212 protein-coding genes (1 of these 212 running past the window's edge) are annotated in these 226613 nt (G+C 66.8%); 99 read left to right on the top strand and 113 right to left on the bottom strand.

The features are described 5' to 3' along the window. Positions 1 to 40, bottom strand: partial view of a transcription elongation factor GreB gene (gene greB, locus F464_RS0112300; RefSeq protein ID WP_018990120.1) — the 5' portion only. Its footprint begins 524 nt before the window's first position; 40 of the gene's 564 nt are visible here — the first part of the coding sequence; its start codon is at positions 38 to 40; the stop codon falls past the left edge of the window. A gap of 307 nt (positions 41 to 347) precedes the next feature. Between greB and F464_RS0112295 the strand changes: the two genes are divergently transcribed. The 10 genes from F464_RS0112295 to F464_RS0112250 all read left to right on the top strand — a co-directional run bounded on the left by F464_RS0112295 (position 348) and on the right by F464_RS0112250 (position 11560). After that, a complete protein-coding gene (locus tag F464_RS0112295; protein WP_018990119.1) occupies positions 348 to 638 on the top strand; it encodes a phosphopantetheine-binding protein in 291 nt (96 codons plus the stop codon). Then, on the top strand, positions 635 to 1294 hold the full coding sequence (locus tag F464_RS0112290) for a COG4648 family protein (RefSeq protein ID WP_018990118.1): 660 nt from the start codon (positions 635 to 637) through the stop codon (positions 1292 to 1294). The genes F464_RS0112295 and F464_RS0112290 overlap by 4 nt, the downstream gene beginning before the upstream one ends. Then, a complete protein-coding gene (locus F464_RS0112285; RefSeq protein WP_018990117.1) occupies positions 1291 to 2646 on the top strand; it encodes an AMP-binding protein in 1356 nt (451 codons plus the stop codon). Before F464_RS0112290 ends, F464_RS0112285 begins: the two co-directional genes overlap by 4 nt. Then, on the top strand, positions 2643 to 2942 hold the full coding sequence (locus F464_RS31325) for a 3-hydroxyacyl-ACP dehydratase FabZ family protein (protein ID WP_018990116.1): 300 nt from the start codon (positions 2643 to 2645) through the stop codon (positions 2940 to 2942). Before F464_RS0112285 ends, F464_RS31325 begins: the two co-directional genes overlap by 4 nt. After that, positions 2939 to 3883 (top strand): LpxL/LpxP family acyltransferase, encoded by a 945-nt coding sequence (locus F464_RS0112275; protein ID WP_040394968.1) that lies wholly within the window; start codon positions 2939 to 2941, stop codon positions 3881 to 3883. The genes F464_RS31325 and F464_RS0112275 overlap by 4 nt, the downstream gene beginning before the upstream one ends. Before the next feature lie 15 nt (positions 3884 to 3898). Further along, positions 3899 to 4501, top strand: coding sequence for an outer membrane lipoprotein carrier protein LolA (locus F464_RS0112270; protein ID WP_018990114.1), 603 nt, complete (start codon positions 3899 to 3901; stop codon positions 4499 to 4501). Then, positions 4498 to 6873 carry an MMPL family transporter gene (locus F464_RS0112265; RefSeq protein ID WP_018990113.1) on the top strand — a complete coding sequence of 792 codons (2376 nt, stop codon included), beginning with the start codon at positions 4498 to 4500 and terminating at the stop codon, positions 6871 to 6873. Before F464_RS0112270 ends, F464_RS0112265 begins: the two co-directional genes overlap by 4 nt. After that, complete coding sequence (locus F464_RS0112260) at positions 6843 to 7655, top strand: polysaccharide deacetylase family protein (RefSeq protein WP_018990112.1); 813 nt, start codon at positions 6843 to 6845, stop codon at positions 7653 to 7655. The genes F464_RS0112265 and F464_RS0112260 overlap by 31 nt, the downstream gene beginning before the upstream one ends. A gap of 209 nt (positions 7656 to 7864) precedes the next feature. After that, on the top strand, positions 7865 to 8944 hold the full coding sequence (locus F464_RS0112255; protein WP_018990111.1) for a DmsE family decaheme c-type cytochrome: 1080 nt from the start codon (positions 7865 to 7867) through the stop codon (positions 8942 to 8944). A 21-nt stretch (positions 8945 to 8965) separates the two neighbouring features. Next, positions 8966 to 11560 carry an MtrB/PioB family decaheme-associated outer membrane protein gene (locus tag F464_RS0112250; protein WP_018990110.1) on the top strand — a complete coding sequence of 865 codons (2595 nt, stop codon included), beginning with the start codon at positions 8966 to 8968 and terminating at the stop codon, positions 11558 to 11560. A 72-nt stretch (positions 11561 to 11632) separates the two neighbouring features. Here F464_RS0112250 and F464_RS28395 read toward each other — a convergent pair whose 3' ends face one another. After that, the gene (locus F464_RS28395) at positions 11633 to 12544 is read right to left on the bottom strand and encodes a LysR family transcriptional regulator (protein ID WP_018990109.1); all 912 of its coding nucleotides are present in this window, start codon (positions 12542 to 12544) and stop codon (positions 11633 to 11635) included. Positions 12545 to 12759: 215 nt separating this feature from the next. On the opposite strand from F464_RS28395, the gene F464_RS0112240 reads away from it, so the two are divergent. The 4 genes from F464_RS0112240 to fabG are packed head-to-tail and all read left to right on the top strand — an operon-like array spanning position 12760 to position 15980. Further along, complete coding sequence (locus F464_RS0112240; protein ID WP_018990108.1) at positions 12760 to 13947, top strand: beta-ketoacyl-[acyl-carrier-protein] synthase family protein; 1188 nt, start codon at positions 12760 to 12762, stop codon at positions 13945 to 13947. 8 nt (positions 13948 to 13955) lie between these two features. Then, positions 13956 to 14753 carry a beta-ketoacyl synthase chain length factor gene (locus F464_RS0112235; protein ID WP_018990107.1) on the top strand — a complete coding sequence of 266 codons (798 nt, stop codon included), beginning with the start codon at positions 13956 to 13958 and terminating at the stop codon, positions 14751 to 14753. A 19-nt stretch (positions 14754 to 14772) separates the two neighbouring features. Further along, a complete protein-coding gene (locus tag F464_RS0112230) occupies positions 14773 to 15264 on the top strand; it encodes a hotdog family protein (RefSeq protein WP_040395027.1) in 492 nt (163 codons plus the stop codon). Further along, a complete protein-coding gene (fabG, locus tag F464_RS0112225; protein ID WP_018990105.1) occupies positions 15261 to 15980 on the top strand; it encodes a 3-oxoacyl-ACP reductase FabG in 720 nt (239 codons plus the stop codon). The genes F464_RS0112230 and fabG overlap by 4 nt, the downstream gene beginning before the upstream one ends. Here the strand turns inward: fabG and F464_RS0112220 are convergent. Genes F464_RS0112220 through F464_RS28390 form a run of 4 tightly spaced genes read right to left on the bottom strand, consistent with a single transcriptional unit; the run spans position 15961 to position 19508 of the window. After that, on the bottom strand, positions 15961 to 16779 hold the full coding sequence (locus F464_RS0112220; RefSeq protein ID WP_018990104.1) for a glycosyltransferase family 2 protein: 819 nt from the start codon (positions 16777 to 16779) through the stop codon (positions 15961 to 15963). The two genes, fabG and F464_RS0112220, sit on opposite strands and share 20 nt — an antisense overlap. Before the next feature lie 20 nt (positions 16780 to 16799). Further along, complete coding sequence (locus F464_RS0112215; protein ID WP_232428901.1) at positions 16800 to 17642, bottom strand: lysophospholipid acyltransferase family protein; 843 nt, start codon at positions 17640 to 17642, stop codon at positions 16800 to 16802. Next, complete coding sequence (locus F464_RS0112210; RefSeq protein WP_018990102.1) at positions 17635 to 18501, bottom strand: MipA/OmpV family protein; 867 nt, start codon at positions 18499 to 18501, stop codon at positions 17635 to 17637. The genes F464_RS0112215 and F464_RS0112210 overlap by 8 nt, the downstream gene beginning before the upstream one ends. After that, positions 18498 to 19508 carry a chorismate transformation enzyme, FkbO/Hyg5 family gene (locus tag F464_RS28390; protein WP_232428899.1) on the bottom strand — a complete coding sequence of 337 codons (1011 nt, stop codon included), beginning with the start codon at positions 19506 to 19508 and terminating at the stop codon, positions 18498 to 18500. Before F464_RS28390 ends, F464_RS0112210 begins: the two co-directional genes overlap by 4 nt. A 528-nt stretch (positions 19509 to 20036) precedes the next feature. Here F464_RS28390 and F464_RS0112200 point away from each other — a divergent pair. Continuing rightward, positions 20037 to 21143: an alkene reductase gene (locus F464_RS0112200; protein WP_018990100.1), complete on the top strand. Its 1107-nt coding sequence runs from the start codon at positions 20037 to 20039 to the stop codon at positions 21141 to 21143. Positions 21144 to 21146: 3 nt separating this feature from the next. Here F464_RS0112200 and F464_RS0112195 read toward each other — a convergent pair whose 3' ends face one another. Beyond that, the gene (locus tag F464_RS0112195; RefSeq protein ID WP_018990099.1) at positions 21147 to 21878 is read right to left on the bottom strand and encodes an SDR family NAD(P)-dependent oxidoreductase; all 732 of its coding nucleotides are present in this window, start codon (positions 21876 to 21878) and stop codon (positions 21147 to 21149) included. Between the two features lie 225 nt (positions 21879 to 22103). On the opposite strand from F464_RS0112195, the gene ovoA reads away from it, so the two are divergent. After that, entirely contained in the window at positions 22104 to 24485 is a 2382-nt protein-coding gene (gene ovoA / locus F464_RS0112190) for a 5-histidylcysteine sulfoxide synthase (protein ID WP_018990098.1), read from the top strand. A 31-nt stretch (positions 24486 to 24516) separates the two neighbouring features. Beyond that, positions 24517 to 27222, top strand: a complete 2706-nt coding sequence (locus F464_RS0112185; protein WP_018990097.1) for a bifunctional acetate--CoA ligase family protein/GNAT family N-acetyltransferase — start codon at positions 24517 to 24519, stop codon at positions 27220 to 27222. Here the strand turns inward: F464_RS0112185 and F464_RS31600 are convergent. Next, positions 27212 to 27391 carry an EAL domain-containing protein gene (locus tag F464_RS31600; protein ID WP_269744905.1) on the bottom strand — a complete coding sequence of 60 codons (180 nt, stop codon included), beginning with the start codon at positions 27389 to 27391 and terminating at the stop codon, positions 27212 to 27214. The genes F464_RS0112185 and F464_RS31600 overlap by 11 nt on opposite strands. 99 nt (positions 27392 to 27490) lie before the next feature. Between F464_RS31600 and F464_RS30920 the strand changes: the two genes are divergently transcribed. The 3 genes from F464_RS30920 (at position 27491) to F464_RS0112175 (ending at position 30976) form a co-directional block, all read left to right on the top strand. Beyond that, positions 27491 to 27739 (top strand): hypothetical protein, encoded by a 249-nt coding sequence (locus F464_RS30920; protein WP_157353731.1) that lies wholly within the window; start codon positions 27491 to 27493, stop codon positions 27737 to 27739. Next, positions 27736 to 29829, top strand: coding sequence for an ATP-dependent helicase (locus tag F464_RS0112180; RefSeq protein ID WP_018990096.1), 2094 nt, complete (start codon positions 27736 to 27738; stop codon positions 29827 to 29829). Before F464_RS30920 ends, F464_RS0112180 begins: the two co-directional genes overlap by 4 nt. A gap of 253 nt (positions 29830 to 30082) precedes the next feature. Beyond that, positions 30083 to 30976, top strand: coding sequence for a Dyp-type peroxidase (locus F464_RS0112175; RefSeq protein WP_040394966.1), 894 nt, complete (start codon positions 30083 to 30085; stop codon positions 30974 to 30976). Between the two features lie 141 nt (positions 30977 to 31117). Here the strand turns inward: F464_RS0112175 and F464_RS0112170 are convergent, their stop codons facing one another. The 3 genes from F464_RS0112170 to F464_RS0112160 are packed head-to-tail and all read right to left on the bottom strand — an operon-like array spanning position 31118 to position 34278. Next, on the bottom strand, positions 31118 to 31459 hold the full coding sequence (locus F464_RS0112170; RefSeq protein WP_018990094.1) for a thioredoxin family protein: 342 nt from the start codon (positions 31457 to 31459) through the stop codon (positions 31118 to 31120). 36 nt (positions 31460 to 31495) lie between these two features. After that, on the bottom strand, positions 31496 to 32608 hold the full coding sequence (locus tag F464_RS0112165) for a Glu/Leu/Phe/Val family dehydrogenase (protein ID WP_018990093.1): 1113 nt from the start codon (positions 32606 to 32608) through the stop codon (positions 31496 to 31498). Positions 32609 to 32643: 35 nt separating this feature from the next. Next, a complete protein-coding gene (locus F464_RS0112160; protein WP_018990092.1) occupies positions 32644 to 34278 on the bottom strand; it encodes a methyl-accepting chemotaxis protein in 1635 nt (544 codons plus the stop codon). A 492-nt stretch (positions 34279 to 34770) separates the two neighbouring features. On the opposite strand from F464_RS0112160, the gene pdhA reads away from it, so the two are divergent. From pdhA to F464_RS0112145, 3 genes are read left to right on the top strand one after another with little or no spacing between them, the layout of a single operon-like run. Next, positions 34771 to 35862 carry a pyruvate dehydrogenase (acetyl-transferring) E1 component subunit alpha gene (gene pdhA, locus F464_RS0112155; protein ID WP_018990091.1) on the top strand — a complete coding sequence of 364 codons (1092 nt, stop codon included), beginning with the start codon at positions 34771 to 34773 and terminating at the stop codon, positions 35860 to 35862. After that, complete coding sequence (locus tag F464_RS0112150) at positions 35855 to 36835, top strand: alpha-ketoacid dehydrogenase subunit beta (protein WP_018990090.1); 981 nt, start codon at positions 35855 to 35857, stop codon at positions 36833 to 36835. The genes pdhA and F464_RS0112150 overlap by 8 nt, the downstream gene beginning before the upstream one ends. Next, positions 36832 to 37935: a dihydrolipoamide acetyltransferase family protein gene (locus tag F464_RS0112145; protein ID WP_018990089.1), complete on the top strand. Its 1104-nt coding sequence runs from the start codon at positions 36832 to 36834 to the stop codon at positions 37933 to 37935. The genes F464_RS0112150 and F464_RS0112145 overlap by 4 nt, the downstream gene beginning before the upstream one ends. A 16-nt stretch (positions 37936 to 37951) precedes the next feature. Here F464_RS0112145 and F464_RS28385 read toward each other — a convergent pair whose 3' ends face one another. Then, entirely contained in the window at positions 37952 to 39607 is a 1656-nt protein-coding gene (locus tag F464_RS28385; protein ID WP_198292261.1) for a L,D-transpeptidase family protein, read from the bottom strand. A 79-nt stretch (positions 39608 to 39686) separates the two neighbouring features. Between F464_RS28385 and F464_RS0112135 the strand changes: the two genes are divergently transcribed. Further along, the gene (locus F464_RS0112135) at positions 39687 to 40247 is read left to right on the top strand and encodes a YcbK family protein (RefSeq protein WP_018990087.1); all 561 of its coding nucleotides are present in this window, start codon (positions 39687 to 39689) and stop codon (positions 40245 to 40247) included. Here F464_RS0112135 and F464_RS0112130 read toward each other — a convergent pair. After that, positions 40244 to 40765, bottom strand: coding sequence for an Lrp/AsnC family transcriptional regulator (locus F464_RS0112130; protein WP_018990086.1), 522 nt, complete (start codon positions 40763 to 40765; stop codon positions 40244 to 40246). The genes F464_RS0112135 and F464_RS0112130 overlap by 4 nt on opposite strands. Positions 40766 to 40885: 120 nt before the next feature. Here F464_RS0112130 and ipdC point away from each other — a divergent pair, with 120 nt between their 5' ends. The 3 genes from ipdC (at position 40886) to F464_RS0112115 (ending at position 44267) form a co-directional block, all read left to right on the top strand. After that, a complete protein-coding gene (gene ipdC / locus F464_RS0112125) occupies positions 40886 to 42508 on the top strand; it encodes an indolepyruvate/phenylpyruvate decarboxylase (RefSeq protein WP_026295948.1) in 1623 nt (540 codons plus the stop codon). Positions 42509 to 42520: 12 nt separating this feature from the next. Then, positions 42521 to 43354, top strand: a complete 834-nt coding sequence (locus tag F464_RS0112120; RefSeq protein WP_018990084.1) for a DUF3025 domain-containing protein — start codon at positions 42521 to 42523, stop codon at positions 43352 to 43354. A gap of 256 nt (positions 43355 to 43610) precedes the next feature. Further along, on the top strand, positions 43611 to 44267 hold the full coding sequence (locus F464_RS0112115) for an HAD family hydrolase (RefSeq protein ID WP_018990083.1): 657 nt from the start codon (positions 43611 to 43613) through the stop codon (positions 44265 to 44267). A 7-nt stretch (positions 44268 to 44274) separates the two neighbouring features. Here the strand turns inward: F464_RS0112115 and F464_RS0112110 are convergent, their stop codons facing one another. The 4 genes from F464_RS0112110 to F464_RS0112095 all read right to left on the bottom strand — a co-directional run bounded on the left by F464_RS0112110 (position 44275) and on the right by F464_RS0112095 (position 48609). Continuing rightward, complete coding sequence (locus F464_RS0112110; protein WP_018990082.1) at positions 44275 to 44865, bottom strand: nucleotidyltransferase family protein; 591 nt, start codon at positions 44863 to 44865, stop codon at positions 44275 to 44277. A 208-nt stretch (positions 44866 to 45073) separates the two neighbouring features. Next, complete coding sequence (locus F464_RS0112105; protein ID WP_018990081.1) at positions 45074 to 46285, bottom strand: 3-oxoadipyl-CoA thiolase; 1212 nt, start codon at positions 46283 to 46285, stop codon at positions 45074 to 45076. Between the two features lie 29 nt (positions 46286 to 46314). Next, entirely contained in the window at positions 46315 to 47835 is a 1521-nt protein-coding gene (locus tag F464_RS0112100; RefSeq protein WP_018990080.1) for a 3-hydroxyacyl-CoA dehydrogenase, read from the bottom strand. A 3-nt stretch (positions 47836 to 47838) separates the two neighbouring features. Beyond that, complete coding sequence (locus F464_RS0112095; RefSeq protein WP_018990079.1) at positions 47839 to 48609, bottom strand: enoyl-CoA hydratase; 771 nt, start codon at positions 48607 to 48609, stop codon at positions 47839 to 47841. 213 nt (positions 48610 to 48822) lie between these two features. On the opposite strand from F464_RS0112095, the gene paaY reads away from it, so the two are divergent. Further along, positions 48823 to 49437: a phenylacetic acid degradation protein PaaY gene (gene paaY / locus F464_RS0112090; RefSeq protein WP_018990078.1), complete on the top strand. Its 615-nt coding sequence runs from the start codon at positions 48823 to 48825 to the stop codon at positions 49435 to 49437. A 124-nt stretch (positions 49438 to 49561) separates the two neighbouring features. Here the strand turns inward: paaY and F464_RS0112085 are convergent, their stop codons facing one another. The 4 genes from F464_RS0112085 to badH form a co-directional block, all read right to left on the bottom strand. Beyond that, on the bottom strand, positions 49562 to 50302 hold the full coding sequence (locus F464_RS0112085) for a nitroreductase (RefSeq protein WP_018990077.1): 741 nt from the start codon (positions 50300 to 50302) through the stop codon (positions 49562 to 49564). Then, positions 50299 to 51453, bottom strand: coding sequence for an acyl-CoA dehydrogenase family protein (locus F464_RS0112080; protein WP_018990076.1), 1155 nt, complete (start codon positions 51451 to 51453; stop codon positions 50299 to 50301). Before F464_RS0112080 ends, F464_RS0112085 begins: the two co-directional genes overlap by 4 nt. A gap of 172 nt (positions 51454 to 51625) precedes the next feature. After that, entirely contained in the window at positions 51626 to 52408 is a 783-nt protein-coding gene (gene badI / locus F464_RS0112075) for a 2-ketocyclohexanecarboxyl-CoA hydrolase (RefSeq protein WP_018990075.1), read from the bottom strand. A 47-nt stretch (positions 52409 to 52455) separates the two neighbouring features. After that, a complete protein-coding gene (badH, locus tag F464_RS0112070) occupies positions 52456 to 53223 on the bottom strand; it encodes a 2-hydroxycyclohexanecarboxyl-CoA dehydrogenase (RefSeq protein WP_018990074.1) in 768 nt (255 codons plus the stop codon). Positions 53224 to 53322: 99 nt separating this feature from the next. Here badH and F464_RS0112065 point away from each other — a divergent pair, with 99 nt between their 5' ends. After that, positions 53323 to 53793 (top strand): MarR family winged helix-turn-helix transcriptional regulator, encoded by a 471-nt coding sequence (locus F464_RS0112065; RefSeq protein WP_018990073.1) that lies wholly within the window; start codon positions 53323 to 53325, stop codon positions 53791 to 53793. Positions 53794 to 53952: 159 nt separating this feature from the next. On the opposite strand, the gene aliB is transcribed toward F464_RS0112065, so the two are convergent. Next, positions 53953 to 55101 carry a cyclohexanecarboxyl-CoA dehydrogenase gene (gene aliB / locus F464_RS0112060; RefSeq protein ID WP_018990072.1) on the bottom strand — a complete coding sequence of 383 codons (1149 nt, stop codon included), beginning with the start codon at positions 55099 to 55101 and terminating at the stop codon, positions 53953 to 53955. Between the two features lie 426 nt (positions 55102 to 55527). Here aliB and aliA point away from each other — a divergent pair, with 426 nt between their 5' ends. Further along, positions 55528 to 57156, top strand: a complete 1629-nt coding sequence (gene aliA, locus F464_RS0112055; protein WP_018990071.1) for a cyclohexanecarboxylate-CoA ligase — start codon at positions 55528 to 55530, stop codon at positions 57154 to 57156. Then, the gene (locus F464_RS0112050; protein ID WP_018990070.1) at positions 57156 to 57950 is read left to right on the top strand and encodes an enoyl-CoA hydratase; all 795 of its coding nucleotides are present in this window, start codon (positions 57156 to 57158) and stop codon (positions 57948 to 57950) included. Before aliA ends, F464_RS0112050 begins: the two co-directional genes overlap by 1 nt. Before the next feature lie 19 nt (positions 57951 to 57969). Here the strand turns inward: F464_RS0112050 and F464_RS0112045 are convergent, their stop codons facing one another. Further along, complete coding sequence (locus F464_RS0112045) at positions 57970 to 59268, bottom strand: DUF1615 family protein (protein WP_157353727.1); 1299 nt, start codon at positions 59266 to 59268, stop codon at positions 57970 to 57972. A gap of 282 nt (positions 59269 to 59550) precedes the next feature. On the opposite strand from F464_RS0112045, the gene F464_RS0112040 reads away from it, so the two are divergent. Next, positions 59551 to 60462, top strand: coding sequence for a ketopantoate reductase family protein (locus F464_RS0112040; RefSeq protein WP_018990068.1), 912 nt, complete (start codon positions 59551 to 59553; stop codon positions 60460 to 60462). A gap of 35 nt (positions 60463 to 60497) precedes the next feature. Here the strand turns inward: F464_RS0112040 and F464_RS28380 are convergent, their stop codons facing one another. Next, on the bottom strand, positions 60498 to 62537 hold the full coding sequence (locus F464_RS28380; RefSeq protein ID WP_018990067.1) for a helicase-related protein: 2040 nt from the start codon (positions 62535 to 62537) through the stop codon (positions 60498 to 60500). Positions 62538 to 62771: 234 nt separating this feature from the next. Between F464_RS28380 and F464_RS0112030 the strand changes: the two genes are divergently transcribed. Then, on the top strand, positions 62772 to 62975 hold the full coding sequence (locus F464_RS0112030; RefSeq protein WP_018990066.1) for a tautomerase family protein: 204 nt from the start codon (positions 62772 to 62774) through the stop codon (positions 62973 to 62975). A gap of 44 nt (positions 62976 to 63019) precedes the next feature. Here F464_RS0112030 and F464_RS28375 read toward each other — a convergent pair whose 3' ends face one another. Then, a complete protein-coding gene (locus F464_RS28375; protein WP_018990065.1) occupies positions 63020 to 63724 on the bottom strand; it encodes a 2-phosphosulfolactate phosphatase in 705 nt (234 codons plus the stop codon). 195 nt (positions 63725 to 63919) lie between these two features. Between F464_RS28375 and F464_RS0112020 the strand changes: the two genes are divergently transcribed. Then, complete coding sequence (locus tag F464_RS0112020; protein ID WP_040395011.1) at positions 63920 to 65077, top strand: GNAT family N-acetyltransferase; 1158 nt, start codon at positions 63920 to 63922, stop codon at positions 65075 to 65077. 38 nt (positions 65078 to 65115) lie between these two features. Further along, entirely contained in the window at positions 65116 to 65715 is a 600-nt protein-coding gene (locus F464_RS0112015) for a DUF938 domain-containing protein (RefSeq protein WP_018990063.1), read from the top strand. A gap of 308 nt (positions 65716 to 66023) precedes the next feature. Here F464_RS0112015 and F464_RS0112010 read toward each other — a convergent pair whose 3' ends face one another. After that, a complete protein-coding gene (locus F464_RS0112010; RefSeq protein WP_018990062.1) occupies positions 66024 to 66491 on the bottom strand; it encodes a MarR family winged helix-turn-helix transcriptional regulator in 468 nt (155 codons plus the stop codon). Between the two features lie 72 nt (positions 66492 to 66563). On the opposite strand from F464_RS0112010, the gene F464_RS0112005 reads away from it, so the two are divergent. The 9 genes from F464_RS0112005 to F464_RS0111965 all read left to right on the top strand — a co-directional run bounded on the left by F464_RS0112005 (position 66564) and on the right by F464_RS0111965 (position 74689). Next, positions 66564 to 67721, top strand: coding sequence for an aminotransferase-like domain-containing protein (locus F464_RS0112005; protein WP_018990061.1), 1158 nt, complete (start codon positions 66564 to 66566; stop codon positions 67719 to 67721). 46 nt (positions 67722 to 67767) lie between these two features. After that, a complete protein-coding gene (locus F464_RS0112000; RefSeq protein WP_018990060.1) occupies positions 67768 to 68736 on the top strand; it encodes a DHHA1 domain-containing protein in 969 nt (322 codons plus the stop codon). 60 nt (positions 68737 to 68796) lie between these two features. Then, on the top strand, positions 68797 to 69258 hold the full coding sequence (gene parS / locus F464_RS0111995) for a type II RES/Xre toxin-antitoxin system antitoxin (RefSeq protein WP_018990059.1): 462 nt from the start codon (positions 68797 to 68799) through the stop codon (positions 69256 to 69258). After that, positions 69258 to 69722, top strand: a complete 465-nt coding sequence (locus F464_RS0111990; protein WP_018990058.1) for an RES family NAD+ phosphorylase — start codon at positions 69258 to 69260, stop codon at positions 69720 to 69722. Before parS ends, F464_RS0111990 begins: the two co-directional genes overlap by 1 nt. 95 nt (positions 69723 to 69817) lie before the next feature. Continuing rightward, positions 69818 to 70690, top strand: a complete 873-nt coding sequence (locus tag F464_RS0111985) for an HDOD domain-containing protein (RefSeq protein ID WP_018990057.1) — start codon at positions 69818 to 69820, stop codon at positions 70688 to 70690. Positions 70691 to 70858: 168 nt separating this feature from the next. Continuing rightward, positions 70859 to 72829: a M10 family metallopeptidase C-terminal domain-containing protein gene (locus F464_RS28370; RefSeq protein ID WP_018990056.1), complete on the top strand. Its 1971-nt coding sequence runs from the start codon at positions 70859 to 70861 to the stop codon at positions 72827 to 72829. Between the two features lie 123 nt (positions 72830 to 72952). Continuing rightward, positions 72953 to 73669: an SIMPL domain-containing protein gene (locus F464_RS0111975; RefSeq protein ID WP_018990055.1), complete on the top strand. Its 717-nt coding sequence runs from the start codon at positions 72953 to 72955 to the stop codon at positions 73667 to 73669. 39 nt (positions 73670 to 73708) lie between these two features. Continuing rightward, on the top strand, positions 73709 to 74038 hold the full coding sequence (locus tag F464_RS0111970; RefSeq protein ID WP_018990054.1) for an MliC family protein: 330 nt from the start codon (positions 73709 to 73711) through the stop codon (positions 74036 to 74038). Between the two features lie 108 nt (positions 74039 to 74146). After that, complete coding sequence (locus F464_RS0111965) at positions 74147 to 74689, top strand: C40 family peptidase (protein ID WP_018990053.1); 543 nt, start codon at positions 74147 to 74149, stop codon at positions 74687 to 74689. 36 nt (positions 74690 to 74725) lie between these two features. On the opposite strand, the gene ftsB is transcribed toward F464_RS0111965, so the two are convergent. The 4 genes from ftsB to F464_RS0111945 all read right to left on the bottom strand — a co-directional run bounded on the left by ftsB (position 74726) and on the right by F464_RS0111945 (position 78957). Further along, entirely contained in the window at positions 74726 to 75004 is a 279-nt protein-coding gene (ftsB, locus tag F464_RS0111960; protein ID WP_018990052.1) for a cell division protein FtsB, read from the bottom strand. A gap of 110 nt (positions 75005 to 75114) precedes the next feature. Then, positions 75115 to 76404, bottom strand: coding sequence for a phosphopyruvate hydratase (gene eno, locus F464_RS0111955; RefSeq protein WP_018990051.1), 1290 nt, complete (start codon positions 76402 to 76404; stop codon positions 75115 to 75117). Between the two features lie 59 nt (positions 76405 to 76463). Next, positions 76464 to 77303, bottom strand: coding sequence for a 3-deoxy-8-phosphooctulonate synthase (gene kdsA, locus F464_RS0111950; RefSeq protein WP_018990050.1), 840 nt, complete (start codon positions 77301 to 77303; stop codon positions 76464 to 76466). Between the two features lie 10 nt (positions 77304 to 77313). Next, positions 77314 to 78957 (bottom strand): CTP synthase, encoded by a 1644-nt coding sequence (locus F464_RS0111945; protein ID WP_018990049.1) that lies wholly within the window; start codon positions 78955 to 78957, stop codon positions 77314 to 77316. 25 nt (positions 78958 to 78982) lie between these two features. Between F464_RS0111945 and F464_RS28365 the strand changes: the two genes are divergently transcribed. Next, positions 78983 to 80182, top strand: coding sequence for a polysaccharide pyruvyl transferase family protein (locus tag F464_RS28365; RefSeq protein ID WP_018990048.1), 1200 nt, complete (start codon positions 78983 to 78985; stop codon positions 80180 to 80182). A 4-nt stretch (positions 80183 to 80186) separates the two neighbouring features. On the opposite strand, the gene F464_RS0111935 is transcribed toward F464_RS28365, so the two are convergent. Continuing rightward, entirely contained in the window at positions 80187 to 80735 is a 549-nt protein-coding gene (locus F464_RS0111935) for an isochorismatase family protein (protein ID WP_018990047.1), read from the bottom strand. Between the two features lie 123 nt (positions 80736 to 80858). Then, entirely contained in the window at positions 80859 to 81263 is a 405-nt protein-coding gene (locus tag F464_RS0111930) for an acyl-CoA thioesterase (protein WP_018990046.1), read from the bottom strand. Between the two features lie 167 nt (positions 81264 to 81430). Here F464_RS0111930 and F464_RS0111925 point away from each other — a divergent pair, with 167 nt between their 5' ends. Continuing rightward, a complete protein-coding gene (locus F464_RS0111925; protein ID WP_018990045.1) occupies positions 81431 to 83074 on the top strand; it encodes an electron transfer flavoprotein-ubiquinone oxidoreductase in 1644 nt (547 codons plus the stop codon). Between the two features lie 83 nt (positions 83075 to 83157). Here F464_RS0111925 and F464_RS0111920 read toward each other — a convergent pair whose 3' ends face one another. The 6 genes from F464_RS0111920 to purL form a co-directional block, all read right to left on the bottom strand. Beyond that, positions 83158 to 83634 (bottom strand): TlpA family protein disulfide reductase, encoded by a 477-nt coding sequence (locus F464_RS0111920; protein ID WP_018990044.1) that lies wholly within the window; start codon positions 83632 to 83634, stop codon positions 83158 to 83160. Beyond that, complete coding sequence (locus tag F464_RS0111915; protein WP_018990043.1) at positions 83631 to 84806, bottom strand: sialidase family protein; 1176 nt, start codon at positions 84804 to 84806, stop codon at positions 83631 to 83633. The genes F464_RS0111920 and F464_RS0111915 overlap by 4 nt, the downstream gene beginning before the upstream one ends. Positions 84807 to 84841: 35 nt before the next feature. Further along, entirely contained in the window at positions 84842 to 86947 is a 2106-nt protein-coding gene (locus tag F464_RS0111910; RefSeq protein ID WP_018990042.1) for a TonB-dependent receptor, read from the bottom strand. After that, on the bottom strand, positions 86937 to 87395 hold the full coding sequence (locus tag F464_RS0111905) for a copper chaperone PCu(A)C (protein ID WP_018990041.1): 459 nt from the start codon (positions 87393 to 87395) through the stop codon (positions 86937 to 86939). The genes F464_RS0111910 and F464_RS0111905 overlap by 11 nt, the downstream gene beginning before the upstream one ends. 198 nt (positions 87396 to 87593) lie before the next feature. Further along, positions 87594 to 87989: a DUF2946 domain-containing protein gene (locus tag F464_RS0111900; protein WP_018990040.1), complete on the bottom strand. Its 396-nt coding sequence runs from the start codon at positions 87987 to 87989 to the stop codon at positions 87594 to 87596. A gap of 141 nt (positions 87990 to 88130) precedes the next feature. Beyond that, a complete protein-coding gene (purL, locus tag F464_RS0111895; RefSeq protein ID WP_018990039.1) occupies positions 88131 to 92063 on the bottom strand; it encodes a phosphoribosylformylglycinamidine synthase in 3933 nt (1310 codons plus the stop codon). Between the two features lie 209 nt (positions 92064 to 92272). Between purL and F464_RS0111890 the strand changes: the two genes are divergently transcribed. From F464_RS0111890 to F464_RS28360, 5 genes are all read left to right on the top strand, one after another. Then, entirely contained in the window at positions 92273 to 93082 is an 810-nt protein-coding gene (locus F464_RS0111890; RefSeq protein WP_018990038.1) for a phosphatase PAP2 family protein, read from the top strand. Then, entirely contained in the window at positions 93079 to 94002 is a 924-nt protein-coding gene (locus tag F464_RS0111885) for a lysylphosphatidylglycerol synthase domain-containing protein (RefSeq protein WP_018990037.1), read from the top strand. Before F464_RS0111890 ends, F464_RS0111885 begins: the two co-directional genes overlap by 4 nt. A gap of 5 nt (positions 94003 to 94007) precedes the next feature. Next, on the top strand, positions 94008 to 95054 hold the full coding sequence (locus F464_RS0111880; RefSeq protein ID WP_018990036.1) for a glycosyltransferase family 2 protein: 1047 nt from the start codon (positions 94008 to 94010) through the stop codon (positions 95052 to 95054). After that, positions 95051 to 96616: an ArnT family glycosyltransferase gene (locus F464_RS0111875; RefSeq protein WP_018990035.1), complete on the top strand. Its 1566-nt coding sequence runs from the start codon at positions 95051 to 95053 to the stop codon at positions 96614 to 96616. Before F464_RS0111880 ends, F464_RS0111875 begins: the two co-directional genes overlap by 4 nt. Before the next feature lie 98 nt (positions 96617 to 96714). Beyond that, positions 96715 to 97419: a phosphatase PAP2 family protein gene (locus tag F464_RS28360; protein WP_018990034.1), complete on the top strand. Its 705-nt coding sequence runs from the start codon at positions 96715 to 96717 to the stop codon at positions 97417 to 97419. Positions 97420 to 97470: 51 nt separating this feature from the next. Here F464_RS28360 and F464_RS0111865 read toward each other — a convergent pair whose 3' ends face one another. From F464_RS0111865 to F464_RS0111855, 3 genes are read right to left on the bottom strand one after another with little or no spacing between them, the layout of a single operon-like run. Then, positions 97471 to 97902, bottom strand: a complete 432-nt coding sequence (locus tag F464_RS0111865; RefSeq protein ID WP_018990033.1) for a bactofilin family protein — start codon at positions 97900 to 97902, stop codon at positions 97471 to 97473. Between the two features lie 47 nt (positions 97903 to 97949). Then, a complete protein-coding gene (locus tag F464_RS0111860) occupies positions 97950 to 98318 on the bottom strand; it encodes a hypothetical protein (protein ID WP_018990032.1) in 369 nt (122 codons plus the stop codon). A gap of 9 nt (positions 98319 to 98327) precedes the next feature. After that, a complete protein-coding gene (locus F464_RS0111855; RefSeq protein WP_232428897.1) occupies positions 98328 to 99401 on the bottom strand; it encodes a M23 family metallopeptidase in 1074 nt (357 codons plus the stop codon). Between the two features lie 263 nt (positions 99402 to 99664). Between F464_RS0111855 and F464_RS0111850 the strand changes: the two genes are divergently transcribed. Next, entirely contained in the window at positions 99665 to 101689 is a 2025-nt protein-coding gene (locus F464_RS0111850; protein ID WP_018990030.1) for an NADPH-dependent 2,4-dienoyl-CoA reductase, read from the top strand. 63 nt (positions 101690 to 101752) lie between these two features. On the opposite strand, the gene F464_RS0111845 is transcribed toward F464_RS0111850, so the two are convergent. Together F464_RS0111845 and ppsA are read right to left on the bottom strand one after the other, a co-directional pair. After that, positions 101753 to 102136 carry a pyridoxamine 5'-phosphate oxidase family protein gene (locus F464_RS0111845; protein ID WP_018990029.1) on the bottom strand — a complete coding sequence of 128 codons (384 nt, stop codon included), beginning with the start codon at positions 102134 to 102136 and terminating at the stop codon, positions 101753 to 101755. Positions 102137 to 102348: 212 nt separating this feature from the next. Continuing rightward, a complete protein-coding gene (gene ppsA / locus F464_RS0111840; protein ID WP_018990028.1) occupies positions 102349 to 104715 on the bottom strand; it encodes a phosphoenolpyruvate synthase in 2367 nt (788 codons plus the stop codon). 110 nt (positions 104716 to 104825) lie between these two features. Between ppsA and ppsR the strand changes: the two genes are divergently transcribed. The 3 genes from ppsR to msrB are packed head-to-tail and all read left to right on the top strand — an operon-like array spanning position 104826 to position 107322. Next, positions 104826 to 105659 carry a posphoenolpyruvate synthetase regulatory kinase/phosphorylase PpsR gene (gene ppsR / locus F464_RS0111835; RefSeq protein ID WP_018990027.1) on the top strand — a complete coding sequence of 278 codons (834 nt, stop codon included), beginning with the start codon at positions 104826 to 104828 and terminating at the stop codon, positions 105657 to 105659. A 39-nt stretch (positions 105660 to 105698) separates the two neighbouring features. After that, positions 105699 to 106868 (top strand): DUF2863 family protein, encoded by a 1170-nt coding sequence (locus F464_RS0111830; protein ID WP_026295942.1) that lies wholly within the window; start codon positions 105699 to 105701, stop codon positions 106866 to 106868. Between the two features lie 37 nt (positions 106869 to 106905). Then, positions 106906 to 107322 (top strand): peptide-methionine (R)-S-oxide reductase MsrB, encoded by a 417-nt coding sequence (gene msrB, locus F464_RS0111825; RefSeq protein ID WP_018990025.1) that lies wholly within the window; start codon positions 106906 to 106908, stop codon positions 107320 to 107322. A 24-nt stretch (positions 107323 to 107346) separates the two neighbouring features. Here msrB and F464_RS0111820 read toward each other — a convergent pair whose 3' ends face one another. The 3 genes from F464_RS0111820 to F464_RS0111810 are packed head-to-tail and all read right to left on the bottom strand — an operon-like array spanning position 107347 to position 111398. After that, entirely contained in the window at positions 107347 to 108030 is a 684-nt protein-coding gene (locus F464_RS0111820) for a DUF599 domain-containing protein (protein ID WP_018990024.1), read from the bottom strand. Positions 108031 to 108061: 31 nt separating this feature from the next. Further along, entirely contained in the window at positions 108062 to 108997 is a 936-nt protein-coding gene (locus tag F464_RS0111815; protein WP_026295941.1) for an alpha/beta fold hydrolase, read from the bottom strand. A gap of 55 nt (positions 108998 to 109052) precedes the next feature. Next, the gene (locus F464_RS0111810) at positions 109053 to 111398 is read right to left on the bottom strand and encodes a DNA internalization-related competence protein ComEC/Rec2 (RefSeq protein WP_018990022.1); all 2346 of its coding nucleotides are present in this window, start codon (positions 111396 to 111398) and stop codon (positions 109053 to 109055) included. A gap of 116 nt (positions 111399 to 111514) precedes the next feature. On the opposite strand from F464_RS0111810, the gene F464_RS0111805 reads away from it, so the two are divergent. After that, positions 111515 to 112063, top strand: a complete 549-nt coding sequence (locus F464_RS0111805; protein WP_018990021.1) for a DUF2062 domain-containing protein — start codon at positions 111515 to 111517, stop codon at positions 112061 to 112063. Between the two features lie 28 nt (positions 112064 to 112091). Here F464_RS0111805 and lolD read toward each other — a convergent pair whose 3' ends face one another. Continuing rightward, complete coding sequence (gene lolD, locus F464_RS0111800; RefSeq protein WP_018990020.1) at positions 112092 to 112778, bottom strand: lipoprotein-releasing ABC transporter ATP-binding protein LolD; 687 nt, start codon at positions 112776 to 112778, stop codon at positions 112092 to 112094. Then, positions 112771 to 114024, bottom strand: coding sequence for a lipoprotein-releasing ABC transporter permease subunit (locus tag F464_RS0111795; RefSeq protein WP_026295940.1), 1254 nt, complete (start codon positions 114022 to 114024; stop codon positions 112771 to 112773). Before F464_RS0111795 ends, lolD begins: the two co-directional genes overlap by 8 nt. 251 nt (positions 114025 to 114275) lie before the next feature. Between F464_RS0111795 and F464_RS0111790 the strand changes: the two genes are divergently transcribed. The 8 genes from F464_RS0111790 to F464_RS0111755 all read left to right on the top strand — a co-directional run bounded on the left by F464_RS0111790 (position 114276) and on the right by F464_RS0111755 (position 123587). Beyond that, positions 114276 to 115955, top strand: a complete 1680-nt coding sequence (locus F464_RS0111790) for an L-lactate permease (protein ID WP_018990018.1) — start codon at positions 114276 to 114278, stop codon at positions 115953 to 115955. Positions 115956 to 116042: 87 nt separating this feature from the next. Beyond that, the gene (locus F464_RS0111785) at positions 116043 to 116510 is read left to right on the top strand and encodes a universal stress protein (RefSeq protein ID WP_018990017.1); all 468 of its coding nucleotides are present in this window, start codon (positions 116043 to 116045) and stop codon (positions 116508 to 116510) included. 228 nt (positions 116511 to 116738) lie between these two features. Next, positions 116739 to 117002 (top strand): high-potential iron-sulfur protein, encoded by a 264-nt coding sequence (locus F464_RS0111780; protein ID WP_018990016.1) that lies wholly within the window; start codon positions 116739 to 116741, stop codon positions 117000 to 117002. A gap of 95 nt (positions 117003 to 117097) precedes the next feature. Further along, entirely contained in the window at positions 117098 to 118189 is a 1092-nt protein-coding gene (locus tag F464_RS0111775; RefSeq protein WP_018990015.1) for a hypothetical protein, read from the top strand. After that, positions 118186 to 119877, top strand: a complete 1692-nt coding sequence (gene recJ, locus F464_RS0111770) for a single-stranded-DNA-specific exonuclease RecJ (protein WP_026295939.1) — start codon at positions 118186 to 118188, stop codon at positions 119875 to 119877. Before F464_RS0111775 ends, recJ begins: the two co-directional genes overlap by 4 nt. 419 nt (positions 119878 to 120296) lie before the next feature. After that, complete coding sequence (locus F464_RS0111765; RefSeq protein WP_051092281.1) at positions 120297 to 121721, top strand: MFS transporter; 1425 nt, start codon at positions 120297 to 120299, stop codon at positions 121719 to 121721. Positions 121722 to 121861: 140 nt separating this feature from the next. Further along, entirely contained in the window at positions 121862 to 123019 is a 1158-nt protein-coding gene (locus F464_RS0111760) for a M20 aminoacylase family protein (RefSeq protein WP_018990012.1), read from the top strand. A 115-nt stretch (positions 123020 to 123134) separates the two neighbouring features. Next, complete coding sequence (locus tag F464_RS0111755) at positions 123135 to 123587, top strand: MarR family winged helix-turn-helix transcriptional regulator (RefSeq protein ID WP_018990011.1); 453 nt, start codon at positions 123135 to 123137, stop codon at positions 123585 to 123587. 46 nt (positions 123588 to 123633) lie between these two features. Here F464_RS0111755 and F464_RS0111750 read toward each other — a convergent pair whose 3' ends face one another. The 8 genes from F464_RS0111750 to F464_RS0111715 all read right to left on the bottom strand — a co-directional run bounded on the left by F464_RS0111750 (position 123634) and on the right by F464_RS0111715 (position 131142). Further along, positions 123634 to 124287 carry an ABC-type transport auxiliary lipoprotein family protein gene (locus F464_RS0111750; RefSeq protein ID WP_018990010.1) on the bottom strand — a complete coding sequence of 218 codons (654 nt, stop codon included), beginning with the start codon at positions 124285 to 124287 and terminating at the stop codon, positions 123634 to 123636. Beyond that, entirely contained in the window at positions 124284 to 125225 is a 942-nt protein-coding gene (locus F464_RS0111745; protein ID WP_018990009.1) for an MlaD family protein, read from the bottom strand. The genes F464_RS0111750 and F464_RS0111745 overlap by 4 nt, the downstream gene beginning before the upstream one ends. Beyond that, positions 125226 to 126035: an ABC transporter ATP-binding protein gene (locus tag F464_RS28355; RefSeq protein WP_018990008.1), complete on the bottom strand. Its 810-nt coding sequence runs from the start codon at positions 126033 to 126035 to the stop codon at positions 125226 to 125228. Continuing rightward, the gene (locus F464_RS0111735) at positions 126032 to 127165 is read right to left on the bottom strand and encodes an ABC transporter permease (protein WP_018990007.1); all 1134 of its coding nucleotides are present in this window, start codon (positions 127163 to 127165) and stop codon (positions 126032 to 126034) included. The genes F464_RS28355 and F464_RS0111735 overlap by 4 nt, the downstream gene beginning before the upstream one ends. 202 nt (positions 127166 to 127367) lie before the next feature. Then, on the bottom strand, positions 127368 to 128282 hold the full coding sequence (locus tag F464_RS0111730) for a DNA-3-methyladenine glycosylase family protein (RefSeq protein ID WP_018990006.1): 915 nt from the start codon (positions 128280 to 128282) through the stop codon (positions 127368 to 127370). Continuing rightward, positions 128279 to 129352: a bifunctional DNA-binding transcriptional regulator/O6-methylguanine-DNA methyltransferase Ada gene (ada, locus tag F464_RS0111725; RefSeq protein WP_157353723.1), complete on the bottom strand. Its 1074-nt coding sequence runs from the start codon at positions 129350 to 129352 to the stop codon at positions 128279 to 128281. Before ada ends, F464_RS0111730 begins: the two co-directional genes overlap by 4 nt. 96 nt (positions 129353 to 129448) lie before the next feature. Next, a complete protein-coding gene (locus tag F464_RS0111720) occupies positions 129449 to 129658 on the bottom strand; it encodes a DUF3820 family protein (protein WP_018990004.1) in 210 nt (69 codons plus the stop codon). Beyond that, entirely contained in the window at positions 129655 to 131142 is a 1488-nt protein-coding gene (locus tag F464_RS0111715) for an aminoacyl-histidine dipeptidase (protein ID WP_018990003.1), read from the bottom strand. Before F464_RS0111715 ends, F464_RS0111720 begins: the two co-directional genes overlap by 4 nt. Positions 131143 to 131346: 204 nt before the next feature. Here F464_RS0111715 and F464_RS0111710 point away from each other — a divergent pair, with 204 nt between their 5' ends. Continuing rightward, on the top strand, positions 131347 to 132021 hold the full coding sequence (locus tag F464_RS0111710) for a DUF6781 family protein (RefSeq protein ID WP_018990002.1): 675 nt from the start codon (positions 131347 to 131349) through the stop codon (positions 132019 to 132021). Continuing rightward, entirely contained in the window at positions 132021 to 133709 is a 1689-nt protein-coding gene (locus F464_RS0111705; RefSeq protein WP_018990001.1) for an ABC1 kinase family protein, read from the top strand. Before F464_RS0111710 ends, F464_RS0111705 begins: the two co-directional genes overlap by 1 nt. A 36-nt stretch (positions 133710 to 133745) precedes the next feature. On the opposite strand, the gene F464_RS0111700 is transcribed toward F464_RS0111705, so the two are convergent. From F464_RS0111700 to F464_RS0111655, 10 genes are all read right to left on the bottom strand, one after another. Continuing rightward, a complete protein-coding gene (locus F464_RS0111700) occupies positions 133746 to 135851 on the bottom strand; it encodes an EAL domain-containing protein (RefSeq protein ID WP_018990000.1) in 2106 nt (701 codons plus the stop codon). Positions 135852 to 135855: 4 nt separating this feature from the next. Next, positions 135856 to 136272, bottom strand: a complete 417-nt coding sequence (locus F464_RS0111695; RefSeq protein WP_018989999.1) for a response regulator — start codon at positions 136270 to 136272, stop codon at positions 135856 to 135858. Between the two features lies 1 nt (position 136273). Beyond that, positions 136274 to 137950, bottom strand: a complete 1677-nt coding sequence (locus F464_RS28350) for a sensor histidine kinase (protein ID WP_084600486.1) — start codon at positions 137948 to 137950, stop codon at positions 136274 to 136276. Between the two features lie 36 nt (positions 137951 to 137986). Beyond that, a complete protein-coding gene (locus tag F464_RS0111685) occupies positions 137987 to 138604 on the bottom strand; it encodes a glutathione S-transferase family protein (protein WP_018989997.1) in 618 nt (205 codons plus the stop codon). A 132-nt stretch (positions 138605 to 138736) separates the two neighbouring features. After that, positions 138737 to 139444, bottom strand: a complete 708-nt coding sequence (locus F464_RS0111680) for an ABC transporter ATP-binding protein (protein WP_018989996.1) — start codon at positions 139442 to 139444, stop codon at positions 138737 to 138739. 83 nt (positions 139445 to 139527) lie between these two features. After that, positions 139528 to 140721, bottom strand: coding sequence for an ABC transporter permease (locus F464_RS0111675; RefSeq protein WP_018989995.1), 1194 nt, complete (start codon positions 140719 to 140721; stop codon positions 139528 to 139530). Next, positions 140718 to 141902 (bottom strand): efflux RND transporter periplasmic adaptor subunit, encoded by a 1185-nt coding sequence (locus F464_RS0111670; RefSeq protein WP_018989994.1) that lies wholly within the window; start codon positions 141900 to 141902, stop codon positions 140718 to 140720. Before F464_RS0111670 ends, F464_RS0111675 begins: the two co-directional genes overlap by 4 nt. Then, positions 141899 to 142510 (bottom strand): TetR/AcrR family transcriptional regulator, encoded by a 612-nt coding sequence (locus F464_RS0111665; RefSeq protein ID WP_018989993.1) that lies wholly within the window; start codon positions 142508 to 142510, stop codon positions 141899 to 141901. The genes F464_RS0111670 and F464_RS0111665 overlap by 4 nt, the downstream gene beginning before the upstream one ends. 133 nt (positions 142511 to 142643) lie before the next feature. Further along, entirely contained in the window at positions 142644 to 144017 is a 1374-nt protein-coding gene (radA, locus tag F464_RS0111660; protein WP_018989992.1) for a DNA repair protein RadA, read from the bottom strand. Then, positions 144017 to 144934: a LysR family transcriptional regulator gene (locus tag F464_RS0111655; RefSeq protein WP_018989991.1), complete on the bottom strand. Its 918-nt coding sequence runs from the start codon at positions 144932 to 144934 to the stop codon at positions 144017 to 144019. The genes radA and F464_RS0111655 overlap by 1 nt, the downstream gene beginning before the upstream one ends. 178 nt (positions 144935 to 145112) lie before the next feature. On the opposite strand from F464_RS0111655, the gene lplT reads away from it, so the two are divergent. Further along, on the top strand, positions 145113 to 146366 hold the full coding sequence (gene lplT / locus F464_RS0111650; RefSeq protein ID WP_018989990.1) for a lysophospholipid transporter LplT: 1254 nt from the start codon (positions 145113 to 145115) through the stop codon (positions 146364 to 146366). 39 nt (positions 146367 to 146405) lie between these two features. Here the strand turns inward: lplT and F464_RS0111645 are convergent, their stop codons facing one another. The 4 genes from F464_RS0111645 to F464_RS30915 form a co-directional block, all read right to left on the bottom strand. Next, entirely contained in the window at positions 146406 to 147266 is an 861-nt protein-coding gene (locus F464_RS0111645) for a uracil-DNA glycosylase (protein ID WP_051092288.1), read from the bottom strand. Between the two features lie 32 nt (positions 147267 to 147298). Then, complete coding sequence (rimI, locus tag F464_RS0111640; RefSeq protein WP_018989988.1) at positions 147299 to 147751, bottom strand: ribosomal protein S18-alanine N-acetyltransferase; 453 nt, start codon at positions 147749 to 147751, stop codon at positions 147299 to 147301. After that, positions 147748 to 148440: a tRNA (adenosine(37)-N6)-threonylcarbamoyltransferase complex dimerization subunit type 1 TsaB gene (gene tsaB / locus F464_RS0111635; protein WP_018989987.1), complete on the bottom strand. Its 693-nt coding sequence runs from the start codon at positions 148438 to 148440 to the stop codon at positions 147748 to 147750. The genes rimI and tsaB overlap by 4 nt, the downstream gene beginning before the upstream one ends. Positions 148441 to 148525: 85 nt before the next feature. Further along, on the bottom strand, positions 148526 to 148738 hold the full coding sequence (locus tag F464_RS30915) for a hypothetical protein (RefSeq protein ID WP_157353721.1): 213 nt from the start codon (positions 148736 to 148738) through the stop codon (positions 148526 to 148528). A 380-nt stretch (positions 148739 to 149118) separates the two neighbouring features. Here F464_RS30915 and ompR point away from each other — a divergent pair, with 380 nt between their 5' ends. From ompR to F464_RS0111600, 6 genes are read left to right on the top strand one after another with little or no spacing between them, the layout of a single operon-like run. Then, a complete protein-coding gene (gene ompR / locus F464_RS0111625; protein WP_018989985.1) occupies positions 149119 to 149856 on the top strand; it encodes an osmolarity response regulator transcription factor OmpR in 738 nt (245 codons plus the stop codon). Further along, the gene (locus tag F464_RS0111620; RefSeq protein ID WP_084600483.1) at positions 149828 to 151288 is read left to right on the top strand and encodes a sensor histidine kinase; all 1461 of its coding nucleotides are present in this window, start codon (positions 149828 to 149830) and stop codon (positions 151286 to 151288) included. The genes ompR and F464_RS0111620 overlap by 29 nt, the downstream gene beginning before the upstream one ends. 41 nt (positions 151289 to 151329) lie before the next feature. Next, positions 151330 to 151938, top strand: coding sequence for a septation protein A (locus F464_RS0111615; protein WP_018989983.1), 609 nt, complete (start codon positions 151330 to 151332; stop codon positions 151936 to 151938). Then, a complete protein-coding gene (locus tag F464_RS0111610; protein WP_018989982.1) occupies positions 151938 to 152237 on the top strand; it encodes a YciI family protein in 300 nt (99 codons plus the stop codon). The genes F464_RS0111615 and F464_RS0111610 overlap by 1 nt, the downstream gene beginning before the upstream one ends. Further along, positions 152234 to 152524, top strand: coding sequence for a BolA family protein (locus tag F464_RS0111605; RefSeq protein WP_018989981.1), 291 nt, complete (start codon positions 152234 to 152236; stop codon positions 152522 to 152524). The genes F464_RS0111610 and F464_RS0111605 overlap by 4 nt, the downstream gene beginning before the upstream one ends. Further along, positions 152524 to 153306, top strand: a complete 783-nt coding sequence (locus F464_RS0111600; RefSeq protein ID WP_026295934.1) for a peptidylprolyl isomerase — start codon at positions 152524 to 152526, stop codon at positions 153304 to 153306. The genes F464_RS0111605 and F464_RS0111600 overlap by 1 nt, the downstream gene beginning before the upstream one ends. A 120-nt stretch (positions 153307 to 153426) precedes the next feature. On the opposite strand, the gene F464_RS0111595 is transcribed toward F464_RS0111600, so the two are convergent. The 3 genes from F464_RS0111595 to F464_RS0111585 all read right to left on the bottom strand — a co-directional run bounded on the left by F464_RS0111595 (position 153427) and on the right by F464_RS0111585 (position 156994). Continuing rightward, positions 153427 to 155223: an acyl-CoA dehydrogenase gene (locus F464_RS0111595; RefSeq protein ID WP_018989979.1), complete on the bottom strand. Its 1797-nt coding sequence runs from the start codon at positions 155221 to 155223 to the stop codon at positions 153427 to 153429. Between the two features lie 86 nt (positions 155224 to 155309). Continuing rightward, positions 155310 to 156242: an electron transfer flavoprotein subunit alpha/FixB family protein gene (locus tag F464_RS0111590; protein ID WP_018989978.1), complete on the bottom strand. Its 933-nt coding sequence runs from the start codon at positions 156240 to 156242 to the stop codon at positions 155310 to 155312. A 2-nt stretch (positions 156243 to 156244) separates the two neighbouring features. Beyond that, complete coding sequence (locus tag F464_RS0111585; protein ID WP_018989977.1) at positions 156245 to 156994, bottom strand: electron transfer flavoprotein subunit beta/FixA family protein; 750 nt, start codon at positions 156992 to 156994, stop codon at positions 156245 to 156247. A gap of 184 nt (positions 156995 to 157178) precedes the next feature. On the opposite strand from F464_RS0111585, the gene F464_RS0111580 reads away from it, so the two are divergent. Then, positions 157179 to 157790 (top strand): TetR/AcrR family transcriptional regulator, encoded by a 612-nt coding sequence (locus F464_RS0111580; protein ID WP_018989976.1) that lies wholly within the window; start codon positions 157179 to 157181, stop codon positions 157788 to 157790. A 24-nt stretch (positions 157791 to 157814) separates the two neighbouring features. Here the strand turns inward: F464_RS0111580 and F464_RS0111575 are convergent, their stop codons facing one another. From F464_RS0111575 to ppx, 7 genes are all read right to left on the bottom strand, one after another. After that, positions 157815 to 158585: a TatD family hydrolase gene (locus tag F464_RS0111575; protein WP_018989975.1), complete on the bottom strand. Its 771-nt coding sequence runs from the start codon at positions 158583 to 158585 to the stop codon at positions 157815 to 157817. 93 nt (positions 158586 to 158678) lie between these two features. Next, positions 158679 to 159482, bottom strand: coding sequence for an enoyl-CoA hydratase (locus F464_RS0111570; protein WP_018989974.1), 804 nt, complete (start codon positions 159480 to 159482; stop codon positions 158679 to 158681). Positions 159483 to 159580: 98 nt separating this feature from the next. Beyond that, complete coding sequence (locus F464_RS28345) at positions 159581 to 160201, bottom strand: ABC-type transport auxiliary lipoprotein family protein (protein ID WP_157353719.1); 621 nt, start codon at positions 160199 to 160201, stop codon at positions 159581 to 159583. A gap of 17 nt (positions 160202 to 160218) precedes the next feature. Next, a complete protein-coding gene (locus tag F464_RS0111560; protein WP_018989972.1) occupies positions 160219 to 161172 on the bottom strand; it encodes an MlaD family protein in 954 nt (317 codons plus the stop codon). Beyond that, positions 161172 to 161951 (bottom strand): ABC transporter ATP-binding protein, encoded by a 780-nt coding sequence (locus F464_RS0111555; protein WP_018989971.1) that lies wholly within the window; start codon positions 161949 to 161951, stop codon positions 161172 to 161174. The genes F464_RS0111560 and F464_RS0111555 overlap by 1 nt, the downstream gene beginning before the upstream one ends. Continuing rightward, the gene (locus F464_RS0111550; protein ID WP_018989970.1) at positions 161948 to 163072 is read right to left on the bottom strand and encodes an ABC transporter permease; all 1125 of its coding nucleotides are present in this window, start codon (positions 163070 to 163072) and stop codon (positions 161948 to 161950) included. The genes F464_RS0111555 and F464_RS0111550 overlap by 4 nt, the downstream gene beginning before the upstream one ends. 7 nt (positions 163073 to 163079) lie before the next feature. Then, complete coding sequence (gene ppx, locus F464_RS0111545; protein ID WP_018989969.1) at positions 163080 to 164588, bottom strand: exopolyphosphatase; 1509 nt, start codon at positions 164586 to 164588, stop codon at positions 163080 to 163082. A 389-nt stretch (positions 164589 to 164977) separates the two neighbouring features. Between ppx and ppk1 the strand changes: the two genes are divergently transcribed. Beyond that, positions 164978 to 167059, top strand: a complete 2082-nt coding sequence (gene ppk1 / locus F464_RS0111540) for a polyphosphate kinase 1 (RefSeq protein ID WP_018989968.1) — start codon at positions 164978 to 164980, stop codon at positions 167057 to 167059. Positions 167060 to 167163: 104 nt separating this feature from the next. Here the strand turns inward: ppk1 and F464_RS0111535 are convergent, their stop codons facing one another. Then, complete coding sequence (locus F464_RS0111535; protein WP_018989967.1) at positions 167164 to 169368, bottom strand: RelA/SpoT family protein; 2205 nt, start codon at positions 169366 to 169368, stop codon at positions 167164 to 167166. A 130-nt stretch (positions 169369 to 169498) separates the two neighbouring features. On the opposite strand from F464_RS0111535, the gene F464_RS0111530 reads away from it, so the two are divergent. From F464_RS0111530 to F464_RS0111520, 3 genes are all read left to right on the top strand, one after another. Continuing rightward, positions 169499 to 170392 carry a DMT family transporter gene (locus tag F464_RS0111530; RefSeq protein WP_018989966.1) on the top strand — a complete coding sequence of 298 codons (894 nt, stop codon included), beginning with the start codon at positions 169499 to 169501 and terminating at the stop codon, positions 170390 to 170392. 4 nt (positions 170393 to 170396) lie between these two features. Then, entirely contained in the window at positions 170397 to 171212 is an 816-nt protein-coding gene (locus F464_RS0111525) for a M90 family metallopeptidase (RefSeq protein WP_018989965.1), read from the top strand. A gap of 211 nt (positions 171213 to 171423) precedes the next feature. Then, on the top strand, positions 171424 to 171864 hold the full coding sequence (locus F464_RS0111520; RefSeq protein WP_018989964.1) for a host attachment protein: 441 nt from the start codon (positions 171424 to 171426) through the stop codon (positions 171862 to 171864). A gap of 124 nt (positions 171865 to 171988) precedes the next feature. Here F464_RS0111520 and F464_RS0111515 read toward each other — a convergent pair whose 3' ends face one another. From F464_RS0111515 to ispD, 4 genes are all read right to left on the bottom strand, one after another. Then, entirely contained in the window at positions 171989 to 172474 is a 486-nt protein-coding gene (locus F464_RS0111515) for an aminoacyl-tRNA deacylase (RefSeq protein WP_018989963.1), read from the bottom strand. Between the two features lie 292 nt (positions 172475 to 172766). Beyond that, entirely contained in the window at positions 172767 to 173339 is a 573-nt protein-coding gene (thpR, locus tag F464_RS0111510; RefSeq protein WP_018989962.1) for an RNA 2',3'-cyclic phosphodiesterase, read from the bottom strand. Next, positions 173323 to 173820 carry a 2-C-methyl-D-erythritol 2,4-cyclodiphosphate synthase gene (gene ispF / locus F464_RS0111505; protein WP_018989961.1) on the bottom strand — a complete coding sequence of 166 codons (498 nt, stop codon included), beginning with the start codon at positions 173818 to 173820 and terminating at the stop codon, positions 173323 to 173325. Before ispF ends, thpR begins: the two co-directional genes overlap by 17 nt. Before the next feature lies 1 nt (position 173821). Next, positions 173822 to 174526 carry a 2-C-methyl-D-erythritol 4-phosphate cytidylyltransferase gene (gene ispD, locus F464_RS0111500; RefSeq protein ID WP_018989960.1) on the bottom strand — a complete coding sequence of 235 codons (705 nt, stop codon included), beginning with the start codon at positions 174524 to 174526 and terminating at the stop codon, positions 173822 to 173824. 151 nt (positions 174527 to 174677) lie between these two features. Between ispD and F464_RS0111495 the strand changes: the two genes are divergently transcribed. The 10 genes from F464_RS0111495 to F464_RS0111450 all read left to right on the top strand — a co-directional run bounded on the left by F464_RS0111495 (position 174678) and on the right by F464_RS0111450 (position 186837). After that, positions 174678 to 175949, top strand: a complete 1272-nt coding sequence (locus F464_RS0111495) for an MgtC/SapB family protein (protein WP_018989959.1) — start codon at positions 174678 to 174680, stop codon at positions 175947 to 175949. A 59-nt stretch (positions 175950 to 176008) separates the two neighbouring features. Beyond that, positions 176009 to 176836, top strand: a complete 828-nt coding sequence (gene amrB / locus F464_RS0111490) for an AmmeMemoRadiSam system protein B (RefSeq protein WP_018989958.1) — start codon at positions 176009 to 176011, stop codon at positions 176834 to 176836. Beyond that, complete coding sequence (gene amrA / locus F464_RS0111485) at positions 176814 to 177371, top strand: AmmeMemoRadiSam system protein A (protein WP_018989957.1); 558 nt, start codon at positions 176814 to 176816, stop codon at positions 177369 to 177371. Before amrB ends, amrA begins: the two co-directional genes overlap by 23 nt. 1 nt (position 177372) lies before the next feature. Continuing rightward, complete coding sequence (gene amrS, locus F464_RS0111480; RefSeq protein ID WP_018989956.1) at positions 177373 to 178464, top strand: AmmeMemoRadiSam system radical SAM enzyme; 1092 nt, start codon at positions 177373 to 177375, stop codon at positions 178462 to 178464. A 17-nt stretch (positions 178465 to 178481) separates the two neighbouring features. Continuing rightward, positions 178482 to 179219 (top strand): dienelactone hydrolase family protein, encoded by a 738-nt coding sequence (locus F464_RS28340; protein WP_157353717.1) that lies wholly within the window; start codon positions 178482 to 178484, stop codon positions 179217 to 179219. A gap of 49 nt (positions 179220 to 179268) precedes the next feature. Beyond that, entirely contained in the window at positions 179269 to 182724 is a 3456-nt protein-coding gene (gene mfd, locus F464_RS0111470) for a transcription-repair coupling factor (RefSeq protein ID WP_018989954.1), read from the top strand. Positions 182725 to 183031: 307 nt separating this feature from the next. Further along, positions 183032 to 184306, top strand: coding sequence for an NAD(P)/FAD-dependent oxidoreductase (locus F464_RS0111465; RefSeq protein ID WP_018989953.1), 1275 nt, complete (start codon positions 183032 to 183034; stop codon positions 184304 to 184306). Positions 184307 to 184622: 316 nt separating this feature from the next. Next, positions 184623 to 185405 (top strand): ankyrin repeat domain-containing protein, encoded by a 783-nt coding sequence (locus tag F464_RS0111460; RefSeq protein ID WP_018989952.1) that lies wholly within the window; start codon positions 184623 to 184625, stop codon positions 185403 to 185405. Positions 185406 to 185438: 33 nt separating this feature from the next. After that, positions 185439 to 185861, top strand: coding sequence for a VOC family protein (locus tag F464_RS0111455; RefSeq protein WP_018989951.1), 423 nt, complete (start codon positions 185439 to 185441; stop codon positions 185859 to 185861). Positions 185862 to 185907: 46 nt separating this feature from the next. Further along, the gene (locus F464_RS0111450; RefSeq protein ID WP_018989950.1) at positions 185908 to 186837 is read left to right on the top strand and encodes a calcium/sodium antiporter; all 930 of its coding nucleotides are present in this window, start codon (positions 185908 to 185910) and stop codon (positions 186835 to 186837) included. An 18-nt stretch (positions 186838 to 186855) separates the two neighbouring features. Here the strand turns inward: F464_RS0111450 and F464_RS0111445 are convergent, their stop codons facing one another. The 4 genes from F464_RS0111445 to F464_RS0111430 form a co-directional block, all read right to left on the bottom strand. Next, positions 186856 to 187923: a sulfate/molybdate ABC transporter ATP-binding protein gene (locus tag F464_RS0111445; protein ID WP_018989949.1), complete on the bottom strand. Its 1068-nt coding sequence runs from the start codon at positions 187921 to 187923 to the stop codon at positions 186856 to 186858. Then, the gene (gene cysW, locus F464_RS0111440) at positions 187920 to 188816 is read right to left on the bottom strand and encodes a sulfate ABC transporter permease subunit CysW (RefSeq protein ID WP_018989948.1); all 897 of its coding nucleotides are present in this window, start codon (positions 188814 to 188816) and stop codon (positions 187920 to 187922) included. Before cysW ends, F464_RS0111445 begins: the two co-directional genes overlap by 4 nt. Next, positions 188813 to 189709, bottom strand: a complete 897-nt coding sequence (gene cysT, locus F464_RS0111435) for a sulfate ABC transporter permease subunit CysT (protein WP_026295932.1) — start codon at positions 189707 to 189709, stop codon at positions 188813 to 188815. Before cysT ends, cysW begins: the two co-directional genes overlap by 4 nt. A gap of 83 nt (positions 189710 to 189792) precedes the next feature. Next, on the bottom strand, positions 189793 to 190788 hold the full coding sequence (locus F464_RS0111430) for a sulfate ABC transporter substrate-binding protein (protein WP_018989946.1): 996 nt from the start codon (positions 190786 to 190788) through the stop codon (positions 189793 to 189795). Between the two features lie 317 nt (positions 190789 to 191105). Here F464_RS0111430 and F464_RS0111425 point away from each other — a divergent pair, with 317 nt between their 5' ends. Next, entirely contained in the window at positions 191106 to 191402 is a 297-nt protein-coding gene (locus F464_RS0111425) for a DUF1330 domain-containing protein (RefSeq protein ID WP_018989945.1), read from the top strand. 53 nt (positions 191403 to 191455) lie between these two features. Continuing rightward, positions 191456 to 192106: a DsbA family protein gene (locus tag F464_RS0111420; RefSeq protein WP_018989944.1), complete on the top strand. Its 651-nt coding sequence runs from the start codon at positions 191456 to 191458 to the stop codon at positions 192104 to 192106. 128 nt (positions 192107 to 192234) lie between these two features. Here F464_RS0111420 and F464_RS0111415 read toward each other — a convergent pair whose 3' ends face one another. The 3 genes from F464_RS0111415 to F464_RS0111405 form a co-directional block, all read right to left on the bottom strand. Beyond that, positions 192235 to 192894: a YceI family protein gene (locus F464_RS0111415; RefSeq protein WP_018989943.1), complete on the bottom strand. Its 660-nt coding sequence runs from the start codon at positions 192892 to 192894 to the stop codon at positions 192235 to 192237. A 61-nt stretch (positions 192895 to 192955) separates the two neighbouring features. After that, positions 192956 to 193819: an MCP four helix bundle domain-containing protein gene (locus F464_RS0111410; RefSeq protein WP_018989942.1), complete on the bottom strand. Its 864-nt coding sequence runs from the start codon at positions 193817 to 193819 to the stop codon at positions 192956 to 192958. 5 nt (positions 193820 to 193824) lie between these two features. Continuing rightward, positions 193825 to 194067 (bottom strand): hypothetical protein, encoded by a 243-nt coding sequence (locus F464_RS0111405; RefSeq protein WP_018989941.1) that lies wholly within the window; start codon positions 194065 to 194067, stop codon positions 193825 to 193827. A gap of 252 nt (positions 194068 to 194319) precedes the next feature. On the opposite strand from F464_RS0111405, the gene F464_RS0111400 reads away from it, so the two are divergent. The 3 genes from F464_RS0111400 to F464_RS0111390 all read left to right on the top strand — a co-directional run bounded on the left by F464_RS0111400 (position 194320) and on the right by F464_RS0111390 (position 196870). Then, a complete protein-coding gene (locus F464_RS0111400; protein ID WP_018989940.1) occupies positions 194320 to 194808 on the top strand; it encodes a type IV pili methyl-accepting chemotaxis transducer N-terminal domain-containing protein in 489 nt (162 codons plus the stop codon). A gap of 204 nt (positions 194809 to 195012) precedes the next feature. Further along, positions 195013 to 196434, top strand: a complete 1422-nt coding sequence (ppnN, locus tag F464_RS0111395; RefSeq protein ID WP_018989939.1) for a nucleotide 5'-monophosphate nucleosidase PpnN — start codon at positions 195013 to 195015, stop codon at positions 196432 to 196434. Between the two features lie 34 nt (positions 196435 to 196468). Continuing rightward, positions 196469 to 196870, top strand: coding sequence for a hypothetical protein (locus F464_RS0111390; RefSeq protein ID WP_157353713.1), 402 nt, complete (start codon positions 196469 to 196471; stop codon positions 196868 to 196870). A 164-nt stretch (positions 196871 to 197034) separates the two neighbouring features. Here the strand turns inward: F464_RS0111390 and F464_RS0111385 are convergent, their stop codons facing one another. From F464_RS0111385 to F464_RS0111370, 4 genes are all read right to left on the bottom strand, one after another. Then, positions 197035 to 199224, bottom strand: a complete 2190-nt coding sequence (locus F464_RS0111385) for a PhoX family protein (protein WP_018989937.1) — start codon at positions 199222 to 199224, stop codon at positions 197035 to 197037. A gap of 124 nt (positions 199225 to 199348) precedes the next feature. Beyond that, positions 199349 to 199642 carry a hypothetical protein gene (locus F464_RS0111380; protein ID WP_018989936.1) on the bottom strand — a complete coding sequence of 98 codons (294 nt, stop codon included), beginning with the start codon at positions 199640 to 199642 and terminating at the stop codon, positions 199349 to 199351. A 9-nt stretch (positions 199643 to 199651) separates the two neighbouring features. Next, positions 199652 to 200116 (bottom strand): PAS domain S-box protein, encoded by a 465-nt coding sequence (locus F464_RS0111375; protein ID WP_018989935.1) that lies wholly within the window; start codon positions 200114 to 200116, stop codon positions 199652 to 199654. A 105-nt stretch (positions 200117 to 200221) separates the two neighbouring features. After that, positions 200222 to 200980, bottom strand: coding sequence for a DUF2189 domain-containing protein (locus F464_RS0111370; protein ID WP_232428895.1), 759 nt, complete (start codon positions 200978 to 200980; stop codon positions 200222 to 200224). A gap of 206 nt (positions 200981 to 201186) precedes the next feature. On the opposite strand from F464_RS0111370, the gene sdhC reads away from it, so the two are divergent. From sdhC to F464_RS0111350, 4 genes are read left to right on the top strand one after another with little or no spacing between them, the layout of a single operon-like run. Beyond that, positions 201187 to 201573 (top strand): succinate dehydrogenase, cytochrome b556 subunit, encoded by a 387-nt coding sequence (gene sdhC, locus F464_RS0111365; RefSeq protein ID WP_026295930.1) that lies wholly within the window; start codon positions 201187 to 201189, stop codon positions 201571 to 201573. Further along, entirely contained in the window at positions 201570 to 201914 is a 345-nt protein-coding gene (gene sdhD, locus F464_RS0111360) for a succinate dehydrogenase, hydrophobic membrane anchor protein (RefSeq protein ID WP_018989932.1), read from the top strand. The genes sdhC and sdhD overlap by 4 nt, the downstream gene beginning before the upstream one ends. Before the next feature lie 24 nt (positions 201915 to 201938). Beyond that, positions 201939 to 202634: a succinate dehydrogenase iron-sulfur subunit gene (locus F464_RS0111355; RefSeq protein WP_026295929.1), complete on the top strand. Its 696-nt coding sequence runs from the start codon at positions 201939 to 201941 to the stop codon at positions 202632 to 202634. A gap of 17 nt (positions 202635 to 202651) precedes the next feature. Beyond that, positions 202652 to 203416, top strand: a complete 765-nt coding sequence (locus F464_RS0111350; RefSeq protein WP_018989930.1) for a Crp/Fnr family transcriptional regulator — start codon at positions 202652 to 202654, stop codon at positions 203414 to 203416. Between the two features lie 21 nt (positions 203417 to 203437). On the opposite strand, the gene fdxA is transcribed toward F464_RS0111350, so the two are convergent. Beyond that, positions 203438 to 203761: a ferredoxin FdxA gene (fdxA, locus tag F464_RS0111345; RefSeq protein WP_018989929.1), complete on the bottom strand. Its 324-nt coding sequence runs from the start codon at positions 203759 to 203761 to the stop codon at positions 203438 to 203440. Positions 203762 to 203951: 190 nt separating this feature from the next. Here fdxA and F464_RS0111340 point away from each other — a divergent pair, with 190 nt between their 5' ends. Next, on the top strand, positions 203952 to 204542 hold the full coding sequence (locus F464_RS0111340; protein ID WP_018989928.1) for a hemerythrin domain-containing protein: 591 nt from the start codon (positions 203952 to 203954) through the stop codon (positions 204540 to 204542). Positions 204543 to 204602: 60 nt separating this feature from the next. Here F464_RS0111340 and F464_RS0111335 read toward each other — a convergent pair whose 3' ends face one another. The 9 genes from F464_RS0111335 to F464_RS0111295 all read right to left on the bottom strand — a co-directional run bounded on the left by F464_RS0111335 (position 204603) and on the right by F464_RS0111295 (position 217919). Then, positions 204603 to 205943, bottom strand: coding sequence for a sensor domain-containing protein (locus F464_RS0111335; RefSeq protein WP_018989927.1), 1341 nt, complete (start codon positions 205941 to 205943; stop codon positions 204603 to 204605). A 105-nt stretch (positions 205944 to 206048) separates the two neighbouring features. After that, on the bottom strand, positions 206049 to 206807 hold the full coding sequence (locus F464_RS0111330) for a DUF2894 domain-containing protein (RefSeq protein ID WP_018989926.1): 759 nt from the start codon (positions 206805 to 206807) through the stop codon (positions 206049 to 206051). Beyond that, positions 206800 to 207453 (bottom strand): OmpA family protein, encoded by a 654-nt coding sequence (locus F464_RS0111325; protein WP_018989925.1) that lies wholly within the window; start codon positions 207451 to 207453, stop codon positions 206800 to 206802. The genes F464_RS0111330 and F464_RS0111325 overlap by 8 nt, the downstream gene beginning before the upstream one ends. Positions 207454 to 207455: 2 nt before the next feature. After that, complete coding sequence (locus F464_RS0111320) at positions 207456 to 209666, bottom strand: DUF802 domain-containing protein (RefSeq protein ID WP_018989924.1); 2211 nt, start codon at positions 209664 to 209666, stop codon at positions 207456 to 207458. After that, positions 209663 to 210472, bottom strand: coding sequence for a DUF3348 domain-containing protein (locus tag F464_RS0111315; RefSeq protein WP_232428894.1), 810 nt, complete (start codon positions 210470 to 210472; stop codon positions 209663 to 209665). The genes F464_RS0111320 and F464_RS0111315 overlap by 4 nt, the downstream gene beginning before the upstream one ends. Before the next feature lie 468 nt (positions 210473 to 210940). After that, positions 210941 to 212407 (bottom strand): efflux transporter outer membrane subunit, encoded by a 1467-nt coding sequence (locus tag F464_RS0111310; protein WP_018989922.1) that lies wholly within the window; start codon positions 212405 to 212407, stop codon positions 210941 to 210943. A gap of 10 nt (positions 212408 to 212417) precedes the next feature. Next, complete coding sequence (locus F464_RS0111305) at positions 212418 to 215660, bottom strand: efflux RND transporter permease subunit (RefSeq protein ID WP_018989921.1); 3243 nt, start codon at positions 215658 to 215660, stop codon at positions 212418 to 212420. A 25-nt stretch (positions 215661 to 215685) separates the two neighbouring features. Further along, positions 215686 to 216933: an efflux RND transporter periplasmic adaptor subunit gene (locus F464_RS0111300; protein WP_018989920.1), complete on the bottom strand. Its 1248-nt coding sequence runs from the start codon at positions 216931 to 216933 to the stop codon at positions 215686 to 215688. A gap of 125 nt (positions 216934 to 217058) precedes the next feature. Beyond that, on the bottom strand, positions 217059 to 217919 hold the full coding sequence (locus tag F464_RS0111295) for an alpha/beta hydrolase (protein ID WP_018989919.1): 861 nt from the start codon (positions 217917 to 217919) through the stop codon (positions 217059 to 217061). 155 nt (positions 217920 to 218074) lie between these two features. Between F464_RS0111295 and F464_RS0111290 the strand changes: the two genes are divergently transcribed. Beyond that, a complete protein-coding gene (locus F464_RS0111290; protein WP_018989918.1) occupies positions 218075 to 218989 on the top strand; it encodes a LysR family transcriptional regulator in 915 nt (304 codons plus the stop codon). Between the two features lie 57 nt (positions 218990 to 219046). Here the strand turns inward: F464_RS0111290 and F464_RS0111285 are convergent, their stop codons facing one another. From F464_RS0111285 to F464_RS0111255, 7 genes are all read right to left on the bottom strand, one after another. Continuing rightward, entirely contained in the window at positions 219047 to 219253 is a 207-nt protein-coding gene (locus F464_RS0111285) for a hypothetical protein (protein WP_018989917.1), read from the bottom strand. 313 nt (positions 219254 to 219566) lie between these two features. Next, positions 219567 to 220028, bottom strand: a complete 462-nt coding sequence (folB, locus tag F464_RS0111280) for a dihydroneopterin aldolase (protein ID WP_232428892.1) — start codon at positions 220026 to 220028, stop codon at positions 219567 to 219569. 5 nt (positions 220029 to 220033) lie between these two features. Further along, positions 220034 to 220732 carry a sarcosine oxidase subunit gamma gene (locus F464_RS28335; RefSeq protein ID WP_232428890.1) on the bottom strand — a complete coding sequence of 233 codons (699 nt, stop codon included), beginning with the start codon at positions 220730 to 220732 and terminating at the stop codon, positions 220034 to 220036. Continuing rightward, complete coding sequence (locus F464_RS0111270) at positions 220725 to 223754, bottom strand: sarcosine oxidase subunit alpha family protein (protein ID WP_018989914.1); 3030 nt, start codon at positions 223752 to 223754, stop codon at positions 220725 to 220727. Before F464_RS0111270 ends, F464_RS28335 begins: the two co-directional genes overlap by 8 nt. Further along, positions 223751 to 224050, bottom strand: coding sequence for a sarcosine oxidase subunit delta (locus F464_RS0111265; RefSeq protein ID WP_018989913.1), 300 nt, complete (start codon positions 224048 to 224050; stop codon positions 223751 to 223753). Before F464_RS0111265 ends, F464_RS0111270 begins: the two co-directional genes overlap by 4 nt. Before the next feature lie 14 nt (positions 224051 to 224064). Beyond that, positions 224065 to 225315 carry a sarcosine oxidase subunit beta family protein gene (locus tag F464_RS0111260; RefSeq protein WP_018989912.1) on the bottom strand — a complete coding sequence of 417 codons (1251 nt, stop codon included), beginning with the start codon at positions 225313 to 225315 and terminating at the stop codon, positions 224065 to 224067. 17 nt (positions 225316 to 225332) lie between these two features. Continuing rightward, positions 225333 to 226613, bottom strand: a 1281-nt coding sequence (locus F464_RS0111255; RefSeq protein ID WP_018989911.1) for an L-serine ammonia-lyase, incomplete at its 5' end; no start/stop codon positions are given.

Raw genomic sequence — 226613 nt, 5'->3', positions numbered from 1 at the left:
CGTCCTGGCCGTCGCCTTCCTTCGTAAAAGCCTTGCTCACCTTGTGAGTCCATCCTGTAGCGGGTGATTTGTTGCCTTCCATTACCGTATGCGAGTGCGTACGAGGCCGCGCCATCGCCGCTTCATGATAGCGGACAAGTACGCAGGCCGCGCACGATGCGCCTGCTCATGGCTGCGCGGATCGGTTCAATCCGATAAACTGCAGGGTTCTCACAAACATCTTGCAATCGCGAGACGCTACCGCGGTCGGGCGCCCTTGGGCGACACTTCGATAGTCTCGCGACCGGCGTGCCCGTCGCACCGCGAAACGCACGTCGCCGCGCATTCAACGCATTTCTCGCCGAGTCATGAACCAAGCCGCCACCCCCTCTTCCGCCGATCTCGACGCGCTGCGTCTCGAAGTATCGGGCCTCGTCGTCGAAGCCCTCAACCTGGACACGGCACCCGAGTCCATTCCGGCCGACGATTCGCTGTTCGGCGAAGGCTTGGGCCTCGACTCGATCGACATCCTCGAGGTCGCGCTCGTCGTCTCGAAGCGTTACGGTTTCCAGTTGCGCGCCGACAACGAGGACAACGTCAAGATCTTCCGCTCCCTGCGCAGCCTCACCGAGTACGTCGCGGCCAACCGCACGAAATGAGGCCCGCAGTTGTCCGCGTTGCGCGCGGACTGGCGATTGCCGTCGTCGTGATCGCGTGGGCTGTGGCAGCGCACTACACGAGTGCGCTCGTCGATGAATCGTCCTGGGGGGCGCTCCTCGCGATCGCGCCCTTCGCGGTGATCGCCGCAGGTTTTGCCTGGCAATCGACGCGCCGCGGCCTGATGCTCGCGCTGCTTGCCGCCGCCACGCTGGCGCTCGCGCTCGCATGGCCGACGCTCGCGCGCAACGTCGGCTGGCTGTATTTCGTCCAGCATGTCGGCACCAACCTCCTGCTGGGGCTCGGATTCGGACGCACGCTCGCCGCGGGGCACGAGCCGCTGTGCACGCGCGTCGCCCGCACGATTCACGGAGCGGTCAGCCCCGCACTCGCACGCTATACGCGGCAGGTGACCGTCGCGTGGACGATGTTCTTTGCCGGAACCGTGGCGATTTCCTGTCTGCTGTTCGCGTTCGGCACCATCGAGGCGTGGTCGACCTTCGCCAATCTCCTGACCATGCCGCTCGTCGGACTGATGTTCCTCGGTGAATATCTCGTCCGCCTCAAACTGCTTCCGGACGATCGCAGCAGCATCCTCGACGCCGTCCGCGCGTATCGGCGTACCTCACCCACTGCAACCCCGGTCAACGAGCGATGACGCACCCCGGCCCCGCAACGCTGCCGCTCCTTGCGCACGCACAACCCGATGCCGTACTTGCCTGGCGGCATGACGGCCCGGTGACGGTCGAACGCTTCCTGGGTGATGTACGGCGCCTCGCGTCCGGGCTGCCTGCCGGCGGGCACGTCCTGAACGTGTGCGCGGACCGCTACCGCTTCACCGTCGGGCTGGCTGCGAGCCTGGTCCGTCGCAAAATCAGTCTCCTGCCCTCGACCCATACGCCCGAGACCGTCCGGCAACTACTCGCCTTCGCACCCGATGCGTTCTGCCTGACCGACGATCCCGCCTGCGACATCGACCTGCCGCAGCACTGCTTCCTCGAAATCGGGGACGCCCCCCCTGCGCCGGAGGACTCCGCGGTGCCGATGATCGACGTCGATCAGACCGTGGCCTACGTCTTCACATCCGGATCGACGGGCGCTCCGATGCCGCACCCGAAGAGCTGGGGCGCCCTCGTGCGCAACATCGCGGCCGAGGCGGACAGGCTGGGCGTGGTCGGCAGGCCTTTCACGCTGATCGGCACCGTCCCGCCGCAGCACATGTACGGATTCGAGTCGACCGTGCTGCTTGCACTGTTGTCGGGCGGCGCGATCTGGTCGGGGCGGCCGTTCTATCCGGCGGACATCGCCGACGCATTGAACGCCGCCCCCCGCCCGCGCGTCCTGGTGACCACGCCCTTCCACCTGCGCACCCTGCTGGCCGCCGATGCTGAGGTGCCGCCGGCCGATCTCGTCGTGTCCGCCACCGCGCCGCTATCGGGCAATCTCGCCGTCGCAGTGGAGGCACAGCTGCGGTGCCCGCTGATCGAGATCTACGGCTGCACCGAGACGGGCCAGACGGCTACCCGGCGCACGGCCGAGACGGCGGAATGGCAGCTGATGCGCGACCTCAGGCTCAGCGTCGAAGACGGCAAGGTGTGGGCGCGGGGCGGCCATGTCGAGACGCCGACCGTGCTGAACGACATCATCGAACCCACCTCGGGTGACCGCTTCCTGCTGCACGGGCGCTCGGCCGATCTCGTTAACATCGCCGGCAAGCGCAGCTCGCTCGGCTACCTGAACCATCAGCTGAATGCGATCCCGGGCGTCGTCGACGGCAGCTTCTTCATGCCGGACGAGGACCAGGCCGACGGGGTGACGCGCCTGACGGCGGTCGTCGTGGCACCGGCCCTCGATCGCGCCACACTGCTGCAGGCCCTGCGCGAGCGCATCGATCCGCTGTTCCTGCCCCGCCCGCTGATCTTCGCGGACGCCCTTCCCCGCAACGCGACGGGCAAGCTTCCGCGCGCGGCGCTGGAAGAGCTGCGGCGCACACTGGGCGGCCGCGAATGATCCACGAGTCGAGCGTCTCGATTCCCGCCGATCATCCGTCGTTTGCGGGGCATTTCCGGGGTCGCCCCATCCTGCCGGGCGTCGTGCTGCTGAGCCTCGCGACGCGCGCGCTCGGGGACGCCCTCGGGCGTCGCGTGCCGCCGTGCGGCATCGCATCGGCCAAGTTCCTGCGCCCGGTCGGCCCCGGCACCGAGCTGCGTGTACGCCTCACCGAAGCGGGCGCGAGCTGGCGCTTCGACATTTTCGCCGGGGACGAGTGCGTCGCGACCGGCTCCCTGCGAGTCGATCCGGCGTGAACGACACATCCGACGCACAGCCCCGACGCGGCACGGCCGACTGGGCAAGCCGGCCGGAGCGCAGCAATTACGCTACGCTGCGGTTGATGACGTGGATCTCGCTGCGGCTCGGTCGCCGTGCCGGGCGTGCGGTGCTGGTGCTGATTTCGGCCTACTTCCTGCTCTTCGCGCCGACCGCCCGGAGAGCCTCGCGCGATTGGCTCGGACATGCCCTCGGCCGACGTCCCAAGGCCATCGAACGGTTCCGGCATGTCTTCAGCTTCGCGAGCACGATCCACGACCGCATCTACCTGGTGAATGACCGCTTCGACCTGTTCGACATCCGCGTGCATGGCGGCGAACTCGTGCAGGCGGCGGTGGCCGGCGGCCAGGGGGTGTTCCTGATGGGTGCGCACCTCGGCAGCTTCGAGGTCATGCGCGCGATCGGTCGCCAGCAACCCGGCATGCGCGTGGCGATGGTCATGTACGAGGAGAACGCGCGCAAGATCAACGACACGCTGGCCGCGATCAATCCGGCGGCCCGTGCGGACATCATTCCGCTGGGGCATCTGGATTCCATGCTGCTCCTGAAGGAGCGGCTCGACGACGGTTCGCTGGTGGGCGTGCTTGCGGACCGCAGCCTGGGCGACGATCCGTCGCAGCCGGTCGAGTTCTTCGGCGAGCCGGCGGATTTTCCGGTCGGCCCGTGGCGCATCGCGGCCATGCTCAAACGCCCGGTGATCCTGATGGTAGGCCTGTATCGCGGGGGCAACCGCTACGACGTGCACTTCGAGGAGCTGGCCGATTTCTCCGCGGCGACGCGCGAGAACCGGGCACACCTGATTCACGCGGCAGTCGAATGCTACGCGGCACGCCTTGCGCACTATGCGGGACAGGCGCCATACAACTGGTTCAACTTCTTCGATTTCTGGCAGAGCGCGCGCCGCCGCGCCGTCCACTGACCCCCTGGAGTACCCGTGTTCAAAGTTGCTTCCACGCGTCTGCTCGTTGCCGCCCTGTTCGCGGCGGCGTTCCTGCTGCCCGGTCCGCAGGCCATCGCCGCCGAGTCCTGGACGGTGGCCCAGCTGATGCAGGCCCTGGGCAAGCATCGCAGCGGACAGGCCACCTTCCAGGAGCGGAAGTATCTGGCGGTGCTCGACCAGCCCGTCGAATCGTCGGGGGAATTGCGCTTCCAGGCCCCGGACCGGCTGGAGAAGATCACCCTCAAGCCACGCCCCGAATCCATGATCCTCGAAGGCAACAATCTGAGCGTGACGCGCGGCAAGAAACAATTCAACGTCCGCCTGTCCGACTACGGCGAAGTCGCCGGATTCATCGACAGCATCCGCGCGACGCTCGCCGGTGACCGCGAGACGCTCGAGCGTAGCTACGCGCTGCACCTCGCGGGCAATGCCGAACGCTGGACCCTGACCCTGCTGCCGCGCGACACGCGCATGGCCGAGGTCGTCACCCGCATCAATATCGCCGGGACGCGCGGCCTGCTGCGCGAGATCGAGATCCTGCAGGCTGACGGCGACCGCTCGGTGATGGCGATCGCGGCGATGGGGCCGGCACGGTGACACGCCGTTTCGCGCCAGCCCTGCTGTTGTGGCTGGCCTTCGTCGCAGCCTGCGTCGCCGTCGTGAGCCAGACACGTTTCACGACCGACCTCTCGGCCTTCCTCCCCGAAGCGCCCAGCGCCGAACAGCGCATCCTCGTCGACCAGTTGCGCGACGGCATGGTGTCGCGCCTGCTGCTAGTGGGCATCGAAGGCGGCGACGCGGCACAGCGGGCGCAACTCTCGCGCGGTCTCGCCCGGCAGCTGCGGGCCGATGCGGCTTTCGGCACGGTCGCGAACGGCGAACCCGTCCATCGCGAGCACGACCACGCCCTGCTGTTCGCCAACCGCTATGTCCTGAGCCCTGCCGTGAGCACGGAACGCTTCACGACGGCGGGCCTGCGGCAAGCCATCGAGGAGTCGGTCAATCTCCTCGCCTCGCCCCTCGGCATGCTCACGAAGGCACTGCTGCCGCGCGACCCCACCGGCGAGCTGCTGCAACTGCTGGAACGACTCGACGGCGGCGCGCGTCCGGCGATGCAGGAAGGCGTATGGGCCTCGCGCGATGGCGGGCGTGCACTGCTGCTCATCCAGACCCGCGCCTCCGGGTCGGATCTCGACGGCCAGCAGGCGGCCATCGCTTCCGTGCGCAAGGCGTTTGCGGATGAGGCGTCCGGACTGCCTTCCGGGACTGATCTCAAGCTGCTGATTTCGGGCGCCGCCGTGTTCGCGGTCGACTCGCGCGCCACCATCCAGGGCGAAGTGACGCGGCTCGCGCTGGTGTCGACCGCGATCATCGTCGCGCTCCTGCTGTTCATCTACCGCTCGCCGACGGCCCTCGTGCTCGGGCTCCTGCCGGTCGTGTCAGGAGCACTCGCAGGCATCGTCGCCGTCAGCCTCTGGTTTGGCGTCATGCACGGGGTTACCCTCGGTTTCGGCACGGCCCTGATCGGTGAGGCGGTCGATTATGCGATCTACCTCTTCGTCCAGTCGGGCGCCGGGAAAGGGAGCGGCGGCCGCAACGCCTTCTGGCCGACCATACGGCTCGGCGTGATGACCTCCATCTGCGGCTTCGGCGCGCTGATGTTTTCGGGGTTTCCGGGGCTTGCGCAGCTCGGCCTGTATTCGATCGCGGGATTGATCGTCGCGGCCCTCGTGACCCGTTACGTTCTGCCGCACCTCCTGCCTGCCGGCTTCGCCATCCGCGACGTGACGCCGCTCGGCCTGCGCCTGCAGCGCCTCGTTGTCGCAATCAAAAGGCTGCGCTGGTTCCTTGCCGGACTGGCGGCGCTTTGCGGTGCCCTCGTGTTCGCGCAGCACGGCCGCATCTGGAACCATGAACTCGGGGCGCTGAGCCCCGTCTCCCCCGAGGCCCAGGCACTCGACGCGGCATTGCGCAGCGATCTCGGTGCACCGGACCTGCGTTACATGATCGTCGTGCGGGCGGCCGACGCCGACACGACCCTGCAGCAGGCCGAAGCAGTGTCCGTGCAGCTGCAGACGCTCGTGGACGCCGGAGAGATCGGCGGCTTCGAGAGCCCTTCGCTGTACCTGCCTTCGCATGCGCGACAGCTCGAACGTCGCGCTGCCCTGCCCGACCCGGGCGAACTGCGCGCACGGCTCGGCGCCGCGACCGTGGGCCTGCCCCTGCCCGCCGGGCGACTCGAGCCCTTCGTCGAGGATATATCCGCCGCCCGCGCCCGCGCACCGCTGACGCGCGCAGACCTCGACGGAACCAGCTTCGCGATGGCAGTCGACTCGCTGCTCCTGCGTCAGGGCGAGCAATGGACCGCCCTTCTGCCGCTGCGCGCGCCGGCTGCGGGCTCGCGTGCGAAAGAGATCAACCCCGCGGCGGTCCGCAGCGCGCTGGAAGGGGCCGCCGATGCCAGCCCCCTGTTCATCGACATGAAGAGCGAGTCCGGACGGCTCTACGCGGGCTACCTGCGCGAAGCCATCATGTTGTCGCTCGCGGGCGTGGGCGCAATCGTCATGCTCCTGGCCGTCGCCCTGCGCTCGCCGCGGCGCGTCATCCGCGTCGTGCTGCCGCTCGCGGCCTCCGTTCTGACGGTCGTCGCAGGCCTCGTACTCGCGGGCGTGGCGCTGACGATCCTGCATCTCGTCGGACTGCTGCTGATCGTCGCCGTGGGCTCCAATTACGCCCTGTTCTTCGACGGCAGGGGCGGAAACGACGCCCTCCCGCCCGCAACCCTCGCCTCGATGCTGTTCGCGAACCTCACGACGGTCGCAGGCTTCGGCGTCCTCGCGTTTTCCTCGGTTCCCGTGCTGCAGGCGATCGGGGGCACTGTCGGCCCCGGCGCCTTCCTTGCCCTGCTCTTCGCGGCCGCCTTCGCCCGCAGGACCTCATGCCCCGCCGCTGGCGCCCCGGCGCGCTGATCCACTGCTCGGCGGTGCTGCACGCCGCCGCAGCGGCCGGGATCGCCCTGCGCCCCGAAGCCTGGCCGTGGGCAGTCGGCGCCGTCGCCGCCAACCACGGCCTGCTCACCGCGGCAGGGCTGCTGCCACGCTGCTCGCTGCTCGGGACGAACTGGACACGCTTGCCGGGCGCCGCAGCCGCGCGGGGTGAAATCGCGCTGACGATAGACGACGGCCCCGATCCGGACGTCACGCCCCGCGTGCTCGACCTGCTCGATGCCCATCGCGCTCGCGCGACCTTTTTCGTCATCGGCCGGCTCGTGCGCGAACATCCGGCGCTCGCCCGCGAAATCGTCGCCCGCGGCCACGCCATCGAGAACCACAGCGAACATCACCTCAAGACCTTCTCGCTGCACGGCCCCCGCTGGCTCGCCCATGAGATCGGCGCCGCGCAGGACACCATCGCCGAAGTCTGCGGCCGGGTACCGCGCTTCTTCCGCGCGCCGGCAGGCCTGCGCAATCCCTTCCTGGAGCCTGTCCTCGCCCGGCTCGACCTGCAACTCGCGTCGTGGACCCGCCGCGCGTATGACACCCGCAACGGCGACGCCGATGCGGTTGCCTCCCGGCTGCTCGGCGGCCGCGATGGCAAGACGCGCGGCGGCGACATCCTGCTGCTGCACGACGGCAACGCCGCGCGCACGTCGCAAGGGCGGGCCGTGATCCTCGACGCCCTCCCACGGGTGCTCGATAGCTGCCGCGCCGCGGGCCTGATGCCGGTCACCCTCGAGCACGCGATCCCCTAAGCGCGGCAACCACCCGTCTCACCGGCAAATGGCCGGAGCATCGCGGCCGCAGGTGAAGGGCATCCCCCCATCATCCCGAATTGCGGGGGATACCCTTTCGCTGCGCTTCATTTTTCCGCCCCACCGAATTCACGAGAATCCGCCCGACGCCAGGCATGTAACAAAACATATCCGTCCGGATCTGCCTGGTCAGCCTATCGGGGAGTTCAATGAAAACGGGAACACGATTCACGCGGCTTTTCGCAACTGGCAGCGTCCGCCTCGCGGCGGGCCTGCTGCTCATCCATCTCGGCTTCGGCTTCGCGCAAGCGGCCGTACCGCCGGCCAGCGCGGCCAACGCCCCGCTGATCCGCTTTACCGAAGGCGCGGAATACATCGGCGAAGAGCGCTGCCTCGCGTGCCACACCGTCGAGAACGACAAGTTCTCGCACACGACGCACGCCAAGGCATTCCGCCTCAATCCGAAGAACGATCTCGAGCGCCGCGGCTGTGAGGCCTGCCACGGGCCCGGCTCGCGCCACGCCAACGAAAACTACATGGACAAGTCGCTCATCGTCAGCTTTACGCGCGAATCGACGAAGGCCGGCGGGCAGCAAAAGGACAAGTCCCTGATCGTCGGTTTCACCCGCGAGGCGACGAAGCCGGGTGAGTCTGCCAACAACAACGGCCCTGACCAAAGCAACGCGGTATGTCTGCAGTGCCATGACGGCAACCAGCGCATCTTCTGGCGCTCGTCCACGCATCAGACCAACGGGCTGGCCTGTACGGACTGCCACAACCCGATGGCAAAGTTTTCGGCCACCGGCCTGCAGAAGGCCAACAGCATTTCCGAGACCTGCTACAGCTGTCATCAGCAGCAGCGCATGGAGTTCCGCAAGCGCTCGCACATGCCGCTGCCCGAAGGGAAGATGTCCTGCGCCGATTGCCATAACCCGCACGGTTCGCCGACGAAGCCGCTGCTCAAGGCAGATACGGTCAACCAGCTCTGCTACAGCTGCCACCAGGAGAAGCGCGGCCCCTTCGTCTGGGAACACGCCCCGGTGCGCGAAAGCTGCCTCAACTGCCACAGCCCACACGGCTCGAATCAGGAAAAGCTGCTATCGACCCCGCGCCCCTTCCTGTGCCAGCAGTGCCACACCCACACAACGCACCAGAACAACCTCCTCACGCAGGCCAACACCGCCAGCGGTGCGCTGCCTGACGAACGCGTCATCGGCCGCGGCTGCTCCACCTGCCATGCGCAGATCCACGGCTCCAACCACCCGGCTGGTGCCCGGATGCATCGCTAACGAGACTGAGGACGAACAATCATGAAAAACAAGGAATTTTCCCTGCTGCCCATCGTCGCGATGCTCGCAATGATGGGAGCCGGCCCCGCCCGCGCCGACTCGGCGGCCGGCGTCGACACCGTTCTTGGCAATGCAGCCGCGCCCGGCGGCGCCGACACGACGGGTTACACCGACCCTCAAGGTTTCTCCGCCGTGATGGGTGGCAAGGGGCCGTCGCACACGCCGAGCGCGCAACTCTACCGATACCCGCCGGTATCACCCGGCCACGTCGAAGGCAGCGGCGGCTGGCAATACGCCGGCAGTATCGAAGCCGGCTACACCGGCGGCAACGCCGACGCCACGGCCGGCGGTTTCCGCGAATATGCGGACTGGCAAAACGGGGCGCTGATCAACAGCTTCAACCTGAGCGCCGAGAAGCCCGACGAGGCGCTCTATCTGCGGCTGCGCGGCGGCGGCGTCGACAGGAAGGACCAGTACTACGGCTTCGAAGCCGGGCGATACAACGGCATCAAGTTCTCGCTGTTCCTCAACGACACGCCACATATCTTCTCGACCAACGCGCGCCCGCTGTGGAATGGCGTCGGCACCGATAACCTGACCCTGCCCGCCGGTCTTGCTGCGGGCACTCATACCCAGTCCGACACGGCCAGCTACGCCGCGCTGCAGGCGGCGGTGGCGAATGCACGCGAGACGACCTTGAGCGTCGACCGGCAGAAGATCGGCCTGCGCATGGACACGCCGATCAACGAACGGCTCAACGGCTTCTTCAGCTATACCAACGAACGGCGCGAAGGCGAGCGGCCCTTCGGCGGCGGTTTCATGTTCGACTTCATCCGCCGTTCCGCGGCGAATCCGGTCGGCAACAACGTCGTCGGGGCCGTCAACGAAACGGTCGAGCCGATCGACTACACGACCCACGAATTCCTCACCGGTCTGCGCTACGTCGGCGAGAAGGACCGCCTGAACCTCACCCTGTCGAGCTCGCTGTTTCGCAACGACAACAAATCCCTGACCTGGGAAAATCCCTTCTCGATCAACTTCGGCGCGGCAGGCACGACGAACTCGACCAGCTGGGAAAAGGGGCGTTTCGCCCTCAGCCCGGACAACGAGGCGTACAACATCAAGGCCGACTACGCCCGCATGCTGCCGATGCACGGGCAGTTCAGCGCGACCGTCGCCTTCGGCAGCATGCGTCAGAACGACGACCTGCTTCCGCCGACCATCAACGACGGCATCAACGCCGCCGGCGTGGCGACGACCTACGCCAGCGCGATCGCCGGCTACGACACGACAGGCGTGCTCAGCCGCCTGAAGGCCGACGCGAGGATCGACACCCGCCTCGCCGATCTCGGCCTGTCGCTGCAGCCCGCGGACGACCTCACCGTGCGCGCAAAGCTGCGCTACTACGACGAGGACAACCGCACGCGCTACACAGCCATTGATCCGGCCACCGGCAAGATCGGCTATCCGGCGCTGGATTACGCGCTGCCGGGGGTATTCGGCGCGGCATTCGGCTTCTACAACGGCACCAACAACATCCATTACATGAGCATCCCGACCAGCTACACCCGCTGGACGGGAGGGCTGGGCGCCGACTACCGCCTCGGCCGCCAGAGCCAGATCGGCGCAATGTGGGAAAGGGAGGAAACCGAGCGCCCGTACCGCGAGGTCAAGAACACCACCGAGGACCGTCTCAAGCTCACTTTCAACACCCGCGCCTTCGAACAATCGATGCTGCGCGCGTCGTGGGAGTTCGGCGACCGGCGCGGCAGCGACTACCGCTACGACATCTACGAGCACTTCTACACCAGCTCGCGCGACGACTACACCGGCGCCGTGCCGGTACATACCCTCGCCGAACTGCGCAAGTTCGACATCGCCGATCGCCGCCAGAACGTCATCAACCTGCGCTGGAACACCATGCTGCGCTCGGACATGGACGCGATGCTGTCCTTGCAGCACAGGCGGAACGACTACCTCGACTCCGACTACGGCCGTACCGGGGACGAGAAGCTCAGCAGCGTGAATGCAGAATGGAACTACACGCCCACACCGGGCAGCAGTTTCTTCACCTGGTACTCGTTCCAGACCGGCAAGATGAGCCAGCGCAACATCAACCAGGGAGTGAGCGGCACGCGCGCCAGTTCCCATGCCGGCGTCGACAACATGTATCCGCTGGCCGGCGCGTGGAGCGCCGACACGGACGACCTGAACCATGCACTCGGAGCCGGCTTCACGCACAATTTCGGCTGGGCCCGCCTGGAAAGCCGCTACAGCTACATGTGGTCGTCGAGCAAGCTCAAGTACGGCTACTCCGATGCACAGGCGGCGACGGTGGGCAGCGGCACCAACGAGACTCAGACTGCGGCGGTCGCGGGCAACGAGTTTGCCGACATGAAGTACCGCCTGCAGGTGATCGAGACGAGCATCGTGCATGACCTGGACAAGAACAGCTCGGTACGACTGTTCCATCGCTGGGAGAAGCGCAACGTCGAGGATTGGCACTACACCGGCCTGGACGGCAACCCGCTGATCGGCCAGAAGCTGTACCTCGGCGCCACACCGGAAGACTACAACGTCAATGTGCTGGGCGTGTTCTGGCAGTACCGCATGTAGGACCGGAGTCCGAAGTGCCGAGCGCAAGGCCGCGGCGAGCCGGGGTCTTGCGCATGAGTCCGGGGCTCGTGCTCACATGGCTGGATCGAAGGCCGGGAATTCGTCCTCGAACAGCGCCACCAGAAAATCCAGAAATGCGCGGATGCGCGCCGAATTGCGGCCCGCCGGCAGGAACACCGCGTGGGCCTGATTGGGGATCGTCTCGTAGTCGGGCAGGACACGCACGAGGCGACCGGCACGCAGGTCTTCACCGACGATGAACGTCGGCTCACAGATGATGCCCTGGCCGGCAAGCGCGGCGATACGGTTCATTTCGCCGTTGTTCGAGCGGAAAGCACCGTGCACCGGCACGACGAACTCCTGATCCCCCCTGCGCAACTTCCAGCCATTGCCGGAGGCGAGATTGGTGTACACGAGACAGCTGTGGCGCACCAGGTCGTCGGGTTTCACCGGCCGGCCTGCGCGCTCCAGATATTCCGGACTGGCGCACAGGGCAGTACGGATCACGGCGAGACGCCGCGCGACGTACATCCCCGAAACATTGCGCGTGATGCGTACCGCCAGATCGACGCCCTCCTGGGCAAGATCTACGATCCGGTCGGAAAAGCGGATCTCCGTCTTGAGCGCCGGGTGGGATTCGACGAATCGGGAAAAATGCTGCGCGAGGAAGACGTTGCTGAAGGAGTACGGAACGCTGATGCGCAGGCAGCCGCTGAGTGAGGCATTGTCCGCGGACACTGCGAGTTCCGTCGCTGCGATCTCATCCAGATGCATGCAGCAGCGCTCGTAATACATCGTGCCGGGCTCGGTCAGGCCGATCTTGCGCGTGCTGCGGTGGAGCAGCGAGACGCCGAGCGCCTGCTCGAGGTCCCCCACATGGCGCGACGCGGTGGTGGTCGAAATGCCGAGCTTGGCCGACGCACGAGCGAACGAGCCGCAATCGATGACCGTACGGAAGACGTTCATCGCGATCAGTTTGTCCATGAATCGGTCCGTATGCATTTCCAATCGGGGCGCCGCAGTCTAGTTCGGCGCCCCGAACCGAAATAGCGCGCATCGGAAGAAACACTGTTTCGCAAACCGGAACAATCGCGAGCCGATACGCTGCCCCTGCAATCACAGGCCGAACGCCGAGCAAGCACGGGCCGACATCCCGCACTTTGCTAAAATACCGCTCCTTCGTGCAATTGCGAGTCAAAGTGCATCCGCTGCTGATTTCCGCCTACACCGCCACGTCCTGCCTCGGGCGGGGGCTGGAGCCGCTTCGCGACGCGATGCTTGCCGGTCGGTCCGGGCTCAAGCCGTGCGACTTCGAGACCGTCTCGCTGCAGACGTGGATCGGCGAGGTCGCAGGCACCAACGACGAACGGCTCCCCGCGGAACTCGCACGCTTCGACTGTCGCAACAACCGACTTGCGCAACTCGGCCTGCTGCAGGACGGTTTCGCCGACGCGGTTCGCGCAGCTATATCCCGTCATGGCGCCGATCGCATCGGCGTCTTCCTCGGCACGAGCACATCCGGCATCCTCGAGACCGAACTCGCCTATCGCCGGCGGTCCCCCGACACCGGGGCCCTTCCGGCCGACTTCAACTACGCCGGCACGCACAACACCTTCTCGCTGGCAGACTTCGTGCAAAACTGGTTCGGATTGAAGGGGCCCGCCGTGGTTGTCTCATCCGCCTGTTCGTCCAGCGCCAAGGTGTTCGCCTCCGCCGCGCGCATGATCGCGAGCGGTCTGATCGATGCAGCCTTGGTCGGCGGCGTCGATTCCCTGTGCCTCACGACGCTGTACGGCTTCAATTCGCTCGAGCTCACCTCCCGGCAAGCCTGCCGCCCCTTCGATCGCGCCCGCGACGGCATTTCGATTGGCGAAGGCGCGGCCTTCGCCTTGCTGGAACCGGCACCACACGCGCTCCCGCCCGACGCGGTCCTGCTGCTCGGCTACGGCGAATCGAGCGACGCCTACCACATGTCCTCCCCGCATCCCGAAGGCCGCGGCGCCCGCCAGGCGATGGATGCTGCCCTGACGCGCGCCGGCCTCGCCGCGCCCGACATCGACTACATCAACCTCCACGGCACCGCGACGCCGAGCAATGACGCCGCCGAAGGCAAGGCCGTGAAGGGGCTCTTCGGCAGCGCGACGCCCTGCAGCTCCACCAAGGGCGCAACGGGCCACACCCTCGGCGCCGCCGGCGGCATCGAGGCCGTGATCGCTGCGCTGGCGATCCGCGACGGCTTCATTCCGGCGGGCGCCGGCACCACCGCCCCCGAAGAGGGGCTCGACTACGTACTCGCTACGCGCCGCCAGCCGGTGCGGCGCGTCATCAGCAACTCCTTCGGATTCGGCGGCACGAACTGCAGCCTGATCCTCGGCAGCCCAGCATGAGTCCGACCATGACGAACCCGCCCGCAGCCTGGATACGCAGCATCGGCCTGATCGGGCCCGGCATGTCCGACTGGCCGGCCTGCGCTGCGATCCTTCAGGGCCACGCTGCCTGGAATCCGGAGAAGACCGTACTCAACGCCCCCGATCGGCTGCCGCCGGCCGAACGCCGCCGTGCGGTGCGGGTAGTGAAGCTCGCCCTGGGTGTCGGCTTGCAGGCGACGACGGCTGCCGGCGTCGATCCGTCCGGCCTCGCGACCGTCTTCTCGGCATCCGGCGGCGATGGCGGCAATTGCCACCAGATCTGCGAAACCCTCGCATCGGACGACCGCCAGATCTCGCCGACACGCTTCCACAATTCGGTGCATAACGCCGCCGCCGGCTACTGGGGCATCGCCACCGGCGCGACCGCGGCCTCGGCCGTGCTGTGCGCCTACGACGGCAGCTTCGGCGCAGGCCTTCTCGAGACGCTCGCGCAGGTCCAGGTCGAGCGCGAACCGTGTCTGCTGCTCGCGTACGACGCCGACTACCCCGAACCGCTGCGCTCGACGCGCCCGATCCCCGACGCCTTCGGCGTCGCGCTGCTGCTGACGCCCGAGCGGGAAGCCGACAGCTGCGGACGCCTCGCCGCGAGCCTGACCGACGCCCCCGCCGACACCCTCGCGGATTCCGGCCTCGAGTCCTTGCGATGTGCCATCCCCGCCGCGCGCAGCCTGCCCCTGCTGGCCGCAATCGCCGGACGCCGCACCGGTCGCATCGTCCTCGACTATCTCGACCACGCCCGCCTCGCGGTCGATTATGCGACGTGAGCGCAGCATCAGCTGCGACATGAGCATGCAGCCCGCAACGCTCGACCGCGAGGCCATCGCCGCACGCATCCCGCACCAGGGCGGGATGTGCCTGCTCGCCGGTGTCGACGCCTGGGACGCCGATGCGATCCGCTGCCGCGCGACGAGCCACCGCGACAACGACAACCCGCTGCGCGACGATCGCGGCCTGCCGGCGACGAGCGCCATCGAGTACGCCGCACAGGCGATGGCCGTGCATGGTGCCCTGCTCGCTACGCCGGGCGAGCCACCTCGCGCGGGCTTCCTCGCGAGCGTGCGCAGTGTCGAGATCGCCGTCGAAAGGCTCGACACCGTCGCCGCCGACCTCGACATCCGCGCCGAACGCATCACCGGCAACGACAACCAGATCCTCTATTCCTTCACCGTCTCCGCGGACGGACGCGTGCTCGTTTCCGGCCGCGCCGCGGTGATCCTCGACGCGGGCGCCCTCGGCCGCGGCCTCGGTGGCAAACTCAGCGGGAGCCAATCTTGAAACGCGCACTCGTCACCGGCGGAAGCGGCGGCATCGGCGCGGCGATCTGCCGCCGGCTCGCCTGCGACGGCCATCATGTCTACATTCATGCCAACCGCAACGCGGACAAGGCCGAAGCCTTGGCCGCGGAAATCCGCGGTGCAGGGGGCAGCGCCGAGGCGGTCGCGTTCGACGTCACCGACGCCGCAGCCACGGCCGCCGCACTCGATGCGATAAGCGCGGAGGCCCCGCTGCAGATTCTCGTGAACAATGCCGGCATCCACGACGATGCGGTGTTCCCCGGCATGCGCGCCGAGCAATGGCAGCGCGTCATCGACGTGTCGCTGAACGGTTTCTTCAACGTCACCCAGCCGCTTACGATGCCGATGATCCGCACCCGCTGGGGGCGCATCATCACGATATCGTCGGTAGCGGCGATCACCGGCAACCGCGGCCAGACGAACTATGCGGCCGCGAAGGGCGCCCTGCACTCGGCAAGCAAGTCGCTCGCGCAGGAACTCGCGAGCCGGGGCATCACGGTGAATGTCGTCGCTCCCGGCATCATCGACACGGCAATGAGCGAGGACGCCTTCGACGCGGAAGCGATTGCGCGGATTGTGCCGATGAAGCGCGCCGGAAAACCCGAAGAGGTCGCCGACCTGGTGGGCTTCCTCGCATCCCCCCAGGCGGCCTACATCACCGGCCAGGTGATCTCGATCAACGGCGGGATGATCTGAAGCGCCGCGCGAGCAGCATCGGCAGGCGCACGAGGAAGCCGAAGAACAGCCGCGTGTGCATCCATGTCAGCAGCAGGTTGTCGCGCGCGTAATTGAAGTGCGAGACGCCCCCTTCGTCCGGGCTGAAGTACTTCACCGGTGCGGGCAGGTTAACCGGACGCACGCCGAGCCACGCCATGCGCACCACGGCTTCGGGATCGAAATCGAAGCGCCGCATCCAGCGCTGGCCGCGCATGACCTTGGCCAGCGGCGCGATCGGATAGACACGGAAGCCGAACAGCGAATCGCCGATCCCCATCCATAGCGTCTCGAGGTTCGCCCACCAGTTCGACACCTTGCGCCCACGCACGCGCAGCGTCGGGGCGCTGGCATCGAAGACCGGCACGCCCAGCACCATCGTGTCGGGCCGCACGGCAGACGCCGCCATGAAATCGGGGATCAGCTCTGCCGGATGCTGGCCGTCCGAGTCCATCGTCAGCACGTGCGTGAAACCCTGCTTCGCGGCCAGCTCGATGCCGTGCAGCACCGCAGCCCCCTTGCCCGAGTTCTTCGGCAGCACGATCACGCGCAGCCCCGGATCGCCCTCCGCCATGCGGCGCAGCCCGTCGGTGGTGCCGTCCGTGCTGCCGTCGACGACGACCCATACGGGCATCCACTCATGGCGCGCGGCGCGCACCGTCTCGAACACCTTCGGCCCCGGGTTGTAGCTCGGGATCAGCACCAGGTGCGTGGCAGTGGGAGCCTCCACCGGACTGGGCAGCGGCGCGGATTTCGGCAGGGTGACCTGATGGGACGTCATGGCGGCATGCGGAACTGGGTTCAGATCGTGGACGACGACATTGTGCCATCGTCGCTTTGCGGCGGTCGCGGTAGCACTGCATCCTCGAGTTCGGCAATGAAATAGCGCTCGAGTTCGGACATGAACGGCTGCACGCTGGTGGGCGGATCGAAGCGCCGTCCGAGCCGCACACGATACACGACAGGCATTTCAGGCTTGCGGAACAGGGACCAGCCCTTGCACAGGTAGGGCGAATCCGTCTCGATGAAGATCGTCTGCACGGGCACCCTGGCGCGCCGGGAAATCAGCCCGATTCTGCCCATCAGCGGGTTGACGGGCATGCGCGTCGTGCGCGTGCCCTCCGGAAATACCAGCAGGAAGCTGCCCGCGGAGAGGTTGCTGGTCGCACAGCCCACCATGCGCAGCGGCGAATCGTTGCGGATGTATCGGGCGAGCCGTGCGCCGGCTCCGAGGAAGATGTTGTCCATGAGCCCCGCCTTCATGATGCAGGCGACGTCGGGCAGGCGCGAAATCACCATCACCGCATCGAGCAGGCTCGGGTGGTTCGGCGCAAGGATCAGCGGCCCCTGCCCGCGCAGCTTGTCCAGGGCGGACAGGTCGAAACGGCACGCGCCGATGAGCGTCAGGAAATGGATGTAGGTATTGAACCCCTGGTTGACGACGAAACGCCCCACCCGCCGCCCGACACGCGCGGGCAGCAGCGGATACAGCACCATTGCGATGGGCGTCCACAGCAGGCAGATCGCGCCGAGGTAGCCCAGCCCGAGGTAGAGCAGCACGTATTCGTGCAGGCGCCGCAGCAGGCCGGGGCGCGTCGGCCCGTCCCGTGTCGGCCCGCCCTGCATCGACCAGCCTCTACTCATCGGCCTCGACCCGACGCGAGGATTCGCCCAGCACCCAGGTCACGGCGAAACCCGCGGCCACGTAATCCTTGCGCTTCACCAGCGGGCTGTCCTCGAACACCGCACCGGCAAGGCTGTCGTAGCGCACGAAGCCGCCGACCCACCACCCCGGATAGCGCTTCCACAGCGCTGCCAGCACCTGCGTTCCGCCGTAGCCGCCACGGGCGTCGTAGGCAGGGCGCTGTGGCGCCGCCTCGTTCGCTTCGACCGCATAGAAATAGCGGTGTTGCCGTCGGTCGCCGAACACCGGCCCCGCGACGAGGCCGAGCGTCCAGCCGTTCACCCCGGCCGGATCGCGCCAGTCGAGGTTGAGCTGCGGCGTGAACTGCCAGCCCGTCGACTCGGGACTGCCTTCCACCGTGAAGCCCGCGCGCAGCGGCAGCCGCGTACGCAGTCGCCAGCGCTCGTCCGCCGAACGCCACAGGCGCACATCGAGCGAAGGACCGATCTCGACCGTCGGCTTCAGGTCGGGCATGCCCTCGCGCGCCTTCACCCGATCGCTGCTAACCGGCGGAGACGCACCGAGACTGAGGCTCAGTTCGACGCGGTCGCTGTCGAAGAAGGTACCGCGGATCCCCTGTCGATCCGCCTTCAGGAACTCCCCGCGATAAACGACATAGGGCACCGGGAGCACGAACACCCGGTCCTCGTCCGAACCGCGGTAGGCGGGAAACTGCAGCACGGTGAGACCCGCGCCGAGTTCCCACAACGGCCTCTCCGCCGCGGGCGCGGCGAGCGGCAGAAACGCGGACGCCAGCATTGCCGCGAGCACTGCGCGCCGCAGGATCCTGTTCCCCGCCCCCGCATCTGCCGCGCTCATCGGCCATCCTCCATCGCCTGCCTGCCAGAAGCTTCGATCTCCACCAGCAGGTCGCCGCGGCACACGTCGGCCTGCACGAACACCGCCGGCACGTCATCGCCGACATGCTCGCGGAAGCAGGCCCGCACGGCACCCAGATCGTCCGCATGGCGCACGTAAACCTTGTAGGCGAGATCGCGCAGTGCGAACGACACGCCCGGCGGCGCCACCCGCCGCGCCTCGTCCAACACGGCTGCGATATTGCGGAAGGATTCCGCGGTCTGCGCAACGACGTCGCCCCGATGCAGCGTCTCGTGCCCGACGATGCTTGCCGTACCCGACACGAACAACACCGGCGGCACCAGCGACAAGGCCAGGCTCGCGCGTGCGAAGGTCGGACTGCGCGGACCGTACTGTTCGGGGTAATGATACGCGCAGACTTGGCGCGGATTCTCGATAGCCCGCGGCGCTTCGCGCAGCGCGATGAAATACAGCGTGAACGGCCCGTGCGCCGAACCGAGGGCGCACGCGGCCGGCACACCACCGCTCGTACAGCGGCCGCCCGCGCCAAACGCCTCCTGACGCCCGGCATTGAACTGCCAGTAGCGCTCGCTGCCGTCGGCCACGGCGTTGATCGCGGGGAAGTAATTCCAGGCGCGGAAGAGCGCCGGATAGCCCGCCTCGTCGAGCAGCGCGAACACCTCCCGGTAAGCGGCCACGGTCGCGCGATGCAGCGCCGACACCCCATCCGCCTCCGCAGGCATGGCGTCTTCGTCAAGTTCGATGGCCCCGAACAGCATCGTCTCGGTGCAGCGATAGCGGATCCGGCCGCGCGCGCCCGTCGTCACCGGCCGACCGGCGCGCCACACCTCGCACACGGACTGCGGACCGGCGAGCACGGGCGTTGCAACGCGGGCGAGCGGAACGCTAGGCGGCACGAAGCCCGCGTCCTCGCCACCGAGGATCGCGACACCAAGCACCTCATCCCACCACTGTTCCGGGTACTCCCGGACGGATGTTGCAGGCATGTATGCAAGGGACAGACCGCGAACCAGACTCATCAGCACATCAAGCTATCCTGCAACCGGGCAAAGGATCCCCGCTATGAACGACAGGAGTCGGAAGCCCCGTGCGAACCGATGCTCGCCCTGCCCACGGGGCATGAGAGCGGCGCAACCGGCGAACAAGATTTTCCTGCACGGGAAAGGCAAGGATTCCGGGATATTCCGCAATCTCGCCATTCTGCACGTTTTTCATTACAAAACATGCAGTTACAAAGCCATCGAAAGATGACGAGGGGCGCATCTTCACACACCGTCCGACAAGTTGCAAGGCAGCGCCGAACCGTCCCGCCGCGGCCTTCCGCCCCGCGCGACGGAACGTCCCTCCCCGCCCCGGACCCCAATCTCGCGTGCGACTGTTCCCGATGCCGAAAATGATTGTCGCGCAATCGTGTGATTTTCAACTTGTGCCGGCGTTGCTAAAGTCTTGCCATCGGTCATTGTGCCGCTCATGCCAATCGGATCGAGCGGCAACGCACATGGAGGAGTTCGCGCATGAAAACCCTGTTCGACGCCGTTCGCATCGGCGACATCGCCCTGTCCAACCGCATCGTGATGGCCCCGCTGACGCGCAACCGCGCCCTTCCCGGCAACGTGCCCGGGCCGCTCACCGTCGAGTATTACCGTCAGCGCGCCAGCGCCGGCCTCATCATCACCGAGGCCAGCCCGATCAATCCGATGGCCCACGGCTATCTCGACACCCCGGGCATCCACAGCGCGGAGCAGGTGGCCGGGTGGCGCAAGGTCACCGACGCGGTGCATGCCGCGGGCGGACGCATCGTGATCCAGCTGTGGCACGTCGGCCGCATCTCCCACACCTCGCTGCTGCCGGACGGCGCCGCGCCGGTGTCGTGTACGGACCGTCCCGCCACGGGCGCCAAGACCTTCACCCGCGACGGCTTCGTGCCCGTATCGACGCCGCGCGCCCTGCGCGACGACGAGCTTCCGGCCATCGTCGCCGACTATCGGCGCGCCGCCCGGCTGGCGATGGACGCCGGCTTCGACGGCGTCGAAGTCCATGGTGCCAACAACTACCTGCTCGAACAGTTCCTGCGCGACAGCGTGAACGACCGCAGCGGCCCCTACGGCGGCAGCATCGAGAATCGCGCGCGCCTCCTGCTGGAAGTGATGAGCGCGGTGTGCGACGAGATCGGCGCCGCCCGCACCGGCATCCGTCTCAGCCCCCTGACCAGCGGCAACGGCACGCCGCGCGACAGCGATCCGCAGGCGCTCTACAACCATGTCGTCGAACATCTGGCACCGCTGGGTCTCGCCTACATCCACGTCATCGAAGGCGAAACCGGCGGCAAGCGTGAACCCGCGGACCTCCCCCGGCCCTTCGATTTTGCCGCCCTGCGCAGCCGCTTCCCCGGCGCCTGGATGGTGAACAACGGCTACACACGCGAACTCGCGATGCAGACCGTCGCCAATGGCAAGGCCGAGCTGATCGCGTTCGGGAAGGCCTTCATCGGCAACCCCGATCTCGTGCGCCGCCTGCGCGAAGACGCCCCGCTCACCGCCCCGCGCATCGACCGTTTCTACGGCGGAGGCGCCGAGGGCTATACGGACTATCCGACACTGGACAGCGCGGCCGTCGCCTGACGCTCAGAAGCGCTCCACCCACGGACGCAGGTCCAACTCCTGCGTCCAGGCGCTGCGCGGTTGCCGGTACAACTGAAAATAGGCCTCGGCGATTGCGTCCGGGTCGAGCAGCGCGTCGCCGTCGTTCACGTCGGTATGCTCGACGACGCTCGATGGCCGGATCCGACCGTCGATCACCACGTGCGCGACGTGGATGCCCTTGGGCTGCAGCTCGCGCGCCATGCTTTGCGCCAAGGCTCGCAGTCCGAACTTGCCGACCGCGAGGTTATGGAAGCCGGCGCTCCCGCGCAGGCTGGCGGTGGCTCCGGTGAACAGGATCGTCCCGCCGGGGCCGCCCTGCCCGACGCGCTCGAGCATCGCCCGCGCCGCCTCGCGCCCGATCAGGAACCCGCCCAGGCAGCCCACGCGCCAGCAGCGTTCGAACTCTTCCGCGCTGGTCTCGACGATGCCGCGCGCGACGAAGGCGCCCGCGTTGTACACCACGACATCCGGACAACCGTAGTCGCTGCGCACCGCCCGGAACAGCGCCTGGACATCCTCCTCGCGCCCGGCGTCGCAGCGGTAGGCATGGGCGCCGCGGCCGATGCCGGCACATTCGATGCCCAGGTTCTCCAGCCGGTCCAGGTTGCGCGCTGCGAGCGCAACATTCATTTCTGCCGCGCCGAAACGGCGCGCGAGCGAACGTCCCAGTCCCGGCCCCGCGCCGACGATCAGTGCAAGTTTCCGCTGTTCCATGACTACCTCCTCGAACTGGCGTCCGTCCGCCGTGCATGGGCACGGTCGTTGGTGACTTCACTTTAGATCACGCCCGGCGCTCACGCCTCGCGACGGCGGCGTCGACGCCGTTTCCCGCAGGCAACGACAGCCGTTGGCGAGCGGCCCGCTCCGGGGGTATCCTCATCGGATGGAGCTCTCAGGATCCTCCATACCATGGCAAATGCGTAGCAAGGGCGAGGCGCGATGACAGACGACCTGACCGACGAAAGCTGGCGACAGAATCTCGAAGGACGTTTCGATGAACGTCTTGGCCCCGTACGCACTCAGGACTGGTGGACCGGCCTGCCGCCCCGGCGCTGCCCGGGCTGGACGGCTGACGCCATGCTCACCTCGCTGCCGCTTCCGAACCTCGCGACCTGCACGCGCGATGAAGTCCGCGCCTATTTCGACAACGGCTGGACACTCACCGAACTGCTGTTCTCCGGGCTGATCGGCGAAGAGGCCTTCTACCGCCCCCCGTACCACCATCTGCGGCATCCGATGGTGTTCTACTACTGCCACCCGCCGGCGCTCTACGTTAACAAGCTGCGCGTGGCCGGACTGATTCCCGCCCCGCTCAATCCCTGGTTCGAGCGCATCTTCGAAACCGGCGTCGACGAGATGCGCTGGGACGACATGTCGAAGAACGCGATGCGCTGGCCCGCGTTCGACGAAGCCTACGGTTACCGCAAAGCCGTGTACGAGCTGGTTCGCAACGTCATCGACAATCACCCGGGCCTCGCCGAGGGCCACCCGCCGATCACGCAGAACGATCCGCTATGGGCGCTGTTCATGGGCTTCGAGCACGAGCGCATCCACCTCGAAACCTCATCCGTGCTGATCCACGAGCTGCCGCTGCGGCTGGTACGCCGGCCTGAGGGATGGGCGCCGCTGCATCCGTCCACGGCGGCCCCTGCCGCCTACCCGCCGGTTCCCGGCCGCGACTACCCCGAACTGGCGCTCCTGCCCCTCGGTGCCGCACGGCTGCTGCTCGGCAAACCCGCCGACTGGCCCTCCTATGGCTGGGACAACGAATACGGCCGCCGCGGCGTCGACGTGCAGCCCTTCCGCGCCGGCCGCTGCCTCGTGAGCAACGGCGAGTTCTGGCAGTTCGTCGCCGACGGCGGTTACCGCGAGCGCGAATGGTGGTCGGACACGGGCTGGTCCTGGCGCACCTACCGCAACATCAAGTGGCCCACGTTCTGGGTGCCCGACGGACCCGCCGGCTCGCACCGCTTCCGCCTGCGCACGCTGTTCGAGGAAGTCGACATGCGCTGGGACTGGCCTGCCGAGGTCAATTGGCACGAGGCGAGCGCCTATTGCGCGTGGCTGGGCGCCCGCCTGGGCCAACCCTGCCGCCTGCCGAGCGAAGCGGAACATAATGCCCTGCGCGACCCGGTCGACACCGTCGCCGACGATCCGGTCATGACTGCGAGCGGTGCGACCCTGATGCACGAGCACGGCCTCAACCTCAACCTCGGCTGCGGCTCTTCCTCCCCCGTCACGAACAGCAAGCCGACCGCGAAGGGCTTCCACGACGTCTTCGGCAACCTGTGGCAATGGCTGGGCGACCCGTTCAACCCGCTGCCCGGCGCGCAGGTCCACCCCTACTACGACGATTTCAGCAGCCCGTGTTACGACGGCGAGCACCAGATGATCCTCGGCGGCTCGTGGATCTCGACCGGCGACGAGGCCAGCGTGTGGTCGCGCTTCCATTTCCGCCCGCACTTCTTCCAGCATGCCGGATTCCGCGTCGTGCAGGCTGCCCACGACGGCGGCGCGGTGCGTCCGGACGCCGCCGGAGCGCCGGGGCGGGCCTACGAGAGCGCCGAAGTCACCAACGAATACCTGCTGCTGCACTACGGCAGCCCGCAGGAGCAGATGCCGCATGAGTCGGGGCCGCGCGACGCCTGCCAGTTCCCGTTGCGCTCTGCGCGCTGGCTCATGGACGGGGCTCGCGAACTCGGCATCGGCGGCGGCCGGGCACTCGATGTTGGCTGCGCCGTCGGCGGCGCGAGCTTCGAGCTCGCACGCATGTACGACGAGGTGCTCGGCATAGACTTGAGCCGCTCCTTCATCGATGCGGCCGGCACCTTGCGCGAAAAAGGCGCCCTCGAATACTCCTGCCGCGACGAAGGCGAACTCGGCCACGCTTTGCAAGCGCGCGTCGATCCCGCCATCGACCGCAGCCGCGTCGCCTTCCGTCAGGCCGACGCCTGCTCGCTGCCCGCCGAACTGATGGACTACGATGCGGTGCTGCTCGCCAACCTGCTGTGCCGCCTCCCCAGCCCGAAGTCGCTGCTCGGGCGGCTCGGTGGGCCACGCGGACTGGTGCGCACGGGCGGCGTCGTCGCCATCCTGTCGCCCTATACCTGGCTCGAACAGTTCACGCCGCGCGGCGCTTGGCTGGGCGGCTACATGGACGGCGAACGCGCCGTGCGCAGCGCCGACGCGCTCAAGGCCCTGCTCGACGCAGACGGCTTCGAGCTGCGCCGCGAAGCGGAAATACCCCTCGTGATCCGCGAGCACGCGCGCAAGTACCAGTACATCGTGACGCACGCGATGCTGTGGCAGCGCGTGCGCTGACCTCCACCGAGCAATCCCTACCTCCCAGACCATGAGCTTCCGATACCTGCAGAGCCTCTTCAACCCGCAGTCGATCGCCGTGATCGGCGCCAGCGCCCGGCCCCGCCGTATCGGCAGCGTCGTCATGCGCAACCTGCTGGCCGGCGGATTCGGCGGTGCGATCATGCCGGTCAACCCCAAGCGCGACGCTGTCGCCGGGGTGCTGACCTACCCGAACGTCGCAGCCCTGCCGCGCACGCCGGATCTCGCCATCATCTGCACCCCGCCATCCGCCATTCCCGGCATCCTCGATCAGCTCGGCGAACGCGGCACGCGCGCGGCGATGGTCATGGCGAGCCAGCTCGGCACCACGCTGGGGACGGACGGGCGGCCGCTGGACGTGACCATCCTTGAGATCGCCCGCCGGCACGGTATCCGCATCCTCGGGGGCAGCACGCTCGGCGTGATGGTGCCGCAGGCGGGCCTGAACGCGACCTTCTCGCAGGTCGGCGGGCTGTCGGGCAACATCGGCTTCGTCTCGCAGTCCGACGCCGTCGGCACGATGGTGCTCGACTGGGCCCAGCCGCGGAAGATCGGCTTCTCGCACTTCGTTTCGCTCGGCGAGGCCCTCGACATCGGTTTCGGCGAAGTGCTCGATTTCCTCGGCAGCGATCCCGGCACGCGCGCCATCCTGATGTACATCGAATCGATCCGTGAACGCCGCAGCTTCATGGCGGCCGCACGTGCGGCGGCGCGCAACAAGCCGGTGGTGGCGATCAAGGCCGGACGAGCGCAGCGCATCGCGCCGGGAACCGGCGATCCGCTCTTCCTCGACAGCCCGGGCCTGATCGGCAGCGACGACGTCGCCGACGCGGTGCTGCGCCGCGCCGGCATCCTGCGCGTGGACCACCTCAACGAGCTGTTCGGCGCCGTCGAGACCGTCGTGCGCTCGCGCCCGATCCACGGCGACCGTCTCATCGTGGTCAGCAATGGCGGCGGCGCCGGCATCATGGCCGAGGACAGCCTGCATCTGGGCGGCTATGCGCTGCCCGACCTTTATCCCAACACGCTCACACGCCTGCGCCGCCTGCTGCCGCCCGACTGGAACGGCCGCAACCCCATCGCCATCCGCGTCGATGCGCCGCCCAAACGCTACGAGGACGTGCTGAAGATCCTGTGTGAGGAACAGGACGGCGACGCGATCCTGGTGATCCACACGCCCAACGCGCTCACGCCCAGCATGGAGATCGCCGAATCGGTGATCAAGACGATCCGCAGCGTCGGCGGCAACCTCCTGACGTGCTGGATCGGCGACGAGACCTCCGCAGGCGAACGCAAGCTGTTTGCCGATTCCGGCATCGCCACCTTCGATACGCCGGAAAACGCCACGCGCGCCTTCCTCCACATGGTCAATCACCGGCACACGCGCGAAGTGCTGATGCAGGCGCCGCCCTCCACCTCGGAGAACTTCCGTCCCGACGTCGAAGGCGCACGCACCGTGGTGCGCAAGGCCATCGCCGAAGGGCGTACGCACCTGACCGAACCCGAAGCCAAGCACATCCTGGCGGCTTACGAGATCCCGGTCGTCCAGACCCATCTGGCGGCGACGCCGCAGGACGTCTCCGCGATCGCCACCGAACTCGGCACGCCCGTCTCCGTCACGGTCATGTCCCGCGACATCCGCCGCAAGTGGGAAGTCGGCGGCGTCGCGCTCGATCTCGAAACCCCGGAAGCCGCCGAGTCGGCCGCCCAGGCCATGCTCGTGCGCGTCGCGGCCTCGCGGCCGGACGTGCGGATCAGCGGCTTCGCCGTGCAGGCCATGGAAACCCGCACCCATACGCGGCAACTGATCGTCGGCGTCGTCACCGATCCGCTGTTCGGACCGATGATCGTTTTCGGCGAAGGCGGACGGGGCCTGGAAGTGTACCGCAACCTCGCCATAGGACTGCCACCGCTCAACCTGCCGCTCGCGCACGATCTCATCAACCGCTGCCGCGCCGCGGGCTTGCTCGACGCCTACCACAATCACCCGGCCGCCAATCGCGACGGCATCGCCCAGATGCTGACGCGGATTTCGCAGCTGGTCGTCGACATCCCCGAGATCGAGGAGCTCGACATCAACCCGATGTTTGTCGACGCGCAGGGGATTCTTGCAGTCGATGCGCACATCCAGCTGTCGATGGCCCCGCCGAATCCCCAGCGGCTATCGATCCGCCCCTACCCCGAAAACCTTGCGGAACCGGCCAAGCTGCGCGACGGGCGCGAGATCGTCCTGCGCCCCATCCGCCCGGAAGACGAAGCCACGCATTACGAATTCCTCTCGCGCGTGACGCCGGAAGACATCCTGTTCCGTTTCTTCCACTACGTCGGAACCCTGCCGCGCAGCGAGATGGCGCGCCTGACGCAGATCGACTACGACCGCGAAATGGCCTTCATCGCCAGCGGCCGCGACAGTTCCGGCCGTCCGGAGACGCTGGGCGTGGTGCGTGCCGTGGCCGACCCGGACAATCACACGGCCGAATTCTCCATCCTCGTGCGCTCGGACATGAAGGGCCACGGAATCGGCTCGACGCTGCTGAAGAAGGTGATCCGCTACGCCCGCGAACGCGGCCTGCAGGTACTCGCCGGTGAAGTCATGGCCGAAAACGAACCGATGCTGAAGCTGTTGAGGGTCTTCGGCTTCAAGATCAAGGCATCGGAGGAACCCGGAATCCTCGCCGTGCTGTTGACGCTGCAGGAGCAGCCCGTCAAGACGTAAGCGTCGAGAGCGCCCGCAGCCACTTTCCGAAATCATCGGCGGGCATGGGCCGCGTGAACAGGTAACCCTGCCCCTCGTCGCATCCTTCGTCGCGCAGGAAGCAGCGTTGTGCCTCCGTCTCGATACCCTCGGCGATGACCTTGAAACCCGGGCTGTGGCCCGGCGCGATCTCGAACGCCGACGGCGGCAGGCACTCGAGGCCGGCCTGCGTGCGCTTGATCGATTCGGCTGAATACTGTATATAGTTTCAGTACCGAAGGATCACGCCATGCCTGCCCGATTCATTTGCCCCCACTGCCACGCCTCCCTTAATCCGCACGCGATGGAGCGCGCTTACAGCGATCTCGCGGAATACCGCATCTGTCCGGCCTGCGACGAAGCGGTGTTCTTCGCGCTGCGCGACATGCCCTGCATTCCCCCATGGCTGCAGCGCACCTCCCCGGCCGATGGTGACGTCGAGGGCGCTCGCGCCCGGCCAGTCCCGTCCGGAACCGGTGTTCTGCCGGAGTGCCGATGAAGGCGGCGAATGCGACGGAGGTCGCGGAACTTCCCGCCTATCTGGATCACCTCAACGAGGCCCAGCGTGCGGCCGTCCTGTTCGGCACGCAGCCCGATTCGCCCGAGCACGATCACCCGCTTCTGGTGATCGCGGGGGCAGGTTCCGGCAAGACCAGCACGCTCGCGCACCGCGTCGCGCACCTGTTGGCCAGCGGCACTGATCCCGGCCGCATCCTGTTGCTGACCTTTTCGCGTCGTGCGGCCGAGGAGATGAACCGCCGCGTGTCGCGCATCGTCGCGCAGTTGGCCAAATCCCGTCCGCGGCTCGCCGGTGCGTCCCTCGAATGGTCCGGGACCTTCCACGGCATCGGCGCCCGCCTGCTGCGCGAGTTCGCCGGACGCATCGGACTGGAGCCGGGCTTCACGATCCACGACCGCGAGGACTCCGGCGACCTGATCAACCTCGTGCGACACGAACTGGGACTCTCCGCGAAATCGAAGCGCTTCCCGATGAAGGGGACCTGCCTCGCGATCTACTCGTCCGCGGTCAATACCCAGGCGCCGCTTGGCGAGGTGCTGCAGCAGTCGTTCCCGTGGTGCAGCGAATGGGAGGCCGACCTCAAGCGCCTTTTTCTCGCCTACGTCGAGGCCAAGCAGGCGCAACAGGTCCTCGACTACGACGACCTCCTGCTCTACTGGGCGCAGATGATCACCGACGCCGATCTCGCCGCGGAGATTGGCGCGCGCTTCTCCCACGTGCTCGTGGACGAGTACCAGGACACCAACCGGCTGCAGGCCGCCATCCTGCTCGCAATGAAGCCCGACGGACGCGGCCTCACGGTCGTCGGCGACGACGCGCAGGCCATCTACGCCTTCCGCGGCGCCACGGTACGGAACATCCTCGATTTCCCCGCTCATTTCGACCCGCCGGCGCACCAGATCACGCTCGACCGCAACTACCGCTCGACGCAGTCCATCCTCGGTGCGGCGAACGCAGTCATCGCGCTCGCAAGCGAGCGCTTCACCAAGGACTTGTGGACCGAACGCACCGGGGCGCAGAAGCCGCGTCTGATCTCGGTGCGTGACGACGCGGATCAGGCCGCCTGCGTTGTCGAATCCGTGCTCGCACGGCGCGAGGAAGGCATGCGCCTCAAGTCGCAGGCCGTGCTGTTCCGCGCGTCGCATCACAGCGCCCGCCTCGAGGTCGAGCTCACCCGCCGCAACATTCCCTTCGTGAAGTTCGGCGGGCTCAAGTTTCTCGAGGCGGCCCACGTCAAGGACGTTTTGGCCGTGCTGCGCTGGGCCATCAACCCGCGCGACCGCGTATCCGGCTTCCGCGCCATCCAGCTTCACACCGGCATCGGCCCGAAGACGGCTGGCCGGGTGCTCGACAACATCGCCAATGCCGCACCCGGCTGCCTCCTGCTCGCCGAGCAACCCGTCCCGGACGCGGCGCGCGGCGCGTGGACCGCATTCGCAGGGCTGCTGGAATCGGTCGCCGCCTCCACCTGGCCTGCGAGCCTCGAACCGATCTGCCAATGGTATTCGGGCGAAATGGCACGCCTGTACGACGATGCCGCCATCCGCACCGGCGACATCGAACAGCTCGCGCGGATCGCCGCGACCTACCCGAACCTCGAACGCTTCCTCACCGAACTCACGCTCGACCCGCCCAGTGCGACGAGCGACGAAGCGGGCATTCCGCTGCTCGACGAGGATTACCTGATCCTGTCGACGATCCACTCGGCGAAGGGTCAGGAATGGTCCGCCGTGGCGTTGCTGAATGCCGTCGACGGCTGCCTGCCCTCCGACCTCGCAACCGGCAGCAGCAGCGAGATCGAGGAAGAGCGCCGCCTGCTGTACGTCGCGATGACCCGCGCGAAGGACGCGCTCGACCTGATCGTGCCGCAACGCTTCCACGTGTCGCAGCAGACCGGGCACGGAGACCGCCACGTGTACGCGAGCCGCACACGTTTCATCCCGAACCGGATTCTCGGGAGCTTCGAGCAAGCCTCCTGGCCGCCGCCCGCCGTCACCCCACGCCCGACGGCGGAATCCCGTCGCATCGCATTCGACCTCGCGGAAAAGATGCGTGCGATGTGGAAATGAGGCGAGTTGTCCCCAGTGGCTGTGGATAAACCTGTGAGCCACCGCTGGATGACGCGCCCAAGTCCTTCGCGCCATTGGAGATTCGACCCGTGCTGCATGGATAGGCAGTCGCCGCAGCGTATCGGGGACATACCGCGTATCCTCGCCCCGCTTACAGGCCGGCTGCCGAATGCGCTACCCTCATGGTTTGCCTGCGCATACCTGCTTCCCTCACAGGACTGCGCCTCCTTTCCATGCTCCACGGGGACCTGACATGAACACCGAGAAGACCCGATATCAACCCGGAATCATGCAGGGCGTGCCTGCACTTGCGCGCCACCTGTTCTTCGCCCTCGACTCGATCACCGAACTGCCCGACGCGCTGAGGCGGGTCTCCCCCCTCGCCGACGGCGACGCGACCATAGTCGGCCTCGGTGATGCGCTCGTTCGCGCCGCGGGAGGCCGTATTGACGGCCTTCGGCCCTTCCCGACCCTCAGCGGCAGCCCGGTCGATATTCCCTCGACCCAGCATGGCCTGTGGTGCTGGCTGCGCGGCGACGATCGCGGCGAACTGTTGCACCGCAGCCGCCGCATCGAGGCGGCCCTGGCGCCGGCCCTGCGCCTCGTGCAGGCGACGGAAGCCTTCCGCTACGGCAAGGGGCTCGATCTCACGGGCTATGAGGATGGCACCGAAAACCCCGAGGGCGACGACGCGCTCGCCGTGGCCTTTGCCTCGACCGGCGCCGAACCCTTGCAGGGCGGAAGCTTCGCCGCTGTCCAGCACTGGCAGCACGATCTCGACCACTTCGAACGTCTGCCGGGGAACGAGCAGGATCACATCATCGGCCGACGCAAGAGCAACAATGAGGAACTGGAGGATGCGCCGGAATCCGCCCACGTGAAGCGCACCGCGCAGGAGAGCTTCGATCCGGAAGCCTTCGTGCTGCGGCGCTCGATGCCGTGGTCCGACGGTACGCAGGCCGGACTCGTGTTCCTGGCCTTCGGGCATTCCTTCGACGCGTTCGAAGCGCAACTGCGCCGCATGGCGGGGCTGGACGACGGCATCGTCGATGCGCTGTTCCGCTTCAGCCGGCCAGTGACGGGCGGGTATTACTGGTGTCCGCCGATGCGCGACGGCCGCATCGACCTCCGCATCCCGGGCCGCTGATCACCGTAGGCGATCCGGCCCCTCGATCGGGCTATCAACCCGGCAACGAAATACCGTTCGGGCTGAGCCTGTCGAAGCCCTGCCAATACCCTTCGACAAGCTCAGGGCGGACGGAGGAAGTCGGTCGATTGCCGCCTTGATCTAATCGGTCGCCGACGCCGCTCCGAGCACGTGCAGCGCCGCAGCGATTTCCGCGGCGCTGCCGGGGCGGACGATGCGCGCGACTTCGACGCCGTCGCGCAGGAACACCAGCGTCGGCCACAGCTTCACGCGGAACGAGCGCCCCAGCGGCCGGCCGGGGCCGTCCTCGATCTTCAGGTGACGGACCTGCGGAAAGGCCGCGAAGGCTTCCGCGATCAGCGGTTGCGCACCACGGCAGAAACCGCACCATCCCGTGCCGAATTCCAGCACCGTCGCGTCCCTCAACGCATCGATCTCCCTGCGGTCCGGCGCTTCCGTCGAATACTCGGCGTTCAATCCCATCCACGGCTCCAATAAGCGTAGGCCCCGGCGCTCCGCTCACGCCGGACGCCAGCGGCCGAAAGACATCGCCTTCCTGAGCCGCGCCGTCGCGAGCGCGATGGCCGCGTCGCGCGGCATGATCGACTGCGCCGCCGCAGCCTCGATCACGGCACGGGTATTATCGCGCACCTTCTCCGCGATCGTCGCCACCGCAGTGGCCTGATTCCCGCCTGCATATTCCACGGCGCCGCAGATCACTCCGCCGGCGTTCGCGATGAAGTCCGGCACGCACAGCACGCCTTTGCGGTGCAGGTATTCCTCGGCCGCGCGCGTGAAGGGAATGTTGGCCCCCTGCAGCACGAGCCGCGTGCGCAAGCGCCTGACGTTGTCCTCATGCACCACGTCGGGCCGCGCTGCGGGAATCCAGATGTCGCATTCGACGTCGATCACGGCGTCGGGGCCGCCCTTCTGTCCGCCCGGATAGTCCAGGACGGAGCGGCCTTCCGACTTGAGCACGTCCAGCACGGCAAGGTCTATTCCATGCTGGTCCCATAGCGTCCCGCTCGAGTCGGCGGCGCCGACGATGACGACCCCCTTCTGCGCGAGGAAATGGGCGGAGTGCCGGCCGACCGCGCCGTAGCCCTGGATCACGACGCGCGCGCCCGCCAGCTCGAAGCCGCATGCAGCGGCTGCCACTTCGGCCGCGTGTGCGACGCCCCGGCCCGTCGCCCCGATCTGATCGAGCGGGATGCCGCCGAGCTCACGCGGCAAGCCCACGGCGCGGCCGATCTCGTCATGGACCCAGGCCATGCAGCTTTCGTCGGTGCCCATGTCGGGACCGAAGATGTAGTCGCGAATGTCGCGCAGCGCACAAGCGAGCCCGCGAACGAGGCGTTCCTTGTCGGGGCGCGGCATCCTCGGGTCGCCGTAGAGCACGACTTTGCCGCCGCCGTGGCGCAGGCCCGCCGCGGCGTTCTTGTAGCTCATCGCTCGCGCAAGCCGGAAGCATTCCTCCGTGCTGACGTCCGGCGCCATGCGCACGCCGCCGATCGCGGGCCCGATGGCAACGTTGTCGACCACCAGCACGGCCTTCAGGCCGATGCCTGGTTCATGGACATGGATGATCTTCGCCGGGCCGAGATCGTCGGCAAAATCGAATGCGTCGCTCATCGCCCCACCCTCCGATGCCGGGCGAGAGCAGGCGATCAGGTATGGAAGCGGCCCACCGCCCCCTGCAGTTCCCCTGCCAGCTCGCCCATGTTGCGGGCTGCCGCAGCCGTCTGCCCGGCGGCCTCGCTGTTGCCCTGCGCCATCTGCTTGATCCTCTCGATGCCGGAGAAGACGTCGGCGCTCACCCGTTCCTGTTCTTGCGTGGCCGCGGCGATGCTGTCCAGGCCGCGTCCGACTGCGACCACGGATTCGCTGGCTGCGGCGAGCACCCCATTCACCGTCATCATAGACTCGCGGCTGGTGGCGATGTGTGTCATCGCGTCGGAAATCGAGCGCGTGACCTGCTCGGACTGCTTGCCGAGCGTGTGCGTGATGGCGTCGATCTCGTTGGCCGAGGAGGCGGACTTCTCGGCGAGCTTGCGCACCTCGTCGGCGACCACGGCAAAACCGCGGCCCTGCTCGCCCGCCCGCGCGGCCTCGATGGCCGCGTTGAGCGCAAGCAGGTTGGTCTGTTCGGCCAGCTCCTTGACCTCGCTGGTGATGTGGGTGATCGCCGTCGTGCTCGACACGAATTCGCCGACCGAATCCGCGATGCCGCGCACCGTGGTCTCGACCATCCCGACACGTTCGTCCAAGGTCGTGAGGCTGGCGTTACCCTCGTCGGAGCGGCGCAGGCTCTCCCGCGACAGTTGGCGCACTTCCTCGGCGCTGCGCGCGACCGTGGCGATGCTTGCGACCATCTGCTCGACGGCCTGGGCCGTAGTCGCGGACGTCGCGCTCTGCCCCTGCGACGACGCGACCACCTGGTCGGCGCGCACGACGAGTTCGGCCGCGGCGCTCGACACCTGCGCAGCCGACTCGCCGACGTGGCGCACCAGTCCCGCGATCTTCGCCATCATTTCGTTGAACACCGCCGACGCAACGCCGATCTCGTCGCTGCCGCGCACTTCCAGGCGGCGCGTGAGATCGCCCTCGCCCGAGACGATCGCGCGCAGGCCGGCGACCATGCGTTCGAGCGGACCGGTGACTGCACCGCGGATGAACCACCAGATGAAGACCAGCAGCACGAGGCTCGCGAGCAAGGCGATGCCCAGCGATTGCATGCGCTGCTGCTTGTTTGCCGTATCCATCTTGTCGAGGGCGATCTTGATGCTGATCACGCCCAGGGTGGCGTTTTCCGCAGCGTCATGACACTCGAGGCAGTTCCTGCCGAGATACTTGCTGACGTTCTTGGCCGGGCGGACCGCCAAGAGGTAAGGCCCTTTTTCGTCCTCGCGGACCTCGACGAACTCCTTGCCGGAACTGATCACCCGGGCTTCGATTTCGTTGGGCTTCAGATCGTTGCGCGGCTTTCCCGCGTCCTTCGAGCTTTCGACGCCCTCGAGTGCCACGTCGCTGGGCACCACCCGCAGTTCGCGGATTGCCGCCAGGTGACCGATCTGGTCGAGCAGCACGTGCTTCTTGTGCATGGTCTCGGTGATCATCATTGCGGTCAGGCCGGCGAGCGCAGAGTCGTACATGCTGAGCGAGAAATCGACGGCCTGCTCGATCGCCACCTTCCGATTGTTGTGGCTGTCCCAGAATATCGTTCCGGCCCAGACGACGATCAGCAGCGTCCAGATCGACGCCGTCAGGCGAACCCAAATCTTGATATCGGAGAATCGGAACATCTTTATCTACCTTTCACCCTCGGAGGGGGTGCAAAAACTCGCCGGACAGCCGGTCGGCGCCTCCTGACCTGTTGCCGAACCGTTTCTACCCGGCAACATGAGACCCCACTTTGGGGCATGGCTGCATTCTAACCATGGGAGGGAATCCCCTTGTGCCGAAGAGCATCGTATTCACGGTCCAATTCGTCGCTTTGAGATCCGCTGAATCGGTCGGACGAGACCGCGTTTCCTTGCCGGGCGCGCGCTGAAACCGGCCCACCTGTCCTGTGGGGATCTGAACCTGACGCTGCACCTCGATGTCGACATGAACGTGACAGCGGCCCGGAACGCTCATGGCAACACATGCCGCCGTCTTCGCGGGCGCTCCAGTCGGCCGTTGGCGGGAATCACGGGTCATCCGTGATACCGTTCCTTCGTCGTGCCGACGCGGATCCGAATGAGCGGCAGGTTGCACTAAACTGAGTCAAAAAAACGAGAAGCGAGGAGCAAGCCATGACCACCGTAGCGCGGTTCGAGGTCGAGTTCACCCGGTTTCTCAATGCGGAGGGCGAGGCAACGCAGGAGCTTCCCGCCTTCGCGCGGGATCCCGCCACCCTCATCCCCCTTTACCGCGCAATGCAGCTCACGCGCGCCTTCGACACGAAGGCGATTGCGCTGCAGCGCACCGGCAAGATCGGCACCTTCGCTTCGGCGCTCGGTCAGGAGGCGATCGGCATCGGCATCGCGGGCGCGATGCGCAAGGAAGACGTGCTGGTGCCTTCCTATCGCGACCACGCGGCGCAGTTCATGCGCGGCGTGACGATGACGGAAAGCCTGCTGTACTGGGGCGGTGACGAGCGCGGCAGCAACTTCGCGGTGCCGCGCGAGGACTTCCCGATCTGCGTGCCGATCGGCACCCAGGTGTGCCATGCCGCTGGTGTGGCGTACGCCTTCAAGCTGCGGAAGGAGGCGCGTGTCGCAGCGTGCTTCCTGGGCGACGGCGCAACCTCGAAAGGCGACTTCTACGAGGCGCTGAACTTCGCGGCGGTGTGGCGGGCCCCCCTGGTGGTCGTCATCAACAACAACCAGTGGGCCATTTCGGTGCCGCGCGAGCAGCAGACCGCGACACCGACGCTGGCGCAGAAGGCCATCGCGGCGGGCATCGAGGGCGTGCAGGTCGACGGCAACGACGTGATCGCCGTGCACGACGCCGCCCGCAAGGCGATGGACAAGGCGCGTGCCGGGGGCGGGCCGAGCCTGATCGAGGCGATCAGCTACCGCCTGGGCGACCACACGACCGCCGACGATGCGACCCGCTACCGCGATCCCGACGTCGTGCAGCAGCAATGGGCGAACGAGCCGATCCGACGCCTGCGCAACTACCTCGCACGCATCGGCGCGTGGGACCAGGAGAAGGAGGAAAGCCTGCTGAAGGAATGCACCGACCGGATCAATGCCGCGGTCGAGGCCTATCTCGCGATTCCGCCACCCACCACGACGGCGATGTTCGATCACCTGTACGCGACGCTGCCGGCCGCCCTGCTGGAACAGCGCGAGGCGGCGCAATGGTTCGCATCGCACGAGGGAGGGTCCAGCCATGGCTGAACTGAACCTGGTCGAGGCCATCAATCGCGCCCAGGCCTGGGAGATGGCGCACGATCCGTCTGTGGTCGTGCTGGGCGAGGACGTCGGCGTCAATGGCGGCGTGTTCCGCGCGACCGTCGGGCTGCAGGAGCAGTTCGGCCCCGAACGCGTGATCGACACGCCGCTGGCCGAGACGGCCATCGTCGGCACCGCGATCGGCATGGCGGCGATGGGGCTGAAGCCCGTCGCGGAAATCCAGTTCTCCGGCTTCATCTACCCGGCGATGGATCATATCTGGAACCACTCCGGACGCCTGCGCAACCGCACGCGCGGCAGGCTGTCCTGCCCGCTGGTGGTGCGTTCGCCCTGCGGCGCAGGCATCCACGCGCCGGAGCACCATTCGGAAAGCCCCGAGGCGCTGTTCGCCCACCTGCCGGGCGTGCGCGTCGTGATTCCCTCCTCCCCGTCGCGCGCCTACGGGCTGCTGCTCGCGGCGATCCGCGACCCGGACCCGGTGATCTTCCTCGAACCGACGCGGCTCTACCGCCTGTTCAAGCAGGAAGTGGCCGACGACGGCGAAGCGCTGCCGCTCGACGTGTGCTTCACGCTGCGCGCCGGTACCGACGTGACGCTGGTGAGCTGGGGCGCGATGCTGACGGAGACCCAGGCCGCGGCCGACGCGCTGGCGCAGGAAGGCATCATGGCCGAGGTCATCGATGTCGCGACGCTCAAGCCGCTCGACATGCCGACGATCCTGGAATCGGTCGCCCGCACCGGGCGCTGCGTGATCGTGCACGAGGCGACGCGCGCCGGCGGTTTCGGCGCAGAGATCGCGGCGAACCTCGCCGAGCACGGGCTGTATTCGCTGCTCGCCCCCGTGCAGCGGGTCACCGCATGGGACGTCGTCGTGCCGCTGTCGCGGCTCGAACACCAGTACATGCCGAGCGTCGAGCGCATCGTCGCTGCGGTCAGGAAAACGCTGGAGGGTGCATGAAAATCTTCAAACTGCCCGACCTGGGCGAAGGACTGCAGGAAGCCGAGATCGTCGAGTGGCACGTGAAGCCGGGCGACGAGGTGAAGACCGACCAGCCGCTGCTGTCGGTCGAGACGGCGAAGGCCATCGTCGAGATCCCCGCGCCCTGGGATGGACGCATCGAGAAGCTGTTCGGCGCGGCGGGGCAGATCGTGCTGGTCGGCGCACCTCTGATCGGCTTCGAGGGCGCAGCCGGCGACGCCGATGCGGGCACGGTGGTCGGCGAGGTGAAGGTCGGCACGCAGGTGCAGCAGGAGGCGCCGGCCGCGGTCGGACGGCTTGCGGCGGCGATCAAGGCGACTCCCGCCGTGCGCGCGCAGGCGCGGCAGCTCAACGTCGATCTGGCCATGGTCACGCCTTCGGGGCCGGACGGACTCATCACGCTCGCCGACGTGCAGCGGGTGGCGAAGATTCTCGCCGAAGTGGGCCCGCCCGAGATCCTGCGCGGCGTGCGTCGCGCAATGGCGCAGAACATGGCGCTGGCGCAGAGCGAAGTCGCCGCGGCGACGGTGATCGACGACGCCGACATCCACGCCTGGGCGCCGGGCACGGACATCACGACCCGCCTGATCCGTGCGCTGGTCGCCGGCTGCAAGGCCGAGCCGGGGCTCAACGCCTGGTACGAGAGCCACACGATGGGCCGGCGCGTGCTGCAGAAGATCGACGTCGGGATCGCCGTCGACCTCGTCGACGGGCTTTTCGTGCCGGTGCTGCGCGACGTCGCGAACCGCGATCCGGCCGACCTGCGCGCCGGGCTCGACCGCATGCGCGCCGACGTCGCGGCGCGCAAGATCCCGGCCGAGGAGATGCGCGGCAACACGATCACGCTGTCGAACTTCGGCATGATCGCGGGCAAATACGCCGCGCCCATCGTCGTGCCGCCCACGGTCGCGATCCTCGGCGCCGGGCGCGTGCATGATGCGGTTGTCGCCTTCGACGGCAAGCCGGCCGTGCATCGCGTGCTGCCGCTGAGCCTCACTTTCGACCACCGCGTCGTCACCGGTGGCGAGGCGGGACGCTTCCTCGCAGCGGTGATCGCGGACCTGGCGAAGCCGACCTGACGGCGCGGCCGCGGGCTCACCGCCCCGGCCTGGCGCGCCCGACCGCGCTGAAGCGGAACGGGCGCCCGAGCGCTGCGAGTACCGCGGCGTCCTGATCGTACAGATCCGGATGGAAGTAGGCCCGCCCGTCCTCGCCAACCTCGGCCGTGAAATAGAGGATCATCACCGGCACGCGGCGGCCGATCTGCACGTTGCGCGTCTCGCCCTTCGCGATCTCCGCTTCCAGCGCCTCCGCGCTCCACTGGGCGGGGTCGTCGAGCAGCAGCACCGCCAGTTCCATCGGCCGCTCGAGCCGGATGCAGCCGGAGCTGTAGGCTCGCTCGCTGCGGCGGAACAGGTTCTTCGACGGGGTGTCGTGCAGGTACACCGAGTAGGGGTTGGGGAGCATGAACTTGACGCGCCCGAGCGGGTTGTCCGGCCCCGCCGCCTGCACGATCTGGTACGGGAAACCGCCCGTGCGGTAGCGCGCCCAATCAACCTCCCCGACATCGACCGCCCGCCCCGCGCTGGTGACCACGCGCATGTCGTGCTCGGCGAGATAAGCGCGATCGTGCGCCAGCTTGGGCAGCACGTCCTCCTTCAGGATCGTCGGCGGAAGCACCCACTCCGGATTCAGCACGAGGTACTGCATCTCGGCACGGAATGCGGGCGTCTTGCGATAGGGGCGACCGACGACGACGCGCGACTGCCACGCGAGTTTCCCGTCCAGGTACAGGCGGGCGTTGAAGCCGGCGATGTTCACGAGCAGGTAATCGCCCGCGACGTCCTGCGCGACCCAGCGCAGGCGTTCCAGGTTCACGCGGATCTGGTCGATGCGGCGGCCGACGTCCACCCGCAGCGCGGCGAGCGTCTTGCGTCCGACGGCCCCGTCGGGCTCGAGTCCGTGGCGAGCCTGGAACGCGAGCACCGAATCGCGCAAGGCATCGTCGAAGAGATTGCCGTCCGACGGCGGCGGCTGCAGGTGGTCGCCACTCGCCTTGAGGCGCTGGCGCAGGATCGCGACCCGCGGATCACGGTCGCCCGGCCGCAGCGTCGGGCCGGGCGGGACGGCAGACCACCCGCCAAGCACCTCCATGGCACGGTGCTCGACCAGTGCAGCGCGCAGCTGACGATAGGCTTCCAGCCGCGGCGCATAGAGTTCGATCGCGGGGCCCAAAGGCTCGGCGCCGACCAGCGCCTCCAGCGCCCGCACCGGCTCGACCGCCCCCAGCGAGCGCGAGAAATTCCATTCCTTGTACAGTTCGCGCGGATCGACCTTGCCGAAACGCAGGTGATAGACGAGCCGGACGAGCGCCTCGGTAAACAGCAGCTCGCGGTCGGCAAGGCTGCCGGCGCCCCGCACGCCGTCGTCAGCCAGCCTGCGCAACAGGTCGAACTGGTAATCGGCCGGATCGAGGCCGTGGCTCGCACTGTCGTCGACCGCCCGCAGCAGCGCGCGCCGCCGCCCCGCATCGCTCCACACGGGTGCGTAGCCGCGGTTCGCGTAGAACTCGGAAATCAAGCTGCGCGCGGCGATTTCCCCGCCGGCCGGACGCAGCTCGCCGTTGCCGCGCAGCGCAACGACACGGTCGCGCAAGGCCTGCTGCACGGCCTCGCCGTTGGTTCCGGCCGCCACCGCTCTGCTTGCCGTCCCTCCGGCCACGAACAGGGCGAGCACGACAACTTGTAACACTCGCCCGATCTGCTGCCCGATTCGCACGACCCGGTTTACGATTACGCCCTTTACCGGCCGCTTCGCTTCCCGCATCTCCATGTCGAAACACCTCCGCAATGCCGCGTCGCAGCGCCGGCTCCTGCTGAAAGGGCTTGCCGCACTGCCCCTTGGCCTGAACTTCGGCAAGGTGCAGGCCAGCGTCGCCGAAGCCGACTGCGAGCTGTGCTTCCGCCACACGCATACGGACGAGAACCTGCGTATCGTCTATCGCAGCGGCGGCTCCTATATCCCGTCGGCACTGGCGCGGATCGACTGGCTGATGCGCGACTTCCGTACCGGGGATGTCGCCCGCATCGACCCCCGCCTGCTGGATATTCTCCATACATTGGGGACGACATGCGGGGGAGAAAGTTTCGAAATCATCTCGGCTTTCCGCTCACCGATGACCAACGGCATGCTGCACAAGGCCGACGGTAAGGGCGTCGCGACGCGTAGCATGCACATGGACGGCCGCGCGATCGACGTGCGCATTCCCGGCTTCGACACCGCCGCACTGCGCGACGCCGCGCTCGCGCTGCAGGCCGGCGGCGTCGGCTACTACCGCGAGTCGGATTTCGTTCATATCGACACCGGGCGCGTACGCCACTGGGTCGGCTAAGCCGACGCAAACTGCATCCGCCGCCGCGACTGCGGCGCGTGCATGATGTGGTCGAGCGGCAGCACGCTTGTCTGTTTCACCTTCTTCAGCGCGATGTTGGTCTTCAGGTGCGCGAGCCCGGGCAGGTGCATGATGCGCTTCATCATCACCTCCGAGAACGCGACGAGGTCGGGTGCGACGATGTGCATCACGTAGTCCGCATCGCCGCTCACCGAGAAGCACGCCACCACTTCGGGCAGCGCCGCCACGGCGCGCTCGAAGGCATCGCTGCGCGAGTCACCGTGGCGCTCCAGCGTGACCTGCGCGAAGGCCGCGACATCCAGCCCGACCGCGGCGGGGTCCAGCAACGCGGCGTAGGATGCGATGATGCCGCCCTGCTCCATGCGGCTGATGCGCCGGCTGATCTGCGACGGCGACAGGTGGATTTCCTCGCCGAGCGCGCTGTTGGTCGCGTTGCCGCGACGCTGCAGGGCGTCGAGAATCTGCAGGTCGAACTTGTCCACGACGATTTGTTGCATAGCTAGTAGCCTCCATACGCTTTTCGTGCATGATAACCGCCTTTATGTGCGTATAACGAACGCTCTGTGCGCCAATGGCGCGCAATAATGCTCGACAACAACACATCGGAGGAGCATGACATGAACCTGGTCGAATCGCTGCTGCACGCGCTGAAGGATCACGGCGCCCACGAGATCTTCGGCATCCCCGGCGACTTCGCGCTGCCGTATTTCCGCATCATCGAAGAGTCGGACATCCTGCCCCTGTACACGCTCTCGCACGAACCCGGCGTGGGCTTCGCGGCCGACGCCACGGCACGCATGCGCGGCGGGCTGGGCGTCGCGGCCGTGACCTACGGCGCGGGCGCGTTCAACATGGTCAACGCCGTCGCGGCCGCCTATGCCGAGAAGTCGCCAGTCGTAGTGCTCTCGGGCGGCCCCGGCAAGGGCGAAGCCAGCTCCGGCCTGCTGCTGCACCACCAGGCCAAGACGCTCGACTCGCAGCTCCAGATCTTCAAGGAGATCACCTGCGACCAGGTGAAGCTCGACGACGTGGCGCGTGCGCCCGCCGATATCGCCCGCGTGCTGGCGAGCTGCCTGCGCAACTCCGAGCCGGTGTATATCGAGATCCCGCGCGACATGGTGCGCGAGGAATGCGCGCCGGTCGTTGCCGAGGCGCCGCGCGCGATCGACAGCGACGCGCTGGCCGCCTGCGTGGACGAGATCCTCGCCCGGCTCGACGTCGCGAAGGCGCCGGTGCTGATGGCGGGCGTCGAAGTGCGCCGCTTCGGCCTCGAGGAAAAGGTCGCCGAACTGTCGCGCCGGCTCGGCCTGCCCGTCGTCACCAGCTTCATGGGCCGCGGCCTGCTCACCGGCTGCGACGCGCCGCTGGTCGGCACCTACATGGGCGTCGCAGGCCTGCCCGAAGTCACGCAGCTCGTGGAAGGCTCGGACGGCCTCTTCCTGCTCGGCGAGATCATCTCGGACACCAACTTCGCCGTGTCGGAAACCCGCATCGACCTGCGCAAGACCATCCAGGCGCACAACGGCCAGGTCACGCTCGGCTACCACAGCTACGCGAACATGCCGCTCGCCGCGCTCGTCGACGAGATGCTCGCGCGGGTGAAGAATGGCGCCGAGAAGACCTTCCCGGTCGCGCCGCATCAGTACCCGAAGGGGCTCGTCGCCGACGGCGAGACGATCGCCCCGACCGACATCGCGAAGGCGGTGAACGACCTCTTCGCCGAGCACGGCAAGCTGCCGATCGCGTCCGACATCGGCGACTGCCTGTTCACGGCGATGGAGATCGAGCAGACCGCGCTACTCGCGCCCGGCTACTACGCGACCATGGGCTTCGGCGTGCCCGCGGGCCTGGGGCTGCAGGCGACGAGCGGCCAGCGCCCGCTGATCCTCGTCGGCGACGGTGCCTTCCAGATGACAGGCTGGGAGCTCGGCAACTGCAAGCGCTACGGCTGGGATCCGATCGTGCTCTTGTTCAACAATGCGAGTTGGGAGATGCTGCGCACCTTCCAGCCGGAATCGGGCTTCAACGACCTCGGTCACTGGGGTTTCGCGGAGATGGCGGCGGGGCTCGGGGGCGACGGGGTACGCGTGTCGACGCGCGCGGAACTCAAGGCCGCACTCGACAAGGCGATCGCCACGCGCGGCCGCTTCCAGCTGATCGAGGTGACGATTCCGCGCGGCGTGCTGTCGACCACGCTGTCGCGCTTCGTCGCCGGAGTGAAACGCATCAGCATGAAGTAATACGGGAGATCGATGACGGCCGGACCCGACACCCCCGCGGCGCTCGCCGCCCGGCCGCTCTTCGAACCGATCGCGGCGCTGCTGGCACGCTTTGCCACGCCCGCACTTCCCGGCACGGCGCAGCTCGACGCGTTGCTGCACAAAGTCGCCCCGGGCGCCGCGAGCGGGGGCGGACGGCCGATCCGCTTCATCCAGCCGCCCGCTGAAGCCCTCGCCTACGAGGATCACATCTTCGCGACCGGCGCGGTGCCGACCCGCGAGGATGACTGGCACGACTTCTTCAACGCGCTCGCGTGGTGCGTGTGGCCGCACACGAAGGCCGCCTGCAACATCCTCCATCGCCGCGAGCGCGACGCACGCGCCGCAGCGGGACTGCCCGGCCGAGGGCCACGACGCGATGCGCTGACCCAGTTCGACGAATGCGGCATCGTCGTCGTGTCCAGCGATCCCGGGATTCCCGCCCTGCTTGCGGCGCACGAATGGGAAGAAGCGTTCTGGACGCGGCGCGCGCGGCTGCTGCAGACGATGCGCTTCCTCGTCTTCGGTCATGGAACCTGGGAGCAGCTGCGCGAGCCCTTCGTCGGGCTGTGCGCGAAGGCGCTGTACCGCGTCGTCGATGCCGGGTGGCTGGAGCGCCCCACCGCCGAACGACAGGCCGAAACGGACGCATGGCTCGCCGCGCAACTGCTCGACGGCGGGCTGCTGCGCACCCCGCGCGAACTTGCGCCGCTGCCGCTGCTCGGCATTCCGGGGGTCACGCGAGAGAACGAGTCGGCTGCATATTACCGCGACACGCGGCAGTTCCGGCCCAAGCGCGTGCCGGCGGAGAAATTCCCGGCTCTCTGAGTCGCGAAGCCGCAAAATTGCGGGACAAGCTCCGTGGGAGCGGCTTCAGCCGCGAAGAGGCCGCAACGCGCGCAACACCGCCGATTCGCGGCTGAAGCCGCTCCCACAGCAATCCCCCACGCCAATCTCACATGGCACACGCGAATCGCAGGGCGAAAAAGGGAAGCGCCTTTCCGGCGAGACAGGTTCGGACATCGCCGCATCGCCCCGAGAAGCACCGTAAAATGCCGCCTTGACCGCAAGCGCCCCCTTACTTATGCCCCGCTTCCAATACGTGCTCTTCGACCTCGACGGCACCCTGATCGATTCCGCTCCGGCAATCCTCGCGAGCTACCGGGAGGCTTTCGCCGCCGCCGGGCGCGCGCCGGCCGTGACGATCGACGAGTCCATCGTCGGGCCGCCGCTGATCGAGACGCTGCAGATCCTCGCAGGCACGAAGGATCCGCAGCTCATCGACGAACTCGCCGGGCACTTCAAGGCGAGCTACGACACGACGGGCTATCGGGAAACCGCGGCCTATGCCGGCATCGGCGAGATGCTCGCGCGCCTCGCGGCCAGCGGGCGCACGCTCGCGATCGCGACCAACAAGCGGCTGCATCCGACCCGCCTGATCCTCGATCATCTCGGCTGGAGCGGTTACTTCAGGACCGTCTACGCGCTGGATCTCTTCGAGCCGCGCCTGCCCACCAAGGCGGCGATGATCGCGCGGCTGATGGCCGATCACGACATTCCCGAAGACGTGTCGGTGTACGTCGGCGACCGCAGCGAAGACGGCGAATCGGCCGACGCGAACGGCCTGCCCTTCTTCGCCGCGACATGGGGTTACGGCAGCCTGGAGGCGGGCGAACTGGCTGCGCACTGGCGCGCCTTCGCGAGCCCCGCAGCGCTGACCGAGGCGCTGCTGCAGGACTGAATCCGACTCAGGCGCGCACGTCCGCCGGGACGTCGATGTCGGCAAGCACGCCCGGGTCGTCGCAGTCGATGCGCTGCAAGTGTTCCTTGTGCGCGACGATCACGCGCCGGGCGCCTTCGTCGCCTTGCAGCGCCAGGAGTTCGTCCTTCAAGGCGGCGGCAAAGCCGACCGGATGGCCGCGCTGTCCGTCGAAAAAGGGCGCAGCGAGTAGTGCGCCTTCGCCGAGCACAGCCGCGACGACTGCCACGGTTTCCGGCCGGATGTAAGGCATGTCGCCCAGCGCGATGACCCAGCCTGTGGCGCCGGGCGTCGCACGAATCCCGCAGGCAAGCGTCGCCGCCATGCCCTCGCCGGCGTCGGCACACAGGACGTACCGAATGCCCGCCGCGTCGAAGTGACCGCGCAGGACCGAATCTTCCGGACGCACGACCGCAAGCACCTTGCCCAGCGCCTCATGCAGGTTTTCCGCGCTGCGCACGGCGACGGGCGTGCCGTCCGCAAGCGGATGACAGAGCTTGTTGCTGCCGAAGCGCGAGCCCTGCCCGGCGGCGAGCAGGATGCCGACGATGCCGGCGGGGGCTGGGGAACGATCGGTCAATTCTCGACCTCGATGCGAAGCGCCGGGGGAACGACAAGCTTACCCGATTGCTCCGTTGCTCGCCGGGAGGGCGGGAGGAGCGCAGCGCATCCCGCCATCGCCGCCAGGGGCTTGCTCCACGGGCGAGTGGCGGGATACGCCTTCGGCTCCTCCCGCCCTACGGGAAGCAGCTTGGTCACCGTCGCGCGGGAGGCGAACGGTGCCACGCTCACTCGCCAGCGATGCGCTCGATCACCAGTGCGATGCCGTGACCCACGCCGATGCACAGGCTGACCACCGCATAACGGCCGTTGCGCCGCTCCAGCTCGCGCGCTGCCGACAGCGCGATGCGGGCGCCCGATGCGCCGAGCGGGTGGCCGATGGCGATGGCGCCGCCGTTGGGGTTCACGCGCGCATCGTCGAACGCGACACCCATCAGCTTCAGGCAGCTCAGCACCTGCGGCGCGAAGGCTTCGTTGATCTCGATGACGTCCATGTCGGCCAGCGTGAGCCCGGCGCGCGCGATCGCCTTCGGGATCGCGTAGGCCGGCCCGACACCCATGATGCGGGGCTCGACGCCCGCAACGGCGCCGGCGAGGATGCGCGCCATCGGCTTCGCGCCGGCCTTCTCGCCCGCAGCCTTGCTGCCGATGAGCAGCGCGGCGGCGCCGTCGTTGATGCCGGAAGCGTTGCCGGCGGTGACGACGCCGTTCGGGAACAGGGACTTCAGCTTCGCCAGCGATTCATAGGTCGACTCGGGACGCGGATGCTCGTCCTCGGCGACCACCAGCGGCGGGGTCTTGCGGCCGGTCGGCACGGAGATGGGCAGGATCTCGCCGGCGTAGAAACCGGCTTCCTTCGAAGCCGCGTATTTCGCCTGCGACGCGGCGGCGAAGCGGTCGGAGTCCTCGCGCGAGATGCCGAAATCCGCGGCGACGTTGTCGCCCGTCTCCGGCATGCTGTCGTTGCCGTACTGCTCGACGATCTTCGGGTTCGGGAAGCGCGCGCCGATGGTCGTGTCGAACACCTTGAAGTCGCGGCTGTAGGCCGATTCGGCCTTGGCGACGACGAAGGGGGCGCGGCTCATGCTCTCGACGCCACCGGCCACGTACAGCTCGCCCTCGCCTACCGTGACGGCCCGCGCGGCGTCCAGCACCGCCGCGAGGCCGCTGCCGCACAGGCGGTTGATCGTCTGGCCGGCGACGTGGGTCGGCAGGCCCGCGAGCAGCGCCGCGTGACGGGCGACGTTGCGCGAATCCTCGCCCGCCTGCGCGGCGCAGCCGAGGATGACGTCCTCGATGTCCGCCGCCGCGAAGGGCGAGCGCGCGACGACTTCGCGGATCACGGTGGCGACGAGGTCGTCGGGGCGGACCGGGGCGAGCGAGCCGGCGTGGCGGCCGATCGGGGAACGCAGACCGGCGTAGAGGTAGGCGTCGAGCATGGAATCTCCTTTGGTGATGGGTGTGGTTGTCAGTTTTCCGGCGTCGTCAGCGACACGCCCAGGCGCGCGCGGCGCGTGAGCCAGGGGCTGGGGCGATAACGCGGGTCGCGGTAGAACTCGTGCATGCCGTCGAGGATCGCCAGGATGGTCGCGGCGCCGAGCGAATCGCCCAATGCGAGCGGGCCTTTCGGGTAGCCGAGGCCCAGGCGCACGGCCGAATCGATGTCCTCGGGCGTCGCGACGCGCTGCTGCGCGATGTCGCAGCCGATGTTGACGATGGTGGCGACGACACGCTGCGCGACAAGGCCCGCGCTGTCGCGCACGACGGATACGGCCTTGCCGCCGGAGGCGAGCGCGGCCCACGCGGCGTCGCGCGCATCCGCGGCGGTGAGCGGCGTGGTCATCAGCGTCAGGTGCTTGTCGACGAAGAGCGGATCGAGCGCCAGCGTGCGCTTCGGGTCCAGACCCTCGGCCAGCGCGCAGGTGGTCGCATCGCTGCCGACCGGCAGCACGATGCACACCGAGTCCTCGGCAGGATGATCGCCGCGGTCGAGCGCGACGCCCTGCGCCTCCAGCACGGCGACGACGCGCACATGCAACGCCGCATCGGCGCGGCTCACCCACAGGGGCACCGGCGCGACGGCCGGTACGAGCGGCATCGCGACGGGTTGCGCGCTTCCATCCTTGTACACGTAGAAGCCCTGCCCGCTCTTGCGCCCGAGCAGGCCGCCGGCGAGGCGCTGGCGCGTGATCGGCGACGGGCGGAAACGCGGTTCCTGGTAGTACTGCTCGTAGATCGATTCCATCACCGGATGCGAGACATCCAGCCCGGTGAGGTCGAGCAGCTCGCACGGCCCCATGCGGAAGCCGACCGATTCCCTGAGGATGCGGTCCAGCGTCGCGAAGTCCGTGATGCCTTCGCCGAGCACGCGCAGCGACTCGGTGAGGTAGCCGCGGCCGGCGTGATTGACGATGAAGCCCGGCGTGTCGGAGGCGCGCACCGGCGTGTGGCCCATGCGTCGCGCGAGCGCCATCAGCGCATCGCCCACCGTGCGATCGCCGCGCACGCCGTCGATGATCTCGACGACTTTCATCAGCGGCACCGGGCTGAAGAAGTGCAGGCCCGCGACGCGCTCGGGGCGGCGGCAGGCGGCGGCGATCGAGGTCACCGACAGCGAGGATGTGTTGGTCGCCAGCACGCACTCGTCGGAGACGACTTCTTCGAGATCGCGGAACAGGCCGCGCTTCGCCTCGAGGTTCTCGACGATGGCCTCGACGACGACGTCGCAGCCCGCCAACTCCCCGAGACTCGCTGCGACCGTCATGCGCTCGGTCGCCGCGCGCGCCGCGGCTGCGTCGATCTTGCCCTTCTCGGCGAGCTTCGCCAGCATGCCGCCCACCGCATCGAGGGCTTCGGCCGCCGCACCCGCGCGCGTATCAAAGAGCCGCACCGCCACACCCGCCTGCACGGCGATCTGCGCGATCCCGCGCCCCATCAGGCCGGTGCCGACGACGCCCAGCGTCAGGTCATTACGCATTGCATCGAACATCGCTCACACCCCCTCGAAACCGGCCGGACGCTTGTCGAAGAAGGCCTGCATGCCTTCCTTCTGGTCGCGGCTCGCAAACAGCAGCTGGAACGCCTTGCGCTCGAGCATCAGCGCGGCGTCGAGCGAGGCGTCCTGGCCCGCGAGCAGCACTTCCTTGATCTGCGTGATCGCCAGCGGCGGCAGCGCGGCGATCTGCGTCGCAAGCTCCATCGCGCGCGACTGCACCTCGGCGTCCGGCACGACTTCGCTCGCGAGACCCATCTCGCCTGCCTCGCGCCCGCTCACGGCCTGGCCGGTCAGAACCATCTTCATCGCCTTGAACTTGCCCACCGCGCGCGACAGGCGCTGCGTGCCACCGGCGCCGGGCATGATCCCGACCTTGACCTCGGGCTGGCAGAAGGACGCGCCCTCGCCCACGACGATGATGTCGGCGTGCATCGCGAGCTCGCAGCCGCCGCCCCACGCGAAGCCGTTCACCGCGGCGATCACCGGCTTCGGGCAGCTCGCGATCGCGCCCCACAGGCGATGGGTGTTGCGCAGCATGATCTCGATCGCGCCCGCCTCGGCCATCTCGCGCAGGTCCGCGCCCGCAGCGAAATACTTGTCACCCCCGGTCAGCACGATGGCGCGCACCTCGGGGTCGCGCCCCAGCGCGGTGAAGTGCTCGGCGAGTTGCATGCGCACCTGCTGGTTCAGCGCGTTGCGGGCCTCGGGCCGGTTCAGGCGCACCACCGCTATCTGCGGACTCGGCCGTTCGACGACTACTGCCTCCATTTTTCTCTCTCCTTGGGTCCGCGCTGCGAACCGTTCTTCTGAATGTGTTGGGAAATGCACGATACTGCTTTTCCGTGAAGGTATAAACCCCTAGAATCCAACAAACCGGGCAATATAATGCCTTTCAGGCTTGATACGGCGCGCGACACCGAAAAGACCGCAGTGGCCCGAACCCCACCCCACCAGCCCGCACCGGGCGAACAAGGAGTTTCGATGAGCACACCCCGTGTATTCGCAATCGACGGCGTCGTGCCGGTTGTCGACCCGACCGCCTACGTCCATCCGACCGCCGTGCTGATCGGCGACGTGATCGTCGGCCCCGGCTGCTATATCGGCCCCTGTGCCAGCCTGCGCGGCGATTTCGGCCGCCTGATCCTGCAGGCCGGCGTGAACGTGCAGGACACCTGCGTGATCCACAGCTTCCCCGAGCACGACACGGTGGTCGAGGAGAACGGGCACATCGGCCACGGCGCGGTGCTGCATTGCTGCACGATCAAGCGCAACGCGCTGGTCGGCATGAACGCCGTCGTGATGGACAACGCCGTGATCGGGGAGAACACCTTCGTCGCCGCGTGCAGCTTCGTGAAGGCCGGCATGGAAGTGCCGTCGAACTCGCTCGTCGCGGGCGTGCCGGCGAAGGTCGTGCGCGCGCTCACGGAGCAGGAGATGGCCTGGAAGGTGCGCGGGACGGGGATCTACCAGAACCTCGCGGTGCGCTGCCTGGCGACGATGGAAGAGACCGACGCGCTGACGGCGGTGGAGCCGGGACGCAAGCGCATCGTGATGCCCGAGATCGTGCCGCTGAGCGAGCAGAAACAAAAAGGCTGAGCGAAAAATCCGGCTCGACGCGAAGGCGTCGAGCCGGCCAGAACTCCGGCGAGTTTGGGAGAAGAGAGCAGGACGAACTGCACCGGAGGCGGGACGTTCAGCTCGAACGCCCCACGAAAAAACCTCAGTGTTTGGCAACGGCAGCCTCGCCGTGCATGACAACGAATTCGGACAGCGGCGCACGCTCGGTCACCAGCGCGTTCTCGGGTGCGTCGGGATCGGCATAGCCGAGCGCCATGCCGCACACGAGCTGCTCGTGGGCGCCAAAATCGAGCGTGTCCGAGATGATGCGGTGGTACGGATTCCACGCCCCCTGCGCGCAGGTGGACAGACCGCGGGCCTCGGCTGCGAGCATCACGTTCTGCAGGAACATGCCGTAGTCGAGCCAGCTGCCCTGCGCCAGCCGCCGGTCGATCGTGAAGAGGAGTCCGACCGGCGCGTCGAAGAAATGGAAGTTGCGCCGCATCTGAAGGCGGACGCGCTCGCGATCGCCCTTCTCGATGCCCAGCCGCGCATACAAGCCCCAGCCGCTGCGGCGCCGTCGGCCGAGATAGGGCTCGAAGAACTCGGTCGGGTAGTACGCGTACTCGGGCACATGGCTGTCGTCGCCCCGGTCGAAAGCCGCGCACACGGCCTTCACCAGCGTATCGCGCTGCGCGCCGGTCACGACGTGCACGCGCCACGGCTGGATGTTGTTGCCCGACGGTGCGCGCGCGGCGATCCGCAGCACGCCCTCGATCGTGCCCGTATCGACGGGGATCGACAGGAATGCCCGTATCGAGCGGCGGCGCGAGATCAGCCAGTCGAGCACCGCCTCGTCGCCGCCGAACGAGACGACGGGATCGTCCCGCGCGCGCGCGTTCATTCGCCGGCAGCCCGGATCATGTTGCGCGCGATCACGAGCTGCTGGATCTGGCTCGTGCCTTCGAAAATGCGGAACAGGCGCACGTCGCGGTAGAAGCGCTCGATGCCGTATTCCGCCAGGTAACCGGCGCCGCCGAAGATCTGCACGGCGCGGTCGGCCACGCGGCAGCACATCTCCGACGCGAAGAGCTTCGCGCACGCGGCTTCGGTGCCGACATCGCGACCTTCGTCGCGCTTGCGTGCGGCATCGACGACCATGCTGCGCGCGGCGTAGATTTCGGCCTTGCTGTCGGCGAGCATCGCCTGGATGAGCTGGAATTCCGCGATCGGCTTGCCGAACTGCTTGCGCTCCACTGCATAGCGCAGCGCGTCCGCGAGCATGCGTTCAGCCACCCCGACGCAGATCGCGGCGATGTTGATGCGGCCCTTGTCGAGCACCTTCATCGCGGTCTTGAAGCCAACCTCTTCCTTGCCGCCGATCAGGTTCGCGGCGGGAATGCGGCAGTCCTCGAAGATCACGTCGCAGGTATGGGCGCCCTTCTGGCCCATCTTCTTGTCGATCTGGCCGAGCGACAGGCCCGGCGTACCCTTCTCGACAATGAAGGCGGAAATACCGTGCGCGCCCTTCGCGTCGGGATTCGTGCGCGCCATCACCGTGAAGATGCCCGCTTCGGGTGCGTTGGTGATGTAGCGCTTGGTGCCGTTGAGCACGTAGGAGTCGCCGTCACGCCGGGCGCTGGTGCGCAGGCTGCCGGCGTCGGACCCGGCGTCGGGTTCGGTGAGCGCAAAGGAGCCGATGATTTCGCCGGACGCGAGCCGCGGCAGGTAGTCGCGCTGCTGCTCGGGCGTGCCGTCGATGACGATGCCTTGCGCGCCGATGCCGTTGTTGGTGGCGAACAGCGAGCGGAAGCAGGGCGAGGTCTGGCCGATCTCGAAGGTCGCGAGGACTTCCTCCTCCATCGTCAGCCCCATGCCGCCGAATTCCTCGGGAATCGACAGGCCGAAGAGCCCCAGCTCCTTCATCTCGGCGACGAGCTCCGCCGGGATCTGGTCCGTCTCGGCGACGTGCGCCTCCTGCGGCACGAGGCGCTCGCGCACGAAGCGCGAGATCGTGTCGAGAAGAATGTTGAGTGTCTCCTGGTCGCGGATCATGTCGTTTCCCTCTCCGGTGTTGCGTTGTGGTTGTTGGCCAATTCGGCGATTGGTAGGACGTAGGGCGGGAGTAGCGCAGCGCATCCCGCCAGACAACCGTCGGGATGCCGCCCTGCGCGCCCATGGCGGGATCCGCCTTCGGCTCCTCTCGCCCTACGAATCCGCTGGCTGCTTACTTCTGGTGCTTGCGGAACTCGGGCTTGCGCTTCTCACGGAAGGCGTTGCCGCCCTCGGCCGATTCGGCCGTCTCGTAGTAAAGCTTGAGCGCGTGCATCGCCAGGCCGCCCATGCCGCGGATCATTTCCGTGTCGACGTTGAACGACTTCTTCGCCAGCGCGATCGCGGTCGGGCTCTTCTCGACGATCTCGTCGCACCACTTCTTCACTTCGGCGTCGAGCTGGTCGTGCGGCACGACGGCATTCACGAGGCCCATCGCGAGCGCTTCCTGCGCGGTGTAGCGGCGGCACAGGTACCAGATCTCGCGCGCCTTCTTCTCGCCGACGACGCGCGCCAGCAGCGCGGTGCCGAAGCCCGGGTCGACCGAGCCGACGCGCGGACCGGCCTGGCCGAGCTGGGCCTTGTCGGACGCGATCGCGAGGTCGCAGATCGTCACAAGCACATTGCCGCCGCCGATCGCGTAGCCGTTCACGCGGGCGATCACGGGCTTGGCGATGTCGCGGATCGCGCTCTGCACTTCCTCAATCGGCAGGCCGATCGTGCCGCGGCCGCCGTAGCCGCCGTCCTGCGTGCCCTGGTCACCGCCGGTGCAGAAAGCCTTGTCGCCGGCGCCGGTCAGCACGACCACACCGATGCTGCGGTCGAAGTCGGCGTCCTTGAGCGCGTGGATCATCTCCTCGCAGGTCTGGGCGCGGAAGGCGTTGTACTGGGCCGGACGATTGATCATGACCGTCGCGATGCCGTCCTGCTTGGTGTAGAGAATGTCCTGGTATTCCATGGTGTATTCCTCGTCTTAATGCTGAATTCGTTAAGAAAACGTGCGTCTTAGCCAGCCATCGTCAGGCCGCCCGACACGCTGATCACCTGACCGGTGATGAACGCGGCGTCGTCGCTGGCGAGGAAGGCCACCGCGCCCGGCAGGTCGCCCGGCTGGCCGAGGCGGCCGAAGGGGACTGCACGGGTGAAGGCGGTGCGCAGCTTGTCGCCGCGCTCGCCTTCGCCGCAGATGTCGTCGAGGAGCGGGGTGTCGGTCGGGCCGGGGCACACGACGTTGATGTTGATCTGCTGGCGGGCGAGTTCGCGCGCCATCGTCTTCGAGAACGAGATCAGGCCGCCCTTGCAGAAGGAGTACACCGCCTCACCCGACGATCCGACGCGGCCGGCGTCGGATGCGACGTTGATCACGCGGCCGTGGCCGCGGTCACGCATGCCCTTGACGACGGCGTGGTGCATGTACAGCGCGCCGTACAGGTTGATCGCGACGATCCTGTCCCACAACGGCTTGTCGGTATCGAGGAAGTTGCCGACCTTGTCCCAGCCGGCGTTGTTCACCAGCACGTCGATCGGGCCGAGCTCGCTTTCCGCGGCGGTCACGGCGGTGATCACCGAATCCTGGCTCGTCAGGTCGACCGCGTAGGCACGCGCCTTGCCGCCGGCGGACTGGATTTCGGCCGCAACGGCTTCGGCCGCTTCGCGGTTGATGTCGAACACCGCGACACTCGCGCGCTCCTCGCCGAAGCGGCGGCAGATTGCGGAACCGATGCCGCCGGCACCTCCCGTCACGATGACGACTTTGCCTTCAAAACGACTCATCTCTCACTCTCCTGTTGGATGACCATCAATTCGGCCCGTTGCGTCCGGGCCCTGCTTTGCGATTCAATGGGCGCCGTTCGAACCCGACATGACGCCCCGATGAAAGACCTTTCCGCTGCCAAGGACCTCGCCACGATGGAGATCAGCAACCGGCTGTTCTTCCGTTTCTTCCAGGCCGCGAACACGCTGCACACCAAGGGCACGCAGGCCCTCGACGAGTTCGGCGTGACGACGCAGCAGTGGTCCGTGCTCGGCGCCCTGTCCCGCCCCAAGGTCAAGGAGGGCATGGGCGTCGGCGAGCTGTCGCGCTTCCTGCTCGTCAGCCGCCAGAACCTGTCGGGCATCCTCACGCGCCTGGAACGCGACGGCCTGATCGAACGCGCCACGAGCGCGGAAGACCGCCGCGCCGTCAAGGTCAGACTCAGCGCGAAGGGCGAGGAGCTGTGGATCAAGCTCGCCGACCCCATCCACGACTTCTACGACCAGGCGCTGAAAGGCTTCTCGTTCGATGACCGCCTGCAGTTCATCCATTACGTCAGCCTCCTGCAGCGCAACATGGCCAAGCTGTAGTGGTCTGCTTCGCAAATGCCGTGACACGAAAGCGCGTCTTGCGACCCGTGGCTGCGTTGCTCATCCTCGCAATAGCTACTGCTATTGCTGCGGTTCGCGCCTTGCCACAGGTCGCAATCCATCGCTTTCGTCCAGTCACTTGATTTACGAAGCAGGCCACTAAACCTCGTGCGCCGCGAGCTTCTGGCGGCCGATGATCATCTTCATGATGTTCGCGGTGCCGTCGCCGATCTGCAGACCCATCACGTCGCGGTAGCGCTGGCCGAAGTCGTAGTCGCTCGCGTAGCCGCCGTGGCCGTGCGTAAGCAGGCACTGGTGGATGATTTCGCACGCCACCTTGGGCGCCCACCACTTGCACATCGCCGCCTCGGCCGTGTGCTCCAGCCCCTGGTCCTTCAGCCACAGCGTCTTCAGGCATAGCGCGCGACAGGCTTCGTACATCGTCTCGGCCTCGGCGAGCGGGAAGGTGACGCCCTGGAAGTCGCCGATCTTCTTGCCGAAGGCCTCGCGTTCCTGCACGTAGCGCCAGGTTTCGTCGAGCGAGGCGCGGACCACGCCTATGCACTGGATGCCGATCAGCGCGCGGCTGTAATCAAACCCCTGCATCACCTGCACGAAGCCCTTGCCCTCGTCGCCGAGCATCATTTCGGCCGGCACGCGCACGTCGTCGAAGAAGATCGAGCCGCGGCCCACGGGGCGGGTGCCGATATCGTCGAAGGCCGTGCGGGTGATGCCCGGCAGGTCCATCGGCACGAGGAAGGCGCTGATGCCGCGGGCGCGGTCGGCTTCGGCTCCGGTACGGGCGAACACGACCGCCACGTCCGCCTGCGTCGCCATCGAGATCGAGGTCTTCTCGCCGTTGAGCACGAAGTGGTCGCCGTCGCGCGTCGCCTTCAGCTTCAGGCGCGCCGCGTCGGAACCGGCGCTGGGCTCGGTGAGCGCGATGGCGATCGACTTCTTGCCGGCGATCACCTGGCCCAGCCACTCCTTCGCGATGTCCGGCCGCGCGTAATTCGCGACGATCTGGCCGCACAGCGAGGTCAGGAGATTCACGTAGGACACGTTGAAGTCGCCATACGAGATCTGCTCCAGCAGCAGGCCGCTGGTCACGCAATCGACCCCCATGCCGCCGTGCGCTTCGGCCAACTCCGGCCCGAGGAAGCCGAGTTCGCCCATCTCGCGGATGACCTCGCGCTCGATGCGTTCGGCCTTTTCACGCGCCTTGTAGCCGGGAGCGAGACGCTCGCGGGCGAAGCGGCTGGCGGTATCGACGAGCGCTTGCTGCTCGGGGCTGAGACTGAAATCCATCGCTGCTCCTCCTGTGTAGGTTTTGCGCATTCTAGGGAGCACTGAACTTTTCTGTCAATACATTGCTATTTTGTTTTCAAACACGATGGAACAATTGCTGCTGATCACGATCCGTCAATAAGCCCGTTCCCCTTGCGTTAAAGGGCTCTGCGCACGTCCAGAACTCCACGGCGAAGATACCTACACGAGCGTTTGTGACAATCTATTGACTTATACTAGCAAAGGGGATAGCTTTGCGACGCTGTCGGCCGCGGCCGGCTGCAGAGATCAACCAAGGAGACGTGCCCTCGCAAACCGGGCGCAACGGGATCGGCGATGCGTACTTCCACAAGGGCGCGTCGCCGCCCCGCCCGGCATGCTGCCGTCTCGCAACAAGACATTCAGGGTTGCGCGGGCCAAGCCCCCGCCAAGTGAGGAGAGATAGAAATGAACTTCGACCCGGTGCTGATCGCCGACCGCATGACTGCCATGAAGGCCGCCGGCCTGTGGCGCGACGAGACGATCGACGTGCACTTCCGGCGTGCGCTGTCCGATTGCCCCGACAAACCGGCCGTCGTTGGCTACCGCGACGGCCAGACCGCGCCGGTCCGCCTCAGCTATCGCGAACTCGACCGACGGGTCGACCTGATCGCCCGCAGCCTCGTCGCGCTCGGCGTGGGCCGCAGCGACGTCGTGAGCTTCCAGCTGCCCAACCGCTGGGAATTCGTCGCGCTCTCGCTCGCCTGCGCCCGCATCGGTGCCGCCGCGAACCCGGTGATGCCGATCTTCCGCCAGCACGAACTGAGCTACATGCTGGACTTCGCCGAATCGAAGGTCTTCATCGTCCCGACGGTGTTCCGCAAGTTCGACCACGCCGCGATGGCACGCGAGCTGCAGCCCAAGCTGCCGCACCTGAAACAAGTCGTGGTCGTCGACGGTGACGGCGAAGACAGCTTCGACCGCGTGCTGATGCGCGAGGACACGCCGCCCCTTTCCGGCCCGGGCATCGGACCCGACGACGTCTCGCTGCTCATGTACACGTCGGGCACGACGGGCGAGCCCAAGGGCGTGATGCACACCTCGAACACGCTCTTCTCGAACCTCCACGCCTATATCGCGACGATGGAGCTGAGCCCGTCGGACATCATCCTCGGCGCGTCGCCGATGGCGCACCTCACCGGCTACGGCTATCTCGCGATGCTGCCGCTGATCCTGAACTCGACGACGGTGCTGCAGGAAATCTGGGACGCGCCGCGTGCGCTGGAGATCGTCCGCGACGAGGGCGTAACCTTCAGCATGGCCTCGGCGGCCTTCGTTTCCGACATGTGCGCGGCAGTCGAGGCGGGTTCGCCGGTGTCACCGCAATTCACGAAATTCAACTGCGCCGGGGCGCCGATTCCCCCCGTCGTCGTCCAGCGCGCGTGGGACCTGATGGGCCTGAGCATCTGCTCGGCGTGGGGCATGACCGAATGCGGCGCGGTGACCGTCACGGAACCGGCGCGTGCGCTGGAGAAATCCGGCGTCTCCGACGGCCGCGCCCTGCCCGGCATCGAGATCCGCATCGTCGGTGCGGACGCGGCCGAACTGCCCACAGGCGAGACGGGCGAACTGCTGATCCGCGGCTCGTCCCTGTTCGCCGGCTACCTCAAGCGTCCGCAACTCAACGGTGTCACCGCCGACGGCTGGTTCGACACCGGCGACATGGCCTTCCAGGACAGCGAGGGTTACATCCGCATCAACGGCCGCAGCAAGGACATCGTGATCCGCGGCGGCGAGAACATCCCGGTCGTCGAAATCGAGAACCTGCTGTACCGCCACCCTTCGATCACGACGGTCGCGGTCGTCGGCTACCCGGACCGCCGCCTCGGTGAGCGCATCTGCGCCTTCGTCTCGCTGAAACCCGGCTGCCGGCTGACTTTCGAAGACCTCACGGCCTATCTCGACAAACAGCAGGTCGCGAAGCAGTACTACCCGGAACGCCTCGAGATCGTCGAGGACCTGCCGCGCACGCCGGCCGGCAAGCTGCAGAAGTTCAAGCTGCGCGAAACCGCCAAGTCCTTCGGCACGGAGCAGTGATGGCGACGGAAGACGACACGATGACGTCAGTGATCCTCGCTGAAACGCGCGGCAAGGTCGGCCTCATCCGCATCAACCGCCCGGAAGTGTTCAACGCGCTCAACGACGACGTGATGAGCGGGATCGGCCAGGCGCTCGACCGTTTCGAAGCCGACCCCGGCATCGCCTGCGTCGTGGTGACGGGCTCCGACAAGGCCTTCGCCGCCGGCGCGGACATCGCCGCGATGCGCGCGATGGACTACATGGACGCCTACAAGGGTGACTTCATCACGCGCAACTGGGAGCGTCTCAAGACCTTCCGCAAACCGACGATCGCCGCCGTCTCGGGCGTCGCGCTGGGCGGCGGCTGCGAACTGGCGATGATGTGCGACATCGTGTTCGCGGCGGACAACGCCCGTTTCGGCCAGCCGGAAATCAGGATCGGCACCATCCCCGGTGCGGGCGGCACGCAGCGCCTGCCGCGCGCGGTGGGCAAGACCAAGGCGATGGACCTGTGCCTGACCGGTCGCCTGATGGACGCGCAGGAAGCGGAGCGCAGCGGCCTCGTTGCGCGCATCTTTCCCGCCGGAAGCGTGCTCGACGAAGCGCTCGCGGCGGCCGCGAAGATCGCCGAGTTCTCGCTGCCCGTCCTCATGATGATGAAGGAAACGGTGAACCGCGCCTTCGAAGGCCCGCTCAACGAGGGCCTGCTCTTCGAGCGTCGCACGCTGCACGCGACCTTCGGGCTCGCGGACCAGAAGGAAGGCATGGCCGCCTTCGTCGAGAAGCGGCCGCCCCGCTTCGCCGACCGCTGAGTGCGCTGGACGGCGGCGCTCAGCTTCGGCGGGCGCCGTTCGACACCAGCGGCAACTGCAGGTCGGGCACCGTGGCCGCGCGGTTCATGCACGAGCGGTAGCGGGTATTCACGCGATCGGCGAACCAGGCAGTGGTGAGCTTTCGCGTGATCTTCGGGCTGTGGAGGCGGATCTGCGGCAATGCCTCGCGCGCCGCGGGCCGCCCCTCCACTTCATCCGCGAGCGCGAACACGCGCTGGTAGAGCTTCGTGCGGCCGAAGGATTCTTCCTTCTCCTGCCGTAGCGCGGACTCGATCTCGACCTCGTTGAGTCGCAACCGACGCGAAATCTTCAGCGCCGCCCGCTGCGTTGTGCTGGCGACCGTGCTCGGGCGCCCGTCCGCGTAACGCAGGAGGTCGCCATCCGGCACCAGGGCCTGCCCGGCCAGTCTGGCGAGGGCCTGCTGGAAAGCGGCGTTGCGGCTCGCGTAGTGCCCCGCGTTGAAATCCGCGAAGCGATAGAGTGGGCTACTGTAGGGTGCCGGGTAATCGAGCAGGTGGGCGATGCCGAAATAGACACCGCCGCGACGCGTGAACACCGCCTCGCGCACCTTGCCGTTCGTCGCGGCCGCGTAGGGTTTCTCGCGCGCATGCGTCTCGGCGAATGTGACGCTGACCTGCATCGGACCGCCGGTACGCACCGGGTTGTATCCGCTCAGCAACAGCTTGCCGCCGGGAACCTCGTCGATGATGTCGCCGTAGAGGATGCTCATCTGGCGCTCGGTCTTCAGCCCGTTGACGCGCTGGCGGTAGGTCCGTCCGTCGCGCGAGGGCTGGGACAACGCGGCGTCCAGCGCCATCTTCGGAATCAGGTAGCGCTTGCGGCGCGTTTCGATTTCACGCCACACGATTTTCGACAAACCAGGCACCACCGGATCCGCCTGGAAACCGGACTCCTGCTCGATCACCGCGATCGACGCGCAGAAGTTTTCCGCGTTCGGCGCGAGGCGCAAGCCCATGAAGGCCGCGACGATGTCCGCCGCCCACTCGTCGCGCTCGCGCGTGACGCCCGGCGGAAGCAGCGCATACACGAACCTGCGTGCGTCCTGTTCCTGCACGCGCGGCGGGAAACCCGGCACGAACCGTCCCCCTGCCGGAGCCGCCGGCACTGCGCCCTGCGGCGGAGGCACGGGGGCCGACGGGAGCGTGTCGGGCATCCGCATTTCGACCGGTGCGGGTGCCTGGACCGCCGGCGGCTCGGAGACGGCCGCGCAACCGCCGAGAAAGGCGGCGAGGACGGAAAGGACGGGGGCGAGTCGGGAGATGCGCTGCGTATTCATCGATCGGTGCGATTGGGAACCGGCGCCTCGTCCGACGTATTCCGGATGCTGCGGCGCGGTGCGCAACACTATCAGATTGCGCCCCGCGCTTCCCCGCTTTTTCGTACGCCTCGCCTGCAGCAGCGGGAATCCGGGTGCATCCTTCCCTCGACGCACCGGCTCAACAGAACGGCCCGATCGTGCCCAAGGCGCGGCATGGCGCTACCATGTCGGTTTCGCCGCGGACCACCGTCTCACGGGTGCGCATTCCGCGACCGCTACCGACACAACGGAGACATGCTCATGAGGATTGCAGTGATGGGAGCCGGCGCGGTCGGTTGCTACTACGGCGGCATGCTAGCGCGCGCCGGCCACGAAGTGGTTCTGGTCGGCCGCCCGGTACACGTGGACGCCATGGCACGCGATGGACTCCTCCTCGATACTCGCGACTTCCAGCAGCGCGTACCGGTAAAGGCGTGCACCGGCGCGGAGGGCGTGCGCGGCGCGCAACTCGTGCTGTGCTGCGTGAAATCGACCGACACCGCAACCGCCGGCGCCGACATGGCGCCGCACCTCTCCCCCGAAACGATCGTCCTCAGCCTGCAGAACGGCGTCGACAATGCCGAACGGCTGCAGGCACAGCTCGGCCGCGAGGTCGGCGCCGCAGTGGTCTATGTCGCGACGGAGATGGCGGGGCCGGGCCATGTCAAGCACCAAGGCCGCGGCGAACTCGTGATCGGCCCGTCGGACGCATCCGGCCGCCTCGTCGAACTCTTCGGCGCCGCCGGCGTGCCAGTCGAGCTGTCGGACAACGTCGTCGGCGCGCTTTGGGCCAAGCTGATTCTCAACTGCGCGTACAACGCGCTATCGGCGATCACGCAACTGCCCTACGGCCGGCTGATCGCCGGAGATGCCGTCGAGGACGTCATGCGCGATGCGGTGCAGGAATGCCTCGATCTGGCTTGGGCAGAAGGCATCACCGTGCCGGGCGACAGTTGGGCGGCGGTGCAACGGATCGCGCAGACGATGCCGACGCAGTTCTCCTCAACGGCGCAGGATCTGGCGCGAGGCAAGCACAGTGAGATCGACCATCTGAACGGCTTCGTACTTCGCCGCGGCAAGGCGCTGGGCGTCGCGACGCCGGTCAACCGCGTGCTGTACAGCCTGGTAAAGTTGCTCGAAGAAGGTGGGGCGGAGGGCGCAGCGCCGGCCTGAAGCCGTGGCCGGCACAGTCCACCCCGCCGGTCGAATCAGCGCCTCGGCGCACCGCCGCCCGATTTACGCTGCGACGCGCCGTTTTTGCGCGATTTGCCGCGCCCTCCGCTCCGGTTTCGCGAATCGCGCCGCCCGTGCTGGCGCGCGAGCATCTCGTCGACCGTCTCCGACATGCTGCGTGCGAGCGCGACGGCGACCTCCGCGTCGGGGTAATGGTCGGGCAGGCGATAGCCCAGCCACGCATACGCGGAGTACTTCTTGCACGCATCCTCGGCCGCCTGCAGCGCGTAGCGCCCCGCCCCCACCGGTTCGATCGCAAGATGCGACGTGCGCGCCTTCGACAAGGCACGCGCCCATTCCTGCCACGCCTGGTTGAGCGATTCGACGCGCGTGGACACCGGCACCAGCGACAGCGTGAAACGATGTTCCAGCGACAGCGGCAGCGAATCCAGCCAGCGCGCACGCTCGATCTGCTCGCTCAGGTCGCCCGGCAGGAAGAAGTCGTCGGTGAGGTCGATGTTGCGCGAGAACAGTTCCAGCAGACGCGCGAGCGCGCGCTCGCCGCTCGCCGCCGAGATGCTCTTGAGGTGGTGCAGCGAGGGCGTCACATAAAAGCCCCGGCTCGACAGCGGATCGGCGGCCGTCTGCATCAGGCGACTGACGATGCGGTGCGTGTGGTCGTCGAAGCCCGCGACCAGACCCGCCTCGTGCAGGCCGAAGCGCCCTGCCCGCCCGGCGATCTGGTGCGTCAGCCAGGGGGGCAGGATGTCCTCGGAGATGCCGTCGAACTTCTTCGCCGTGGAGAACACGACGCGCGCCACTGGCAGGTTGAGCCCCATGCCGATCGCGTCGGTCGCAACGACGATGTCGGCTTCGCCGTCCCTGAAACGCTGTGCCTGCGCGCGCCGCACCTCCGGCGAGAGGTTGCCGTAGATCGTCGCGACGCGGAACCCGGCCTCCGCGATATTGCCGGCCCAGTTGAGCACGTCGCGGCGCGAGAACGCGATCACCGCATCCCCGCGTCGCAGCTGGCCAATGTTGCCCACCGGACGCGGCGCCATCTCGAGCGGTGATTTGCGCTCCAGCGTGTGCACTTCGAGCTCGCAGCCGAGACGCTCGGCGAGTGCCTCGACTGCCGGGCGGGCGGACAGCGCACCAAGCAGGAACACCGTCTTCGCCGCGGCCCCGCACACTGCCGCGGTCCATGCCGAGCCGCGATCCAGATCCTCCAGCATCTGGATCTCGTCGATCACCGCGACCTCGACCGGGCGCGAGGTGTCGAGCATCTCGATGGTGCTCGCGACATGGGTCGCTCCCGGCGTGATGCGTCGCTCCTCGCCGGTGACGAGGCTCACCGCCACGCCGCGGTCGGCGAGGCGCTCGTAGTTTTCAAGCGCCAGCAGGCGCAGCGGCGCGAGATACACGCCGCTTGCCGCCTTTGCCAGCGCCTCCATGGCCTGGTGTGTCTTGCCTGAATTGGTCGGACCGAGGATCGCAACGAAACGGCGCCGCATCATGAACGCCGTCTCGAAGGACTCGGGATAGCGCGTCAGCTTGACCGTGTCGCGCGCAGCCTCGGCGAGCGTCTCCGCGCGCCGGCGCACGGCCGCCTCTGCGAGCCTGTCCTCGACGATGCGGAAGCGCCGGCTCGCCAGCTCCTTGCCGGTTTCCAGGGCGCTCAGGAAACGCGCACCGTCCAGCCCCTGGGCCTGCGCCCGCTGCAGCACGCCGGTGACGAAGGCTCGCACGTCGGCCTCGAACTCGGCCACCGACGCCATGTGGAGCCGCTCGCGCACCAGCCCGAGGTGCTTCTCCTCGGGCAGCTTGCGCCACTTCTGCACCCGCGCGAGCACACAGCGTTCCGGGACCAGGCGATAGGGGTAACGCCGTCCCCCGACTTCGATTTCGCCAGCCACCTCGATCGCGACCGCTCCCTCGTTGTGCACGAGGCGCGCATTGAAGCTTTGCAACCAGAGATGCAGTTTGCGCGCGACGTCGAGCAGCGCGTCGTCGCCCTCGGCATCGTCCTCCGCAGGCACGACGGCTTCGGGATCGATGAAGAAGTTCTCTTCCAATTGACGTGTTCCGGACAACAAAGAGTGGAGGGTCTCATGCCCCGCCCCCTCAGGGATACCCCGTCGATCGATCGCACACGGATGGCCACCAAGGTCCGGCAGCGGAAACATGCGATACCCGCACAAACATCCCACATCGAGATGCATTACATCAGATTAATTCACTTTACGTGATTCGAACTCATCGTTAACCTGCCCGCAGTACCCAAACCCATGCAGCCGCAAGAGCCCAATATGCCCTACGTCAACATCAAGATCACCCGCGAGGGCGCCACGCCCGAACAGAAAGCCGAATTGATCAGCGGCGTCACGCGCTTGCTGCAGGACGTTCTCGGCAAGAATCCGCAGACCACCATCGTCGTGATCGACGAAGTCGAAACCGACAACTGGGGGATCGCGGGCGAGAGCGTGACCGTGCGGCGCAAGCGCGGGCAATAGGCCGGGCGCGGGCGCCATGTGAAGCGCCCCACCGCGGCAGATACTCAGCTGTGGTCGGGAAGCGCGCGCATCACCAGGCCGTGGCGCCCCCGCGTCACCGGCATCGCAAAATCGAAGCGATCGACCAGCGCACACAGCTCCAGGTCGGCGAGTGGCAGCGCCGGATCCGTGCCCGCGACGAAGCGCCGGCCGAAATCGGAATCACGCACGCGTCGCGCCAGCGCGTCCCCGTCGATCGGCTCGCCCTGCAGGCCGGACGCGAGGTAATCCGCGCAGGCGATGTCCTCGTCGCCATCGCGATCGATCCATTCGCCGGTCGTGATCAGCGCGACCCGCTTCGGCGCAACTGCGCGCAGCGCACGCAAGGTCGCACCCGCACACACGAGGCTCGCCGCGAACAACCGCGGCGCATTGCGAAAGCGCAGCAGCGCCTGCACGCCCGCCGCGGTCGACAGGATCACCGGGCGTCCGGCGAGATTCAATTCCTGCACGCCCGCGGGCGAGTTCCCGAGGTCGAAACCCGGCATCGGGCGGCCGCCGGGCAAGGCCCCGACCGTCAGCGCATCGGGCAGCAGGTCGAGCAGCAGCTCGGCCTCGGCGGCCGTCCCCACGGGATGGATCTCGGACGCGCCCGCCGCGAAGGCGTAGGCAGCCGTCGAAAAGGAGCGCAGCACGTCGATCGCGACGACGGCGTCGAAGTCGTGCGACTCCTGCATGAGGCGGTTCAGGCTGACGCGAAAGATCTGCATCGTTCGATCATACGACAAGGGGGCACCGCGCGACACATCGGGGCGGCGCGCTTTCGGGCACGCGAGTCCGACGGCTCAAGCGCCTGCCGCATGGCGCTCCCGGCGCGGTATGCTCGAACCACGCAGCGCCCGGAACGATTGCCGATGCCGCTGTCCAACAGGCCCGCCCACCTCCGCAAGCCCGCAGCCACACGCATGAGCAAGCTGACGATCCGCATCGCCGACGGCGCTGCCGACATTCCCCGCGAAACCTGGGCCGCCCTGTGCGCACCGGGACACCCCTTCCTGAACGGCGACTTCCTGCGCATCGTCGAGGAACAGGGTGTCGCCGCACCCGATGCCGGCTGGCAGCCGCTGCACCTCGTCGCGAGCGAAAACGGCGCGATCGTCGGCCTGCTCCCGCTTTACCTGAAAGGACACTCGCACGGCGACTTCATCTACGACTGGAGCTGGAAACCGGTGTGGGAACGCTCCGGCCGCCGTTACTACCCGCGCCTGGTGTCCGGCCTGCCCTACACCCCGGTCGCCGGGCCGCGATTCCTGATCGCGCCGGGGGCCGACCGCGCAGCGGTCTGCGATGCGCTGATCGCGGCCGCGCAGGGCATCGTCGCCGAGAACGGCTTTTCGACCTGGCACGTCGCGCTGGCCTCGCCGGCGGACATCGACGCCGTCGCCGCGAGGGGCCTGATCGTGAGCCACGACGTGCAATATCACTGGTCCGATGCCGGCTTCGGCGATTTCGACGGCTTCCTGCAGTCCTTCTCGGCCGAAAAACGGCGAAAAGTGCGCGCCGAGCGGCGACGGGCGGCCGCGTCGGGGCTGCGCATCGCCGTCCGGCACGGCGACGAGATCGGCATGGCCGAGTGGCCGACCCTGCACGCACTCTACCGGTCCACCTTCGACCGCTTCGGCAACTACGCCGCCTTCAGCCCGGAATGCTTCGCCCGGCTTGCGGCCGCGCTGGGAGACCGCATGGTCGTGTTCACGGCCAGCGACGGCGACGAAACGGTTGCGCTGTCGCTGTGCTTTCGCAGCGACGACACCCTGTTCGGGCGCTACTGGGGCGCCCGGCGCCAGGTCGACAGCCTGCACTTCGAACTGTGCTTCTATCGCGGCATCGACTACTGCCTGCGCCACGGCCTGACCTGCTTCGAGCCCGGCGCAGGCGGCGAACACAAGATCGCCCGCGGCTTCACGCCGCAGATCGTCCGCTCCGCGCACTGGATCCCCGATCCCGAGATGCGCCGCGTAATCGCCCCGCATCTCGAACGCCAGAAGCTGGGCGTTGCCGCCTGGCATGACGACGCGCGGGGCCATCTCCCGTTTCGCAGACCGGACCCCGGCATCGCATGACGCCACCCGCTTCACTTGCATGGACCGACGCCCCGACGATGGAAAGACCTCACGCACCGGCCACCGAACGCAACCGCGATCCCATCCTCGCCATACTGCGGCGGCACTTCACCGGCCGTCATCGCGTTCTCGAGATCGGCAGCGGAACCGGCCAGCACGCCGTCCACTTCGCCGCCGCCCTGCCCCACCTGAGCTGGCAGACCTCGGACCAGCCGCAGTACCTGCCCGGAATCCGCCTTTGGCTGGATGAAGCGCGCCTGCTCAACACGCCCGATCCCGTCACGCTGGACGTGAATGCCCCTCCTGCGCTCCGCATGCGTTTCGACGCGGTCTTCAGCGCCAACACCCTGCACATCATGAGCTGGCCCGAGGTCGAACGCCTCTTCGCGCTGCTCCCCGACGTCATGACGCCCGACGCGGTGTTCTGCTACTACGGCCCCTTCAACTACGGCGGCCGCTTCACGAGCGCGAGCAACGCGCAGTTCGACGCTGCCCTGAAACAGGACGGCCCGCAACGCGGCATCCGCGACTTCGAGGCAGTCGATGCGCTGGCAAGGGACGCGGGAATGGTGCTCGTCGAAGACGCCGAGATGCCGGCCAACAACCGCTGCGTCACGTGGCGACAGGTAGTGGCGTGAGCGGCGATGTACGCGCGTCGCCGGCGAGCGTTCAAGCCTTCCGGCTGAAGCGCTCCGAGTACGCGACAACGACCCCCGACGCGACGATGATCCCCATTCCCGCCAGAGACAGGGCGTCGGGCGGGATGAAACCCGCCGAACCGTGCGTTGCTTTTCGACTTGCGACAGGATTTTACCTGCCACACGTCCGTGCGGCGGACATCGCCTGAGTCAGCTCCGCCACGAACTGGCCCGGGCACACTCGTTGGAGATCCGCACTGCACATCCCTCGCAGACCTTCCGCGCCGCATTCCGCATCGAAACGGCGGCTACAGCCGCCGCTCGACGAGGCATTCCATCACGGCGCGCCACCCCGCCTCGGCCCCCGCCCCCGCCTGCGCAAATGCGGTCTCCAGCTGGACCATCTGTGCGCCGGTCAGACGCGCCTCCAGCGCTTCGCCCTCGGCTGTGAGCTGCAGCTGACGGACGCGCCGGTCGTGCGCCGCGGTATCGGTCGCGACCAGCCCCATCCCGACCAGTTGCCGCAACGGCGCGTTCAGGGCCTGCTTGCTCACGCCAAGCACGCCGAGCAAGGCATTGACTGAAATCTGAGGGTTGCGGCCGACGAAATACAGGATGCGATGATGCACCCGGCCCAGGCCGCGCTCTTCGAGAATGCGATCCGGCGGCGCAGTGAAGGCGCGATAGCCGAAATACAGCAGCTCGATTGCCTTGCGCAGCCCCGCTTCGTCGGATTCGGGCGCCGATTGGCCGCCGCAGAACTTTAGGTCAATCATGTTGACATGTTAGGAGGCTAACCATTACCTTGTCCATAGGTCAATATTATTGACATTTAATCGGACGCCACGATGACCGCCCAGCTCTCCGCCCTCCCTGCATTTTCCGCCCGCACCCGCGACCTGCATGCATCGCCGATCCGCGAAATCCTCGCCGTCATCGATCGCCCGGGCATGATCTCCTTCGCAGGAGGCCTGCCCTCCGGCGACAGTTTTCCGCGGCTGTCCCTCGACACCATGCCGCAGAGCGCGCTGCAGTACGGCGCGAGCGAAGGGGAACGCCCCTTGCGCGAACGGATCGCCACAGACCTGCGCACGCGAGGTCTGGACTGCAGCGCCGACCAGGTGCTGATCGTCTCCGGCTCGCAACAGGGCATCGACCTTGTCGCCAAACTCTTCATCGACCCGCAGACGCCCGTTGCCGTCGAGTCCCCCACCTACCTCGCGGCTCTCCAGGTGTTCCGCTTCTTTGGCGCACGCCTGCTCGCCTACGACGCAGAAGCACCCGACACGGCATCCTTCATGCGCGAAAAGCCCGCATTCGCCTACGTCATCCCCACCTTCCAGAATCCGAGCGGACGCTGCCTCGACGCCGCGCAACGCGCAGCCCTGGCAGCCAGCCTCGACGAAGCGCGAATCCCCGTGTTCGAGGACGACCCCTACCGCGATCTCGCCTACGATCCCTGCGAACGCACACCGCTGTGCGCACGGCTCCTGCGCACGCCGTGGATCTACCAGGGCTCCTTCTCGAAAAGCCTGGCCCCCGGCCTGCGTCTGGGCTATCTCGTCGCGTCGCCCGAGTTGCTGCCCTTCCTGACGCGCCTCAAGCAGGCCGCCGACCTGCACAGCAACCGCGTCAGCCAATGGGTGGTGCTGCAGCAGCTCGACAATCCCGCACGACAAGAGCGCATCGACGCCCTCGTCGCCAGCTATCGCATCCGCCGCGACGCGTTCGAACAAACCCTCCGGCGCCATTTCGGCGACATCGCCACGTGGCACACGCCCCCCGGCGGCCTCTTCTTCTGGCTGACCCTGAAGCGGCGGATCGACACGCGATCGCTCCTGCCGAAGGCCATCGAAGCGAACGTCGCCTTCATGCCCGGCGAGTCCTTCCTGCCACACGAGGTCGAAGCCTGCGGCCAGCTGCGGCTCAATTTCAGCCATGCAACGGCCGAGCAGGCCGATATCGGACTTGAACGGCTGGCGGCACTGGTGAGAAACGCGACCTGACGTCCGCGGTCCGTTCCAACCGCCCTGTGGCATGATGGAACGGACCATGAGCACACAAGCCACCATCTACTACCACGCCGACTGCCTCGACGGTTTCGGCGCGGCCTACGCCGCCTGGCGCCGTCTGGGCGATGCGGCGCGATATCTTCCGGTGCATTACGGAAACGCCTGGCAGCTCGATGACGTTGCCGGGCGCGATGTCTTCATCCTCGACTTCTCGTTTCCCCGCCCCGAACTCGAACGCATGGCCGCCCGGGCCCGCTCGGTGTGCCTCATCGATCACCACGCGAGCGCCCGCGCGGCCTGGGCGGATCTGCTGCACGCGGATGAAGGCGGCAGCGGCGCACGCTTTCACGACGCCGCCCACGGCCTGACGGTGATCTTCGATCTCGAGCGATCCGGCGCCCGGCTCGCGTGGGAGCATTTCCACCCCGCTACGTCCGTCCCGGCGGCGCTCGCGCACATCGAAGACCAGGACATGTGGCGCTTCCGGCTTCCCGGCACCCGGCCCTTCTGCCGCGCCCTGCGCATGCGCGACCTCACCTTCCCGGCCTGGGATCCGATCGTGCGCGCAAGCGAGGATGCACGGTCCGCAGCCCACCGTGCCCTGCTCGATGAAGGCGAAGCCGTCGACCGCTTCCTTGCCATCGAGGTCGACCGACTCGCCGCGAGTGCGCTGGTGATGCCCGTGGGCTTGCAGTCCGCCGTCGCCCCGGGGGCTGCGGCATCCCCGTCCGACGAGCGGGTGAGCGGCCTGGCCGTCAACGCCAGCGCGGCATTCGCGTCCGAACTCGGCGGACGGCTCGCCGAACGCTCGCGAAGCTTCGGCCTCGTCTGGCAGCTCGCCGGGGACGGCTTCGTAAAGGCCTCGCTGCGCGGCTGCAACCTTGTGAACGTGGCGCGCATCGCCGAACATTACGGTGGGGGCGGTCACCCCAACGCCGCCGGCTTTCGCATGCCCTTGCGGGATTTCCTCGAACAGGTGCTCGCGACAGTGCCGGACGAACCACGCTGAACACCTGATCACGCCAAATTTAACTATAATTGAAGCCATATGGCGTCAACGGAGTTAACCATGGGCATCCCTGCCGCAGCCCTTCCGCCCACCCCCTCGCTTTCCATCGAATCCGTGCTCGGCGGCTTGGGTGTGCTGCATGCAAGGCCGCGAACGGCGCTCGACTGGGTATCGCTCATCCGCCGCGGCATTTCCTCGGCGGCAGTCGATTCGGCCACCAGGACGCTGCACGTCACGCAGGCCGAACTTGCCGAGGCCTTGGGCATCCCCGAGCGCACCCTGGCGCGGCGCAAGAAGGAAGGCACCCTCAACAGCGAGGAATCCGCCAAGCTCGTGCGCCTCGCGCGGGTCGCCGAACGCGCCCAGGAGGTCTTCGAGGATGCGGACGTCGCCATGCACTGGCTGAAATCGCCCAACACGGCCCTCGGTACCGCCGTGCCGCTGTCGCTCATGGATACGGACATCGGCGCCGAGAGCGTGCTGGACACCCTCGGGCGCATCGAGCACGGCGTATTCGCCTGATGCTCACGGTGTGGCGACTGGTCACCGCGCGCTTCGCCGATTCGGCCTTCTCGGGCGAAGGTGCGCGCCTGTACGGCGGGCGCTGGAATCGCAAGGGCGTCCCGATGGTATATACCGCTGCGACCCAGTCGCTGGCCATGCTCGAGATGCTCGTGCAGGACGAACCCTTGCGCGCCCGTTACGTGGCCATTCCGGCAAAAATCCCGAGCGGCTTGCGCATCGACCGTGTCGTCGTGGACGAGCTGCCCGGCGACTGGCGCAGCCCTGCGGCGCGCCAACACCTGCAGGACCTCGGCAGCGACTGGGCGAAGCGCAACTCCGCCGCCGTGCTCGCCGTTCCCAGTGCATTGATCCCGTCGGAAACGAACTACCTGCTCAACCCCTTGCACCCCTCCTTTGCGAGAATCGCCATCGGCGAAGCACAGGAATTCATCACAGACCTGCGTCTCGAACGAAACTCGTGAGCCCGCATCGTCCGCACACTCCGATCCCGCTTCCGCCCGAAGACGATCACCGATCACCGACGCTCGACAACCCACCCGATCGCGCACTACCCGCAATGTCCACTACACACGAAGAAGACAAGACCGGCGATGCCCTGAAAGCCCAGCGTTTCCAGATGCTGGAAGACATCGCCAGCGAGATGTCCAGCAAACTGGTCTTTCCGACCTGTTTCGACGTCACGATCCGCCTGCGCGAACTGCTCGACGACCCGGACGCCCCGATCGAAAAGATCAGCGCGGCCGTAAGCCTCGACCCCATGATCAGCAGCCGCCTGCTGAGTGTTGCCAATTCCGTACTCAACCGCCGCGACGGCCCGCCCTGCAAGGATCTGCAATCAGCGATCATGCGCATCGGCACGAAATCGGTACGTTCCCTCGCGCTCGGCGTCGCGATGAAGCAACTCCTGCTGGCCAGGGACCTCACCGACTTCGACGGCATCTCCAGACGGCTGTGGACGCATTCCGTGACCACCGCTGCCGCCTGTTCCGTTATCGCGCGGAAATTCGGTCGCGTCACCGCCGAACAGGCGCTGTTCGCCGGCCTGGTGCATGACCTGGGCGCCAGCTACATGCTCTATCGCGCCTCGCAGTACGACGAACTGCGCCAACGGCCGGATACCGTCAAACACCTCGTGTACCAGTGGCACGAGAGCATCGGCGAGTCCCTCCTCTTCTCCCTCGGCATCCCGGAGGAAATCGCCATCGCCACCCGCGACCACGATCACCCCCGTCCCGTGCCCGAATATCCGCGCAACCTCACCGACATCGTCTATATCGGCAACGTCATGGCCGGCGGACATTTCGAGTGGATGGAGAAGGATTTCGATACGGCCGCGCAGGCCCGCGCCCAGCTCGGCGAACCGTATCTGTCTCTCATCGATGATATGAAAACTGCAACCGCGGAACTTCATTCCGCACTCGACAGCTGACCTACCGGGCAACCCGGTGCAAACGGGCACCGCGAACCGGATTCCCGCCCGGATTGCCTGTAAAATCCAGCTCCACGGAGGGCAGCCGAGGCGCTGCGTGTCGCCCGGGCGACGCCATGACCGATTCGCCCGTCCGGCAAACCACCCCGTACGGACACGGAGGCGCGCATGGCGCTGGCAACACTCTCGACGCAGCAGATCATCGACCAGCTCGATTCGGGCTATCACTGGGCCGGCAGCACCATCACCTACGCCTTCCCGGTCACCGCCGCCAACCTGTTCTGGACCGACGAAGGCGGCTCCTTCCAGCCCCTGAGCGCAACGCAGCACGCGTACGCCCAAATGGCGCTCGCCTCCTGGGACGAACTGATCGCGCCGTCCTTCGCCGAAGTCACGGGAACCGCGTCCGACGTCGAATTCGGACTCACTCTCAACGCCGACTACGCCCACGCGTACTTCCCGTCCTACGGGAGCGTCTGGCTGAAATCCGGCGACGCCTCCCTGGCCGACCCCGAGGTCGGCAGCTACGGCTACATGACCTATGTCCATGAGGTCGGCCACGCCCTGGGCCTGGACCACATGGGCGACTACAACGGCTACGCGCTCGAACCGACGAGCTACCAGGACAGCACGGTCCTGTCCGTCATGTCCTATTTCGGTCCGACGTACGGCTCGTGGTCGGCCGGAACCGGCCAGATCGCGTGGGCCGACTGGGTCGGCGCGGACGGCAGACTCTACCAGCCCCAGACCCCCATGCTCGACGACGTGTTGGCGATCCAGAGCATATACGGCGCCGACCGCAGCACCCGCACCGGCGACACCACCTACGGCTTCGGCTCGAACGTCACCGGCGCGATGGCGGAAATCCTCGATTTCACGCGCAACGCCCATCCCGTCCTCACCATCTACGACGCAGGCGGAAACGACACGCTCAACCTCAGCGGCTGGTCATCGGGCAGCACGGTTGATATCGCGCCGGGAGCCTACAGCTCCTGCAACGACATGACCAACAACATCGCTATCGCTTACTCGACGGACATCGAAAACGTCGTCTGCGGCGACGGCTCGGATTCGATCAGCGGCAACGGCCTCGCCAACCGTCTCGACGGCGGCGGCGGAAACGACACGATCTACGGCCTGGCCGGCGACGACGAACTTCTCGGCGGCGGGGGCAACGACTATCTGGACGGCGGCACCGGCACCGACTGGGCCACTTTCGGCGCGGACCTCGGCACCTACGCGATCATCTACGATTCCACCACCGGAATCTTCACGTTCCAGAGCCAGTCGAGCGGAATCGACACCATCACCGGCGTCGAATACTTCCGCTTCGCCAACGACGTCACCCGCAGCGCCAGCGAATTCCTCGGCGGGCAACGCGCGGCGCCGGTTGCCGGAATCACGGTCTCGGGCACCGGCCGCGCCAACGTCCTGACCGGCACCGATGGCGACGACCAGCTGTTCGGCCTCGGCGGCGCCGATTCGCTCGACGGCGGCTTCGGGCACGACCTGCTCGACGGCGGCCGCGGCGCTGATCGCCTCACCGGTGGCAACGGCGACGACACCTATGTCGTCGACAACCGCAATGACGTCGTGATCGAATCGAACGGACTGCTGGGCGGCATCGACACCGTGCGCAGCACCGTCTCCTTCGCCCTCGGTGCCGACCTGGAACACCTCACCCTCACCGGCCGCGCACGCGCGGACGGCACTGGCAACGACGGCGACAACGTCATCACCGGCAACGCCGGCCGCAACACCCTCGACGGTCGCGGCGGCGACGACACCCTGATCGGCGCGGGCGGGCGCGACATCCTCATCGGCGGCGCCGGCCATGACTTTTTCATTTTCAACACCATCTCCGACACCAGCGCCAGCGCCCGAACGGCGGACACGATCATGGACTTTGCGATCGGTGAAGATCTCCTCGACCTGTCCCTCATCGACGCAAACGTGCTCACTGCGGAAAACGATGCTTTCGATGCCACTTTCATCGCCGCCGGCACGGCCTTCTACGCACCGGGCCAACTCCAGCTCTCCGGCGGCATCCTGTACGGCAACGTCGATGCCGACGCCAGGCCCGAATTCGCGATCAACGTCGGACAGATAGCGCTCTCTCACAGCGACATCGTGCTATAGCCGCGCGAACCACCGGTTCGGCCGCACATCCGCCGTCATCGCATCACACACAATTACGCATCGAACACTTGCCGCCATGCGCCGTCGCGCTACACTGCGCGCCTTGACGCTGCCGAACGGAATATGCAAAAACACACGGCCCTGCAACGCTGCCTGCTGATCCTGCTTCTACCCCTGCTTGTCTCCACGTGGAGCCACGCGGCCGAACAGAAGGCGGACAGCGGAGCAACCACGGTCGACCTGTCGGCCGACGCCCGCCGTGCGGCACCGAACGACCTCGCCATCGCAACACTTTATTTCCAGGCAGACGACCGGAATCCCGGCGCGCTCGCACGTCAGGTCAACACCGTCATCGCCGCAGCGCTGGAACAGGCGCGCGCCCATGCCACGGTGAAGGCGAAGTCGGCCGGCACTGCCACCTTTCCGGTCTATGGCAAGGAAGGCCGGCGCATCGAAAGCTGGCGCATGCGCTCCGACATCCAGCTCGAAAGCCGCGACCTCCCCGCCCTCACCGAACTGGTCGGCAAGCTCCAGGGATCCCTCGCGCTTTCCGGCCTGACCCTGCAGCCCTCACCCGAAACCCGCAAGAGCACGGCGGACCTCGCCGCCACCGACGCGATCCGCGCCTTCCAGGAGCGCGCCGGGGCCATCGCCGCCACGCTAAGCAAGCCGTGGCGGATTCGCCATCTCTCCGTCGCTTACGGCGGCAGCCCCCGTCCCCCCTTCCCCGTTGCGCGCGCGGCGGCGACCTTCGCTGCCGAAGCCTCCCCAATGCCCGTCGAAGCCGGAGAGACGGAGATTGTCGTCACCGTGAGCGGAACAATCGAACTGACGGACTAACGCGGCACGCACGCGCCGCACGCTTCTGAAAGACACTTCATGCGCCTCCATCGCCAACTGGCAGCCCTTTCCGCACTTCTCATCGGCGCAGCCTCCCTCGCCGGCACCGCCTGGACCCGCGACGGTTCGCGGGTCGTCAGCTATACCTGCCCCGGTGGCGAGCAATTCACGGTCGAGTACTTCGAAGGCCACGTGCGCCTGCGCACGGGTGCCGGCATCTTCGCCCTCACGGGCGAGAAGACGGCCAGCGGGGAGAAGTATTCCGACGGCTATACGGTGCTCTCGGCCAGCGGGGACCAGGCCGTGCTCGAAAGACCGGGCCTGCCCCAAAATTCGGCCTGCAGCGCCATCCGCAAGGCCTCACTCTGACGCCGGGACAGGATCGTCCGCACGTTCGGCCCCACCGGACACTGCAGCTCCACTGGACACCTGCAGACAATTTCCCTATCGTTTATGAATAACGTGCAGGGGAGCTCCATGGTCGTGCGCAAGCTGCTTCATGCCCTGACGGCATCCGCGATCGCTGTACTGGTCGTAGCCTGCGGCAGCGTGCCAGCCCCGCGGCCCGACGCCTCCTCGGCACCGACCGCCCCTTCCGGACGCCCGAGCGCCGACTATTTCGTCCTCGATGACCCCCAGCATTCGCGCGAGATGGTGATCTTCGCGCTGGGCCTGATCGACACCGGCTACCGCTTCGGCGGCCGCAATCCCGATGCCGGCCTCGACTGCAGCGGCATGGTTTCCTACATCGTCGAGCAGATTTCCGGCCGCCGCCTGCCACACAACGCCGCGCAGATCGCCGACCGGACGCGACCGATCAGCCTTGCCGTGCTCAAACCGGGTGACCTCGTGTTTTTCAACACCATGAACCGACCCTACTCCCACATGGGCATCTACATGGGGGAAGGCAGGTTCGTGCATGCACCATCGAGCGGCGGACGCGTGCGCGTCGAACGGCTCGACAGTCCCTATTTCAGATCCAGATTCGACGGCGCCAGGACGCTCCAGACGGACAGTTGAACCCAGCCGGGCGCCTGCAACCCCGGGTGACAGCCCTCAGGGCTTCTGCTGGGGGGTATGAACGAAAACTTCGCCGGGCTTGGTCAACCCCAACTCGAAGCGTGCACGTTCCTCGATCGCCTCATTCCCCGACTTCAGATCGCGCACTTCGGCTTCCAGGCCGGCGTTTCGCTGTTCCAGTTCGCGGTTCTTCTCGCGCTGCTCCTGCAGCTGCCGGTCCACGTCCCACACCCGCAGCCAGCCGCCCTTGCCCAGCCAGAGCGGATACTGCAGGAGTGCCACCAGCAGGGCGAGGATGACCAAAGGCCAGCGCATAAGGATGAAAATCTGCTCGTAATCAAAAGAAGGCCGGCGAATTCATCGCCGGCCTTGTGCATCAGGTCATTGCGGACGCCCCTCGCAGGACGCCGCCAGACACGAAACGCTTAGCGCACGCGCAGGTTGTAGAACGCGCGACGGCCCGGATAGCTGACGGTATCGCCGAGATCTTCCTCGATGCGCAGCAGCTGGTTGTACTTCGAGATGCGATCCGAACGCGACAGCGAACCGGTCTTGATCTGCATCGCGTTGAGGCCCACGGCGATGTCGGCGATCGTCGAGTCCTCGGTCTCGCCCGAACGGTGCGAGATCACTGCGGTGTAGCCCGCGCGCTTGGCCATCTCGACTGCAGCGAAGGTTTCCGACAGCGTGCCGATCTGGTTGATCTTGATGAGGATCGAGTTGGCGATGCCCTGGTCGATGCCCTGCTCCAGGATCTTCGTGTTGGTCACGAACAGGTCGTCGCCGACGAGCTGGATCTTGCGGCCGAGCTTGTCGGTGAGCGTCTTCCAGCCGGCCCAGTCGTTCTCCGCCATGCCGTCCTCGATCGACACGATCGGGAAGCGGTCGGCCAGGGTCGCGAGGTAGTCGGCAAAGCCTTCCGAGCTCAGCGTCAAGCCCTCGCCCGCGAGGACGTATTTGCCGTCCTTGTAGAACTCCGACGCGGCGCAGTCGAGCGCCAGCACCACTTCGCGGCCCGGCTCGTAGCCTGCTGCCGAGATCGCGTCCTGGATCATGTTCAGCGCTTCTTCGGTACTGCCCACGTTCGGCGCGAAACCACCCTCGTCGCCGACGGTCGTCGGGTAGCCCTTTTTGTCGGTGAGCTTCTTCAGGTGATGGAAGATCTCGGCGCCGCAACGCAGCGCTTCACGGAAGCTGGTCGCGCCGACGGGCATGATCATGCATTCCTGGATGTCCAGGCTGTTGTTCGCGTGCGCGCCGCCATTGATGACGTTCATCATCGGCACCGGCATCGCCATCGGGCCCGAACCGCCGAAGTAGCGGTAGAGCGGCAGGCCGGCCTCTTCGGCCGCGGCCTTCGCGACGGCCATCGACACGGCCAGCATCGCGTTGGCGCCGAGGCGCGACTTGTTCTCGGTGCCGTCGAGCTCGATCAGGCTGCGGTCGATGAAGGCCTGCTCCTCGGCATCGAGGCCGATGATCGATTCCGAGATCTCGGTGTTGACGTTCTCGACCGCACGCAGGACGCCCTTGCCCAGATAGCGCGCGGCGTCGCCGTCACGCAGTTCGATCGCTTCGCGCGAACCGGTCGAGGCGCCCGACGGCACCGCCGCACGGCCCATCACACCGGATTCGAGCAGAACGTCCGCTTCGACGGTCGGGTTGCCGCGCGAATCCAGAATTTCGCGGGCAATGACATCAACGATTGCACTCATGGATATTCCTGTCCTTCCAGGGGGTCAAAAATAGATTGATCGGAACGTCGGCAGCCGCTTCAGCCGGCCAGTTCCATGAAACCGTGGCGCTTCACCAGGCCGTCGATATCCTTCAGCATCGCCAGCAGGGCCTTCATCTTCGGCAGGGGCCAGGCGTTCGGGCCGTCCGACAGAGCCTTCGCCGGATCGGGATGAGTCTCCATGAACAGTCCCGCCACGCCCACGGCCACCGCAGCACGAGCCAGCACAGGCACGAATTCGCGCTGCCCGCCCGAGGCCGTGCCCTGCCCGCCCGGAAGCTGCACCGAGTGCGTCGCATCAAACACGACCGGGCAACCGGTTTCGCGCATGATCGCAAGGCTGCGCATGTCCGACACGAGATTGTTGTAACCGAACGATGCACCGCGTTCGCACACCATGATGGTGTCCGCACCGCCGTTGGCTTCGCGCGCCTTGTCGACGACGTTCTTCATGTCGCCCGGCGCGAGGAACTGGCCCTTCTTGATGTTCACCGGCTTGCCGCTGGCTGCGACCGCATGGATGAAATCGGTCTGCCGGCACAGGAAGGCCGGCGTCTGCAGCACGTCGACCACTGCTGCCACGGCCGGGATTTCCTCGATCGCGTGCACGTCGGTGAGCACGGGCACGCCGAGCTGCTTGCGCACGTCGGCGAGGATCTCTAGCCCCTTCTCCATGCCCGTGCCGCGGTAGGACTTGCCGGAGCTGCGGTTGGCCTTGTCGTACGACGACTTGTAGATGAAGGGGATCGCCAGCTCGGCACAGATCTCCTTCAACGCACCGGCGGTCTCGAAGGCCATGTCACGCGACTCGATCACGCATGGACCGGCAATCAGGAAGAGGGGCTTGTCGAGGCCGACCTCGAATCCGCAGAGTTTCATCGCGACTCCCTCAGGCCGCCGCAGCGGCCGCCTTGCGCGCCAGCGCCGCCTTCACGTAGGCCGTGAAGAGCGGATGCCCCTTGCGCGGGTTGGAGGTGAATTCCGGGTGGAACTGGCAGCCGACGAACCACGGATGCACGTCGGCCGGCAGTTCGATCATCTCGCACAGGTCGGTTCCGGGCGCACGGCCGGAGACGACCAGGCCCTTTTCTTCGAGTTGCGAGAGCAGCTTGTTGTTCACTTCGTAGCGGTGGCGATGGCGCTCGACGACGTCGGCCGAGCCATAGACCTCGCGTGCCAAGGATCCGTCCGCAAGGTGGCACAGTTGCGCCCCCAGGCGCATCGTGCCGCCGAGGTCGGAGCTTTCGCTGCGTTTTTCGACCTTGCCGGTGCGATCCTGCCATTCGGTGATCAGGCCGATCACCGGATACTGCGTGTCGCGCTCGAACTCGGTCGAATGCGCGCCGGCCATGCCGGCAACGTCGCGGGCGAACTCGACCACCGCGAGCTGCATGCCGAGGCAGATGCCCAGGTAAGGCACCTTGTTCTCACGGGCGTAACGGATCGCGGCGATCTTGCCTTCCGTGCCGCGCTTACCGAAGCCGCCCGGCACCAGGATCGCATCCATCTTCTCGAGGGCCGCACAACCGTCGCGCTCGATATCCTCGGAGTCGAGGTAGTGGATCTTCACCTTGCTCTCGGTGTGCATCCCGGCGTGGTTGAGCGCCTCGATGAGCGACTTGTAGGATTCGGTGAGGTCGACGTACTTGCCCACGAAGGCGATGTCTGCTGTCTGCTTCGGGTTCTCGAGCGCGTGGACGAGCTTCTCCCACACGCTCAGGTCCGCCGCGCGGGCAAGGATGTTGAGCTTGTGGCAGACGATCTCGTCGAGCATCTGGTCGTGCAGCTGCCCGGGGATCTTGTAGATCGAGTTCGCGTCGAGGCACTCGATGACCGCTTCCGGCATCACGTTGCAGAACAGGGCGATCTTGCGGCGCTCGTCGGCGGGAATCGAACGGTCGGCACGACACAGCAGGATGTCGGGCTGGATGCCGATCTCGCGCAGCTCCTTCACGGAATGCTGCGTCGGCTTGGTCTTCAGCTCGCCCGCGGTCGGGATGTACGGAACCAGCGTCAGGTGGATGAAGCAGGTGCTGTTGCGACCTTCCTCGATGCCCATCTGGCGGATCGCCTCGAGGAAGGGCAGCGACTCGATGTCGCCGACCGTGCCCCCGACCTCGACGATCGCGACGTCGGCACCTTCGGCGCCACGCTTGATGTACTGCTTGATCTCGTCGGTGATGTGCGGGATGACCTGCACCGTCTTGCCGAGATATTCGCCGCGGCGCTCCTTCTTGATCACCGACTCGTAGATCTGGCCGGTGGTGAAGTTGTTGCGCTTGCTCATGCGGGCGCTGGTGAAGCGCTCGTAGTGACCCAGATCGAGGTCCGTTTCGGCGCCGTCCTCGGTGACGAAAACTTCACCGTGCTGGAACGGGCTCATCGTGCCCGGATCGACGTTGATGTACGGATCCAGCTTGAGGTGGGTAACCTTGATGCCGCGGGATTCGAGAATGGCCCCCAGCGAGGCCGCTGCAATGCCTTTGCCCAAAGAGGACACGACACCGCCGGTAACGAAGACGTATTTGGTCATGGGAACGTTGCTGCGGGAAAGCGCGATGATAACCGAAGAGCCCCACGGGCCGGAAGCGATGTGCGGCACCTGCCCTTTCCCGCCGGCCGAAAACGATGCGATCGTGAATGCCATGACGAGCACGAAACGCGAAGCGGCATCAACGAATGGGCGGCGCCGGATCCTGTTCGGGGCCTTCGACCGCCACAACTTCGGCGACTTGCTGCTCGCCCGCTGTGCGGCGGCGGACGCGCGCGGCGAGATCGCTTTCGCCGGACTCGCCGCCCGCGACCTGCGCGACCTCGGCGGATTGCGCACCCTCGCGCTGGCCGACGCCATCGCTGCCTTCGGGGGCGAGGACGCCGACTTCGTACACGTTGGCGGCGAACTGCTCACGACCACCGCCTGGGAGGCTGCCTTGATGCTCCAGCCGCCGTTGGAAGCGGCACGCATCGTGGCCCGGCACGATCGCAACCCGGAAGCGCGCACGGTCTGGGCGCAGTCCGTCCTCGGCACTGCGCGCCGCATTCCCTATGTCGTCGCGCGGGAAGAACTGCCCGCCCGCTGGCGCACGCACTTTCGCCCCGTGGGCGGCGTCGCATTCGATTCCCTCGCGGACGCGGAACGTGACGAGATTCTGCGGGCACTAGACGGCGCAACCACGCTCCGCGTCCGCGACCGAACGACCTTCGACGCCCTTCGCCGAGCAGGACTAGACCCCGATCTCCGCCCAGATCCGGCAGCGGAAACTCCGACGCTTTTCGGCAGGACGATCCGGCAGCGCGGACAACGTGGCGAACTCGCAGCACTTCATGCCCGCCTGCGGTCGTGGATTGCAGTTCAACTGGCCGCGGAATGGGGCGACGATGCGACGCTCGACCTCCTTGCACGATCCCTGCTCGCCGCATCGGCAGCACGCGATGTCGGCGTCGTGCTGTTCCGCGCCGGGCTGGCGCCCTGGCATGACGACCTCGATACGTTACGTCGCCTTGCGGATCGGCTCAGGGCAGAACGTCCGGTCGCGATCGTCGAATCGGCTCACGTATTCGACATCTGCGCCGTGCTCGCCGGAGCTCGCGCCTACGTCGGCACCAGCCTGCACGGCTGGATCGTCGCCCACGCGTTCGAAGTGCCTGCGCGCTGCCTCGTATGGAGCCCGGACGACAAGGCCGCGCGCTACCTGGATACGTGGTGCAGCGCGCCGCGCCAATGGCGTACGCCGGACGACGAGCCGCTGTTCCCGTAAAGGGTCAGCGGATGAAGTCGCGGTTCACTTCGCGAAAAAGTTCGGTGCCGCCGCGGCGCAGCCACTCGAAGGCGACCATTTCACGCGACACGATCTCGATCCCGTGACCGCGCATGCGCGCAAAGGCAAGCTCCCGATCGGTCGACCGCCGCGACCCGGCAGCATCCGCCACGACGAAGACGTCGTGGCCCGCCCAGCGCAGTCCCAGCGCGGTCTGCTGCACGCACACATGGGCCTCCGTGCCGCACACGACGACCTGCCGCCGGTCGTCGATGGCCGTGCCCTTGAGGCATCCATCCGCCTCAGCCGAGAAATGCTCCTTGGTGACGAACTGTGCCCCTGCTTCAACTGCAGCGGCCTTCACCTCGACGACCGAGCTCCCGATCTTCCCCGGAAAGTGCTCGGTGACGACCACCGGCACCTTCATGCGCCCGGCAATGCCGGCAAGCCAGGCGCAGTTGCGCACGATAGCCTCGCCGTCGTCGATTGCCGGCGCGAGGCGCTCCTGCACGTCGACGATCAGCAGGACGGATTTCTCGCAGTTCATGAGCATGGTCGGGTCTCCTGATGGACTGTTAGCCCGGCAATCGGCGGTCGGCGGACCGAGCACATACGACATCGCGCACAGACGTCATTGCAGCTCGGGACTGTACCCGATCCGGCGGATGTTGATGAATCAGAGCAAAGCACGCAATCCATCCGGCAAGGGCACCGATTTGCCGGTGCCCATGTCCATCCAGACGACCTTGGACGCACCTTCCGCATAGAGCCGCTCGTCGCCCTCGACGAAAAGTTCGTACCAAGTCATCGCGCTGCTCCGGCCGGGCTGTCCCGCGTACATCTTAACGATCACGGTCGCCGGGTAGTTCACCGGCAACAGGAAAGTACAGCTCGCGTTGATCACCACCGGCCCCGCGCCGCAATTCGGATCGACCCCGAAACCGAGCTGCTCGATCCATTCCACGCGGGCCTGTTCGCAATACCGGAAATACACGGTGTTGTTGACGTGCCCGTAGTAGTCCATGTCGCCCCATCGCACCGGGATGCGGGCGGTATGGACCAACTTGCGTTCCTGTTCCATTCAAACGATTCCTCAGGTTTGGCTCGACAAGGCACTCTAACATACGGTACCGTATGTTAGATATGCACTGATGTCGCTATTGGCATGCGCTCGCATGGCGTGCATGTATTAAACTGCATTCCCGCGATGCACAAGACAAATATAAGCGTATTCAAATGGAGAACTGAATGGAACGCGAATCGATGGAATTCGACGTCCTGATCGTCGGCGGCGGACCTGCGGGGCTCGCGGCGGCGATCAGGCTCAAGCAACTGGCGAACGAGAAAGGCACGGAACTGGCGGTGTGCCTGATCGAGAAGGCCGCCGAGATCGGCGCGCACATCCTCTCCGGCGCAGTGATGGATCCGCGCGCGCTGAACGAACTGATCCCCGACTGGAAGGAACAGGGCGCGCCGGTGACCACCGAAGTCACCGAAGACCGCGTGATCTTCCTCAACCAGACGGGTGGCCGCAAGGTACCCACCGGCCTGCTGCCGGACTGTTTCCTGAACCACGGCAACTACATCGTGCGCCTGGGCAACGTCGCCAAGTGGCTCGGCGAGCAGGCCGAGGCGCTGGGCGTCGAGGTCTATCCGGGTTTCGCCGGCGCCGAGATCCTGTATGACGAGACGGGCGCCGTGAAGGGCGTGGCCACCGGCGACATGGGCGTGACGCGCGAAGGCGAGCAAGGCCCCGCCTACCAGCCGGGCATGGAGCTGCACGCCAAATACACGCTCTTCGCCGAAGGCTGTCGCGGCCACCTCGGCAAGCTGCTCGAAGAGAAGTTCAAGCTGCGGGACGGCGTCGATCCTCAGACCTACGGCATCGGCCTGAAGGAACTGTGGGAAGTGCCCGCCGAACGTCATGAGCCGGGCGTGGTCGTGCACACCACCGGCTGGCCCCTGCCCGCCGACACCTACGGCGGCGGTTTCGTCTATCACCTCGAGGACAACCTCGTTGCGATCGGCTACGTGGTCGGCCTCAACTACACCAACCCGCATCTGTCGCCGTTCGAGGAATTCCAGCGCTACAAGACGCATCCTGAAATCCGCAAGTATCTCGAAGGCGGCAAGCGCCTGGCTTACGGCGCGCGTGCGATCGCCGCGGGCGGCCTGCAGAGTCAGCCCAAGCTGGTGTTCCCGGGCGGCGCGCTGATCGGTGACGACGCGGGCTTCCTCAACGCCGCGCGCATCAAGGGCAGCCACGCCGCGATCAAGAGTGGCGCGCTCGCCGCCGAGGCCGCCTTCGAGGCCGTCACGGCCGAACGGAGCCGCGACGAACTCGCCGCCTTCCCCGAAGCCTTCCGTTCGAGCTGGCTGTTCGACGAGTTGCACAAGACGCGCAACTTCAAGCCCTACATGAAGAGGGGCCTGTGGATGGGCTCGCTGCTCTTCGGCATCGACCAGAAACTCTTCCAGGGCAAGGCGCCGTGGACGCTGCACAACAGCTCCGACCACGACAAGCTCAAGCTCGCGTCCGAGTGCCCGAAGATCGACTACCCGAAGCCCGACGGCGTGCTGACCTTTGACCGCCTCTCCTCGGTGTTCCTGTCGAACACCAACCACGAGGAAGACCAGCCCTGCCACCTGCAGCTGAAGGATGCCTCGGTGCCGATCGCGGTGAACCTCGCGAAGTACGACGCCCCTGAGCAGCGCTACTGCCCGGCCGGCGTGTACGAGATCGTGCGCGACGAGTCGGGGCAGAATCCGCGCCTGCAGATCAACGCGCAGAACTGCGTGCACTGCAAGACCTGCGACATCAAGGACCCGACGCAGAACATCAACTGGGTGGTGCCGCAGGGCGGCGAAGGGCCGATCTACCAGGGAATGTAAGTCGGGGCCGGCTGCCGGCGAGGGCAGCATGGCCTGCGACGGGCACAGGGCGGCTTCGGCCGCCCTTTTTGCTGCCCGACGCCTCAGGGGTTCGATTGCAGGCCGAGCGAACTGCGCACGGTCGCCTCGGCAACCACTCCCGACAGCGCGGTCTTGCCGCCCTTCCCGTCGAAAAAGATCGTTCTCGGCAACTCGCCGCGCCACTTCGGATCGAGCGCATACCCGAGGGCTTCGGGCGACTCCGGCCCGTACGCGAATCGTTGCCCCGGCACGGCGAGATGGTCGAGCGGTTCGGCCAATCCTGCGAAATGCGGCTCCACTGCCACGGTGACCAGCTTGAACCGCCGGTCGGCCTTGGCCATCTCGGCAAACAGTTTCAGGTTCTTTTTGCAGTGGACGCATTCCGAGGACCACAGTGCGACGATCGTCGGCACCGTGTAGCTCGACGGATTGACGAGCTGCGCCGCCGCCGCCCGGTCCAGTGTCCGGAATTCGGTCGCGCCGACGGTGGCAGCGACGCAGCAGGCCAGAGTCGTGACGATGAGCTTCAGTGGTTTCATTCGAGCCAGTGCCCCTGCATGCCTTCCTTCTCCGTGCGCCAGAAGGCGAACAGGCGCTCCCCGCGCCGGATCACGCGCGGCTGATCCGACGCGCCGCCGGTCGCCGCGAGTGTACGCGTGCTGAAGCTTGTGCCGCCGTCTGCCGATATTTCGGCCTGAAGCCGCGTGCGTTCGCCGTCAAACTCCTTCCAGACGATCCCCACGCGCTGCCCCGCGTTCGCGATGTCCGCATGTGCCGCCTGTTCCCCGCCAAGGGCGCGCTGCCCTTCCACCCGGCCATCGTTCAGGCGTCCGTAAAAGACGCGCCCTTCGCCGTCCTTTTCATTGAACCACACCGCATGACGCGTGCCATCGGGGGTGACGGTCAGCGAGGGGCCGTGGTGCGGGCAGGCGTCGATACGCCAGCGGTCGAAGGTGGCGCGCACGTCCTGTCCGGGCACCCCGTCCGCGCCCAGCTTGACCAGAGCATGATCGCGCTCGTTGGGTTCGAAGACGTGGCGCCACATCAGCAGCGGCAGCCCATCCGTGTCGCCGGCGATCGCGATGCGGCAGCATTCGCACGAATGATCGGCGATCTTCTGCTCGGCCCGAAAACTGCGTCCGCCATCGTCCGACACCGCTGCGTAGATCGCCGCACCGCGGTAATCGCGATTCGCCGCCTGCGCGAGCTCGAGGTCGCGTTTGTCGATCCATGCCAGCACGACCTTGCCGGCCCCGGTCACGGCAAGCGACTCGAAGCGGTGGGTGATCTCCTGGCGGTCACGATGCACGGTGACGGGCGCCGTGAACTGGCGCCTGTCACTAGCACGGGCGAAGCGGATCTCGCCGGTGAAGCGCTTCGCCAGCGGACGGGTCCAGGACACCAGCGCCGCGCCGTCGGCATCGAAGGCCAGCTTGGGACGATTTTCACCGTCGGCCGAGATCTGCTCCGGCTCGGCGTTCACGACGACGGGGGCTTCCCAGCTGCGGCCATCGTCCGCACTACGATGCAGCAGCACGTGCCGGCCCTCCTTCGTGACCGCGTACAGTGCGCCGTCGGGGGCGAAGGCCGCGCTCGTTCCCAGTTCGGGGCGTGCAGGCATGGCAGCCGCCGCGCCGTGCATGTGCGGTGTCGGCTGCAGGTCGGCGGCAGCGGCGCTCGCGACGACGAACGCGGAAGCCGCGATCGCCATCACGCCTCGCACAGAGGCTCTCACGACCGCGACGCTCACCATTTCGCCTCCACGCCTGCGATCACCGTGCGCGGCAAACCTGGCGAATAGACCGGTGTGCTCCGCGTCGACAGCTGCGCGCTTTCGGCGTAGCGCTTGTCGGTCAGGTTCTGGATGCTGCCAAACAGCGACCAGGTCGGGTTGAGCGCGTAATTTCCGCGCAGGTTGAACAGGTTGTGGCCACCGTATTTCACGGTGTTCGCGTCGTCGAGCCAGTAGGAGCCGATCCTCGACCACTCCAACTGCGTCCGGATTGCGGCCGTCGGGGTCCAGGTCAGGCGGGTGTTGGACATGAAGCGGGGCGCACTGGCCTGCTCGTTCCCGCCGAAATCGTCCCTTTCCGTCTTCCAGCTTTCAAATTCGTGCCACGCATATGACATCGAGACATCGATCCTGACTGCGCGATGCAGCGGCGCACCGAGCCCGAGTTCGATACCGCGGTGCCGCGTCTTGCCGGCGTTGGTCGTGATCGTCTGCGTCGTCTCCGGATCGCGCTGGCTCACGATGTCGTCGTGCTTGGTGAGGTCATAGGCGACCAGATCGTACGACACGCCAGCGACCACTCCGCGCACGCCAAGTTCGATCTGGTCGGCACGGATGGCGTCCAGTTCGAGCGCCGACTGCGCCAGCGCCAGCGCCGATTCACGGCTCGTCGCACGCGACGGCCGGAAGAGCTGGGATTCGGACGGCGCGCGGAAACCCTGGTTGTATGAGGCGAACAGATGGGTGTCCTGGCTCAGCGCGTACGTTGCTCCAAGCTTGGGCGTCGCGCGACGGAAGCTCACGGTCGTGTCGGCCGCCTGTCCGTAGAAGCTGCCTCCCACCTGCACCACACCCGCGGCAAAGTCGTTGCGGAAGGTGTAGCGCATGTCGTCGTAACGCAGGCCTGCGGTCAGGCGCAGCCTGTCGGTGGGCGAGATCTCGCCGTGCAGGTAGGGCGAGATGCCACGATACTCGACGTCGTAATCATAGATACGCGGTCCCAGCGTGTAGGCGATGAATTCCTGGCTCGCACCGCTTCCACGCGTCGTCGCATTGACCCGGTTCTCGCGCCGTGACCCCGGACTCACGTCGAGATCGATACCCGCAATCAGGCGCGCACGCATCGGCACGAAATCCTGGCGCCACTTCGCCATCAGGCCGTAGGACTGGTTGCGCGTCTCGGCAAGGCTCGGGTCGAAGCGCAACGCGAAACTCGCCAGCAGGTCCATGCTGTTGTCGCGCACGTAGGGGGTGATCGACAGCAGCGAATCGGCCGTCTCGTGCTCGAAGCTGCTCGACAGCCGCAGCGCGCTGACCTTGCGGAAGGCGATCGGCAGGTAGTTGCGCGTCGGATCGTGCTTGTAGTCCTCGCGCACGAGGGGTGAATTCGCCCCGGTGTCCTGGTCGATCTCGGAGAAACCCAGGACGGTCTTTATCGAGGTGCTGTCGCCGATGAATTGATCCCAGCGCAAGGTGCCGCTCTTGCGGTCGTAGGCGGTGTCGTCGCGCCATCCGTCCGTTTGGGTGAAATTCAGGTCGGCGCGGAAGCCGCCGTTCTCGTAGCCGGAGCCGCCACTCAGGAGCGCGCGGCGCCAGCCGTTTTCGCCCATCTCGACGGAGCCACCGAGCTCGGTTTTCCGCGGCGGAACCCGCGTCAGCACGTTCACGACGCCACCGATCGCCTCGGAACCGTACAGCGCCGACGACGGGCCGCGGTTCACCTCGATGCCGCCGGACTGCGGAATGTTGATCTCGTACAGCGCGTTGTGATTGAAGAAGCCCGGCGAACGCGACGGGATGCCGTCTTCGAGGAAGAGGTACACCGGGCTCGTCGTGAACGGTTGGCGGATCGCGGTGGTGTGCCCCTCGCCATTGGTCACCGCGACGGCCGCGCCCGGGATCTGGTTCATGACCTGCGCGGGATGGGCCGGCTTGTCTGCCGCAAGCGCCTCCGCCTTCACCGCTCCGACCGAAGCCGGAGTCTCGACCAGCCGTTCCTTTTCGCGCGTGCCCGTGACGGTCACCTGTTCGAGGATGGTTTCGGCTTCGGCCGCCCAAGCGCCTCCGACTGCGCAGGCGCACGACAGTGCCACGAGGCTACGGATGCGTTCAGCGTGCATGGACGGCGTCTCCGATCGTGCCAAGCGGTCGAACCGAGGCTGTGACCTCGAGAGTCTCGCGCTTGCCGTCGCGCCCTTCCACGGTCAGGACCAGCGGCACGGTGTCGCCGGGCTGCAACGGTTTGCGCAGATCCAGCAGCATCACGTGATGTGCGCCGGGCTTGAGTTCGACGGTCCGGCCGGCGGGCAGCGCAACCCCTGCGGTCGGACGCATCTTCATGACCTCCTTGTCCATCGCCATCTCATGGATCTCGACGGTACCGGCGACCGGCGAGTTCACCGCAACCAGCTTCGCATCCGTCGATGCGGTGAGGCGCATGAAGGCTCCGGTCACTTTCTGGTGCGGCACGGTCGCGCGCACCCACGGTTCCTCGACCCTGACCTCTGCCCGCGCGGGCAGCGAGAAGACGATCAGGGCCAGGGCTGCGACAAGGTAATTCTTGTTCATGTTTCCACTCCTTCGTATCGGGCGATCCACCCGGCAGCCGCGTGACAAGCCGGCGCCGGCGCGGACGAATCGCGATGCGGCGAAAAGCCCGTTACCGGGATCGATGCACCGCAAACGGAACTGCTGAATGACCGGGGATCGGCCCCGTGGAGCCCGCGCCTTTCCTGTACCGGTCAGGCGGGTCGGGGCGAAGAGCGCTCAGGCGAGGAGTGGAGGTGCGCGCGGAGGCGACTTGACCCACGCAAACAGCGGGCGCGGGGAATGGAAATAGAGCTGGGGGAATTCGTCGATGCCTGCTTCCAGCGCGAAGGGCACCACGTGCGGCGCGGGCAAGGCCGGCGTCCCACCATGCGTCGCGCAGAAGGCACAGCGCTCCGCGGGGAACAGGTCAGGGCTGGTGCCCTTGCTGTCGCCGGCGGATTCGTCGACCGCAACCAGCTTGGTGCCGGCGACGGTACAGACCTCGACCCAGCGCGTTTCGCCCCCTGCGAGCCGCGACAGCGCGTGACTCATCGCCGGCATGACGGCGCCGAGCAGGATCGCAAACAACGCGATCCATGCGGTCAGGGTGCGAGTCGAGCGCTTGAAGTGCATGGGTGGATGAAGGCCTCCGGACGCTGGCATTCTAGCGACCAGGCTCCCGTTTCCCTTGACTGCAGTCAAGCGGCGGAAGAAGTCGGCTGCCAAGCGCTTCACGCTGCGGCAGCCCTTGCCTCGAATTTTTCCTGAGCCTGTTCAGCCGAGCCAGCGCCGCGCGTTGCGGAACATCCGCATCCACGGCGAATCCTCGCCCAACGTGGCAGGATGCCAGCTCATCTGCACGGCGCGCGCGGTGCGTTCCGGGTGCGGCATCATGATCGTGAACCGGCCGTCCGCGGTCGTCACGCCAGCCAGGCCGTCGGGCGAACCGTTGGGGTTGAACGGATAGCTCGCGGCCGGCTTGCCGTGGTTGTCCACGTAGCGCACTGCGGTGATCACGCTGCCCCGATCCGTATCCTTCGCGAACACCGCCCTGCCCTCGCCATGGCTGACAACGATGGGCATGCGGCTGCCCGCCATGCCGGCGAAGAGGATAGACGGGCTCTCCGGAATCTCCGCCATCACGAAACGCGCTTCGAACTGCTCGCTGCGGTTGCGATGGAAGGTCGGCCAGCGATCGGCGCCGGGGATGATGGATGCGAGGTTCGCCATCATCTGGCAGCCGTTGCACACACCCAGCGCGAAGGTGTCGCTGCGGCCGAAGAAGGCCTCGAATTGCTCGCGCAGCGCACCGTTGAACAGGATCGACTTTGCCCAGCCCTGACCGGCGCCAAGCACGTCACCGTAGGAGAAGCCGCCGCAGGCAGCCAGGCCGTGGAAATCGGACAAATGACGGCGGCCCGCCTGCAGGTCGGACATGTGCACGTCGAACGGCGCGAAACCCGCACGCTCGAACGCGGCTGCCATCTCGGCCTGCGAGTTCACGCCCTGCTCGCGCAGGATCGCGATCTTCGGACGTGCTCCGGTCGCGATCATCGGTGCGGCGATGTCCTCCGCCGGATCGAAGCTCGTGACGACGCTCAGGCCGGGGTTGGAGACGTCCGCAAGGGCTTCGAACTCCTCGCGTGCGCAGTCGGCATCGTCACGCAGGCGGGCGATGCGATAACTCGTTTCGGACCACGTCTGCAGCAGTTCGCCGCGCGGCGCGCTGAACACGAGCTTGGCGTTGCGCCAGAAGCGGAGCTCATCGCGTTCGTTCGGTTCACCGAGGAAGTGATAAGTCAGCCCGGCATCGCGCAGCGGCGTCGTGACGCGCGCGCGGTCCTCGCGGCGGATCTGGATCACCGCGCCGAGCTCTTCGGCGAACAGTCCGCCGAACAGGCGGTCGTTGAGGCGCCCCTTGATCGTGTCCGGCTTCTTGTCCAGGCCGTCGACGTCGTTCATGTACTGGTCGTAGCACACCGTGTCGAGCACGACCGACAGACCGCACTTCGATGCGAAGGCCATCTCGCACAGGGTCGCGAACAGGCCGCCGTCGCTGCGGTCGTGGTAGGCGAGCAGCAGGCCGTCGCGGCGGAGCTGCTGGATCAGGGCGAAGAACGTCGCCAGCTGTGCCGCGTCGACGTCCGGCGCATGTTCGCCCACGGAGCCGAATACCTGAGCCAGAGCGGAGCCGCCGAGGCGGTTGCGGTCGTTGCCGAGGTCGATGAGCATGAGCTCGGTTTCGACACCCTCCGGGAACTGCAGCTGCGGCGTGAGCGTGCGGCGGATGTCCTCGACCGGCGCGAAGGAGGTGACGATGAGCGACAGCGGCGCGACCACCTGGCGATCCTGCCCCGCATCCTGCCACGCCGTCTTCATCGACAGCGAATCCTTGCCGACCGGAATCGACAGCCCTGCCGCCTGGCAGAACTGCGACACGGCGCTGACGGTGTCGTAGAGCTTCGCGTCCTCGCCGCGATGGCCCGCAGCCGCCATCCAGTTCGCCGACAGCTTCACCTTGCCGAGGTCCGAAATGTCCGCTGCGGCGATGTTCGTGATCGCCTCGCCCACCGCCATCCGGCCGGATGCCACGGCATCCAGGCAGGCGACGGGCGTACGCTCGCCCATCGCGAAAGCTTCGCCCTTGTAGCCATGGAAGCTCATCGCGGTGACCGCGACGTCTGCCACCGGAACCTGCCACGGGCCGACCATCTGGTCGCGCGCCGTCATGCCGCCGACCGAGCGGTCGCCGATCGTGATCAGGAAGTTCTTGGAGGCCACCGTCGGCAGGCGCAGCACGCGCAGGCAGGCTTCCTTCAGGTCGACATCGGTGACGTCGAAGGGCGGCACATGCACGGCACGGCGCGACACGTTGCGCGTCATCTTCGGCGGCTTGCCGAGCAGCACCTGCATTTCCATGTCGACCGGCTTGTTGTCGAAGTGGCGGTCGCTCACGGTGAGGTGGCCGTCGGCCGTCGCAGCGCCGAGCACGGCGAACGGGCAGCGCTCGCGCTCGCAGATGGCGCGGAATTCGTCGAGGCTCTCCGGTGCGATCGCGAGGACGTAACGCTCCTGCGACTCGTTGCTCCAGATCTCGCGCGGGCTCATGCCCGGCTCCTCGATGTGCACTTCGCGCAGCTCGAAATGCGCGCCGAGACTGGCTGAATCGGCCAGTTCCGGCATCGCGTTCGACAGGCCGCCCGCACCGACGTCGTGAATCGCGAGGATAGGATTCGCCTCGCCGCGCTGCCAGCACGCATCGATGACTTCCTGACAGCGGCGTTCGATCTCGGGATTGCCCCGCTGCACCGACGCGAAGTCGAGATCCGCCGTGTTGCTCCCGGTCGTCATGCTGGACGCCGCACCCCCGCCGAGGCCGATCAGCATGCCCGGACCGCCGAGCTGGATCAGCAACGTGCCGGGAGCGAACTGCACCTTATGCGACTGCTGTGCCTGGATGCTGCCGACACCGCCGGCGATCATGATCGGCTTGTGATAGCCGCGCACTTCGCTCTGCACTTCCTGCTCGAAGACACGGAAGTAGCCTGCAAGGTTGGGACGACCGAACTCGTTGTTGAACGCCGCGCCGCCGATCGGGCCCTCGATCATGATGTCGAGCGCGGACGCGATGCGCTCGGGCTTGCCGTAGGGCTTTTCCCACGGCTGGACGAATTCGGGAATGTTCAGGTTCGACACCGAGAAGCCGGTGAGGCCGGCCTTGGGCTTCGAGCCGCGGCCCGTCGCACCTTCATCGCGGATTTCGCCGCCGGCACCGGTCGAAGCCCCCGGGAAGGGCGAAATCGCGGTCGGATGGTTGTGCGTCTCGACCTTCGCGAGGATGTGGGTCTCTTCCGCGCGGAAGCGCCATTGTCCGTCCGCATCCGCATAGAAGCGGTCGACCACGGCGCCTTCGATGACCGACGCGTTGTCCGAATAGGCGACGACAGTCCCTTCGGGATGCGCCTTGTGCGTCTCGCGGATCATGCCGAACAGGGTCTTGTCCATCGTGCGCGCATCGATGACCCAGTCCGCGTTGAAGATTTTGTGGCGGCAGTGTTCCGAGTTCGCCTGCGCGAACATCATCAGTTCGACGTCGGTCGGGCTGCGCCCCATGCGCGTGAAGTTGTCGACGAGGTAGTCGATTTCGTCTTCCGACAGCGCGAGCCCCAGCTCGCCGTTCGCCGCGACGAGCGCGGCACGGCCACCGCCGATGACCTCAACGGTCATCAGCGGCTTGGGTTCGTAGTGATGGAACAGCGCCTCGGCCGCCTCGACGTTCTGCAGTACCGATTCGGTCATGCGGTCGTGCAGCAGCGGCAGGACCGCAGCAAACTGCCGGTCGTCGAGGCCGCCCCGCACATCGAGCGAATAGGCGATGCCGCGCTCGACCCGCACGACCTTGTCGAAGCCGCACTGGCTGGCTATGTCGCTGGCCTTCGACGACCACGGCGAGATCGTGCCGAGCCGCGGCACGATCACGAGCGGCGTTCCCGCCGGCGCCTTCTGCGTGGCAGGCACCGCGCCCAGCAGATCCACCAGTCGTTCGAGCTCCCCGGCGTCCAGCGGCGCCTTGATCTCGATGAGGTACCAATGCTCGGCTGCGAGCCCCTTCAGTTTGGGCAGCACGTCGGCAACCGTACGCGAGAGCCGCTCCAGGCGGGAGGAAGAAAGCGCCGGAGCGCCGCGCAGCTTGAGGATTTCGGCCATTTGAGTCGGTGCGAAGGATCGGGAGGGACGCGAACGGAGTTCGTCGTACGGAAAAAGCGGAATTATACCCGACGGTCGCGCCCGCTCCCGCTGGTAGTTTCCGCGCCTGAGGCCGCCGCGACGGGCCACGCGACAGGGCACGGCAGGCCTGCTCAAGGTTTACGCGCGCAGATCGGGTAGAATTGCGCGTTTTTGGCCGACGCAGCCTGATGACCACTGCCTCCCTGTCTTCGCCCAGTCGCTCGCGCGAAAGCGCCTGCTGGATCGCGGCTCCTGCCGCAATCCTCGCACTGTGTGCGCTGACAATCCTGGCAAGCGGGCGCAACACCGATTGGTTCCTGGGCTGGAATGCGGCTGCGGCTGCGGCTCCCTCCTTCCTCTGGGCCGGCCTGACGAACCTCGGCTCGACCTCCGGTGCGTTCGCGATGCTCGCCGGCTTCCTGGCCTGGCACCCAAGATGGGCGGCATCCGCACTGCTGGCGGTCCCGGCCGGCGCGCTCTACACGCATGGTGCCAAGGAATTCTTCGATGAAGCGCGCCCCGCGGCCGTCCTCGGCCCCGAGCACTTCAACGTGATCGGCGAAGTCCTGCGCGCGGGCTCCTTCCCGTCGGGCCACTCCGCGACAGCCTTCGGCTTTGCCGCAGTCGCGGCACTGTGTGCCGTGCAGTCGGGCAGACGGTCGATCGCCGTCGCCGCGATCGTCATTGCCGCAGCTGTCGCATTCTCGCGCGTGGCAGTGGGCGCGCACTGGCCGCTCGACGTCTTCGCCGGCGCCGCGGGCGGCTGGCTCTGCGGTGCATTCGGAGTGTGGTGGTCGTCGCGCTGGCGCTTCTGGGAGAAGCGTGCCGGCTGGTACGTGCTCGCAGCCCTGATGGCGGGCTTCTCCATCTCGATATTTTTCGAGAAGCTCGGCTACCCGGAAGGGCGCTGGATCCAGTATGTGCTGAGTGCCTGGGGCCTGGGCGGCATCGCCTTCGCGCTCGCGCGCACGCCCGTGCCGCAAGGGGGGCGCACATGAAGCGTCTGCTCGCGATTGCCGCGAGCCTTGCCCTCCTCGCATGGCTGGCGTGGGACGGACGTTGGCAAGGGCTCACCGATGCGTTCCGGCGTCTGGACGCGATCGCCCTGATCCTCGCGACCACCGGTTTTGCGACGAGCTATGTCCTGCGCGCCGCGCGCGTTTACGACGAATTCCGTCGCGACGCGCAAGGCCGTTTCGGGGCCTGCCTGCGCATCGTCCTGATCCATAACGCGATGGTTAACGTCGTGCCGTTCAGAGGCGGCGAAGCGGCCTTTCCGGTCCTGCTCGGGCGCAACTTCGGCACGCCGCTCGCCCGCGCGATCGCTTCGCTGTTCTGGTTCCGCCTGCAGGATGCCCTCGTCGTCGCCGTGCTTGCCGTTGCCGTCTGGCCCGACTTCCCGCTACCGCTGCGGTTTGCCGGCATCTTCGGACTTGTTGCCTTCGCCTGGTACCTGCCGCGCTGGGCGCGTGCGCCGCACGCCTGGGCCGAGCGCGGTGGCGCCGCAGCCAAGCTCGCCAAGCTGCGCGACGCCTTCGCCGACTCGACGCGACACGCGCGCTTTGGCTGGGCCTGGACGATCGCGAACTGGTCGGTCAAGCTCGCCACCCAGGCCTGGCTCCTCTCGTCGCTACTCCCCGCGGGTGCCGACGTCGGCGCTGCGGGCGCGCTCGGGGCGGAACTCGCCGCCATCCTCCCGGTCCAGGGTGTCGCCGGATTCGGTACCTATGAAGCGGGCGCCGCGGCGGCAATGCTGCCGCACGGCATCCCCTTCGAACACGGACTTCAGGCCGCCCTCGCCCTTCACCTTTTCGTCATCGCCTGTGCTGTAGCATCCGGCGCCCTCGCCTGGCTCATGCCGGCGCCGCCCGTTGCGTCCGCAACCCCAGATCGCTCGCATCTTTCCGGAAAACACTGATCCGAATGAACAAGTCGCCCTTGCCCCCGGCCGAACCGCAGATCCCCGCGGACATGCCCGAGCACACCCTTTCCGTCGTCGTGCCGATGTACAACGAGGCGGAAAACGTCGAGCCGCTTCTCGAGCGTATCCACCTCGCACTGGGCCCCTACCCCTACCCCTGGGAAGTGGTGCTCGTCGACGACGGCAGCTCCGATGCAACACCCGCCGAACTCGCCCGCTGCGCAGCCAAATACGGCCCGTATGTGCGCATCGTCGAACTGATGCGCAACTTCAAGCAGACGGCAGCGATGCAAGCGGGCCTCGACGCCGCCCGCGGCAGCGTCATCGTCACGATGGACGGCGACCTGCAGAACGACCCGATCGACATCCCGCGCATGGCCAACCGCCTGCTGACCGAAGACCTCGACCTCGTGGCGGGTTGGCGCAAGGATCGTCAGGACGGCCTGCTGCTGCGCAAGATCCCCTCCCGCATCGCAAACCGCCTGATCGCGCGCATGACCGGCGTACACCTCAAGGACTACGGCTGCAGCCTCAAGGTCTTCCGTGGCAGCGCGATCAAGAGCGTGCGCCTGTACGGCGAGATGCACCGGTTCATTCCGGCCTGGCTCGCGACGGTGACGACGCCGCGCCGTATCGCCCAGGAGGTGGTGACGCACCATGCGCGCGTCTTCGGCCAATCGAAGTACGGCATCTCGCGCACCTTCCGCGTGGTCCTCGATCTTGTCTTCGTGTATTTCTTCATGCGCTTCCGCACCCGCCCGGGACATTTCTTCGGCGGAATAGGCATCGGCCTCGGCGCACTCGGTGGCCTCATCCTCAGCTACCTCGTCGCACTGAAGATTTTCCTCGGCGAAGACATCGGCACCCGCCCGCTGCTCTTCGGCGGATTCTTCCTCGTCATCGCAGGCGTACAGATGGTCACCTCCGGCGTGCTCGCCGAACTGCTGGCGCGCGTGTATTACGAGTCGGGCACCTCTCGCCCCTATCTCGCACGACCGGTAGACGCGCTCGACGACGCCGACGGATGGCACCGGAAAGGCGCCCGATGAACTCTTCCGCGGCATCCCTGCCCCAGCCGCGCACGTGGCTGGCGCTGGCGATCCTGCTGCTCCCGCTTGCGACTTTCTTCCTGCGGCTGGGCGGGGCGCCGCTGTTCGACGTCGATGAAGGGGCGTTCTCCGAAGCGACGCGCGAGATGTTCGAGCGCGGCGATTTCCTGTCGACCTATCTCAACGGCGAACACCGCTTCGACAAGCCGATCCTCGTGTATTGGCTGCAGGCGCTCGGCTATCTCCTGTTCGGCCCCACCGAATGGGGCTTCCGCCTCCCGTCGGCCGTGGCCGGCGCGCTGTGGAGCTACGCAACCTGGCAATTCGCGCGCGAGCGCTTCGGCCCCAGCACGGCACTGGCCGCGCTCGCCGTCGCAGCGACCGCACTGGGCCCCTTCGCGATTGCGCGCGCGGCGACCGCCGACGCACTGCTCAATCTGCTGCTCGCCCTGGCGCTGTTCGATGCCTGGCGGCACCTCGAGTCGGGCCGCCGGACTCCGCTGCTGCGGAGCTTCGTGTGGATCGGGCTCGGCGCCCTGACGAAAGGGCCGATCGCCCTGATCGTACCGGGCACCGTCAGCCTGCTGTACTGCGCGAGCAGGGGAGAATGGAAGCGCTGGGCGCGTGCCGTGTTCGACCCCGTCGGACTCGCCCTGCTCGCCGCGATCGTCGTGCCCTGGTACGCGGCCGCGCTGGCAATACACGGACAGGCCTTCATCGACGGCTTCATCCTGAAGCACAACGTCGAGCGCTTCACGGGCACACTGGAAGGCCACGCCGGCAGCCTCTTCTACTACGTCATTGCGGTGCCGCTGCTCCTGCTGCCGTGGACTGGCCCCCTGTTCGCGGCCATGCGGCAGATCCGGTGCGACCTCGATACCGGCGTACGCCGCTTCCTGTGGGTATGGGCCTGTTTCGTCGTCGTGTTTTTTTCCCTCTCGGGCACCAAACTCCCGCATTACGTGCTCTACGGTTCGACGCCGCTGTTCCTGCTGATCGCGGTCCACCGCAACGAACTGCGGCGGACGCAGCTGCATCTGATCGCACCGACGCTGCTCCTCGCTGCGCTGCCCTTCCTGCCGCTGATTTTCGACGTACTCGCGGCAAGCAATGCCGGCAACGAGTATTACCGTACCCAGCTCGCTCTCGGCCTGCCCGAGGCGACGCCCGAATACTACCTGGTCTCGATCGGCGGCCTCCTCGTGTGGATCTGGCTGACCTTGCGCTGGAACGTGGCTGCATGGATGAAGGTCGGAGCGGGCGCCGTCATCCAGGTCGTCATCCTCGCGGGCGTTGTCGTTCCCTGGGCTGGCACGGTACTGCAAGGCCCCGTCAAGGAAGCCGGGCTGCTCGCACGCAAGACGGGCGAACCCGTCGTCGCGTGGCGTTACTTTGCCCCGAGTTTCAGCGTCTATAGACAGGCCGTGACACCCAACCGCGCCCCCACTGCCGGTGAGCTCGCGATCACGCGTGCCGATCGTGTTCCGGCTAGCGGCTTCGACATCCTCTACCGCAAGGGTGGGGTCGCGCTCGTCCGCAAGCTACCCGACTCAGCCCAGTGAACGACCCGGCATCGACGAAGGAAGCCTCGCATGTATCAATTTCGTCCGCGAATGCGGTATCTCCCGAGAACGCGCCTGCACGGCAGGAGCAACTCCCGATGAGCCGGCTGACAATGTGGATGGCCGTAACGATGGCGGCCTGCGCCTTGGTATTCACGGCATGGCCCGAGCTCGATCTCGCGGTCTCGGGAATATTCTATGATTCAGCGCGCGGCTTCTCGGGCGACTACAATCCGCTCGTCCAGTCGCTCTACCGCGGTATTCCGCTGATGTCGAAGGCGACGATCATCGGCCTGTTCATCGCCCTGTTCGCTTACTCGATGCAACGCGGGACGACCGGGCGCAGACGCCGCATCCAGGTCGCCTATCTGATCACCGCACTTGCCCTCGGGCCCGGCCTCCTGATCGACGTCGGCCTGAAGGACTACTGGGGTCGGGCGCGGCCGCACATGGTCGAGCAGTTCGGGGGCACCAGGACCTTCACGCCCGCAACACGACCGTCGGATCAATGCGACAAGAACTGCTCGTTCGTCAGCGGACACGCCTCCGCCGGGTTCTACATAGTGAGCCTCGGCTTTCTTGGAGGTGTCGCCGCGCGTCGACGCTGGACCCTGATCGGCCTGGTCGTCGGAACCGTCTTCGGGCTCGGAAGGATCGCCCAGGGGGGACATTTCCTGAGCGACATCGTGTTCAGCTTCTATGCGACGTGGTTCGCCGCGTGGGCGGCGTGGATGATATTCCTCCGCCTGGGCTGGTTGCAGGACGAAACGGCAGGCGGGGACAGCGCTCAGACCCGGGCGTAGGCGGTTCAGCGCGGCACCGCCGCGCCCGACCGTCCGCTCGTAGAGGCGCGTCTAGCGCGTCGCCGCAGCCGGGGTGGAGCTGGCGAGCTCGATGACGTTGGCCCCTGATGCACCATCCTCGAGTTTTTCCAGCTTGCCATCGACGACCGCGCCACATTCCATCTGCAGTTGACGATAGATGATGTTGCCGGAGACCCTCGCATTCGCCTGCAGTTCGAGAAAATGCTCGACCTCAAGGTCGCCCGTGATCGCGCCGTTGATCACCGCATCGTAGGCGCGCACGCGCCCGTTGATCGAGCCTTTCTCGCTGAGCACGAGCAGGCTGCGCTCGCCATCCTTGCTGATGACATTCCCCTGGATCCTGCCGTCGACCCTCAGCCCGGCCGAGAAGATCACGTCTCCGACGATTTCGAGATTATCCGCAACCAGGCTCGAAAGCTTGGTCATTTCGATCGTGCGGCTGCGCTTGCGTCCGAAGAACATCTGTCCTGCCTCCCGTTTGAATTACCGCGCCTGCCCGGCGCCGCGGATCACTTCTCCGGCCTGCGTGCCCCGGCGGACTTCAGGAATGCCAGCTCGTCGCCCACCAGTTTGAGCTGTTCGTTGAGCGCCGCGACCTGACGCTCCAGCTCGCCGCGCGTCGCCAGCTCCACCTCCAACTCCAGACGGACCTTGGCAAGCTCCTTCCTGAGTTCGAGGTTTTCCGCGCGCACGTTGGAAAGATAGGAAGCAGGCGCGAGGTTATTCTCGAAGAAACGCAGTCCGGCCACTGCAAACAATGCCACCGCAAGCGCGGCACCCAACACGAACGCCATGCGGCCGAAGCCCCGGCTCGCCGGACTCAGTGCGTACTCGTTGCGCGTCAGGTCGTGATTCGGCGAACGTCGCGCTTCCCTCATCGGCGGCACTCAGAAGCGCGCCAGGTAGGAAGCGGGATCGACGACCAGCCCGTCCTTGATGACCTCGAAATGCAGGTGTGAACCGGTCGAGCGCCCGGTCGACCCGACCTCGGCGATCTTCTGCCCGGGCATCACGATCTGCCCCGGGGTGACCAGCAGTCTGGACGCATGAGCGTAGCGTGTCACGAGTCCGCCGCCGTGGTCGATTTCGACGGTCCTGCCATACTCCACGCGAGAACCCGCGTACACGACACGCCCGCCACCGCTGGCAACGATCATCGTCCCGCGCGGAGCCGGGTAGTCGACGCCACTGTGAAAGGCGAGACGGTTGCGGAAGGGGTCGAGCCGGTTGCCGTAATTCGAGTTAACCTCGACATCCGGAACCGGAGCGCGCCCGGGAAATGCCATCTGCGCGAGGCTGAACGAGGTCGCGACGTTGTCGAGATGGGCGAAGGTTTCGCTGACCCGCTCGATGTCGCGCTCCATTCGCTTGAGTTCGTCCGAGAGCTTGCCGGCGTCGTCCATGTCCGACATCAAGGGCGAGCGCGTCAAGGCCTTCACCGGATCGGCGATCCGGGGCGCGAACGCGGCCGTCGGATCGAGCAGCGGACCGCCGGAAGACGCCGGCGGCGTCTTGGCGACACGCCCGGTCTTGCTTTCAGCGTCTGAACTTTCGTTGAGGCGAGCCTCGAAGTCCTTCAGGACGCCAATACGATTCGCGAGCCCTTTGGCTTCCGCTTCGAGTTGCACCATCCGGCCCGCAAGCTCGCCGAAGCGACCGATCAGCAGACGTGCTTCAGGGCTTGCAGAAGGCTCGCCTCCATCTTCCAAAGATGCCGCGGCGGAACTCGCCGGCGACTTGAAAACGTACCCGAGGGCGAAGCCGCCCCCAAGCGCTGCCAGCACCGCGAGGCTGGCGCCCGCCAGAAACGAACGTGCGCTGATCGTGCGCACTTTCGACTGCGTTAGCGTTCCGGCGGAAAGAATGACAAAAGCCATCCGTCTCCTCCAACTGAGACATTGACCAGGCACCGCACAGGCTAGCCCGCGCGGTGGGCGAAAACGGATCCCGGCCAAATCCATTCGTGCAAACTCAAAACGCCGGAACAAGGGCGCCGAATTCTAGCACCGAATCAAGGCGATGCGTCAAGCCGCAGGCCCGCCCGCGCACGCCCGAATGCCTCCGGAATGGCGTCCTGCCCCGCAATCATCAGGCTTTGCGGCGCAAGGCGTCGCAAGGGTGCGCCGCTCTGGACCACACCGCCCCAAGGCACTACCATCACGCTAACGGCACAATACGGAACCGTACGTTCCAGCCCCGAAAAACGATATCCGAGGAGACCCGAGTGACCACTGCGAACGCCTATCCGACCCTGCTCCAACCGCTCGACCTGGGATTCTGCACGCTCAAGAATCGTGTGCTGATGGGCTCGATGCACACTGGTCTGGAAGAGTCCGACAACGGCTTCCGGAAACTCGCCGCCTTCTACGCGGCGCGCGCGCGCGGCGGCGTCGGACTGATCGTGACCGGAGGCATCTCGCCGAATTCCGAAGGCCTGATCTTTCCCGGCGCCAGTGCATTGACCAATGACGAGGAGCTTGCGCAGCACCGCCTGATCGCAGACGCCGTCCACGCCGAGGGCGGGCGCATCTGCATGCAGATCCTCCATACCGGCCGATACGCCTATCACCGCGGCTCGGTCGCGCCTTCGCCCCTGAAGGCGCCGATCTCGCCGGTGACACCGCGCGAGATGACCGAGGAGGACATCGAGCGCACGATCGAAGAGTACGCCGGATGCGCAGCCCTGGCGCAGCGGGCGGGCTACGACGGCGTCGAGGTGATGGGCTCGGAGGGCTACCTGCTCAACGAATTCACGGTACTGCACACCAACCACCGCACCGACCGCTGGGGCGGCAGCATGGAGAACCGCCACCGCTTCCCGATCGAGATCGTGCGGCGCGTGCGCGAACGCGTGGGTCCGAACTTCATCATCATCTACCGTATCTCCATGCTCGACCTGGTCGACGGCGGTGCCCCGTGGCAGGAGATCGTCGCGCTCGCAAAGGCCATCGAGGCCGCCGGAGCGACGATCATCAACACCGGGGTGGGCTGGCACGAGGCGCGCATCCCTACGATCGCGACGATGGTGCCGCGCGCAGCCTTCAGCTGGGTCACACGCCGAATGAAGGGCGAGGTCCGAATTCCCCTGGTCACCTCGAACCGCATCAACACGCCGGAAGTTGCCGAGCAGGTTCTCGCCCGCGGCGACGCCGACATGGTCTCGATGGCACGCCCCTTCCTCGCCGATCCGGATTTCGTCGCCAAGGCCGCATCGGGACGCGGCGACGAGATCAACACCTGCATCGCGTGCAATCAAGCCTGCCTCGACCACATTTTCGAGGCCAAGCCCTGCACCTGCCTGGTGAACCCGATCGCATGCCGCGAAACGGAACTCGTGATCTCCCCGGCACGGGACAAGAAGCGCGTGGCCGTGGTCGGCGCCGGCCCCGCAGGCATGGCTGCTGCCGCCACTGCGGCTGAGCGCGGCCATGCGGTGACGCTGTTCGACGCATCGGCCCGGATCGGGGGCCAGTTCAACCTCGCGAAACGGATTCCCGGCAAGGAGGAATTTGCCGAAACGCTGCGCTATTTCGACCGGCGCCTGGAAAAGGCCGGGGTGGACATCCGCCTGAACCACCGCGTCACCACCGAGGAACTTGTCGGACGCTTCGACACGGTGGTGCTTGCGACCGGAATCACGCCGCGTACCCCCGAGATTCCCGGCATCGATCATCCCAAGGTCGCGAGCTACATCGACGTGATAACGGGAAGCAAGCCGGTCGGCCGGAAGGTTGCCGTGATCGGCGCGGGCGGAATCGGCTTCGACGTCAGCGAATTTCTCACCCACGCCGATCTCGCCGACGATCCGGTGGAACATTACCGCCGCGAGTGGGGGATCGACGCCACCTACGCGGCACGCGGGGGCCTGTGCCCGCCGGTAGAGGAAGCGCGCACGCGCGAACTGTGGCTGTTGCAGCGCAAGCCGAGCAAGGTCGGCGACGGCCTCGCGAAGACCACCGGCTGGATCCGGCGCACGCTGCTTGGTCGGCGCGGAGTCAAGATGCTCGCCGGCGTCAGCTACGCGAAGATCGACGATGCCGGCCTGCACCTGCGACTGGGTGACGAGGAAAAACTCCTGCCCGTCGACACGATCGTCGTGTGCGCGGGCCAGGATCCGCTGCGCAACCTGCAAGCTCCGCTGCAGGCGGCGGGAATGGACGTCCATCTCGTGGGTGGCGCGGACGTCGCCGCGGAACTCGATGCCAAGCGGGCCATCGATCAGGGAACGCGGGTCGCGGCCGCACTGTGAGCTCGCGCGCGGGCCGCACACCCGCAATTCCACTGGCTTGGCGCCCCGCGGGGCGCCAAGCGTTCAGAGCTGCAATTCGGCCCGCCCGACCTCGATCACCAGCACGGCGCGCGCCCACGGAAACGACGCCTTCACGCGCTCAAGCAGTTCCGGGTCGTTCACGATCGCTCCGGTCCCATGCAGCAGGCAGCCTTGGCCGGGCCCGTGACTACCCTCTACCGAACGCGATGCAGCCAGGATCTGGACACGTGGGTTGCTTCGCAGATTTTCCTCCGTCTTGCGATAGTACCCGGCGGGCAGAACCAGCTTGTCCCCCTCGATCCCGAGGCGTCGCAGGTAGTCGCCCCAGTTTCCAACCACGTGTGGCCCATCCGGGCCTTCGGTGACGATCGTCACGAACTCCGTCTTCTCGAGAAGATCACGCACTGCACCTTCGATCACACCCATTATTCGCATCTCCTTTCTGTCGTTGCCGTGCGCTCCACTGCGCCCCAAGGCGGCCCTCGGATTCGGCCACCGTTTTCAGAATTTGTTTGCTTCGAAATAATAGACTGTGGTTAGCATCTCGCAATTGATGCGACTCAAGGCCGTCCAATTGACTGCGTTGCGAAAAAAAAACGGCGGCCGAGGCCGCCGTTGTCGTTCCGCAGGACGCGACATTACTTGCCGGCGTGTACCGACAGCTTGAGCCAGGTATCGACGACAGTATCGGGGTTGAGCGAGATCGTCTGGATGCCCTCGTCCATCAGCCATTCGGCGAAATCGGCGTGGTCCGACGGACCCTGGCCGCAGATGCCGACGTACTTGCCGAGGCGGTTCGCTGATTTGATCGCCATCGACAGCAGCTGCTTCACGGCCGGATCGCGCTCGTCGAACGCATGAGCGACGAGCCCCGAGTCGCGGTCAAGGCCCAGCGTGAGCTGGGTGAGGTCGTTCGAGCCGATCGAGAAGCCGTCGAAGTGCTCGAGGAACTGGTCGGCGAGCAGCGCGTTGGACGGGATCTCGCACATCATGATGAGCTTGAGATCGTTCGTGCCGCGCTTGAGGCCGTGCGCGGCGAGCAGGTCGACCACGCCCTTGGCTTCCTCGACGTTGCGCACGAAGGGCACCATGATCTGGACGTTGGTCAGCCCAAGCTCGTTGCGCACCTTCTTCATCGCGATGCATTCGAGCTCGAAGCAGTCGCGGAAGCTGTGCGCGATGTAGCGCGAGGCACCGCGGAAACCCAGCATCGGGTTCTCTTCTTCCGGCTCGTAAATCTCGCCGCCGAGGAGCTTGCGGTATTCGTTCGACTTGAAGTCGGACATGCGCACGATAACGGGCTTCGGGTAGAAGGCCGCGGCGATCGTGGCGACGCCCTCGACCAGCTTCTCGATGAAGAACTGCTTCGGCGTCGCATAGCCGCGCGAACGGCGCAGGATCTCGTCGCGCAGGCTCGCCGGCACCTGGTTGATTTCGAGGATCGCCTTGGGGTGGATGCCGATCATGTTGTTGATGACGAACTCTAGGCGCGCAAGGCCGACGCCGCCGTTCGGAATCTGCGCGAATTCGAAGGCGAGTTCGGGGTTGCCGACGTTCATCATGATCTTGACCGGGATCTCGGGCAGATTGCCCATGTCCGTCTTGATGACCTCGAAATCGAGCTTGCCGCGATACACGTAGCCGGTGTCGCCTTCAGCGCACGACACGGTCACCGAGTCGCCCTCGCTCAGCACTTCGGTGGCGTTGCCGCAGCCGACGATCGCCGGGATGCCCAGCTCGCGCGCGATGATCGCCGCGTGGCAGGTACGGCCGCCGCGGTTCGTCACGATCGCGCTGGCGCGCTTCATCACCGGCTCCCAGTTGGGGTCGGTCATGTCGGTGACGAGGATGTCGCCGGCCTGCACGCGGCTCATCTCGGACGCATCGGCAACGACACGCACGGTGCCGGCGCCGATCTTCTGACCGATCGCGCGGCCGTGCGTCATGGCCTTGCCATACTGCTTGAGGCGGTACTTCTCCATCACCAGGCCGCTGGCCTGGCTCTTCACGGTCTCGGGACGCGCCTGAAGGATGTAGAGCTTGCCGTCCTGGCCGTCCTTGCCCCACTCGATGTCCATCGGACGGCCGTAGTGCTTCTCGATCACGACGGCGTAGCGCGCGAGTTCCAGCACGTCCTCGTTCGTCAGGGAGAACTTCACGCGGTCGGCTTCGGGCACATCGACGGTGCGCACCGACTTGCCCGCTTCCTTCTTGTCCGCGAAGATCATCTTGATCAGCTTGGAGCCGAGGTTGCGGCGGATCACCGCAGGCTTGCCCAGCTCCAGGGTCGGCTTGTGCACGTAGAACTCGTCCGGATTCACCGCGCCCTGCACGACCGTCTCGCCCAGCCCGTAGGAGGCCGTGATGAACACGACCTTGTCGAAGCCCGATTCGGTGTCGATCGTGAACATCACGCCCGAGGCACCGGTATCCGAGCGCACCATGCGCTGCACGCCGGCCGACAGTGCGACGTCGGCGTGGGCGAAGCCCTTGTGCACGCGGTAGGCGATGGCGCGGTCGTTGTAGAGCGAGGCGAACACTTCCTTCATCGCGTGCAGGATGTTCTCGTAGCCGTGGATGTTCAGGAAGGTTTCCTGCTGGCCGGCGAACGAGGCATCCGGGAGATCTTCTGCAGTTGCCGACGAGCGCACCGCGAAACTGCCCTCGCCTTCTGCTGTCAGTGCGTTGTACGCTGCCTGAATCTCTTCTTCCAGCTTGGCCGGGAAGGGAGTCTCGACAACCCACTGGCGAATCTGTGCGCCGGTCTTCGCCAGCTTTTCGACATCATCCACATCCAGCGCATCCAGTGCAGCGCGAATCTTCTCCGCGAGCCCCTGGTGAGCGAGAAACTCGCGGAACGCATCGGCAGTGGTGGCGAAACCGCCAGGAACCCGCACACTCGAGGGCAGCTGGCTGATCATTTCGCCAAGCGAGGCGTTCTTGCCACCGACCTGCTCTACGTCCGACATGCGCAGTTCAGTGAAGGGGATGACATAACGGGACATGAATGGCCTTCCGGTTTTGTGGGGGAGAAAGCAAAATGTGATTTTACCGAAATTTGCTGCTTTGCCGCACGGCAGGTTTTCCCGTATGTAACGATCTTCGGCCACCAATCATGAGCGAGACTCCCCCCCGGACCGTATTCTTCATCTCCGACGGCACCGGCATCACGGCCGAAACACTAGGCCACAGCCTGCTCGCACAGTTCCCGAAGTCGGGGCTGCGCCAGGTGCGCATTCCCTTTGTCGACGACCTCGACAAGGCACTCGATGCGGCGCGCCTGATCCGCGAAGCGCGCGAGGCGGACGGCGTGCGCCCGATCGTCTTCAGCACCCTGGTGAATCCGCAGCCGGAAAGCGGATTGCGTGATGCCGACGCGCTGTTCGTCGACCTGTTCGAGCAGTTCATCGTGCCCCTGGAGGCCGAACTCGGCCAGCGCTCCACGCACACGGTCGGACGTTTCCATGGCATTGCCGAGAGCCAGGACTACAAGGCGCGCATCGAGGCGATCAACTTCGCGATGGCACACGACGACGGCATCTCGTCGGACGGCGAACTCGCGGACGCGGACGTGATCCTCGTCGGCGTGTCGCGCTCGGGCAAGACGCCGACGAGCCTCTATCTTGCGATGCAGTTCGGCGTGAAGGCCGCGAACTACCCGCTCATCCCCGAGGATTTCGAACGCAACAAGCTGCCCGGCGAACTGCACCGCCACCGCGGCAAGCTGTTCGGGCTCACGATCGCGGCCGAACGCCTCTCGCAGATCCGCCAGGAGCGTCGCCCGAACAGCCGCTACGCGGCGATCGAGAATTGCCGCTTCGAGATCGAGGCCGCGCAGAAGCTGATGCGGCGCGAGAACATCCAGTGGCTGGACTCGACAACGAAATCGATCGAGGAGATTTCGGCTACCATCCTCCAGGCCGTAAGGCTAAACAAGCCTGCGTACTGAGCGGCGCAGGCGCTGCAACATTCCCAAACAGGAATTTCCATGAAGAGACCCCGTCAAAAACGCCGCGGTGGTTTGGGCCGCGACGCCGAAAACCTGATCTGGCTCGCAACGGGCCTGGCCGAGTCCGGCAGCCGTGCCGAAGACCGCTACTGGGACCGGCTGCTGTGCGACAGCCTTGACCGCATGCTGGAGGAAGGCAGCGAGGACACCCTGAACTCCGCGCTCGACCACCTCTACGCCGCCGATCCGCGCGCGTACGACGAACTGGCGGACTACATCGAGTCACGCGCGGAGAGCGCTTCCGGTGTTTCCCAGGATCACGACGTCCTGCTCATCGCCGCACCGGTGCTGGCGTGGTCGCGCTACCGCATTCCGTCGAACACCATTTCCGCCTCGGTACTGGCGAACCTGCGGGTGCATCTGCAGGCGCACGTGCTCGCGGACAAGGTGAAGCTGGCGATGGCCGATTATCTCTTCAGCCCCGACCAGCTGCCACAGGGCTACTGCGCGACCGCCGCATTCGCCGCCGAACTCGGGCGTGCCGCCGTCGCCGGGAAGGATCTGCGCATCGACACCGAAGGCATGCCGGAGACGGCGCAATTCCTGTCGGACACCCGTTACCTGCTCGCAGCGATCGCGGTGCCGAAGGGCGAGGCGCTGTTCGCGTGGCAGCAGCCCGACCGCACGCGCGAACAATGCATGACGCAGTGGCGCATGCAGGGCGGGGCGTGCCTCACGCCTCTGCTGCCGGGCTGCGCGATGGAAGTGGTGCTACCTGAAGCGTACTTTGCCGCCAGCCGCCAGGCCGACAAGGACAGCCGCCCGTACGCGATCCGCGCCTCCGTGGCGTTCCTCGGCGCGGAGCTGGATACGCCCGCCGCGAACGTCCGTGCCGTCATCGCGCCCTTCTACGACCGCGAACTCGAGGAATACCGGGTCGGCCTGACGATGCGCGGCAAGGAAGAGGTCGTTCACGGTGTCGTGTGGCCGCTGCTGGGTGCGGAAGACGAAACGGCCGATTCGCACTCGGAGATCGAGGCGGTGCTGCGCGACTGCGGCGTCACCGAGATCGTGAACCTCGAGCACCGTTTCCCGCTCGAATACTGCGACGACTGCGGCGCACCGCTCTACCCCTCGCCGGAGGGCGAAATCGTGCACGCGGAGATGCCTGACGAGCACGGCGAGCAGGCACCGCGCCACCTGCACTGAAAAGATTGCGCGCGCGGTTCCGACGAAGGAGAAACGAATGAGCCGCAAGATCGAAAAGACCGACGCCGAGTGGCGCGCGCAACTGTCGCCGACGCAGTACGAGGTAGCCCGGCAGAAAGGCACCGAGCGTGCCTTCACCGGGGAATACTGGAACTTCTGGGAAAACGGCGAGTACCGCTGCATCTGCTGCGGTACGCCGCTGTTCGACTCCGAACACAAGTTCGACGCCGGCTGCGGCTGGCCCAGCTTCTGGACCGCGGCCGCCCCCGAAAACGTCGACGAGGCCGAAGACCGCTCGCACTTCATGCATCGCACGGAGGTGCTGTGCCGGAAGTGCGGCGCTCATCTCGGACACGTGTTCGAGGACGGACCGGCCCCTACGGGGCTGCGCTACTGCATCAACTCGGCCTCGATCCGCTTCGATCCGCAGCGCTCGTCAGGCGGAGACGACTGACTCGACCGCGCGGGCGCAGCCGGATCAGGCGCCGTCGCGGTCGAGCGCCACCAGCACGGACGACGCAAAGTCGCGGCGATACAGCACGCCTACAACCAAGGCGGTCAGAAACAGGAAGAGCCAGGGCTGGATGAACCAGGCGACCGCAGCAAGGCCGAAATAGTAGGCGCGGATGCCGCGATTGAACTCGTCGCCGGCCAGCGAGTTCACCATCGCCACGCGCTGCACCATGCGCTCGCGCCCTTCCCCGTCCGGATTCGTGGGACTTGCGCCGATCAGGATCGACAGCATGTTGAACTGGCGCAGCGACCACGTGAACTTGAAGTATGCGACAACAAAGACAGTCAGCAACAGCAAGAGCTTCAGTTCGCCCAGCTCGCGCGAGGTTGCACGCGCAAACGGCAGGTCGGCGGTGAAGCGCATCGCCTGGTCGAGTGCGCCGAGAACGGCGAGCAGGCCGGCGATGATGTAGATCGTCGTGTTCGCATAGAAGGACACGCTCTGCATCAGGTTCCCCACCAATGCCGCATCACTGACGCGCAGATCGCGCGCCAGCATCTCGCGCGCCCAGTCGAGCCGGAAACGATGGCTCACGCCCATCAGCCCGCGCTGCGCCCAGCGGCTGTTTTCCGAGATCCAGCCGTAACCCGCCCAAGCGGTGAGGAACCAGCCGAGTGCAATCCAGTCGAGCGTCGAGATGCCGCTCATCGGAACCCTGCCTCCTGCGGCGCGCGATTCATCATTCCAGCAGGAAACCGCGCACCAGCGCGATCTGTTCGCGGTCCATGAGCACCGGCGCGTGACCGACGCCGGGGATCTCCGCGAGGCGCGCGCGGGGCCCGGTTTCACCCATCTGTCGAAAAATTTCGGGTGTGAGCAGATCCGACTCGGCACCGCGAATCGCGAGCGTGGGACACTGGATCGCCTTGTACACGTCCCACAGATCGACATCGACCACGACGGGAGCATCGCGGAAGACGTCGCCCAGCCCGGGGTCGTACACCATCGCGAAGCCCCCATCGACGGGACGCACCGAATACCGCGTGAGGTGCCGCCACTGCTCGTCCGTGAGCGGACCGAAGGGCGCGCTGACCGTGCGGATCCAGGCCTCGGCCTCCGCCATGCTGCCGAATTTCGGCGCCCTCCCGACGTATTCGCCGATGCGCCGCAACGAAGCCGCCGTGATCACGGGACCGACGTCATTCAGCACCAGCCGCGAGATCGGCGTGTGCGGCCGGCTGGCGAGCAGCATGCCGATGATCCCGCCCATCGAGGTGCCGACCCAATGCACCGTGTCGGCGTCGAGCCGCGCGAGCAGCGTGACCATATCTGCGACATACAAGGGGAAACCGTAGTCCGACTTGACCCCGAGCCAGTCGCTGCGCCCGCGCCCGGGTACGTCGGGACAGACCACGCGGTAATCGTCCGCCAGCGCCTGCGCGAGGAAATCGAAATCGCGCCCGTTGCGCGTGAGGCCGTGCGCGCACACGAGCACCTTGCGGTTCGCCGGGTTACCCCACTCCGTATAGGCCATGCGGTGAAAACCGTGCGGACCGATGCATTGCACCGACCGTTCGCGCACCCCGTGCCACGGCCGATCGACTGCGGCCTCCGCAGCACGCGAAGGGTACGGATCCGGTCGTAACAGACGGCGCAGGGAGTCGAGCAGGCTCATCGAATCGGGTTCTTGATGTACGCGGCAGAGTGGCGAAGTGTAGCAGGACGACGGCCTAACGCCCGTACCAGTAGCGGCGCCCCAGATCGCGCCAGGAGGCGATCTCGAGACCTCTTGCACCGGCATCGACAAGGATCGCTCCCTGCTCGTCCGTGCGCCAGTTCGCTGCACCCGCCGCCGCCCAGCGCTGCAGCACGGTCGGATGCGGGTGATGGAACTGGTTTAGATAACCCGCCGAATGGATCGCGGCACGCGGCGCCACGCCGGCGACGAAGAAGTCGCCGGACGACGACCGGCTTCCGTGGTGCGGAACGACGACGACCGTACTCGCGAGGGATCCGCCCGCCTGCGCGATCAGCCGTTGCTCGGCACCGCGCTCGATGTCACCCGCGAGCAGGGCCGAGCCGCCGGGCGCCGCGACCCGCAACACACAGGACGCGTCGTTATCCGACGTCTTGCCAAGTTCCTTTTCGTCCGGATGAAGGATGCGGAACTCCACCCCGTCCCAGGACCAGCTGTCGCCCGCGAGGCACGGACGCGTCACCCGCTGCGGCTGCGCGCTCGACGGTGCAGGCACCGCGAAATTGGCCATGACTTCTCTCACCTCGACACCCGCGAGCAGCGACGACATGCCCCCGGAATGGTCCAGATCATCGTGCGAGACGATGAGGCGGTCGAGGCGCCGGACACCGACGGCGCCGAGATATGGGACGAGGACCCGCAGAGCGGCATCACCACCCTGGCGGTAGGCCGGCCCGGTGTCGTAGATGAGCTCATGGCGGGCGGTGCGGACATGCACGGCGGTGCCCTGCCCGACATCCAGGACGACCATGCGGAACGCGCCGTACGCGGGTCGGTCGGGCACCCACGCGAGCATCGGCAGCATCGCCAGCGCCCCCGCCGCGCGCGCGGGTGTACCGCGCGGCAACATCAGCCATGCCACCCCGACGAACCCGGCAACGGTCAGCACGCCCGGCGGCGCGGCCTGCGACCACATCGCGAAGGGCAAGGCCGCCAGCCACTCGAGGAATACCATCAACACGCCGAAGAACCAATGCGCCAGTTCCAGCAGCCCTGTGACGGGCAGGACGATGGCGAGCAGGGTAAGCGGGGTGATCACGAAGCTCACGAGCGGAATCGCCAGCGCATTGGCGAGCGGCGAAACCACGGAAAATCCATTGAACAGGACGACCAACCCCGGGACCATCGCGAGGGTGATGCCGAGCTGGCTCGCCACCGCCGCGCGCCAGCCTTTCGCAGCCGCGACGCGACCGCCGAGCAGGAACATCAGGATCGCGACCGCACCGAAGGACAGCCAGAACCCCGCCGCCAGCACCGCCCACGGATCGAACAGCAGCACACACAGCAAGGCGAGCGCGAGCACGATACCGCCGGATGGCGCCCGCCCGCCGAGGAGCGCTACTGCGACCACGGCGATCATGATCAGCGAACGCTGCGTCGGAATGCCCATGCCGGCAAGAACCGCATAGACTGCCGCCGCGGCGAACCCTGTCGCGGCGGCGACCTTCATGGCCGGCAGTCGCAACAACCGCCGCTGCGACCGGCGCCACGCCTTTCCGGCCAGCCAACCCAGGAGCAGCCCCACCATCGACACGTGTAGTCCGGAGATGCTGATGAGATGACTAATGCCGGTGTTGCGGAAGACCGTCCACTGATCGTCGGGAATGGCTCGCTGGTCCCCGACCGCCAGCGCGACGAGCACCCCGGCGTAGTCGGCCCCCGGCAGCGCCGCCAGGAAGCGCGCGCGGATCGAATCGCGCAGGCGATGCACGAGCGTTGCCGGGCGCAGGACGAAATCGTCGACACGGGCCGGCGCGGGAACCGGGCGTACGCTGCCGGTGGCGCGAATGCCGCGCTCGAGCAGCGCCGCCTCGTAATCGAAAAGTTCCGGATTCGCGAGGCCGTGGGGCCGCTTGAGCCGCACGGTGAACTGCCAGCGCTCCCCGGGCCGCAGGGACGGCACGACGGCGCCACTCCGCTCGGCCGCATACCACGACAGGAGCACGCGCTCCGGCACGGCGGCGGAGGCCTTCTCGACCTCGAAGACGAAGCGCACGCCCTGTTCGCCCACTTCGGGCAGCTCCGCGACGACACCGGTGAGCTCGACATCGCGCATTTCGAGCACTCTGGGCAGTTCGTCGGCGATCCGCCATGCGGCGCGCCAGCTCGACCACGCAAAACCGGCACCCAGCGCGACCGCCAGGACCAGCGCGCGAAACAGGTTCGCACGCACCACACCCGCCTTGTACCATTGAAACGCGACGGCCGCGGCGGCGGTCAAACCGCTCGAAAGAACGGCGAGCCATGCGTACGAGGGCAGCTGCGTCTGGTACTGCCCGCCCCAGACGCCCACCGCAAACACGAAAATTGCTATTTGCATACGCCGTAATCATGCCCGCGGAGCCGACTGCGGACAAGTACGGCGATGTCGCGCGGATAGCGGCACCAACCGCTGCCGCCGCGACAATGAACTGGACATGGAATCCGCCAGCCAGAATGCGCAAGACGATCAAGCGTTTCCTGCCGAATCATGAATCGGTGCACAGCAACCGCTGGCTGCGTCCGTTCTCCAACTCGCTGCTCCACCCGCGCCTGTGGCACCTGAACCGTCACTCGGCGGCTGGCGGGATCGCGCTGGGTCTGTTCTGCGGACTGATTCCCGGCCCTTTCCAGGCACTTGCCGCGGCGGCCGGGTGCGTGCTGTTCCGCGTCAACCTTCCGCTCGCGGTGCTGACCACGCTGTATTCGAATCCCCTCACCATCGTCCCGCTCTACGTGCTCGCGTACGGTCTCGGCACCCGCGCGATGGGGCTGAGCACCAACGGCTTCGTGAAGCCGCCGGACATGGGGGACCTGCAGTTCGCCCAGTGGCTCGGGGAAGTGGCCGACTGGATGGTCGGACTGGGCAAGCCGCTGGCGCTCGGGCTGATCCTGCTCGCCGCGATCTTCTCCCTGGCGGGTTACATCGGCGTCAAGGCAGCCTGGCGGCTATGGCTGATCCGTGCGTGGCACAGCCGCCGCGCGCGGCGCAGCTGCGAATCATGAGCGGGATCCGCGAGCGCGCTGCGCGGTTTCAGATCAGGCGTCCGTCGTCGAGGCGCAGCGTGCGCTGCGTGCGGCGTGCGAGCCCCTCGTCGTGCGTGACGATCACGAAGCTGGTCGCGTGCCGCTCGTTGAGGCTCAGCATCAGGTCGAAGATCACCTCGGCCGTCTTGCGGTCGAGGTTGCCGGTCGGCTCGTCGGCCAGCACGCAGGCCGGCTGCGTCACCAGCGCCCGCGCGATCGCGGCACGCTGACGCTCGCCGCCCGAGAGTTCGCCCGGTGCGTGGTCGAGGCGGTGGCCTAGCCCGACCTCCTTGAGCATGGCTTCGGCGCGCGCGTCCGCTTCGGCACGATCCAGGCGCCGGATGTAGAGCGGCATCGCGACGTTCTCGAGGGCCGAGAACTCGTGCAGCAGATGATGGAACTGGTACACGAAGCCCAGCCTTTCATTGCGTGCCTCGCCCCGCTCGGCGTCCGACATGCGCGAGAATTCGCGCCCCATCAGCTCCACGGAGCCCGCGCCCGGCACGTCCAGCCCACCCAGCAGATGCAGCAGGGTGCTCTTGCCCGAACCGGACGCTCCCACGATGGACAACCGCTCGCCGCGCTTCACTTCCAGCGTCACGTCGTGCAGCACCCGCACGGCATCGGCGCCCTCGCGGAAGCTCTTGGACAGGCCGCGGCAGGCCAGTACCGTTTCGTTCATCGGATCACTCATAGCGCAGCGCCTCCGCGGGATTCACGCGGCTCGCGCGCCAGCTCGGATACAGGGTCGCAACCAGGGTCAGGACGAAGGACACCGACACGATGGTGATGACGTCCGACGGCAGCACCTTCGACGGCAGTTCGCTGATGTAATAGATTTCCTTGTTCCACAGCGTCGCGCCGGTCAGCGTTTCGAGCGCCGGGATGATCACGTCGAGGTTGCCGGCCAGCAGCAGCCCGCCGATCACGCCGCCCGCAAGGCCCACGAGTCCGATGATCGCGCCCTGCAGCACGAAGATCGCCATGATCGAGCCCGGGCTCGCGCCCAGCGTGCGCAGGATCGCGATGTCGGCGTACTTTTCCTGCACCGCCATGACCAGCGTCGAGACGATGTTGAAGGCGGCGACCGCGACGATCAGGAAGAGGATGATCGTCATCATGGTCTTCTCCAGCGCCACCGCCCGGAAGAAGTTGGCGTGGCTGCGCGTCCAGTCGCTGACAGCGAGGTCGGATGTCATCGATCCGGCCAGTTCCCGCGCCACGCGCGGCGCGGCGAAGAGGTCGTCGAGCTTTAGACGCACGCCACTCACGCGTTCGTCGAGCCGGTACAGCACCTGCGCATCCTGCATGTGCACCAGCGCCAGTCCCGAATCATATTCGTACATGCCGGCCTCGAAGATGCCGACCACTTCGAACTGCTTGACCCGCGGCAGCACCGCTGCCGGCGTCACGAGCCCCTGCGGGGCGATGAGGGTCACCTTGTCGCCGACCTGGACGCGCAGCGCGAAGGCCAGGTCCCGCCCGAGAATGATGCCGAAGCGCCCCGGCTGCAGCGCATCGAAACGGCCCGCACGCATGTGGCGCGCAAAGTCCGCCACTTTCTCCTCGGCGTCCGGCAGCACGCCGCGCACGAGCGTGCCGCGCACCGCCTGGTCGAAGGACAGCATGCCCTGTTCCTGGACATACGGAGCCGCTCCCCGCACATCGGGATGACGGCTCGCCTCGTCGGCCACCTGCTGCCACGAGTCGAGCTCGCCGCCGGGGCCGGAGATCTGGATATGGGAGGCAACGCCGAGAATGCGCGTGCGCAATTCTTCCTGAAAACCGTTCATCACCGACAACACGACGATCAGCGCGGCGACGCCCAGACCCGTGCCCAGCATAGACACGAGGGAGATGAAGGAAATGAAACGGTTGCGACCCTGGGCGCGTTTTCGCGAGCGGGTATAGCGCAGTCCAACCAATAGTTCGTATCGCATTGCTTCGGGCGGAAACCGCCGGCGATTATGGGAAAACCTGTCATTGTGCCCTTTGCACGGCCGAATTGGGAGTTTGTGCATCCTGCGATCGGAACGACTGACAACATTGGGCCGTCGCAGACCGCCCCTACGTACGGGTTTCCCCCGACAGGGAATACCCCGGTAGTTTGTCAGACAACTTATTCGTATCGTTCGCTACGCAATGCGAATTCGGTTCACGGTCCGTCAAACAATTAAAGGGGGAACACGACGTGGTCTGGCAACAGCTTTACGATCCATTCAACAATATCTGGCTCTCGAGCGCAGTCGCGGCGATTCCCGTCGTCGTGATGCTCGTCGGCCTCGGTTTCCTGCACATGAAAGCCCACGTCGCCGCCGCGCTGGGTCTGGGCAGCGCACTCCTGATCGCGATCTTCGTGTTCGGGATGCCGGCCGCGATGGCAGGCAATGCAACGCTGTACGGCGCCATGTTCGGCTTGCTGCCGATCGGCTGGATCGTGCTCAACATCATCTTCCTGCATCAGCTCACGACCGAGAACGGGTCCTTCAAGGTGCTGCAGGAAAGCCTCACCGGCATCACCGATGACCGGCGCTTGCAGCTGCTGCTGATCGCGTTCAGCTTCGGCGCGTTCTTCGAGGGCGCCGCCGGCTTCGGCACCCCCGTCGCCGTGACCGGCGCAATCCTGATCGGCCTGGGCTTCTCGCCCCTGGCCGCTTCGGGCCTCGCCCTCATCGCGAACACCGCACCGGTGGCCTACGGCGCGCTCGGTACGCCGGTGATCGCCCTCGCCGCCGTCACGGGCCTCGACCTCGGCCACCTGTCGGCGATGATCGGCCGTCAGCTGCCGTTCTTCTCGCTGCTGGTACCGTTCTGGCTGATCTGGGCGTTTGCCGGCTTCCGCGGCATGATCCAGATCTGGCCCGCGATCCTCGTGACCGGTGTGTCGTTCGCGATCCCGCAGTTCCTCGTTTCCAACTTCCATGGCCCCTGGCTGGTGGACGTGGTGGCCGCGATCATCTCGATGGTGTCGCTGATCCTCTTCCTGAAGGTGTGGAAGCCCAAGCAGGTGTGGACCTCGACCGCGCTGCAGGGCCGCAAGGACGACTCCGCAAGCCAGGTGGCGCAGGAACCCGCCAAGGCCGCCTCGAACGTTCGCCCGGACCGCCGCGCAGTGATCGCCGCGTGGGTGCCCTGGATCGTTCTCACCGTCTTCGTGTTCATCTGGGGCATCCCGGACTTCAAGAAGTGGCTGGACACGATCTCGATTTTCAAGATTCCCTTCACCGGCCTGCACAACCTCATCGAGAAGGTTCCTCCGGTCGTGGCCGCCCCGCACAAGGAAGCGGCGGTGTACACCCTCAACTGGCTGTCGGCCACCGGTAGCGGTATCTTCATCGCCTCGATCGTCTCCGGACTGCTGATGAAGTTCAGCCTCGGACAGCTCTTCGGTGTCTACTGGCGGACGATCAAGCTGGTCAAGATGTCGCTGCTGACGATCGTGATCATGCTGGGCCTCGGCTACCTGACCCGCTACTCGGGCCTCGACGCAACGCTGGGCCTCGCCTTCGCGAACACCGGCGCGCTGTACCCGCTGTTCGGCACCCTGCTCGGCTGGCTGGGCGTGGCGCTGACCGGTTCGGACACCGCCGCGAACGTGCTGTTTGGCGGCCTGCAAAAGGTCACGGCGGAACAACTCGGGTTGAACCCGATCCTAATGGCGTCGGCGAACAGCTCCGGTGGCGTGATGGGCAAGATGATCGATGCCCAGTCGATCGTCGTGGCGAGTACGGCCACGCGCTGGTTCGGACACGAAGGCGACATCCTGCGCTACGTGTTCTTCCACTCGATCGCGCTGGCCGTCCTCGTCGGTCTGCTGGTGACGCTGCAGGCCTACGTTCCGCCCTTCACCCTGCTGGTGCCGACGCCGTAAGGGCCGGGAACTGTGGCCGGCGCCCCGTTCGCGGACGGTGCCGGCCCTTCGCGAAAACCAATCATCCCGTATTCATCGGAGCATCACATGTACAAGAGGATTCTGGTCGCGGTCGATGACAGCGCGACCTCCAACGCCGCCCTGGACGAAGCGATCACGCTCGCCAAGGCTCTGGGTGCAGCCCTGCGCATCGTGCACGTTGCCGACGAGGCCCCGGTCCGCAGCGCCGTGGGACTCGAGGCGATTCTGGACGTCGCTCAGGTCGAAGATGCCATGCGCAAGGCCGGCACCGCCCTGCTCGACGCGGCAGCGAAGAAGGCCGCCGACGCCGGCGTGCAGGTTGATACCGCACTGCTCGAAAGCGAGGACAAGATCGAACTCGCGCACAAGCGCGTCGCCGAATGGATCGTCGAAGGCGCGACCGCCTGGCAGGCAGACGTGATCGTCGCAGGAACGCACGGACGCCGCGGCTTCGCGCGGCTGTTCGTCGGCAACGTGGCCGAGGATCTAGTTCGCCTCGCCACCACTTCGCTGGTACTCGTTCGCGGAAAGTAAGTTGGACCGGATGCCGCAAGGGCATCCGTCACTCCACCCATAAACGGGCGCCCCGGAACCATCAGCGATGGTTCCGGGGCGCCCGAATCGTTTCTGGGGCCGTTCGCCCGGGCGATAGCGACGCACTGCGCGCAGGCGAACGGCTCGCCATTAAATTCTATTGGAATATTGTAATTCCATATGGATAATACCTGTCACCCGACTTGGGCCAGAAAACAGGAGAGTCCGATGATTCAGTCCCGCCGCAACATGCTGAAAATGGGTGGCATGACCCTCGCATTGATTCCGATCGTTGCCATGGCTGCGAAAAACGACGGCATCCGCACCTCGATGAAATACAAGGACACACCCGAAGGCGACAAGAAGTGCCTGGACTGCAACCTGTTCGTTCCCGGAGCGTCATCCACCGCCCCGGGCGGCTGCAAGGTCTTCCCCAACGACACCGAGATCTCGCCGAACGGCTACTGCATCGCCTGGGCGAAGAAGGCATAAGGGCTGCACGGGCGGAATCCGCCGTGCCCGGCTTACCACGCTCGGGCCGGGCGGGCGGTATGCTAGACTCGGCGCGGATTTTCACCCGGCGTCCCATGCAGATTCATCTTGTCGTCCCCGGCCTGATCTGGCCGGCGGCCTCCGCCATCAGCCCCGCCTCGGGCCTCGAACTGACTTCGCTCGCGTGGCTGCTCGGCCAGGGAAGGCGCAGCTTCGCGCCCTTCGAACCGCTCGACGCGCAGCTCGCGCGACTGATGGGCTATCCCGACGATGAGGGAGCCCCTCCACTCGCCGCCCTGCGCCGACTCGGCGAACCCGCACTGCCCGCGCCCGCTGCCGCCGCGAGCTGGCTGTGTGCGGACCCGGTCAATCTTTCGTTCGCCCGCGAGCACCTGCTGCTCAACGAATTTCCCGCCGGCGAACTCGGGCCGGAGGACGTCGCCGCGCTCATCGCCGCCCTCAATGACACCTTCGGCGACCTCGGCAGCTTCGAGGCGGCCACGTCGAACCGCTGGTACCTGCGCCTCGCAGCCCCTGCGCGCACGCGCTTCTTTCCCCTGCACGACGTGGTCGGCCGCCCGGTCCGCGACTTCCTTCCGGAAGGCGAGGACGCCCGCCTGTGGCAGCGCACGATGAATGAGCTGCAGATCGTGCTGCACAACCATCCGGTCAATCAGGCACGCGAAGCCGCCGGTCACCGGCCGGCGAACAGCCTCTGGTTCTGGGGGGCCGGCCTGCCGCGTCCCGCGCAGCGCTCGGCCGCACGCGCCATCCAGGCGGACGATCCGCTGATGCGCGGCTTCGCCCTCGCGGCAGGCTGCTCCGTGGCTGCACCGGATTGCACCACGGCCCTGGACGGTGACGCGCTGGTCGTGCTCGACGATCTGCTGCTGCCGGCGCGGCATCTCGATATCGAGAGCTGGAGAACCCGGCTCGCGAAGCTCGAACACAGCTGGTTCGCGCCGCTCGCGGCGGCCCTGCGCGGACGGCGCCTGCGGGCCTTGAAGATCACCGCGCCGGGCGACCGCGGGACACTCGAGCTCGAAGTGCGCGCCGCCGATACATGGAAATTCTGGCGCAAGCCCCTTTCGCTGGACACGCTGCTGAAGTCGATCGCGCCAGCCGTCGCCTCCCCGCCGGGAGCACCTGCCGACTCCCGCCCCCCTCAACATCCAGGCACACGATGACCCGAATCCAGACGCGGGCGATTCCGCCCCGCTCCATGCAACGCCTGATCGACGCCGGCACCCATCCGCTGCTCGCCCGCATCTACGCCGCGCGCGGCATCTCACGTCGCGATGAGCTCGACTACTCGCTCAAGGCCATGATTCCGCCCGCAGCCCTCAAGGGTGCGAGCGAAGCCGCGGCGTTGCTGGCCGATGCGATCGAGGCCGGCGCGCGCATGGTGATCGTCGCCGACTACGACTGCGACGGGGCAACGGCCTGCGCGGTGGGCGTGCGGGCCCTGCGGGCCTTCGGTGCAGACGTCGGCTACCTGGTGCCGAACCGCTTCGAGTATGGTTACGGGCTGACGCCCGCCATCGTCGAGTTGGCCGCGCGCATGGAGCCCGACGTCCTGATCACCGTCGACAACGGCATCGCCAGCGTGGAAGGCGTCGCTGCGGCGCGCAGCTACGGCATGGCCACGGTGATCACCGATCACCACCTGCCAGGCGACACGCTCCCCGATGCCGACGTGATCGTGAATCCGAACCAGCCGGGTTGCGACTTCCCGAGCAAGTCGCTCGCCGGCGTCGGCGTGATGTTCTACACCATGCTCGCGCTGCGCGCAGAGTTGCGCGAGCGCGGCGCGTTTGCCGGGCGGCAGGAACCGAACCTCGGCGAACTGCTCGACCTCGTGGCCCTCGGTACGGTCGCCGACGTCGTGAAGCTCGACCACAACAACCGCATCCTCGTGTCGCAGGGCCTCGCGCGGATGCGCGCCGACCGCATGCATCCGGGCATCCGCGCGCTGTTCTCCGTCGCCGCTCGCGACCCTGCGCGCGCGAGCACCTTCGACATGGGGTTCGGGCTCGGCCCGCGCCTGAACGCCGCCGGGCGCCTGTCGGACATGAGCCTCGGCATCGAATGCCTGGTCACCGACGACATGGGCAGGGCGCTCAACATCGCACAGGAACTCGACCGCCTCAATCGCGAACGGCGCAGCATCGAGCAGGGCATGCAGGAGGAGGCCCTCGCGCGCCTGGCGGATTTCGACCCGGGCAACTGCGCCACCGTCAGCCTGTTCGAGCCTGACTGGCACCAGGGCGTGATCGGGATCGTCGCCGGCCGGATCAAGGAAAGGCTGCACCGCCCGGTGATCGCCTTCGCCCGCGGCGACGAGGGCCAGTTGAAGGGCTCCGGCCGCTCGATCCAGAACCTGCATCTGCGTGACGCGCTCGATCTGGTGAGCAAGCAGTACCCCGACCTGATCCTGCGCTTCGGCGGGCACTCGATGGCTGCGGGCCTGACGATCCGCGAGGACGACTACGACCGCTTCCAGCGCGTGTTCGAGGAAACGGTGCAGTCCCTCGTGGAAGCCGCGGACCTGACCCGCACGCTGGACACCGACGGACCGCTCGAGACCGGCTACATGAGCCTGGAAGCCGCGCGGCTGATCGAGCAGGACATCTGGGGCCAGGGTTTCCCGGCACCGCTGTTCGACGACGTGTTCCGGGTCGACAACCAACGTCTGCTCAAGGACAAGCACCTCAAGCTGCAGCTTTCGAAGAACAACGTGCGCTTCGACGGCATCCGCTTCAATTTTGCCGAAGGCGCGCCGCAGCAGATCCGGGCGGCATTCCGCCTTGCGCCGAACGAATACAACGGCGTCACCAGCCTGCAGCTGATGCTGGAGCACTTCGAAGCGGCCTGATCCGCGTCCGCGGCATCACTCTCTCCTCCGCCGGCATTCCCCTACGCCGGCATTCCTCCGCGCCGCGACGTCGGTCGTCGCGGCGACTCCTGCGCACACGCAGGCCCGCATCCGCGGCGCCGTCGCAAACGAGATCGAAGGCTTTCCGTGCCGTGCCGCCGCGCTCCTGCGGGAACGGACGCACGGCATGCGATCGCGTTTCCATGCCACCCGGACGCACCATCCCCTCGCGGACGGCCTTTTGACATTCGTCAACAGTCGCTCACTTTTAGTTGCATTGCGCAACTAGTTTGTTTACTTTTGCAACTGTTGAAGAACGCAACTACTTCTTCGGCACCTGAGCACCGATCACGCCTCCGCGTTACGCAGCGGAGGCATCGACGGCGAATCGAGTCAGCAAAAAACTAAAGGTGAGCATCATGTCCACTGCACTAGCCACAACCCGGATTCCGGCCGATGCCGTGGCATCCGGTTACCGCGGTACCAATCGCCTGATTCTCGGCATGTGTCTCGGCGTATCGACTTATTGGCTCTTCGCACTCGCAATCACGGCCCTGGTGCCGACGATCAGCACCGCATTCGGGATCAGCGCCGACGAACTCGGCCTGCCCATCAGCATCACCGCCCTGATGTCCGGCGTGTTCATCGTCCCGGCAGGCAGTATCGCCGACAAGATCGGACGCGTTAAGGTCGCCCGCGCCGGCCTGGTGGTCGCGATGATCGGCGCAGCGGTGTGCGGCATTGCCGAAAACACCACGATCCTGACGGTCGGCCGCGCGCTGCAGGGCATCGCCGCCGCGATGATCATGCCCTCCACACTCGCACTGGTGAATGCCTACTACACCGGCCCGGAGCGCCTGCGTGCTCTGAGCTTCTGGTCGATCTCGTCGTGGGGCGGCGGCGGCCTGTGCAACCTCTTCGGCGGCGCGGTCGCCTCGTATCTCGGCTGGCGCTGGGCCTTCTGGCTCGTCATCCCGGTCGCGTTGATCGCGCTGTATGCGATGGCGGCAACGCCCGAAAGCAAGAACGAGCACGGGCCGCGCGACCAGCGCTTCGACGTCATCGGCCTCGTCCTGCTGGTCGTGGGCCTGCTGACGCTGAACCTGAGCATCACGAAGGGCCGTTCGCTGGGCTGGACGGACGTCGTGATCGTCAGCGGCTTCGTCATCGCATTCGTCGCGCTGCTCGCCTTCGCGCTGTACGAGAAGCAGCGCAAGTCGCCGCTGGTCGACCTCTCGCTGCTCAAGCGCCGCTCCTACAACGGTGCGGTGATCTCGAACTTCATGCTGAACTCGACGCTCGGCAGCCTGATGATCCTGATGACCTACCTGCAACAGGGCCGCGGCCTGACGCCGTTCGACGCCGGCATGCTCACCCTGGGTTATACCGCCGCCACGCTCGTGATGATCCGCGTCGGCGAGAAGATCGGTCGCAAGTTCGGTGCGCGCAGCCCCATGCTCGTCGGCTGCTCGCTCGCTGCAATCGGCATCGCGATGCAAGCCCTGACCTTCATCGACGGCACCCTGTATCTGGTGCTGGTGGCCGTCGGCCTTGCGTTGATGGGTCTCGGGTTCGGCATCTCCGCCACGCCTTCGACCAATATCGCGGTCGGTGAAGCGCCCCCGGAGAAGGCCGGCTCGGCGTCCGGCATCTACAAGATGGCCAGCTCGCTCGGCGGCAGCTTCGGCCTGGCGATCGCGACGGTGGTGTACGGCACGATGATCTCCGGTAACCCGAGCGGACTCGCAAGCGCCGCCTTCGGCGGGATCATGACCGGCGTCGTCGCCTGCGTGATCGCGATCGTCTCGGTGCTGGTCTGCGTACCGGCCGTGAAAAAGAACTGAGACGAACGAAAAAAACTAGCACCGCACCGGTTTCGTGCAGGCGGGGACTTCTCCCCCGACCCCTCCCTAGTCCCCGCCTGACACGACCTCCCGACCCGGAAGCTGGAAAGCCACCCCCTTCGTCCAACAGAGGTGAAGACATGAACACGCTGCTGCAGGAACTCGCAAACGACGAGAAACAAATCACCGGCTGGCGCCACCACATGCATCGCCACCCCGAACTGGCCTTCGAGGAGCGCCACACCGCCGAATACATCACCGGCCTGCTCCGCTCGTGGGGCTATGAGGTCGCCACCGGCGTCGGCAAGACCGGCATCGTCGCCTCGCTCACCGCCGGTGACGGCAGGAAGGCGATCGGCCTGCGCGCCGACATAGACGCCCTGCCGGTCGCGGAAAAGGCAGCCGGCGACCACCGCAGTACCGTCGAGGGCCGTTCGCACACCTGCGGCCATGACGGCCACAGCGCTATGCTGCTCGGCGCGGCACAGCACCTGGCGCGCACCCGGAGCTTCAACGGCACCGTGCGACTGATCTTCCAGCCGGCCGAAGAGGTCATGGGCGGCGCGCTGGCGATGATCAAGGATGGACTGTTCGAGCGCTTCCCGATGGACGCCGTGTTCGGCATGCACAACATGCCCGGACTCGAACTGGGCACGATCCATTTCACGACCGGTCCGGTGATGGCGGCGGTCGACAACTGGGAAATCGAACTCGGCGGCAAGGGCAGCCACGGATCGATGCCCGAGCGCAGCATCGATCCGGTCGTCGCCGGCGCGTCGCTGGTGATGGCTCTGCAGACGATCACGTCCCGCAACGTCGCGCCGCTCGATTCCGCGGTGGTGTCGGTCGGCGCCTTCCTTGCCGGCGACGCGGGCAACGTCATCCCGCAGTCGGCACTGTTGCGCCTGAGCATCCGCACGAGCCGGCCGGAGACGCGCGAACTCGTGCTCGGCAAGGTCCGTTCGATCACCGCCGCGCAGGCGGACTGTTACGGGGTGACCTGGGAAATCCGCGAAGGCACGCCGGGCGCCGTGCTGGTGAACGATGCCGAACAGACCGCGTTCGCGGCGACGGTGGCGAAGGACCTGCTCGGTGCCGACAAGGTCGTCACCGATGGCCCCCGCTTCATGGGCAGCGAGGATTTCGCGTTCTTCGCGCAGCACAAGCCGGGCACCTACTGCTTCATCGGCAACGGCGACACGCCGATGGTGCACCATCCGCAATACGACTTCGACGACCGCAACCTGCCGGTCGGGGCGGCATATTGGGTCGCGCTTGCGGAATCCTTCCTGCGCTGAGCGCATCTAATATCAGCTTCCGCTGTTCCGGCCAAGGCAACTCCGTCATAATGGGGTTGCCTTTTTTCACGCCAACGGAGCTTTCCGGGCGACATTGTGCCGGCAACGTATTCTGATGAACGACACCAACGCCCCCTATCTCACCTACAAGCTCGACCTGATCAAGACGATCTCGATCAAGGCGGGCAACACGTACTACAAGAAGGCCTTCGGACTCGGCGTCCGCGAGCTGCGCGTGCTGCGTCTCGTGCACGACCACCCCGGCATCACGGCGAAGGATCTCGGCAACATGCTGGTCCTCGACAAGACGCTGCTGTCCAAGAACATCGCCTTTCTCGAAGACCGCGGCCTCATCACGCGCAGCCCCAATGTCAACGACAACCGCCAGCAGCACCTCGCGCTGACCGAACTCGGCATGCAGGTCTGGCGCGACGGCGAAGAGATCGGCCGGGGACTGGAACGCGAGATGTTCGCGGAGCTCAGCAGCGAGGACTGGGATCACCTGCACACCCTGCTGGACAGGGTGCTGGTTTCGCTCGACAAGTGGCAGGAGTCGCACCGCAAGTAGTGCGCCGCCCTGCCGCCCGACTTTGCCGCCCCATGGGCGGGCGGCATCATTGCCGCGGCGGAACTCGCCGGATCTCGTCCACGGCCCACGTTGCAAGCTCGGTCGCCACGTGCGTCGAAGCCGCGCCGAAGGCACTCACGACGGCCGGGACGTCAGCCCCCGATGCACGCACTCCGGCCTCGAAGGTCCGGTTGGCGAGAATGCGCCGCCCTTCGCGCTCGACCAGCCGCGCATCGAGCCGCACGACGGCCTCCGGGGCGCCCCCACGGTATTCGCTCTGAAAGGCACGCAGGTCGCTGACGATTTCGTAGTCCGCCTGCAGCCGGGCTTCGTCGCTGCTCAGCGCGGCGATCCGGCCGTCGGCGCGCAGGGCGTCGATCAGGCGGTCGCGCACCAGCACCGGCGCGGGCTCGCTCCAGCTCGCGCCCTGATACACGCTCACCTGGTTGTCCTGCGGCATGACCACGATGCGCTGGCCGGACAGGTGAACTCCGCTTGCCGGTTTGGCCACCCGCAGCGAAACGGCAAGCGGCTTACCGTCGGCCGCAGCGTGCGCAGGCGCACCGGGGAGCAGATAGGTGTCGACCGGCTCTGCCTTGGGCAACACGGAACACGCGGACAGGAGCAGCGCCGCGGACAGCACGACCGCGCACCGCGGCCCGGCCCCGCCGCGCCGGGCGCTCCGGCAAAGCTTGGTCATGGCTTGAACTCCTTCATCGATTCGTTGCCCAGCAGGTAGTCCGCGGGCCGGGTTTCGAGCTGCCGGGCGATCGTTCGCACCGATGCGAGCGTGTCCTGCAGTTCGATGAGCGCCGGCCCGATCTCGGCCGCGCCGCGTACCCCGGTGGCGAGCTGCGCGCGGTTTTCGACCAGCAGCGCATCGACCTTCTGCATCGCCTGCTCGAAGGCGGCCATTGCGTTCTGGGCGCTCTGCAGCGTCTGCACGCCGCGCTCGTCGATGAGCCGGTTGGTGGATTTCGCCAGCTTCGTCGCTTCGGCCAGGGTCGCGTTCGCCTGCTCGCTCGCGCCGGCCAACTCCTTCAGTGCGCGACCAAGATCCTCGCGCTGGGCCGCGATCGCGCCGGTAGCCTGTTCCAGGCTGTGCAGCATGCGGCCGACACTTTCGACGTTTTCCGCAGAAAAAAGCTCGCGCGCCTGCAGCAGCACCTGGTTCGCGTTGAGCATGGCATCCTCGCCGTCGGCCAGCAGCTTGCTGAGCGGCGACGGCGTAGCGACGATCACCGGTACCTGTCCCGCCTCGCCTTCGAGCGGCGTGCTCGCCGGATCGTCACCGCTGCTCAGGCGGATGATCGAGATGCCGGTGATCCCGGCGGGCACGAGGCGCGCCCGGGTGTCGCTGCGCACGGGGGCCTCGGCGTCGACGCGCACGCGCGCGAACACACGGCGCGGATCCTGCGGATCGAGCCGCAGGCTCGACACGTCGCCGATCTTGATACCGTTGAACTCGACCGTGCTGCCCTTCGAGAGGCCGGTGACCGCCTCCTGGAACACGACGTCGTAGGTGCGGAACTGCTTGTCGCTATCGGTCTTGCCGAGCCACAGCGCGAACATCAGCGCCGCGCCGACCACCAGCAGGGTGAAGAAACCGATCAGCACGTGATGGGCACGTGTTTCCATTCAGGCTTGCTCCCCATGGGAAAGGTTGTGCGGCGCGCGCTGCGCCGGCGGTACGGCCTGCGCAGCGGCACGCCCCCGCGGACCGTGGAAGTATTCGCGGATCCATGCGTCGTCGAAGTCCGCGACGACATCGAGACGATCATTCACGAGGACGCGTTTTTGCGCGAGCACGGCCACCCGGTCGGTGATGGTGTAGATCGTGTCCAGATCGTGCGTGACCATGAATACGGTGAGGCCGAGCGCGTCACGCAGGGTCAGGATGAGCTCGTCGAACGCCGCGGCGCCGATCGGATCGAGTCCTGCGGTCGGTTCGTCGAGGAACAGGATGTCGGGGTCGAGCGCCAGCGCACGCGCCAAGGCCGCGCGCTTGATCATGCCACCGGAGAGGTCTGCCGGATATTTTTCGCCCGCGTTGGCCGGCAGCCCGGCGAGCGCGATCTTGAGCGCGGCGAGCCGCCCCGCCTCGGCGGCCTTGAGCCCGGCGTGCTCGATCAGCGGCAGCGCGACATTCTCGGCGACGGTCAGCGACGAGAACAGCGCCCCCTTCTGGAACAGCACGCCGAAGCGCCGTTCGAGGGCGGCCCGCCGCGCCGCGGGCAGGTCGAGCAGGTCTTCGCCGAACACGCTGACGCTGCCCGCCACTGGCCGGTTGAGGCCGACGATGGTGCGCAGCAGGACGGACTTGCCGGTACCCGAGCCGCCAACCACGCTGAGGATCTCGCCGCGACGCACGTCGAGATCGAGATCGTCATGCACCACCTGAGGGCCGAACTGGTTGCGCACGCCGCGCACTTCGATGATGTTCGTCACCAGCCCATCTCCATGCAGAAGAGCGCCGCCACCGCATCGACGACGATCACGATGAAGATGGACTGCACGACCGACGAGGTCGTGTGTTCGCCCACGGATTGGGCGCTGCCCTCCACCCTGAAACCTTCGAGGCAGCCGATGACGGCGATCAGGAAGGCGAAGATCGGCGCCTTGGCCATGCCGACGATGAAGTGCCGCAGCCCGACATGGCTTTCCAGCACCGACAGGAACATCGTCGGAGAGATTTCGAGCGTCAGCGCGCACACCAGCATGCCTCCGACGATGCCCGAGATCATCGCGATGAAGCTCAGCATCGGCAGGGCCAACAGCAGCGCCGCCACACGCGGCACGACCAGCAGCTCGACCGGATTCAGTCCGCCCACGCGGATCGCGTCGATCTCCTCGTTCGCGCGCATCGAACCGATCTGCGCCGTGAAGGCACTCGCCGTCCGGCCGGCGACGATGATCGCGGTGAGCATCGGCCCGAACTCGCGCAGGAAGGAGAACGCGACGAGGTCGACCGTGAAGATGCTGGCGCCGAAGCCTGCCAGCACCGTGGCGCCGAGAAAGGCGACCACCGCGCCGATGAGGAAGGTCAGCAGCGCGACGATGGGCACGGCGTCGAGGCCCGTACGCTCGAGGTTCGCGGCGAGCGAGGTGATGCGCCAGCGCCGCGGCCGCAACAGCACGTGGAACCCCGTCTCCAGCGTGATGCCGATGAAGCCGGCGATGTCGATCACGTGGCGGTAGAAGGCGAGCATGCCGATGCCCGCGTGCTCCATGATGTCACCGAACGCATAGCCCCGTGCCGGCGCGGTGGATGCCGTCGAAGCATCGATCACGTCCGCAACGGCGCGCAGCAGGGCGCGCCGCTCGGACGGAAGCGGACTCGCGTCCGAGGCCAGCATCGCCAGCCTGTCCTTACCCAGCAATTGATGCAGCAGGCTGACGCCGGCCGTGTCGAGTGCGCCGAGCGCGGCGAGGTCGATCTCGGCGACGTCCGCGGTGTCGGCGACTAGCGCTCGCAGGCGCGCGACTTCGGATGCGAGGACCGTGTAGTTTGCGATCGTCCAGTCGCCCCGCAGTCGCACCTGCCCGCCATCGATGTCGATGAATGCCGCTTCGGTCATCGGATCTGCGCTCCTCCACTGGCGTGCTCGCCAATCACGAATGCATCATATCGAAGTACCGGATCATGTCGCCATCATCGCGCCTGCATGTTCCGCGTGGTACCCGCGACAGGACCGGGCCGCCGGACGGGCCGCGATGCAGCCCCGGGCACAGGAGGCTCCGGCGTCGGTCCTTGCGAACCGATCCCGGCGCGCCCGCCCGTCAATATGCCACAGCCGCCCCTGCAGCCCAGAGGTGTGCGGCCACCAGCGCACGCCACGGCGCATAGCGGGCGAGCCATTCCCTGGCCTCGGCTTCGCCCACCCTGCCCTCCGTTCCCAGCAACGCCTGCATCCCCCGGCGCACGGCGACGTCGCCATGCAGCGAGCCGTCGAGCCAGCCGTAACCCCGCAGCAGCACGTAATCGACCGTCCACGGCCCGACTCCACGCACCGCGAGCAGGCCCGCACGAATCTCATCGATGGATGCGGCTCCGGCCCAGACGTCGAGCGGCAGTTCGCCGCCGGTCACCAGCCGCGCGAGCGCCAGCAGCGTGCGCGCCTTCGCGGTCGAAAAGCCGGCGGCGCGGAGGTCCTCCTCCGCGAAGAGCGCGAGCCGTGCCGCGTCCGGGTAGCACAGCATCCCCGAGGCATGGCGAATCCCGGCGGCGACGATCAGCCGCCGACGCAGCGACACGGCAGCCGCGACGCTGATCTGCTGGCCGGTCACGGCCCAGCTCAGCGCCTCGAAGGGGGTTGCCGTGACGGGCACGCGCAGCCCCTTCTGAGCCGAGATCAGCGGGCCGATGGCCGGATCGTCGCGAAAGCGTTCCTCGAATGCCTCGACCGTCTGCTCCAGTCCGAGCATGCGCCGCACCATCGCGGCGAAGCGGGGTTCCAGATCCTGATTCGCGTCCTGGCCCGGCTCCGTGTCGAGCGCGATTTCCGCAGTCGCCACACCGTCCGCGAAATGCACGCGCAGGCAGGCGGGAATGCCGTCCCACAACAGGCCCTTGTGCAGCGAATCCCCCGTGACCCGTTCGGCCAGCTCCTGCGTGTCACGCCGGTGGAACGCAAGAATGTTTCCTGCGCGGAACCCGCCTGGCAGCGCGATCGAGATGGCCGCCTGTCGCCTCATTGCGCCGCTTCGCGCGCGAGCAGCAGGCGCTTGCGCTCGACGCCCCAACGATAGCCGGACAGGCCGCCGTCGCTGCGCACGACGCGGTGGCACGGAATCGCCACGGCGAGCGGGTTCGCCGCGCAGGCCCCGGCGACCGCGCGCACCGCCGCGGGCGCGCCGATCCGCCGCGCGATCTCCGTATAGCTCGCGGTCGCCCCGGCCGGAATCTCCTGCAGCGCCTGCCACACCCGCATCTGAAACGCCGTGCCACGCACGTCCAGCGGCAGGTCCAGGCCCAGTTTCGGCGCCTCGACGAAGCCGACCACGCTTGCGACGACGCGCTCGTACGCCGCGTCGCCGCCGATCAGTTCGGCATGCGCGAAGCGGTCCTGAAGGTCGCGCAGCAACGCGTCGGGATCGTCGCCGATGAGGATCGCGCACACACCGCGCGCGGTGCTAGCAACGAGGACCGCACCGAGCGAGCACTGGCCGACCGCAAAGCGGATCTGCTGGCGCGCGCCGCCCATGCGGTAGCTGCCGGCGCTCATGCCCAGCGTCCGCCCCACATCCTCGTAGAAGCGCCCGCTCGAACCATATCCCGCCGCGTAGAGCGCATCGGTCACCGACGTGCCGCCGTCGAGCTTCGCCCGCATCCTCGCCGCCCGGCACGCCTTCGCATACGCGCGGGGCGTGGTCCCGGTGATGGCCTTGAAGATGCGGTGCAGGTGGAAGGTGCTCATGTTCGCCGAGCGCGCCAGTTCGTCGAGCGTAGGCGGCGTTTCGGCCTGCTCGATCCGCCGGCACAGACCGGCCACGGTTTCCGCATGCTGCTGCGCGAGCGACGGCCCGTCCGGCAAGCAGCGCCGGCACGCGCGATAGCCGGCGCGGACCGCCGCCTCACCCGTCGCGAAGAACTCGACGTTCTCGGGCCGCGGCGTGCGTGCCGCGCACGACGGCCGGCAATACACGCCGGTAGTCCGCACCGCGTAGCAGAACGCCCCGTCAGCCGTCGCATCGCGCGCCTGCACGGCGCTCCAGCGCGGATCGGCCGCCGTCGCAGCGGCACGCGCCTCGATTTGCCTCGACATCTTCATCGCTCCATCAGAGTCCGGTGAGCAATACTTTAAGCATCCCTCAGCCCGGACACACTCCGGTCCTTGCTTTCGAATTCGACCGCGAGGCGATCACTTCCGCAGCGGCGTCAGCAGTCCGGACAAGCCGTTGTGATCGAGTTCATGCATCAAGGCGATCAGTTGCCCCAGCCTGCCCGGAGGGAAACCTTCGCGGGCGAACCAGTTCAGGTAATGCCCCGGCAGATCGGCGATCAGCCGGCCCTTGTACTTCCCGAAAGGCATCTCCGTCGCGACCAGCGCTTCGAGGTGCTCGGGATTCATGCCCCCACCTCGCGCCGTTCGGCGACCGCCGCGAGGATCGCGCCCAGCAGGTGCCATACGCGGCCCACCGACGCGATCTCGACGCGCTCGCCGGGTGCGTGGGCGCCGCGTATCGTCGGCCCGAAGGACACGATCTGCATGTCCGGATAGTTGGCCGCGATGAGCCCGCATTCGAGCCCCGCATGGATGACCTGCACGCGCGACTCGACTCCGTATTCGTGCCGATACACTTCGCGGCACAGTGCGAGCAAGGGCGAATCGGCCTGCGGCGCCCATCCCGGATAGTGACCCGACGCCTCGGCTGCCGTTCCCGACAGGCCGAAGAGGCTGACGATCTCGTCGCCAAGCGCGACGGCCGCCCCGTCCAGCAGGGACCGCACCATGAAGCTGCACGAGCCGCCATCCGGACCCAGCGCGACGATGCCGAGGTTGTTCGACGTCTCGACGACTCCCGGCACGCTCAGGCTGCGGCGGCGCACCCCGTGCGGTGCCGCATGCAGCGAGGCGAGCCACACCGCCTGCTCCGGCACGGACATCACGCGCTCGACAGCCGCGACGGGCACGGCCCGCAGGCTCACACCTTCGTCCACGCCCTTCAACTCGTCCCGCAAGCGCGCCTGCCATTCCGCGAGGACAAGCGTCAGTTCATCTCCGCATCCGGCCCTCAGCGCCACCCGCGCCCGCGCATCGCGCGGCAGCGCATTGCGCGCCGAACCGCCTTCGAGCGAACCGAGGCGCAGGTCGAAACGGCGTTCCAGATCGCGCAGCACGCGCACCAGCAACTTGATCGCGTTGCCGCGCTCCTCGTGGATGTCGACGCCCGAATGTCCGCCGCGCAGGCCATGCACCTCGACCTGCCACTGTTCTGTTCCGGCCGGAGGCGGCTCCGCCAGCCCGTCGCGCCGCACATTCACGTCCAGCCCGCCGGCACAGCCGATGAAGAACTCCCCCCACTCCTCGGTGTCGAGGTTCAGCATCAGCCGCCCCTGCAGCGCGTCGGCGGCCAGCCCCTGCGCGCCGCCCATGCCGGCCTCCTCATCCACGGTCAGCAAGGCTTCGATCGGCCCGTGCGCGAGCGAATCGTCCTCCAGTACGGCGACGATCAGCGCCACCCCGATGCCGTTGTCGGCACCGAGAGTCGTTGCCGTGGCGGCGAGCCAGTCGCCGTCCCGCTCCACCCCGATCGCGTCGCGGGAAAAGTCGTGCGCCGAATCGGCCGTCTTCTGGCACACCATGTCCAGATGCGCCTGCAGCACGACGCCCAGGGCGCCCTCGCAGCCCTTGCTTGCCGGTTTGCGGATCAGCAAGTTTCCTGCGCCATCGACCGACACCGCCAGTCCGCGCGCCAGTGCCCGGTCGCGCAGCAGGTCGCGCAGCGCGCCCTCCTCCTTGGACTGGCGCGGGATGCGGCACAACGTGGAGAAATGCGCCCACACGGGAGCGGGTTCGAGGCCGGAGAAGGCGGGCGAAACGGAGTCGGTCATGGCAAGGGGTGCAGAAAGACGGTCGCAGCGGTCAGGAGCACAATGGTAAGCCACGCAGGCCGCCGGACACGATCAGCGGCAGGTCCTTGCAGGCTGGATAGCGTCAAAAATTCCATCGCCATCCACCTTTCCGGAGGCCATACTTCAAACGTGTGGCAACAGCATCGGCGCCCCGCCGGACGCCGGACGAACAGGGGAACGCTCATGAGTCAGGATTTCGAAAGCATCGAACGCGACGTGGAGGCTGCCGTCGACGGCGATCCGGCTTCAGTTGCCGAGCGCGTGCGGACGATCACGCTGGGGGCACTGTCGCACGGCAAACTGGATGCCGACGCGCTCAAGCAAGTCACCGACGCCGTGCTCAGGGGCGCGCAGCAAGGCATCGAACGCCCGGATCGAGAACGCACCGAAGCCATGCGCGAAGCGGTGCGCGGGCTGGACGAAGCCCTTGCGGCGGCGGCCCAGGCGACGCTGCTCGCCGTGAAGGAAGCAGTCGGACGCAGCAGCGAGTACTCGCGCCAGGAAATCCGCGGCACGCTCGACCAGCTGGGCGCCATGGAGTCGAACTTCCTGCGCACGCTGGCTGACGCGGGACGCGGCGCGACCGGCCTCGCGCGCGCCACGCTGCACGAACTCACCGAGCACGCCCGCAACAGCGGCACCGCGGTCGGCGGACGCATCGCGAACGCGGGAGCCGATCTCGCGCGTGCCGTCGCCGACCTCACGCGCGAGCAGGTGCAAAGCGGCGCGCAGACCCTGCGCAACGAGGCGGGACTGCTCGCGGCGCTGGCCTCGGGGATGCTCAGGGGCGTCGCCGACCGCCTGCACCCGGCCGGCTCGGATGACGACAAGGGCGGACCGCGCGATCCGCAGGCCTGATGCTGTGGAAAGCGATCGGCGCGACACGTGAGCTGACACGCGCCCACGACATCGCCGCCGTCCTGATCCGTTACGGCTTCGGCGATCTCGTACGCCGCATAGGCCTTGCCGACACGCTGGAGCGCGCCGGCAAGGCCCTGCACTGGAACGAGCCCGAGGAACTCGCCCGCCTGGAACCCCCGGCGCGCGTGCGCCGCGCCCTGGAAGAGCTCGGCCCGACCTTCATCAAACTCGGCCAGATCCTCGCCACCCGAGTCGATCTCCTCCCGCCCGAATGGATCGCCGAATTCGGCCGCCTGCAGGATTCGGCCCCGGCCGTTCCCTTCGAGCAGGTGCGCGAACAGCTCACCGAGGATCTCGGCGAAGCGCCCGAAGCCGCCTTCGCCGAACTCGACACCCAGCCCCTCGCGGCCGCCTCGCTCGCGCAGGTCTACCGCGCCCGGCTGCACGACGGCCGCCCGGTGATCCTGAAGGTGCGCCGGCCCGGCATCCGCCCGACCATTGAGGCAGACCTGCGGCTGCTCGCCCGCCTCGCCGAGATCATCGAGGCCGAAGCGCCGGACCTGCGCCGCTACCGCCCCTGCCAGGTCGTGCGCGAATTCACGCTGTCGCTGCGCCGCGAAATCGACTTCGCCGCCGAGTGCCGCTACGCCGAGCGCGTCGCTGCAAGCTTCATCGGGCACCCCGAGATCGTCATTCCGCGCGTGCATTGGCAGTGGTGCGGCGAACGCCTGAACGTGCAGGACTTCATCGACGGCATCCCCGGCCGGGATCTTGCCGGCGTCGATGCTGCGGGGCTGGAACGCAAGCTCCTCGCCCGCCGCGGCGCCGCGGCGGTGTTGAAGATGATGCTCGAAGACGGCTTCTTCCACGCCGACCCGCACCCCGGCAACGTCTTCTACCTGCACGGCAACCGCATCGCCTTCATCGACTTCGGCATGGTCGGCCGGCTCTCCGAAACGCGCCGCTACGAACTCGCCGTGCTGCTCAACGGTCTCGTCTCCAACGACGCAGCCGCCGTCGCCGATGTCCTGCTCGAATGGCGCGACGCCGACGCCCCCGAAACGGAGCCGGAACGCCTGCGCCACGAGATCGACACCTTCGTCGACCAGTACAAGGGCGTCCCCCTCAAGCAACTCGACATCGGCGCGATGCTGTCCGACCTGGTGATGATCCTGCGCGAGCACGGCATCGCCCTGCCGCCCGACCTGTCCTTGCTGATCAAGGCCTTCATCACGCTGGAAGGCATGGGCCGCCAGCTCGATCCCGATTTCGACATGGGCGCCGAGGCCGCCCCCTTCCTGCGCCGCGTGCTGCTCGCCCATCATGCCCCGGCAGCCATCGCAAAGCGCGGCTGGCGCACGTTCGCGCAGGCCGTGGACCTCGTCACCGGCCTCCCGCGCGACCTCAGCCAGCTTCTGCGCTCGGCCCGGCGCGGCAAACTCCAGATGCAGGTCGACATCGTCTCGCTCAAGCGCCTCGGCGAGCAGCTCGACCGCGCGGCCACGCGCATGACCATCGGCATCGTCACCGCTGCGCTGATCATCGGCTCGGCGATCGTGATGACCGTCGTGCGCGAACCCGCGTTCGCCGCGCTGCAGACCTTCGGCATGCTGGGCTTCTTCGGGGCCGTCATCGGCGGAGTGGCCGTGCTCGTATCGATCTGGCACGGCGGGCGCGACAAATGATCCTCTCGCGGGGAACCCGCCCGGGCGGCGACAGCGCTACCAGTGCCGCCGGCTCGCCAGCAGGCGGCCGGCCGCCTCCGCTTCCAGGGGCCGTGAGAAGAGGTAACCCTGGCCGAAACCGACCTTGAGCTCGCGCAGCCGTGCCAGGGTCCCGAGGGTTTCCATGCCCTCGGCCACGATCTCCATGTTCAGACTGTTCGCGAGCGCGACGATCGCCTGCACGATCTCGTCGTGCTTCGCCTCCTTGTCCATCTTCTGCACGAAGGAGGCGTCGATCTTGAGGACGTCGAGCGGAAAGCGGTGAAGGTAGGACAGGCTGGAATAGCCGGTGCCGAAATCGTCCATCAGGAACTTGATCTGCTCGTTCTGCAAGCGGTCGAGCATCTTCATGGCCGCCGCGCTGCTGGCCATGAGCACGCTTTCGGTGATCTCGAGCTTCAGGTAGCGGGCCTCCAGATGGGCGCTGGCCAGCGCCTGTAGTACGACGTCCGCGAGGTCCGGCTGGGCGAACTGGACCGCGGACAAGTTGACGCTTACCTTTGGACGCAGCGCGGGGAACTGCGCCTGCCACGCACTCAACTGCCGGCAGGCTTCCCGCAGGGCCCAGCTTCCAAGCGGCACGATCAGGCCGGTGTCTTCCGCGACCGGGATGAATTCCGACGGCGACATCAGGCCGCGTTCGGGATGGCGCCAGCGCAGCAGCGCCTCGAACCCGTCGATCTCGCCGCTCGCGAGATTTACCAGTGGTTGGTAGAAGAGCGCCAGCTCGTCGCGCTCCACTGCCCGCCGCAGGTCGGTTTCCAGGCGCAACTGGTTCACCGCGAAGGTATGCATTGCCGTGTCGAACACCTGGCAGTGCCCCTTGCGTTGCGCCTTGGCGCGCTGATTGGCGGTGTCGGCGTCGCGCAGCATTTCCTCGGGCGTGCTGTACCGCTCGGGGCCCATGACGATACCGATGCTGGCGGTGGTAAACACGTCGTGGCCGTCGATGGGAAGCGGGCCCGTCAATGCCGCCTGGAAACTTTCGGCGAAGACGACGGCCGCGTCGGCGCTGGTCATCCCTTCCACCAGCACGGCGAACTCGTCGCCACCGAGGCGGGCCACGGTATCCCGCGGTCCGATCCGCGCCTGCAGCATGCGCGCCACGGCCAGCACCAGCGCGTCACCCACGCTGTGGCCGAAGCTGTCCGTGATGATCTTGTAGCGGTCGAGGTCCACCAGCATCACGGCAAAGCGGCACTCACCCACTTCCCCACCCTCGAGCGCACTCTGCAGGCGCTCCATGAACAGCGTGCGGTTGGGCAATCCGGTAAGGGCATCGTGCAGCGCCTGGAAGCGCAAGCGCTCCTCGGCGCGCTTGCGTTCGGTAATGTCGGTCTGCGAGCCTGCGACGCGGTAAGGTTGCCGATCCGCATCGCGCACCGCGAGGCCGCGCGTGAGCATCCAGAGGATCTCATCGCGCTTGTTGCGCATGCGGTGCTCGCTCTCGAAATGGGCTGTGCTGCCCGAAAGATGCGCCTGCAGCCGGGATTCCACGACCGGCCGGTCGTCCTCGTGCACACGCGAGAACCATTCGTCGATGCCATCGCCGATCTCGTCCTCGGCGTACCCCAGCATGGCCTTCCAGCGCGGCGAATAGTAGACGCTCCCGGCCCGCAGGTCCCAGTCCCACAGCCCGTCGTTGGCGCCCTGTGCCGCGAGCGCATAGCGTTCCTCGCTCTCGCGCAGGCATGCCTCGGCGTGGCGGCGCGCACGGCGCACCTCGACTTCACGCAGCTCGCGGTCTGCCGCCGGCACCAGCCGCGCGAGGTTGCTCTTGAGGATGAAGTCGTGGGCGCCCGCCTTGAGCAGTTTCACCGCGGTTTCCTCGCCGATGGTGCCCGAAACGATGATGAACGGCAGATCGCAACGACAGTCCTTGAACACCTCCAGGGCCGCGGGACCGGAGAAACGCGGCAGCGTGTAGTCGGAGATGATCATGTCGATCGCGCCGCATTCGCCCAGCGCGGCACGCATCGCCGCCTCCGTGTCCACACGGGTAAGTACCGGATCGTAGCCGCCGCGCCGCAACTCGCGAGCAATCAGCAGCGCGTCGTCCTCCGCATCCTCGACGATCAGCACCCTGAGCTGCTCCCCCGCCATCGCCCTATCCTCGCACCGGAGGCGGCTCGTTGAGTTCGAGCCAGTACACCCCCAGCTGGCGTACGGCTTCCATGAACGCGACGAAATCCACGGGTTTGCGAATGTAGCTGTTGGCGCCGCGTCCGTACCCCTCGAACAGATCGCTTTCCTCCTTGGACGAGGTCAGGATCACGACCGGCAGGATGCGCGTGCGCGCATCGGCGCGCAGCCGGCGCAGCACCTCCAGGCCGTCCACCTTGGGCAGCTTGAGGTCAAGCAGCACCACCGCGGGCAGCTCAGCGCCGCCGAGGAGGTAGTCGAGGGCCTCGGCGCCATCGCGCTTGACCACCACGTTAGTGATGCCGTGCTTGCGCAGGGCGCGCAGCGTAAGCACCTCGTCATCGGCGTTGTCCTCCACCAGCAGGACGGTTCGATTCTCCATATCAAGGCTCCCCCGACAAGGGTTTGTCCATCGGATACGCGGCGGCGCGTTCGTCGGGCAGGGTGAAGCGGAACGTCGCGCCGCCTTCAACGGCCCCTTCCGCCCACACCTCGCCGCCATGACGGTGCACGATGCGCTGCACGCTGGTCAGTCCGACGCCGGAGCCGGGGAACTCGGCATCGCCGTGCAGCCGCTGGAAAGCGCCGAAGAGCTTGCCGGCATACGCCATGTCGAAACCCGCACCGTCATCGCGCACGAGATAGACCACGGAGCCGTCCGTGCCGCGCTCGGTGCCGAACTCGATACGCGCCCGCGGGTGCCGCGCAGTGTATTTCCACGCATTGCCCAGCAGATTCTCCAACGCCACCCGCAACAGCCGCGCGTCGGCCCGCGCGGTGACGCCGTCGGCGATGACGAACTCCACCTCGCGCTTCGGCTCCGTCCAGCGCAATTCGTCGGCGATCGTGCGCGCGATGGCCGATAGGTCCACCGGCTCGCGGTGCATCTCCGCGCGCGACAGGCGGGAGAGCTTGAGGATATCGTCGATCAGCTGCGCCATGCGCTGACTGGCGGCGCGCACCCGGCGCAGCGCGTCGCGGCCGTCCTCGTCCAGCCGATCCGCATAGTCTTCCAGCAATACCTGGCTGAAACCGTCGATGCTGCGCAGCGGCGCGCGCAAGTCATGGGAAACCGAATACGAGAACGATTCGAGCTCGCGGTTGACACTTTCGAGTTCGGCTGCGCGCCGCGCCAGCGCCCGATTGAGGCGCTCGATGGCGGCTTCCGCCTGCCTGCGTTCGGTGATGTCGCGTCCTTCGGGAATGAGCAGCACGACCTCGCCGCGCTCGTCGTAAACCGGCTTGAGCGAGAAATCCAGGATGTGGAGAGAGTCGTCCACCCCGAAAGCCTCGATCTCGTAGCGCACGAATCTGCCTTGCGCAGCCTCGGAGATGGCCAGCCGCAGACGATCCTGCACTTCCTGCGAAATGCGCCACCACGGCGTCTCCCAGAAAGAGCGGCCGACCACGTCGCTACGCGCGGCGCCGACAAAGTCGAGCGCCGTCTGATTCGCCTCGAGCAGGGTGCCGTCCGGGGAGAGCAACCCGGTGAACTCGAAGGTCTGGTCGAAGATGGCACGAAAGCGGCGCTCGTGTTCCAGGATTGCCTGCTGCGCCCGCTTATGCTCGGTAATATCCGAGGCAATGCCAAGGTAGCCGGTAATCTCTCCTTGCACATCCCGCAGCGCAGTGATGGAAAGCCGTACCGGAACGCGCACGCCGTCCTTGCGCACATAGGTCCACTCGTTCTCGTCCGCCTGGTCGCGCCGCGGCTTCACCGTGAACACCTCGAAGCCCGCCCCGATCGGCTCTCCCAGTTCGCGCGACAGCGCCGCGGCACGCTGCGACATCTCTGCCTGATCGTGGAAGAGCAGCGGCGTCGCCTTGCCCTCCACTTCAGTGGCGCTGTATCCCAGCATACGTTCGGCGGCGGGATTGAGGGTAAGAATGACTCCCTGCTTGTCGGTCGCGATGATCGCGTAGCTCGCGCTGTCGAGTATCGCCCGCTGGAAGGCGAGCGCCTGCTGCAGCGCACGTTCGGTGCGCTCCCGGACACGCTGCTTCACTGCCTCGCGTGCCGCCCGCTCCACCCGCGCGGCCCGCCACAATGCATGGGACAAGGTGTCAACCTCCCGAATACGGGCGCCCCCGCGGCATCACGGCTGCGTCGCCTTCCACGCCTCCAGCGCCTGGACGCGTCCGAACCAGTCCTTTACCCGCGGGAAATCCCCGACCGGCAGCTTCAGCGCCTCGGCATAGGTAAAGGACGCGGCCACCGTCAGGTCGGCGAGCGTCAGCGATCCGCCGACGAGGTATTGCCGTCCCGTCAGGCACGTGTCCAGCACCCCGAGGCAGCGCCCCACCTGCTCGTAGGCGCGATCCACCGCGGGCTGGTCGGGTGCGCCAAGCTTCAGCATCGACTTCACCAGCACTTCCCACACCAGCGTAAACATGTGCGGCATCAGATGCCCGACGTCCCAGCACTGCCAGCGCGCAATGTCCGCGCGCTCCGTCTCGTCGCGCCCGAGCAGCCCGGCCTCGGGCTTCTTCGCCGCGAGATACTGCGCGATCGCACGGGATTCCCACAGGACCAGATCGCCATCGACGAGCGTCGGTGTCAGCCCGTTCGGATTGAGCGCGAGATATTCGGGCGTCTTCTGCTCGCCCTTGGTGATATCGACGACCTGCTGCTCGTCGAATGTGATGCCCAGATAGGCCGCGGTCAGCTGGACGCGGCGCGAGTTGGGGGAAGCGGGAAAATGATAGAGCTTCATCGTTAACCTCCTGACGGGACCTCCACCAGACCGGTCCCTCATTCAGGTTAGCGTGCCGCCACCGTGATGCAAGGCGCCGCCGAGATGGGCGATCGAGGCTCCGGCAAATCGCCGGACACCAGACCGGCGCACCTACGCCGCGCGCCCCTCCCCGGCCTCTTCGAAGGTCCGTCCGTCGCGGATGCGGTATAAGCGCCGGAACGTCGGGATGATCTTCTCGTCATGGGTCACGACGATGATCGCCGTGCGGTACTGCTCCGCCATCCGGTTCAGGATGCGCACCACGTTCAGCGCCCGCTCGCTGTCGAGCGGCGCAGTCGGCTCGTCGGCGAGCACCACCGGCGGCCGGTTCACGAGTGCCCGCGCAATCGCGACGCGCTGCTGCTCGCCGCCGGAAAGCTCCGACGGCGCAGCCTTCGCACGGTGGCCGACGTCGAGCGCCTCGAGCAGCTCGACCGCCTGGCGGCGCGCCTCCCGGTTGGATTTCCCTGCCAGCATCGGCAACAGCGCGACGTTGTCGGTCACGTCGAGGAAGGGGATCAGGTAGGGCGCCTGGAACACGAAGCCGATGTTGTCGCGCCGCAGGCTGCGCAGGTCGCGGATCTTCCAGCCGCCATCGAACGCGGTCCGCCCGCCCAGCGCCATGTAGCCGCCGGTCGGCTCGATCACTGCACCGAGGCACTTCAACAACGTGCTCTTGCCCGAACCGCTCGGCCCGATCAAGCCCACCACCTCGCCGGGCGCGATCCGCATGTCGACGCCCTTCAGCGCATCAACCGCGGCGTCCCCCTCGCCGTAGCGCTTGCTCAAGCCCCTGACCTCGATCGCCGGCACGTCCATGTCAGTACCGCCGGGCCGTATCAAGGTACTGACACGCCCCCTTGGGGGGCAGCGAACGTCGCGAGCGTGGGGGCCGTTTCATCCTAGCCTCCGATCGCGGTCGCCGGATCGACCTTCAGCGCGACCCGGATCGCCAGCAGGCTAGCGATCGCACACACGACCATCGTTGCGAGCAGTCCGCGCACAGCATCCCCCGGTAACAGCAGCACGTACTTCGGAAAATACGGTGCCCACAGCGTCGCGACCGTCTTGCCGATCACGAAACCGATCAGCCCGAGCCCCAGCGACTGCTGCAGGATCATCGCCGCGATCGTGCGGTTGCGCGTCCCGATCAATTTGAGCACCGCGAGCTCGCGCACCTTGCCCAGCGTCATCGTGTAGATGATGAAGGACACGATCGCGGCACTCACGATCGCCAGGATCACCAGGAAAGTCGCGATCTGCCGTGCTGACGTCTCGATGAGCTTGGACACGAGGATCTCCTCCATCTGCACGCGCGTGTACGCCTCCAGATGCTTCCAGCGGCGAATGTTTTCCGCCACCTGCTCTGCATCGTGGCCGTCCGCGACCCGGACCAGGACCGCATTCACGCTGCGGCTGGCCGTCTGCGACACCAGGATCGCATCGAGCAGCCCCGGCACGCCCGGACGGTTCAGTCCCGGATTCGCCGCCGTTCGCGCGCGCTCGTTGACGATCGCATCGTTGTCCTTGAGGAACTGCGCCTCCTGCGCATCCTTCAGCGGCAGGAACACCATCGGATCGCCGCTCGACGACACCATGCGCCGCGTCAGCCCCACCACCTCGTACTCGTGCCGCCGGATGCGGACCCGTTCGCCGAGCCGGAAACCCGTGCGCACGTCCGCGACCACCTCGTAATGGCTGCGCGCGATGCGCCGGCCGGCCACCAGGAAGGGCGGCTCGCCCGGACGCCCCGGTTCGAAACCCACCGCCATCACGCGCACGTCGCGCTCGCCCTGCCGGATCTGCATCGTCAGGTAAGTCACGTTCGACGCCTCCGCGACGCCCGGCATCCCGAGGATTGCCCGGTACGCGTCGTCGCGCAGGTTCGACGGCTCGGCGTACGGCCCGAGCGTCTCCTGCTGCACCGCCCAGATGTCCGCCCCGCTGCTGCGCAGCAACACCTGCGCGTCATCCACCATGCCGCGGTAGATCCCCGCCATCGACAGCGTCACGCCGATCAGCAGGCCCAGCCCGACGCCGGTGAACACATACTTCGCCCAGTGGTGAAGGATGTCGCGTCCGGCAAGGCTGATCATCGACGCAACTCCGCCAGCGACTCCGCCGGACTCACCCGGTCGCCTGCGCCCAGTTCGCGCTCGCTATGCACGACGATGCGATCGCCCGCCTGCAGCCCCTCCAGCACCACGACGCGCCCGTCGAGCGAAGTCTCGCCCGTGCGCACCGGCACGAAGTCCGCAGCGCCGTCGGCAACGGTCCATACACCGCGCCGGCCGCCGTACTCATGCACCGCGGCGCCGGGCACGGCGAGCACATCCCCGCCCCGCGTCGTCGCGATCGTCACTTCGGCCAGTTCCCCGAATGCGAAATCCTTCGGCGCTTCGTCGAACACGACCTGCACGATGCGCTCCTCGGTCACCGCGTCGCCGTTGAGTTCGACGCGCGACACCCTGCCCGGCAAAACGAGCCCCGGCCGCGAACGCAGCACGATGGAAGCCGCCTGCCCCGCCCTCACGCCACCCGAGCGGCCCTGGTCGATCCGTGTACGCACGCGCACGCTCGCCAGATCGACCATGCGCAGCACCGTCTGCCCGGCCACCAGCGTCGTTCCGGGCTCCGCATCGCGCGCCGTCACCACGCCTGCGACCGGCGCAACGAGCCGCACATTCGCCCGTTGCCGTTCCGCCGCTGCACGTTCCGCCTCCAGGCGTTCGACATCCATTCGCGCCGCATCGAGCTGGGCCCGCGCCGCCTGCAACTGGGCCCCTGCGGAATCCGCCTCCTGCCGCTTCGCCTCGACCGCCGCATCACTGAAGAATGCCTGCTCGCCGAGCGAGGCATAGCGCCGCGCGTTCCGCCCCGCGAGCTCCTGGCGGACCTCAGCATCGCGCACCTGCGCACGGCCCGCTGCCAGCGCATGAACGGCGCGCGCCGACGCCGCCCGCGCCGACGCCAGGCGTGCGTCCAGTTCCACCGGATCCATCTCCGCGAGCAATTGTCCCGCGCGCACCTCGCTGCCGACATCCACATGCACCGCGAGGATGCGGCCCGGGCTGGTCGGCCCGATCGCGTAGCTGCGCTCCGCCTCAACCGTACCGACCCCGAATACGGCGTTCTCGAACGCCCCGCGCTCGATCACCGCCGTCGTCACCCGCACGGGCGCCAAAGGTCCGCTGCGCACCATCAGCAGCACGAATCCTGCAAACAGCACCAGCCCGAAGACGGACAAACCGAGCACACGCAGGACCGGCCGCTTCATGCCCGCCTCCCCGCGATGCCGGACAGATAGACCTCGAACACGCCCTCGGCCGTTTCCTCGACGCCACGCATCCCGCCGGCGAGCATCGACTGCATCACCAGCCCCTGGATCGCGCCGATGAAGAGGGTCGCCGCGGGCTCGACCTCAAGTTCACGCCCCACGGCGCCCCCCTCCCTGGCGCATTTCAGCACCTGCAGCAGGGTGCCGCGGTAACTTCCCAGCAGGGCGCGGATGCGACGCTTCACGGCGCTGTCGCCCGGCTGCTGCAACTCGTGGAAGATCAGGCGGGGCGCACCCGGGTACGCAACGGCGAACCCGATGTGTGCGCGGAACATCGCCCGCAGCTGCTCCATCGGCTCGCTGCTCGAAAGCGACGCCTCCTCGATCGCCCCGAGCAGGTGCTCCTCGATCCATTCGGCCACCGCAAGCCAGATCGCCTCCTTGGTCGGGAAGTGGCGGAATACAGCCCCCTGGGTCAGGGCCATGGCCGCGGCGATGCGTGCCGTCGTGATGTCGGCGGGGCTGCTTTCCGCCGCAAGGGCGAGCACGGCCTGAACGATCTCGGCCTGCCTGAGCTCCGATGAGCGCCGGATGCGCGGGGAGTCCATCGTGACACCTTTCAAGTAAGTAATCGATTACTAGCTTAGTATAAGAAAACTTCTATGTACACCTTGCAGATCGGCATAACCCCCCGAATTCGTGCGATTGCCTTGACGCTTCCCCGGCCCGGGGCGACGAACCTCAGGCTTCGATCTCGCGCGCCTGCTCGATCGCTTCCTCGATCCGGTCCACCGCAATCACCCGCATGCCGGCGATCGCCTGCTTGGGTGCATTGGCCTTCGGAATGATCGCGACCGTGAAGCCGAGCTTGGCCGCTTCCTTCAGGCGCTCCTGGCCGCGCGGAGCCGGACGGATCTCGCCCGCCAGACCCACCTCGCCGAACACCACCAGCTCGCGCGGCAAGGCCCGGCTGCGCAGCGAGGACACGATCGCCAGCAGCACCGCGAGGTCCGCCGCCGGTTCGGCGATCTTCACGCCGCCCACGGCATTCACGAACACGTCCTGGTCGAAGCACACCACGCCTGCATGGCGATGCAGCACTGCGAGCAGCATCGCCAGCCGGTTCTGCTCCAGCCCCACCGACAGGCGGCGCGGATTCGGGCTGTGCGCGCCGTCGACCAGCGCCTGGATCTCCACCAGCAGCGGCCGCGTCCCTTCCTGCGTCACCAGCACGCAGCTGCCCGCCACCTGCTGGCTGTGCTGCGACAGGAAGATCGCCGACGGATTGCTCACGCCGCGCAGGCCGCGCTCCGTCATCGCGAACACGCCCAGTTCATTGACCGCGCCGAAGCGGTTCTTGAACGCCCGCACCAGACGGAAGCTCGAATGCGTGTCGCCCTCGAAATACAGCACCGTGTCGACGATGTGCTCCAGCACGCGCGGCCCCGCCAGCGTGCCGTCCTTGGTCACGTGGCCGACCAAGATCAGGCTCGTACCGCTCTGCTTCGCGAAACGCGTGAGCTGCGCCGCGCATTCGCGCACCTGCGCGACCGACCCGGGCGCCGACTGCAGCGCCTCCGAATACACCGTCTGGATCGAGTCGATCACCGCAATGCGCGGCTTCGCCTCCTTCAGCGTCGCGAGAATGCGTTCGAGGTTGATCTCGGGCAGCAGCTTCAGCCCCGCCGGATCGAGCTGCAGACGCTGCGCGCGCAGCGCCACCTGCTCGCCCGACTCCTCGCCGCTCACATAGATCGCCGCCTGCCGCGCCGCAAGCGCCGACAGCGCCTGCAGCAGCAGCGTCGATTTGCCGATGCCGGGATCACCGCCGATCAGCACCACGCCACCGGCAACCAGGCCGCCGCCAAGCACGCGGTCGAACTCCTCGATCCCCGTCGGCGTGCGCGGTTCCTCGCGCGGCTCGAGCTCCGCGAGCGACTGCAACTTGCCCGTCGTACCGGCCAGCGCCGCGAACCGGCTGTTACCCGGCGCCGGCGCCTCGATCACCGTCTCGACCAGTGTGTTCCAGCCCTTGCATTGCGGGCACTGGCCCTGCCAGCGCGGCGCCTGTCCGCCGCACTCGCTGCAGACGAAGCTCGTCTTCGCCTTCGCCATCACGCACCCACGTCATCGACCGCCATGCGCTTGAACTCGGCCACTGCATACTCCGCAAAGGTCGTGATCAGGCGGGAGCGGAACTTGTCGCGCGGCACGATCACCTCCAGCGGCGTGTATTGGCGCGGCTCCAGCGGGATCCCGACCAGCCGCCCCTCGCGGAGGTCGCGCTGGATCGCCGCACGCGACGCGATCCCGAAACCCATCCCCTCGGCCGCCAGATGCTTCACCGTCGCGAGACTGCCCAGCTCCGCGCAGATCGTCAGCTCGTCGATACCGATTCCCGCCGCGGCAAAGAAATCCTCCGCCAGCACGCGGATCGCGTTGCCCGGATCGCGCGTGATCAGCGGGTGCCCCTTCAGCGCCTCGGCACTGAGGCTCTTGTGCTTCGCCAGCGCATCCCTGGGGGAACAGATCACGAACAGCTCGTCGTGCGTCGCGGTCATGCGCTCGATCGCCGGCTGCTCGGACACGATCTCGATCAGGCCGAGGTCGAGCTCGCGCGACGCGACGCGGTCCTCGGTCAGCTGCGAGTTGCCCACCACAACGCGCGGCACCACTCGCGGATACTTGCGCTTGAATCCTTCCAGCAGCTGCGGCAGCCAGTAAGCCGCGATCGTCGTGCTGGTGCCGATGTTGAGCGCGCCCCCGAGCTCGTCGGTCAGTTCCGACACCCGCGACTCCAGCTCGTCGGACAGGTCGAGAATACGGTCCGCGTAGGCCAGCACCACCTCGCCCGCCGGCGTCAGGCTCACGCGCCCGTGGCCGCGCTCGAGCAGACGCGTGTTGAAGTGCTCCTCCAGCTGCTTGATCTGGAAGGTCACCGCCGGCTGCGTCATGAAAAGATGTTCCGCGGCCCGGGTGAACGAACCGTACTTGGCCACGGCGCTGAATACCTGAAGTCTGCGATCAGCCACGGCTACTCCATAAGTCTCGTTTATGCGCACCATTAAAGCACAGCTCACGGGCTGCGTGAAATGCCCGACAACCCGCTGACCGCAAGGCCGGCGCACGGGCAATGAGCCAAATCACAACAAACTGACACATGTCGTGATATAAACCGCGCTTCACCTTCAGACGGCCGTCTCCCACCCGATGCCGCTCGGCTTCTACATCATCATGGCGGCGCAGTTCTTCTCTGCGCTGGCCGACAATGCGCTGCTGATCATTGCCATCGCGCTGCTGCGCGAGATGTCCGCCCCGGCAACGTACGAACCGCTGCTGAAGCTGTTCTTCACTGTTTCTTACGTCGCACTTGCCGCCTTCGTCGGTGCCTTTGCCGACTCGATGCCCAAGTGGCGCGTGATGTTCATCAGCAACACCATCAAGATCGGCGGCTGCGTGATGCTGCTCCTCGGCGCGCACCCCCTCTTCGCCTACGCCGTCATCGGATTGGGCGCCGCGGCGTACTCGCCGGCCAAGTACGGCATCCTCACCGAATACCTTCCCCACCGCCTGCTCGTCGTCGCCAACGGCTGGATCGAAGGCCTCACGGTCGGCGCCATCATCCTCGGCACCGTCATCGGCGGTGTGCTGATCCGTCCCGACGTCGGCAACTGGATCGCCGGCCTGGGCCTGCCGCTCGTGAAGGGCGATGCCCTGCACGCGACCATCGCCATCGTCGGCCTGCTCTACCTTGCCGCAGCAGCCTTCAACCTGCGCATCCCCGACACGGGCGTCGACCACAAACCGCTCAAGAACAACCCGATCTACCTTCTCCACGACTTCGTCCACTGCATGAAACTGCTGTGGCGCGACAAGCTCGGCCAGATCTCCCTCGCCGTCACGACCCTCTTCTGGGGGGCCGGCGCCACGCTCCAGTTCATCGTGATCAAGTGGGCCGAGCACAATCTCGGCTTCGATCTCTCCAAGGCCTCGATGATGCAGGGCGTCGTCGCGGTCGGAGTCGCGCTCGGTGCCGTCCTCGCTGCGCGCATGATCAATCTGCGCCGCTCCGTCCGGGTCATCCCGCTGGGCATTGCCATGGGCCTCGTCGTGATGGTCATGGTCGTCGTCACGCAGCCCACGCTGGCGATGATCCTGATGATCGTCGTCGGCTGCCTGGCCGGCTTCTTCGTCGTGCCGATGAACGCCCTGCTCCAGCATCGCGGCCACATCCTCATGGGCGCCGGTCATTCGATTGCCGTGCAGAACTTCAACGAGAACCTGTCGATCCTGATCATGACAGGCCTGTACGCCCTGCTGATCATGTCCGGCCTGTCGATCAGCGCGGTCATTGTCATGTTCGGGCTGTTCGTCGCCGGCGCGATGTACCTCGTGCTGCGCCGGCACAATGTCAACCAGCGCGCCGTCGATTCGGTCGCGCTGCTCGAAGACCACCCGCACTGACCGGAATACGGACCGCGCCCGCAGCCCGCCCCGCATTCCTCAGGCCTTTTCGGCGAGCTCCCGCATCAGGCGGCGCGCAAAGCACAGGTCCTCCCACGCCTTGGCCTTGTCGGCCTGATTCCGCAGCAGGTAGGCGGGATGATAGGTCACCACCACGGGTATCTCCCCACGGTGGAACACCCGGCCGCGCGAAGCGCCAATGCTGATTTCGGCATCCAGCAGCGCAAGGGCCGCGGGACGGCCCAGCGCAATCAACACACGCGGCCGCACCAACTCGATCTGGCGCGCCAGATAAGGGTGGCAGATCGCGATCTCGTCCGCCTGCGGCGTACGGTTGTGCGGTGGCCGGCACTTCACGGCATTCGCGATATAGACGTTCTCGCCCCGCTTCAGGTCGATCGCCGAAAGCATCGCGTCGAGCAGCTTGCCCGCGGCGCCGACGAAGGGCTCGCCACGCTGGTCCTCCTCGGATCCCGGCCCCTCCCCGACGAACATCCACTCCGCACTCCGGTCACCGACACCCGGAACGGCCTGCCGGCGCTTCTCGCACAGGCGGCACGCCCTGCAGGCGCCGATGTCGGACTCCAGCTCGTCCCAGCCCATCCGTGCGATACGACCTGCCCTCGCAGGATCGCCATCGTCGCGCCGATCCGGTGCCGCGACCGGAGCCGTCGCCGCTGCGGCGCGCGGAATCAGGTCGCGGACGGGAATCGCCGCACGCATGGAACGCACTTCGGGTACCGGCTCCGCCGGCACGATCTGCGCAGGCGGGGACCATGCACCGCCGCCCTGATCCGCCCCGGCCGCTACCGGCGCCGACTCCGGCTCCGGCAACACCTCGATGGCCTCTGCAGCACCCTCTCCCCCCGCGCGCAAACGCCAGACGGGAGCGAGACCCATCTCGCGCAGCACGGCGTCGCGCCGCACATCCCTCACAGCTCGCGCCTCATCACGATCGCATCCTCGCGTTGACCGCCGGGCGCCGGGTAATAGCCTTTCCTCCGTCCAACCGCGACGAAGCCATGGCGCTCATACAGCGCAAGGGCCGCGGTGTTCGAGGGCCGCACCTCGAGAAAGAACTGCGTTGCACCTGCCCGCGCCGCCTCGACAGAGAGATATTCGAGCAGCGTCCCGCCAATCCCGCGGCGCTGCTCCGCACGCGCGACGCTGATGTTGAGCAGGTGGGCCTCGTCGATCACCGTCAGCATCACGGCGTAGGCGACCGGCCCTGCCCCGTTGCGCATCACCCAGCAGTTGTAGCCGGCACGCAGGGAATCCGCGAAATTGCCTTCGCTCCAGGGAAACGAATGCAATTCGCGCTCGTTTTCGACCACCCACGACAGATCCTCGTCCGTCATGGGGATGAAGCCGAATCCGGCGGTCACGCCCGCCCTCCGCGCGCCAGCCGCTCCGCGGTCGTCAGCGCCACCTTGTCACGCACATACAGCGGCGCGGCGACTTCGGCGGCAACCAGCATTCCACCTTCGGCGAGGCGCACTGCCAGCCTTGCCACGTCTGCCGCGCGCGGTACCGCGTCGTTCTCCGGTCGTCCCAGCCGATTCAGCACCTCATGCGGGATCCGATCGCCGTACACCGCGAACGCCGACCCGATGCCGGACCACCGGCCATCGGCAGGCAATGTCAGCATCTCGGGCGGGCAGCACGTCGGCGGCGCGACCATCACCGGGAGCCCGTCGGCAAGACGATAGGCTGCCGAATACACTTCACCCATGCGCGCATCGGTGGCGACGTAGATCGCATCCCCCCTGCCTTGCAGCGCCAGCGCCTCGAGGCTGCATACCGGCGCGACCCCCAAGTCTGCGCCCATCGCCAGCCCCTGCGCCACACCGCAAGCCAGGCGCAAGCCCGTAAAGGCCCCCGGCCCGGCGCCGAACGCCACGGCATCGAGCGCGCCGAGCGCAACGCCCGCATCGGCGAGCAGCGCCTTCAGGGTGGGCAGCAGGCGTTCGGAATGATTCGAATGCCCTTCCAGGGTTCGTTCGACGGTCTCGCCGTCGAGCAACAGGGCGACGCTCGCGTGCTCACACGAGGTCTCGATCGAGAGGATTTTCATAGGCCGCCCATTTTACCGGCAGCGGCCCGTCTGCGCAGCGCCCGTGCCGGGCAACTGCGCCGCGGAAACGCCGGACGGCCCCGGATCAGCGTTCGGTCACGCTGCGGGGACGGTTTGCATCGCGCATCGCCTGCCGCAATTCCTGGTAGAGCTCTTCGCGCTGCTCAGGCGACATCCGGCGCGGTTCCTGTGCTGCAGGACGGGTAGCCACCGTGCCGCTCATGAGGGCACGGCGAAGTTCCGCCCGGCGCTTGTCCCGCGCGCTCGCATATCCCGGCACCGTCACGCTTTCCTTCACCGCACGCGCCGGCGCGCTCTCGCGTGCGAACCCGGGGCCGGCGGCGAGTGTCGACGCAAGCGCGAACAGGAACAGGACGGTGCCTGTCGCTCGACGCCGGGACCGCCCGCCCTGCAACCCGCGGTCGCCGGAGGAGCATGCCCTACAGGAAATTGAACAGCTGTTTGCCATGATCGCTGCAGGCGGAGTTCGTTGCGGATTCGGACGGTGAAACCATACCCTCGTATTGGTATTTACGGCGCTTCTGAACGAAGATTTAAGGACCAACGTGTAAGGGCGTGTTGCGCTTTTCCCATGCCCTTACGAAACGTTACCCCTTGCGTGCGAAACGTCGCAGCAGGCGCTGGCACCCAAAAATGTAACAGGATAGGATTCGCACCATGAATACCAAGATCCGATACCGAGTTTTGCTGGTCGACGACGACGCGCGCCTGCGCGAACTGTTGTCGCGTTACCTTCAGGAACAGGGCTTCACCGTCAAGGCCGTCGTGGACGCCGCGTCCATGGATCGCGCCCTGCACCGCGAACATTACGACGTGATGGTGCTCGACCTGATGCTTCCGGGCGAAGACGGCCTTGCCATCTGCCGGCGCCTGCGGGCCGACCAGAACGCCATGCCCATCATCATGCTCACCGCCAAGGGTGACGACGTCGACCGCATCATCGGCCTCGAAATGGGCGCCGACGACTACCTCGCCAAACCGTTCAACCCGCGCGAGCTCGTCGCCCGCATCCACGCCGTGATGCGCCGGCAACCGCCTACGCTGCCCGGCGCACCGACGATCGAGGACGAGGTCGTCAAGTTCGGCAACGTGCAGGTGAACCTCGGCGTGCGTTCGCTCGTGCGCGACGGCGAGGAAATTTCGCTGACGACCGGCGAATTCTCGCTGCTCAAGGTGCTGCTCCAGCATCCGCGCCAGCCCTTGTCGCGCGACAAGCTCATGGAACTGGCCCGAGGCCGCGAATACGGCGTCTTCGACCGCGCCATCGACGTACAGGTGAGCCGCCTGCGCAAGCTCGTCGAAGACGACCCTGCCAAGCCGCGCTACATCCAGACCGTGTGGGGCTTCGGATACGTGTTCGTGCCGGATGAATCGAAGCCTGTCAACGAAGCCTGAACGGTCTGCGGCAGACGCGGGGGAAACCTCGCCTGGTCCTGCAAGCCAGGGGCCGCGCCTCGCGCAGCTCCTGCCACGGACGCTCCTCTGGCAGACCTTCTTCCTCATCGCTCTGCTCCTGACGCTGGCATTGGCGACGTGGTCGCAGATCTTCCGTCATTTCGAGGAGCCGGCGCGCGCCCGCAGCCTGGCCCAGATGGTCGCCAGCGTCGTGAATCTCACCCGCACGGCACTCATCAACTCCGAAGTCGACCGGCGCACCGAGCTGCTGATCGAGCTGGCCGCGCTAGAGGGAATGCGCATCTATCCGGCCGAGCCCAGCGATGAACTCGAACCCCTGCCCGATACGCGCGGGATGCAGCTGCTGACGGAGGAAGTCCGCCGGCAGCTCGGAACCCATACACGCTTCGCCTCGCGCTGGAAGACCCTCGACGGATTCTGGGTGAGCTTCCGTGTCGACCCCGACGACGAGCAGGACTTCTGGCTGATGCTCCCGTCCGAGCGCCTGGAACAGACCGGAGCCCTGGAATGGCTCGTCTGGGGAGGCGGCGCGCTCCTCGCCGCGCTGCTCGGCGCCTACATGATCGTTTCGCGCATCGGCGTTCCGCTGCGCAACCTGGCCCGCTCAGCGCGCGTCGTCGGCAGCGGGCGCACGCCCCCGCACCTGCCGGAAAACGGACCGCTGGAGATCGCCACGGTTGCGCGGGCATTCAACCAGATGGCCGGCGACCTCGCCCGCATCGACGCCGACCGCGCCCTGATTCTCGCCGGCGTGTCCCATGACCTGCGCACCCCCCTCGCGCGCCTGCGCCTCGGCATCGAGATGTCCGGCGCACCCGATACCGACGTTCGCGCCATGGTTTCCGACGTCGAGGAAATGGACCGCATCATCGGCCAGTTCCTCGATTTCGGGCGCGGCGAACCGCAGGAGCCCCTGCAGGTCGAGAATCTCCCAAGCCTGCTCGCCGACCTCGCAGAACCCTATCGCCTGCGTGGCATCAAGGTGCGCGTCGATACGCCGGAGGACCTCCCGGTACCGGTGCGCACCCTCCCGCTGCGCCGCGCGGTCCGCAACCTCATCGACAACGCGGTCCGCTATGCAGGCGAGGAAAGCCCCATCAATCTTATTCTGTCGAGCCGCCGCGACGAAGCCCTGATCGAAGTCGCCGACCGCGGCCCCGGCATTCCGGAGGCCGACATGGAGCGCATGCGACATCCCTTCACACGCCTCGAGACGGCGCGCTCGAACACCAAGGGCGCCGGCCTGGGCCTCGCCATCGTCGAACGCATCGTTGCCTCGCACGAGGGCCGACTCGAATTACGCGCTCGCAGCGGCGGCGGCCTGCGTGCAATCATCCATCTGCCCCTCGAAGGACCGAAGCGCGGGCGCGGCCGCCTGCTCGCCGCCGATAGCGAGGCAGGCGACGAGTAGTGCAAACCGATTGCCACGCCGGTTCGCTATAATCCCCGCGCATGAAGATTCTTTTCGACCTGCTTCCCGTCATCCTCTTCTTTGCCGCCTACAAGTTCGCCGGACACGATCCGGCAGTGGCGCACGACCTCGCCACCCGGATCCTCGGCGACGGCATAGAGGCCACACAGGCTCCCATCCTCATCGCCACGGCCGTCGCGATCATCGCCACGGCCGGCCAGATCGCGTGGGTATGGATCAGGCACCGCAAGGTCGACACGATGCTGTGGGTCAGCCTCGCGATCATCGTCGTGTTCGGCGGCGCGACCCTGTTCTTCCACAATCCGACCTTCATCAAGTGGAAGCCGACCGCGCTTTACTGGATGTTCGGCATCACGCTCGCGGGATCGGAACTGCTGTTCCGGCGCAATCTGATCCGCAGAATGCTCGAAGCGCAGGTGCGCCTGGCCGAGCCGGTGTGGGCGCGGCTCAGCCATGCCTGGGCCGCGTTCTTCATCGGCATGGGCGTGCTCAACCTGTACGTCGCCTACAACTTTTCCGAAGAAACCTGGGTCAATTTCAAGCTCTTCGGCGGCATGGGCCTGATGCTTCTGTTCGTCCTGGCCCAAGGCCTCTACCTCTCAAAACACGTCCAGGAGGAAACCAACTGATGCTTTATGTGCTGACGGGCGAAGACGCCCCGGGCAAACTCGACGCCCGCATGGCCGTGCGCCCGGCGCACCTGGCGCGCCTCCAGGCGCTCCATGACGAAGGGCGGCTCGTGGTGGCAGGCCCCATGCCTGCGATCGACTCGCCTGACCCCGGCCCGGCCGGCTTCTTCGGCAGCCTCGTGATCGCGGAATTCCCGTCCCAGGCCGACGCCGAAGCCTGGCTCGCCACCGACCCCTACGTCACCAACGGCGTTTTCGCTCGCACCAGCGTCCGCCCGTACAAGAAGGTTCTGCCGTGACCGTGATCGACGAGATAAGAACCCGGCTCGCAGTCCTCGACCCCCTCTCGATCGAAATCGAGGACGACAGCGCCCTGCACGCCGGACATGCCGGCGCCAAGGGCGGCGGCGGACACTACCGCATGACGATGGTGTCGGACGCATTTATCGGCAAGAATACGGTTGCACGTCACCGACTCGTATATGGCGCGCTGGGCGAACTGATGCGGACCCGCATCCATGCTCTCGCCATTCGCGCCCTGACGGCCGAAGAGGCCAACACTCAACCCAACAGGAAGGAACTTTGATGATTCGCTTTCCCAGCCGTCTCGCTCTTTGTCTCATGGCCGGACTGATCGGCCAGGCGGCCCATGCCGCAGGTCCGGCCGCCACGGTGAACGGCACCGCGATCCCCGCTACACGCGCCGACGTGATGTTCAACGAGCAGCGCGCCCAGGGCGCACCCGACAACCAGCAGCTCCGCGACGCAGTGCGCGAGGAACTGATCCGCCGCGAAGTCCTGGCCCAGGAAGCGGTCAAGAAGGGCCTCGACAAGAAGGGTGACGTGCAGGCCCAGATGGACCTCGCCCGTCAGGCGGTGCTGCTGCGCGCCTATATCCAGGATTACGTCAAGACCAACCCGGTCACCGACGCCGACCTGAAGAAGGAATACGACAGCGTCAAGAGCAAGATGGGCGCCAAGGAATACAAGCCCCGTCACGTACTGGTCGAAACCGAGGACGAGGCCAAGGCAATCATCGCCAAGCTCAAGGCCGGCGAAAAGTTCGACGCCCTCGCCAAGCAGTCGAAGGATCCGGGCTCCAAGGACAACGGCGGCGACCTCGGCTGGAGCAATCCGGGCATGTTCGTGAAGCCTTTCTCCGATGCGATGGTGAAGCTCGAGAAGGGCAAGCACACCGAGGTGCCGGTCAAGAGCGACTTCGGCTATCACGTGATCCAGCTCGACGACGTGCGCGACCTGAAGGCGCCCGACTTCGAAGAAGTGAAGCCGCAGCTCGAGCAGCGTCTGCAGCAGCAGAAGATCGAGAAGCACATCATGGATCTGCGCGCCAAGGCGAAGGTCCAGTAAGCGTCCCGACCTGAAACACGAAGGGCCGCCCCGAACGATCGGGGCGGCCCTTCTTTTTGCGATCCTGAATTCCGGGGTCCGGCACACGGAGGAGAGCGGCCGCCCTCCTCCGCCGTGTCGTCAGAACTGAGCTTCGTCGAGCGCCAGCGCACCCGCGGCGCCATTCACGACCGAGTAGGACAGCGCCTGCGCCTGCGGCAGGATGTGATCGGCGTAGAAGCGTGCGGTGACGATCTTGGTCTTGTAGAACTCGTCCGTGGAGCCTTCCGCGACGCGCATCGACGACACCAGCGCGGCACGCGCCATGAGCCACCCGCCGGCCACGATGCCGAGGAGCTTGAGGAAGGGCACTGAGCCCACGGAAGCGGCCTTGACGTCCTTGCCGTAGGTGGCGAGCACATACTCGACCGCCGCTTCCAGTGCGGCGATACCCGACTCGAGGGACCGGCGGATCGCCACGAACGCCTCTTCGCCGCCGTGTTCGCCAAGTTGGGCGACCACGCCGCGCATTTCCGCGATCAGGGCCTTGATCGTGACGCCACCCTCGCGCGCGGTCTTGCGACCGATGAGGTCGTTCGCCTGGATCGCGGTCGTGCCTTCGTAGATCGTCGTGATGCGCGAATCGCGCAGATGCTGCGCCGCGCCGGTTTCCTCGATGAAGCCCATGCCGCCGTGCACCTGCACGCCGGTCGAGGCGATGTCGATCGAGTTTTCCGTCGACCAGCCCTTGACGACCGGGATCATGAGGTCGACGAAAGCCTGGTTTTCCGCGCGCACCGCGGCGTCGGGATCCCTGTGCGCAGCGTCGTTCGCGGCAGCCACGACGTAGGCCAGCGCGCGCATGGCTTCGGTCTGCGACTTCATCGACATCAGCATGCGACGCACATCCGGGTGATGGATGATCGAGACCTTCGGGCCACCACGCACCCCCATCTCGGTACCCTGGACGCGATCCTTGGCATACGCCAGCGCATGCTGATAGGCACGCTCGGACAGCGCCACGCCTTCCATGCCGACCGCGAAGCGCGCTTCGTTCATCATGATGAACATGTACTCGAGGCCACGATTCTCCTCGCCGACGAGGGTACCGATCGCGCCGCCGTGGTCGCCGAACGCGAGCACGCAGGTCGGGCTGGCGTGGATGCCCAGCTTGTGTTCGATCGACACGCATTGGACGTCGTTGCGCGCACCGGGCGTGCCGTCTGCGTTGAGCAGGAACTTGGGCACGACGAAGAGCGAGATGCCCTTCACGCCTTCCGGGGCATCCGGCAGGCGGGCGAGCACGAGGTGGACGATATTGTCCGTCATGTCGTGTTCGCCGTAGGTGATGAAGATCTTCTGGCCGAAGATCTTGTACGTGCCGTCACCCTGCGGCTCCGCGCGCGTGCGCACGGCCGCGAGGTCCGAACCGGCCTGCGGTTCGGTCAGGTTCATGGTGCCGGTCCATTCGCCGCTCACCATCTTCGGCAGGTAGGCTGCCTTCTGTTCGTCGGTGCCGCGCAGCGTGACCGCTTCGATCGCGCCATTGGTCAGCATCGGGCACAGGGAGAAGGCCATGTTGGCAGCCTTCCACATTTCCATCACTGCGGTCGCGACAAGCTTCGGCAGCCCCTGGCCGCCGAATTCGGGTTCGCAGGCGAGCGCAGTCCAGCCGGCTTCGGCAAACTGCTTGTAGGCCTCCTTCCAGCCCGGCGCGGTGCGGACGTTACCGCCATCCCACTTGGCGCCTTCCTGGTCGCCAGTCCGGTTCAGGGGGGCGAGGACGCCGCTGGCGAACTTGTTCGCCTCGTCGAGGATCGCATCCACCAGATCCGCGGACACTTCCTCGCATCCGGGCAATTTCGCGACTTCGTCGAGGCCAGCCAGCTCGCGCATGACGAACTGCATGTCGCGGATCGGCGCAGTGTATTGACTCATGTGTTCTTCTCCCGAGACCTGCTTATTGTGAAACTGCGCCCAATAGGGCGCAGTCCTTGTACCGCTTTTTTATATTTCTACAGCATTTAACCGACCGCTTTGACCAACTCCGGCACGACTTCGAACAGATCGCCCACGAGGCCGTAATCCGCCACCTGGAAGATCGGTGCTTCGGGATCCTTGTTGATCGCGACGATCACCTTGGAATCCTTCATGCCGGCGAGGTGCTGGATCGCGCCGGAGATGCCGACCGCGATGTAGAGCTGCGGCGCGACGATCTTGCCGGTCTGGCCGACCTGGTAATCGTTCGGCACGTAGCCCGCATCCACCGCAGCGCGCGAGGCACCCAGCGCGGCGCCCAGGGCGTCGGCGAGCGGCTCGAGCAGCTTGTGGTAGTTCTCGCTGTTGCCCAGACCGCGGCCACCCGAGACGATGATCTTGGCGGCACCGAGTTCGGGACGGGCGCTCTTGGTCAGCTCGCGACCCTTCACACTGGCCAGCCCGAGATCCGGACCGGCGGCCACCGCTTCGACCGCCGCGGCACCACCCTGCCCCGCTGCTTCGAAGGCGGTCGTACGCACGGTCATCACCTTCACGGCGTCGGACGACTTCACGGTCGCCATCGCGTTGCCGGCGTAGATCGGGCGCACGAAGGTGTCGGCCGATTCGATGCCGGTGACGTCGGAAATCTGCGCGACGTCGAGCAGCGCGGCGACGCGCGGGGCGACGTTCTTGCCGTTGGCGGTGCTGGGGGCGAGGATGTGGCTGTAGCCCGATGCGTTTGCCACAACGAGCGCAGCGACGTTCTCGGCGGTCTGCGAGTCGTAGTGGGCGGCGTCCGCAACGCGCACCTTGGTCACCCCAGCCACCTTGGCGACGTCCGCGGCGGCGGCGGCGCAGTTGGCGCCGGCGACCAGCACGTGGATCTCGCTGCCGAGCTTGGCAGCGGCCGAGACGGTGTTGAGGGTGGCGGCCTTCAGGCTCGCGTTGTCGTGTTCTGCAATAACCAGGATCGCCATGTTCAGATCACCTTCGCTTCGTTCTTGAGCTTGTCGACGAGTTGCGCGACGTCCGCGACGCGCACGCCAGCGCTGCGCTTCGGGGGCTCGGCCACTTTCAGCGTCGCCAGGCGCGGCGCGACATCGACGCCGAGATCGGCGGGCTTCACCGTCTCGAGCGGCTTCTTCTTCGCCTTCATGATGTTCGGCAGCGTCGCGTAGCGCGGCTCATTGAGGCGCAGGTCGGTGGTGACCACCGCCGGCAACTTGATCTCGACGGTTTCGAGACCGCCGTCGATCTCGCGCATCACAGTGGCAACGCCGTCCGCCAGCTGAACCTTCGACGCGAAGGTGGCCTGCGGCCAACCCATCAGCGCGGCGAGCATCTGGCCGGTCTGGTTCGAGTCGTCGTCGATCGCCTGCTTGCCGCAGATCACGACCGTCGGCTGCTCCTTGTCGCACAGCGCCTTCAGCAGCTTCGCCACGGCGAGCGGCTGCAGCTCGACGTCCGACTCGACGAGGATGCCGCGGTCGGCACCGATCGCCATCGCGGCGCGGATCGTCTCCTGGCAGGCTGCGACACCGCAGCTCACGGCCACGACTTCGGTGGCGATGCCGGCTTCCCTCAGCCGCACCGCTTCCTCGACGGCGATCTCGTCGAAGGGGTTCATGGACATCTTCACGTTCGCGATGTCGACGCCCGTGCCGTCAGCCTTCACTCGCACCTTGACGTTGTAATCGACTACGCGTTTGACGGGTACCAGGATCTTCAATGCCGCGCTCCTTTGCGTGTTAGGTCGGTCGAAATTGTGGAAAGGGAATTATGTTACCGCCAACAAGCGAAAAATGCGCCGTCGCGACGAACACTTGACCGCCGACCGAAAAAATCGTTCCATACGCATAGGTATGGAATGCATACGGTACCGTATGGTCATCCTTTAGTCAATACTAGGTGGTATGGAAAACAAACCTCTAAAACCGCGCGTCCAGCTAGACCGCAATGCATGGGTAAGCGCTGCCACCGAGGTCCTCGCCGAAGAGGGCATCGCCGGACTTCGCGTCGAAGTGCTCGCAAAGCACCTGAAGGTCACCAAAGGCAGCTTCTACTGGCACTTTCAGGACCGTCGGGACCTGCTGCTGGCCGTCCTCCAGGTATGGAAGGACGGACGGATCCGCGACATCGTCAAACAGACGCGCGCCCAGCCCGGACGAGAGCTGGAGCAGATTTATCACGTGATCGATGTTTATAGCACGAGCCGCAGCCGGCGAGGCGCCGCAATCGAACTCGCCGTGCGCGACTGGGCCCGCCGCGACGCCGACGCCGCGGCGATCGTCGCCGAAGTGGACGACATCCGCCTGCGTTGCGCGCGTGATCTGTTCCTCGCGTGCGGCGTGCCGATGGAGGAAGCGTCGAGCCGCTGCATGCTGCTCTATGCCTATGTGTTCGGCATCTCGCTCATGATCTACGACAAATTCGACAGCGACGTGGCACGCCTGAAGCGCGACATCGCCGATCTCATCGCACAGTCGGCAAGCATGAAACGCACAGCGACGGCGGCCCACGGCTGACGCGACCCGGCGGAATCGCACGGGTCAGCCGGACCCGAGCGCCGGAAAGACAGCGCAGGCATTCCGTCCCGTTGCTTCGGCGATTTCGGTAACGGACATGCCGCGCAGCCCGGCCAGCACTTCGGCAAAGCGGCGCAGGTCGGCAGGTTCATTGCGCCCTCCCTGCGCCCACGCGGGGGGAATGTCCGGCGCGTCGGTTTCGAGCACGATAGAGTTGATCGGCAGGCTCGCCGCGAGGCTGCGGATGCGGCGCGACCCGTCGAAAGTCATCGCCCCACCGAAGCCCAGCCTGAAACCCATCGCGATGAATGCATCAGCCTGCTGACGGCTGCCGTTGAAGGCGTGGGCAATGCCGCCGGGTACCTCGATGCGGCGCAGGTGCTTGAGGATGTCATCGACTGCGCGCCGGACATGCAGGATCACGGGAAGCCCGAAACGGCGGGCGAGCTTGAGCTGTTCGACGAAGTACAGCTCCTGGGTGACGCGGTCGAACTCCGGCCCGAAGAAGTCGAGACCAATCTCGCCGACGGCGATCGCGTCGCCGTTGGCGAGGCGCCGGTCGAGGATGTCGAGGTCTTCGTTCCCCGCGCGGTCCACGTACAGGGGGTGAATGCCGTAGGCGTGGCGTATGTCGGCGTGGGCGGCGGAAAGGGCTGCAACGCGGTCGAAGTTGGCGACCTCGACCGCCGGAACGACGAAGCCCCCTACTCCGGCCTGACGCGCGGCGGCGATGACCGCGTCGCGGTCAGGGTCGAACTCGGGCGCGTCGAGGTGGATGTGGGTGTCGATGAGCATGGGGCGTTCCAAGGGACAGCGGGGCTGACCGGAGGCTGCGTGGCGGGATACGCTTCGCTACTTCCGCCCTACGGTACGCGATCCGTCGCTATTTCAGCGCCCGCGCCACTCGGGCTTGCGTTTGGCGATGAAGGCGTCGATGCCTTCGGCTGCGTCATCCGACATCATGTTGCACGCCATCGTTTCGGCGGCCATCTGGTAGGCGGCTTCCATTCCCATCTCGAGCTGGCGGTAGAACATCTGCTTGCCCATGCGGACCGCGAGCGGCGATTTGGCGCAGATCGCGGTGGCAAGCTTGGCGATCTCGGCATCGAGTTCCTCGAGCGGCACGACGCGATTCACGAGGCCGCGGCGCTGCGCTTCGGCAGCGTCGATGAAGTCGCCGGTGACCAGCATCTCGAACGCCTCCTTGCGGCCCATGTTGCGCGACAGTCCGACGCTGGGGGTCGCACAGAAGAGTCCGACGTTGATGCCCGACACGGCGAAACGTGCGACATCGGCGGCGACGGCGAGGTCGCACATGGACACGAGCTGGCAGCCGGCCGCAGTCGCGATGCCGTGTACACGGGCGATGACGGGCTGCGGCAGCTCGGTGAGCTTGACCATGAACTTGCCGCACAGGCGGAAGAGGTCCTGCTGGAACTGCAGGGTGTGGTTGCCGCGCATCTCCTTCAGGTCGTGCCCGGCACAGAAGGCCTTGCCCTCGCCCGCCAGCACAACCACGCGCACGCTCGCGTCCTTCGCGATCGCGTCGATCTCGGCGATCAGGGCTTCGAGCATCGCACGCGAGAGGGAGTTGAACTGGCCGGGACGGTTCAGCGTCAACCAGGCAACGCCGCCTTCGTCGCGGCGCAGGAGCAGCGGTGCGTTGTCGGATTGCTGAGGCAGTGCGCTCATCGTCTTCTCTCCCGTGATGTTTGTGTGTGCATTGAACTTTTGATTTTGCCCGATCCCGCCGCGGAGCGGAGGAAGTGCGAGGCCCGGGCCACGCTGGCTTAGCGGCGGCACGCCGCCGTCGCGGCGTTCGCCGCCGGGCCGGCCATCCAGCCGGCGACTTCGTTCGTCAGCCGGTCGCTCGCCTTGCGGAACGCCATGACACCCCCCTTCGCATCAGCGTTCGACGCTGGCTCGCGCAGTTCGAAGACCCTCCGGGCGAGCGCATTTTCACCACGCGGCGGCAGCAGTTCGGCCCGTGCGACGACGACTGCCGTGCTGGCCTCAGGGGCGTCGAACGCCTGGGTGAATTCGTCGATTTCAAGGCGCAAGCGGCAGCCGCCGCCGGTCGAGGACGGCGCCGACAGGGCCTGAAGCAGCCGCCGCTCCACCATCTCGGCAGGCGGGGCGGCCCACCGGCTTTCGGCAAACACCTGACGTTGCGCCGGTTGGCGGTAGTCCAGCCGGTACTGCATCGCCGAGGTCGAGAGCCAGGACGGCGCCCGGACTTCAATTCGCGACGGCAGTACCGCAGGCGCCGCGGAAACGGCTTCACCCAGGCCGAGGTCATAGATGGCGGGCACGACCGGCCGTTGCGGCAAACCGCCGCATGCGCCCGCTGCAAGCCCCAGGGAGAGCAGGCCCAGGATCCTTGTCACCCGCATCCAGACTCGAAGTTTCATGAGATTTCCGTCGTGGTTCATCGGGCCGGGAGCGCGACAGGCGCGAATCCGGCCTCGCCGGGGCCGGGCGGTGCAGGCTCCCGCCCGAGCAACAGTATTTGCGGAGAGGCATCGACCTCGTCAACGAGATGCCCGATACGCTGCGAGGCTCCTTTCAACTCCAGGAGCAGGGCATTGAGCTGCGGCAGGGTTTCGTCGGTCACACGCTCGCCCGTGGCAGCAGTCGCAGCATCCACACGTTCGGCGAGCCCTTGCAGCCTGGTCATCAGGACCTTCAGTTCGCCGATGGCCGGCCCGGCATCGGTACTCGCACGTTCGAGGTTCTGTAGCGTGTTCGAAAGCCGGGCGAGATTTTCCTGGTTCAGGACCGCGCGGATCGATGCCAGCGTCTTCGGCGCGTCCGCCAGGGTGCGGTCGGCGCCCGCCGCCGCGGACTCCAGCTTTTGGAGGGCATTTCCGACCCGGTGGATGTTCTCGTCCGTGGCGAGATCGCCAAGCTTGTCGGCGACGAGCTTGAGTCTGCGCGCGGCGTCGAGGGCGGTGTCGGCAAGCTGCTCCATCGTCCCCGGCTCAATCTTGAGCCGCGGGGGTTCGTCGCCCGCCCCGACCAGCGGTTCCGGATTCTCCCCGCGGTCATTGAGCTGGACATAGGCGAGCCCCGTGACCCCCTGGTATGCGAGACTGGCCCGCGTTCCCCTTGTCAGCGGGATGTCGCTGCGCAGGCGGATGTAGACAAGGATCTTGCGCGGATCCTCCGGGTCGATCGTGATGTCCGACACCTTGCCGGCGGCCATGCCGCGATAACGGACCCGCGCCTCGAGATTCAGGCCGGTGACGGTGCCGGCGGACTCGAGGATGTAGATGCGCTGCGAGTCGCTGTCGTCCGAAAACCACCACAGCGAAGCGAGTAGCGCAGCGCCGAGGACGATAGCGAAGAGTCCCGCCGCGAGGGCGTGGGCGCGATTTTCCATCAGCGCGCGCCTCCGCTCCGGACGCCGGCGCGAAGGCCGAAGGGCTTGCGGAAGAAACTCTCTACAAAGGGGTGGTCCAGTTCCATCGTTTCCTCGAGCGAGACGCAACTCACGATGCGTCGATCCGAGAGTATGGCGATTTTCGTCGCCAGCGCGGCGAGCGTGTCGACGTCGTGGGTGACGAGCACCACGGTCAGGCCAAGTTGACGTTGCAGGCTGAGGACGAGTTCGACGAAGGCCATGCTGCGGTCCGGGTCCAGGCCCGCAGTCGGTTCGTCGAGCAGCAGCAGTTCGGGCTCGAGCGCGAGAGCCCTCGCGAGGGCGACGCGCTTGACCATGCCCCCCGAAAGCTCCGCCGGCATCAACAACGCGGTCGAGGGCGCGAGTTCGACCATCGCGAGCTTGAGGGCGACGAGGTTGGCGATCTCGGCTTCGGTCGCGAGGCGCAGCTCCCGTAGCGGGAAGCCGATGTTTTCGGCGACATTCATCGCTGAAAACAGCGCGCCGTGCTGGAACAGGACGCCGAAGCGGCGCCGCCGCGTGCGCTGTTCGCGGACACTGCCGGAAAACAGGGGCGCGCCGAACACCGACACCTCGCCCGCGGCCGGCCGCGTGAGGCCGATGATGTGGCGCAGCAGGGTCGTCTTGCCGCTGCCTGAACCGCCGACCAGCGCGACGACCTCGCCGCGCTGCACGCTCAGGTCGAGGCCGTCATGCACGACGGAGGCGCCGAAGCGCGTGACGATGCCGCGCAGTTCGATCACCGGCCTGGCGTTCATCGCGGCACCCCGATCGAGCGCGTGGCGATCGCGAACACCGCGTCGATCAGGATCACGACGGTGATCGACGAAACGACCGACGCCGTCGTGTTGGCCGACAGGCTTTCGGTGTTGGGGCTGACACGCAGGCCGAAATGACAGGCGACCAGGGCAATCATCAGCCCGAACACCGCCCCCTTGGCAAAGCCGATGACGACGTTCGCCAGCGGCACGACCTGGGGCAGGCGTTCGATGAAGAAGGCCATGCCGAGATCGAGCTGGAGCCACGCCGACAGCATGCCGCCGAGCAGCGCGACCGATGAGGTCCACAGCACCAGCAAAGGCATCGCCAGCGTCAAAGCGATGACCTTGGGCAGGACGAGGCGGATGGTGCGCGAGATCCCCATCGCGGAGAGGGCGTCGATCTCCTCGGTCACGCGCATCACGCCGAGCTGGGCGGTCATCGCGGAACCGGAACGGCCGGCGACCAGCACCGACACCAGCACCGGCCCGAGTTCGCGGATGATGCCGAGACCAAGGATGTTGACGATGAAGATGTCCGCACCGAAGGCGCGCAGTTGCAGCGCCGAGAGATAGGACATCACGACGCCGATCAGGAAGCCGACGAGCGCGGCCACCGGCATCGCCTTGAACCCGGCCTTGTACACGTTGGCGGAGATCTCGCGCAGCGGCCACTCCGCGGGATGGCGCAGGAGGTAAGCGAGATCGAGGCACAACTGGCCGAGCAGGCGGGTGAAGTCGAGCGCATGGTCGCGGAACGAGAGCAGCATGCTGCCGAGCACGATGACGGCGTCTACGACGTTGAAGCGCGGCACGCCCGGCAGGGGCGACTCGGCACTGGCGGCCACGCGGCCGATGACCGCCCGCAGGTCGTCCGGGATTTCGATGGATTCCGGCCAGCGCTTGCCCCACGCGTGCCACATCAGCGCGGCACCGAAGCTGTCGAGACGCGAGATTCCATTCAAGGACCACGCCACATCGTCGCGCCTGCCCGCAAGCTGTTCGCGGAAGCTCCGCAGCCGGTTGGCCAGTGCACGCAGCGTCCAGTCGCCCTGCAGGCGCACTACGCTGCGTGCGCCGGGCGGCGTCGCCGGGTCGGTGGCGATCTCGGGGCTGCGCATTCCGTTCTCAGGCGGCGAGCGTACGGCCTGTATGCGTGTGCAGGACGAGACTGCGCCCGACGGAGAACCATTGCCGCTGCTCTTCGTCGATTGCCGCTGCCGTGAGCGGCAGCTGCTTGAGCCAGCCCTCCTTCGCCGTGACGATGAAGCCGCGGCCGTCGCGCCGAAGCTGGATCGGTGGGACGCCGCGCCCGTCGCGCGCGCGGTGGATGACGGCTGCCAGGCGCAGGCAGACGATCAGCAGCCAGTCGGAGCTGTCCGGATCGAGCGCGGCGACGCGTTCAAGCTTGCCACGATGCGCGAGCACGAGGCGCGCGATCCGCCCCTGGTCCATGCGCGAAAATCCTGGCATATCGGCGTTGGCGAGAATGTAGGCGCTGTGCTTGTGGTAGCTGGAGTGCGCGACCGAAATGCCGATCTCGTGCAGCAAGGCGGCCCAGCGGAGGAAGCGCAGATCGGGATGCGGGCCTTCCCCGTGCAGGCTCTCGGGAACCAGGCCCGCGAAAAGGTGTGCGGCGGTGTCCGCGACTTCGTCGGCCTGGCGGCGGTCCACCGCGTAGCGCGCGACGAACGCAGACACGGTGGCATCGCGCAGGTCGTGGTGATGGTAGCGCCCGAGAAGGTCGTAAAGCACGCCCAGGCGCAGCGCACCTTCGGAGAACACCATGCGTTCGACGCCGAACTCCTTGAACACTGCCGACATGATCGCAAATCCGCCGAGCAGGACCGGCAGGCGGTCCCCCCTGAGTCCGGCAAGTTGCAAGCGGTCGAGGCTGCCGGCGCGCAGCAGGATGGCCTTCAGGCGCTCCATGCCCTCGCGCGTGATGCCGCCGTCGGACAATCCGTTCTGCTCGAGGATCTCGGCGAGCGCCTTGGCCGAGCCGCTCGATCCGACGGCCACCTCCCAGCCCGTCGCCCGGTACGCGTGCGCGATCGCCTGCAACTCGCGGCTGGCGGCCATCTCGGCGTCCTTGAGTCCGCGCTTGTCGATCTTTCCGTCGGGAAAATACTGCAGGCTGTAGCTGACGCAGCCCATGTACAGCGATTCGAGCAGGATGGGCTCGAAGCTCTTGCCGATGATGAATTCGGTGGAACCGCCGCCGATATCGACGACCAGCTGCTGCCTGTGCGGATCGGGCAGCGTGTGCGCAACGCCGACGTAGATGAGCCGCGCTTCCTCGCGGCCGGCGATGACTTCGATCGGCACGCCCAGCGCGGCCTCCGCCTGCACGAGGAACTCGGGCGCGTTCTTCGCGACGCGCAGGGTGTTCGTCGCCACTGCGCGCACCGAGCCGCCGTCGAAGCCGCGCAGACGTTCGTTGAAGCGCCGCAGCGCCGCGAGTCCGCGCTGCCGCGAAGCCGCATCCAGGATCTTGTTGGGAGACAGCCCGGCCGCAAGACGCACCGCTTCCTTGAGCCCGTCCAGCGGATAGATCTGGTCGTTGACGATCCTTCCGACCTGCAGCCGGAAACTGTTGGATCCGAGATCGATCGCGGCGATCAGCTCTTGCATCATGGCTAGGTGGCTGGGGGATAGCTTCAGGGCAATGGCTGGCATTCTATCACCGCACCGCGGAGCGACCCGGCACAAGCGCTGGGGCCCAAGCAATCGCACGAACCTTCGCAGGGCGGGAGGAGCGCAGCGTATTCCGCCAATCCACCGGACGAAGGTATTCCAGCGCCGCACGGCGGGATACGCCTTCGGCTCCTCCCGCCCTACGAATCCGTGCCTCCACGGACGATTCCGGGACGAATCCGGCGGCAAGCGCTTTCATGCGATTGCCCTGGGCCGGCGGCGATCTCCTCACCGTGCGCGGCCGTTCATGCCGATTGCACCGCGTCATGATTCCGCAACACAAATGTCACATAATTGTGCAATCCATTCCGCGCACAAGAAACGCACCGATGCACAGACCAGCCCGTCCGCAGAGTTTCCCCACCGACCACTTCATCAATCGCGAATTGTCGCTTCTGCAATTCCAGCGCCGGGTGCTGGCGCAGGCGGCGGACAAGGCGGTGCCGCTGCTCGAACGGTTGCGCTTCCTGTGCATCGTGTCGAGCAACCTCGATGAGTTCTTCGAGATTCGCGTGTCGGGGATCAAGGAGCAGATCCGGCTGGGCAGCCACACTGCGGGCACCGACGGTCTGATGCCGAACGAGCTGCTGGATCGCGTGAGCCAGGAAGTCCATGCGCTGATTGCCGAGCAGTACGCCCTGCTGAACGACGACATCCTGCCGGCCCTGGAAGCCCAGGGCATCGTGTTCCTGCGCCGCAGCCTGTGGAGCGACGCGCAGGGGGCGTGGGTGCGCGACTACTTCATGCGCGAAGTGATGCCGGTGCTCACCCCTATCGGGCTGGACCAGGCGCATCCGTTCCCGCGCGTATTGAACAAGAGCCTGAATTTCGCCGTCGAGCTCGAAGGCCTCGACGCCTTCGGGCGCGACTCGGGCGCGGCGATCGTGCAGGCGCCGCGCGCCCTGCCCCGCGTGATCCGCCTGCCCGCCGAGATCTGCGAGCACGAATACAGCTTCGTATTCCTGTCTTCCGTCCTGCATCGCCACGTCGGGGAGCTGTTCTCGGGCATGCATGTGCACGGCTGCTATCAGTTCCGCGTCACGCGCAACTCGGACCTCTTCGTGGACGAGGAAGAAGTGAAGGATCTGCGCGCCTCGCTGAAGGGCGAACTGCAACAGCGCCATTTCGGCGACGCGGTGCGCCTGGAAGTGGCCGACAACTGTTCGGAGGAAATGGCGGCCTTCCTGCTGCAGCATTTCCGCCTGACCCCGAAGGAGCTGTACCGCACGCCGGGCATCGTCAACTTGGTGCGGCTGATGCAGGTGCCGGACTGGGTGAACCGTCCGGACCTGAACTACTCGCCCTTCCTGCCGAGCCTGCCGAAGGCGCTGGAGCAGCGCGTCGAGATCTTCGAGGCGATCCGGCGGCAGGACATCCTGCTGCACCACCCGTTCCAGAGCTTCAGCCCGGTGATCGAGCTGCTGCGGGCGGCGGCCGACGATCCGCAGGTGCTCGCGATCAAGATGACGGTGTACCGTACGGGCACCGACTCGGTGCTGATGGACCACCTCGTGCGCGCGGCACAGAAGGGCAAGGAAGTGACGGTGGTGCTGGAACTGCGCGCCCGCTTCGACGAGGAAGCCAACATCACCTGGGCGAACAAGCTCGAGGAGGTGGGCGCCCACGTGGTGTACGGCGTGTTCGGCTACAAGACCCACGCGAAACTGCTGATGCTGGTGCGGCGCGAGGATGGCGGGCTGCGCCGTTACGTGCATCTGGGCACGGGCAACTACCACCCGCGCACGACGCGTTTCTATACCGATTTCGGCCTTCTCACCTGCAACGAGGAAATCGGCCGCGACGTTGCCGAAGTGTTCAAGCAGCTCACCGGCCTGGGCCAGGCATCCACCCTCAGGCATCTCTGGCAGGCGCCGTTTGCACTGCAACACAACGTGGTCGAGGCGATCGAGGCCGAAGCGGAGATTGCACGCCAGGGCGGGCGCGCGCAGATCATGGCGAAGATGAACGCGCTGCTCGAACCGGAAACGATCGAGGCGCTGTACGCGGCGTCGCAGGCCGGCGTCGAGATCGACCTCATCGTGCGCGGCCCGTGCGCGCTGCGCCCGGGCGTTCCCGGACTATCGGACAACATCCGCGTGCGCTCCATCGTCGGACGTTTCCTCGAGCACCATCGCATCTTCTACTTCCGCTCGGGCGGCGACGAGCGCGTCTACCTGTCGAGCGCGGACTGGATGGACCGCAACTTCTTCGGCCGCATCGAGATCGCCTTCCCCGTGCTCGACCAGCGCCTCAAGCGCCGCGTGATCAAGGAAGGACTGCGCGCTTACCTCGGCGACAACTGCCAGGCTTGGGAGATGCAGGAAGATGGCCGCTACCGGCGCAAGACGCCGCGCGGCGTGCATCGCGCCGCACAGATGATCCTGCTGGCGGAGCTCGCGAAGGGCCACTAAAGGGCCACGTGACCCGCCGGATCTGCTCAACCCCGGCAAGGTCGTGCTCAGGCGCCCGGCTTCAAGATCCTGCCACGCGCCCGACATCTCCCCGGGACCGCGCCTTACTTGCGCTGCACATCGATCACATCGCGCACTTCGCGGATGAGCGCGATCGCGCGCTGCACCTGCGCCACGCTGTTGACCTCCATCGTGAAGCGCATGAACGCCATACCCTTCTTCGTGATGGTATTGACGGCGATGACGTTGAGTTTCTCGCGCGACAGGACTTCGGAAATATCGCGCAGCAGCCCCTGCCTGTCGGCGGCCTGAACGGCGACGTCGACCGGAAAGACCGATTCGCGATTGTTGAAGGCCTGTTCGCCCCAATTCGCCTCGATGACCCGTTCCGGGTGATCGCGCACCAGGCGCTGGAAGTCGGGGCAGTCGATGCGGTGGATGGACACCCCGCGGCCGCGGGTGACGAAGCCTTCGATGGCATCCGGGGGTGCCGGCTTGCAGCAGCGGCCGAGCGAGGTCATGAGCTTGCCGACGCCGACGACGAGCACCTTGTCGTTGGACTCGTCCTTGTGGCGCCGGCCGATGACGATCTCGGGTTCGGGAACCGACGCTTCGGGCGCCTCGCCCTCGCGCAGCGCCATCTGCACCGCGCGGACCCCGACTTCACCGCGGCCGGCGGCGAGATACATCGATTCCGCATTCTTGAAGCCCAGCCGGCCGGCAAGCTCGTCGATGTTCGCACGCGACTGGCGTTCGCGCTGCAGTTCGCGCGTGACGAAGCTGCGCCCCCGGGCCAGCAGTTCTTCCTCTTCCTGCTGGCTGAAAAACTGCCGGATCTTGTTGCGCGCACGGCTGGTCGCGACGTAGTGCTGCGTGGGGTTCAACCAGTCGCGCGAGGGGCCACCCTCCTTGGCGACGTTGATCTCGACGGTCTGCCCGTTTTCGAGCTGCGTGCTGAGGGGTACGAGGTGGCCGTCAACCTTGGCGCCGCGGCAACGGTGACCGAGGTCGGTATGCAGGCGGTAAGCGAAATCGATCGGCGTGGCGCCGCGCGGCAGGTCCACGACCTTGCCCTGCGGCGTGAGCACGTAGATCGCGTCGTCGAGCGAGGCGCGCTTGAATTTCTCGACCCAGTCGGCCGAGTCGGTCACTTCGTCGCGCCACGACAGCAGGCTGCGCAGCAGCGCGATCTTTTCGTCGTACTCGTGGCCGTGGCTCTTGTTGCCTTCCTTGTAGCGCCAGTGCGCGGCGACGCCGAGTTCCGCGTGGCGGTGCATCTCGTGCGTGCGGATCTGGACCTCCAGCGCACGGCCGTCGCCGGCCAGCACCGCGGTGTGCAGGGACTGGTAGTTGTTGCCCTTGGGGTTCGTGATGTAGTCGTCGAATTCCTGGCCGATCGGCTGCCACAACTGGTTCACGATGCCGAGCACCGTGTAGCAGTCGCGCACGTTGTCGACGAGCACCCGCAGGGCGCGGATGTCGTACACCTGCGAGAAGTCGAGCCGCTTGGCGCGCATCTTGTTGTAGATGCTGTAGATATGCTTCGGCCGCCCGTAGACCTCGGCCTCGATGCCGACCGCGGCGATTTCCTTCTGCAGCCGCTCGATCGACGACTGGATGAATTCCTCGCGCTCGACCCGGCGCTCGTCGAGCATCTTGGCGATGCGCTTGTAGGTTTCCGGCTCGAGGAAGCGGAAGGACAGGTCTTCCAGTTCCCACTTGAGCTGCCACACGCCGAGGCGGTTCGCGAGCGGCGCGTAGATGTCGAGGCTTTCGCGCGCGACGTCGGCGCGGACGTCGACCTTGTGCTCCGTGAAGTAGCGCAGCGTCTGCGTGCGCGACGCGAGCCGCAGCAGCACGACGCGGATGTCCTCGACCATCGCGAGCAGCATCTTGCGCAGGACCTCGGTCTGGGCGCGGATCTCGGGCGCCGTCGCGGTCGCGGTCATGCGCGTGAGCAGGCGCAGGCCATTCAGGCGGCGCAGCCCATCGACGAGCAGGGCGGCGGGCTGACCGAACTTTTCCCCGATCTTGTCGGTGGCGTCTTCGATGTAATCACCGACGGCAAACAGGATCGCCGCGATCCGCGTCTCGACGTCGAGGCGCAACGAGGCCACGATCAGCGCCATACCGATCGCGTGTGTCCAGACGGATTCCCCGGTGCCGAGGAAATGTCCTTCATAGACGCCCTCGGCAAGGGCGACGGCATCGACGATGGCCGCGCGCTCCTCCGTGCTCAGCCCTTCGGCGAGCAGGTCGATGGGAGCCGCGGACTCGGACTGGGAAATTGCATGCGTGACGGAAACCATGTGCGGATTATCCCATATGGTGCGTCAATCACGCCGCGGAGCACGCCACATCCGCTCGTTGTGAGATCATCTTCGGCCCGAACGATGCGCCACGCGGATGCGCCGCCACGCAACCGGGCTCGCACCCATAATGAAAAAAACATTCGCCAACCCCTACCTCCTGCTCACCCTCACCGTGCTGTTCTGGTCCGGCAACATGATCGTCGGCCGTGGCCTGCACGGGGCGGTCCCGCCGCTGGCGCTGGCTTTCTGGCGCTGGACGATCGCGCTGACGCTGATGCTGCCGTTCGCGCTGCCGCACCTGCGTAGCCAGTGGCCGCAACTGCGGGCGCGCTGGCCGACGGTGGTGTTCCTCGGCCTTGTCGGCGTCGGGGGCTACAACACCTTCGCCTACATCGCCCTCCAGTACACGACCGCGACGAGCGCGACGCTGCTCAACTCCTTCACCCCCATCGCGACGATCGTGCTGGCCTTCCTGTTCCTCGGCAAGCGCCTCGGGCGGCTGGAGGCGCTGGCGATCGTGCTGTCCTTCGCCGGCGTGATGACGATCGTGAGCCGCGGCAGCATCGCGACCCTGCTCGGGCTGAGCCTCAACCTCGGCGACCTGTGGATGCTGCTCGCGGTGCTGACCTGGGGCATCTACACCGTCGGGCTGCAGCGACGCCCCGCCGGAGTGGATCCGATGCTGCTGCTCGCCGCCTTCACGCTGGTCGGGCTGCTGCCGCTGATCCCCGCCTATCTTTGGGAAATCGCCTCCGGGCGGACGATCGCAGTCAGCGCCGCGTCGATCACGGGCATCCTCTACACGGGAATATTCCCGGGCTTTCTCGGCTATGTGTTCTACAACGCCGCCGTGGCAGCCGTCGGCCCGAGCCGCGGTGCGCAGTTCATCCATCTGATGCCCGTGTTCACGACCGTACTGGCGGCGATCTTCCTCGGCGAACGGCCGCTGTGGTACCACTTCGCGGGAATCGCGCTGGTGTTTGCGGGCATCGTGCTGGCAACCCGCGGCCCGGCGCGCTGACGCGATGATCAGCATCCTGGAACGCTTCCGCCGCTGGCGCAGGGCGCGCCGCGTCGATGCGGTGTCGGTTTCCGACGCGATGTGGATACGTGCGGAAGCGCGTCTGCCCTTCCTCGACTACCTCGAACCGGAGCACCGCCTGCGGCTGCGCGAACTGGCTCGTACCTTCATCGCCGAGAAGCAGTTTTACGGCGCCCACGGCTTCGCACTCACCGACGAGGTCATCGTCACGATCGCCCTGCAGGCCTGCCTGCCCGTGCTGCGCATCGGCTTGCGCGCCTACCGCGGCTGGGTCGGCGTCATCGTCTACCCGGGCGATTTCGTCATTCCGCGCAAGGTCATGGACGAGGCCGGCGTCGTGCATGAATACGACGACGAGGTGCTCGGCGAAGCGTGGGAAGGCGGGCCGGTGCTGGTGTCGTGGCACGACGGGGAGGATGCGCCGGAAGGCGTGAACGTCGTCATCCACGAGTTCGCCCACAAGCTGGACATGGAAAACGGTGAGGTCGACGGACTGCCCCTGCTGCCCTCGGGGATGTCGCGCAAGGGCTGGGCGGAGGCCTTCTCGGAAGGCTACGAGCGCTTCTGCCGACAGGTCGATGCCCATGCGGAGACGGTGCTGGACCCCTACGGGTCCGAGAGCCCGGGGGAGTTCTTCGCCGTCGCGTCGGAAGCCTTCTTCGAAGCCCCCTGCCTGTTGCAGGAGGACTTCCCGGCCATCTACGGGCAGCTCCGGCAGTTCTACGGCGCCGACCCCGCAGCCGGCGAACGGCGCGTGTATGGCGAACCGCCACGCGACGCGGGCGTCGATTCGCCATGAGCGACCCCCGCATATTCCATCGACGTTTTCCGGCGTATGCGCGGCGCCAGAAAAATCCTTTGAATTAGCACCCTGCGTGCCTCCTGCAAATCGCCGCAAACTCTGCAGACGAAATTCGATTGCGATCCCGTGACAGCCGGTCTAAGCTGGAATCGCTGCTTTCGCAGGCGCAGCGTGCTGTCCGTTCGACTCAAATCCCGGAGGACGATTCATGGCGATTACCTGGATTCTGGTTGCCAATGCCAGCCTGGCCAAACTGTATGCGAACCTTGGTCCCAACAAGGGGCTGACGCTGGTTAAGGAGCTGATCCACCCCGAAAGTCGACAGAAAAATTCCGAACTCGTTACCGATCGCGCCGGCTCGTCACCGTCGGCAGGCAACGCATCGGGTTCGAAGCAGGCCCAGACCGAGCCCAAGACGCACGAAGCCAAGGTCTTTGCCCAGGAGATTGCACAGGAACTATACAAAGGACGAGCCACGAACGCCTTCGGCCGGGCCATCGTCTTTGCGCCGCCGGCATTCATGGGAATGCTCAATTCGGTGCTCGACAACCCGACCGCACAGCTGATCACGGACCGATTCGAAAAGGACTACACCAAGGAACCCGAACCGGTGCTGCGCGAACGCCTCGCGTCCTGCCTGTTCGTCTGATTCCGGCCGATTCTTCGAGCGTCTCTCTTCAGGAGACGATGGGACCGTGAAGAGCGGTCCCGAAGAGCAGCGGGGCGCTTGGCGCCCCGCTTTTTTTCACCTGCGCTCCGCCCCCGACACGATTTCAGTGCCGCCACTGGCGTCCGCTGAAGTGCATCCGCTGGGCATTCTCCATGTCCATCATGGTCATGAAGTCGCCGCGGCTCATCTGGATGATCTGCTCGTGGTCGCCGGCCTCGAAGTAGATCTCGGCCTCGTCGCCCAGGCTTTCATCGACGATCATGCGCATGCCATAGGCCGCACCGAGCGGCGGCACCGCGCCGGCTTCGCAGTCGCCGAACAGCGTCGACAGTTCGGACTCGCTCGCCAGCCGCAGCTCGCGCTGCATCGCGCGGCTCAGGATGCCCAGCTGCACGTGCTGCGTCGACGGCAGCACGGCCATCAGGTAGCCGTGGTCGTCTTCGAGCACGACCGACTTCGCGAGGCTGCTCGCCGGAATGCGCGCAAGGTGCGCGGTATCCATGCTGCTGTGTGAATGGGGATGGCTCAGCACGTCGTAGCGCAGACCGTGCTCCATCATGAATTCGTGGACTCTCGACGGGATTGCCATGGCAGTTCTCCTGGTCTTCAGGTGCGGGCAATTCTTGTGCGTCGCCCTTGGCAATAATGGGATCCGGACACCCTCCCTGCGGCGCCCCTGCGCGTTCGCCGACGATACATTCTAGGACGCCGGCAGCGGGCTTGCTGGCCGGCAGCCCAAGGCAATCGCACGCACCCACGTAAGGCGGGAGGAGCGTGACGTATCCCGCCAATCCAGGCGCAGGAACGCGGCCGGCCGCCGCATGGCGGGATCCGCCTTCGGCTCCTCGCGCCCTACGAATCCGTGCTTCCACGCACGATATTCAACTCTGCGAGCCAAAGACCCCGGGCCAGCTTTGGAGCACCCTGTATTGCGCCCCTTCGGGCCGAGGATCGGACTCGACCAGCACGAATTCGCCCACCGGCCACTCGATCGGGGGGGCGAGTTCGGCCGCGGGGAGCTCGCCACGAGCGTTGCGCAGCAGCGTGACGTGCGCAGCGAAATTGCGGCGTTCGACGGGGAAGCCCCCTTCGGCGAGCGCGGCGTTGAGCTTTGTCACGAGCGACTCGAGCTCCCCCGGCAATCCGCTCGCCCCCGCCCATACGATGTGGTTGTGGCGCCAGCGGGCGATGCGGTCGACCCGGAACGTGAACGGCGCGAACGCGACCGTGTCCGCCGCCGCGCGCAGCGCGTCGAGGCGTTCGCGCGGAATGTCGCCGATGAAGGCGAGCGTCAGGTGCAGGGTGTCGCGGCGCATGCGGCGGCCCCCGGTGAGGCCGTGGGCTCGCTCGCCCTCCTTGTGCAGCCTGCGCGCAATCGCCGCTGCGGGCCAGATGGCGAAGAATACCCGCGCGCGCTGCCTTGCAGCGGGAGCGGGTTCAGGCGGCCGCGTCATCCCGCACAAGCAGCGCCACGACCTGGGCGGCGATGCCTTCGCCGCGCCCCGTGAAGCCGAGCTTCTCGGTGGTCTTGCCCTTGATGTTCACCATCGCTTCCTCGATCCCCAGATCGGCCGCGATATTGGCGACCATCGCCGGGGCATGCGGCAGGATGCGCGGGGCACGGCAGATCACGGTGGCATCGACGTTGACGACCGCAAAACCTGCGGCGCGCACGGCGGCGAAGGCCTCGCGCAGCAGCACGCGGCTGTCTGCGCCGGCGTGCTGCGGGTCGGTATCGGGGAAGAGGCGCCCGATGTCGCCCAGCCCCGCCGCGCCGAGCAGCGCGTCGGTCAGCGCGTGCAGCAGCACGTCGGCGTCGGAATGGCCGAGGAGCCCGCGCTCGTGTGGGATCGTGACGCCGCCGAGGATCAGCGGGCGCCCCGGCACCAGGGCATGCACGTCGAAGCCCTGGCCGATGCGGAAGGGTACTTTCATGTCAGCGGGAATCCCTGTTCGTGAGGATCCACTCGGCCAGGTGGAGGTCGAGCGGATAGGTGACTTTCAGGTTGGTGGCGTCGCCCTCGATCAGCCGCGGACGCAGGCCGGCGGCCTCGATTGCGCTGGCCTCGTCGGTGACATTGCTCGCGGCCTCCAGCGCGCGGCGCAGCATCACGTAGCGGAACATCTGCGGCGTCTGCGCCTGCCACAGGCTGTCGCGCGGCACGGTCTCGAGCACATGGCGGTGCGCGTCGGCACGCTTGAGCGTATCGGCGACGGGCACCGCCAGGATGCCGCCGACCTCGTCGTGGGCGAGATCGCGGATCAACTTCTCGATGTGCCAGCGGGCGAGACAGGGGCGCGCCGCGTCATGCACGAGCACCCAGTCCGACTGCTCCGCCTCGCGCACGATCGCGCGCAAGCCGCCCAGCACGCTGTCGGCGCGCGTGGCGCCTCCGCAGAACAGCGGCACGAGCTTGGGGCCGAGGCCGGACCAGTCGTGGCGCTTCCACTCCGCATCGCCGACCGACAGCACGACGAAGACCTTGTCGATCTCCGGCGTCGCGCACAACACTTCGAGCGAATGGCGGATGAGCGGCTTGCCGAGGAGCTCCAGATACTGCTTCGGCTGCGATGCGCCCATGCGGCTGCCGCTGCCGGCGGCCGGGACGATCGCGAAATGGCGGGGATGAAATTTCTGCATGGCGCGGATTCTAACCGTGCCGTGCCAGACCTGGCGAAACGCCGCACGCGGCGTGCGTGCCGACGGCGATTGGAATAGAGTTGCACACAGGAATGAAGGAACGAGGCCGCCCGCCGAAACCCGCACGGAATGTGCGAAAGGAGAGCCCGAAGTGCCTTTTGCAAAACCGGTCGATTTCTCCCAGATCGAGGCTTTCCTGATCGCGATCGGCATCGGCCTGCTCATCGGCTTCGAGCGCGAGCGGGTCGCCTCGGCGCGTGCCGGCGTGCGTACCTTCGGCCTCGTGGGGCTGTTCGGCGCACTGGCCGGCATGCTCGGCGAGCACCTCGCCTCCATCGCCCCGGTAGTCGTCGGCATGGCGATCATGGGGGCGATGATCATCGCAGCCTACCTGCGCCACCCCGACCCGGTCGATCCGGGGACGACCTCCGTCGCCGCACTGCTGGTGTGCTACTGCCTGGGGGTCGCCGTGTGGCTCGGCCATGCGATGATCGCGGTGATCCTGTCGGTTGCGACGACGATCCTGCTTTACTTCAAGACCGAATTGCGCGGCGTCGCGACCCGGCTGGAGGCGAAGGAATGGATCTCGATCTTCCAGTTCGCCGTTCTGTCGCTGGTCGTCCTGCCCTTCCTGCCGAACGAGACCTTCGACCCGTACCACGCGATCAATCCGCGCCAGGTGTGGTGGATGGTGGTGCTGATCTCGGGCCTGAGCCTGGCGGGCTATGCGACGCTGCGCCTGGTGGGGGCGCGCTACGGCGCGGCATTCGTCGGCATTGCCGGGGGGCTCGCCTCGAGCACGGCGACCACACTGGTGTATGCGCGCAACGCGCGCGAGACGCCGCCCTCCGCACCGATGGCCGCGCTCGTGATCGTGCTCGCGAATCTGGTGATGATGATCCGCGTCGCGGTAATCGCCGCCGTGGTGGCGCCGGGCATCGTGAAGTCGCTGGCGCTGGCGATTGCCCCCGCCCTGCTCCTCGGTTCGATCAGCCTGTTCTGGTACTGGCGCGAGCAGTCGAACGGCCAGGCCTTCATGCCGGAGACACGCAACCCCACCGAACTGCGCACGGCACTCGGTTTCGGCGCGGTGTATGCCGTAGTGCTCTTCATTTCGGCCTGGCTCTCGGACATCGCCGGCAGGCAGGGGATGTACGTCCTCGCGCTGGTATCCGGGCTCACCGACATGGATGCCATCGCGCTGTCGAGCATGCGCCTGTTCAACCTCGGAAAGCTCGCGCTCGACGTCGCGGTGATCGCCATCGGCCTGGCGATGATCGCGAACCTCGTGTTCAAGACCGGCATTGCCGTCGTCGTGGGCGGACGGCCGCTGGGCATGAAGATTCTCGGCGGCATGGGCGCGGTCGCGGCCGGCCTGGGCGGTGGCATCGCCTGGCTCGCAATGTTTCCGGGAAGCCTATAATCCATCAGCGAAGACTGAATCACGAATTCGGCCCCGCCCCTTTACCCAAAAGGAATTCCATGGCCACTGCCTCCATTCGCCCCGCTGCGGTCGCCGGCTACTTTTATCCTGACGATCCGCAGGTGTTGCAGGCCCAGATCGGTGAAATGCTCTCGACCGCCGTGCCGCTGGAGACGGTGTCCGCGCCGAAGGCGCTCATCGTGCCTCATGCAGGCTACGTCTACTCCGGTCCGGTCGCGGCCAGCGCCTATGCCGCCGCCGCGGGGCTGCGCGACGTGGTGCGGCGCGTGGTGCTGCTGGGGCCCGCCCACCGCGTGCCGGTAGCATCGTTCGCCCTCCCCGCGGCCCAGGTGTTTACCACGCCGCTCGGGCCCGTACCGGTCAGCCGCACGGACTGGCTCGCGCTGCAGGAACGCGCCGATGTCGTCGTCGACGACCGCCCGCATGCGCTCGAGCATTGCCTGGAGGTCCAGCTTCCCTTCCTGCAGACCATCCTCGACGCCTTCGAGCTCGTCCCGCTGCTGGTGGGCGGCGCGAGCGGCGAACAGGTGGCACAGATCCTCGACGCACTGTGGGGCGGACCGGAAACACTGATCGTCATCAGTTCCGACCTCTCGCACTATCAGCCCTATGCGCAGGCCTGCTGCACCGACCGCAGCTCGGTCGACCAGATCCTCAAGCTGCGCACCGGCCTCGACCACGACCAGGCCTGCGGCGCGACGCCGATCAACGGACTGCTGCGCGTCGCGGCACGTCACGGCATCGAGCCCCACCTCCTCGACCTGCGCAATTCCGGCGACACGGCGGGTGACCGCTCGCGCGTCGTCGGCTACACCAGCATCGCCTTCTGCGAATCGACCAGCCATGCCGCTTCCGCCCGACACTGAACTCGGCCAGATCCTGCTTGCCCGCGCACGCCACGCGATCGCGCATGAACTCGGCGCCGAAAGGAATCCGCCCAACGGCGATCCGCGGCTCGAGGAGCGCGGCGCGACCTTCGTGACGATCAAGCGCAAGGGAGAGCTGCGCGGCTGCATCGGCAGCGTGCGCCCGCAACGATCGCTCGGCGAAGATGTCGTAATCAATGCGGTAGGCGCCGCAACCAGGGATCCGCGATTTCCGCCGATGTCGCGCGAGGAACTCGACAAGGTCGATATCGAAGTGTCGTTGCTCTCGTCGGCCGAGTTCGTCGAGTTCTCCGGGGAGGACGAGTTGATCGACAAGCTGCGTCCCGGCGTCGATGGGTTGCTGCTGTTCTCCGGCTGTCACAGCGCGACCTTCCTGCCGCAGGTATGGGAGCAGCTCCAGGAACCGCGGATGTTCCTCGCCGCACTCAAGCAGAAGGCCGGCCTCGCACCCGACCGCCCCGCTCCGAACCTGATGGCGGCGACCTACACGGTGCGAAAGTGGAAGGAGCCGTGAGATGAACTACCCCGCGCGCTACTGGCATCATCTTGACGACGGTCGCATCCAGTGCGATCTGTGTCCGCGATACTGCCGACTGCACGCGGACCAGCGCGGGGCCTGCTTCGTGCGCATGCGTGAAGGCGATGCGATCGTGCTCACCACCTATGGGCGGAGCTCGGGTTTCTGCATCGATCCGATCGAGAAGAAGCCGCTCAACCACTTCTACCCCGGCACCAGCGTGTTCTCGTTCGGCACCGCGGGCTGCAACCTCGCGTGCAAGTTCTGCCAGAACTGGGATATCTCCAAGTCCCGCGACATGGATCGCCTGATGGACGCCGCCTCCCCCGGGGAGATCGCGCGGACCGCAGCTGAATGGGGCTGCAGCAGCGTCGCCTTCACCTACAACGACCCGGTGATCTTTGCCGAGTACGCGATCGACACGGCCAAGGCGTGCCATGCGCTGGGACTGAAGACCGTCGCGGTGACGGCCGGCTACATCACCGAGATCGCGCGCCCCGACTTCTACGCCCACATGGACGCCGCCAACGTCGACCTCAAGGCCTTCACGGACGAGTTCTACGTCAAGGAATGCGGCGCGCACCTGCAGCCGGTGCTCGATACGTTGAAGTGGCTCGTGCACGAGAGCGACGTGTGGGTCGAGATCACGACGCTGCTGATCCCCGGCCTCAACGACTCGGAGGACGAGGTCCGCGCGCTGTCGCAATGGATCGCGAAGGAACTCGGCCCCGAGGTGCCCCTGCATTTCAGCGCCTTCCATCCCGACTACAAGCTCACGGACACGCCGCCTACGCCGCCGACGACCCTGGCGCGCTCGCGCCGCATCGCGCTCGCGGAAGGGCTGAAGCATGTGTACACGGGCAACGTGCATGACCGCGAAGGCGGCATCACGCGCTGCACGCACTGCGGCGCTGCGGTCATCGAACGCGACTGGTACGAAATCCTGAATTACGCCCTCGACGACAAGGGGGCTTGCCGCAACTGCGGTACGGCGCTCGCCGGCCGCTTCGGCCCCTTCTCGTCACCCTTCGGTTCGCGCCGCATCCCGGTCGCCATCCATCGGCAGCCCGCCGTGCGCGCCAAACCCTGATCCGGACCCGCCCAATCGTGAAACTGCGAACGACAGACATCAGCATGCCCTTCGAGCACGTCTGGCTCAGCGGCGAGCTCGTCCATGCACCCGACGTCGAGGGCCTTGCCGTGGTGTTGCGTCCGGCCGGCAGCCCGTTCGCACAGTCGCGCGACCTGCGCGTTGCGCGCGAACTGCAGCAGGCCGGATTTGCGACGCTGCTGCTCAACCTGCTCACCGCCTACGAGGAAGCGCGCGACCCGGACGCCCGCTTCAACGTGCCGCAGATGGCCAACCGGGTGGTGGCCGCGCTCGACTGGATCGGTCACCAGCCACCGCTGGCCGGGCTCGGAGTGGGTCTGGTCGCCTCCGACACCGCGAGCGGCGCCGCGATCCGCGCCGGATGGAAAGCCGGCGACCGACTCTCCGCGATCGTCTGCCGCGCCGGCCGGCCCGATCTCGCCGGCCTGACGCCGCTCAACACGCTTGCCGTCCCGCTGCGCATGGTGGTCGGCAGCGACGACCCGCACGCGGGAACGATCCGTCAGGCCTGCGAACACCTGCGCTGCCCGCACGACTGGCACGTGCTCCCGGGGGCGTCGGACGAATTCCGGGAACCCGGAGCGATAGAACACTTCGGCCAACTCGCCGCGGCCTGGTTGCGCGACAAGCTGCCCGCACCCGGCCCCGTCGAGCAACGCATCCACGACGGTACCGCGGCTGCGCCGACGTCCGGAGGATCTGCGGAGCAATCGCCGCCGCCGCATCCCCTATAATTCCCCCCCCTACCTCCCCGTCCGTTAGCGGCCCGACCGCAACAGCCAGATGTCCCGACCGCTCGACGCCCTGATTCCGCAACTCGCCTCCCTCGCCTTTCCAAAACCCGGCGCACGCCTCGACCTCCCCCCCCTCGCCGGCTCTGCCGACGCGGTCGCGGTCGCCCAGCTCGCGTCGCGCGGCCGCTGCCTCCTGCTGGTGACGGCCAACCCGCTCGACGCCCAGCGGCTGCAGGACGAAATCGCATGGATCGCGCCGGGCTTGCGCACCCACCTGCTGCCCGACTGGGAAACCCTCCCGTACGAGAGCTTCTCGCCCCACCAGGACCTGATCTCAGAGCGGCTGTCGACGCTCTACGCGGTGGGCCGCGGCGAGGCCGACATCGTCCTCGTGCCGGCCTCGACGGCGCTGTACCGCATGGCGCCGCCCGCCTTCCTCGCGGCCTACACCTTCTTCCTGAAGCAGGGTGCGAAGCTCGACGTCGACCAGCTGCGCAACCAGATGGCGGTCGCCGGCTACACCCACGTCACGCAGGTCGTCAGCCCCGGCGAGTTCTCCGTGCGCGGCGGTCTCGTCGACCTCTATCCGATGGGCGCGGCCCTGCCCTTCCGCATCGACCTCTTCGACGACGAAGTCGAAAACATCAAGACCTTCGATCCGGACACGCAGCGCACCGTCTATCCCGTGCCTGAAATCCGCCTGCTGCCGGCGCGCGAGTTCCCCATGGACGAGAAGGGGCGCACGCACTTCCGCAGCCGCTTCCGCGAGACTTTCGAAGGCGATCCTTCGCGCGTGTCGCTGTATAAGGACGTGTCGAACGGCATCGCCCCGGCGGGCATCGAGTACTTCCTGCCGCTGTTCTTCGACGACACGGCGACCCTCTTCGACTACCTGCCGGCCGAGGCCGCGGTGGTCCTGCACCGCGACGTTCCCACCGCGATCGACGAGTTCTGGCGCGACACGCGCTCGCGCTACGACTTCCTCAAGGGCGACCGCACGCGTCCGGTGCTACCGCCGGAAGCGCTGTTCCTCGGGCAGGAATCCTTCTACGCCGCGCTCAAGGATCGCCCGCGCGTCCACATCGCCGCGCCGGATGCCGGCGCCGAAGCCGCCGCGGCGACGCTTCCCGACTTGTCCGTCGAGCGCAAGGCGACCGATCCGCTGCACCGCCTCAAGGCTTTCCTCGAAGGCGACTGGGCCGGAAGCGGCGGTCGGGTGCTGGTGCTGGCCGACGCGCCGGGCCGGCGCGAGACGATCTCGGAGTTCTTCGGCGAGTATGGCCTGAAGCCCGCCGCGAGCGCGGACTTCACGGGTTTTGTCGAATCCGCCGAGCCGCTCGCGCTGGGCGTCGGCCCGCTCGCGACCGGCTTCCTGCTGCCCGACGCGAAGATCGCGATCGTCACCGAGTCCGAGCTGTACGCCGCGACCACGCGCACGCGCGTCCGCCGCGACGCACGCAAGGCGGCGACGATGGAAGGCTGGCTGCGCGACCTCTCCGAGCTGAGGCCGGGCGACCCCGTCGTGCATGAATCGCACGGCATCGGCCGCTACCTCGGCCTGATCCACATGGACCTCGGCGAGGGGCAGACCGAGTTCCTCGACCTGGAGTACGCCAACGGCGACAAGCTCTACGTCCCGGTCGCGCAGCTGCACGTGATCTCGCGCTACGCCGGCGCCGACCCGGAAGCGGTCGAACTGCACCGCCTCGGCTCCGGCCAGTGGGAGAAAGCGAAGAAGAAGGCCGCGATGCAGGTGCGCGACACGGCGGCCGAACTGCTGGCCCTGTACGCACAGCGCGCGGCCCGGGCCGGCCATCGCTTCGACTTCAAGCAGCACGACCTCGACGCCTTCGCCGAAGGCTTCGGCTTCGAGACCACGCCCGACCAGCAGGGCGCGATCGACGCCGTCATCGCCGACATGAAGTCCGGCCGGCCGATGGACCGCCTCGTGTGCGGCGACGTCGGCTTCGGCAAGACCGAAGTCGCCCTGCGCGCGGCCTTCATTGCGGTTGCGGACGGCAAGCAGGTCGTCGTGCTGACGCCGACCACGCTGCTGGCCGAACAGCACTACCAGACCTTCTCCGACCGCTTCGCCGACTTCCCGATCCGCATCGCCGAACTGTCGCGCTTCAAGAGCGCCAAGGAACAGACCGAAGCCCTGAAGCAGCTCGGCGAAGGCAAGGTCGACATCATCATCGGCACGCACCGCCTGCTGCAGAAGGACGTCCAGTTCAAGCGCCTGGGACTCGTCATCATCGACGAGGAACACCGCTTCGGCGTGCGCCAGAAGGAGTCGTTGAAGGCGCTGCGCAGCGAAATCGACATCCTGACCCTCACCGCGACGCCGATCCCGCGCACGCTGGGCCTCGCGCTCGAAGGCCTGCGCGAGTTCTCTGTGATCGCCACGGCACCGCAGAAGCGCCTCGCGATCAAGACCTTCGTGCAGCGCCACAGCAAGGGCATCGTGCGCGAAGCGGTGCTGCGCGAGTTCAAGCGCGGCGGCCAGGTGTATTTCCTGCACAACGAGGTCGAGACGATCGAGAACGTGCGCGACGACCTCGCGGAGCTGCTGCCCGAGGCGCGCATCGTCGTCGGCCACGGCCAGCTGCCCGAACGCGAGCTCGAACGGGTCATGCGCGACTTCACCGCGCAGCGCGCCAACCTGCTGCTGTGCACGACCATCATCGAGACCGGCATCAACATCCCGACTGCCAACACCATCATCATCAACCGCGCCGACCGCTTCGGCCTCGCCCAGCTGCACCAGCTGCGCGGTCGCGTCGGCCGCAGCCATCACCAGGCCTACGCCTACCTGCTGACGGACGCCCACGCGAAGCCGACGGCACTGGCGCAAAAGCGCCTCGAGGCGATCACGATGATGGAGGAGCTCGGTTCCGGCTTCTACCTCGCGATGCACGATCTGGAGATCCGCGGCGCGGGCGAGGTGCTCGGCGAAAACCAGTCCGGCGAGATCCAGCAGGTCGGCTTCAGCCTGTACACCGAGATGCTCAAGCGCGCCGTGCGCGACCTGCAGGCCGGCAAGGAACCCGACCTCAGCCAGCCGCTGGAAGTCGTGTCGGAAATCAACCTCCACACGCCCGCGCTGCTGCCCAACAATTACTGCCCCGACGTGCAGGAGCGCCTGACGCTCTACAAGCGCCTCGCCAACTGCGAGGCCGACGACGAGCTGCGCAGCTTGCAGGAAGAGCTGATCGACCGCTTCGGCGAACTGCCGCCGCAGACCCAGGCCCTGATCGAATCGCACCGCCTGCGCCTGCTCGTGAAACCCTTCGGCGTCGCCAAGCTCGACGCCAGCGACGCGCAGATCAGCGTGCAGTTCGGCCCCAACCCGCCGATCGACCCGGTCAAGGTCATCATGCTGATCCAGAAGGACCGCAGCACGAAGATGTCCGGCCCCGATCGCCTGATCCGCAAGGCGAGCCTGCCGAACCTGAAGCAACGCGTGCAGGGCGTCAGGGAGCTGCTGGAAGCCGTGAAAGCCTGATCCCACACGGATTCGCGTCCGGGCCTTGCATTCGCGAGGCCGGACTGCGGGCGCGAGGCGACGACTTCGACGCTGGCGCCCCTGGTTGTGCCAGGCCCCGTATTTCCGCTTGCCTGCCCCATCCCTCCTCCATGTAACCCGCGTCACAGATCAAAACATTAGACTATTCTAATGTTACTATCGGTCGTGCACGTTGACAGCCTTCAGGCGCAGCGATGCAGTCGGAGCGAGGCCGTCCTCTCGGTCTCCCTCCACCGCCGACAGACCCGGTAAGCGGGCGCACGCAATCGACAAACGGAGGAGACACATGGCTCACATCGTAATCATCGGAGCCGGCATCGGCGGCATGCCGATGGCCTATGAGATGAAACAGCACGCGCGCCCCGGGGACGAGGTGACGGTAATCGCAAATACCGCGACCTTCCACTTCGTGCCGTCCAACCCGTGGGTGGCCGTCAACTGGCGCAAGCGTGACGAAATCGAACTCGAGATAGCCCCGCTGCTTGCCGCGCGCAAGGTCCGCTTCATCCAGCAGGCCGCGGCGCGCGTGCATCCCGGTCGCAACCAGGTCGAGCTCGCCGACGGCAGCTTCGTCGACTACGACTACCTCGTGATCGCAACCGGACCACGGCTCGCCTTCGAGGAGATCCCGGGTCTCGGTCCGGCGGGGCATACGCAGTCGATCTGCCACGTCGACCACGCCACGGCAGCCGCGGACGTGTGGTCGGACTTCATCGCCGATCCCGGCCCCATCGTCGTCGGGGCGGTCCAGGGTGCCTCCTGCTTCGGACCGGCCTACGAGTTCGCATTCATCATGGAAACCGACCTGCGCAAGCGCAAGCTGCGCGACCGCGTCCCGATGACTTTCGTGACCTCGGAACCCTACATCGGGCATCTGGGGTTGGGTGGCGTCGGCGACTCCAGGGGCATGCTCGAGTCGATGTTCCGCGACCGGCACATCAAATGGATCTGCAACGCCAAGGTGACACGGGTCGAGGACGGCAGGATGTTCGTGACCGAGCACGACGAGGACGGCAAACCGAAGAAGGAGCACGAGTTGCCGTTCCGTTACTCGATGATGCTGCCGGCCTTCAAGGGCGTCGATGCCGTCCTGGGTGTCGAAGGCCTGAGCAACCCGCGCGGTTTCGTCCCCATCGACGCCTACCAGCGCAATCCGGCCTATCCGAACGTCTTCGCCGTCGGCGTGTGCGTCGCGATCCCGCCCGTCGAGGCGACCCCGGTGCCGATCGGCACCCCCAAGACCGGCTTCATGATCGAATCCATGGTCACCGCCACCGCGAAGAACATCCGCGCCGCGCTCGACGGGCGCGAACCGACCGAAAAGGCGACCTGGAATGCCGTGTGCCTCGCGGACTTCGGCAGTTCCGGTGCCGCATTCATCGCCCTGCCGCAGATTCCGCCACGCAACGTCAACTGGTTCTCCGAAGGCAAGTGGGTGCACCTCGCCAAGGTCGCCTTCGAGAAATACTTCATGTACAAGCTGCGCAAGGGCAAATCCGAACCGATCTACGAGAAGATCGTCATGGATGCGCTTGGCGTGATGAAGCTCAAGGGGCACTGAACGCACGGACGGCGGCACTACGCCAGAGGCACGGATCCGTAGGGCGGGAGGAGCCGAAGGCGGATCCCGCCATGGCGCTTGGAAATGCCTTCGACGCGGCTGGATTGGCGGGATGCGCTGCGCTCCTCCCGCCCTACGAAAGTTCGTGCTACGAAGGTTCGTGCGCTTCCCATCGTCCGGGTGCCGCTTCATCGCAGGTATGCGAGAATGCAAACGATTCTCGCAACCTTGTAGCACGACCTCAGCGATGCACAGCCCGCCCCGCGTTCGCACGTCGGCCGCAAATCGCGAACAACCGGCAACGGGACGCTCACCCATGAAACATCCCCTCTTCGAGTGCCTTGGCGACAAGTACCCGATCCATCTCGAAGAGAAATTCGACCGCATCCTCACGCGCATCGAGTTCCTGTGGGACACGCCCGAAATCCACGACTACTTCAGCGATCTGCTGATCGACAAGCGCGGCGGCCGACAGGGCTTCCCGCCCCTGGTGCTCGCAGACATCATCACGTTGCGCGAATTCCGCGAACTGGAGACCTTCCGCCAAGCAGAGCGCCGCGAACATGCGGTGCAGGAACTCGCCGAGCGCGGCATCACGGTCGACCGGGAGGCCTTCCTTGCCGCCTTGCGCACCGGCGATCGCGAGCTCGTCGACCTCTTCGTGCGGGCCAGATTCTGCATCCACGGTATCGACGTGGACGGCACGCCCCCCCTTCTCTTCGCACTGAAGCGCGGCTTCACCGTGATCGCAAGCATCCTCGTGAACGCCGGCGCGGACGTGAACGCGCGCGACGGGCTGGGCCTCACTCCACTCCTCGTCGCCTGCGGCAAGCCGACCGAGGGCTACCGCAGCATTGCCGAAGCGCTCATCCTCCGCGGCGCACAGGTGAACGTACGCGACCCGCTGGGCAACACGCCCTTCCTCCTGTCCCTGTCGGGCGGGGTCGTCGACATCGCCGAGCTGCTGGCCGAACGCGGAGCGAACATCTTCGCGAGCACGCGCAAGGGCGAAACCGCACTCACACTGGCAACCCGGCTCGACACCCGGGAGGGCGCACGCGTTGCCGAACTGATCCGCGACAAGAGCGCCGCGCGCTGAGCCACATAGACCGCGAAGTCACAGGTGGGAAACATGAAACCCCGACTGACAGTCCTGACCCTCGCAGTCGACGATCTCGAACGCGCGCTACGCTTTTACCGCGACGGGCTCGGCCTGCCGACGGAAGGCATCATCGGTACCGAGTTCGAACATGGCGCCGTCGCGTTCTTCGACCTTCAGCACGGCGTCAAGCTGGCGCTCTGGCCGCGGACCAGCCTCGTGCACGATACGGGGCTGCCCGCCGGCGCCCCTTCTTCCACCGAGTGCTCACTGGGGCACAACGTTGCCTCGAGACAGGACGTCGATGCGGTCATGTCCCAGGCCCGGCAGGCCGGCGCGCGCATCGTCAAGCAGGCCGGCGACACGTTCTGGGGCGGTTACGCGGGCTATTTTGCCGATCCGGACGGCCACCTGTGGGAAGTGGTGTGGAACCCACAGCTCGATCTCGCCGATTAGCAGCCGATTCCGGTATCTTGGTGCCCATGACGCGGGCACCAATTCGATGAACGACTACGTGGGCCTGCTCGCGGGCGTAGCTGCCGCGGGCATCGGCGGAGAACTGTTCGTGCGCGGCGCCGTCGGCCTCGCACACTGGGCGCGCATCTCTCCCGGCATCATCGGCGCCACCGTCGCCGCCTTTGCCACATCCAGTCCGGAACTGTCGGTGTCGGTGAATTCCGCGCTCGCCGGAACCCCCGAGATCGCGCTCGGCGACGCGCTGGGCAGCAACGTCGTGAACATCGCGCTGGTCCTTGCGCTGGCGTTGGTGATCGCCGGCATTCAGAGTCCCCGCGACAGTGTCAGGCGCGACTTTCCAGTCGCGCTGCTGGTGCCCGTGGTTACCGGGGTGCTGTTCCTGGACGGCGTGCTGTCACGCGTCGACGGGCTCCTGATGCTGGCCCTCTTCGCCGCATGGCTCAGTGCTGCGGTGATGGAGGCGCGGCGCCAGCGCAGCGCGGCTGAGTCCGTGATGGGCGCCCCGCGTGTCGGTAAGGCGCTTGCATCCGGCGTAGTCGGACTGGGATTTCTCGTGCTGGCCGGCAACATCATCGTTGTCGCCGCCAAGGGCATCGCAGCCAGCTACGGCATCGACGAATTCATCATCGGCGCGACACTCGTAGCCATCGGCACCTCCACCCCGGAACTGGCGACCACCGTCATCGCCAAACTGCGCGGCCACGACGAGGTGAGCCTGGGCACGATCCTCGGCAGCAACATCTTCAACGGCCTGCTCATCGTCCCGATCGCCGCGGTGATCCACCCGATCGCCATCGGCTGGCGCGAGGTGATGGTCGCGCTCGTCTGCGGCCTGGTCGCCGTCGCCGTGACCTGGCCGCCCCGCAGCGGCTTCATCAGCCGACGCAGGGGCGTCGTGCTGCTCGCACTGTACGCGGTCTACATCGTTGCCATCGCGCAGGGGCTGACGAGTTAGCAGACCCCGGCATGGGGATCAGAACAGAAAAGGCTGCTTTCCGGCCGGGGGGGCGGCTTCCGCGGCAAACACCTTGGCCTGCCGCGGCTTGATCCACACGGTCTTGCCGACCGGCAGGTCCAGGCTCGCCGCGCGCTCGCGCGTCAGCTCGACCTCGATCGTCTCGCCATCGTGCTCGAGTTCGACGCGCACCAGCGGCCCGATGCGATGTACGTGGAGCACCCCCGCCGTCATGCCGCCCGCGAGGGGCGCCACGTCGAGTTCGATGTCGTGCGGGCGCACGAAGGCGATCGACCCCGCAGCCGGCGCCTCCCCTTCCCGCTCGACTTCCGCCCAGGCGCCATGCAGGCGGCTGTGAAAGACGTTCACGTTGCCGAGAAACTGATAGACGAAAGGCGACGCGGGGCTGGAATAGACCTCGTCGGGCGAACCGATCTGCTCGATGTGGCCGCGGTTCATCACGACGACGCGGTCGGCGACCTCGAGCGCCTCTTCCTGGTCGTGCGTCACGAATACCGAGGAGATGTGCATCTCGTCGTGCAGGCGGCGCAACCAGCGGCGCAGTTCCTTGCGCACCTTGGTGTCGAGCGCGCCGAAGGGCTCGTCGAGCAGCAGCACCTTGGGTTCGACCGCCAGCGCCCGGGCGAGCGCGATGCGCTGGCGCTGGCCGCCCGAAAGCTGCGACGGGTAACGCTGCGCGAGCCAGTCGAGCTGCACGAGCTTCAACAGGCCCATCACGCGCTCGCGGATTTCCGCCTCGCTCGGGCGATCCTTGCGCGGGCGCACCCGCAGGCCGAAGGCGACGTTCTCGAACACCGACATGTGGCGGAACAACGCGTAATGCTGGAACACGAAGCCGACCTGGCGGTCGCGTGCGTGCACGTGCGTCGCTTCCTGGCCACCGAACAGCACCGAACCCGAATCAGGCGTCTCCATGCCCGCGATGATGCGCAGCAGCGTCGTCTTGCCGCAGCCTGAGGGGCCCAGCAGCGCGACCAGTTCGCCGGTCGGGATGTCGAGGGAGAGATTGTCGAGCGCGACGAAGTTGCCGAAGCGCTTGCAGATGTTGCGGATTTCGATGCTCATGAGCTTTCCGTGGCCACGACGGGCGGCTGTTCGGTTTTTTCGGGCGGCAGATCGGCGGTCAGCATCTCGGTTTCCTTGCGCATGCGCCACTCGACGACGGTCTTCGCGACCAGCGTCACGAGGCCAAGGAAGGCGAGGACGGTCGCCGCGGCGAAGGCCCCGATCTGGTTGTATTCGTTGTAGAGGATCTCGACGTGCAGCGGCAGCGTGTTGGTTTCGCCGCGGATGTGGCCGGAGACGACGCTCACGGCGCCGAATTCGCCCATTGCGCGCGCGTTCGCGAGGATCACGCCGTACATCAGGCCCCATTTGATGTTCGGCACCGTCACGCGCCAGAACATCTGCCAGCCGGAGGCGCCGAGCGAGATCGCTGCCTCTTCCTCGTCGCGCCCCTGCGCCTGCATCAACGGGATCAGTTCGCGCGCGACGAAGGGGAAGGTCACGAACAGCGTCGCGAGCACCATGCCGGGCAGCGCGAAGATGATCTTGACGTCGTTCGCGGCGAGCCAGGAGCCGAAGAAGCCCTGTGCGCCGAACAGGATGATGAAGATCAGGCCGGCGACGACCGGCGACACCGCGAACGGCAGGTCGATCAGCGTCGTGAGCAGGCTTTTGCCGCGGAATTCGAACTTCGCGATCGCCCACGCCGCGGCGACGCCGAAGGCGATGTTGAAGGGCAGCACGACCGCGGCGATCGTCAGCGTCAGCAGCATCGCGGAACGGGCTTCGGAGTCCTTCAGCGCCTCCCAGTAGGCCTGCGCACCCTGCGCGAAAGCTTCCCAGAAGACCGCGATCAGCGGCAGCACGAGGAACAGGAACAGGAAGCCGAGGGCGACGCCCGTCAGCAGCAGGCGGACCCAGCGCGGCTCCGCGGTGGCACGGCGTACTGTCATGGCCGGGCCTCTACCAGTGCGCCGGGCGCGAGCGCTTCGGCGGGTTCGGCGTCACTGCCCTTCGCGTGGCGGTTGGCCGCCCACCACTGCAGCAGGTTGATCACGAGCAACATCACGAAGGAGATCACCAGCATCACGACCGCGAGCGCGGTTGCGCCGACCAGGTCGTACTGCTCGAGCTTGGAGATGATCAGCAGGGGCGTGATCTCGGAGATCAGCGGCATGTTGCCGGCGATGAAGATCACCGAGCCGAATTCGCCGATCGCACGCGAGAATGCGAGCGTGAAGCCCGTCAGCCAGGCCGGGAAGATGCCCGGCAGCAGCACCCGGGCGAAGGTCTGCCAGCGCGTCGCGCCCAGCGACGCAGCGGCCTCCTCGACCTCGGCCTCGATGTCCTCGATCACCGGCTGCAGCGTGCGGACGACGAAAGGCAGCGTCACGAAGATCAGCGCGACGACGATGCCCAGCGGCGTGAAGGCGACCTTGATGCCGAGCTTGGCGAGGAACTGTCCGACCCAGCCGTTCTCCGCGTACAGCGTCGCGAGCGTGATGCCTGCCACCGCGGTCGGCAGCGCGAAGGGCAGATCGACGAGGGCGTCGACGAAGCGCTTGCCGGGGAACGGGTAGCGCACCAGCACCCACGCGACGATCAGCCCGAACACGGCATTCACGACCGCCGCGAAAAGGGATGCACCGAAGGTGACCCGATACGAGGCCAGCGCACGCTCGGCGGTCGCGATGTCCCAGAAACTGCCCCAGCTCAGCTTGCCGGTCATGAGGATCATGCCGCCGAGCGGGATCAGTACCAGCAGGGTCAGGTAGGTCAGCGTATAGCCCAGCCCCAGCCTGAAGCCGGGCAATACGCCATCCCGTTTGGCGGGAGCGGGAAACATGTCGAAGTCGGAACCGTCTGTCGTGGAAATCGAAAGGCGCAGCGGCCCGCGATGGGGCCGCTGCGCGAGAAAAACCCCGGATCTTACTTCTGAACGTAGATCTGGTCGAAGCTGCCGCCATCCTTGAAGTGGGCGGATGCCGCCTTGCTCCAGCCGCCGAACACCTCATCCACGGTAAATGTCTTGATCGGCGGGAACGCTGCCGCGTGCTTCTTCAGCACTTCTGCATCACGCGGGCGCAGGTAGTTCGCCGCCGCGTTTTCCTGCCCTTCCTTCGACCACAGATATTCCAGGTAGGCCTGCGCCACCTTGCGCGTGCCCTTCTTGTCGACAACCTTGTCTACGATCGCAACCGGGAATTCGGCCAGGATGGAGATGCTCGGATACACCACCTCGAACTCGCCACGTCCGAATTCCCTGGCGATCAGTTCGGCCTCGGACTCGAAGGTGACGAGCACGTCGCCGATCTTGCGCTGCATGAACGTGGTCGTCGCATCGCGGCCGCCCGAGCCGAACAGCGGCGCGTTCCTGAGCAGCTGGCCGACGAACTCCTGCGCGGTCTTGTCGTTGCCACCGGGCTGCTTCAGCGCGTAACCCCATGCGGCGAGATACGAGTAGCGGCCGTTACCGGTGTTCTTCGGATGCGGGATGATCAGCTGGATGCCCGGCTTGGCGATGTCGTTCCAGTCCTTGATCGCCTTCGGGTTGCCCTTGCGCACGATGAACACCATCGTCGAAGTGTAGGGCGAGGCGTTGTCGGGGAACTTCTTCGGGTAATCCTTCGCGACGAGGCCCTTCTCGGCGAGGAAATCGACGTCGGTGGCCTGGTTCATCGTCACGACGTCGGCCTCGAGGCCGTCGGCCACCGCGCGGGCCTGCTTCGACGAACCGCCGTGCGACTGGCGCAGTTCGACGGTCTCGCCGGTCTTTTCCTTCCAGTGCTTCTGGAACAGCGGGTTGAAATCCTTGTAAACGTCGCGCGCCACATCGTAGGAAACGTTGAGCAGATTGGACTGGGCAAAGGCTCCGCTTGCGAAGGCAAGTCCGGCTGCGAGCAACAGGCTGGTCAGTTTTTTCATGCGGAATCCAATAGCGAGCGATGAACAGGAAAGGCCTTGACGATAGCCCATGACTGGGTGCGTGGCAACGCATAAAACCTTATTTCAATATAACCAGATACGCTATAAAGCCCGCTATCAACCATGTTGTTCGGCCATAAGAGCTCTTGCCGGAAGACATCACACCGCCCCCGACCGCGTGGCCACGCACGTCATGGACGCGGAACCAAAGGCGCCCCTATGACTCGGATATAATTCGCGCCTTTCCGCCCCGACATTCAGATCCGTCGAAGCATTGCCGCGCGGCGCCTCTCGCTCTCCAGCCTCCAGGACATCTGATGAGACAGAAAGCCCCTGCCTACGTCATCGGCCACATCACGATCAAGGATCCCGCCAAGTGGGACCAATACCGTTCGCGGGTACCCGGCACGCTGGAGGGCTGGGGCGGGGAGCTGGTGCTGCGCGGCAAGCGCGTGACCGTGCTGGGCGGCGAGCATGCGCACACGGATACCGTGGTGCTGCGCTTCCCCGACATCGATTCGCTCAACGGCTGGTTCAATTCGCCCGTCTATCAGGCCCTGATCCCGCTGCGCGAACAGGCTGCCGACGTCGTCCTGATCTCCTATGAAAGCTGAACGTGCGAAGTGTCGCCGGCGGGATCCCTTTTTGCTTAACACAGGATGTCCAGATGAACCAGAAGTACATTTTCGGCATCGCCGCCGCATTGATGGTGGGGGTGTTCGCCACCGCGACGCTCGTCCATGATTCGGAGAAGAGCGCTCAACGCGACGAGGTCGCCGAGCAGAACCGTTCCGCACTCGTGCGCGTACATTCGCCGTCGCTGGGCGAGGCCGATGCGCGCGTGCACATCGTCGAATTCCTCGATCCGGCCTGCGAAACCTGCCGCGATTTCTACCCGTACGTAAAGCAGCTGATGGCTGCAGCGCCCGGGCAGATCCGCGTCAGCGTGCGCTACGCGCCGTTCCACGACGGCTCGGAGCAGGTCGTGAAGCTGCTGGCGGCGGCGAAACTCCAGGGCAAATTCTGGGAAACGCTGGAAGCGCTGTTTGCGGCGCAGCCGAACTGGGCGTCGCACCACGACCCGCAGCCCGACATGGTGTGGAACTTCATCAACGGCATCGGCCTGGACATTGCGAAGCTGAAGACCGACATGGCCGACCCGGCGATCGACGCGATCGTCAGGCAGGATCTGGCCGACGCACGCGCGCTCAACGTGACGAAGACGCCGGAATTCTTCGTAAACGGACGCCCTATGCCCAGCTTCGGCTACGAGCAGCTCAAACAGCTCGTCGCGGAAGAACTGAAAAGCCAGTACTGAGCATCAATTCCGCGCCGAGCCGCGGCCGAGCCCCGCAGAAAAGACATCGGCCCCGCCGGATGGCAGGGCCGAATGCGATACGGCACACTGCGAAGACGGCCTTCCGGGGCCGCCTCTGCAGCGGATGCTTACTGGCGGATGCCTTCGATCGACAGGGCGATCTCGACGGTGTCGCCGACGACGCGCGGCAGACCGTAGTTCATGCCGAAGTCGCTGCGCTTGATCGTGGCCGTGCTTTCGAATCCGGCACGGGTATCGCCGCGCGGCCCCTTCCCTGCGCCCGTCAGCTTCAGGTCGAAATCGACCGGCTTGGTGACGCCGTGGATCGTCAGGTTGCCCGACAGGACGCCTTCGCCGCGGTTGTTCCAGCGCACCCGCGTCGACTCGAAGGTCATGGTCGGGAACTGCGCGGCATCGAAGAAATCGGGGCTCCTCAGGTGATCTTCGAGCTTCTGGTGCTTGGTATTGACGCTGGACACGGACACCGTCGCGCTGACCGCGCTGTCGGTCGGCTTCTGCCCGATCATGAAGGTCCCCTTGATGTCGTCGAAACGGCCCATGAAACGGCTGACGCCAAGGTGCGAAATGAAGAAATAGACGTGCGAGTGTGCCACGTCGATCACGTAATCCCCGGCGACGAGATCTTCCGCGGCGGGCTTGGCCGCGGCGGTGCGTGCGGCCGCCTTGGTCGCGACGGCGCCCGAAGCCGACTGCTGCGCGTGAGCAGGCAGCGCCAGGGCGGTTCCCAGGGTCAGGGCGAGGAGCAGCGGGCGAAGAGCGATACGCATGGTAGTTCCTTGTTTCAAGAGTTGCCGGTTGAAGCCGATTCGTGTGATCAGGTGTCTGTTCTCAGCGGGAACGCGCCTTGAGGCGGACGATCATGGCTTCCATCGTCACACGCATGCGCTCCAGCGAAGCGGCAAGCCGCTCGAAGTCCTTGACTCCGCCGGCCTCGAACTTCTTGCCAAGGTCACCGAGGCTCATCTTGTCGGCCGATTCGATCAACGAGTCGAGCGGCCGGGTGATCGACGCAGGGATCGTTGCCAGCAGGGCACCGGCCAGCAGCAGGCCCGCGACGGCAAAGCCGATGTTCACGTAATCGACCACGTCGAAGTTGCTGCGGATGGCCTGATAGGCTTGGGCCGATTCGTCGGCACGGGCGCGCGCCATCTTCGTAGCGCCTTGAATCAGGACGTTGTCGAAGCGATCGACCGCCGGGCGCAGCTCCTCGTTGGCACGCACCGCCTTGTTGTAGGTCTGCGAACCGCCGGCGGTTTCACCTTCGTCGAGCATCGTGACGTCGTAGCTGAAGCCTTCGATGATGCGGGCAAAGCCCTTCTGGTAGTCGTCCAGCGCGGCCTTCCATTGCGTGAAGGCGCCACTGTCGGCGGGCAAGTAGATACCCCTGCTGTTGGCGACCATTGCTTCGATCTGGCCCAGGATGCGGGCATGCGTGGCGTTCCAGTCCTTGAGCACCGCATTGCGCCCATCGACGTTGCCGACGTAGATCAGGTATTCCTTTTCCTGACGCCGCAGCTGTTGCGCCGACGCGAGGAGGTCGGTGATTTCCGTCGCCGCGATGAAGTTCCGGTTCACGGCCGTGTCCACGAGGCCCTGCGTGCGCGAACCGTAGAAGAAGCTGGCGGCACCCTGAACGAGGATGAACGCGAGCAGCACGGAAAAACCGAGGATCAGCTTGTTTCGGATGGTCATGACGGTCAGGAATTTGGAGTTGAGAGGAGTCCGGCCACGAGTTCCTGGATGATCGCCTCGCGATCGACGGTTTCCGGGAGCTCGCGCTGCAGGCGGGCGAGGAATGTCATCAGCTGTCGGGGCGGCAGTTCGCCGTCCTCGAATCCGAGATCGAAAAGGACATCATCGACGATGATTTCGCCCAAAACGCCGATCTCGCGTGCCAGGCGCTCGATGGTGAACTGCTTCCAGGACGGATTTACTGACATCGGATCTTTCACTGTATGTCGATCGCAGTAGCGGACTGCAGCATCGAGCGTGGAACTTGTAAGTAGATATTACCGGGATGCAAAGGAACGCTACAAGCATATTTATCGGCGCCCGACCGTAAAATCTTTAACGCGCCGATGAAATATTCTTGCACAGCCCCGTCCTTTGGCCCTTTTCGCACATTGACGCAAAAATGTAACACCTGAAAGGTAGCCTCCGCGGCCTCTGCCCCACTCCCTCGGTCGCCCCGGATGCCCTTGCTGCTCTCGTCCCTGCTCGGCAAATACCGTGTGCTCGTGTTTGCCGTCGCCGCCTTCTTTCTCGTGAGCGTCGGCGTCTATACGCTCAACTACGTCCTGCTGCAGAACGTCGAACGCGACGCGAAGAGCATCAACGAGGGCGGCAAGCTGCGCGGCTACTCGCAGCAGCTCGCCAAGGCCGTGCTCACACTTTCGCATGAATCGGCTGCGGACGAGCCGGTGCAGACGAGCCAGGCGCAGATCTCGGAGGCCTACCAGGCCTTCGACCAGGCCCTTGCCGAGGTGCAGGCGTTTGCGGCGGACTCGCAGGACGGTCCTGCGCTCGAACTCGCGGACAAGCTCGATCGGCAGTGGCAACCGCTCCGGAGCGCGGCGATCGCGCTTCTTGCCTCGGCTACGCCGGACCGGGCCGCAATCGACGCCGCGGTAACGCTGAGCAACACGCGCAACGTGCGCCTCTGCAGCTCGCCGACGATCTGACTCCCGCTGCGCTGGCGCACACACGAGGCAAACCTGGTCGTGCACCTCGACATCCGCCGCTGACGCGGACGGACCGCGGAAGCACAGCCGGCGTTGCCGGCATGCATTCAACGCCCGACACGAATACCATGCACGGTTCCGGACCGGCGGGCGGGAGCCACAGCCCCGCGCGACCGGCCAACCCAGAGCACGAGATCCCATCCCATGAGCCAGCCTTCTGCCGCAAGATTCCCCGTCGTCGACGCCCAGGTTTCGCCCACCGGGCGCATGGAGGTGCTGTCGCGCACGGAAGCTGCACGTCTTTCGAGCCAGGGTCAGGGCGGACTGCGGGAAATTTTCCGCAATTGCGCCCTCGCGGTGCTCAACTGCGGCAATCCGCTCGACGACGGCAAGGAGCTCCTCGCCCGCTACCCGGACTTCGACATCGAGATCATCCAGCGCTCGCGCGGCATCAAGCTGGACATCCGTAACGCGCCGGCGAGCGCCTTCGTCGACGGGCAGATGATCCGCGGCATCCAGGAACACCTGTTCGCGGTGCTGCGCGACGTGGTCTATGCGAATGGCGAACCCGGTGACGCGGCAGGCGGGCGATTCGAACTGGGCTCCTCCGAGGGCATCACCGACGCCGTTTTCCACATCCTGCGCAACGCCGGGATCGTGCAGCCGGTGATGCAGCCCAGCGTCGCGGTGTGCTGGGGCGGCCATTCGATCAGCCGCGAGGAGTACGACTACACCAAGCGCGTCGGCTACGAGATGGGGCTGCGCGGGCTGGACATCTGCACCGGCTGCGGCCCGGGAGCGATGAAGGGGCCGATGAAGGGCGCGACGATCGGACACGCCAAGCAGCGCATCGGCAAGCCGCGCTATCTCGGCTTCACCGAGCCCGGGATCATCGCGGCCGAATCGCCCAACCCCATCGTCAATGACCTCGTTATCCTGCCTGACGTGGAAAAGCGCCTGGAGGCTTTCGTGCGCGCGGGCCACGGCTTCGTCGTGTTCCCCGGCGGCGTCGGCACGGCCGAGGAGATCCTCTACGTGCTGGGCATCCTGCTGCATCCGGCCAATGCCGCCCAGCCCTTCCCGCTGGTATTCACCGGGCCGAAGCATACCGGGGAATACTTCCACCGCATCGACAGCTTCATCGGCGAGACGCTGGGCGACGAGGCACGCAGCCGTTACCGCATCATCATCGACGATCCGGCGGCGGTCGCGCGCGAGATCCACGGCGGCATCTGCAGGGTGCGCGCCTTCCGCAAGGAACATCGCGACGCCTATTACTTCAACTGGCTGCTGCGCATCGAACACGAGTTCCAGCAGCCCTTCCGGCCGACGCACGCGAACATGCGGCGCCTCAGGCTGCATCGCGGCGAGCCGAAGCACCTGCTCGCGGCCGATCTGCGCCGCGCGTTCTCCGGCGTGGTCGCCGGCAACGTCAAGAACGACGGCATCCGCGAGATCGAGCAGCACGGTCCGTTCGAGATCCACGGCGATCCGGAGATCATGGGCCCGATGGACGCCCTGCTCGCTTCCTTCGTCGCGCAGGGGCGCATGAAGCTGCCGGGGACGGCCTACAACCCGTGTTATCGCGTCGTGCCGCGCACACATGAGGCAGCGCCCTCAGCCTGAGCCGGCGGCTCATGTCCCGCGGCGGCGCGGAAACATGTTGCGTGAATGCCATGACTTCCGGGTGGAATATGCCGTCGGGCAGCGCGCGGGGAAATATGTCCGTAACGTTTATTGGGTAGAATCGCCCAAAAATACAAAACCGGACATCACCACACCACCGACGATCATGAAAAGCCATACCAATGAAACCTTCCTGCCGGCCGAAGCAGGCTTCCACCGCGAGCGCGACGACGGCCTCTACGATCCCGTGCGCTTCGTCTTTGTGAACGACCGCATGCGCCAACACATCCTGAACGAGCGCCGCGTGATCCTGGACGCGCTGCCGCCGCTCAACCGCGCGCGTCAGGAGAAGATCTTCAGCAAGTACGATCCGAACGAACGTCACCGCAGTTACCAGAACATCCTGCGGATGTACGGCCGCCCCGCGAACGCATAACGGGAGGCGTCGTCCGGCACCAGCCGGACCGTTCAACGAAAAACGCGGCCTGGCCGCGTTTTTTGTTTGTGGCGCGGTTTGGCCGCATTTTTCGTTTGTGGCGCGGTTTGGCCGCATTTTTCGTTTGTGGCGCGGGCGTCAGCGACGCCCGCATGCACCTTGCCTCAGACGCCGATGCGGCCGCCGTCCACGCGAGTGATGACGATGGTGGACGATCGCGGACGCGACAGCCCGCCATCCGGCCAATGGCTGCCGAAGCTGCCCGTGGCGAAGTCCGGGCGCGTGTCCTCGCCCGGATGCTGGATGTTCACGAACAGCGCCTTGCCGTCCGGCGTTTCCGCAACCCCGGTGATTTCGCATTCCTTCGGGCCGACAAGGAAGCGCCGCAGGTTCTCCTCGCCGGGCGCCTTGCCGACGTAGGTATCGACCGCGCGCGTGCTCGCTCCGTCGCTGCTCACGATGGTCCGCGCGCTGCCGTCGCCGACCTCGCCCGGCACCGCCGCGAGCAGCATGCAGTTCGTGACGTCGGTGTAGGCGCCGTCGTCGGTCTCGATCCACAGCACGCCGGTCGCCTGGCTGAACCAGAGTCCGTCGGGGCTGGAGAAGTCGTTGGTATCGGTCAGGCCGGAAATGTTCACGTTCGCGGCATCGGCAGTCGCACGTGCACCGAACAGGAACACGTCCCACTTGAACGACGTCGCGGCGACATCGTCCCCGGCTTCGGCGAAGCGGATGATGTGGCCGTTGGGATTGCCGCGCTGGTCCTGGCCCGTGGTCTTGCGGTCGTTGTAGAAGCGCGGGTTGGCGGCATCGAGGCGGGAGAGCGGACGGCTCGCGGCATTGGTGTTGGTGAGGGACATATAGACCTCGCCGTTGCGCGGGTTCACGGCGCCCCACTCGGGACGGTCCATCTTCGTCGCGCCCGCCGCATCGGCCGCGAGGCGCGCATGCACGAGGACATCGGCCTGGTCGGCAAACCCGTAGGCCGCGTTCGCCGGCGACACGTTGCCGACACCGAAGCCCAGTTCGACCCACTGGCCGGTGCCGTCCGCATCGAAGCGTGCGACGTAGAGCCTGCCGTCGTCGAGGTACTTGTCGCCGGCAGCCATGCCGCCGTTGGCGTCGTCCGGGTGCCACACGGCGTTCGAGACGTACTTGTAGATGTACTCGTTGCGCGAGTCACAGCCCATGTACCACACCAGCGGGTGGCCGACGCGAACCGGGCCGAGCCATGCGCCTTCGTGCGCGAAGCGGCCCAGCGCCGTGCGCTTCTTCGGCGTCGCGTCCGGGCTGAACGGGTCGATCTCGACAACCCAGCCGTAGGTGTTCGGCACGTTGCGGTAGTCGTCACTGCCATCCGTCGAGCTGCCGAGTTTCATCGCGTTCCAGCGGCCGTAGAGGTCGTCCGCCGTATCGGGCGTGACGGTCGCCCACAGTTCGCGGCCGTTGCCGCGAACGCCGTAGCGTGAGAAGGAGGTCAATTCCTTGACGCTGCGGTTCGGGTTGTCCGCTGCCTCGATGCGGCGGAAGTAGCCGGCCCAGTTTTCCTCGCACGTGAGGTAGGTGCCCCATGGCGTGCTGCCGCTGGCGCAGTTGTTGACGGTGCCGCGCGTACGGCTGCCGTCCGGCGAATACTTCGTGACCATGTAGGGCGTCTTGCCGGCCGGGCCGGAGAGTTCCATTTCGGTCAGGGTGTGCACGCGCCGGTTGAAGTGCGAGTCGCGCTGGTAGCGCCATTCGCCGCCCGCGCGCGCAATCTCGACCACGCTCACGCCATGCACGTAGAACTCGCGCAGCACTTCCTCCGCCACCGTGCGCACGCCGCCGACCACCGTAGCCCCGTTCGGATGCAGGTAGGCCGGAGTGATGGCTTCGTGGTTCAGGCACAGCAGGCCGCGGTCGGACTCGTTCTTGTGGTGCTTGCCGTCGGGGCCGAGGCCGAAGTAATGCATGCCGTCGTGATGATCGCCCGCGCGCAGCGCGAAGCTTTCGGCCGGGTCGGTGCCGTCGTTGAGGTACTCGCCCACGCTGCCGTCGATCGGGTCGCCGAGGCGGTAGAGCACCATGTAGCGGTAGCCTTCCGGCACCGACACGGCATCGGCGAGGCTCTTCGCAACCGGATTGAAGGCGAGCTTGGGCAGCTTGCGACCGGGTGCGGCAGCGCCTTGTGCGGACGCTGCCGCGAGGGCCGGCGACGCGCCGCCGAGCATCGCCAGCGCGGCTGCGCCGATGCTGCCGCCGAGGAGCCGGCGTCGCGACAGGCGCGCCTGCAGGATGCTGTCGAAGCCCGGATTTACCGAGGTATTGGTGGATTCGTCGTCGCTGCCGGGGCGCAGGGATTGCATGTCGTTCATTGGAGGTTCCTCTGTGGGATTACGCGATGCCGCTTGCAGGCGCACGGTAATCTGCAGAGGTTAAGAACTCATGACACGCCCATGGCGGCGAATCCGGGGCCGCGTTTTGCACCGTATGGCGGCGTCAATCCTTGGCCGCGAGTTCGGCCAGGCGCTGCGGCGATCCGATCGCCACCCCCAACCCGGACAAGCCGGGCCTGCCGCAGGCTTGCGCCCCGACGGCAGCGGCGAGTTCCGCCAGCTCGGGGGGAAAGTAGAGCACGAGCTCGCAATGCAGGCGCCCGAGGTTCTCGTGGCGCATCAGCACCGCTGTCGCGGCGTTCCGCTCGCGCTGCTGCTCGAATAGCGCGCACACGCGCTCCAGTTCCTCGCCGGCCAGCATCGCATCACCGAGATTTGCCGCGAACCACTGCTCCATGTCGTCCCGTCACTTCGTGCGCGCAGGAGAATCGGGTTGCCGTGGCGATTCCGCCTCCAGCATCCGCACTCGCTCCCGAAGCAGTCTTTCGTCCTCCCGTCGCTGCGTCGCATCGCGCGCCACGGCGACCGACCCGACGACTTCGCCACGCTCGTCGGAGACCAGCGCGAAGCTCATTTCCACGTAGATGGTGGCGCCGGCGGCGTTCAGCGATCGCGTGATCACCGCACGGCCGCCGAGCCGCGTACGGCCGCTCGCCACCGCACGGTGAAAACCCTCCCAGTGCGCGGCGCGCAACCTCTCGGGAATGATGAGGTCGAGGCTCTGCCCGATCGCCTCCGTGCGCGGGAAGCCGAACAGAGCTTCCGCCGCGGCGTTCCACACGCGGATCCGACCTTCCCTGTCGGCGAAGATGATGGCGTCCGACGTCTGTTCGACGATGAAGCGGCTGATGTCCGTGGCGTTGCTGCTCAAGCTTGCCTCCTATGATGCGGCCGCGGCCCGGCGGCTCGTTATTGGATGAACCAAATGAAATCCTGCGACCAAGGCTCCGGGTGCTCGCCCGCTCGCTCGACCGGCTCAGGCCGAGTCATCCGGAAACACCGTCCGGTACAGGCATTCGGTCGCGAACGCGGTGACGGGCAGCGTCACCGTCAGCAGCAGCGGCACGATGATCGATACGATGATCGTGCCGCCGAGGACGAGACTCCACGTGAGATTCGCCGGAAAGCTGCGAAATATCGCGCGAACGCTCGCACTCACGGCGACGACCAGGCTGGTGCGGCGCTCGATGAGCAGGGGAACGGCATATGCGGTGATGCAGAAGGCGATCACCGCGAACAGCCCGCCCGCGACGATCGCCCCCAGGTGGAAGCGCAGGAGTTCGGCGGAAAACGGAAACAGCATCTTCCAGCCGGTGTAGCTGCGCCCGAGCATGAAGCTGTAGAGGATGCCGGCATCGGTCATCCAGATCACGAAGAGGAACAGGCAGACGAGCACGAGGCCCCAGAGCGCAGGAGGCGATCGCAGGAAGCCCGCGCCGACATCGCGCCACGTCGGTTTGCGGCCATTCCGCAGCGCTGCCGACATGGCGAAGAAGCCCGCCAGCAGGGCCGGCGCCACGATCAGGAAACCGCCCACCAGCGGCAAGGCCATCGGCGCCAGCCCGACGACGGCGAGCAGGGAAACGAGTCCCACGCCGAACACGGCAAACCCGCCCGCATACAACAGGGAAAGGGGCGCGGTGTCGGCGAACACGCGCAGTCCGCAGGACACGGCTGCCATGACCTGGGCGGGGCGGACATGCCGCGGCTCGGGGCGACTATCATTCATCGACATGGTGACACCACGAAGCAGATCGCTCCCTCCATCCTAGTCCGGATCAGCCATATGGCACTGGATGACGGGTACGGACACGTGCGAAATTGTGGACATGCGCTAAAGATGCATTTTTGTTGACTCTTTTGCAAGCACCACTATAGTCCGGTAGACGGCCGTTGCGCCACGCGCGCACGTTCCGTGCCGAATCGAACAGGGACGAGGACATGCGAACATCAGCGGGAGCTGCACCCAAATTCCTGAATCTCCTGCAGATCCGCTTCCCGATCGGGGCGATCGCGTCGATCGGCCATCGGATTTCCGGCGTGCTGCTGGTGCTCAGCCTGCCGCTCCTGGCGCTTGCGCTCGACCGCTCGCTGCGCGGCGAGGCCGAGTTTGCCGCGCTGCGCGACCTTGTGTCCGCACCCTGGCGGGCGGCGCTCCTGGTCCTTTTCGTCTGGGCCGCGACGCATCACCTGCTCGCGGGGATACGTCACCTGCTGATGGATGCGGGCATCGGCAGCGGCTTGCCGCAGGCGCGCACGAGCGCCTGGGCCGCGATCGTCGCGGCGGCTGCCGTCGCCCTCATTGCCGCGGCACGGTGGCTGTCATGAGGCTGTTTCTCGGACAACGCGCGTGGGTGCTGCAGCGCCTGACGGCATTGGTGCAGCTGTTCCTGCTTGCACTGGGCGCGGCGACGCTGCTGATTGCCCCCCCGCTTGCCTACGAGCGCTGGTATGCGCTGGCGACCAGTACGCACGGGGCGGTGCTGATCGTGGTGTTCTTCGCGACGCTGGCCCTGCACGGCTGGATCGGCGTTCGTGACATCGCGCTCGACTACGTCCACCCGCCATTCCTGCGCCTCGCCGTGCTGACCGTGGTCGGGGTGATCCTGTTCGCGATCGTGATCCGCGTCGTGCTGACGATGGCGGCGCATTTCGCTGGCGGTGCCTGAGGGCAGCCGCGCCAAGGAGGAATCATGCGATTGAGCATCTATCGCTTCAATCCGGAAAGCGATCTGAAACCGCACATGCAGGATTACGAATTGGCCCCGGAGGCAGACGACAAGAAGCTGCTCGATGCGCTAATGCGGCTCAAGACGATCGACGACAGCCTGTCGTTCCGCCGTTCCTGCCGCGAAGGCGTGTGCGGGTCGGATGCGATGAACATCAACGGCCGCAATGGACTGGCGTGCCTGACGCCCCTCGCCGGCCTGAAGGAACCCGTCGTGCTGCGACCGCTGCCGGGCTTCCCGGTGATCCGCGACCTGATCGTCGACATGACGCAGTTCTTTGCGCATTACCACTCGATCAAGCCCTACCTGATCAACGATACGGCACCTCCCGAACGCGAGCGTCTGCAGTCGCCGGCCGAGCGCGAGAAGCTGAACGGGCTGTACGAATGCATCCTGTGTGCGTGCTGCAGCTCGTTCTGTCCGTCCTTTTGGTGGAATCCGGACAAGTTCATCGGGCCGGCCGGGCTGCTGCAGGCTTACCGCTTCATCTCCGATTCGCGCGACACGGCCACCGCGGAGCGACTGGCCTATCTCGACGACGTCTATCGCCTGTTCCGCTGCCGCACGATCATGAACTGCACCGAAGTCTGCCCCAAGGGATTGAGCCCTTCGCACGCGATCGAGCGTATCCGGCAGGCGCTGGTGCGCGAGTCGTCGTAGAGGCGCACGAGAAAGTCATGGGACACGCTCCACAAACGTCGCTGCTGCATCCTCCGCCCGCCCCATTCGAAGGGCACGGAGGAGCGCACGCCGACGCGCTGGCGCGGCGACTCGGCGAGCTCGAACTGTTTTCGCAAGTGGGACCGGCCGATCTTCGCCATCTTGCGCAAGGTGCGCGCTCGCGCCGTCTGGATCCGGGTGAATCGCTGTGGTTCGCCGGGGAGCACGCGAACTGGTTCGCGGTCATCGAATCGGGCGTGCTGCAGATCCGGCAGATGACGCCGACCGGGGAAGGCATCCTGGTGGGCCTGTTCCGGCGCGGCGAGGCCGTCGGCCTTGCAGCCGCGCTGGAGGGCGGCGTGTTTCCGGCCGACGCCATCGCGCTCGGAGAACCGGTGGAGGTGCTGTCGATCCGTGCGGAGGCACTGCGGGACGCCCTGGACGACTCCATCGCCGTGGGACGCGCGGTGAATCACGCGCTGCTGGGCCACACCGTCGCGCTGCGCGCGAAGATCGACATCGTCAGCGCCGGCTCGGTGCCACGCCGCCTCGCGGCACTGATGCGTTACCTGATCGGGCGATTCGGCCGAACGACGGCCACGGGCAGCGTGATCGTCGACGTGCATCTCGCCCGCGACGAACTCAGCCAGCTCGTGAGCGCACGCGTCGAAACGGTGATCCGGATCCTCAGCCGCTGGCAGAAGGCCGGCTGGATCGCGTCGCGGCCCGGCCGGATCGAGATCATGCGCCCGGACATGCTGGAGCGGATCGTCGAGTCCTGAGCGGCGCTCCGGCCAGGGCCCTCAGCGTTCGAGCAGCCCGAGCTTGTCCTTCACTTTCGCCCACACCCCGGCATCGGGGGGCGCGGGCTTGACCTCGACGATCGGGATCCAGACCTTTGCGAGTTCTTCGTTGAGCGCGATGAAGTGCCGTTGATCGACCGGCACGTCGTCCTCGGCATAGATCGCATCGACGGGACATTCGGCGACGCACAGCGTGCAGTCGATGCATTCGCCCGGGTCGATCACGAGGAAATTCGGGCCTTCGCGAAAGGCGTCGACGGGGCAGACATCGACGCAATCGGTGTGTTTGCACTTGATGCAGGCTTCGGTGACGACGTATGTCATGGTTTTTCCCTCGTTCTGGCAGTTCGGTTGGAGTGTGAGTGCAATGTAGGCCCGGGCCGCGGCGGGCTGAATGACAAAAGTCATTCACCGCTGCGGCCCGCCTCCCTAGCATCTGGTACACCGCACCCACCGGCACCGGGTCGAACCCACCCGGACGCCGGATGCGCCCCAACGACTGCTGGAGAGCGTCATGACCGCACAGATACAAAAATGGCAAACCGAGCACGCCAATTACCGCAAACTGCTCGATCTGCTCCAGGCACTGACCGTCCCCCTGGTCCGTGGCGAAGACCCGGATTACGACTTGATGGCGGACATCGTGTATTACATGACGCAGTACCCGGACCGCTACCACCATCCGCGCGAGGATGTTGCGTTCAGGCGCCTGCTTCCGCACGACCCCGAGGCCGAAACCCTGATCGCAGCGCTCGCGGACGAGCACCGATCGATCGCCGAAAGCGGAGCGAAACTGGCCGCGGACCTGGGCGCCGCAGCGGCGGGGACGATGATGCCGCGTGCCACGCTGCAGGCGGACGTGCTCGACTACACGAACTTCCTGAAGGATCACATGGCGATCGAGGAACGCGAGATCTTCCCGCGGCTGGCGGCTTCGCTGGGCGACGAGGAATGGTTCCTCGTCGACTCCGCGATCCATTTCGCGTGGGATCCGATCTTCGGCGACACGGTGCAGGATCGCTTCAAGTCGATCCATCGGCGCATTGCGGACCAGGCGGGCTGCGGGTGCAAGGAACCCGCGGAGGCCGCGTGCTGCCTCGAGTGAGGTCGCCGGCACAGGCCACCGTCCCGCTTCGGGCGATATGGTGCGTCGATCGACTCAGTCCTACATCGCCTGAAAGGGCTTGTTCCGTTTGTCCGCGTACATTGCAGCGTCGGCGTGCTGCAGGATGCGCTCGACTTCCTGCCCGTGTTCGGGATAGACGGCGATGCCGATGCTCGCCTGCGCGCGCAGGACGCAGGTGTCGAGGTCGACCGGGTGGCTCACTGCCTCCCGGATCTTGTCCGCGACGGCGCGGGCATCGTCGGGCGTCTGCACGTTTTCGAGCAGAATGACGAATTCGTCGCCGCCCAGGCGGGCGACGGTGTCCGTCCCGCGCACGCATCGCTGAAGCCGGCGGGCGACCTCCTGCAGCAGCAGATCGCCGTTGGCGTGTCCGAGCGAGTCATTGACCTGTTTGAAATCGTCGAGGTCGATGTACAGCACCGCCAGGCGGGACTGATTGCGCACGCATCTGGCCACGACCGACTTGATGCGGTCGTTGAAGAGGCGCCGGTTCGGCAGTCCGGTCAGCTCGTCGTAGCGGGCCGCGCGCAGCAGGTCGGACTTGAGCTGGGCGCGGTCGATGGCGATCGCGATCTGCTCGGCGACGAAATGCAGCAGCTCCTTGTCCTTGTCCGAGTATTGGATGCCCGGATCGCTTTTCAGCACCAGGGCGCCGATCGTGTCCTGCTGCGCGATCAGCGGCATGGCGAGCCAGGATCCGTCGTCGCAGGACGCCGCAGCGTCGCCCGACAGCGCGGCCAGCGCAGCGTCGCGCAGGTGCATCGGACGGCCGCCGCAGATGACCTGGGCGCAGAACTCGCACGCGACGGGTTCGTGCAGGGTCAGCGGGTTGCCGTGGCGATCGCGCTGGTAGGAGAAGCTGAGCTTCCTGGTCTGTCTGTCGCAGGTCGCGAGCGCAAGACCCGCCACCGGCACGAGGCTCGCGATGATGCGGTGGATCTCGCGCAGCAGGACGTCGAGGTCCGCGGCTTCGTGCGCCGCTTCCGAAATGGCGTACGTGGCGCGCTGAATGGCCTCGGCGTTCTTGAGTTCGGTGACGTCGCGTGCCACGCCGACGCGCAGCCGGTCCCTTTCGGACCAGCGCGCGGACCACATGATGTGGACGTGACGGCCGTCCTTATGGACGTAGCGGTTCTCGAAGCCGATCCGCGAACGTCCCGCGATGACCGAGCCGGCCTCGGCGACGGTCCGCGTCCGGTCTTCGGGGACGAGAAACCCGAACAGCTCCCGGCCGATCATCTCCTGCGGCGTGTAACCGAGCATGCGTTCGCACGCGGCACTCACGTAGACGATGCGTCCCCCAGCGTCGACGAGAAAGACCGCGTCGAGCAGCAGTTCGACAAAGCCGGGCAACGGGGCGTCCTGTGCGGTCGTCAGCATTTGAACAGATTACTAGGGTTCGGGCGGGCCGTGACAGGTCATCCGACACGATCCAGCGATCACATGAAGGCGCTTGTCGCCGGATTGCTCGCGGGGTCGTGCCGATTATTTGCGCTTCTTCTCGCGTTCGCCCCGGACGGCGTTCTTGCGCGCCGCGTTGTTGCGTGGGGGATTGCGGCTGTTGTCGGCCTGCTCGAGCCACAGCAGGGCATCGACGTAGGACATGAACTGCCTGAGGTATTCGGGGGAGATGTCGCGCATCTGCCCGAGCGCCTGCAGCACGAGGAAATGCGAGTTGAGCGGGCCGGCGTTTTCCGGAGCCTGGGCGAAGGCGTCGGCGAGCTGCCGCTCGAGACTGAGGCGGGACCAGGTGCTGCGGAAATAGCTCAGGGATTTGAGTTCGGGCTGAGCGGAGAATGCGGCACCGGCGCCTTGGCCGCCATCGACAGAGTGGTCGGCGGTCCCGGCGGGCGTGTGCCGGCCGATGTGGGCGAGCAGCCCGTTCAGGGGCGAGTGGCCGCCCTGCCCCGCCAACCGTGCGAGCAGCCGCTGCAGGCCGGCGAGGTCGCCGGATTCGCGGCATTGCCGCAGGGCGTCGGCGGATTCGGGGAAGCGCGTGATCGCCCGTTCCAGCGCATCGCCGGCCTTGCGCCCGGCGGCGTCGAGGCGCTCGCGGTAGTCGGACAGGGCTGTCGCCAGCCGGCGCTCCAGCACACCTCGGGCCGCGTCGCCGCCGCTTGCGGCGCGGCGCGCCAGGGCCTCGATGAAGCGGAAGCCCACCGGATCGAAGCGCTCAGCGTTCTGCGCCCGCAGGGCTTCGATCAGCGCGCCGGGATCGGCTCCGGACGGGCGCGTGTCAGCCATTTCCCCCGGCGCCCGCCTTGCCCGCCTGGCCAGACCGCGGAACCGGGGCCATCTCGACGCGCCGGTTGCGCGAGCGCCCTTCCGCATCGGCATTGGACGCCACCGGCTGCTCCTGGCCGAAGGCGGCGGCGAACACGGACGAGGACGGGATGCCTTCGTCGATCAACGCGCGCGTCACGGTCAGGGCCCGCTGCGCGGACAGTTCGAGGTTGTCGGCGAATTGCCGGTTGGTGTCGCGCACCGGCCGGTCGTCCGTGAAACCGCTCACCATCAGCATCTCATCCCTGACCGAAAGAAAGGCGGCCAGCGGCGGCGCGAGGCTCTTCAGCAGCTGGCGGCCTTCCGGCTGCAACTCGTCGGAATTGAGCGCGAACAGCACGCTGCCGCTGATGCCGATGCGGCCGTCGTCGAGGGTCACGCGCCCCGCGGCAAGCGGCACGGCGAGGGCCTTCTCCAGAGCCTCGCGGCGCTGTTCCTCGACGCGGCGCTTCTGCACTTCCGCTTCCAGGCTGGTCACCAGGTCCAGCTGCACGCCGAGGACGCCGACCAGGATCAGCACAAAGGCCCCCAGCAGGCCCGACATGAGGTCGCCGAAGACCGCCCAGACCGGGGTCGAATGCTCGATGGCGCCGTCGAACTCGTCCATCGTCACACCTCGCCGGCGAGCGATGCCTGCCTGCCGGGCAGCTGCTGCAGGTCTTCGACGATCTGCCGTTGCGACATGATCGACAGGTCGATGATCTCGCGCGCCTGCGCGACGTAGTAGGCGAGCTGCTCATCGCTGCGAGTCAGGGACTTGTCGAGCGCCCCTTCGATGCGCGCAAGCGTCGCCATCATCTTGTCATTGGATTCGCTGAAGAGCTGCACCGCGAGACCGAAGGCCTCGCTCAGGCTGGCCACCTCGGCGGCGCCGCCGGTGATCTCGCCCGCGACGCCGGCGATCCGCGCCGATTCCGTCTCGATGCTGGTGGAGAAGCAGGTTCCGGCACGCTCCAGCAGTTCGGTCGCGGAAGCCACCAGCGCGTCGATCGCCGAGCGTTGCTCGCTCGATGCGTGATTGATCGCGGACAGCAGCGTGCCCAGCGTTTCCATGATGCGGCTGCGCTCCTCGAGCAGCCCGTTGTCGCGCGCGATGCTGGCGGAAAGTTCCTGCCGCAGCTGGCCGATGACTTCCGCCGCGGCGCGGGGCGCTTCGGCTGCGGTCTGCATGAGGCGTGCAACTTCATCGATGGTGCCGCTGGCCTGTGCCTGCGCGGCGGTGGCGATTTCGTGCGCTGTCTCGCCCAGGGTCCTGCAGATCTGCTCCTGCCGCGCGAGGGTCTGTGCGCCGGCCTCGTGCCATTCCTGCTGCAGCGACGCCGCCATCGACTCCAGCGTCCGGGTGTGCGCGGCGAGGCGCGCCTCGTCCGTCGCGGCCTGCTGTGCCCGCTGCGCAGCCGTGGTTTCGCCGACCGCAGCGAGCAAGGCCGCCGAGCGTTGCGCAAAGGCGTCGGCGAAGGCTTCGAGCGACTTGCGGAGTTCGCTGGTGAGGTGTTCGCTCGTGCGCTCGTGGCTGGCGAGCGCCGTCGTCCACGTGTCGGCGACGGCGGTGACCGTCCCGCCGAAACGGTCGGCCACGCCGTCGAGCTGCCGTTCGACGGTGTCGGCGAGCCGCGTGTGCAGCGTGGCCGTCCCCTGCACCAGCGCCGTCGTCGTGGCGGCGAGATCGGTGCGCAGGCCGGCGTGCGTCTCTTCGACCGAACTCAGCAGCGCACCCGAGCGCCGTTCGAAGGTTTCGGCGAAGGCGCCCAGCGCATCCTGCATCTGCCGGTTCAGGTTTTCGCTGGTGCGCTCGTGCGTCGCGAGCGCCGCGCTCCAGGTTTCCGCGACCCTGGTGACGCTGCCGTCGAAACGCCCGGAGATGCCGTCGAGCTGGGTCCGCACCGCGTCGGCCACGTGCGTCTGCAGCGCGTTCGTTTCGCGCGCGATGCCTGCCATCGTCTCGGCCACGACGGGTCGGATCGTTTCGCCGGCGAGCCGGGCGCTTTCGGTCAGGCTGGTCCTGAGAGACTTGTCCACCGAGGAGGCCAGCTCCGAGTACATCACCCGCGCGTCGCGGTGGAATCCGTCCTGCCCGGACACGAGGCGCTCATTCAGCTCCCTGCCCTGCCGCTCCATCTGCTCCATCATCGCCTGCAGCTTGTCGACCAGTTCGGGCAGCACCCGCGCCTGCAATTGCAGCGCCTTGAAGGTCTCTTCGCGTTGATGAGCATGCGAGAAGCCGCGCAGCGAGGTGCCGATGCGGGTGTCGAGCAGTTGCGCGACCAGCATCCGCTCGCGCCGGCACACGGCCGAAACCAGGCCCAGCATCGCGGAGGCCGCCACACCGGCGACGGAGGTGCCGAACGCGACGCCCAGGCCGCGGACCGGCGCCGCGAGCGAAGCGCGGATGGCCTCCAGGTTGGTCGTGCTTTCCAGTGCGATGACCGCACCATTGAGCGTCACGACCATACCGAGGAAGGTGCCGAGCATGCCCAGCAGCACCAGCAGGCCGACAAGGTAGGGCGTCATGGCCGGGCCGGGCAGCCCCGCGCGTTCGCCCTCTATACGCAGGCGTACCGGGTTCTGCACGGACTGCGGCAACTGGCGCAGCCATTCGCCCGGGTGCGACAGATCCGCGGGAATCCCGTCCAGCGCCCGCGCCAGGGCGGTCGTGGTGCGGTGAAAGCACACCAATTCGACTGCGCCGGTCACATAGACCGCGCCGATGATCGCCGTCATCGCCAGCGCCAGCGTACTGGCGCCGACATATCCGGCGCCGACCCAGAACACGGCGACCAGGCCTACGAGGAAAGCCGCGATACAGATGGTTCTATTCATTGCTTCCTTGTCACCTCATTGGCCGCCTCATTTGCGACCTCACTTGCAACCTCTCCGTCGAGGGCTGAAATGAGCCCTGCGATCGGCTGCAGCCGAAGATCGAGCTCCGCGAGGAGCACGGACTGCATCTCCCGGCAGAAATCCGCGAGCCACCCGCCCGGCTGCATCCACCTCGCCACATCGTCGGCCGTCTGCGTTTCGGCCAGCGTCGCGCGATGCGCGTCGTAGCGTTGCTCGAAGCGCCGGCCGAGCAGTGCCGGCACGGTCGCCAGCAGGTCGCGCTCGCGCGCCGCAAGCGCCTGGTCCATCACCGCATCGAGCGCGGCGAGCCGAGCGAGGGCGCTCGCCTGTCCTTGCAGCGCCGTGCGAACCGTCGCCCGCAAGGGGGCGATGCGCACCGCCATGTCGCGCTGGTGGGCGAGATAGTAGCGATGGTAGGGCGCGAAGTCGGCCGCCTTGTCCTCGGCCACCTTCTCCGCCGCCGCCGGGTCGGGCGTCGGCAGTTCGATCCGCGCCGGACCGGGCTTGAACACGCCGTCGTTGATAATAGAGTCCGCCAGTGCGTCGCGCGCGCGCGCCATCGCCTGCCGCAGCGCCGCAGCCTCGCGCGACGTCGTAACGGGGGAAGGCACCACATCTCCTGACGACCCGGGATTGAGCGCGGAATACAGCGTGAGCGCATCCGCGAAACCGAGCCATTGGCCGAGCCGGTCGGCAAAGGACTGCTTCGACGCGGGCACGTCAGCGGACGTCAGCCCGCCGAGAGCACGAACCAGCCCGGAACCGTTGATATGCGTACGCGCCAAGCCTTGCGTCATCCGAAAAGGCGCCGCCCGTGGGGCGCAAAAATGCGCAAGGCTACTACAAAGCGGCAGGCAGGTCAGTGACAGGTTTGGTCCTCGACGACACGCCGCACCGTCGTCAGTGCGAGCCGAAGGGTGCCCAGGTCGACCGAGCCCAGCGCGACGCGGATTGATGGCCGCATTGAAGCTCGACCCCCAACGGCCGTTGCTGGGGGCTCAGTGCTCGGGGACCTTGATTCTGGCCAGGCTCGGGCTGCTCGATGCCATTCCCACCTGTACCGACCTGATCACCAAGACGTGGGACCGGGAAGCCGGCGTCGAAGTGCTCGACCAGCCCTTCCTCGCCAAAGGCAACGTCGCCACGGCGGGTGGTTGCCTGGGTTCCCAGTATCTCGCCAGTTGGGTCATTGCCCGCCTGGAAGGTATCGAGGCGGCCCGCGATGCGATGCACTACGTTGCACCGGTCGGACTTCAACCTCCGGCGCTACCGTTCCCCGCATCGCGCCCGGCCAGGGCCGGATCATCGGCCGGCTCCCACCCTCCGCCGAGGGCGCGAACCAGCCCGACCGTCGCCTGGTACCGGGCCGAGCGCACCTGCAGCGCCTCACGCCGGTTGCGCAGTTCGCTGCGTCGGGCGTCGAGCAGTTCGAGCTGGCTGACGAGTCCATTGCGATAGCGCGCATCCGACAGGACTGTCGCACGGCTCGCCGAGGTGACCGCGCGCGCCTGCGCCTCGCCCTGTTCGGCAAGGAGGCGCAGCGCGGACAGCTGGTCCTCTACGTCCTTGAAGGCAACGAGCACCTGTTCGCGGTAGCCGGCGAGCGCGGCGTCCAGTTCCGCATTGGCGCTGCGCACGCCCGCGTCGCGCCGCCCGCCGTCGAAGATCGGCAGCGACAGCAAGGCGCCGACGCCCCAGGAGCGGGCCGACCATTTGAAGAGGTCGCCCAGCTCCGTGGATGCGAAGCCCCCCGAACCGGTCAGTGCGATGTCCGGGAACCACGCCGCCTGCGCGACGCCGACGCGTGCTTGGGCGGCGAGCATCGATTGCCGCGCGGCGTCGACGTCGGGCCGGCGCGTGAGCACCGTACTCGGGACGCCGGCCGGGATCACCGGCAGCGCCGTGTTCCAATTGCCGGAGTCGAGCCGGAAGTCCGAAGCTGCGTCACCGACCAGTACCGCGAGGGCGTGTTCGATTTCGGCACGCCGACGGTCGAGCGCGAGTGCGTCCGATTCGGTTGCGGCCAGTTCGGTGCGCACGCGCGCGACGTCCAGTTCGGCGATGTCGCCGGCCTCGAAGCGCCGTTCGGTCAGCGCCAGCGTGTCGCGGTAGGCGCCGATGGTCTCGCGCACCAGCGCGCGTTCGGCGTCGAGCGCCCGCAGCGCGAGATAGCTGCGCGCGACGTCCGCCTGCACGACGAGGCGTGCGTTGCGCAGCAGGGCTTCGCGGCTGCGGGCGTCGAGCGACGCGGCCTGGCTCGCCTGCGCGAGGCGGCCGAAGAGGTCGAGCTCCCACGAGAAGTTCGCGCCGGCACGCAGCAGCTTGCCGGCACCGCCGCCGGCCGGCGTGATCGCCCCGCCCTGCCGCGTCGCGTCGGCGCCGATGCCGAGCTGAGGGGCGCGCTGCGCATCGGTCGCCTGCAGCAGCGCGCGGGACTGCGCCAGCCGCGCGGCGGCGATCTGGATGCTGTTGTTGCGCTCCAGCGCGCGCTCGACCAGCCCGTCAAGTACCGGGTCAGAGAAGGTCTTCCACCATGCGCCGTCGGCCTGCACCTGGGTCGGCAAGGCCTGGGTCCAGCGGCCGTCGCCTTCCTTGAAGGCCGCGGGCGCCGACGGCAAGGCGGCGGGATCGATCGCGGGCGCGGTGGCGCAGCCGGCCAGCACGAGGGCGGCAACGAGCGGTGCGAGCGCGGTGCGCAGCGGATGAGTCAGCAGTGTCATGTTCAACTCCTTATTCGTGATGCGCACGCGGTGCAGCCAGCCCCGTCGCGGTTGCGGCGCCGCCGGTAACGGGCGAAGCGGCGAAGGCTTCGAGGTGCGGGATCTCGCCGTGCAGCTTCAGCGCGCGGTTGCCGGCGAGGCGGCGCAGCAGCACGTAGAACACCGGCGTCAGGAAGAGGCCGAAGGCCGTCACGCCGATCATCCCGGCGAACACCGCCACCCCCATTGCGCTGCGCATCTCGGCGCCGGCGCCGGTCGACAGCACCAGCGGCAGCACGCCCATCACGAAGGCGAGCGAGGTCATCAGGATCGGGCGCAGCCGCAGACGGCTCGCCTCGATCGCCGCCTGTACCGGCGTGCGTCCGGCAAATTCCAGTTCGCGAGCGAACTCGACGATCAGGATCGCGTTCTTCGCCGACAGCCCGACCAGCACGATCAGGCCGATCTGCGTGAAGACGTTGTTGTCGCCGCCCGAGAGCCACACGCCGGTCATCGCGGCGAGGATCCCCATCGGCACGATGAGGATGATCGCGAGCGGCAGCGTCAGGCTTTCGTACTGGGCCGCGAGCACGAGGAAGACCAGCAGGATCGCGAGCGGGAAGACCCATGCCGCCGAGTTGCCGGCGAGGATCTCCTGGTAGGTCAGTTCGGTCCATTCGAAGCCGATGCCCGGCGGCAGCGTTTCGGCCGCGATGCGTTCGACCGCCGCCTTCGCCTGTCCCGACGAGTAGCCGGGCGCGGGTGCGCCGCTGATGTCGGCGGAGAGGAAGCCGTTGTAGCGCATCGCGCGTTCGGGCCCGAAGCTCGTCTGGATGTTCATCAGCGACGACAGCGGCACCATCTCCCCGCCCGGCGCGCGCACCTTCAGCAGACCGACGTCCTCGGCGCGGGCGCGGAAAGGCGCGTCGGCCTGCACGCGCACCGAGTAGGTCCGGCCGAAGCGATTGAAGTCGTTCACGTACAGGCTACCGAGGTAGATCTGCATCGTGTCGAACACGTCGGTGACCGGGATGCCGAGCTGGCGCGCGCGGGTGCGGTCGATGTCGGCGAAGAGCTGCGGCACGTTCACCTGGTAGCTGGAGAACAGCCCCGCAAGTTCCGGCGCTTTCGACGCCTTCGCGAGGAAGGCCTTGGTTGCCGCGTCGAGCGCCTCGTAGCCGAGCGATGCGCGGTCCTCCAACTGTAGCTTGAAGCCCCCCGTCGTCCCGAGCCCCTGCACCGGCGGCGGCGGGAACATCACGATGAAGGCGTCCTCGATGCCGGCGAACTTCTTGTTCAGTTCCATCGCGATCGCCCCGGCGCTGAGTTCCGCCCCCTTGCGCTCGTCGAACGGTTTCAGCGGCGTGAACACGATCCCCGAGTTCGAGCTGTTCGTGAAGCCGTTGATCGACAGGCCGGGAAAGGCGACGGAGTGCTCGACGCCGGGCTGCTGCAACGCGATCTCGCCCATGCGGCGGATCACCGCCTCCGTGCGGTCGAGCGTGGCACCGTCCGGCAGCTGCGCGAAGCCGATCAGGTACTGCTTGTCCTGCGCGGGCACGAAGCCGCCGGGCACCGCCTTGAAGAGCCCCGCCGTCAGGCCGATGAGTGCGAGATAGACGGCCATCATCACCGCCTTGCGCCCGATCGCGCCGCGCACCCCGCCGCCGTAGGCTTCCGCGCCGCGGCGGAAGGTCCGGTTGAAGGCGGCGAAGAAGCGGCCGAAGACCTTGTCCATTCCGCGCGTCAGCGCATCCTTGGGCGCGTCGTGGCCCTTCAGCAGCAGCGCGGACAGCGCCGGCGACAGCGTCAGCGAGTTGATCGCCGAGATCACCGTCGACATCGCGATCGTCAGCGCGAACTGCTTGTAGAACTGCCCGGAGAGGCCGGTGATGAAGGCAAGCGGGACGAACACGGCGATCAGCACCAGCGCGATCGCGATGATCGGGCCGGAGACTTCGCGCATCGCCCGGTACGTTGCCTCGCGCGGTGAGAGCCCCGCCTCGATGTTGCGCTCGACGTTTTCGACGACGACGATCGCGTCATCGACGACGATGCCGATCGCGAGCACCAGCCCGAAGAGGGAGAGCGCGTTGATCGAGAAGCCGAAGAGGTGCATCACCGCAAAGGTGCCGACGATCGACACCGGCACCGCGAGCAGCGGAATGATCGACGCGCGCCAGGTCTGCAGAAAGAGGATCACCACCAGCACCACGAGCGCGACCGCTTCGAGCAGGGTCTTCACGACCGCTTCGATCGATGCGCGCACGAACTGCGTCGGGTCATACACGATCTCGTAGTCGACGCCCTCGGGCATGTGCTGCTTCAACTGCTGCATCGTCTCGCGTACATGGTCGGAAATCTGGATCGCGTTCGAACCTGGCGCCTGGAAGATCGGAATCGCGACCGCATCCTTGTTGTCGAGCAGCGAGCGCAGCGCGTAGTCTGAGGCGCCGAGCTCGATGCGGCCGAGATCGCGCAGACGCGTCACGGCGCCGTCCGCACCGGTGCGCACGATGATGTCGCCGAACTCCTCCTCGCTCTGCAGGCGGCCGCGGGCGTTCACCGAGAGTTGCAGATCGACGCCCGGCAGGCCCGGCGACGCGCCGACGACACCGGCGGCGGCCTGCACGTTCTGCTCGCGGATCGCGCGCACCACGTCGCCCGCCGACAAGCCGCGCGCGGCGACCTTCTGCGGATCCAGCCAGATGCGCATCGAGTAGTCACCGGAGCCGAACAGCTGCACCTGGCCGACGCCGTCGATGCGCGCGAGGCGGTCCTTGACGTTGAGCAGCGCGTAGTTGCGCAGGTAGGTCATGTCGTAGCGGCCGTTGGGCGACAGCAGGTGCACGACCATCGTCAGGTCGGGCGAGCTCTTGACCGTCGTCACGCCGAGCCGGCGCACCTCCTCGGGCAGGCGCGGCTCGGCCTGCGCGACGCGGTTCTGCACCAGCTGCTGCGCCTTGTCGGGATCGGTGCCGAGGCGGAAGGTGACCGTCAGCGTCATCAGGCCGTCGGTGGTCGCCTGGCTGCCCATGTAGAGCATGCCTTCGACGCCGTTGATGGACTCCTCGAGGGGGGTCGCGACCGTCTCGGCGATCACCTTGGGGTTCGCGCCGGGATACTGTGCGCGCACAACGATCGACGGCGGCACGACTTCGGGGTATTCCGACACCGGCAGCACGCGCAGCGCGAGCAGGCCGGCGACGAACATCAGCAGCGACAGCACGCCGGCGAAGATCGGGCGATCGATGAAAAAGCGGGACAGATTCATGATGGTGCTCTCGATTACGGGCGAATCAGGATTGCGGCAAGCCGGCTGCATCCGCGGCGCGGACGGCACGGTCGCTGCGGACCTGCATGCGGCCGTCCATCGCCACCGCCTGCGGCGCGACGAGCGAACCCGGCCGCACGCGCTGCAAGCCATTCACGACGATGCGCTCGCCCGGCTGCAGCCCGGCACTGACGATGCGCAGCCCGTCGGCCGTGCCACCCAGCGTGACTTCGCGGTATGCGGTCTTGTTGTCGGCGTCGACGACCAGCACGAACTTGCGGCTCTGGTCGGTGCCGATCGCGCGCTCGTCGATGAGCACGGCGGGCTCGGCCTTCGGGCGCCCCATCCGCAGCTTCGCGAACTGCCCCGCCATCAGGCTCTCGTCGGCGTTGTCGAACACGGCGCGCACGCGCACCGTCCCGCTGCGGGCGTCGACCTGGTTATCGACGAGTTGGAGGTGGCCCGCGTAGATCCTTTCCTGGCTCATCGTCGTCGCCATCTGCACCGGGATGCTTTCGATCCGCGCCGCCTTGCCGTGGGCATCGCGCAGCGTCTGCAGTGCGCGCGCCACGATTTGCTCGTTGGCGTCGAAGCTCGCGTAGATCGGGCTGACGGACACCAGCGTCGTCAGCACCGGCGCCCCTGGTCCGGCGGCGACGAGATTGCCGACGGTGATTTCGAGCTTGCCGACGCGGCCGGATACGGGCGCCCTCACCTGCGTGTAACCGAGGTTCAGGCGTGCCGATTGCAGCGCGGCCTGCGCTGCGCGCAGCTCGGCGTCTGCCGCGCGACGAGCGTTGGCGCGCTCCTCGAATTCGCGCTCGGCGATCGCGCGCTGCTCCCATAGGCGCTGCGCGCGTTCGTGTTCGCTCGTCGTGAAGGCCACGCGCGACTGCGCGGCCGCGACCTGGGCCACGGCGCGATCCACCTCGGCCGCATAGGGCGCAGGATCGATCGTGACCAGCAAGTCCCCCGCCTTCACGAGCCCGCCTTCGCGGAAATGTACCGCCTGCACGGTGCCGGCGACGCGCGAGCGGATGTCGACGCGCTCGACCGCTTCGAGGCGACCGGAGAACTCGTCCCAGGTCGCGACTTCGCGCTGCTCGACGGTCGCGACGGACACCGGCGTCGCGGACGGGGCACCCGCACTCGGGTTCGCTTCGACCGGCGCCGGGCGCAGGCCGAGGACGGCAGCGGAAATGGCGGTCAGGGTTGTGACGGCCAGGCCGGCGGTCCACAGCCGACGGTGCTTGGAATGGCTCTCTGGGGACATGGCAAACTCCTTTATTGCTTTGTTGATGTGTTCTGAGCTGCGGTCGCAGCGTCGGGGAACGCGAGGCATCCTAAAAGTCCGTAGTCAGGTACGGAGTCAACCCCTTTTTTCGAGGGAAAGATCGTTCAGGCGGGATCGACGGATTCCGGCCTGCCCGCCCTCGCGAGGAAGGTCGTGAAGCGAGTACCCACCTCCTCCGCCCACGGCCTTCCGGGGATCGCAGGCTCTTGCAGGACGGCCGGCCAAGCGGTGGGCGCCGGCAAAACGAATTCGGATACCGGCACACCGGCCTCCCCCAGCCTGCGTGCATAGGCGAGCGTCTCGTCGCGCAGCGGATCATCGTCCGCGGTGACCAGCAGCGCCGGGGCGAGACCTGCCAGGCGCGTCGAGCGCCCGGGTGTCGCATATGGGTGCTCGGCGGCGGCCGGCTCGCGCAGGTATCCACACCAGCCCTTCGCCAAGGGGCAAGCGGCCGGCCCCTGATCGCTGCGGCGAACCGATGCGGTGCCGAGGCAGGGATCGAGCATCGGCGAGAGCAGGATCTGGCCGGCAAGCCGCGGCGCCTGACGATCGCGCGCCATCAGTGCCGTGGCGGCGGCGAGATTGCCGCCCGCCTCCTCGCCGGCGACGAACAGCGCTGCCCCTTGCCCCGCAATCCGGGCGCGCCTGCGCCACGCCCACTGCAGCGCGGCGTAGGCAGCATCGACCGCGACGGGAAACGGGCTCGCAGGTGCCAACGGATAATCGACCGACACCACGACCGCCCCCGCATCGGCCAGCAGACGGGCCACCGTTGCGCCGCTGTCGAGCGAACCGGAAACGAAGGCACCGCCGTGGAAATGCACGACCAGTGCGGCCCCGGCACGACGTTTCCCATAGACACGCACTCCCAGCGGGTGCGGGAGGCCGACGTCGATGCTGCAGTCCTCCGTGGCCGGAAGCCGGTTCGGGTTGGCAAGGCAGCAGGATTGCAGAAAGCGGAACATTTCGTTGGGACCTGCGGTAGGCGCCGACAGCGCTGATGGCCTGAACGATAGTTCCCGCACTTCAATGAATAAATAATCGCTTCGTAGCTTCTTTATTTCCTTTGGTGAATAATCGCGCTGCAGCAATGGCGGCTGGCGGACCGGAGGAGAAACGAATGGACCAATTCCTGGCTTTGCGCGTGTTTGCACGCGTCGTCGAGGCAGGCACCTTCACGAAGGCGGCCGACTCCCTAGGCATGCCGAAGCCGACCGTGACGAAGCTGATCCAGAGCCTGGAAACGCACCTGCGGGTGAAGCTGCTCAACCGCACCACACGGCGCGTCACCGTCACCGCCGACGGCGCGGCCTACTATGAGCGGACGGCGCGGCTACTGACGGAGCTGGAGGAAATCGACTCCAGCCTGTCGAACGCGCAGGCTTCGCCGAAGGGGCGCGTCCGCGTGGACGTCGCCGCGGCGGTCGCCACCCGGATCATCATCCCCGCGCTGCATGGCTTCCACGCCCGCTATCCGGATATCCAGATCGACCTCGGCGCGGGCGACCGTCTCGTGAACCTCATCGCGGACAACGTCGACTGCGTGGTGCGCGCCGGCAACATCACCGACGAATCACTGGTTGCCCGACGCATCGCACAGATCGAATACGTCACGTGTGCCGCACCCGCCTACCTCGCCGAGTACGGCATACCCAGGCACCCGTCCGAACTCGGCGGGCCGCACCACGTCGTCGGCTATTTCTCGGCGGGCACGGGCCGGATCTCGCCCTTCGAATTCGAACGCAAAGGCGAGCGCATCGAGCTGCCGGGCCGGTACGCCCTCGCCGTCAATGACAGCAACGCCTACCTCGCGGCAGCCCTCGCGGGGCTGGGGATCGTGCAACTGCCCCGCTTCATGCTCGATCGCCAACTGATTGAGGGGGAACTGGTACCGGTACTGGAGGACTGGACCTCACCGGGCTTCCCGATCTACATCGTCTATCCCCCGAACCGTCATCTGAGCGCGAAGATCCGGGTCTTCGTCGACTGGGTCGCCGAGCTTTTCGCGTCCTTGAATACAGAGGGGCGGCGCTGACTTCCGTCGGCGCCGCCCCTCGGGAACAGCATTCGATCAGCTCGGGACGAACCCGCGTCAGCGGATTCGCAAGGGCCGTTGCGCGCGCCTGGCGCGGCACTGCCTGCCCTCCGGCTCGTCGCAGCGACTCGCCTGCACGGGATGTGCGAAGGTGGCGCGCGTCTTGATGATGATGTTCCGTGCGTTGGCCTCGATATCCGCGCGAGGATCCGCCGCCGTAATACCTGCCGTTGCCCGCGCTGTTGCTTGTACCGACAACTCCATGGCTATCCTCCTTTGAAGTTGATCTGCCGCGAATGCTTGAATTGCCTGAATGGCTTAAATGCAGGCGCACTGTACCGGCGGCTCTATTGCGAATAAATGCACGAATTTCTGAAACTTTATTTCCATTCGTGAATAATCGCACCCCGAGTACGCGGGAGGCCGTCATAGCCAAACCGCGCCCGCAACAACCATGACTTTGCCATGGTTTTTAGCATTCGATCAACATATTCCAACGTCACGCAATGGAATTGCGCGCGCTCCGACGGCGCGCGCCCGGCATCTCAACGGAGGCCGGGCAATTCAGGTATCGCCGCTATGCAGGTGCGCCTGCAATCGAGGCACGGCGGCGCCGGATCGAAACGCCGACGCTATCGGCAGCATCGAAGATGGCCGGTTTGCTGACGCTGATCGCAACCGAGGAGAGCTCGAAACCTGCGAGCAGCGCGTCGGCGACGTTCTGCGCGAAGGCTTCGAGCAGCACCGCTTGGTTCACCTGCGCGAGGCGGCGCACGGCCGCGAGCACCTGGCCGTAGTCGACCGCGTCACGCAGGTCGTCGCTGGCGCAACAGCGCGCGTGCTGCAGGCCCAGTTCGAGATCGATCACGAGCGGCTGGGGCGCATGGCGCTCGTGTTCGTACACGCCGATCAGCGCCTCGACACGGATGCCGCGCAGGAAGATCGTGTCCTCGCAGGGCTCCACGGGTGCCGCGGCCGGGACGGCGAGCCCCGGCCGTCGCCGCGCCGGCGCGGCAGCTGCGACGCGGTCGAGCTTCATCGCCATCACCTCGCCTCGGCCGCCAGTTCGCGCACCGCAGCGCGACTGGTGGAATGGCTCGCGTCGCCCGCAGCGACGAACACCCCGAACTCCTCCGCCGCATCGAGGATCCAGCGGTACAGGTAATCGGCGAAGCTGCGGCGGATCACGAGTTCCCAGCGCTCTTCATCGACGCGGCGGATGACTGCCGAGCTCTTCGCGAAGACGCTGGAGACGCCCTTGCCGACCGGGAAGGCGCGCGGATGCACGTCGTAGGGGGTGCACTTCATCAAGAGCTCGCGCACCTTCGGGCCCGTGAGCTCCAGCACCGTCTGGCCGCCGCTGGTGTTCATCACCGCGTAGTGACCGGTGAGCTCGCGCCGCAGCGCCGCCTCGGCGTCGAACTCGAGCCCGGCCGGCACGACGATCAGCCACTCGTCGGGCGACATCCACTGCAGGCTCACGCCGCGCGCCTCGTCGCGCGCGACCGGACCGAGCGCGAGCGGCAGCGCCAGACCCAGCACGCGCTCGACACCGGCGCGGAAGGCTTCGTCCTCGGCGCGCCCACGCAGCACGAGATGCCCGAGGAAGGGTTTCTCGCGCACCACCACGCCGGCGTCACGCGCCGACGCGGCGAGCACGACGTTCACGCGCGTCATCGCCAGCGGCGACTCGGACTTCACCGCGCCACGCGGATTCAGGTCCATCTGTGCAATCTCAGACATTTTGGCGTGCTCCTTCTGCATCCAGGAAGACCGGGCTCACGACCTCGGCCGCATGCACCCGGCCGTCGGCCATCGGCAGATAAACGGTTTGCCCGATGCGCTGGCTGCCGCCCTTGACGACCGCGAGCGCGAACGAGTGGCCCAGGTTGGGGCTGTAATAGCTCGACGTGACGTGCCCGACCATGGGCATCGGGATGCGGATCTCCTTCTCGAGCACGATCTGCGCACCCTCGTCGAGCACCAGCTGCGGGTCGAGGGGCTTGAGGCCGACGAGCTGCTTGCGGTCCTCGCGCTTGGTGTCCGGGCGCGTCAGCGCGCGCCGCCCGATCCACGAGAAGGGCTTCTTGTAGCCCACGCACCACTGCATGCCCAGATCCTCGGGCGTCATCGAGCCGTCGGTTTCCTGGCCGACGATGATGAAGCCCTTCTCGGCGCGCAGCACGTGCATGGTCTCGGTGCCGTAGGGCGTCAGGCCGTACTTCTCGCCCTTCTCGAACAGCGCCTTCCACACATGCAGCGCGTGGTTGGCCTGCACGTTGATCTCGTAGGAGAGCTCGCCGGTGAAGGAGATGCGATACACGCGCGCCGGGACGCCCGCGACCGTGCCTTCGCGCATGTCCATGAACTTGAAGTTGTCGCGCGCGAGGTCGATGTCGTCGGTGAGCTCCGCGAGGAGCTTCCGCGCGTTGGGGCCGTTGATCGCCATCGCCGCCCAGTGGTCGGTCACCGAGTTGAAATACACCTCCAGCTCGGGCCACTCGGTCTGGTGCCACAGCTCCATCCAGTCCAGCACCGCCGCGGCGCCGCCGGTCGTCGTGGTCATGTGGAAGTGGTTGTCGCCGATGCACGCGGTCACGCCGTCGTCCATCACCATGCCGTCGTCCTTGCACATGAGGCCATAGCGGCACTTGCCGACGTCGAGCTTGGTCCAGGCGTTGGTGTAGATGCGGTTGAGGAACTCGCGCGCGTCCTTGCCCTGGATCTCGATCTTGCCCAGCGTCGAGGCGTCGAGGATGCCGACGCCTTCGCGCACGGCGCGGCATTCGCGCTGCACCGCCTCGTGCATGGTCTCGTTGCCGCGCGGGAAGTACCACGGACGCATCCACTGGCCCACTTCCTCGAACTTCGCGCCGTGCTCGACGTGCCACGCGTGCAGTGCCGTGAACCGACGCGGGTCGAAGAACTCGCGGCAGTGGCGCCCGGCGATCGCGCCGAAGGTGATCGGCGTGTAGTTCGGGCGGAACACCGTGGTGCCGGTCTGCGGGATGGTCTGCTTCAGGCAGCGCGCGGCGATCGCCATGCCGTTGATGTTGCCGAGCTTGCCCTGGTCGGTGCCGAAGCCCATGCCGGTGTAGCGCTTGACGTGCTCGATCGACTCGAAGCCTTCGCGCGTGGCGAGCTCGATGCCGGCCGCGGTGACGTCGTTCTGCGGATCGACGAACTGCTTCGGGGCGCGCATCGCGGGTTTCACGTGCGGCACCTGGTAGAGCGCCGCGGCCTTGCCTTCGCGCACCTTGGCGACCTTGGGCAGCGCGGGCGCTTCGACCTTGAAGCCGGTGCGCTGGGCCGCGGCCACGCCGGCCGCGGCGCCGTCGGCGAGCGCTTCGGCAATCGCGCTCTTGCCGTGCACGCCGCCCACCGGGGTCATGCCCGGCACCTTGCCGGGCACGAAGCCGAGGATGTCATCGCGCCACTCGGGACGCGCACCGGTGTGCGCCGCCAGATGCACGACGGGGCTGTAGCCGCCCGAGCTCGCGATGGTGTCGCAGGACAAGGTTTCGACGCGACCGGCGACCTTGAAGCCGCCGATGTCGATGCGCGCGACCTGCGCGCCCGTGACACGCTTCTTGCCGTTCGCTTCGATCACCGCGGAGCCGGGGATGATGCGGATGTTGCGCGCACGCGCTTCGTTGACGAGGTCGCCCTCGGGATGCTCGCGGGCATCGACGATCGCGACCACTTCGCGGCCGGCGTCCGCCCAGTCGAGCGCGGCGCGGTAGGCGTGGTCGTTGGCGGTCGACAGCACCAGGCGGCGGCCCGGGACGACGGCGTAGCGGCGGATGTAGGTCGACACCGCACCGGCCACCATGCTGCCCGGCACATCGTTGTTGGCGAAGACGAGCGGACGCTCGTGCGTGCCGGTGGCGAGGATCACCTCGCCGGCGCGCACGCGGTGCATGCGGGCGCGCACCTGGCGGCGGCCGTTGATGCTCGGCGCGAGATCCGCGAGATGCTCGGTGCGGCGCTCGTGCAGCGTCACGAAGTTGTGGTCGTGGTAGCCGTTGGCGGTGGTGCGCGGCAGCACCAGCACTTCGGGCAGGGTCGCGAGCTCGGCGAGCACGCTGGCGACCCACGCGGACGCCGGGCGGCCGTCGACGAGTTCGCGCGCATCGAGCAGCGATCCGCCCATCTCGTCCTGTTCGTCGCACACGATCACGCGTGCGCCGGAACGGCCCGCCGCCAAGGCTGCGGCCAATCCCGCCGGGCCCGCGCCGATCACCAGCACGTCGCAGTGGCGGTTGATGTGATCGTAGATGTCCGGGTCCTTCTCCTTCGGCGTGCGCCCGAGGCCGGCGGCCTTGCGGATGTACTTTTCGTACTTCGGCCACAGCGAGGCCGGTGCCATGAAGGTCTTGTAGTAGAAGCCCGGGGGCATCATGCGCCCGCCGACGCTGCCGATCACGCCCAGCAGGTCGCGGTCGACGTTCGGCCAGCCGTTGGTGCTCGCGGCCACCAGCCCGCCGTAGAGCGCCTGTTGCGTCGCACGCACGTTGGGCACCTGGCCCGCTTCGGTGGCCCCGAGCTGCACGATCGCATTCGGCTCCTCGGCGCCCGCGGCAACGATGCCGCGCGGGCGTGAGTACTTGAAGCTGCGGCCCACGACATCGACGCCGTTGGCGAGCAAGGCGGAGGCGAGCGTGTCGCCGGCGAAGCCCTCAAGGGTCTGGCCGTTGAAGCTGAAGCGCAGCGGGCGGCTGCGGTCGATGCGCCCGCCCGTACCGAGACGATTCTGCTGGCTCATTTGGCCGCTCCTTTGTCAGCGGTGACCGAAGGCTTCTGGCCGACCTTGTAGGTTTCGTGAATCTGGTAGCTCACGGTGTCACGCGTCACGTTGAAGAACTTGCGGCAGCCCGCGGCGTGGTACCACAGCTCGTGGTGCAGGCCGCGCGGGTTCTTGCGGAAGAAGAGGTAGTTGCCCCAGTCTTCGTCGCTCGTGGCTTCCGGTTCCACCGGGCGCGCGATGTGCGCTTCGCCCTTCGGCCGGAACTCTTCCTCTTCGCGGGTTTCCGCGCAGTGCGGGCAGTAGATGTGCAGCATGGGTGCGGCTCCTGTCAGTGCGCGACGCCCGCGGCGCCGTGCTCGTCGATGAGTTTTCCGGAGATGAAGCGGTCGATGGAGAACGGCGCGGCGAGCGGATGCGCCTTGCCCGCGGCCAAGGTCGCCGCAAAGACGTTGCCCGAGCCCGGGGTGGCCTTGAAGCCGCCGGTGCCCCAGCCGCAGTTGAAGAAGAGCCCCCCCACCGGGGTGGCCGAGATGATCGGGCACGCGTCCGGGCAGGTATCGACGATGCCGCCCCACTGGCGGTTCATGCGCACGCGCGAGAAGATCGGGAACATCTCGACGATGGCCTGCAGCGTGTGTTCGATGGTCGCGTAGCTGCCGCGCTGGCCGTAGCCGTTGTAGCCGTCGATGCCCGCGCCGATCACGAGGTCGCCCTTGTCCGACTGGCTCACGTAGCCGTGCACCTTGTTCGACATCACGACGGTGTCGAGGATGGGCTTCATCGGCTCGGACACCAGCGCCTGCAGCGGGTGCGATTCGATCGGCAGCTGGAAGCCCGCCATCTTCGCGAGCACACCGGAGTTGCCGGCAGTCACGACCCCCACCGTGTCGGCGGCGATGAAGCCGCGGTTGGTCTCGACGCCGACGACCTTGTTGCCGTTCTTGCGGATGCCGGTGACTTCGGTCTGCTGCAGCATGTCCACGCCCAGCGCGTCCGCGCCGCGGGCGAAGCCCCAGGCCACCGCATCATGGCGCGCCACGCCGCCGCGCGGCTGCCAGGAGGCGCCCATCACCGGATAGCGCGTGTTCTTCGACAGGTCCATGATCGGCACGATCTCCTGGATCTGCTTGACGTCCAGCACTTCGCCGTCGATGCCGTTGAGGCGGTTGGCATTGACGCGGCGGTGGATGTCGCGCATGTCCTGCAGCGTGTGGCCGAGGTTCATCACGCCGCGCTGGGAGTACATCACGTTGTAGTTCAGATCCTGGGAGAGGCCTTCCCACAGCTTCATCGCGTGCTCGTACAGCCACGCGGCCTCGTCCCACAGGTAGTTCGAGCGCACGATGGTGGTGTTGCGCGCGGTGTTGCCCCCGCCCAGCCAGCCCTTCTCGACCACCGCGACGTTGGTGATGCCGTGTTCCTTGGCGAGGTAATAGGCGGTGGCGAGCCCGTGGCCGCCGCCGCCGACGATCACGATGTCGTATTTCTTCTTCGGCGTCGGGTTGCGCCACGCGCGCTGCCAGTTCTCGTGGTAGGTGAGCGCGTGCTTGACGAGCCCGAATCCCGAGTAATGCTGCATGTCCTATCTCCTCGTCTTCAGCATTCGATGACGTTCACGGCGAGTCCCCCGCGCGACGTCTCCTTGTACTTGTCCTTCATGTCGCGACCGGTGTCGCGCATGGTCTTGATCACCTTGTCGAGCGACACGAAGTGCTTGCCGTCGCCCCTGAGCGCCATGCGCGCGGCGTTGATGGCCTTGATCGAGCCCATCGCGTTGCGCTCGATGCACGGCACCTGCACGAGGCCCCCCACCGGGTCGCAGGTGAGGCCGAGGTTGTGCTCCATGCCGATCTCGGCCGCGTTCTCGACCTGCTCGGGCGTGCCGCCCATGACTTCGGTGAGCGCACCGGCGGCCATCGAGCACGCCACGCCGACTTCGCCCTGGCAGCCGACTTCGGCGCCCGAGATCGAGGCGTTCTCCTTGAAGAGGATGCCGATCGCGGCCGCCGTGGCGAGGAAGCGCACCACGCCGTCCTCGGTCGCGCCGGGGATGAAGCGGTAGTAGTAGTGCAGCACCGCGGGGATGATCCCGGCCGCGCCGTTGGTCGGGGCGGTGACGATGCGCCCGCCCGCGGCGTTCTCTTCATTGACCGCCAGCGCGTAGAGATTCACCCAGTCCATGGTCGTGAGCGGATCGCGCAGGCTCGCTTCGGGCGCGCCCGAGAGCTTGCGGTGCATCTCGGCCGCGCGGCGCTTGACCTTCATGCCGCCCGGCAGCGTGCCTTCGATCTCGCAGCCGCGGCGCACGCAGGCCTGCATCACCTTCCAGATGTGCAAGAGGCCGTTCCTCGTCTCGGCTTCGCTCCTCCACGCCTTCTCGTTCTCCAGCATCAGCTGGCTGACCGAGAGCTCATTCACCGCGCACTGCGTGAGCAGCTGGTCGGCGCTGTGGAAGGGGTACGGCAGCGAGGTGCTGTCCTGGACGATGCGATCCGCCCCCGCGGCTTCTTCATTGACGACGAAGCCGCCGCCGACCGAGTAGTACACCTTGCTCGACAGTTCGCACTCGCCCTCGCCAAAGGCCGTCAGGCGCAGGCCGTTCGGGTGATAGGGCAGCGTCTGGCGGCGCAGGAAGACGAGATCGGTCTTCTCCTCGTAGGGCACGCCATGCAGGCCCAGCAGGGTGAGGCGCCTGGCCCCGCGGATCGCCGCGAGGCGGCTGTCGATGGTGTCGGGGTCGATGAGATCCGGCGCCTCGCCTTCCAGGCCCAGCAGCACCGCCTTGTCGCTGCCGTGGCCCTTGCCGGTGGCACCGAGCGAGCCGTACAGCTCGGCCCGGATACGGCACACGCGCGGCAAGAGCCCGTCGTCCTTGAG

This window comes from Aromatoleum toluclasticum ATCC 700605, from assembly GCF_000378245.1.
Lineage (GTDB): Bacteria > Pseudomonadota > Gammaproteobacteria > Burkholderiales > Rhodocyclaceae > Aromatoleum > Aromatoleum toluclasticum.
The sequence above is the reverse complement of the archived record's forward strand: the minus strand, read 5'-3'. Positions and strand labels throughout refer to the sequence as shown.

What these genes read in the sequence shown, in the direction of transcription:
- F464_RS0111415 (WP_018989943.1), bottom strand. Translation starts at nt 192,894, where the DNA reads ATGCGTATCGCTCTTCGCCCGCTGCTCCTCGCCCTGACCCTGGGAACC.
- F464_RS31325 (WP_018990116.1), top strand. Translation starts at nt 2,643, where the DNA reads ATGATCCACGAGTCGAGCGTCTCGATTCCCGCCGATCATCCGTCGTTT.
- F464_RS28345 (WP_157353719.1), bottom strand. Translation starts at nt 160,201, where the DNA reads ATGAAACTTCGAGTCTGGATGCGGGTGACAAGGATCCTGGGCCTGCTC.
- F464_RS0111335 (WP_018989927.1), bottom strand. Translation starts at nt 205,943, where the DNA reads ATGCTGACGACCGCACAGGACGCCCCGTTGCCCGGCTTTGTCGAACTG.
- F464_RS0111560 (WP_018989972.1), bottom strand. Translation starts at nt 161,172, where the DNA reads ATGGAAAATCGCGCCCACGCCCTCGCGGCGGGACTCTTCGCTATCGTC.
- ompR (WP_018989985.1), top strand. Translation starts at nt 149,119, where the DNA reads ATGAATACCAAGATCCGATACCGAGTTTTGCTGGTCGACGACGACGCG.
- F464_RS0111530 (WP_018989966.1), top strand. Translation starts at nt 169,499, where the DNA reads ATGAAAAAAACATTCGCCAACCCCTACCTCCTGCTCACCCTCACCGTG.
- F464_RS0111610 (WP_018989982.1), top strand. Translation starts at nt 151,938, where the DNA reads ATGCTTTATGTGCTGACGGGCGAAGACGCCCCGGGCAAACTCGACGCC.
- F464_RS0112045 (WP_157353727.1), bottom strand. Translation starts at nt 59,268, where the DNA reads ATGAATACGCAGCGCATCTCCCGACTCGCCCCCGTCCTTTCCGTCCTC.
- ppsA (WP_018990028.1), bottom strand. Translation starts at nt 104,715, where the DNA reads ATGTCCCGTTATGTCATCCCCTTCACTGAACTGCGCATGTCGGACGTA.
- badI (WP_018990075.1), bottom strand. Translation starts at nt 52,408, where the DNA reads ATGGAATACCAGGACATTCTCTACACCAAGCAGGACGGCATCGCGACG.
- F464_RS0112135 (WP_018990087.1), top strand. Translation starts at nt 39,687, where the DNA reads ATGTCGAAACACCTCCGCAATGCCGCGTCGCAGCGCCGGCTCCTGCTG.
- F464_RS0111935 (WP_018990047.1), bottom strand. Translation starts at nt 80,735, where the DNA reads ATGCTCATGAACTGCGAGAAATCCGTCCTGCTGATCGTCGACGTGCAG.
- F464_RS0111535 (WP_018989967.1), bottom strand. Translation starts at nt 169,368, where the DNA reads ATGGTTTCCGTCACGCATGCAATTTCCCAGTCCGAGTCCGCGGCTCCC.
- ipdC (WP_026295948.1), top strand. Translation starts at nt 40,886, where the DNA reads ATGAACCTGGTCGAATCGCTGCTGCACGCGCTGAAGGATCACGGCGCC.
- F464_RS0111805 (WP_018990021.1), top strand. Translation starts at nt 111,515, where the DNA reads ATGCGCAAGACGATCAAGCGTTTCCTGCCGAATCATGAATCGGTGCAC.
- F464_RS0111665 (WP_018989993.1), bottom strand. Translation starts at nt 142,510, where the DNA reads ATGGACTCCCCGCGCATCCGGCGCTCATCGGAGCTCAGGCAGGCCGAG.
- F464_RS0112115 (WP_018990083.1), top strand. Translation starts at nt 43,611, where the DNA reads ATGCCCCGCTTCCAATACGTGCTCTTCGACCTCGACGGCACCCTGATC.
- F464_RS0112170 (WP_018990094.1), bottom strand. Translation starts at nt 31,459, where the DNA reads ATGGGATTGAACGCCGAGTATTCGACGGAAGCGCCGGACCGCAGGGAG.
- F464_RS0112250 (WP_018990110.1), top strand. Translation starts at nt 8,966, where the DNA reads ATGAAAAACAAGGAATTTTCCCTGCTGCCCATCGTCGCGATGCTCGCA.
- F464_RS0111760 (WP_018990012.1), top strand. Translation starts at nt 121,862, where the DNA reads ATGAACACGCTGCTGCAGGAACTCGCAAACGACGAGAAACAAATCACC.
- F464_RS0111720 (WP_018990004.1), bottom strand. Translation starts at nt 129,658, where the DNA reads ATGAATCCCGAGCACCTCGAAGCGCTGGTCGCGACGGAGATGCCTTTC.
- ispF (WP_018989961.1), bottom strand. Translation starts at nt 173,820, where the DNA reads ATGAAAGTACCCTTCCGCATCGGCCAGGGCTTCGACGTGCATGCCCTG.
- F464_RS28390 (WP_232428899.1), bottom strand. Translation starts at nt 19,508, where the DNA reads ATGCCTGCAACATCCGTCCGGGAGTACCCGGAACAGTGGTGGGATGAG.
- mfd (WP_018989954.1), top strand. Translation starts at nt 179,269, where the DNA reads ATGTCCCGACCGCTCGACGCCCTGATTCCGCAACTCGCCTCCCTCGCC.
- ada (WP_157353723.1), bottom strand. Translation starts at nt 129,352, where the DNA reads ATGTCGAGGCAAATCGAGGCGCGTGCCGCTGCGACGGCGGCCGATCCG.
- F464_RS28335 (WP_232428890.1), bottom strand. Translation starts at nt 220,732, where the DNA reads ATGTCTGAGATTGCACAGATGGACCTGAATCCGCGTGGCGCGGTGAAG.
- F464_RS0112210 (WP_018990102.1), bottom strand. Translation starts at nt 18,501, where the DNA reads ATGAGCGCGGCAGATGCGGGGGCGGGGAACAGGATCCTGCGGCGCGCA.
- F464_RS0111580 (WP_018989976.1), top strand. Translation starts at nt 157,179, where the DNA reads ATGGAAAACAAACCTCTAAAACCGCGCGTCCAGCTAGACCGCAATGCA.
- F464_RS0112165 (WP_018990093.1), bottom strand. Translation starts at nt 32,608, where the DNA reads ATGAGCGACGCATTCGATTTTGCCGACGATCTCGGCCCGGCGAAGATC.
- fdxA (WP_018989929.1), bottom strand. Translation starts at nt 203,761, where the DNA reads ATGACATACGTCGTCACCGAAGCCTGCATCAAGTGCAAACACACCGAT.
- F464_RS0111325 (WP_018989925.1), bottom strand. Translation starts at nt 207,453, where the DNA reads ATGGACGAGTTCGACGGCGCCATCGAGCATTCGACCCCGGTCTGGGCG.
- F464_RS0111680 (WP_018989996.1), bottom strand. Translation starts at nt 139,444, where the DNA reads ATGGACGTGCCGGCGATCGAGGTCAGGGGCTTGAGCAAGCGCTACGGC.
- F464_RS0112065 (WP_018990073.1), top strand. Translation starts at nt 53,323, where the DNA reads ATGAAAGACCTTTCCGCTGCCAAGGACCTCGCCACGATGGAGATCAGC.
- F464_RS0112005 (WP_018990061.1), top strand. Translation starts at nt 66,564, where the DNA reads ATGACCGCCCAGCTCTCCGCCCTCCCTGCATTTTCCGCCCGCACCCGC.
- F464_RS0111350 (WP_018989930.1), top strand. Translation starts at nt 202,652, where the DNA reads ATGGGACACGCTCCACAAACGTCGCTGCTGCATCCTCCGCCCGCCCCA.
- F464_RS0112100 (WP_018990080.1), bottom strand. Translation starts at nt 47,835, where the DNA reads ATGTTCGATGCAATGCGTAATGACCTGACGCTGGGCGTCGTCGGCACC.
- F464_RS0111685 (WP_018989997.1), bottom strand. Translation starts at nt 138,604, where the DNA reads ATGAAGCTCTATCATTTTCCCGCTTCCCCCAACTCGCGCCGCGTCCAG.
- ispD (WP_018989960.1), bottom strand. Translation starts at nt 174,526, where the DNA reads ATGCAGAAATTTCATCCCCGCCATTTCGCGATCGTCCCGGCCGCCGGC.
- F464_RS0111405 (WP_018989941.1), bottom strand. Translation starts at nt 194,067, where the DNA reads ATGTCAGTAAATCCGTCCTGGAAGCAGTTCACCATCGAGCGCCTGGCA.
- amrA (WP_018989957.1), top strand. Translation starts at nt 176,814, where the DNA reads ATGCCGCTTCCGCCCGACACTGAACTCGGCCAGATCCTGCTTGCCCGC.
- F464_RS30920 (WP_157353731.1), top strand. Translation starts at nt 27,491, where the DNA reads ATGCCTGCCCGATTCATTTGCCCCCACTGCCACGCCTCCCTTAATCCG.
- aliA (WP_018990071.1), top strand. Translation starts at nt 55,528, where the DNA reads ATGAACTTCGACCCGGTGCTGATCGCCGACCGCATGACTGCCATGAAG.
- F464_RS0111615 (WP_018989983.1), top strand. Translation starts at nt 151,330, where the DNA reads ATGAAGATTCTTTTCGACCTGCTTCCCGTCATCCTCTTCTTTGCCGCC.
- ovoA (WP_018990098.1), top strand. Translation starts at nt 22,104, where the DNA reads ATGACAGACGACCTGACCGACGAAAGCTGGCGACAGAATCTCGAAGGA.
- F464_RS0111875 (WP_018990035.1), top strand. Translation starts at nt 95,051, where the DNA reads ATGAACTCTTCCGCGGCATCCCTGCCCCAGCCGCGCACGTGGCTGGCG.
- F464_RS0111295 (WP_018989919.1), bottom strand. Translation starts at nt 217,919, where the DNA reads ATGTTCCGCTTTCTGCAATCCTGCTGCCTTGCCAACCCGAACCGGCTT.
- amrB (WP_018989958.1), top strand. Translation starts at nt 176,009, where the DNA reads ATGGCCACTGCCTCCATTCGCCCCGCTGCGGTCGCCGGCTACTTTTAT.
- F464_RS0112000 (WP_018990060.1), top strand. Translation starts at nt 67,768, where the DNA reads ATGAGCACACAAGCCACCATCTACTACCACGCCGACTGCCTCGACGGT.
- F464_RS0112200 (WP_018990100.1), top strand. Translation starts at nt 20,037, where the DNA reads ATGAAAACCCTGTTCGACGCCGTTCGCATCGGCGACATCGCCCTGTCC.
- F464_RS0111885 (WP_018990037.1), top strand. Translation starts at nt 93,079, where the DNA reads ATGAAGCGTCTGCTCGCGATTGCCGCGAGCCTTGCCCTCCTCGCATGG.
- F464_RS0111865 (WP_018990033.1), bottom strand. Translation starts at nt 97,902, where the DNA reads ATGTTCTTCGGACGCAAGCGCAGCCGCACGATCGAAATGACCAAGCTT.
- ppk1 (WP_018989968.1), top strand. Translation starts at nt 164,978, where the DNA reads ATGCACAGACCAGCCCGTCCGCAGAGTTTCCCCACCGACCACTTCATC.
- F464_RS0111420 (WP_018989944.1), top strand. Translation starts at nt 191,456, where the DNA reads ATGAACCAGAAGTACATTTTCGGCATCGCCGCCGCATTGATGGTGGGG.
- cysT (WP_026295932.1), bottom strand. Translation starts at nt 189,709, where the DNA reads ATGTTTCCCGCTCCCGCCAAACGGGATGGCGTATTGCCCGGCTTCAGG.
- F464_RS0112030 (WP_018990066.1), top strand. Translation starts at nt 62,772, where the DNA reads ATGCCCTACGTCAACATCAAGATCACCCGCGAGGGCGCCACGCCCGAA.
- F464_RS0111925 (WP_018990045.1), top strand. Translation starts at nt 81,431, where the DNA reads ATGGAACGCGAATCGATGGAATTCGACGTCCTGATCGTCGGCGGCGGA.
- F464_RS0111755 (WP_018990011.1), top strand. Translation starts at nt 123,135, where the DNA reads ATGAACGACACCAACGCCCCCTATCTCACCTACAAGCTCGACCTGATC.
- F464_RS0111425 (WP_018989945.1), top strand. Translation starts at nt 191,106, where the DNA reads ATGAGACAGAAAGCCCCTGCCTACGTCATCGGCCACATCACGATCAAG.
- F464_RS0111290 (WP_018989918.1), top strand. Translation starts at nt 218,075, where the DNA reads ATGGACCAATTCCTGGCTTTGCGCGTGTTTGCACGCGTCGTCGAGGCA.
- parS (WP_018990059.1), top strand. Translation starts at nt 68,797, where the DNA reads ATGGGCATCCCTGCCGCAGCCCTTCCGCCCACCCCCTCGCTTTCCATC.
- ftsB (WP_018990052.1), bottom strand. Translation starts at nt 75,004, where the DNA reads ATGCGCTGGCCTTTGGTCATCCTCGCCCTGCTGGTGGCACTCCTGCAG.
- F464_RS0111270 (WP_018989914.1), bottom strand. Translation starts at nt 223,754, where the DNA reads ATGAGCCAGCAGAATCGTCTCGGTACGGGCGGGCGCATCGACCGCAGC.
- F464_RS0111750 (WP_018990010.1), bottom strand. Translation starts at nt 124,287, where the DNA reads ATGACCAAGCTTTGCCGGAGCGCCCGGCGCGGCGGGGCCGGGCCGCGG.
- kdsA (WP_018990050.1), bottom strand. Translation starts at nt 77,303, where the DNA reads ATGAAACTCTGCGGATTCGAGGTCGGCCTCGACAAGCCCCTCTTCCTG.
- F464_RS0111590 (WP_018989978.1), bottom strand. Translation starts at nt 156,242, where the DNA reads ATGGCGATCCTGGTTATTGCAGAACACGACAACGCGAGCCTGAAGGCC.
- badH (WP_018990074.1), bottom strand. Translation starts at nt 53,223, where the DNA reads ATGAGTCGTTTTGAAGGCAAAGTCGTCATCGTGACGGGAGGTGCCGGC.
- F464_RS0112160 (WP_018990092.1), bottom strand. Translation starts at nt 34,278, where the DNA reads ATGTTCCGATTCTCCGATATCAAGATTTGGGTTCGCCTGACGGCGTCG.
- F464_RS0112130 (WP_018990086.1), bottom strand. Translation starts at nt 40,765, where the DNA reads ATGCAACAAATCGTCGTGGACAAGTTCGACCTGCAGATTCTCGACGCC.
- F464_RS0111860 (WP_018990032.1), bottom strand. Translation starts at nt 98,318, where the DNA reads ATGAGGGAAGCGCGACGTTCGCCGAATCACGACCTGACGCGCAACGAG.
- F464_RS0112290 (WP_018990118.1), top strand. Translation starts at nt 635, where the DNA reads ATGAGGCCCGCAGTTGTCCGCGTTGCGCGCGGACTGGCGATTGCCGTC.
- F464_RS0111905 (WP_018990041.1), bottom strand. Translation starts at nt 87,395, where the DNA reads ATGAACAAGAATTACCTTGTCGCAGCCCTGGCCCTGATCGTCTTCTCG.
- F464_RS0112050 (WP_018990070.1), top strand. Translation starts at nt 57,156, where the DNA reads ATGGCGACGGAAGACGACACGATGACGTCAGTGATCCTCGCTGAAACG.
- F464_RS0111455 (WP_018989951.1), top strand. Translation starts at nt 185,439, where the DNA reads ATGAAACCCCGACTGACAGTCCTGACCCTCGCAGTCGACGATCTCGAA.
- F464_RS0112195 (WP_018990099.1), bottom strand. Translation starts at nt 21,878, where the DNA reads ATGGAACAGCGGAAACTTGCACTGATCGTCGGCGCGGGGCCGGGACTG.
- F464_RS0111460 (WP_018989952.1), top strand. Translation starts at nt 184,623, where the DNA reads ATGAAACATCCCCTCTTCGAGTGCCTTGGCGACAAGTACCCGATCCAT.
- F464_RS0111600 (WP_026295934.1), top strand. Translation starts at nt 152,524, where the DNA reads ATGATTCGCTTTCCCAGCCGTCTCGCTCTTTGTCTCATGGCCGGACTG.
- F464_RS0111990 (WP_018990058.1), top strand. Translation starts at nt 69,258, where the DNA reads ATGCTCACGGTGTGGCGACTGGTCACCGCGCGCTTCGCCGATTCGGCC.
- F464_RS28370 (WP_018990056.1), top strand. Translation starts at nt 70,859, where the DNA reads ATGGCGCTGGCAACACTCTCGACGCAGCAGATCATCGACCAGCTCGAT.
- F464_RS0111305 (WP_018989921.1), bottom strand. Translation starts at nt 215,660, where the DNA reads ATGAATCTGTCCCGCTTTTTCATCGATCGCCCGATCTTCGCCGGCGTG.
- F464_RS0111975 (WP_018990055.1), top strand. Translation starts at nt 72,953, where the DNA reads ATGCAAAAACACACGGCCCTGCAACGCTGCCTGCTGATCCTGCTTCTA.
- F464_RS0111765 (WP_051092281.1), top strand. Translation starts at nt 120,297, where the DNA reads ATGTCCACTGCACTAGCCACAACCCGGATTCCGGCCGATGCCGTGGCA.
- F464_RS0111815 (WP_026295941.1), bottom strand. Translation starts at nt 108,997, where the DNA reads ATGAGCCTGCTCGACTCCCTGCGCCGTCTGTTACGACCGGATCCGTAC.
- msrB (WP_018990025.1), top strand. Translation starts at nt 106,906, where the DNA reads ATGAGCCGCAAGATCGAAAAGACCGACGCCGAGTGGCGCGCGCAACTG.
- F464_RS28360 (WP_018990034.1), top strand. Translation starts at nt 96,715, where the DNA reads ATGAGCCGGCTGACAATGTGGATGGCCGTAACGATGGCGGCCTGCGCC.
- F464_RS0111265 (WP_018989913.1), bottom strand. Translation starts at nt 224,050, where the DNA reads ATGCTGCACATCTACTGCCCGCACTGCGCGGAAACCCGCGAAGAGGAA.
- thpR (WP_018989962.1), bottom strand. Translation starts at nt 173,339, where the DNA reads ATGACGCGGCCGCCTGAACCCGCTCCCGCTGCAAGGCAGCGCGCGCGG.
- sdhD (WP_018989932.1), top strand. Translation starts at nt 201,570, where the DNA reads ATGAGGCTGTTTCTCGGACAACGCGCGTGGGTGCTGCAGCGCCTGACG.
- F464_RS0111445 (WP_018989949.1), bottom strand. Translation starts at nt 187,923, where the DNA reads ATGAGCATCGAAATCCGCAACATCTGCAAGCGCTTCGGCAACTTCGTC.
- F464_RS0111845 (WP_018990029.1), bottom strand. Translation starts at nt 102,136, where the DNA reads ATGGGTGTGATCGAAGGTGCAGTGCGTGATCTTCTCGAGAAGACGGAG.
- F464_RS0111730 (WP_018990006.1), bottom strand. Translation starts at nt 128,282, where the DNA reads ATGAGGCGACAGGCGGCCATCTCGATCGCGCTGCCAGGCGGGTTCCGC.
- F464_RS0111380 (WP_018989936.1), bottom strand. Translation starts at nt 199,642, where the DNA reads ATGGAGCAGTGGTTCGCGGCAAATCTCGGTGATGCGATGCTGGCCGGC.
- F464_RS0111920 (WP_018990044.1), bottom strand. Translation starts at nt 83,634, where the DNA reads ATGAAACCACTGAAGCTCATCGTCACGACTCTGGCCTGCTGCGTCGCT.
- F464_RS0112185 (WP_018990097.1), top strand. Translation starts at nt 24,517, where the DNA reads ATGAGCTTCCGATACCTGCAGAGCCTCTTCAACCCGCAGTCGATCGCC.
- tsaB (WP_018989987.1), bottom strand. Translation starts at nt 148,440, where the DNA reads ATGAAAATCCTCTCGATCGAGACCTCGTGTGAGCACGCGAGCGTCGCC.
- F464_RS0111830 (WP_026295942.1), top strand. Translation starts at nt 105,699, where the DNA reads ATGAAGAGACCCCGTCAAAAACGCCGCGGTGGTTTGGGCCGCGACGCC.
- aliB (WP_018990072.1), bottom strand. Translation starts at nt 55,101, where the DNA reads ATGGATTTCAGTCTCAGCCCCGAGCAGCAAGCGCTCGTCGATACCGCC.
- F464_RS0112150 (WP_018990090.1), top strand. Translation starts at nt 35,855, where the DNA reads ATGGCTGAACTGAACCTGGTCGAGGCCATCAATCGCGCCCAGGCCTGG.
- F464_RS0111575 (WP_018989975.1), bottom strand. Translation starts at nt 158,585, where the DNA reads ATGCTCATCGACACCCACATCCACCTCGACGCGCCCGAGTTCGACCCT.
- F464_RS0111385 (WP_018989937.1), bottom strand. Translation starts at nt 199,224, where the DNA reads ATGAACGACATGCAATCCCTGCGCCCCGGCAGCGACGACGAATCCACC.
- F464_RS0111910 (WP_018990042.1), bottom strand. Translation starts at nt 86,947, where the DNA reads ATGCACGCTGAACGCATCCGTAGCCTCGTGGCACTGTCGTGCGCCTGC.
- F464_RS0111710 (WP_018990002.1), top strand. Translation starts at nt 131,347, where the DNA reads ATGAGTCAGGATTTCGAAAGCATCGAACGCGACGTGGAGGCTGCCGTC.
- pdhA (WP_018990091.1), top strand. Translation starts at nt 34,771, where the DNA reads ATGACCACCGTAGCGCGGTTCGAGGTCGAGTTCACCCGGTTTCTCAAT.
- F464_RS0112175 (WP_040394966.1), top strand. Translation starts at nt 30,083, where the DNA reads ATGAACACCGAGAAGACCCGATATCAACCCGGAATCATGCAGGGCGTG.
- F464_RS0111260 (WP_018989912.1), bottom strand. Translation starts at nt 225,315, where the DNA reads ATGCAGCATTACTCGGGATTCGGGCTCGTCAAGCACGCGCTCACCTAC.
- radA (WP_018989992.1), bottom strand. Translation starts at nt 144,017, where the DNA reads ATGGCGAAGGCGAAGACGAGCTTCGTCTGCAGCGAGTGCGGCGGACAG.
- F464_RS28375 (WP_018990065.1), bottom strand. Translation starts at nt 63,724, where the DNA reads ATGCAGATCTTTCGCGTCAGCCTGAACCGCCTCATGCAGGAGTCGCAC.
- F464_RS0112120 (WP_018990084.1), top strand. Translation starts at nt 42,521, where the DNA reads ATGACGGCCGGACCCGACACCCCCGCGGCGCTCGCCGCCCGGCCGCTC.
- F464_RS0111620 (WP_084600483.1), top strand. Translation starts at nt 149,828, where the DNA reads ATGAATCGAAGCCTGTCAACGAAGCCTGAACGGTCTGCGGCAGACGCG.
- sdhC (WP_026295930.1), top strand. Translation starts at nt 201,187, where the DNA reads ATGCGAACATCAGCGGGAGCTGCACCCAAATTCCTGAATCTCCTGCAG.
- F464_RS0111340 (WP_018989928.1), top strand. Translation starts at nt 203,952, where the DNA reads ATGACCGCACAGATACAAAAATGGCAAACCGAGCACGCCAATTACCGC.
- F464_RS0111465 (WP_018989953.1), top strand. Translation starts at nt 183,032, where the DNA reads ATGGCTCACATCGTAATCATCGGAGCCGGCATCGGCGGCATGCCGATG.
- F464_RS0112260 (WP_018990112.1), top strand. Translation starts at nt 6,843, where the DNA reads ATGCCCCGCCGCTGGCGCCCCGGCGCGCTGATCCACTGCTCGGCGGTG.
- F464_RS0111595 (WP_018989979.1), bottom strand. Translation starts at nt 155,223, where the DNA reads ATGAGTCAATACACTGCGCCGATCCGCGACATGCAGTTCGTCATGCGC.
- F464_RS0111900 (WP_018990040.1), bottom strand. Translation starts at nt 87,989, where the DNA reads ATGCACTTCAAGCGCTCGACTCGCACCCTGACCGCATGGATCGCGTTG.
- recJ (WP_026295939.1), top strand. Translation starts at nt 118,186, where the DNA reads ATGACCCGAATCCAGACGCGGGCGATTCCGCCCCGCTCCATGCAACGC.
- F464_RS0111745 (WP_018990009.1), bottom strand. Translation starts at nt 125,225, where the DNA reads ATGGAAACACGTGCCCATCACGTGCTGATCGGTTTCTTCACCCTGCTG.
- F464_RS0111700 (WP_018990000.1), bottom strand. Translation starts at nt 135,851, where the DNA reads ATGGCGGGGGAGCAGCTCAGGGTGCTGATCGTCGAGGATGCGGAGGAC.
- F464_RS0111520 (WP_018989964.1), top strand. Translation starts at nt 171,424, where the DNA reads ATGGCGATTACCTGGATTCTGGTTGCCAATGCCAGCCTGGCCAAACTG.
- F464_RS0111775 (WP_018990015.1), top strand. Translation starts at nt 117,098, where the DNA reads ATGCAGATTCATCTTGTCGTCCCCGGCCTGATCTGGCCGGCGGCCTCC.
- F464_RS0111820 (WP_018990024.1), bottom strand. Translation starts at nt 108,030, where the DNA reads ATGAGCGGCATCTCGACGCTCGACTGGATTGCACTCGGCTGGTTCCTC.
- paaY (WP_018990078.1), top strand. Translation starts at nt 48,823, where the DNA reads ATGAGCACACCCCGTGTATTCGCAATCGACGGCGTCGTGCCGGTTGTC.
- F464_RS0111450 (WP_018989950.1), top strand. Translation starts at nt 185,908, where the DNA reads ATGAACGACTACGTGGGCCTGCTCGCGGGCGTAGCTGCCGCGGGCATC.
- purL (WP_018990039.1), bottom strand. Translation starts at nt 92,063, where the DNA reads ATGGCCGAAATCCTCAAGCTGCGCGGCGCTCCGGCGCTTTCTTCCTCC.
- F464_RS0111320 (WP_018989924.1), bottom strand. Translation starts at nt 209,666, where the DNA reads ATGAATAGAACCATCTGTATCGCGGCTTTCCTCGTAGGCCTGGTCGCC.
- F464_RS0111735 (WP_018990007.1), bottom strand. Translation starts at nt 127,165, where the DNA reads ATGACCGAAGCGGCATTCATCGACATCGATGGCGGGCAGGTGCGACTG.
- F464_RS0112020 (WP_040395011.1), top strand. Translation starts at nt 63,920, where the DNA reads ATGAGCAAGCTGACGATCCGCATCGCCGACGGCGCTGCCGACATTCCC.
- F464_RS0111880 (WP_018990036.1), top strand. Translation starts at nt 94,008, where the DNA reads ATGAACAAGTCGCCCTTGCCCCCGGCCGAACCGCAGATCCCCGCGGAC.
- F464_RS0111795 (WP_026295940.1), bottom strand. Translation starts at nt 114,024, where the DNA reads ATGCGATACGAACTATTGGTTGGACTGCGCTATACCCGCTCGCGAAAA.
- F464_RS0112040 (WP_018990068.1), top strand. Translation starts at nt 59,551, where the DNA reads ATGAGGATTGCAGTGATGGGAGCCGGCGCGGTCGGTTGCTACTACGGC.
- F464_RS0111930 (WP_018990046.1), bottom strand. Translation starts at nt 81,263, where the DNA reads ATGGAACAGGAACGCAAGTTGGTCCATACCGCCCGCATCCCGGTGCGA.
- F464_RS0111300 (WP_018989920.1), bottom strand. Translation starts at nt 216,933, where the DNA reads ATGTCCCCAGAGAGCCATTCCAAGCACCGTCGGCTGTGGACCGCCGGC.
- eno (WP_018990051.1), bottom strand. Translation starts at nt 76,404, where the DNA reads ATGAGTGCAATCGTTGATGTCATTGCCCGCGAAATTCTGGATTCGCGC.
- lplT (WP_018989990.1), top strand. Translation starts at nt 145,113, where the DNA reads ATGCCGCTCGGCTTCTACATCATCATGGCGGCGCAGTTCTTCTCTGCG.
- lolD (WP_018990020.1), bottom strand. Translation starts at nt 112,778, where the DNA reads ATGAGTGATCCGATGAACGAAACGGTACTGGCCTGCCGCGGCCTGTCC.
- F464_RS0111670 (WP_018989994.1), bottom strand. Translation starts at nt 141,902, where the DNA reads ATGAAGCGGCCGGTCCTGCGTGTGCTCGGTTTGTCCGTCTTCGGGCTG.
- F464_RS0111855 (WP_232428897.1), bottom strand. Translation starts at nt 99,401, where the DNA reads ATGGATTTGGCCGGGATCCGTTTTCGCCCACCGCGCGGGCTAGCCTGT.
- F464_RS0112145 (WP_018990089.1), top strand. Translation starts at nt 36,832, where the DNA reads ATGAAAATCTTCAAACTGCCCGACCTGGGCGAAGGACTGCAGGAAGCC.
- F464_RS0112015 (WP_018990063.1), top strand. Translation starts at nt 65,116, where the DNA reads ATGGAAAGACCTCACGCACCGGCCACCGAACGCAACCGCGATCCCATC.
- F464_RS0111310 (WP_018989922.1), bottom strand. Translation starts at nt 212,407, where the DNA reads ATGACACTGCTGACTCATCCGCTGCGCACCGCGCTCGCACCGCTCGTT.
- F464_RS0111645 (WP_051092288.1), bottom strand. Translation starts at nt 147,266, where the DNA reads ATGGGTCTCGCTCCCGTCTGGCGTTTGCGCGCGGGGGGAGAGGGTGCT.
- F464_RS0112235 (WP_018990107.1), top strand. Translation starts at nt 13,956, where the DNA reads ATGACGAACCCGCCCGCAGCCTGGATACGCAGCATCGGCCTGATCGGG.
- F464_RS28395 (WP_018990109.1), bottom strand. Translation starts at nt 12,544, where the DNA reads ATGGACAAACTGATCGCGATGAACGTCTTCCGTACGGTCATCGATTGC.
- F464_RS0111285 (WP_018989917.1), bottom strand. Translation starts at nt 219,253, where the DNA reads ATGGAGTTGTCGGTACAAGCAACAGCGCGGGCAACGGCAGGTATTACG.
- amrS (WP_018989956.1), top strand. Translation starts at nt 177,373, where the DNA reads ATGAACTACCCCGCGCGCTACTGGCATCATCTTGACGACGGTCGCATC.
- F464_RS0111430 (WP_018989946.1), bottom strand. Translation starts at nt 190,788, where the DNA reads ATGAAAAAACTGACCAGCCTGTTGCTCGCAGCCGGACTTGCCTTCGCA.
- F464_RS0112220 (WP_018990104.1), bottom strand. Translation starts at nt 16,779, where the DNA reads ATGACGTCCCATCAGGTCACCCTGCCGAAATCCGCGCCGCTGCCCAGT.
- F464_RS0111525 (WP_018989965.1), top strand. Translation starts at nt 170,397, where the DNA reads ATGATCAGCATCCTGGAACGCTTCCGCCGCTGGCGCAGGGCGCGCCGC.
- F464_RS0111810 (WP_018990022.1), bottom strand. Translation starts at nt 111,398, where the DNA reads ATGCAAATAGCAATTTTCGTGTTTGCGGTGGGCGTCTGGGGCGGGCAG.
- F464_RS0111550 (WP_018989970.1), bottom strand. Translation starts at nt 163,072, where the DNA reads ATGCGCAGCCCCGAGATCGCCACCGACCCGGCGACGCCGCCCGGCGCA.
- F464_RS0112085 (WP_018990077.1), bottom strand. Translation starts at nt 50,302, where the DNA reads ATGAACGCGCGCGCGCGGGACGATCCCGTCGTCTCGTTCGGCGGCGAC.
- F464_RS0111890 (WP_018990038.1), top strand. Translation starts at nt 92,273, where the DNA reads ATGACCACTGCCTCCCTGTCTTCGCCCAGTCGCTCGCGCGAAAGCGCC.
- F464_RS0112095 (WP_018990079.1), bottom strand. Translation starts at nt 48,609, where the DNA reads ATGGAGGCAGTAGTCGTCGAACGGCCGAGTCCGCAGATAGCGGTGGTG.
- F464_RS0111410 (WP_018989942.1), bottom strand. Translation starts at nt 193,819, where the DNA reads ATGACCATCCGAAACAAGCTGATCCTCGGTTTTTCCGTGCTGCTCGCG.
- F464_RS0111715 (WP_018990003.1), bottom strand. Translation starts at nt 131,142, where the DNA reads ATGACCGACTCCGTTTCGCCCGCCTTCTCCGGCCTCGAACCCGCTCCC.
- F464_RS0111330 (WP_018989926.1), bottom strand. Translation starts at nt 206,807, where the DNA reads ATGGCTGACACGCGCCCGTCCGGAGCCGATCCCGGCGCGCTGATCGAA.
- F464_RS0111695 (WP_018989999.1), bottom strand. Translation starts at nt 136,272, where the DNA reads ATGGAGAATCGAACCGTCCTGCTGGTGGAGGACAACGCCGATGACGAG.
- F464_RS0111965 (WP_018990053.1), top strand. Translation starts at nt 74,147, where the DNA reads ATGGTCGTGCGCAAGCTGCTTCATGCCCTGACGGCATCCGCGATCGCT.
- F464_RS0111705 (WP_018990001.1), top strand. Translation starts at nt 132,021, where the DNA reads ATGCTGTGGAAAGCGATCGGCGCGACACGTGAGCTGACACGCGCCCAC.
- F464_RS0111675 (WP_018989995.1), bottom strand. Translation starts at nt 140,721, where the DNA reads ATGATCAGCCTTGCCGGACGCGACATCCTTCACCACTGGGCGAAGTAT.
- F464_RS0112180 (WP_018990096.1), top strand. Translation starts at nt 27,736, where the DNA reads ATGAAGGCGGCGAATGCGACGGAGGTCGCGGAACTTCCCGCCTATCTG.
- F464_RS0111785 (WP_018990017.1), top strand. Translation starts at nt 116,043, where the DNA reads ATGTACAAGAGGATTCTGGTCGCGGTCGATGACAGCGCGACCTCCAAC.
- F464_RS0112255 (WP_018990111.1), top strand. Translation starts at nt 7,865, where the DNA reads ATGAAAACGGGAACACGATTCACGCGGCTTTTCGCAACTGGCAGCGTC.
- F464_RS0111985 (WP_018990057.1), top strand. Translation starts at nt 69,818, where the DNA reads ATGTCCACTACACACGAAGAAGACAAGACCGGCGATGCCCTGAAAGCC.
- F464_RS0112295 (WP_018990119.1), top strand. Translation starts at nt 348, where the DNA reads ATGAACCAAGCCGCCACCCCCTCTTCCGCCGATCTCGACGCGCTGCGT.
- ppsR (WP_018990027.1), top strand. Translation starts at nt 104,826, where the DNA reads ATGAGCGAGACTCCCCCCCGGACCGTATTCTTCATCTCCGACGGCACC.
- F464_RS0111555 (WP_018989971.1), bottom strand. Translation starts at nt 161,951, where the DNA reads ATGAACGCCAGGCCGGTGATCGAACTGCGCGGCATCGTCACGCGCTTC.
- cysW (WP_018989948.1), bottom strand. Translation starts at nt 188,816, where the DNA reads ATGACAGTACGCCGTGCCACCGCGGAGCCGCGCTGGGTCCGCCTGCTG.
- F464_RS0112285 (WP_018990117.1), top strand. Translation starts at nt 1,291, where the DNA reads ATGACGCACCCCGGCCCCGCAACGCTGCCGCTCCTTGCGCACGCACAA.
- F464_RS0112105 (WP_018990081.1), bottom strand. Translation starts at nt 46,285, where the DNA reads ATGCTCGACGCCTACCTCTACGCCGGTCTGCGTTCCCCGATCGGCCGC.
- F464_RS0112215 (WP_232428901.1), bottom strand. Translation starts at nt 17,642, where the DNA reads ATGAGTAGAGGCTGGTCGATGCAGGGCGGGCCGACACGGGACGGGCCG.
- F464_RS0111945 (WP_018990049.1), bottom strand. Translation starts at nt 78,957, where the DNA reads ATGACCAAATACGTCTTCGTTACCGGCGGTGTCGTGTCCTCTTTGGGC.
- F464_RS0111370 (WP_232428895.1), bottom strand. Translation starts at nt 200,980, where the DNA reads ATGTCGATGAATGATAGTCGCCCCGAGCCGCGGCATGTCCGCCCCGCC.
- F464_RS0111780 (WP_018990016.1), top strand. Translation starts at nt 116,739, where the DNA reads ATGATTCAGTCCCGCCGCAACATGCTGAAAATGGGTGGCATGACCCTC.
- F464_RS0111915 (WP_018990043.1), bottom strand. Translation starts at nt 84,806, where the DNA reads ATGGCGATCGCGGCTTCCGCGTTCGTCGTCGCGAGCGCCGCTGCCGCC.
- F464_RS0112080 (WP_018990076.1), bottom strand. Translation starts at nt 51,453, where the DNA reads ATGATCCGCGACCAGGAGACACTCAACATTCTTCTCGACACGATCTCG.
- F464_RS0111400 (WP_018989940.1), top strand. Translation starts at nt 194,320, where the DNA reads ATGCCCTTGCTGCTCTCGTCCCTGCTCGGCAAATACCGTGTGCTCGTG.
- F464_RS0111390 (WP_157353713.1), top strand. Translation starts at nt 196,469, where the DNA reads ATGTTGCGTGAATGCCATGACTTCCGGGTGGAATATGCCGTCGGGCAG.
- F464_RS0112010 (WP_018990062.1), bottom strand. Translation starts at nt 66,491, where the DNA reads ATGATTGACCTAAAGTTCTGCGGCGGCCAATCGGCGCCCGAATCCGAC.
- ppx (WP_018989969.1), bottom strand. Translation starts at nt 164,588, where the DNA reads ATGATGCAAGAGCTGATCGCCGCGATCGATCTCGGATCCAACAGTTTC.
- folB (WP_232428892.1), bottom strand. Translation starts at nt 220,028, where the DNA reads ATGAAGCTCGACCGCGTCGCAGCTGCCGCGCCGGCGCGGCGACGGCCG.
- F464_RS0111355 (WP_026295929.1), top strand. Translation starts at nt 201,939, where the DNA reads ATGCGATTGAGCATCTATCGCTTCAATCCGGAAAGCGATCTGAAACCG.
- F464_RS0111515 (WP_018989963.1), bottom strand. Translation starts at nt 172,474, where the DNA reads ATGGCAATCCCGTCGAGAGTCCACGAATTCATGATGGAGCACGGTCTG.
- F464_RS28365 (WP_018990048.1), top strand. Translation starts at nt 78,983, where the DNA reads ATGATAACCGAAGAGCCCCACGGGCCGGAAGCGATGTGCGGCACCTGC.
- ppnN (WP_018989939.1), top strand. Translation starts at nt 195,013, where the DNA reads ATGAGCCAGCCTTCTGCCGCAAGATTCCCCGTCGTCGACGCCCAGGTT.
- F464_RS0111570 (WP_018989974.1), bottom strand. Translation starts at nt 159,482, where the DNA reads ATGAGCGCACTGCCTCAGCAATCCGACAACGCACCGCTGCTCCTGCGC.
- F464_RS0111970 (WP_018990054.1), top strand. Translation starts at nt 73,709, where the DNA reads ATGCGCCTCCATCGCCAACTGGCAGCCCTTTCCGCACTTCTCATCGGC.
- F464_RS0112230 (WP_040395027.1), top strand. Translation starts at nt 14,773, where the DNA reads ATGAGCATGCAGCCCGCAACGCTCGACCGCGAGGCCATCGCCGCACGC.